Below are 223,761 nucleotides of genomic sequence, written 5' to 3'. Positions count from 1 at the left end.
TTCCTCGGTGCCGGACCCGGAGATCCGGGACTGCTCACACTGCGCGCCGTTCAGGCGTTGGCGAACGCGGATGTCCTGATCGCCGAGCCCGAAGTGCTCGACGTCGTCCGTGCGCACGCCAGACAGGGCGTGACCGTGCTGGACACGGAATCGGGCCCGGACACGCCTCAGCTGACGGTTGTTGACGGCACGTCAACAACCGCTGGTGCCCCCGCGTCGAGGGACGCGGCCCATATTGTCATGGAGGCCGCACGCAGCGGCAGGCGGGTGGTACGTGCCGTCACCGGTGACCCCGGGCTCGACACCCACGCCGCCGAGGAGATGCTGGCCTGCGCCGCCGCGGGCGTGCCCTTCGAGGTCGTCCCCGGTATCGCCGCGGCCGTCGGAGTGCCCGCGTACGCGGGTGTTCCGCTGCGCGACGCACAGGGCGCGGACGTGCGGTTCGTGGACGCGGCCACGGCCTCCGAGCGGCTGTGGACCGAGGTCGGCGCGTCCGACGGGACCGTCGTCGTCTCCTCGACCCTCGACTCCGTCGGCGCCGCCGCGAGCGAGCTGGTTGCGGCCGGACGCAAGCCCGATACGCCGCTGACCGTCACCATCGCCGGTACGACCACCCGGCAGCGGACCTGGTGCGCGACGCTCGGCACGATCGCGCAGACGCTGAAGCAGGCGAAGGTGCTGCCCTCCCCGGAGGGCGGGCGGCCGGTGATAGCCGTGGTCGGTGAGCATTCCGCCGCTGCCCAGCGTGACCAGTTGTCGTGGTTCGAGTCCAAGCCGCTGTTCGGCTGGAAGGTTCTCGTGCCGCGTACGAAGGAGCAGGCGGCGTCGCTCTCCGACCAGTTGCGGTCCTACGGGGCTGTGCCGCACGAGGTGCCGACCATCGCCGTCGAGCCGCCGCGGACGCCTCAGCAGATGGAACGCGCGGTCAAGGGGCTTGTGACCGGGCGGTACGAGTGGATCGCCTTCACCTCGGTGAACGCGGTCAAGGCCGTACGGGAGAAGTTCGAGGAGTACGGGCTTGATGCGCGCGCCTTCGCGGGCATCAAGGTCGCTGCCGTGGGGGAGCAGACGGCGAAGGCGCTGGTCGCCTTCGGTGTGAAGCCGGACCTGGTGCCTTCCGGGGAGCAGTCGGCTGCGGGGCTCCTTGAGGACTGGCCTCCGTACGACCCTGTCTTCGACCCGATCGACCGGGTGTTCCTGCCGCGGGCCGACATCGCCACGGAGACGCTGGTGGCCGGGCTGATCGAGCTGGGCTGGGAGGTCGACGACGTCACGGCGTACCGGACGGTGCGGGCTTCGCCGCCGCCGGCCGAGACGCGGGAGGCGATCAAGGGGGGCGGGTTCGACGCGGTGCTGTTCACGTCGTCGTCGACGGTCCGGAACCTGGTCGGTATCGCGGGCAAGCCGCACAACGTGACGGTGATCGCGTGTATCGGCCCGGCCACGGCCAAGACGGCCGAGGAGCACGGGCTGCGGGTCGATGTGATGGCTCCGGAGCCGTCCGTTCACAAGCTGGCGGAGGCGCTCGCCGACTTCGGCTTGCGCCGGAGGGCTGCCGCGGTGGAGGCCGGGGGGCCGGTTACGCGGCCCAGCGAGCGGAGGCCGGGGTCGCGGCGGCGGCGTACGACCACGTAACCGCTCCGCGGGGGTGCGTTCGAAGCTGCGGGTTCGTTGTGGCTGGTCGCTCCCCCACTCTCGGCTGCGCTCGAGCGGGGGACCCCATGAGCGGGGGGACCCCCATCGCGGCGGCGCCGCACATTGATCAGCCCTGCGCCCCTGAGAGAGGCCTGCGGCCTCTCTCAGGGGCGACGGCACCGCTCCCTCAAGCCGCCGCCGGAGGCACCGTATGCCCGAAGCGGAGGAGGTTTTCGGGGTCGTAGGTCTGCTTGGTGTGGCGTAGGTGGTCGTAGACCTCGGGAGTCCAGGCTCGGGCTCGGTCCAGGGTGTCGCCCGGGCGGCCGTGGATGTTGACCATGGTCAGGCCTGTGCCGTGGGGAGCCATCGCGGAGTACAGGGCGGCTGTGGCCGTTTCGGCCGCGGTGGCGATCTGGGGATCGGGTACGACGGCGACCGTTTCCAGGATGTACTCGGCGTCGCGGGCACAGATCGCGTCCTCGACGGCGGCGGGGCGGGACAGCGCGCCGCCCATGTGGCGGAGTTCGACGAGCAGGAGCGGGTAGTCGGGGGCCGCCGCGGGACCGGCCTGCTCCAGCAACGTGCGGATGGCGTCGGGGGTCAGGTCGCGCAGCAGGGTGCAGCTCTCCCGCGCGGGGAGCGGGTCGTGCGGATCCGCGTAGATGTCGTCCATGGACGTGTAGTCCATCTCCGCCACCGTGTCGACCGTCACGGGCGCGGCCTGGCGCATCGGGGCCACCAGCCGCTCGCCCTCGGCCGTGTCGCCGGTCCAGGCGATCGCGACGCGGGCCCAGAAGCCGCCGCGCAGCGGCTCGGGGATCTCCGGCAAGGGCGGCAGGCGCAGCAGTGTGAACGCCGAGCACATCTCGTTCGGGACGGTGCGGGTCCAGTCGGTCCAGGCGCGCAGCAGGGGCTCGGCGTGCTCGCCCGGGCAGTAGATCCCGCCGCCGAGGATGCGGGACAGTGGCAGCAGCTCGCAGACCATCGAGGTCACCACGCCCACGTTGCCCTTGCCGCCGCGCAGGGCCCAGAACAGGTCGGGCTCGTGCTCTGCGTCGGTCTCGCGCGGAGTTCCGTCGGCCGTGACGACCTCGAAGGAGCGTACGTAGTCGGCGGCGTAACCGTAGGCACGGCCGAGCACCGGCAGCCCGCCGCCCAGCGTGTAGCCGACGGCGCCCGAGTCCGTGGACGAGCCGCTGAGCCCGGCAAGGCCGTGTGGCGCGCCCGCCTCCATGATGTGCCGCCACTTGGCTCCGGCGGCGATCGTCGCGGTGTGTTCGCGGGGATCGATCCGTACGTCGGTCATGCGGGCGGTGTTGATCAACAGGCCGTTGTCGATGGGGAAGTTCGCTCCGTGCCCGGTGGCCTGGACGGCGACGGGGGTGCCGGTGGTGTGCGCCCACCGCATCGCGGCCACCACGTCGTCGGCGCCGGTCGCCCCCACGACGAGGTCGGGGGTGTGCCGCGCGGCCAGGTTGAAGCCGGTGACCTCGTCGGCGTAGCCGGGGTCGTCGGGCCGTAGCACCGGGCCGTGGATGTCGGAGAGGGCGAAGAGGTCGGGGAGGTGGTCGGCGGTGGTCATCGCGTCCTCCGGGGGAGCGCGGGCAGCCGTAGAGGGCCCTGTTTCACCAGCATGGACCTGTGGTTTGGGGTTCGCATGCGGAGCCGGATGGTGGGCGAGGGGGGCCGGGAAGCGCCCGGTGATCCCCGACTCCGCGTCGGCAAAGGTGGTCCTGGGGCGGGCGTAGCGTAGAGGGCATGACGAAGTACGGATCCTTCCCCGGTACGCGGCCGCGGCGGCTGCGTACCACTCCTGCCATGCGCCGCATGGTCGCCGAAACCCGGCTGCATCCGGCCGACTTCATCCTCCCCGCGTTCATCCGCGAAGGCGTCACCGAGCCGGTGCCCATCGCCGCGATGCCCGGGGTCGTGCAGCACACGCGGGACAGCCTGAAGAAGGCGGCGCTGGAGGCGGTGGAGGCCGGGATCTCCGGGATCATGCTGTTCGGTGTGCCGGAGGAGTCCAAGAAGGACGCCCTCGGGACGCCGGGGACCGACCCGGACGGGATTCTGCAGGTCGCCCTTCGTGACGTACGGGCCGAGGTCGGCGACGAACTGCTCGTCATGTCCGACCTCTGCCTCGACGAGACCACCGATCACGGACACTGCGGGGTCCTCGACGCGCAGGGGCGCGTCGACAACGACGCCACGCTTGAGCGGTACGCCGAGATGGCCCAGGTACAGGCCGATGCGGGTGCGCATGTGGTGGGGCCGAGCGGCATGATGGACGGTCAGATCGGTGTCGTCCGCGATGCGTTGGACCAGATCGGGCGTGAGGACGTCGCGATCCTCGCGTACACCGCCAAGTACTCGTCCGCCTTTTACGGTCCGTTCAGGGAGGCTGTCGCCTCGTCGTTGAAGGGTGACCGGAAGACGTATCAGCAGGATCCCGCCAACGTACGGGAGTCCTTGCGGGAGTTGGCTCTCGACCTGGAGGAGGGCGCCGACATGGTGATGGTCAAGCCGGCGGGGCCTTACCTGGACGTTCTTGCGCGGGTTGCGGAGTCGGTGGATGTGCCGGTGGCTGCGTACCAGATCTCCGGGGAGTACTCGATGGTCGAGGCCGCGGCGGAGAAGGGGTGGGTTGACCGGGATCGGGCGATCCTGGAGACGCTTACGGGGATCAAGCGGGCGGGGGCCCAGAACGTTCTGACTTACTGGGCCACGGAGGTTGCACAGAAGTTGCGCTGACGCTCCGCGCCGGCGTCACAGCCCCGCGCCGCCTCGCGCCCCTGAAAAGGCGCTACCTTCGCCGTGGGAAGTCCCGTACTCTCGCGACTCGTTGTGCCGTCGAGCGGGGGAGCGTCGTATGCCGCGTGGGCTCATTGCGTTGGCGCTCGGCGGGTTTGGGATCGGGCTTACCGAGTTCTTGATTGCCGGGCTGTTGCCGCAGGTGGCGGATAGTTTCGCGGTGTCCGAGGCGGCGGCGGGGTGGTTGATCTCCGGGTATGCGCTGAGTGTTGCGGTCGGTGCGATCGTGCTGACCGCGGCGACTACGCGGTTGCCTCGCAAGCAGGTGCTGGTCGGGCTGGTCGCCTTGTTCGTCGTCGGCAATCTGTTGTCCGCGGTCGCGCCCAGCTATTCGGTGATGCTGGTCGGGCGGATCGTTGCGGCGTTATGTCATGGATCGTTCTTCGGCATCGGCTCGCTGGTTGCTCGCAGTCTGGTCGCGCCGGAGAAGAAGTCCCGCGCTGTGGCGGTCATGTTCGCCGGGCTGACAGTCGCGAACGTGCTGGGCGTGCCGTTCGGTGCGCTGGTCGGTGAGCGCTGGGGTTGGAGAGCGGCGTTCTGGGCGGTCACCGCGATCGGCGTGTTCGCGCTGGCGGGAATCGTCACCCTTGTCCCCGGCTGGGCGGGAGAGACACGGTCGTCGGCAGTGAAGGGCGGCTCGGGCTCGATATCGGCCGACGGCTTGCGGGACCAGTTCCGGGCGTTCCGGTCCTGGCAGGTGTGGCTGACGCTGACGGCCACAGCGCTCAGTTATGGCGGGATGTTCGGGGCTTTCAGCTACATCGCCTACACGTTCACCGAGGTCGGAGGCTTTCGCTCCTCGGACGTCGCCTGGCTGCTGATGGTGTACGGAGTCGGCCTGGTCGTCGGGAACGTGATCGGCGGGCGGGCCGCCGACCTCGATCGTGACCGCGCCCTGGTCCTCGCTCTGCTCGGACTCACCGTCACCCTGGCCGTGTTCGGGCTGTTGGCCGGCAGCGCCACGGCGTCGGTGATCCTCGTGTTTCTGATGGGGGTGACCGGATTCGCCAGCGTGCCCGGCATGATCACCCGCGTCACCGACTTCGCCCACGGGGCGGCGCTGGCCGCCAGCGCCAACGTATCGGCGTCCAACGTCGGCAACGCCCTTGGCGCCTGGCTCGGGGGCCTGGCCATCACCGCGGGCTTCGGCTACACCGCACCGCTCTATGTCGGCGCCGGGATCGCCCTGACCTCCGTCATCGTCATGGTGGTTGCCGCACGCCAGGTCAGGTCGCCCGCTCAGCAGGCTGACCAACTCATGTAGCGCGGGAGTCGCGGGCCGCTCCGCGTAACCGCGCACCGCCCTGACCCGAAGTGCTTCGCTGCCCGCCGAGCCGCCGGACGATTCCTTCCTCGCCGACGTGTGGCGTGACGTACCGGCGGAGAAGCCGAAGCGCTGGCTCCAGTTCGTGCACAACAAGGCGCACACGGCTGAGAAGCCCGTCCGCGAGCAGCTTGCCGCGACGGGTGCGGTCGCGATCCAGCGCGGTAAGTGGATGGGGATGCTCGCCGTCGACCGGGTCACCGTCAACGATCCGCAACAGGTGCTCGCCTTGCAGGAGAGGGTTCGCAACGCCGTACTCGGCGGCCGTGATCCGGCAGCGATCCCGGTGGAAGAGCTGACCATGGCCGTGTTCGCGGCCGAAGTCGAGGTGACGAGCGTGTTCAGCGGGAAGGAGCGCCGCGAGCACCAGCAGGCGTTCAAAGCGCTCGCCGCAGGCGTGCGCCGAGTCGCCTCGCGGATGAGTGTCCTTGAAGGGTGACCACTGGTGCCGACGAAGCGCGGCGCCTCCTCGGTAGACGCCTCGACTTTTCGGGCCGCTCCACGCGAGCCACTGGAACCCCGCCCTGGCCCAGCGCAGCGGCCGGGCACCATCAAGTCGCCCCAGGAGTTAGGTTGTTGCCGATTTGATGAGCTGACGTTTGATGAACTGAAGAGGGAAGGTCTCCATGAGCGGTGATGCTCTCAGCCAGGACCCCGCCGAACTGAGGAAAAGGATCGACACCACCAAGGCACACCCGGCACGCGTCTATGACGTCTTCCTCGGGGGCAAGGACAACTACCCCACCGACCGCGCCGCGGCGGCAGCGGCGCTTGCGGCCAACCCGCGCGGTTACCTCGATGTGCGGCACAACCGGGACTTCATGCGGCGGGCCGTGACCCGGCTGGCCCAGGAGGACGGGATCCGGCAGTTCCTCGACATCGGCACGGGGCTGCCGACCGCCGAGAACGTCCACCAGATCGCCCAGCGGATCAACCCCGAGTCACGGATCGTGTACGTCGACAACGACCCGGTGGTACTCGCGCACGCACGCGCCCTGCTGACCAGCGGACCCGAGGGCAGGACCGACTACATCGACGCGGACTTCAAGTACCCCGCGCAGATCCTCGAACAGGCCGCGAAGACCCTGGACTTCGACGAGCCGATCGCGCTCGCGCTGGTGGCGATCCTGCACTTCGTCGACGACGAGGAGGCATACCAGGTCGTACGCGAGCTGATGGACGCGCTGCCGTCCGGGAGCCGTCTCCTGCTCAGCCACATCACCGAGGACCTCAACGCGGAGAAGATTCGCGCGGTGCAGCGGACGTACACGGAGCGCGGGTTCACGTTCGTGCTCCGCACCAAGGAGGAGGTCGAGCGCTTCTTCACCGAGACGCCCGGCGTCCAGCTCGACGAGCCCGGTGTCGTCCCCGTCCACCACTGGCACCCCAGCCCGGCGCCCGCCCCCGAAGCCGCGCACCCGACTGACTTGGAAACCCTCGACGACATCGACAAGCTCCCCTATCTGGACATCAACGACGTCACGGACGCCGACATCAACGTCTACGGAGCGGCCGGCCGCAAGGCATGAGGCAGGGGCATCACCCCGTGCCGAACCACGTCTCCGCCAGCGCGTCCAGCGTCGGCTTCGGCGGGGCGGGGAGTTCGCGGAGGTACCAGGGCAGATTGCTGTAGATGTGCAGAAGGGCGTACGCCATGAGGGTGCGGGGGGCGAACGGGGGGCGGCCGTACGCCTCGTAGAACCGCTTGAGCAGGCGCGGGTCGCCGCACGTCACGAACAGGCCCACGCCCACGAAGTCGTACGCCGGGTCGCCGATCATGGCAGGTTCGAAGTCGAACAGTCCGGTCAGGCGCCAGCCTTGGGGGTCCACCGTCAGGTGCTGGCGCATGAACTCGGTGTGCAGCAGCACGCGTCGCGGCGGAGGCGGCAGCGGGACCGAGTCCAGGAACCAGGGGATCTGCTCGAGCCACGATGGCGTGAGACCGACGGCCCGCTGCTGCTCGACCACCTGCGCCCGCTGCGCGGCGATCAGCGCCCGCCAGTCCGCCGGGCCCACCGCGGTCGCGATCGGCGCCGGGTTCAGGGCATGCAGCGCGGCCAGGGTCTCGGCGGACTCCGTGATGATCCGGTCCTGGTCCGCGGAGGGGATTCGCGGCCACGCCTGAGCGAGGTCCACACCGGGCAGCCGGGACATCAGGAGGTAGTGCCAGCCGTTCTTGTACGCGCCCGCCGAGTGCAACTGCGGTGTGGCCAGCGGGAGTCTGCCGTACAGATGGCTCAGCACCTGCTCCTCGCGTACGCACTCGGCCTGCTCGAAGGCCGGAAACAGCTTGACCACGTGCGCCTCACCGATGGCGTACACCGGCAGCGAACCCTCCTCGAAGCGGACGATCCGCTGCCCGGCCAGGCCGAGTCGTTCACACAGGTCCGCGACGGCGGGGCGCAACAGCGCCTCGTCTCCGACGACTCCGTCCAGTTCCTCGCCGGTCTCCACGAGTGGCAGCATGGGTGCTCTCCCTGCTCTCCCAGCTAGCGATCCAAAGCGGTCCAAAGCGATCAACAGGGCTCTGAATTCCCTCGAGTTGGGGCTCCCTCGACGGTTAGAGGGCCTGCGCCGCCCCGCAGCATCGCATCCTTCGGGACAAGATCAGACACTTCAACCTTTGGCCATGGCTTGCAGTGTCTTTTCCTCCGATGAGCCGGGAGCGGCGGTATGGACGAGCAGGGCCTGTTCCGGGTCCTGGGAAGGCGAAGCCCGGTGACGAACTGCGGCTCGGTCTGTTGAGCGAGTTCGTCACCGGGCAGGTGGTGCTGCCTCAGGCCGAGGCAGCGATCACAGGCGCTCCGGCGTCCTGATGCCCAGCAGGGCCATGCCCTGGTGGAGGGTCTTGGCCGTGATGTCGCACAGGAACAGACGGTTCTCGACCTGGGCCGGGGTGTCCGCCTTCAGGACCGGGCACTTGTCGTAGAACGACGTGTACAGGGACGCCAGTTGGTACAGGTACGCCGTCAGCTTGTGCGGCGCGTACTCGGCGGCGGCCTCCGCGAGCGTCTCCGCGAACCGGTCGATGTGCAGGCCCAGGGCCCGCTCGGCGTCGGTCAGTTCGAGTTCCGGGTGGGCGGCCGGTTCGGTGCTGCCCGCCTTGCGCAGAATGGACTGGATACGCGCGTACGCGTACTGCAGATACACGCTCGTGTCGCCGTTCAGCGACACCATCTGGTCCAGGTCGAACTTGTAGTCGCGGCTCGCGGACGTCGACAGGTCCGCGTACTTCACCGCGCCGATGCCGACCTGCGCACCGCGCTCGGCGATCTCCTGCTCGGACAGGTCCTGCGCCTTCTCCCGCACGACGGCCGAGGCGCGCTCGATCGCCTCGTCCAGGAGGTCGACGAGGCGGACCGTCTCGCCCTCACGGGTCTTGAAGGGCTTGCCGTCCTTGCCGAGGACCGTCCCGAACGCCAGCTGTACGGCCTTCGTGTCGCCGTTCAGCCAGCCCGCCCTGCGTGCCGTCTCGAAGACCATCCTGAAGTGCAGGGACTGGCGGGCGTCCACCACGTACAGGAGGGTGTTCGCCTTCAGGTTGAAGACGCGGTCCCTGATCGCGGAGAGGTCGGTCGCCGCATAGCCGTAGCCGCCGTCCGACTTCTTCACGATCAGCGGGACCGGGTTGCCCTCCGGGCCCTTGATGTCGTCGAAGAACACGCACAGCGCGCCCTCCGAGCGGACCGCGACGCCCGACTCCTCCAGCAGGCGGCAGGTCTCGTCCAGCATGTCGTTGTAACCCGACTCGCCGACGATGTCCGGGTCCTGGATCTCCATGTCCAGCTTGTCGAAGACCGAGAAGAAGTAGATCTTCGACTCGTCCACGAACTTCTGCCACAGCGCCAGAGTCTCCGGATCGCCTGCCTGAAGATCGACCACCCTGCGGCGGGCCCGGGTCTTGAACGCCTCGTCGGCGTCGAAGAGCGTGCGGGACGCCTTGTAGAGCCGGTTCAGGTTCGACATGGCCTCCTCGCCGGAGACCTCGCTCTCCTCGTGATCGAGCTCGTGCGGGTGCTCGATCAGGTACTGGATGAGCATGCCGAACTGGGTGCCCCAGTCGCCGATGTGGTGCCTGCGCACCACTGTCTCGCCGACGAACTCCAGGATCTTGACCACCGAGTCGCCGATGACCGCGGAACGGAGGTGCCCTACGTGCATCTCCTTCGCCACGTTCGGCTGGGCGTAGTCGATGACCGTGGTGCCGGGGTTCTCGGCAAACGGCACGCCGAGGCGGGCCACCGGGTCCGTCGCGCGCTGCGCGAGGTTCTCCACGATCGCCTTGTCCGTGATCGTGATGTTGAGGAAGCCCGGGCCCGACACCTCGATGTCCTTGATCACATCACCGGTCACGACCCGCTCGACGACGCCGCTCGCCAGCTCCCGCGGGTTGGCCTTCGCCTTCTTCGCCAGCGCCAGAATCCCGTTGGCCTGGAAGTCCGCTCGGTCGCTCCGTCGCAGCAGGGGGTCGACGTCGGCGTCGGCCGCCGGGAGGGCGGCGCTGAGCGCGTCCGCCAGGCGCTGGTGGACGTGGGCGGTGAGGGACGTGACCGAGGCCATGGGGTGGGTGCCGTTCTCGTCTTGGGTGCGGGTGGATGTCGCCAGTATCCCATGGGGGGTAAAGCGGTTTTTTCTGCGCGTGGGTGGGGGTCGGGCGGGTTGTCTTCACGCAGCCGGGGTCCAGGGGCGGAGCCCCTGGTGGGCATTCGCGGCGAAGCCCGGGGATGGGACGGGCAGGGGCGGCGGGGGCGATGAAAAGGCGTTTTCGTGGATGGTGGCGGAGCTGGGAGAATGGTGTGGTCAGCCGGGCGGAACTACGTAGCGCCGGGCGATGGCGAACCCCTGAGGAAAGAAGGACGTGCCGATCGTGGCTCAGAGCACCGAGACCACCGACTGGGTCTCCCGTTACGCGGACGAGGTCATCGAGGAGTCGGAGCGTCGGGCGCCTGGGAAACCGGTCGTCGTCGCGTCCGGGCTCTCGCCCTCCGGCCCCATCCACCTGGGCAACCTCCGCGAGGTCATGACGCCCCACCTCGTCGCGGACGAGATCAGGCGGCGCGGGCACGAGGTCCGCCATCTCATCTCCTGGGACGACTACGACCGATACCGCAAGGTGCCGAACGGCGTCGCCGGGATCGATGAGTCGTGGGCCGAGCACATCGGCCGCCCGCTCACCTCCGTGCCCGCACCCAAGGGCTCCCCCCACCCCAACTGGGCCGAGCACTTCAAGTCCGCCATGACCGAGGCCCTGGCCGAGCTGGGCGTCGAGTTCGACGGGATCAGCCAGACCGAGCAGTACACGAGCGGCGTCTACCGCGAACAGGTCCTGCACGCCATGCGGCACCGCGCGGACATCGACGCGATCCTCGACCAGTACCGCACCAAGAAGACCCCGGACGGTCAGCAGAAGAACAAGAACAAGCAGCAGCAGAAGCCCGTCGACGAAGCCGAGCTCGAGGCCGCCGAGGGGTCGGGGGCCGCTGCCGAGGACGACGGGACCGGGTCCGCCGGGTACTTCCCGTACAAGCCCTACTGCGGCGGCTGCAACAAGGACCTCACCACGGTCACGGCGTACGACGACGACACCACCGAGCTGACGTACACCTGCACCGAGTGCGGCTACTCGGAGACCGTCCGGCTGAGCGAGTTCAACCGCGGCAAGCTGGTGTGGAAGGTCGACTGGCCGATGCGCTGGGCCTACGAGGGCGTTGTTTTCGAGCCCTCCGGCGTCGATCACTCGTCCCCGGGTTCCAGCTTCCAGGTCGGCGGACAGATCGTCGGCAGCATCTTCGGCGGCAAGCAGCCGATCGGCCCCATGTACGCCTTCGTGGGGATCAGCGGCATGGCGAAGATGTCGTCCTCCCGCGGCGGCGTGCCCACACCCGGCGACGCCCTGAAGATCATGGAGCCCCAGCTCCTGCGCTGGCTGTACGCCCGCCGCCGGCCCAACCAGTCCTTCAAGATCGCCTTCGACCAGGAGATCCAGCGGCTCTACGACGAGTGGGACAAGCTGAACGCCAAGGTCGCCGACAGCACCGCCCTGCCCGCCGACATCGCAGCCCACTCCCGCGCCGTAGGGACCGCCGCGGGCGAGCTCCCGAAGACCCCGCGGCCCATGCCGTACCGCACGCTCGCCTCAGTCGCCGACATCACCGCCGGCCACGAGGACCAGGCCCTGCGCATCCTCAGCGACCTCGACCCCACCAACCCGCTCGCCTCGCTCGAAGAAGTACGGCCGCGGTACGACAAGGCCGAGGCGTGGATCAACACCCAGGTACCGGCCGAGCAGCGGACCGTCGTCCGCCACGAGCCGGACGTCGAACTGCTGAAGTCCCTCGACGACCAGGCCCGCGAATCGCTCCGGCTGCTGATGGAGGGGCTCGACTCGAACTGGTCCCTCGACGGGCTGACTCACCTCGTGTACGGCGTGCCCAAGGTCCAGGCCGGGTTCTCCTCCGATGCCACGCCCAAGGAACTGCCGCCGGAGATCAAGTCCGCCCAGCGTTCGTTCTTCGCGCTGCTCTACCACCTCCTCGTCGGCCGCGACACCGGGCCCCGGCTGCCCACGCTGCTGCTCGCGGTGGGGGCGGACCGGGTACGGAAGCTGCTCGGCGCGTAGGAGTTGGTGATACGTGGATGGGGGCGCCCGGAGCCACGCGGCGGTAGCCGCATAATCGGCAAGGTCGGGCGCCCCCATCCACGTACGCAGGACGGCTATGCGATGTGGTCCTCCTCCAGTTCCGCGTTGAAGCGGTTCTGGAAGCGGTCCGAAAGGCGCTTCAGTTCGCTGTCGGTGAGCTTCTCGCCGTACTGGGCCGCGATGTTGTCGCCGAACTCACGCGGAGTGGGGAAGCTGCCGTTGATCGACTGGCGGAACACCTGGTAGTAGCCCTCCTCGGACGGCTCCGCGTGCCCCTCCCGCTGAGCGGGGATGGGGAGTTGCCGCGGCGGTGCCGCCGCCGGCTCCGGCGTCCCACCGCCCTCGCCCAGCTGGCGGGTGCGACCGCCCGGGCCGGTCGGGATGCGCCAGCTGCCCGTGTCCTCGGGGCCGGGCTCGTACTCCTGAGCCTGGGCCTGGGCCTGGGCCTGGGCCTGGTCCTGGTCCTGGTCCTGGTCCTGAGCCTGGCGCTGTTCCTCGTACCACTGCTGGTCGTACTGCTGGCCGTCATACTGCTCCACGGGCTCGTACGACGGGTCGTAGCCGCCCTCGTAGACGACCTGGTGCGGGGGTGCGAACCACGGGCTGGACTCGGGTTGCTGGGCCTGGGCCTGTTCCTGGACCTGCTGCTCCGGAACGGAGTCGTCCTCGGGGACACGTTGCTCCCTGGCAGGCGTCCCGGGCGTCCCGGCCCGCTGCGAAGACTCCAGCTCCCGTTCCTGCTGCCGCGGAGCCGGAGGCAGCAGCACCGGCTCGATGCCCGCCGCCGCGAGGCCCGAAGGGGCGGTCTCGGCGAGCGGGACGCCATAGCGGGCCAGGCGCAGCGGCATCAGGGACTCCACCGGAGCCTTACGACGCCAGGCGCGGCCGTAACGGGAGCGGAGGCGGGCCCGGTAGACCAGACGCTCCTGCTCCAGCTTGATCACCGCATCGTACGAACGCAGCTCCCACAGCTTCATACGGCGCCACAGGAGGAAGGTCGGGACGGGAGAGAGCAGCCAGCGGGTGAGACGTACGCCCTCCATGTGCTTGTCGGCCGTGATGTCCGCGATCCGGCCGATCGCATGCCGGGCCGCCTCCACGGAGACCACGAACAGGATCGGGATGACGCCGTGCATACCGACGCCCAGCGGGTCCGGCCAGGCGGCGGCCCCGTTGAACGCGATCGTCGCCGCCGTCAGCAGCCACGCCGTCTGACGCAGCAGCGGAAACGGGATGCGGATCCAGGTCAGCAGAAGGTCCAGGGCCAGCAGGACGCAGATGCCCGCGTCGATGCCGATCGGGAAGACGTAACTGAAGTTCCCGAAGCCCTTCTCGACGGCGAGTTCCCGCACCGCCGCGTACGAACCGGCGAAGCCGATACCGGCGATGACGACCGCCCCGAAGACGACGACCCCGATGAGGATCCGGTGCGTCCTGGTGAGCTCCATTGGCGCGGCCACCCGTACTCCCCTCCTTTTGCGACGTGTTGCGCGGAACAGGGTGGCACATGTGTGCGGCTCGCGGGTGTCCGAAAGGGTGCCACCACCGCTTCGGTACGGCTTCGGTATACGGCGGGAGCCCGGCCCCGTGCGGGCCGGGCTCCGTCAAAGAGCTGAGGCGGGCCCGGAGTTGGGGCCGGCCGAAGCCGGCCCGCCAGTCCTTCCGCAGCCCTGCGTCAGTTCTTGTTGTCCTCGGTCAGTTCTTCGCCGGGGGCTTGCTGGCCGAGGCGGAGGGCTCGCCCTTGCTCGGGCTCGCGCTCTCGCCGGAACCGGAGCCCGATCCAGATCCGCCGGACTGATTGGCGGTCACCACAGCCTCCACGGCCTCCTTCGCCGCCTTCAGCGCCGCCTTCGACAGATCCTCCGCGCTCGGGGCCTTGTCACCCGCGAGACCCGCGCCGTTGTAGTCCACCGACACAACGATGTTCTCGGCCCGGGCCACGACCACCTGCTGCTTGAAGGTGCCTTCCTTCTTCTTCAGGTCGTAACTCACCGCCGTCGCCTCGTTGCCCGTACCGGACACCGGCTCGGACTTGGCGTTCGTCGCGCCGGTCTCCGCGCGCACGTCCTGGACCTGTTCGGCGTAGTACGCCGACGCCAGCTTCTCGCCCGTACCCCGGGTCTGGTCCGACTCGAAGCGCAGCAGGGACACGCTCAGCCAGCGGAACTGGGAGCCCTTCACACCCTTGTCCTCCAGGCTGTCCCAGGAGCAGCTGCCGCGCGTCGCCGTGTCGTCCGACCTGCCCTCCTTGCCGGACTTGGAGGCCTTCGGCACCAGCTCGCCCAGAGTCTTCGACGAGAACACCTTGCACGGCTCCGGCAGCTTCGCGTACGCGGCCTCCTTCACCACCGCCGCCTTCGTGGCGGAGGCGGACGGCTTCGCGTCGGAGTCCTTCTTCGCGGCGTCACCGGAGTCGGAGCCGGAGTCCGAGGAGCAGCCTGCGGCGACGAGCATCACCGGAACAACGGCTGCGCTGATGAGGATGCGGGGGAGTCGCTGTGCGGGTCGGTGCATGGTTCCTTCACTCAAGACGCGTTTTGTGTGCGTGCGGTCGGGTCCGAGGGGCCACGGTACGCCGTACGGGACGGATGTGACTTCCATTCCGCCCAGCCTCACGGCCCTCCGGCGACCGCTACTCGTTCAACGTGCCGTCGAGCCGATCGGCCAGTTCCCGCACCCTGTCCTGCATTTCCTCGCTGCTCGGGACGTCCGTCGTACTCGTCGGCTGCTCGTCGTACCGGATCGTCACGAGCACATTGGACGTGCGGAACACCACAGTCACCGTGCGCTGCCGCGAGGCGCTCAGCGCATCGTCCAGGAAGGCCTCGTCGCCGAGATCGTCGAGAGTGCGGGGCTGGAGGGAGGCGGGGGTGGCGCTGGGGGAAGGGGTGCCGTCCGACGTGGAGCTCGGATCGTCGGTGGGGGTCGGGGTGGGGATGGGGGAGCCGGCGCCGCCGCCTGCGCCACCCGTCGCCCCGCCTGTCACTTCGTCCGATGCGCCTGATTCATCCGTAGTCGGGGTCGACGTGGAGGTGGCACTCGGGGACGACGGAGCGGGCACGGGCAGATCCGCCGCCTCCTCCTTCGTCGCGTAGATCTCCGAGGCGCGGCTGTCGTCGCTCACGGCGTTCTCGTACGAGACCACGCGCTCGAAGTCCACCCACAGGTGATCCGTCGCACTCGTCGCCTCAGCCTTCCAACGGCAGCCGACCTTCCGGTCCGTGTCGTACGTCAGCGTCGGCGCCCCCGCATACGCCTTCTCCCGCTGCTCCCTGTCAGTGACCTGCTTGAGCCCCGGCAGCAGAGCGTCGAGCGTGCCCCGCTCGACGGCACCGCACGGCTCCGGGAGCGTGCGGTACCGGCCGGGCTCCGCCGTGGCAGCCGTCGTACCCGAGCCGCCCTGCTTCGAGTCCGTCGGCTCGTCACCGCCGTCCGAACCGGTGCAGCCGGCCAGCGTCGCCGTCGCCGCGAGGAGCGCGGCGACGCCGAATACGAACGCCTTCCGCTGCACGGGGGCTCCTCTCGCTCTGCTTATTCGCTTGCCGCCCGAAGGCGGCCGGTGACCACAATGTCTATCGCACGCACGGCCGTGAACGCCGGTTCGCCTTCCCTTTCGTAGGCTTTGGCACCGGTATTTGCGATGCCCGAACTTTGTTTGTCTTACGGGGGATTGAAGACGCTATGTCGTATGTAGAGGTACCGGGAGCGAAGGTCCCCATCCGCATGTGGACGGACCCGGCCTCGGTCGAGACCGGCGCCCTCCAGCAGCTCCAGAACGTCGCCACGCTGCCGTGGATCAAGGGGCTGGCTGTCATGCCGGACGTCCACTACGGCAAGGGCGCGACGGTCGGGTCGGTCATCGCGATGCGGGGGGCTGTCTGCCCGGCTGCTGTTGGTGTCGACATCGGGTGCGGGATGTCGGCGGTGAAGACGTCTCTGACGGCGAATGATCTGCCGGGGGATCTGTCTCGGCTGCGGTCGAAGGTTGAGCAGGCCATTCCGGTGGGGCGCGGGATGCATGACAGTCCTGTGGAGCCGGGGCGGCTGCACGGGTTCGCCATCGGTGGGTGGGATGACTTCTGGGGGCGGTTCGACGGGATCGCGGAAGCGGTCAAATTCCGTCAGGAACGTGCCACAAAGCAGATGGGAACGCTCGGGTCCGGAAACCACTTTGCGGAAATTTGCATAAGTGAAACGGGCTCGGTCTGGCTCATGCTCCACTCCGGATCCAGGAACATCGGCAAGGAGCTTGCTGAGCATCACATCGGCATTGCCCAGAAGCTTCCGCACAACCAAGGTTTGATCGACCGGGATCTCGCGGTCTTCGTCGCGGACACTCCGCAGATGGCGGCGTACCAGAACGATCTTTACTGGGCGCAGGAGTACGCGAAGTACAACCGGTCGATCATGATGGCTCTCTTCAAGGACGTGATCCGCAGGGAGTTCAAGAAGGCCCGGGTCACCTTCGAACCCGAGGTGAGCTGCCATCACAACTACGTGAGCCGCGAGCGTTACGAGGGCATGGACCTGCTCGTCACTCGCAAGGGGGCGATCAGCGCCAGGGCCGGCGAGTACGGCATCATCCCGGGCTCGATGGGCACCGGCTCGTACATCGTGAAGGGTCTCGGCAATGAGAAGTCCTTCAACTCGGCCTCGCACGGCGCGGGTCGGCGCATGAGCCGTAACGCGGCGAAGCGGCGTTTCTCGACCAAGGACCTGGAGGAGCAGACGCGGGGCGTGGAGTGCCGCAAGGACTCGGGTGTCGTGGATGAGATTCCGGGCGCGTACAAGCCGATCGAGCAGGTCATCGACCAGCAGCGCGACCTCGTGGAGGTCGTGGCCAAGCTGAAGCAGGTCGTCTGTGTCAAGGGCTGATCCGCGGGCTTGAATAGAGGGGCCTGGCCATCTTGGCCAGGCCCCTCATTCCCTGTGCGGTGCGGCTACGCGGCAATGTCCTTGTGCACCGTCGTGCGCCAGACGGGAACGACGGCGGTGGGGTCGAACGCTTCTCGTCACCGCGCGGGCGTCCGCGGAAGTGATGTACCGCCGGCGGGCCGCACCGCGGGCCCACTGACCCACCGCCACGCCCGTCTCCGTAACATCACATCTGGTGACACCACCTCTGCACGCACGCGTGGCCGCGTAAATCGCGAGCGTCTTCCCGTCCGTGGAGTTCACACTGCGAGGGTGACCGAACCCGTCGTGCTGTCCAGTGAGTTGTTGGGATTTCCCGCCGACGCCCGTGTCCTCGTCGTCAACTGTGATGACTTCGGGATGCGTCGCGGGATCAATTCCGCCGTCGTTGAGGCGATCGAAAGTGGGATCGCGAGTTCGTGCAGCCTGATGGTGCCGTGTCCCGGGGCCGGAGAGGCCATGCGGTTGTTGCGGGAGCGGCCGGGGATTCCGTTCGGGATTCATCTCACGTTGGTGTGCGAGGCGGAGCGGGAGGGGGCGTGGGGGCCCGTTGCCTCGAAGGAGCGGGTGGGGTCGTTGCTCGATGAGGCCGGGGAGTTGTTCTCGCCTGACAGATGCGATGAATTGCTGGAGCGGGCTCGGATCGAGGATGTCGAGGTCGAGTTTCGGGCGCAGGTCGACGCCGTGGTGGGGGCCGGGTTGGCGCCCACTCACCTCGATTGGCATTGCCTGGCCGATGGCGGGCGTGACGACATCTTTGAGCTGACCTTGGCCTTGGCCGGCGAGTACGGGCTGGCGGTGCGGGTCTGGGGTGAGGCCGGGCGGCAGAAGGTGCCCGGGTTACCGGTCACCGACAACGAATTCCTCGACAGTTTCTCGCTCGGGCTCGATGGCAAGGCGGCTCGGTATGCCCAGTTGTTGCGCGAGTTGCCGGTTGGGCTCAGTGAGTGGGCGGTGCATCCCGGGTTGGCCGATGAGGAATCGCGGGTGGTGGAGCCCGGGGGATGGCGGGTGCGGCAGACCGACCATGAGTTTCTGATGTCGGCCGCGGCGCGTGAACTCCTGCGGGAGGAGAGGATCTTCGTGATCGACTATCGGGGTGTTCAGGAGCGGTGGTCAGGGAGCCGGTGAGTGTGCGGGTCGGCCCCTGACTCGAAGCGGGTGCGGCGGCAGTTACTTGGCGTGCATGACCGCGTAGATCATGACGAACGCCACGATGTGGATGCCGAAGAGGAAGTACGCCAGGTACCACCAGACGTAGCGTTCGTTCTTCTTCTCCTGGGCCAGGCGGCGTTGCTCCTGTTCGCGTGCGCGTTCGGCGTCCGGCATCACAGCTCCCTGTGGACCTTCGTGTTGGAGGCCTGGGCCCGGGGGCGGATGACCATGAGGTCGATGTTGACGTGGGAGGGGCGGGTGACCGCCCAGGTGATCGTGTCGGCCACGTCGTCGGCGGTCAGGGGCTCGGCCACGCCCGCGTAGACGTTCGCCGCCTTCTCCTCGTCGCCGCCGAAGCGGGTGAGGGCGAACTCGTCCGTCCTGACCATGCCGGGGGCGATCTCGATGACGCGCACCGGGGTGCCGACGATCTCCAGGCGGAGGGTCTCGGCGAGCACGTGGGCGCCGTGCTTGGCGGCGACGTAGCCGGCACCGCCCTCGTACGTGCCGTGGCCCGCGGTGGAGGAGACGACGACCACCGTGCCGTCGCCGCTCGCGGTCAGGGCGGGGAGCAGGGCCTGAGTGACGTTGAGCGTGCCGAGGACGTTCGTCTCGTACATCTGGCGCCAGTCCGCCGGGTCGCCCGTGGCGACCGGGTCGGCGCCGAGCGCGCCGCCCGCGTTGTTGACCAGCACGCCGATGGTCTTGAAGGCAGTGGCGAACTCGTCGACCGCCGCGCGGTCGGTGACGTCGAGCGCGTACGCCGTCGCCTGGTGGCCCGCCGCCTCGAGCTCCTCCGCCAGCGCCTCGATACGGTCCTTGCGACGGGCCGTGAGGACCACCCGGTAACCGGCCGCCGCCAGCTGCCGCGCCGTCGCGGCCCCGATGCCGCTGCTCGCGCCGGTGACGACAGCGATACGGGACTTGGCGGCGGGGGCGGTCATGGGCTGCTCCTCGGGCGGGGTGCGGGTCCGCGCTCGCTCGCGCGAGTCGGCGTTCGAATCCCCGCCAGGATAGGCCGGTGGCGGGTGCGGACGTCGAATGGTCTGGCAACAGCCAACGTCCCCTGGAGCCGCCCGGCCCCGTCATCCCATCTGTGCCTTCACGTGGTCGATGACCTCGTTGAACTCCTTCGTCGGCGAGAAGTCGATGTACTCGCAGTCCTCGAGGGCTTCCGGGGCGTGCCCTGGGGCCCAGTAGAAGGCCTGTCCGGCTTCGTAGATCTCGTCCCCGGATTTCGTACGCATCTTCAGCCGGCCCTTGAGCAGGTATCCCCAATGGGGGCATTGGCACAGGTCGTCCGGTTGCCCTTTGAGGACCGGTGCCATGTCCGTGCCCTGTGGAAACCGCACGAACGCGACGGACATGTCGCCGCCGATCTCCTGCGTGCGCAGTTCCGTGCCGCCGCCTTCGAACGCGACGGGCGTCTCGTTCTGTGTCGTTGCCTTCATGGTTCCTCGCCCTTCTTCAGGAACTCGTCCTTCCAGCTTGGTCCTCTTCGAGCTCAGCTGCCTCCCCGGGGCGTGTACATGATCACGGCCCTTCCGGCCGGGCAGATCAGGGTGCCGATCGTGTTCCGGCGATCGGGGCGTACGGCTGGCCGGCCGGTGACCTGATGCACGGGTCCGGGGACGGTGGGAAAATCGAGGTGGGTGATCCCCTGTAACAGGAGGTGGATCTATGGGACAGGCACGTGAGGTCATGGACCGGCTCACCGAGGCGGTCACCGCGCCCCCGGACATCAAGGCCCTCAACGAACTGTTCGCGGCGGACGCGGTCGCAGTGACGCCCGACGGCGGAGAGATCCACGGGCGGGACAACATCGTCGAGTACTGGCGGCAGATGACGGACGCGATCCCGGAGGGTGCGTTCGAGTCGGTGCACTCGTACGAGATCGGCAACACCGCCGTCGACGAGGGCTTCTTCAGCGGCAGGAACACCGGGCCGATCCACCTGCCCTCCGGGGAGTCGCTGCCCGCGACCCAGAAGGAGGTCAGGTTCCGCGGGGTCGACCTGGCCACCATCGACGAGGACGGCCGGATCGCCGACTACCGGCTCTACTTCGACCAGTTGGACTTCCTCGGACAGCTGGGGCTGCTGCCGGAAGACCTCCCGGCCTGAGGATCTGCCGGCCTGAGGGCCTGCCGGCCCGAGGTCCTTGTTGCTTCAGCGGGTCAGCCTCGCGGCGCGTACATGATCACCGCCATGCCCGCGAGGCAGATCAGCGCGCCCGTCACGTCCCAGCGGTCGGGCCGGAAGCCGTCCGCGACCATGCCCCAGGCGAGCGACCCTGCGACGAAGACTCCGCCGTACGCCGCGAGAATGCGGCCGAAGTTCGCATCGGGCTGGAGGGTGGCGACGAAGCCGTACGCGCCGAGGGCCATGACCCCGGCGCCGATCCACAGCCAGCCGCGGTCCTCGCGTACGCCCTGCCAGACCAGCCATGCGCCGCCGATCTCGAAGAACGCGGCGAGGGCGAACAGGGCGGCGGAGCGGGCGACGAGCATGGGTGCAGCTTCGCATGGGGCGGGGCGTATGCCGACGGGCCGGTTCCGTCACCTGTTCGCGGGGCTTGCCGGGGGTACCGGGTGGGATACATGCCCGTATGACCCTGCCCATGTCCATGTCCATGTCCAGGCCCGGCAACACCACCGGTGCGCGGCGCAGCCGTCTGCTCTCCGAGCTGGCCACCGAGTCGCGCCGTTGCATGGCCCTGTACGCCCTCTTCAACCAGGCCGTCGCCGACCAGCTGAACCTGCATCCCACGGACCTCCAGTGCCTCAACCTGCTCAGCCTGGAGAGGGGGCCGGTCACGACCGGACGCGTCGCCGAGCTGACAGGGCTGACGACCGGATCGGCGACGCGGCTCGTGGACCGGCTGGAGCGGGCCGGGTATGTCGCACGGCAGCGGGATGCCGGCGACCGGCGGCGCGTACTCGTGGCGACCGTGCCCGAGAAGGCCGAGGAGTTCGGCCGGATGTGGCGGCGGCTGAGCGGCGACTGGTACGCCCTGTTCGAGGAACTCGGGGACGACGAACTGGCCCTGCTCATCGGCCACATGAAACGGACGGCGGAGTTCACGGCGACACAGACCGCCCGGTTGCGAGGCGGTGCGCCCGACTCCCCCGAAACCGAAACCGAAACCTAGGTCTGGGCCTCGGCCTGGGAAGCCTCCGAGTCGTACCGCTCCCGTGCCTCGATGACCTCCTCGATGTGCAGCTCCGCCCAGTCCTTCACCGCCACGAGGAGGTTGCAGAGGTTCCTGCCGAGCGGAGTGAGTTCGTAGTCGACGCGTACCGGCACGGACGGCGTGACGGTCCGCGCCACGATCCCGTCCCGTTCCAGTGAACGCAGCGTCTGCGTCAGCATCTTGGGGCTGACGCCCGCGATCTTGCGGCCGAGATCGCTGTAACGCATGGGCCCGGAGCCGAGTGCGGCGACGACCAGGCTGACCCACTTGTCGCTGAGGCGGGCGAGGAGTTGGTTGGTCGGGCAGGCCTGGAGGAAGGCGTCGTACTCCATCCGCGCCTGCTCACGCCGCTGGGCCGCCGTCTTGGTCGCCATGGCTCGCGCCTCCGCATACCTCTGGGTGATGTACGCACCTTCAGGTGCCTGCTTACGGAAAGATAGCAACTCTCCCTAGGGTTGTCGCAACGGGACGGATACCCGCACAAATCGCCTGTAAATGGGGAGAGTTGTCATGCGTGCAGCAGTTGTTACGGCCTTCGGCGATCCGGAAGCCGTGGAGATCATCGAGACGGACGTTCCGGAGCCGGCCGCAGGGCAGGTGCGGATCAAGGTCGCGGCCGCCACCCTCAACCCGGTCGACGCGGAGGTGCGGGCGGGCGCGTTCGCGGGCATCTTCGGCGGTGCGGGCGAGCGGCACGGCCTGGGCTGGGACGTGGCCGGAACGGTCGACGGGGTCGACGCGACGGCTGGGGCAACGGCCGGCTGGAGCGTCGGCGACGAGGTGGTCGCGCTCCTGTTCGCCATGGGGGCGTCCCTTGGCACCCACGCCGATTACGTGATCGTGGACGCCGACGCGGTGGCCAAGGCGCCCACCACGGCCGACGCCGTGCACGCCGCCACACTTCCGCTGAACGCCCTCACGGCCGCCCAGGCCCTGGATCAGCTGGACCTCCAGAAGGGCCAGGAACTCCTGGTGACGGGCGCGGCGGGCGCCGTCGGCGGTTACGCCGTCCAACTCGCCAGCCACCGCGGGATATCGGTGACGGCCCTGGCCCGCGAGAGCGACGAGGAGCTTGTACGTTCCCTGGGGGCGGCCCACTTCGCGTCGTCGGACGCCGTCAAGGCGGGCAGCGCGGACGCGGTGCTCGACGCCGCGGTCCTCGGCGAGGCGGCGCTCGAGTGGGTGCGGGACGGTGGTGCGTACCTCGGTGTCATTCCGCAGGCCGCCCCCGCCTCCGTACGCGGCGTGCGGACCGGCGCGGTGTCGGTGGCCCCCGACGGGGCGCGCCTCGCGGAGCTGGTGGCGCTCCTGGACGAGGGCGTGCTGACGGCACGGGTGGCCGAGACGTACGCCCTGGACGACGCCGTCAAGGCGCACGCCCGGCTGGCGGAGGGCGGCGTGCGGGGACGTATCGTGCTCGTCCCTTGAGTTCCTTAAGGGCTGTGCCCCTGTGCGTACGCCGCCGGGGGCACCCCCACCGTCGCCGTGAAGTCGCGTATGAGGTGGGCCTGGTCGGCATAGCCGAGGTCGGCTGCGAGGGCGGCCCAGTCGATGTCACGCCGGGTCCCGGCCAGCTCCAGCGACTCGTGGATCCGGTAGCGGAGGATGATCCACTTCGGGCTGACGCCGACGTACGCCGCGAAGAGGCGTTGCAGCGCCCGCACCGAGACGCCCTCCGCTCGGGCGAAGTCGTCGACGCGGAGTACGGTGCGGTTCGCGCGGATGCGGGTGACGAGGTCGATGGCGAGGTCGGCCTGCGGGTCCGGGGCCGGGGCCAGGGAGAGCAGGAAGGTGTCGAGCGCGGCGATCCGGGCGGCGTCATCGGCGGGGCTCACGACCTGGCGGGCGGTGTCGCAGGTGGCCTGCGCGAACACGTCCTGGGCGGGCAGTACGCGGCCCGTCCACCGCGACACGGGCACGTCCGGCACGAACGGCCGGAAGCCGCCGGGCCAGAACTTCGCCCCGCACACCCGCCCCCGCCCCGACAGTTTCCTGGCGAACAGCCCGAGCGCGACACCGTGCACCTCACCGTAGGGCGGGGCGCCCTCGTTCTCGTCCCCGTCCCACTGGAAGGAGACGTTGACGGACGGGTGCGGGACGATTTGGGAGACGTACGGCTCGGGCAGGTCCCAGTCGATGAACCAGTACGTCTCGATGTGGCGCCGCAGCGGCTCGGCGGGCTCGTGACGACGGAACCGCACGCGGGTCAGGAGCCCGGAGGGGTCGACGATGCCCCGGGTGTCGCGGATCCCGCGGTTGTCGCGGCGGGGTTCGGCCATGTCGGGATCGTATGCCGTCGCGTTTCTTCAAGAGGGGGCTGCGGGACACCCGTACGGTCGTCGTATGGACACGAACCAGGCTGTGAACCCGCGGACGTACGCCCTCGGAAATCTGCTGGCGACGGCGGCCGAACGGGCCCTGCCGGTGATACAGGCACTGCCCGACGAGCGGCTGGCGGACCCCACACCATGCGCCGACTACGACGTAAAGTCCCTGGTCAACCACCTTCTTCACGTGACCGTGCAATTCCAGAACCTGGCCGCCAAGAAGGACGCGGACTTCACCGAGACCCCGGACTACATCGCCGCGGATCCCGCCTGGAGGGACCGTTTCGCAACCGAGACGAGCCGCCTCGCGGCAGCCTGGTCCGCACCGGGCGCCGAGGAGGGCACGACCGGCGTCATGAAGATGCCCGCACGGACCGTCGCCTCGCTGGCCCTGCTCGACCTCACCGTCCACGCCTGGGACCTGGCCCGCGCCACGGACCAGGAGTACCGACTGAACGACGCCACAGACCCGGTACTGGACCAAGTCACCGCAACGGTGGGGGAGATGGCACCAACAGCCCGCGCGATGGGGATGTTCGCGACTCCGGTGGTGGTGCCGGACACCGCGTCACCGCTCGACCGCTTGATCGCGCAGACGGGACGTGATCCACACTGGATTCGGCCGGCTGCTTGAGCTTTCAGCGGGGTTCAGGGAGCGGAGTCCTCCGGCTTCGCGACGGGGTGAGCTTGGGGAAGGAACACCCGCCGCACCCTCCGCTTCCACTCCTCGATGCGCGCCTTGCGCCGCACAGCCCTCAGCTCCCTGAACAGCCCCTCATAGCGCGCCACGATGGGCTCAGCGTCGTATCGATGCGTGCTCTCCAGCGCCGCCCGTCCCATCTCCCGTCGGGCGGAATCGTCCGCGATCAGGTCGAGCATCGCCTCCGAGAGGGCGCGGGCGTCGCCCATGGGGACGAGGCGACCGTTGACGCCCTGGGTGATGATCTCGGCGGGCCCGAGGGGGCAGTCCGTGCTGATGACGGGCACGCCGCAGCGCATCGCCTCGACGAGCGTCATCCCGAACGACTCCGCGTCCGAGGCGCTGACCACGAGTGAGGACTGCGCGAACTCCGCCTCGATGGGGGTGTGCGGGCCCATGAGCTGGGCGCGGCCGGTCAGGCCGAGGCCGTCGATCAGCGACTGGAGCTTTTCCTTCTGAGCCCCGCCGCCGTAGATCCGCAGCCGCCACTCCGGCTCCTTCGCGGCGACCGCCGAGAACGCCTCGATCAGCAGGTCGAACCGCTTGCCGGGCACGAGCCGTCCCGCCGCAGCGATCACTTTCGCGTCCCCGGTGGAGGGGGCAACGCCCTTCGGCGCCGGCACGATGTTCGGCACGGACGTGACCCGTACGCCCGGCAGCGGCATCCGCCTCCGGTACACCTTCGCGTCCGCCTTCGTCGTCGTCACGAGAGCGTCCAACTCGCCGTATTCCTCGGCCAGTACGGCCCGCAGCCGCTTGCTGTGCGCATCGTGACTCAGGTGTTCCTGGGCGATGCGCAGGGCGCGGGGCGGGGCGAAGCGGGAGACGTAGACGTTGACTCCGGGGCGGGTGCCGATGACGACGTCCGCGTCGCTCTTCGCCAGGTAGTCGCGTACGCGGAGGTCCGTCAGGCGGTTGTACTGCTTGTGCCGCTTGTCGGAGGAAGGGAAGTCGGTCGCCGGCTCCGCGTGCAGGGGGTCCGCGAGGTCCGCGCTGCCCTCCCGTGTGTCCACGAGCGGTACGAGCGTGATGCGGGGGTCGACGTCGAAACGCGGCACGTCCCGGTGGCGTGACATCGACACGATCGTGACCTTGTGCCGGTCGGCGAGCGCTGAAGCGAGGTTGAGTGTGGTGCGGACGGTGCCCCCGATGGCGTAAGCGTTGTGCAGCAGGAACACGATCCTCATGCGTTTCGCGGCCTTCCTACGCTTCATACGGTGCGTGCCTTCCCCGTCGCGGCTCACCGCCCTTGGTCCACGGGAGACAGTGGCCGGGCGAGGTAAGCCACCGGTCCCAGCGGGGTGAGAACCGGGTAAGAGACCCGGCGTACCCCTGCTCATCAGGTACTACGTATCCCAGGCCTTGGCAGACTGGTCGCGTGCCCCACACTGTGCTGCTCGCCGAGGACGACCGCGCCATCCGCCACGCCCTGGAACGCGCCCTGACCCTTGAAGGGTACGAGGTGACGGCCGTCGCCGATGGCCTGGAGGCACTCGCGCAGGCCCATCGCAGGCCGCCGGACGTACTCGTGCTCGACGTGATGATGCCGGGCATCGACGGCCTCCAAGTCTGTCGCGTGCTGCGTGCCGAGGGCGACCGTACGCCGATCCTGATGCTCACCGCGCGCGTGGCGACCGCCGACCGCGTCGCCGGCCTGGACGCCGGAGCCGACGACTACGTCGTCAAACCCTTCGACGTCGACGAGGTGTTCGCCAGACTCCGGGCACTGCTGCGACGTACGGACCTTCCCGTCGGCGTACCCGAAGAACAACAACCCATGCCCGGCGCTCCACTCGCGGTGGCAGGGCTGCGCATCGACCCGCCGGCCCGGCGCGTCTGGCGCGGGGAGCGTGAGATCGAGCTCACGCTCCGGCAGCGCCTTGCGGGCGCGACGCCGGGCCAGGTCCTCGGCATGGTCGGCGTGGAGTCCCTCGTCCTCACGGCGACGGGCGTGTTCTTCGGTACGGCGGCCGGGTTCGCCGGGATCATCCCCTTCACCGCGGTCCGTACGGACTCACTCCTGCCGGACGAGGGCCCGGGCACCTGGCTGGCCATTGTCGCGATCGCCACGGCCGCGACCTTCGTGACCAGCCTCGCCACGGCCCGCCGTACGCTGCGGACACCGGCGGTGGGGGCAGTGACACCGGTCGCGTGAACGGGCGTAGGAAAGAGTCGCAGAGGGGAAGAATCCTCCGCATGCTGCCTGAAACCACCCCTGACGCCACTCCCGCCCACCCCAACCCGCTCGGCCAACTCTCCCTCGACGAACTCCGCCGCCGTACGAGCATGAAATGGCGCACCTACCCGGAGGACGTACTGCCCCTGTGGGTGGCCGAGATGGACGTTCCCCTCGCCGAGCCGGTCGCGCGTGCCCTCACGAACGCGATCGCGCTCGGCGACACGGGCTATCCGGCCGGCACTGCGTACGCCGAGGCGCTGGGGGAGTTCGCCGGGAAGCGGTGGGGGTGGGACGACTTCGCCGTGGAGCGTACGGCGATCGTGCCGGATGTGATGCTGGGCATCGTCGAGATGCTGAAGCTGGTGACAGGGCCGGGAGACCCGGTGATCGTCAACTCCCCTGTCTACCCGCCCTTCTACCAGTTCGTACGGAACATGGACCGCACCGTGGTCGAGGCCCCGCTGGGCGAGGACGGCCGTCTGGACTTCGCGGAGCTGGAGTCGGCGTTCGACCGGGTCACCGAGGGCGGGCGCCGCCGGGCCGCGTATCTGCTCTGCAACCCGCACAATCCCACCGGCACGCTCCACACCACCGTCGAACTGACCACCGTGGCAAGGCTTTCCCACACGTACGGCATACGCGTGGTGGCCGACGAGATCCACGCCCCCCTCGTGTCCCCGGGCGCCCGCTTCGTTCCGTACCTGACGGTCCCCGGCGGCGAGAACGCCTTCTCCCTGATGTCCGCCTCCAAGGCCTGGAACCTGGCGGGTCTGAAGGCGGCCCTGGCCATCGCGGGCCCCGACGCGGCAAGGGAGTTGGCCGAACTCCCCGAGGAGGTCAGCCACGGCCCCAGCCACCTGGGCATCCTGGCCCACACGGCAGCCCTCCGGGACGCGGGCTCCTGGCTGGACGCACTGCTGACGGGCCTCGACGAAAACCGCCGGCTCCTGTCCGACCTCTTGGCCGATCATCTCCCTTCCGTGCGCTACGAACCCTCCGAGTCCACCTACCTCGCCTGGCTGGACTGCCGGGCCCTGCCCCTCGGCGACGACCCGGCGTCCGTCTTCCTGGACCGGGGCCGAGTAGCCCTGAACTCCGGCATCCCCTTCGGCACGGGCGGCGCAGGACACGTACGCCTGAACCTGGCGACGTCCGAGGAACTGCTCACGGAGGCGGTGCGGCGGATGGCGCGGGCGCTGGCTTGAGCACTGGCGAACCATCGGACTGCCGGTCACCTCACCAGTCGTGCGAGGAGGGTGGCGAGGTCGGTCACGATCTGAAGCCAGGGACGGGCCCGCTCGGCTCGCCCTCCCAGCCGCCGGAGCCATCCGCCGGACGGCCTGCCCTCCCGCCGCCGCAGCGCCCGGTCCCGCGCCTGCTGTAAGGCCCTGATCCGCCGTGTCCCGGTCCGTTTACGTCGCGTAGATCGCGTCATGGCGAGACGCTAACGAGCCCGGGTTCGCGGACGCAGGAGAGGGGATCGCCAAAGAGGCCGGACGGTTATTGGGGGTAACCCGTAAGGCTCTTAAGCCTGCACTGCACTGCACTGCACTGGCCTGCCTGGCCTGGCCTGCGCCGGCGGTCGGTTCGGCGTCGGCCCCGCTCAGGCCCTTGTGCCTGTGGCGCGGGCGCCTGCGCTCCAGCGGCCGAGTACAGGTTCCGCGAGGGTGCGAGCCGGGCGGCACAGCGTCTGCCCGTGCGTTTCGAACAACTCGTCACGAGAGTCGAAGTACCCGAGATCGACGAGTACTTGGGCGGACAGATCGCACGCCGTGCCGCCCTGCGCACCGCAGCTCACCGATCCGCTCCAGTCCACGCCGACCCGCGCCACGGCGTCGAAGAGGGTCTCGCCACCCTTGTTGGTGAAGGCTCCGGCCGCGGCCACCCCCTCGAACAGCTCCCCGACCGGCACCCACTCCCGCTCCTGCTCCGGTTCCAGCAGAAACTCGGGCCAGGCGAGCAGCACATGTTCCGGGACAAGGGCCTTGAACCGGGGAAACCGCGGATACCAGAAGGCCCCGTCGACCAGCAGCCCTCGCACCCGCGTACGTACGCCCATCGCCCGAGCGACAGACTCCAGCAGGGCCATCCGCTGACTACAGGAACCACGCCCCTGCCGCAGTGTCCGCGAGGCCGGGTGCCGGTCCTCCACGGAGTACACCGGCCGCACTTCACGCGCGATGATCCCGTGCGCCACCCGAAGCGCCGCACGAGCCTCGGCCCCCGGCCCCGCCTCGCGCCGTACGCGCTCCACGAGCGCCGCCACGAGGGGCTGCTCCCAGTCCAGAATGGCGGTGGCCCGAGTCGAACCGCCGCCGCCCGCCGCTCCCGGCCGCACCTCAGCACCCCGCCACGGCATCAGCAACCGACTGGTCATGCCCACCCCCGCCTCAGGCTCCGCTTGCCTTCAGCGTATGCGAGAGGGCCTGCCGCCGGTCAGTGGCTCCCGGCGAGCTCCCCGCTGAGCGTGCCGTGGATCCGCGCGCTGGGTTCGTTCAGGCCGATGATCTCGACGGTCTTGCCGCGCTGGGCGTACTTGGTCTCGATGGCGTCCAGGGCGGCGACGGACGAGGCGTCCCAGATGTGGGCGGCGGACAGGTCGATGACGACCCTTTCGGGGTCGGTGGCGTAATGAACTGCCCGGCCAGGTCGTTGGAGAAGCGAAGAACAGCTCACCTGTGACCCGGTAGACGACCGTGCGGTCGTCGGTAGTCGGTGACGGCGGTGACCTCGGCGAGGGGGGCTGAGGCGCCGCCGAGTCGCCGCCGGCTTCGTTGATCCGGTCGTGGCACCGGTCGCCCGGGGTGATCCTCAGGACCACAACGCCGCGTGTTCCTCGACGATCAGTCCCGCAGGTGCCGAAACCGATTCGGTCCGGCCGTCGGAGCCGATGGTGACGTCGAGCCGCTCTCCTGCGAGGGTGAGCCCTGCGATGGTGAGCGCACCGACGGGAAGCGAGCCTGTCGGCCGGAGGTGGAGACGGCCTGCGGGTACGTCGGGCTCCAGCCCGGCCAGCGCCGTCATGAGGGCGATGGCTGATGCCGCCGACCAGGCTTGTGGCCGGCAGGCGGCCGGGTAGGGCACCGGTGCGGGGGTGTCCGTGCGTGCGTCGCCGCCCCACAGTTCCGGCAGCCGGTAGTCGAAGGCCGGTGCTGCGGCGAGGATGCCCTCGATGAGCCCGGCGGCGGCGTCGGGGTGGCCGCTGCGGGCGAGGCCGGTGACGGCGATCGCGGTGTCGTGTGGCCAGACGGCTCCGCAGTGGTAGCGCAGTGGGCCGAAGCCACCGGACTGGGACGACATCGTCCGCAGTCCGTAGGCGTCGGACATGTCGGGGGCGGCGAGCCGGGCCGCGACGGCGGCGGTCTCGTCGGCGTCGAGCAGGCCGGTGGCCAGCAGGTGGCCCATGTTGCTCGCGACGGCGTCGACGGGGCGACCCGACCGGTCGAGTGCCATGGCCGGGTAGGGACCTCGCTGGTCGGAGACCCAGAACCGTGCGCGGAAGCGGTCGGCGAGGCCGGCCGCGAAGGTCCGCCATCGTGCGCCGTCCGGCAGGGCGAAGGCGTCGAGGAGTGCCGCTCCGGCGAGGGCCGCCTCGTAGGCGTAGCCCTGTACTTCGGCGAGAGCCAGGGGCGCTTCGGCGAGTCGGCCGTCGGCGAAGCGGACAGCGTCGGCGGAGTCTTTCCAGCCCTGGTTCGCCAGGCCGGTGCCGCGGTGGTCAACGTAGGAGAGGAACCCGCCTCCGGCCTGGGCGGCGGCGTCGATCCAGTCGAGCGCGGCCACGAGCGCGGGCAACAGCGGTTTGATGTCGTCGGCGGGCAGGCCCCAGCGCCATGCGTCGTGGAGGAGGCAGATCCACAGGGGGGTCGCGTCGACCGTGCCGTAGTAGACGGGTGGCAGGTGAAGGCCCTGGCCGTCGTCGAAGACTCCGCGCCGCACCTCGTGGAGGATCTTGCCCGGCTCTTCCTCAGCAGCCGGATCGGTGCGGGTGCCCTGTTGGGCGGCCAGGGTGCGCAGGGTGCCCAGTGCGAGGTCCGTGCCCAGCGGCAGGAGCATCCGTGCGGCCCACAGGCTGTCTCTGCCGAAGAGCGTGAAGAACCAGGGGACGCCCGCGGCGAGGAAGGTGTCACCGGGCGCTGCGGCCATGGCCATGCGCAGCGAGTGGAGGTCGTCCAGGCTCTGCGCGACGAGGGCGGGCAGCCGGCGGTCGTCGGCGGTGACGTCCGGACGCCGCCAGGTGGGGCGGGGGGCGGCGGCCGTGACGACCGCGTCGGGTTCCGTGATCTCGACGGCCAGGTGCCGGTCGACGCTCTCACCGGGCTCGACCGTGAGGGTCCAGGTCAGCGTGGAGTGCTCGGCGTCGGGGGTCGCGCCCGGGGCGCTGACGGTGACGGCGATCGTGCCGTCGCCCCAGCTCAACATGCCGGTGCCGGACGACAGTTCGCCCGTCCGCCCAGCGGGCGAGCGGGGCGCCAGTCCCGCTTTCGCGTGCTCCAGCGTCACGAGATCCCCGGCAACTTCGACTCGGACGGCGAGATGCACCGGCGTCGTCGCGGTGGAGCGGACGGTCAGCTGCTCGGTGAGCAGGCCGGGAGTGACGGTGCGCTGCCGGTCGATTCGAACGGTCGGGTCGGGAACGGCGTCGCCGAGCGCCTGGGCCAGGCCGACGAAACGGCTGCGGCCGGGCCCGTCCGCAGCGTTCATGACCGAAACGACCGGCAGCCAGCCCTCGTCACCGTCCGCCGCTCCGGCGCCTGGCCGCACCGTCCCGGCATGCTCGCGAGACGGTTCGCAGACGGGGCGCAGCGTCACGCGCAGCAGACTCACCGCGCGCACGTCGGCATGGAAGAGCCCCTGCACACCGGCTCCGGGAGCGGCGGCGTCGAGGTTGCCGTCCGGCAGGGACAGTACGACCGTCGGGGCGACGAGGGTGACCGCGAGGTCGTGCAGGAGCGGCTGCCGCTGGGGTGAGGTCATGAAAGCTCCGTCCGGTGCCCTCGTGTCTCGTGGGCGGTTTGTCTACTGCGCCGACTCTTGACAGTCCGAGCGCCGATCGCCACAGTAACTGATTAGAACGCTAAAATTAACGTTAAAATGCAATGCGACGGCGATACAGTGCGGCGCCGCGACGGCGATACGCTGCGACGCAGTGAACTTACGGAGGTCGCTTCGCGATGGCGCGAGTAACACTCGACAGCGTGGCGCGGCATGCCTCCGTGTCGCCGCAGACCGTGTCCAACGTCATCAACGCGCCGCATCGGGTGCGCCCGGAGACCCTGGCCCGCGTGCAGGCCGCCATCAAGGAACTCAACTACCGCCCGAACCAGGCTTCCCGAACGCTGCGGACCCGGCGTTCACGACTGATCGGCGCCCGCATCGAGCCGCCGCGCGACGGCGTGAACGGCGCCGTCCTCGCCCAGTTCCTCCAGTCGCTGACCGCCCGTACCCAGGAGGCCGGCTACCGGATCGTGGTGTTCACGGCTACAGACGACGACCACGAATGTTCCCTGTACGAACAGCTTCTCGGCGACCACGACCTTGACGCCTTCGTCCTGCATGCCACACACGTCGGCGACCGCCGGACGGAATGGCTCACCGAGCGCCGGGTGCCGTTCGTGACCTTCGGCCGGCCCTGGGGAGCTGACCCCGAGGCCCCCGAGCGGCACGGCTGGGTCGATGTCGACGGTGCGCAAGGGACCCTTGCCGCCACCCGGCACCTCATCGAGAGCGGCCACCAGCGGATCGCCTTCCTCGGCTGGCCGGAAGGCGGAGAGGTCGGTGCCGACCGGCGCAGCGGCTGGTCCGCTCTCCTCGCCGTGTCTGGAATCGACACTCCCGCCGGCTATGACGTGGGTGTCCCCGACGGGCTCGACACCGGCCGCGAGGCCGCCGCGACGATGCTCGACCTGCCCAGTCCGCCGACCGCGATCGTCTGCGCGAGCGACTCGCTGGCGCTTGGGGCCTGGACCGAGATCACCGCGCGTGGACTGCGCCCCGGGATCGATGTCGCAGTGGTCGGTTTCGACGACTCCCCGACCGCAGTGGTCGTCGGCTTGAGCAGCGTGGCACAGCCGTACGACGAGGCCGCCGCCGCCTGCCTGCGGATGCTCCAGGAACTGCTGGCGGCTCCCGAACCACCGCCCAACCCGCCCGCCCCTGTCCTGCTGCCGCCACGGCTCGTCGTCCGGACGAGCGGCTGAGCCGCCCCGCCGCAACCGCACCCACCCCAGCCGACCTCCCGAGCGCCCTGCGGCGCCCAAATCCCAGGGCCTGTCCGGTGTTCACTCCCCGCTGACCGGGCAGGCCCTGGCCCATCTACGTACAACGACACCTACGCAACGCATCAGTCCCCTCTCGGGTGACTTGCCCGGACCCGTCACGCGAGCGATTTGTCCGCCAGGACACGTTCCAAGGATCGTTGACCCATCCGGCTCATGGCCGGGTTGCTTTCGACGTAGTACCAGACCAATCCCATCGCTTGAACGAAAGCCCACGCCTTGCCTCGTTCCCATTCAAGGTCGTCGCTGCCCAAGTGATCGCGGAGCACCTGCCGCGGCCCAGCCTCGAGCAAATGCCACGCGCTCACGAGATCCAGAGAAGGGTCAGCCGGCCCGAAGCCGCCAACGTCGAGAATCCCCGCAAGCCGACCAGCGGACACGAGCACGTTGCCAGGAATCAGATCGCAATGGGCCATGGCGTCCTCAGCCGCACCTCGCGGCAGATCACGCAAAGTTGCCCAGATGCGGCGAAGCCGAGGGACATCCAGGAGTTGCTCACTGTGTCTGAAACAGGTCTCCATCCACGCGTCATGGGACTGCAGGTCGCCTCCTCGACCTGTGCCGGCAAACGTGCGGCCATGCGTGTCGATCGCGCGGAGGTCGCCGATGAGATCGGCCAAGTCGCGGGCAAACGCATCCAATTCGCCGGGGTCCTCATCGTCGGCCACGATCCCGGGCAGCCACGTCTGCACCGACCACGGAAGCGGGTAGCCTGCCCCGGGTTCACCAAGCGCGACCGGTTCGGGCGTGGGGAAACGCGTGCGACCTGCCAGCTCGCGAGCCGCTTCCGCTTCGGACTCCAGCCAGCGCCGCGTCGACTCGACGTCTGCGGACTCAAGAGGGAATCGGGCTGCGAACCGATCGCCAATGCGGAAGACGGCGTTGACCGTACCCTGCGCAGCGATGCTCCTGACGGGCAGGCTCCGCCACGCAGGAAACTGGTGATCTACCAGCGTGCGCACCGTCTCAGGTGACACCGTCAGCTGGTTGGCGTGCATCTTCACGGTGGAAGCATCCGCATCACGAGCTTCAACGGCAACGCGTTTTTTTCGTCGCGCAACCTTGCTGACACTTAAGAGGGCGGGGTCCGAAAACCCCGCCCCTACCCGCGAAACCCCAGCTCAGGGCCACACAAGCCGGCGTGCAGGGGTACGCACCTTCAGAGGTCGAGCGGCGACATGTCGTCGCCGGGGAGGGGGTGCACCCGCGTGAGCAGTCGCTCCTCCAAGACGCTTGCGTAGATGGCTGCGCGGGTGCCCGGGGGATGGCTCGGGGGCCAGATCCCGCGCCGGAAAACGCAGCGGTGGCCGCGGAAAACAACCACTGCCGTGGCGGCGACGACCACGTTGCCCGCGGCGTCGGGTACGGCGTCGTGTGTGAGGGACTCGAACTCGCCGCCCCGTCGCTCACACAGATCCTGGACAGCCCGACGGGCGGACCGCAGGAACGCGTCGGTGTATGCCTGCGGTCCGCCCCAGGTGGCGTGGTCGTCAGTCACCGCAGTTGTGCATAGCGGTGCCCGTGGAGCCGAGGACGACTTCACCGCCGTCGGCGGGCAGGACGAGGTGGACGCCGTTGACCGTGAGGCCGGCATCGGCGCCAGTCGCGGGGAGTTGTTCGTTCACGATGAGCCGGCCCCCTCCGGTGAGCGGGATCTGGGTATTCGGTTCGCCCGACACGGTAACCGGAACTCCCGCGATCTTCAGGGTGAGCGTGGTGCTGCCCGTGGTCTTGGCGCATTCACTGGTGGAGGTGGCGGTGAGTCCGGAGACCTCGATGAGCGGCACACCGGTCAGTCCGATGCGTGCCTGCGCCACAGTCGACGATGCCGTGACCTTGCCGGGGGCGAGTGTCGTAGTGACCTTGGGGCAGAGCTTCTGCACCGACAGCAGGGGGGAGCTGTGCTCGGCCGAGCACGGGGTGTCGGTCGTGGTCGCGTCCGCCGTGCGGACGGTTCCGCTGTCGGGCTGCGGCTCGACGTCCAGGAGCGGTACGCCGAGGAGGTCGACGTGCGCCGACACGCCGTAGGCGCGGCCTGTCGCGTACTGGAGCTTCAGCTGCGCGGAGGCGTCGGAGGCCAGGTATCCGGCGTCCCCGGAGAAGGACGCGCGCAGCGGCACGGTGGCGGAGTCGTTGAGCGGCTGGTCGACCGAGTCGACGGTGCAGGTCGCGGCTCCCGTGTCGCTGGTCGTGCCGGTGCACGTCTGCGCGTCGTCCCCCGTGCCGAGGGCGAACCGTACGCTGCGCCCCGGCACCGCGTCACCGTGGAAGTCGGTGAGTTTGGCCGACAGTTGGGCTGGAGTGCCGTTGGCGAGATTCCGTACGCCGGTGTAGTCGAGCTTCGTCGGTGAGGTCAGGCCCAGTTCGGCGGACGTGTTGGATGGGTTGTAGTCGTCGTCACCGGCGAAGGTGACGGCCACGGGCACCGGGTTCGACCCCTGCGGCTGGTCGACCGAGTCGACGGTGCAGGTCGCCGTGCCCGATGTCGTGGTGGTGCCGGTGCACGTCTGCTGCGTGGCCCCGGTTCCGAGGGCGAACCGTACGGAGCGGCCGTTGACCGGCGTCCCGAAATTGTTGGTCAGCTTTGCCGAGAGACTGGCCGGGGATCCGTTCACCGCGGTGGCGGCACCGGTGTATGCGAGGGTGGTGTCCACTTTGTGGGGCTGCTCGGGCCCGGGGCAGTCGGCGGCCTGGAAACACGGGAGGAAGAAGTAGGCGGTGATGATCCCGAACGGCCTGCCGTCGCCCGAGCGTGGATCGTTGTGGGTGGCGTACACCACGACGAGGCTGAATTCGGTGTTGGTGCAGATCACCCGGTCGTCCGGGGCGGGGACGCAGTAGCCTTCCGTGCCGACGGTCTCCTGGATGTCCTCGTGGTCGGGCACCACACCGTGTTCCTGGATGTGGCGCCTGCCGAAGCCGTCCACTGGAGGGTCGCACTCAGGCGTGGTGCTTGGCGTGCAGTCGATCTGCCCTTCACGCAACGGGATGTCGTTGCCCGCCACACCCTGGAAGGTGTCGACGACGGTCCAGTCGATCATGTGCGGATTCGGATCGCCGGGGTCGGCGGATGCGGTGGCGGGTGCCACGAGTGCACCCAACAGGCCCAGGAGCAGGGCGAGTACGGCGGTTGACAGACGTCTGCGTGCCCGGCTGTCGGCCGGGGTGCGCGTGGGCGTGCGCGGATGGCCATGAAGGACCTGCACGGAATCCCCTCCCTGTGGCGAACCGCCTATCTGACGGTCCGGCGCCTTGGCGATGTCCTGACCGCCGCGGGACACCCACCCTGCCCACAAGTAAGGGACATGACAAACCTGTTCCATGAATCGGCGTGCCCGGTCAGCGCGGGATCAGCCGGCGCGTGGCTGAGTACCGCATTGCATGCCCGACGTGAGGGAGCGGCTTGAAGCTCGCTCGGTCCGCGGTCTACGGGCTGATCCGCTCACGTTCGCCGCGGTGGTGGGAACCGCGCGCTCCATCCTTGCTGCGACGACGAGTGCCCGCACTCCCGCTGGCGGCCGTGGCCGCCTTCGCCTACGTGACCATGGCCTGACCATGCCGAGGCGGACCTCGTCCAAGCGTCGGGCCCTGGCGAAGAAGGTGTACCGGTGAACCGCGCGCTGCACCAGCACCCTGGCGGCATCAGCGAGGATGGAGCCGGATCACGAGGAGGAGGCCGGACCGGAAGTCTCAGACGCCGTGACGTGCTGTTCCCGGCCCGGGAACAGACGGCCCAGCGCCAGCCGTGCCACGCGCGGCCAGTCGGCCGCTGCACCGCTCGCCCGTGGCGTGCCTGGGCGATGGCGTGGCACGCGGACCCGGAGTGCCCCGGGCGCGCTGCGGCACACGACGGGTGACGGCAGAACGACGTGTTCCCCGTCGATGCCGACCGGGAGGGCGTCCGTGTCGGCTTCTACGACGACTTCCCCGGCGCTCAGCCGGATGAGTCCCCCGGGGCGCGGACCGCGCACCAGGCGCGCCGCCTGAGCGGTGTTGCCGACCCGCACGCACACCACACCGAGGAGTCCCGAGTCCAGCCGCTCCCTGCGCCCCGGATGGGCCGCGTCGACGGCACGTCCGTAGGGATTGTTGCTGACGAGCAGCGCCTGAAGTCCGTCGACGTATGTCCGGTCGGCCCGCGCCCGCAGCCTTGGCGCGTCCTCGCCGGTGAGGAGGCCGGGGAGGGTTCGCAGGGTCGTGCGGGCTTTGGCGTCCCGGTACGCGGGGTCGGTGACGACGGACGCGTACGTGCCGAACGAGGCGTTGTTGACGAAGACGCGGTCCGCGGCGTACCCGAGGTCGATGCGGAGTTCGACGCCGTGGGTCAGGGCTTCCAGGGCGGCCGCCGGATCGTCACGGTCGAGGCCGAGATCGAGGGCGAAGTGGTTGCGCGTACCGGCGGGAATCACCACGAAGGGAAGGTCGTGGAGCGCCGCGACCTCGGCCACCAGCGCCTGGGTGCCGTCGCCGCCCGCCACCGCCAGCAGATCGGCCCCCTCGGTTGCGGCCTGTCGGGCCAGCTCGGCGACATCCTGGCCCGCGTCGAGCAGGACCACCCGGCAGTCTGCGGCCCGGGCCTTCTCCACCAGGTCGAAACGACCCACCTTGCCGCCGCCGGAGCGCGGATTCATGAGGACCCAGGGAGCGCGGGGCGCCTCGACGACAGCCTGTTCGGAGGCGGTGTGACCAGGTGTCAGGGCCGTACGTGCCGCCGTGACGGCCAGCAGCCACAGGCCCAGGGACAGCAAGGCCGGCCCGAGCATGCCGAACGTGGCATACAGGGCCAGGGCAGCGACCGGCGCGGTCACCGACAGGGCCACGCCGAGGGCACGGACCACTCCGGTGTGCGCCAGGGTCCACCACACCCCGACGGCGGCGAGCGCCAGTCCGGCGATGCCGACCAGGGCCCACAGCACGCTCCGCAGACCGGCGGCGACGAGCGGCACCAGGATGCTGCCCAGCAGGGCGAGCACGGCGAGGCGAGCCCGTCCGGCGCTGTCCTCGCGTACGGCTGCGGCCTCTGCCTCCTCTCCCGACCCACTCGTGTTCCCGCCGTGTCGTCCCACCGGTCGGCCCTTCTCTCTTGCCTCACACCTTGTGCGGCGGGCGCTCCTCGGACAGTGGGCGCTCCTCGGAGAGGTCGAAGAGGTTGTCGCGCCGGACCACGCACAGGGCCCAGATGATGAAGCCCGAGAGCGCGATCATCACGACCGACCACACCGGGTAGTACGGCAGGGAGAGGAAGTTGGCGATGATGACGAGTCCGGCGATGGCCACGCCGGCGACACGCGCCCACACCGAGACCTTGAGCAGCCCGATGCTGACGATCACGGCGACCGCGCCCAGAGCGAGGTGGACCCAGCCCCAGCCGGTCAGGTCGAACTCGAACACGTAATCGCGCGTCGTGACGAAGATGTCGTCCTCGGCGATGGCCATGATGCCGCGGAAGATGTCGAGCAGGCCGACGAGGAAGAGAATCACGGCGGCGAAGGCCGTCAGCCCGGTTGCCCATTCCTGCTTCGCCGTAGGTTCCGGCCGGGTGCGTGTTGCGGTCATCTTGTGCCTCGATTCGTGGTGTGCGGATGCTCAGCGACCGGGGGTGCGGGCGGTGGAGCCGGCGTCCTCCGCCGGGCCGTGGCCGGTCAGGACCAGATCCTTGGCCCTGCGGAACTCCTCGTCCGTGATGTCGCCACGGGCACGGATCTCGGACAGCTTGGCGAGTTCGTCGATGCTGCTGGGCCGGCCCATGCCGCCTGCGGCCTCCCTGATGCGGGCGTCGAAGGCTTCCTGCTGTGCTCGGGCCTGCGCTATTTCCCGGCGGCCCATGTTCTTGCCGCGGGCGATCACGTAGACGAAGACGCCCAGGAAGGGCAGCAGGATGGTGAGCACCAGCCAGCCGGCTTTCGCCCACCCGCTCATCTCGTCGTCGCGGAAGATGTCGACGACGACGCGGAAGAGCAGGACGAACCACATGATCCACAGGAAGAACAGGAGCATGCTCCAGAAGACGCTCAGCAAGGGGTAGTCGTACGCCAGGTACGTCTGCGCGCTCATGTCTCTTCTCCGTCCCGGGCGCTCGCCCGCCCGCCGTTGCGTGCTGTCTTCAGCGTGGGCACGGTCAGGGCCGGGTGGCCTCACCCGACGCGGGTGAGCCTGCGGGCGGCCCGGCACTCGATGGATGCGTTCCTGCGGCAAATCAGGGTTCTGTCCGTGTACGGCGAGGGACGGCGGCTGTCCGATACCAGTCGGAGGAGGCGACGTACTGGCCGAGGGCGAGGCCCGAGACGGCCACCAGGAACACGGCGATCAACCAGGAGAGGAACGTGAAGACGGGCCCCAGCGGGCCGAACTCCTGCAGGCTGCGTTCCATGACCGCGGGCAGGAACAGGCCGGCGGCCCAGCTCAGCACGACCGTGCCCGTGCCCGCGAGCAGCGCTCCCGGCAGCAGGTTCCGCCAGCCGATCCTGCCGCCCAGCAGGAGGTGCTGGGACCACCACCACAGCAGAGTCGCCGACAGCACGGACAGCACCCCTCCGATCACCGGGCCGCCGCCGAACCCGCTGCGCAGCGGTGCCTGGACCAGGAGGACGCCCAGCCAGACGAGCAGCCAGAGCAGCCAGCGCCAGACCGCGGCTCGCACCGGTGTCCGGGGCATGTGCCAGCACCGCTCGCATACCGCCTGAAGCGCCCGGCTGAAGGCCGTGGCGGACACGAGAGTCACCACCACGCCCACAGCTCCGGCGGCGTCCCGTGGTGTGCCGGTGGCGGTGAAGGCACGGCGTACCTCGTCGAGCGTGTCACCGCGCACCCCCAGAACCGCACGGAGGGAGTCGGTCAGCAGGTCCTGCACCCCTCGGGGGGCGAACGCCGCGACGGTCATCAGCAGCGGCAGCGCGGTGATGAAGGCTTGCGCGGCCAGCCGCACGGAGCCCTCCACGACGTTGAGCGCCGACAGGCGGGGAAGCAGCCGGGCCACCGGACCGGATCGCAGGCTCGCCAGGATTCGCTCCATGGCAGTGCGCCTGCGGGACGCCGGGGCGGGGCCGGGTTTGCTTGCCATGGCTCACGGGGCCGCCGCCCGGTCCTCATGCCCGGCGGTCGGGCCCGCGGCGGCCGCGAGGACCGCCACCACGATCAGGACGGCCAGGGCGATGCCCAGAACGAGCGCCACCGCTCCGACCGTGGGGTGGTTCCAGAGCACCAGCGCCAGCGCTCCCGCCGCGATGACGGCACCCGTGGTCCATGCCCGGTGGTCCGTCAGCCAGCGTCCGGTGGACCCGGTGCGCACTCCGGCGCGGTGCAGCCCCCGGCCGGCGGCCGTCGTGCCCCTGTCCGTCACCGTGCGGACGGCACGTGCGGGACGTCCGGGACCGTACAGGTACGCCACCAGTGCCGTGATCACCGCGACGACCAGCAGGGTGCGCGTGCTGTCGCGCAGGAACCGGACGAACGTGTCGTAGATCGCCGCGGCCGCGTCGGTGGGCAGCGCCGTGGGCGGGACCGAGTCCAGATAGACCCGTCGGACCACGGCCAGCGCGACGAGCAGCACCACCATCATCACGCCGACACCCGTCGCGGTGATCATCAGCGTCACCCGGTGTGCCGGATTGCTCCACACGGCGAGCGCGGCGAGTACGACGGTCAGGACGGGCAGCCAGGTGCCGAGGATGTCCAGCAGCCGCATCGTGTCCTGCGCCTTGCCCAGTTCCTCGGTATGGAACAGCGTGATGGTCCGGTCGGTGTCCGGGATGGCGGCGGCCTTGTCGAAGCCCGCGTCGACGAGCCGCTCCCGTACCTCGTCGACGACCGCTCCCACGTCCAGCTGGACCGTGTCTCCCTCGGCGCGCAGCGCACCCTCCCTTTCACCGGTGAGCATGTTCACCACCGCGGCGTGCGACCGCCGGTTGGCGCCCTCCCACACCTGCTGGAAGACGTCGCCGGTGATCACGCGGGTGACGGTGCGGTCCACGACGGTCCTGACCGCTTCGCGCAGCGGCCCCTCCAGGGACTCGGCCCCCTCCACCACGCGGGGTGGCGCCCCGGCGTCCTGGAGGACCCTGGTGAGCGAGTCCGTCACCGCCGCGACGTCCACGTTGGCCACCACACGGTCCGTGAGCCGGTTGATCACGACGTCCTGCACGGGTGGCTCGGACGCCAGCGGCGCGACGGTCTCCACGTACCTGTCGGTGTCGGAGACCGTGTCCTGGACCCAGGCCGCGACGACGGCCAGGGGCGCGAGCAGCAGGGCCAGCAGGAGGAGGACCGAGGAGCCGGCCCGGCGTACCCGCCGGTGGCGCACCGCCGCCTGACGGCGCAGTCGCTCGTATTCCGCTCGCTCCTCGGCGGTCATGACGTGTTTCCGGTGCGAGGCTCCGCCGGAGTCCGGCGAATCCGGGGTCGCGGCCGGTTTCATGTGTGCGCCTTTCCGTGTGTGCGCTGCCCCGGCCCCGAAGGCCGCCGGTCGGGACGACCGTGGTGGGCGATCGCACGGGCCCGGTGCGTTTGTCGCGCGCGCCGGAGCGGCGGGTGCGGTGTCAGGCCGTCTCGGCGGGGGAGTGCGGCCCCGTGGGATGCGTCTTTCGGAGCGCGGCACGCCACGCGAGGGCGACCACCGCTTCGCCCGACGGGGCGGTGTCCGAGGGGGCGGTGGCCGAGGGGCGGTGTAGCGAGGACCTGACCGCTCCAGGGTCACGCCTGTCACCCGGTGCCGGGATCACCCACCACGGGTGATCCGGTGACGCCGCCGGGGCGGTGAGGTGGGAATCTTCCGGCGCCCCGCCCATCGGCCTTCCGGCCGGACGGAACGAAGAGGCACGAGATGAGCGATCCGAGCGCTGCCTTGACGGACGGCACCCGGTCCGGGCCGGACGCCCACCGGCGGCGCCTTCGGCTCCGCCCCCGCCGGTGGGCGGCGATCGTCGCCGTGGCCCGCGCCGTGCTCATCGCTGCCGGCCTCGTCACCGCCTACTACCTGCTGCCCCTGGACGAGCGCCGTACGGCCGGTGCGTCGGCGCTGCTCGTGTGCGGCCTGGTGGCGGTGCTGCTGGTGTTCGGGTGGGAAGTGCGGGCCATCGCGCGCTCACCCCACCCACGCCTGAAGGCCATCGAGGCCCTGGCCGCCACGCTGGTGCTGTACCTGGTCCTCTTCGCCGGTGCCTACTACCTGCTGGACCACTCCACCCCGGGCTCCTTCAGCGAGCCGATGACCAGGACGGACGCCTTGTACTTCACTCTCACCACCTTCAGCACCGTCGGCTACGGGGACATCACGGCACGCTCCCAGACCGGGCGCGTGCTGACGATGGTGCAGATGGCGGGAGGCCTGTTGCTCGTGGGTGTCGCCGCACGGGTGCTGGCGAGCGCGGTCCAGGCGGGGCTGCGCCGGCAGGGCCGCGGGCCGTCGGCGGAGCCGCGAACCGGCACAGACGCCGGGACGCCGGACCGGGAGGCCGGACCATGACCGTACCCAGCGCTTTCACCGCCTCCCTGTCACCGGCCGAGCGAGCGGAGTACGGCAGGAACGCGCGCAGGCGGGCGTCGCGTTCGTGCCATGGCTGGTACGAGACGGCGCAGCGGCGACCCGACCCGGTCGAGCTGATAGAGCATCAGTCGGTCGAGCGAGTACCGGAGTTGGTGCCGATCCGCTACGGCCGCATGCTCGAGTCGCCGTTCCGCTTCTACCGCGGCGCGGCCGCGATCATGGCAGCGGACCTGGCGCCCCTCCCCAACACCGGGCTCCAGGTGCAGCTCTGCGGGGACGCCCACCCGCTGAACTTCCGGCTGCTCGCCTCGCCGGAGCGCCGTCTGGTCTTCGACATCAACGACTTCGACGAGACGCTGCCCGGGCCGTTCGAATGGGACGTCAAGCGGCTGGCGGCCGGCTTCGTGACGGCAGCCCGCGCGAACGGCTTCTCGCTCAAGGAACAGAACAGCACCGTGCTGGCCAGCGTGAGGGCGTACCGGGAGCGGATGCGCGAATTCGCCGGTATGCGCACCCTGGACATCTGGTACGCCCAGGACGACGCCGACCGGCTGCGGGAACTGCTGGCTTCGTCGAACGACAAGTCGCTGGACAGGGAGGCCAGGCGCCGCACCGCCGAGGCCACGGCGCGGGCCCGCACGCGTACGCACCTGAGGGCCTTCGAGAAGCTCACCCGCGTCACGGCCGAGGGCCGGCGCATCGCGCCGGACCCACCGCTGATCACTCCGCTCGGCCAACTGCTGCCCGCCGACTCGTCCGAAGCCGGGACGGAGAAGGAACTCCAGACCCTCCTGGGCGAGTACGCACGGACCCTGTCGTCCGAACGCCGGCACCTGTTGCATCACTACCGTCTGGTGGACATGGCCCGGAAGGTGGTGGGCGTCGGCAGTGTCGGCACGCGCTGCTGGGTGCTGCTCCTGCTCGGCAGGGACGACGACGACCCCCTGCTGCTGCAGGCCAAGGAGGCCCAGGAGTCGGTGCTGGCAGCCCACACGGGTGGCGAACGCTACGACAACCAGGGCCGCCGGGTGGTGGTCGGACAGCGCCTGATGCAGACCACCAGCGACATCTTCCTGGGCTGGACGCACGTCGTGGGCCTCGACGGGCAGGGCCGGGATTTCTACGTGCGCCAACTGTGGGACTGGAAGGGCATCGCACGGCCGGAGACCATGGGGCCGCGCCTGCTCTCCCTCTTCGGCCGGCTGTGCGGGGCATCCCTGGCACGGGCCCACGCCCGCTCGGGCGATCCCCTCGCCCTCGCCGCCTACCTGGGCGGCAGCGACCGCTTCGACCGCGCGCTCACTGCGTTCGCCCAGTCCTACGCCGACCAGAACGAGCGGGACTTGGAGGAGCTGGAAGCCGCCTGCCGCTCCGGCAGGATCAGGGCCGAGCGGCTCTGAGGACCCTTGCCCGGTCACCATGCGAGGTCGCCCGGCGTCAATGAGGAGGCAAGGGCAAGGGGAGCGTGTGCCCCACGGCGGCTGGGCGGCAGCACCGCCGTTCCAGGGGTCTTCCGGGCACGGACACCGTCATCAGGACATGTGCACGGCTTGCCGTCCAGCGGGCGGGCCGGTGCTTGCTCATGGCCCTCCGAGCGATCCGGCATCGCATCTGTCCATGTCCGGTCCCGTCACTCCGGCACCTGCCGCATCTCCACGACGCGCAGTCCCAGTGACTGGCAGCGCGCCAGCAGCCCGTACAGGTGCGCCTCGTCCACGACAGGGCCGAACAGGACGGTCTGACCGGACATCACCACGTGGCCCAGCTCCGGGAAGGCTTTGGTCAGCGTTTCCGACAGGTGTCCTTCGACTCGGATCTCGTAGCGCATGAGCTGTCCTCCCCTCGACTGCCTGGGACAGGCGGACGGCGCCCTTCCCTGCGATCGTCCGCTTCCGCCCTCCTTCGGGCCTCACCCGGTACAGGTGACCGTCGCCCGGCGAAGGACGCCACAGATCAATGCGTCAGAACGATCTTGAAGGAGATGATCAGCAGACCGAGCAACAGGTTGACCGATGCGGTGGCGGCCACAAGCCGCCGCGAAGCACCGGCGCGGCGTGCCGCGGCCACGGACCAGCCCACCTGACCGGCCACGGCGACGGAGAGCGCCAGCCAGAGGGCACCTCGCACGTCCAGGCCCAGGAGCGGGCTGACGGCGACCGCGGCGGCCGGCGGGACGGCGGCCTTGACGATCGGCCACTCGTCACGGCACACGTGCAGCACGACACGGCGGTCCGGAGCCTGTTGCGACAAGCGCGCCCCGAACAACTGGGCATGCACATGCGCGATCCAGAACACCACGCCGGTGAGCAACAGCAGCAGCACCAGCTCGGTGCGCGGGAACTCGCCCAGCGATCCGGCGCCGATCACCACGGAGGCCGCGAGCATGGATCCGTAGACGCCGCCCGTGTAGTCCGCGCGGGCCCGGCGCTCGGCACGGCGCTCCCCGCGGGCCGTGGCCGGGCCGGTCCTGGTTCTGGACACCGGTGACTCCCTCCGGACTCAGCGCGTCGGTCCGGTCGCTCCGGCCGGAGCGTCGGTGTCCGGCTGCCGCGGACGGCTTCCTTGAGCCGTCGGCAGGTGCGGAGTGACCAGGAAACTGGCGAGAGCGATGCCGCCGGTGGCAAGGATCGCCGCCTTCAGACCGTCCAGCTGCGCGGAGGCGTAGGAGTCCGCGACGGCGTCGACCTCGGACGACGGCAACCCGGCACGCTCGGCCGCCGAGCGCACCTGATCGGTGGAGACGAAGGTGATCCCCGCCTGGAGAGTGACACCGACCTGCTCTTGGGTCTCTTCGGACAGCCGCGGGTTGTCCGCCACCTGCGTGGTGAAGGCGTGGGCCAGCGCACCGATGAGGATCGACCCGATGAGTGCGGTGCCCAGCGCGGAGCCCAGATTCTGTGCCGTGAACTGGAGTCCTCCGGCCTCACTGCGTTCCTCCTCGCCGACGCCGGACTGGACGACGTTGCCCAGCTGCGAGGCGAGCAGGCCGACGCCCACGCCCAGCAGGGCCATGGCTCCGGCGAACTGCGCGTCGTCGATCACCGGGTCGATGGTGGCCAGCAGCCACACGATGGCCGCCACCAGGGTCGCCAGGGCCAGCCGGACCACCCTGCGCGGCCCCCACACCCGTCCCAGCGAGGACGCGGAAAGAGAGGTCACCAGCATGGTGGCGGACACGGGCAGCAGGCGCAGCCCCGTCTCGAAGGCGTCGAACCCCTGAACCACCTGCAAGTACAGCGGGATGGTGAAGAACAGCCCCAGCAGGATGAGGTTCTGGCTCAGCAGCGTCATCAGGCCGGACCGAAGCACGGGTCTGCCCAGCAGGGACAGGTGCACGAGAGGGTCGGCGCCCTGGTGTTCCCGCCGCCGCTCCCAGTGCCGGAAGAGGGCCAGAACGGCCGCCCCGGCGCCGACGACGAACAGCGTCGGGGCGAAGCCGAAGACGGTGAAGGGAGGATTGCGGGGCTGCACCCATCCCCAGGTGCTGCTCTGCAGCACCCCGAGCACGCCCAGCCCCAGTCCGGCCGCCGAGAGCACCGCACCGACCCCGTCCAGCCGGGGGCGCGGGCCGGTCCGGGGGGACTCCGCGATCATCCGGCGGCACAGCAGGACGGCCGCGACGACCACGACCTCGCCGGCGAAGACCAGCCGCCAGGTGAGGTACGTCGTCACCCAGCCGCCCAGCAGCGGGCCGACCGCGATCCCGGCGCCGGCGAGCCCGCCGATGACCGCGTAGGCGACGGCCCGGTCCTTCCCGCGATACGACTCCGCGACGAGGGCGGCCATGGCCGGCAGCACCATGGCGGCTCCCAGTCCCTCGATGACGGACCAGCCCAGCGTGAGCACCCACAGAGTGGGTGCCACGGCGGTCAGGGCCGACCCCACGCCGTAGACGGCCAGCCCCAGAAGGAACATGCGACGACGCCCCAGGATGTCCCCGAACCTGCCGCCGATGATCATGAACGCCGCCATGACCAGCGCGTACAGAGTGATGACGGCCTGGATGGCGGTGACCTCCGTGTCGAAGTCCTCGACCAGCTGACTGATGGACACGTTCATGACGGAGGTGTCCAGGACCATGAGGAACTGGGCCGTACCCAGGACGATCAGAGCCCGCCAGTGCTTCACGCTGTCCACCTCGCCGAGTCGGCCGGTACGCAGGCGGAGTCGGCCGGGCAGTGGCCGGCACACGCCCCGCCGCTCCTGCCCATCGCATCCGAAGTACGCGCCTCGTGCCTCACCCGCGACGGGGGAAGGGCAGCACTCCTGTGATGTCCGGCCGGCGGGGAGCGCCGGCGCCGAACCCTCTCACCGACGCGCGTTCACAGCAGCCGGAGGTCGCGCGCGGCACACCGCGTCGCCTCGCCGGTTCACCGCCGGCTTCCGGCGAAACCAATGTGCCCTCAACGCGCCCTGGCCGCCTGACGGCCCCTCTCCGGCACTGAAAAAGGCGAGGCCCGAAGGCCCCGCCCGCCACGAGTGAAATCCCAGCTCAGGGCCACACCAGGCAATACGGCTGATGCCCCGCCTCGTGCAACCGATGGCTGAAGTCCTGCCACTCGTGCAGCAGCTGGTACACGTTGAACGCGTCGCGCGGCCCGCCCCGGTCCGGGACCGTCGACCAGATGAAGGCCGCCGCGCCGACCGCCTCCTCGCCGATTCCGCGTAGGGGGTCTACGACCGTCATGGGGAGCTTGACTACGGCGTAGTCCGGGTGAAGGACTACGAGTTCGAGCGGAGGGACCTTGTTCAGCGGGACGCCCTCTATGCCGGTGAGGACCATCGCGGCCATCGTCTCCGGCTTGATCTTCGTGAACATGCCGTTCATGCCGAGCTCGTCGCCGCCGAGTTCCTCAGGGCGCATGGAGATGGGGACACGGGCGGCTGTCGCGCCGTCCGGGGCCCCGAAGTATTTGTACGTCACCCCCACCCGGCCACCATTCCTGCTCTCTGCCCGAGGGGCATCGATCCGACGGATCCCGTTGAGTCCGTCGATCCGCTCGCCCGGCTCGGGCTCACTCTCCGTCTGCCGTACCTCGCGGGTTTCGCGTGTTTCGGCCGCCGCTTCCGCCTCGCGCCGGTGCCTTCCCCGCCGGGCACGACGAGGACCGAGGTCATCGGTCCCCTCGCCCAGTCCGCCACCGCGATGCATATCTCCACCCGACTGCTTTTTTAAGGTGCGTAACCCCCGCCACGCAACCCGATCATCATGTCAGTGACCTCCCCCACGACCGCCCGCCGAAACGTGCGTTGAAACACCTGTCCGCAGGATCTTCTGGGCCTCTGACACCATGGCTGTGTGAACTATCCGTACGAATACGACGCCCCAGTTTCTCATGCTCTTTTCAACCGTGCGGCGGCCGTCACACCCGGCGGCGTGAACTCTCCCGTGCGAGCGTTCCGTGCCGTGGGTGGTACGCCCCGGTTCATGGTGTCCGGCACCGGTCCGTACCTGACCGACGCCGACGGAAGGGAGTACGTGGACCTTGTCTGCTCCTGGGGGCCGATGATCCTCGGCCACTCCCACCCGGATGTGATCGCGGCGGTCCAGGCGGCCGTGGCCCGCGGCACGTCCTTCGGTACGCCCGGTGAGGGCGAGGTCGCGCTCGCCGAGGAGATCGTCGCCCGCATCGAGCCCGTCGCACAGGTCCGGCTCGTCTCCAGCGGCACCGAGGCGACCATGTCCGCGATCCGTCTCGCCCGCGGCTACACGGGGCGGGCCAAGGTGATCAAGTTCGCCGGCTGCTATCACGGGCATGTGGACGCCCTGCTGGCCGCCGCGGGAAGCGGACTCGCCACGTTCGCGCTGCCCGACACCCCCGGCGTCACCGGTGCCCAGGCCGGGGACACCATCGTCCTCCCGTACAACGATCTCGACGCCGTGCACGAGGCCTTCCGCGCCCACCCCGGCCAGATCGCCTGCGTGATCACCGAGGCGTCGCCCGGGAACATGGGCGTCGTGCCGCCGGAGCCCGGCTTCAACCAAGGGCTCAAGGATGCCTGTGCGGAAAACGGCGCGCTGTACATCTCCGACGAGGTCATGACCGGGTTCCGGACCAGCAAGGCCGGATGGTTCGGGATCGATGGCGTACGTCCTGATCTCATGACCTTCGGCAAGGTCATGGGCGGCGGCTTCCCGGCCGCCGCCTTCGGTGGACGGCCGGATGTCATGGCGCACCTCGCGCCCGCCGGCCCCGTCTACCAGGCGGGCACCCTCTCCGGTAACCCGGTCGCCACCGCCGCCGGGCTCGCCCAGCTGCGGCTGCTCGACGACGCGGCGTACGAGAAGGTCGACGCGGTGTCCGAGCAGCTCCGCACGCTGGTGTCGGACGCGCTCACCAAAGAGGGTGTGGCGCACCGGGTGCAGAACGCCTCGAGTATGTTCTCCGTGTTCTTCACCGACCGCCCCGTCAAGAACTACGAGGACGCGAAGGCGCAGGAGTCGTACCGCTTCACCGCGTTCTTCCACTCGATGCTGGCGCAGGGCGTCTATCTGCCCCCGTCGTCCTTCGAGTCCTGGTTCGTCTCGACGGCTCACGACGAGCGGGCGGTCCAGCGGATCGCCGACGCCCTTCCGGCGGCGGCACGGGCAGCAGCGGAGGCCACGGCAGCATGAGTGACATCACCGTCGTACACGTGGTGCGGCACGGCGAGGTCGCCAACCCGGACGGGATTCTGTACGGGCGTCTGCCCGGCTACCACCTGTCCGAGCTGGGGCTGCGGATGGCCGAGCGGGTCGCCGAGCACCTCGCCGCCAGGGACATCACGCACGTCGTCTCGTCGCCGCTGGAGCGGGCGCGGGAGACGGCCGCCCCGGTCGCCGAGAGACACGGCCTGGACCTCGCGACCGACCGCCGGCTGATCGAGGCCGGCAACGTCTTCCAGGGCAAGACCTTCGGCGTCGGCGACGGTGCGCTGCGCCGGCCCGAGAACTGGAAGCACCTCCTCAACCCCTTCAGGCCGTCCTGGGGCGAGCCGTACATGGAGCAGGTCGTACGGATGATGGGGGCGCTGGACGCCGCCAAGGACGCGGCGCGCGGGCATGAAGCGGTGTGCGTCTCGCACCAGTTGCCGATCTGGATCGTGCGCAGCTACGTGGAGCGGCGCCGGCTGTGGCACGACCCGCGCAAGAGGCAGTGCACACTCGCCTCGCTGACGACGTTCACCTACCAGGACGACAAGATCGTCTCCGTCGGCTACACCGAGCCCGCTCGTGATCTCGTACCCGCGCATCTGCTGGCGGGGGCGAAGCCGGTCAAGGGTAAAGACAAGGCTTTTGGGGCGTAGGCGACGGCCAATCGCGCCCTCTCGTTCCATTTTGTCTGTCACAATTTCATACCCGTCATGCACGGGAAATGTGACGCTCTTTTCAGGAACCCCCATGTTCGTCGCGCCCTCTAATCCGGTGTCATCCGGCACGGAACAGCGCGACGAACGGGGCGGGAATGCGCCACATCACACGACGGGGAATGCTGGGACTCGGGGCCGGTGCTGCGGCGGCTGTGGGACTCGCGGGCTGCGGTACCGAATTGGGAAACGGTTTCGGCGGTGACGAAGGTTCCGAAAAAGACCCCGGCAACAGCAACGGCAACAGCAACGGCAAGGGAAGCACCGACCGCCCCATAGGTGACGGCTCCACCGCCTACACCGGCAAGCAGCCCAACCAGCCCCCGAAGCCCGAACCCCTCGAACCCGGCCAGACCCCGCCGCAGTTCGTCGTGTTCTCCTGGGACGGTGCCGGAGACGTCGGCAACGGCCTCTTCGAGCGGTTCCTGAACCTCTCCGAAGAGCACGACGCACACATGACGTTCTTTCTCTCCGGACTGTATCTCCTGCCCGAGTCGAAAAAGCGCAAATATCTTCCGCCGAACAATGCGCCGGGCGCCTCCGACATCGGTTATCTGACCGACGACCACATCAAGTCGACGCTGAAGTACGTACGGCAGGCCTGGCTCGACGGCCATGAGATCGGCACGCACTTCAACGGCCACTTCTGCGGCGGCACCGGCACCGGCGCCAACTGGACACCCAAGCAATGGCGCAGCGAGATCGACCAGGCGAAGTCCTTTGTCAAAGAGTGGCGTACGAACACGGGCTGGACCGATCTGCCCGCGCTGCCCTTCGACTACGAAAAGGAACTCATCGGCGGCCGCACGCCCTGCCTGCTCGGCCAGGAGAACCTGCTGCCCACGGCCCGCGAACTCGGCTGGCGCTATGACGCCTCCTCGCCCGGCGGCCGTCAGCAGTGGCCCGGAAAGACCCAGGGGCTGTGGGATCTGCCGCTCCAGGGGATCCCGTTCCCCGGCCACACCTTCGAGGTCCTCTCGATGGACTACAACATCCTCGCCAACCAGTCCCTCAACTCCACCCAGGCCCCGCCCGCCAACTACCCGGGCTGGCGCAAGCAGGCCACCAAGGCGTACATCGCCGGATTCGATCGGGCATACGAGACGAATCGCGCGCCCCTCTTCATCGGCAACCACTTCGAGGACTGGAACGGCGGCATCTATATGGACGCCGTCGAGGAAGCCCTCAAGTACATGGCCGGCAAGAAGGACGTACGACTCGTCTCCTTCCGGCAGTTCGTGGACTGGCTGGACGTACAGAAGCCGGAAGTGCTGGCGAAGCTTCAGTCGCTCGATGTCGGGCAGCAGCCGGTGGGTGGCTGGAACGCGTACCTCGGAGATGTCACCGCGAGCTCCTCGAAGGGGTCCGTGAAGGGGTCCGAAAAGGCCGCCTGAAATGCGGGTTTCCACCCGTGAGGGGGGTGCGCAAGATCCCCGGAGCGGACATGCGAAACTTTTCACATGAGTGCCGCAAGCCACGCCCCCCAGCGCTCGAACCGCACCCGTTCCTCCACCCGTACGCGCAGTCGCGCCGCCCTGTTCACCAGTGGGGCCGCCGTCACGGCGCTCTTGCTGCCCGCGTGCGGATCGGGCGGTACGTCCGGGGGGTCGGGCAACACCGGCTTCGTCACCGGCACCGACGGCATCGCCACCGTCGAGAAGGCCGAGCGGGCAGCGGCCCCCGAGCTGTCCGGCAAGACCATCGACGGCGAGGAGCTCGATGTCGCCGACTACAAGGGCGACATCGTCGTCCTCAACGTCTGGGGCTCCTGGTGCGGGCCCTGCCGCCTGGAGGCGAAGAACTTCGTCAAGGTCTCCGAGGACCTCAAGGACCAGGGCGTACAGTTCGTCGGCATCAACACCCGCGACACCAGCACCAAACCCGCGGTGGCCTTCGAGAAGGAGTACGGGGTCACCTATCCCAGCCTGTACGACCCGACGGGCAAGCTCATGCTCCGCTTCGAAAAGGGCACGCTCAACCCGCAGGCCATCCCCTCCACGATCGTCATCGACCGGCAGGGCAATATCGCCTCGCGCTCGCTGCAGCCGCTCAGCGAGGAGAAACTCCGCAAGATGATCAAGCCGATCCTCGCGGAGAAGTGACCGCTCGTGTCCCTCCTCGCCGCCTCCGCCACCGAGCTTGCTGCCGCCACCGACATGAACGAGACCGTCTACAGCGGTGCCCTGCTGCTCGCCCTGCCCATCGCCGTCCTCGGCGGTCTCGTCTCCTTCTTCTCGCCCTGCGTCCTGCCGCTCGTGCCCGGCTATCTCTCGTACGTCACCGGAGTCGGTGGCACGGACCTCGCCGAAGCACGACGCGGGCGGATGGCCGCGGGCGCCGCTCTGTTCGTACTCGGCTTCACGGCCGTGTTCGTCTCCGGCGGGGCACTGTTCGGCTACTTCGGCTCGACCCTGCTGGACTACCAGAGCACCCTGTCCAAGGTGCTCGGCGGACTCATGATCCTCATGGGCGTCTTCTTCATGGGCCTCATGCCGAGGGTCACCCAGCGCGAATTCCGGTTCCACAAACGGCCGGTGGCCGGACTTGCGGGCGCCCCGCTGCTCGGCGCGCTGTTCGGGATCGGCTGGACGCCCTGCATCGGTCCGACGCTCGCATCCGTGCAGGCGCTGTCGTTCGACCAGGCGAGCGCGGGCCGCGGGGCCATACTGACCGTCGCGTACTGCCTCGGCCTCGGCGTGCCCTTCGTGCTTGCCGCGGTCGCCTTCCGTAAGACGCTCGGTGCCTTCGGCTGGGTCAAGCGTCATTACGCGTGGGTGATGCGCATCGGCGGCGGCATGATGATCGCGACCGGCCTGCTGCTGCTGACCGGTGCGTGGGACAGCATCGTGCAGGAGATGCAGGGCTGGTCCAACGGCTTCACGGTAGGGGTCTGATCCATGAGCACCACTGACACCGGCAAGGGCACCGCCGCGCAGGACGACAGCACCGCCGTACGGGACGACAACGAACTGGGCGCCGCCGGCTCCCAGCTCTCCACCGCCCCCCGCGAGGACGCTCCGAACCTGCCCTCGCTGGGCGTCATCGGCTGGGCCCGCTGGTTCTGGCGGCAGCTCACCTCCATGCGGGTCGCGCTGATCCTGCTCTTCCTGCTGTCGCTCGGGGCGATCCCCGGCTCGCTGATCCCGCAGAGCGGGACCGACGAGATGAAGGTCGAGCAGTTCACGAAGGACCACACCACGCTCGGGCCGATCTACGAGAAGCTCGGGCTGTTCCACGTCTACAGCTCCGTGTGGTTCTCGGCGATCTACATCCTGCTGTTCGTCTCGCTCATCGGCTGCATCGTGCCCCGCACCTGGCAGTTCGTCGGCCAGTTGCGCGGCCGGCCGCCGGGCGCGCCCCGTCGCCTGACCCGGCTGCCCGCGTACACGACATGGCGGACCGAGGCCGAGCCCGAGGCGGTCCGCGAGGCCGCGCTCACGCTGCTGAAGAAGCGGCGCTTCCGCGCGCACACCGCGGGCGACGCCGTCGCCGCCGAGAAGGGCTACCTCCGTGAGGTCGGCAACCTCGCCTTCCACATCGCGCTGATCGTGATGCTGATCGCCTTCGCCTGGGGCCAGCTCTTCAGGTCCGAGGGCAACAAGCTGATCGTCGAGGGCGACGGGTTCGCCAACACCCTCACGCAGTACGACGACTTCAAGTCCGGGAACCTCTTCAATACCGACGACCTGCCGCCGTTCAGCTTCACCCTGAAGGACTTCAAGGGCACGTACGCAAGGACAGGGCCCAACAGGGGCACGCCGCGCCTCTACGAGGCCACCCTCAACTACAGCGAGGGTGCCGACGGCAAGGAGCAGAAGGCCAAGATCGGGCCGACCGATCCGCTGAGGCTCGACGGCTCGAACGTCTACCTCGTCAGCCACGGTTACGCTCCTGTCGTCACCGTCCGGGACGCCAAGGGCGACGTCGTCTACAGCCAGGCCGTGCCGCTGCTGCCGCTCGACTCGAACGTCACCTCCTCCGGAGCGATCAAGGTCCTCGACGGCTACACGAACGCCAAGGGCGAGAAGGAACAGCTCGGCTTCAACGCCTTCTTCGTGCCGACGTTCGCCGGTGCCGGCAAGGGCCAGATGCTCTCGCAGTTCCCCGCGCTGGACTTCCCGGTGCTGGCACTGTCCGCCTACCACGGCGACCTGGGCCTCAACTCGGGGCTCCCGCAGAGCGTGTACCAGCTCGACAGGACCAACATGAAGGAGTTCAAGGACTCCAAGGGCAATCTGCTCAAGCAGCGGCTCCTGCCCGGCGAGACCATGAAGCTCCCCGGCGGCAACGGCTCGATCACCTTCGAGAAGAACGTCAAGGAGTGGGCCGGCTTCCAGGTCACCCACGAGCCCGGCAGCGGCTGGGCCCTGACCGCATCCATGGCCGCGATCTTCGGCCTCGCCGCCTCGCTCTTCATCCAGCGTCGCCGCGTCTGGGTGCGCGCCACCCCCGGCCCCGACGGCGTCACGGTCGTCGAAATGGCCGGCCTGGGCCGCAGCGAGTCCGCGAAAGTCCCCGAGGAACTGGGCGACTTGGCGGCCATCCTGTACGACACGGCTCCCGGCGCACCGGACCCAGACCCCGAGCCCGACGCCGACGAAGACCCCGAGCCGGACGGCAAGACTTCCGAAGCCGACCCCACCCCCGACCCCCAAGCCGTACCTGCCGAAGGGGCTGAGCCCAAGTGACTCTCGCCGCCGCGACCGAGCTGGCCGCCGCCACCAACGAAAACCTCGCGAACATCAGCAACACGTTGATCTACTCGTCGATGGCCGTGTACACCCTGGCCTTCTTCGCGTACATCGCCGAGTGGACCTTCGGCAGCCGCAGCAAGGTCAGCCGCACGGCAGCCGCGCTCACCGGCGACGCGAAGGGCGCGAAGAAGGACGCCAAGAAGGCCGGGGCGCCCGAGGTCACCGTGAAGAAAGCCGGTGGCACGGCCGTACTGGAGCGGCCCAAGGTCGTCACGCGGGCCGCTGCTGGTGCGCGGGACGTGCCGGACGGGCCAGGGGCGCACGGCGGGGACGAACAGGGGGACCTCTACGGGCGTATCGCCGTGTCCCTCACCGTGCTCGCCTTCTTCATCGAGTTCGGCGGCGTGCTCACACGGGCCCTGTCGGTGCAGCGGGCGCCGTGGGGCAACATGTACGAGTTCAACATCACCTTCTCCACCGTTGCCGTAGGCGTGTACCTCACCGTCCTCGCGTTGAAGAAGAACGTCCGCTGGCTCGGTCTCCCCCTGGTCACCACGGTCCTCCTCGACCTCGGTCTCGCCGTCACTGTCTTGTACACCGCCAGCGACCAGTTGGTTCCCGCCCTCGACTCGTACTGGCTCTACATCCACGTCTCCACCGCGATCTTCTGCGGCGCCGTCTTCTACGTGGGCGCGGTCAGCACGATCCTGTACCTCTTCAAGGACTCGTACGAGAACAAGCTGGTGAGCGGCGGCACGCCCGGCCGTTTCGCGACCTCCGTCATGGAGCGGCTGCCCGCCTCGGCCTCCCTCGACAAGTTCGCGTACCGCGTGAACGCCGCCGTCTTCCCGCTGTGGACCTTCACGATCATCGCCGGCGCGATCTGGGCGGGCGACGCGTGGGGCCGCTACTGGGGCTGGGATCCCAAGGAGACCTGGGCGTTCATCACCTGGGTCGCGTACGCCTGCTATCTGCACGCCAGGGCCACGGCCGGCTGGAAGGGCCGCAAGGCCGCGTACATCGCCCTCGCCGCCTTCGCCTGCTGGCTGTTCAACTACTACGGCGTGAACATCTTCGTGAGCGGCAAGCACTCGTACGCCGACGTCGGCTGAGCGCCCCCGAGGGCTGAACCCCTTCTGTTCACCGAGGCCTGACACCTTCATACGATCCGAGGCCGGTTCCATGTGACATGCGTCACGGGAACCGGCCTTTGTCGTACGGACAGGTGGGATACGTGGAGACAAACAGGGGGGACCGCCCGGAACGGCGTGAACTGCGCGTCCGCATACGGGCCGGAGACACGGAGGCGTTCGGCGAGCTCTTCGACGCGTACGCACGCTCCGTCTACAACCATGCGTTCCGGCTGACCGGCGACTGGTCGACGGCCGAGGACATCGTGTCGCTGACGTTCCTGGAGGCGTGGCGGCTGCGGGAGCGGCTGGACGCGGAGGGCGGTTCGCCGCGCCCGTGGCTGCTCGGCATCGCCACGAACGTGGCCCGCAACACGAGCCGTGCCACCCGGCGGCACGCGGCTGCCGTGTCCCGGCTGCCACCCGCCGAGGCCCAGCGCGACTTCGCCGACGAAGTCGCCGGACGCATCGACGACTTGGCGTACCTCAGGGCCGTACGCGTCGCCGTCGACCGCCTGCGCCGCCCCGAGCGCGAGGTGCTCGCCCTGTGCGCCTGGGGCGGCCTCGACTACGCAGCTGCCGCCGAGGCGCTCGGCATCCCGGTCGGCACCGTGCGCTCCCGGCTCTCCCGGGCCCGTACGAAGCTCGCCGCGGAACTCGCCGCCGGGCGCGGACAGATGAAAGACGGCCACACACCTGTGGCCGGGCCCATCCAGGAGGGGAACCAGTGACCGAGATTCCCGAGAAGGACCTCCCGCCGGGCCGTCACCGCGTCCTGAGGGAGCATCTGATGCGCGAGATCCGTGAGACCGGCACAGCGGAAGAAAAGGGCAGCAGTCCGGAGGAGGACCAGGACCTGCCCGTACGGACCTTCTGGCGCCGCCCCGCCTTCGTGGCCCCCGTGGCAGCCGCGACCCTCACCATCGCCATCGCGGTGGGAGTCGGCGTCACCCGCGACGCCGCCACCGACGTCCCTCGGCCGGGAAGCACGGACAGCCCCATGCCGCAGCCTACGATCACGAAAGACCCCGATCCGCTGCTGGAACGGCTCGCCGTGGCGGCCGGGGAAGAACGGCCCGCCGACATCAGGAACGACCAGTTCGTCTACACCAAGCGCGAGGCCTACCACTGGAAAATGGACCCCGACAAGGGCGTGCCCGGCGGCTGTGACGGGACGGACGAGGGCTACGAGTACGGCGAACGCGAACTCTGGGAGTCCGTCGACGGCCGGAGCGGGGGGCTGTCCCGGGAGCTCCAGGGCAACGGCGAGATAATCCAGCGCGAGATCGCCCGCCAGTTGCCCGGCAAGAACACCGCCAACTTCTACCGGCAGGCCGAGGAACTCCCCACCGACCCCGAGGCCATGCGCCGCTGGCTCTACGGCCTCGACCCCGGCGAGAAGCCGTCCGGCAGCAAGTCCGCGGACGCGAGCGCCTTCGCGAAGGCGGGCAACCTGCTCACCACCAACCTTCTCCCGCCGAAGGTCGCCGCCGCGCTGTACCGGGCGCTCGCCGAGATCCCCGGCCTGATCGCCGTCTCGGACGCCGAGGATGCGGCGGGCCGTACGGGAGTCGCCGTCGCGCTGGACGTGTCCGGTGCCTTTGGCACCGCGATCCGCGGGTCGCAGGGCAAGGCGCGTGCCGAGCTGATCTTCGACGAGAAGGCGTCTGCGTTCCTGGGGGAGAGCGTGGTCAACCTGGAGGCCCCGACGGAGAAGTGCGACCCGCTCGAAGCGGGGGACCTCGTCAGCTCGACCGCTGTCCTCGCCCGGGGAGTGGTGGATATGACCAGCCGGAGGCCGTGAGCCGAAAGCCGATACGGGACTGTGGATCGTCGAGTCAGTGGTGGAGGACCTTCTCCTTGGCCCGGCGGAACTCGTCCTCGGAGATGTCGCCGCGGGCCCGGATCTCCGAGAGCTTGGCGAGTTGGTCCGCCTCGCTGGGAGTGCCGGTGACGCCGACGGTCTCGCGGATGTACCGGTTGGTCTCGTCCAAGTGGGCCCTGACGTGCGCCTGTTCACGCCTGCCCATGTCCTTGCCCTTGGCAACGACATAGACGAAGACACCCAGGAACGGAAAGACGATCGTGAAGATCAGCCATCCCGTCTTGGCCCATCCGCTCATGGAGTCGTCGCGGAAGACATCGACGATGACGCGGAAGAGCAGGAAGATCCACATGACCCACAGGAAGATCCACAGGAGCGTCCAGAAGACGCCCAGGACCGGGTAGTCGTAGGCCAGGTTCACGGTGCTGCCCATTGCTTCTCCTGAAGGTGTCGGCCGTTGATGTCCAGCGCCTGCCGGGACAGGGCCGCGGCCCCTCGCACACACGGGAGGGACTCGCGGCCCAGGTCGGGCCGGTCGTTACTGGTCGTCTTCGCCGCGAAGCTCCAGCCCGAAGGCGTCGCCGATATTGCGGGCGGCGGACACGATGCGGGCGCTGCCCACCACGGGGGCGATCGCCACGAGCGTTCCCTGGATCTTCTCCAGCGGCACGCCGAGTTCCGCGGCAGTGCCGATGTTGAGGAGGTACGAGGGGGCGGAGGCGTCCATGGCCACCAGAGCCGCGATGCGTGCCAGCAGATACGTCTCCTCATCCAGCCCGGACCGCTCGAACGTGTCGAGCGTCATCTGGACGAGCGTCTCGAACACAGGCGCGTTCGCTTCGGCGAGGGCAGCGACGGCGCCCGCCCCTGTCTCTTGCTCGGCCATCTCAGGCTCCTTTCCATGGCGGTTGGCGTGACGTACGCCCTCAGGAAAGCCCGGCGCGCACCGGACGGCATCACCCGGGGCGGATGACTGGCTGACCGCCGGGGGCCGGGTGTTCTGCTGCGCCGGAGGCCGCGGCGAGGATTCCGAGAAGAGCCAGTACGAGGACGACAAGGCCAAGGACAAGGACAAGCGCCACGGCCTCGGGGGTGGGGTAGTTCCACAGCACCAAGGCGAGTACGCCGCCGGCGATGACGATGCAGTGGTCCAAGCACCGTGTGCGCCCAGCCGGCGGCCGGGCCGCGCCGATACGCAGACCGTGGCGCGCCATGGACCGGCCGTCTTGTCGACCATACCGAGGGTGTGCAGACGTCGCATTGTCGAGCGGGGGACGAGCAAGCCTCGCGACTTGTGGTCAGACGTTGAGCCCGGGTTCCCGTACGGCCGACACGAACGAAGACCAAGCTGAGCGATCGATCAACAGGACGGGTCCGTCAGGGGTTTTGCTGTCGCGGACGGGGACGACGGCGGGGAAATCGGGGGCTACTTCGATGCAGTTGCCGCCGTTGGAGTCGCTGTAACTGCTCTTGATCCATGTCGCGGCGCTGAGCTGGTCCCTGTTCATGCTGCTCATACCCCTCCATCACGCCGCTGATCAGGGCGGCGGATTCGCGGGCCGACGGAGAGTCCGCCCTGAGCACATCATAGGTCTGGCTGTGGCCTGCGTAGACGGCCGGATCATCGTTGAAATGGCCACGATCCAGCGACTCCGAATAGACCCACTCGTGCCCGTCGGGCAGCTTGATCAACGACATGGAGCCGCTGGGCCGGACGAGCCCGAGGAGACCGGCGGGGGCCACCTGAAGACGGATGTTGGGGCGTCGCCCGACGTTGAGCAGATGCGCGCACTGGTCACGCATGACGGCCGGGCTGCCCACCACGTTCCGCAGACAACTCTCGTCCAGAACCACGACGTACAACGGACTGCCCTCGGCCAGGAAGCGTTGCTGTCGGCTCAGTCGGGCCCGAACACGCTCGTCCAGCTCATCGCCGCTCGCCACGCGCGAGAACAGCGCCCGCGCGTAGTCCGGCGTCTGCAACAGCCCCGGAATGACCCGCTCCTGATACTCCCGCAAGGAAACCGCCACCGCATCCATCTCGGCCCTCCGCCGAAACCAATCCGGATGCTCCACCTGCGGATACCAATCAATCCGCCCCCACAACCGCACCAACACCCCACCCGTACCCAGCGCTTCGTCGCACTTCTTGGCGAACGTGTCCTGCGGGACCCTCGTCCCCGCCTCCACCCGCGCCACATGGGAGCGATCGCACGGGATCTCCTTCGCCAGCCCCTCCTGCGTCAGCAGTGCCGCCTCACGGAAGTGCTTGAGTAATTCCCCGAAAACGGCCCCGGTGGTGGCAGCCGAACCCCCCTCGGCATTACGTCGGCTCACAGCATCCCTCCGTGACAGTGGCCCAGTGGCACGCGTCCGGCGTTGAACACGACGCTCCGTTGCGCAACGCTTGATTCACCCAGAGTAACGAGTGATTCGCCTCTGGCAGGTGCGAACGGCAAAGAACGTACGGAGTGGAGATGACGGACGAAGCAGGGCAGCTGGAGCCGGGGGCCCTCGTCTACGACCCGGGGGCACGCAAGGTCGGGGAGTACCGCGACAAGGCGGGTCCGTACGCGATGCTGCGCCCCGTCGGCGGTGGCCGGGAGTGGGAGGCCGACCCGGCGCTGCTCCGCCCGGCGACACAGGAGGAACGGATCGACGCCTCGCTGATGGCGGCGAACCATCGCACGAAGCGGAGGGTGTGACGTTGCATCAGCCCGTTCAGCCGGATGAGCTCAACCGCCCGCCCGTCCCGACCCCCGGCTGCGCAACGTGCACCGAACTCGCCATCACCCGAGACGACGCCCGCGCCCGCGGCAACCGCAGGGCCGAAACCGACGCCGACGTCCTCCTGCGCCGCCACCAGCACAGCGACCACGCCTGCCGCACCACGCGGTAATTCCCTACCGCCGCGGCCGGGAAGGGCGGAGACTCCTGTCATGGCTGACATGGGGGCGTTCCGGGATGCGGTCATCGCGTGGGCGGCCGGTGGCCCGGGCGACCCCGCGCGCGAGCTGGCCGCGCGGCTGTCCGTCCGGGCCGCCGTCCTGCTCGAAGGGCCGAGCGACGTCGCAGCGGTCGACGCGCTGGCCGCGAGCCGCGGCCGGGATCTGGCGGCCGAAGGAGTCTGCGTCCTGCCGATGGGCGGTGCGATGAGCGTCGGGCGTTTCGCCGGCCTCCTCGGACCACCCGGCCTGGGCCTGAGCCTCACAGGACTGTGCGACGAGCGGGAGCGCAGCTACTACGTCCGCGGCTTGGAGCGTGCCGGTGCGGCACAGCAGGAGTTCTTCGTCTGCGCGGCGGACCTGGAGGACGAGCTCATCCGCGCGCTGGGCGTGACACGGGTGGAGGAGGTCGTCCGGGCGGAGGGCGACCTGCGCGCCCTGCAGACCTTCCAGAACCAGCCCGCACAGCAGGGCCGCACCTCGCAGCAGCAACTGCGGCGCTTCCTCGGCACAAAGAAAGGCCGCAAGATCCACTACGGCCGCGTCCTCGTCGAGGCCCTCGAACCCGACCGCGTGCCCGCCCCACTCGACGGCCTGCTCACCAGCCTCTGACCGCTCGGCGACCCCAAGCTCGGTAGAAACCCGGGGCTCCGCCTCAGCCGACCGAGATCGAGTCCAGCTTCTCCCGCAGATACACGTGCGAGTCCACCGGCTCGTACGCCACCCGTCCGACCGGCGCAGGCACCGACTCCACGAGCGTCCCCGGCGTGCACTCGCCGAAGTAGACCAGGGACATCAGCTCCTCGGCGGGCGCGTCCGCAGGCGGCGGCAGGACGCGGTGGCGCCCTGAGCGCCAGCGGTCGCCCGTCCAACGGGCCATCAGGTCACCGATGTTGATGGTGAACGCCTCGGCGTCGTACGGCGCGTCCTCCCAGCCGCCGCCGTCCGTGAAGACCTGCAGACCGCCCTTGCCCGCCTGCCGGTCGAGGATCGTGACCGTGCCGAAGTCGGTGTGCGGGCCGATGCGGAACTGGTCCGGCTCGGGCTCGCCCGTCACATCCCTGCCCGGATACCAGTTGATGTTGAAGCCGTAGGTCGGGTGGTCCATGTGCTTCGTGAAGAAGTCCGGCTCCAGGCCGAGGGCCTCGCCGAGGAGGGCAAGGAGGTGGTGCTCCAGCTCGGCCATCCGGGCCAGGTATTCCTCGCAGAGCGACCTCAGCCGGGGAGCTTCCTCGGGCCAGACATTCGGCGCGTACCACTCCGCGTTCACGACCGGATCCTCGAAGGGCTCGTGCGTCGCGAACGTCAGCGACTCCTTCAGGTCCGGCGGGGTCTGAGTGCCCTCCGCATAGCCGTTGGCCTCCGCGCCCGGACCGAGCCAGCCGCGACCGCCGACCCGGGCGGCGTACGGCTGCTTGACCTCGACGGGCAGCCGGAAGAAGGCGCGGGCGGAGTCCCGGATGGCCGTCCGCAGCTCGGGGGCCACGCCGTGCCCCGTCACGAGCAGGAACCCGGCGCTCTGCAGGGCCTCGTCGACGGTGCGGGCGATCTCCTTGCGGGCCGCGGGGTCGCCGGAGAGCCAGGGGCGCAGGTCGATGGTCGGGATCCGGGGCTCACTCACCGATGTCCTCATTCCACAGGGCGGGGTTGTTCTTGATGAAGTCGCGCATCATCTCGACGCACTCGGGATCGTCCAGCAGGACGATCTCCACGCCGTGCTCGGCCAGCCAGTCGTGGCCGCCGTGGAACGTCGTCGCCTCGCCGATCACCACCCGCGAGATGCCGAACTGCCGCACCAGGCCGGAGCAGTACCAGCACGGCGAGAGGGTCGTCACCATCGTCGTACCGCGGTACGACCGCTGCCGGCCGGCAGCGCGAAAGGCGGACGTCTCCGCGTGCATGGACGGGTCGTCGTCCTGGACGCGACGGTTGTGGCCGCGGCCGAGGAGGGTCCCGTCGGCGCCGTAGAGGGCGGCGCCGATCGGGATGCCGCCCTCGGCGAGCCCCGCCCGCGCCTCCTCGACGGCGGTGACGAGCCACGCGCGTGCCTGGGCCTGATCCATGCGCTCCATGACTCCACTCTCCTACGAAAAAATCGGTTGCCGAGGGGTACTTGGCGTGACGTAACTTGATCGGCATGTGCGCAGCCGCAGCTATCACCAGGACCCGCCGCTTCTAGCGGTGGGCACTCTCACACATCACGCGTAGCGATCTCGCGTAACGAGAGCATCCGCCGCTCCGGAGACCTCCCGCCGGGCGGCCCCTGCCGTGCTGCCCGGCTTCCCTTCGAAGCCGCGGAGATCCTGTGCGCACCCAGCGTCATCATCAGCACTCGCACCAGCGTCCTGGCCGTCACGAACTCGGCCAGAACTTCCTCGTCGACCAGAGCGTCATCGACACCATCGTCGGCCTCGTGACCAGTACCGACGGGCCGATCATCGAGATCGGCCCCGGCGACGGCGCGCTCACCCTCCCCCTGCAAAGCCTCGCCAGGCCCCTGACCGGAGTCGAGATCGACGACCGGCGAGCGGCCCGGCTCGATCGCCGTACGCGCCCGTCGACCGAGATCGTCCAGGCGGACTTCCTGCGCTATACGGTCCCCAGCACGCCCCATGTCCTGGTGGGCAACCTGCCCTTCCACCAGACGACCGCCATGCTCCGGCGCATCCTCAACGCCCCAGGCTGGACCGAGGCCGTCCTGCTGGTGCAGTGGGAGGTCGCGCGGCGGCGGGCCGGTGTGGGTGGGGCGACGATGATGACGGCGCAGTGGTGGCCGTGGTTCGAGTTCCGGCTCGTACGACGAGTTCCGGCGGCGGCGTTCCGGCCGCGACCCGGTGTCGACGGCGGCCTGCTGACGGTGTCCCGACGGGAGCGGTCCCTTGTCGACCGTCGCGACCAGCGGTGCTACCAGGACTTCGTCCAGAGGGTGTTCACGGGGAAGGGCCGCGGCCTGCCGGAGATGCTCACCGCCGCCGTGCCCGAGCTGCCACGGCAACGGATCCGTCGCTGGACGCGCCGGCACCGGATCGCTCCGAATGCGCTGCCGAAGAGCCTCACCGCGGAGCAGTGGGCGGAGCTGTTCCGGCTCCGGCAGCAGCGCTGATGTAGGTCGAAAGCGCTTACGGGGAACGGGATTTCACCTCGGCGGTCCGATCTCCCCACCTATGCTGAACGTGCCTGAGTGGCTACTGAGGCAGAGCATGTCTGGAGGGGATTGTGGCAGCTCTGGAGCCGGAGGACCCGCGTTCCGTAGGGGACTACCGGCTGCTGAGACGCCTGGGTGCGGGCGGCATGGGGCGGGTCTACCTCGGCCGGTCCCCGGGCGGCCGCGCGGTCGCGGTCAAGGTGGTGCACGCCGACCTTGTCCGCCAGCCGGAGTTCCGCTCCCGCTTCCGCCGTGAGGTGCAGGCGGCACGGCTCGTCAGCGGGGCGTTCACCGCTCCGGTGATCGACGCCGACCCGGACGCGCCGCTTCCGTGGCTGGTCACGAGCTACATCTCCGGGCCCTCGTTGCAAGACGCGGTCGCCGACCGGCGGTCGCTGCCCCCGCAGGCGGTACTGGCCCTGGGGGCCGGGCTGGCCGAGGCACTGACGTCGATCCATGCCGTGAACCTCGTCCACCGCGACCTCAAGCCCTCCAACGTGCTGCTCGCCGAGGACGGACCAAGAGTGATCGACTTCGGGATCGCCCGAAGCGCCGAGACCGCCGGGATCACCAAGGCCGGCCGCATGGTCGGCTCGCCGGGGTTCATGTCCCCGGAACAGGTCGCCGGCGACGCCGAGATCACCTGGGCCGGAGATGTCTTCTCCCTGGGCGCGGTCCTGGCGTACGCGGCGACCGGCAGCAACCCGTTCGGCGACGGGCCGACACCCGCCCTGCTGTACCGCGTCGTCCACACCGAGCCGGACATCGAAGCCGTCACCCATCCCACCCTTCGCGCTCTGATCGCTGCCTGCCTGGTCAAGGACCCCGCCCGCCGCCCCACACCCCGCGAGATCCTCACACAGGTCGGCCCCGAGGGGGCGGAAGGTACGGCCGCCCTGCTGGAGGCACGCCGTCGGTCGGCCGCCACCGAGCACACGCCGACTCAGGTACGCGACCCACGGGCCTCGTACGATCCCGCCGTAGCCCGTGCGGACGCGTTCTCCGGGGAGTCCCGGGACGCCTTCGCACACCAGGCGCACCCATCACTCCCGACGCACTCGGCCACGCAGCTGGACACGCCACCGCCGCCGTCCCCCATCCCGGTGACCCGAGCCCGCACCGTTCCGCCGCCCGGCGCGGACGCCCGCGGCGGTGGCCGCAGCCGCCGTGCCTTCCTGTTCGCGGGGGCCGCCGGCGTCGCCGGGGTTGTCGCGGTGGGCGCCACCGCCTATGTCGGCCTCACCGGCTCCGACGGCCAGGACGGCCCTGCCGCGGACCGGCCCGGCGCCGCGCCGGCCGCGCCGGCCGTACCGAAACCGGTAGGAGCCTGGCCGCTCGACGAACCCTCCGGCTCGATCGCCAGGGACACCGTCGGGGGCAACGACGGCACCGCGAGCGGGGTCGCGTGGCAGACGGGCGAGGGCGGGGCCGCCGTGTTCGACGGACGCAGCAGCCAGATCGTCACCCGGGGCCCGGTGCTCAGAACCGGCAACGGCCGCAGCTTCACCGTGTCGGCCCGGGTCCGCCTGTCCGTGAAACCCGACTTCTTCGCCACCGCCGTCAGCCAGGACGCCAACGCCAACAGCGGCTTCTACCTGCAGTATTCGATCGCCGAGAACCGCTGGGCCTTCGCCCGTCCCGGCCTGCGGGCGCTGTCGTACAGCGTCCCCGCCGTGGGTACCTGGACCCACCTTGCGGGTGTCTGCGACAGCGGCAAGTTGCGCCTCTACGTCGACGGAGTCCAGGAGGCCGAGGTGGACGACGCCAACCCGATCGCCGCCAAGGGCGCCCTGATGATCGGGCGCGCGAGTCACGTCGGTCAGGCCGCCGACTTCTTCCCCGGTGCCATCAAGGACGTCCGGGTCTTCCAGCGGGCCCTCACCTCCGCGCAGGTCAAGAGGCTGCGGTGACCGCCACGTCAAGGACGTCACCTCGCACTTCACGATGAAGAACGTCAAGCCCGGGAACCCGTGAACCCGTCCGCCGTTTCCTGCGTCCCAGTACCGACCCACGTGGACGGAGAGGGACATGAAGGACCGTACGAGCGGCAGGGCGACCGCAGGCGCCGCGGTGATGGCCGTCGCCCTGTTGTGTGCGCTCCAAGGATCCAGCGCCAGCGCCGGGGCTGACACCGACGCCGGTACCGACGCCGATTCCGCGCCGGAACAGGTATGCGTCGGAACGCAACCCATGGGCAGCCTCCCCCGCTTCAGCCCCAGGGGATCGACGGACGACAACCCGCTGTTCCGCACGCTGATGTACATCGACAAGACGGCCGACGCCCGCTATTCCGCCGTCTTCACCGGCCTGTCGGTCGACGAGGAGCACCAGGCCGTCGACGTCTATCGCATGCCCTCCGCCGTCCTCGACGCCGAGGTCTGCGGTGCCGCCGAGAAGGGCGTGACGGTACGGCTGCACGACGCCGACGCCAACCGGAAGGACCTCGACGCCCTCGCCGGCCGTATCAGCGCCGACATGCACCGCTGGGACGGCACCTTCAGCCTGCGCCAAGTCGGCGTGGACGAAAGGGGGTTCGTGTTCGTGGGCGTCGACGACCCCACCAAGGCCGAGCCCGTCCTCAAGGAGATCTTCGGTGAACACCACATCAAGGTGGAGCACGCGGAGCAGGCCGAGGCGTTCACCGGCTGACCCGTCGCTTTCAGCGCGGCGCCCGCCGCAGCGCCGCAAGCTCGGTCAGCTGTCGCCGCCCTCGTCCCGCTCGCGCTTCTCGCCCTTCGGGGAGTCCTCGGGGAAGTCCTTCGGCGCGTCCTTGGAGGAGTCGGAGGGGTCGGAGGAGTCGGAGGATTCGGAAGAGTTGGAGGAGCCCTTCGGGAACTCCTCGTCCTTCAGGGACTTCAGGAACTCGGGGTTGTCGTCCGGCGCCACCCAGCCGTCGCGGCGGCGTCCGCCCGCGGGGCGCGGCGCCGCGCGCTCCTTGCCCACGAGCAGCCAGGAGATGGAGCCCACCAGCGGAAAGAGCAGGACGAGAATGGCCCAGAGCGGCTTCGGGATGTACCGGATCTGCTTCTCATCGGTGCTGATGCAGTCGATGAACGCGTAGATGCTGAGCCCCAGCGGCACCAGCACCATCAGCACCCTGAGCATGAGCACTCCCCTTGCGTTGCGATCGGGGCCACTGGACCAGGCCCCGTTACGGGGCCAGGGTAGCCGGTAGCCGCTGTGCTATCCGGGGGGCGCTGTGTCCCATTGCCGCTGCGCGGCGGGCCGGACCCCCGGCCGGAAAGCGGGGCGCGCGCATGCTTCCGACTGCCCTCGGCGATACTTGACCGCATGGCTTACGACGATCTTCGCTCCCTGCTCAGGGCACTGGAACGCGAGGGTGACCTCAAGCGCGTCAAGGCCGAGGTCGACCCGTATCTGGAAGTGGGGGAGATCGTCGACCGCGTACAGAAGTCGGGCGGTCCGGCGCTGCTCTTCGAGAACGTACGCGGGTCGGCAATGCCGCTTGCGATGAACGTCTTCGGCACCGACCGGCGCCTGCTCAAGGCGCTCGGCCTGAAGTCGTACGGGGAGATCAGCGAGAAGATCGGCGGGCTGCTCAAGCCCGAGCTGCCGCACGGGTTCGTCGGCGTGCGCGAGGCCTTCGGGAAGCTCGGCGCCATGACGCACGTACCGCCGAAGAAGGTGAAGTCAGACAACGCGCCCGTGCAGGAGGTCGTACTGCGCGGCGACGACGTCGATCTGGAACAGCTCCCTGCCCTCTTCACCTGGCCGAAGGACGGCGGGTCCTTCTTCAACCTCGGGCTCACCCACACCAAGGACCCGGAGAGCGGCATCCGCAACCTCGGGCTCTACCGCCTCCAGCGCCATGACAAGCGCACCATCGGCATGCACTGGCAGATCCACAAGGACAGCCGGAACCACTACCAAGTGGCCGCCCGCCGCGGCGAGAAGCTTCCCGTCGCGATCGCGTTCGGGTGCCCGCCCGCCGTCACCTACGCCTCCACCGCCCCCCTCCCCGGCGACATCGACGAGTACCTCTTCGCCGGGTTCCTCCAGGGCAAGCGGATCGAGATGGTCGACTGCAAGACGGTGCCGCTCCAGGTGCCCGCGCAGGCGGAGGTCGTACTGGAGGGCTGGCTGGAGCCGGGCGAGATGCTCCCGGAGGGGCCCTTCGGCGACCACACCGGCTTCTACACGCCGCAGGAACCCTTCCCCGCCCTGACCATCGACTGCGTCACGATGCGCAAGCGGCCACTGCTCCAGTCGATCGTGGTCGGGCGGCCCCCGACAGAGGACGGCCCGCTGGGGCGGGCGACGGAGCGCTTCTTCCTGCCGCTCCTCAAGATCATCGTTCCCGACATCGTGGACTACCACCTCCCGGAGGCGGGCGGTTTCCACAACTGCGCGATCATCGCGATCGACAAGAAGTACCCGAAGCACGCCCAGAAGGTGATGCACGCGATCTGGGGCGCGCACATGATGTCCCTGACCAAGCTGATCGTGATCGTCGACTCGGACTGTGACGTCCACGATCTGCACGAGGTCGCCTGGCGCGCGCTCGGCAACACGGACTACGCCCGCGATCTCTCGGTCGTGGAAGGACCGGTCGACCACCTCGATCACGCCTCCTACCAGCAGTTCTGGGGCGGCAAGGCGGGCATCGACGCGACGAAGAAGTGGCCCGAGGAGGGCTATACGCGGGACGGCGGCTGGCCGGACATGGTGCTGTCCGACCCCGAGACGGCGGCGCTGGTCGACCGCCGCTGGAAGGAGTACGGACTCAAGTGAGCAGCGCTTCCGCAGCGATCCCTCAACCCGGCCGCACGAAGGCGTTCCTGCGCCTGGTCATGATCGAGCACTCGGTGTTCGCGTTGCCCTTCGCGTACATCGCGGCGCTGACGGCGATGTTCCAGACGGACCGGAACATCCACTGGGGCCGGCTGCTCCTCGTCACCATCGCGATGGTCGGGCTGCGTACGTTCGCCATGGCCGCGAACCGGATCATCGACCGCGAGATCGACGCCCGCAACCCCCGTACGGCGCAACGGGAGTTGGTCACCGGCGCGATGACGGTGCGGCACGCGTGGACGGGCGCGCTGGTCGCCCTGGTCTTCTTCCTCGGCGCCGCGGCCCTGCTCAACCCGCTCTGCCTCGCGCTCGCGCCCATCGCCGTGATCCCGATGGTGGTCTACCCCTACGGCAAGCGGTTCACGAACTTCCCGCAGGCCATCCTCGGTCTCGCCCAGGCGATGGGCCCGGTCGGCGGCTGGCTGGCGATCACCGGCGAATGGTCCTGGGAAGCGGTGATCCTCGGCCTCGCGGTCGGCATCTGGATCGGCGGCTTCGACCTGATCTACGCCTGCCAGGACATCGAGACGGACCGCGAGATCGGCGTCATGTCGGTGCCGGCCCGCTTCGGCATCCCGGCCGCCATCTGGGGCGCCCGCGGCTGCCACACGGTCACCACGGCACTGTTCGTCTGGTACGCGCTGTCCACCGACACGGGCGCCTTCTTCTGGCTGGGCCTGCTGATCGTCGCCGCCGCGTTCCTCTACGAGCACTCGATCGTGCGCCCGCACGACCTGTCCCGGGTGAACAGGGCGTTCTTCAGCGTCAACGGGTTCATCGGCATCGCACTGTTCGTGTGCGCGCTGCTCGACCTGCTGGTGCGCGGGCTTACCGTATAGCGCGTTCGGGTGAGCCGGAGGCCGAGCGGCGGCGGAACAGGAACGCCGCTGCCACGCCGGACACCAGGCCGACCAGATGCCCCTGCCAGCTCACCGTGGTGTTGTTGGGGGCTATGCCCGCGAGGACTGAGCTGCCCCAGGCAGCCGCGATCAGTACACCGGCCATGATGCCGAGCGGCCTGCGCTCCACGAAACCGCTGATCACCAGGAAGCCGAACAGCCCGAAGATCAGGCCGGAGGCACCGGCGGTGTTGGTGTGCGCCGGAGATATCAGCCAGACGCCGAGCCCGTCGGCCACGATGATCAGCGCGGCCACGGCGGCGAAACGGCGCAGCCCGCCGAGGGCCGCGACAAAACCCAGGACCAGCAGCGGAACCGTGTTCGCTGCCAGGTGGGCGAAGCCGAAATGGATGAACGAGGCCGGCACGATGTCGACCAGCTCCGACGATGTGCGCGGAATGATCCCCAGGCCGTCCAGCGAGTGGTCCGTGATCACGTCGACCACTTCGACCAGCCACAGCAGGGCCACCCAGCCCACCATCAACTTGGCGGCCGTCTTCGCCCGCTCGCCCTGCGACCAGCCCCGGTCACTCCGGGACCAACTGAGTTCCTTACCAGCCATCGCCGTCCCCCATCGTCCGCCCGCACCCGTCGAAAGCATCTGTCGCGTCCAAGCGCACCGTTAGGGGCGCGGGGCTGTATCAACATGCGGCTCCGCCGCGCGGGCGCGACCAGCCCCCACCGGCCCGCAGCCTCACCACTGGACTTCCAGCGGAGCGCTTAGCGCACCAGTCGCCCGGCTCTGTCAGATTAACGGCCCTGCCCCTCGCTCCGTTCCCACTCCGTACCGCCGGATAGGCTCGACACCATGAAGCCAGGACAGACGCAGCGCACGCCTTGGATCGTGGGGGTCTCCGGTGCGTCCGGTACGCCGTATGCGGCTGCTGTGCTGCGTGCGCTTCTGGATGCGGGGGAGAGCGTCGACCTGATCGTCAGCAGGGCTTCGCGGCTGACGTTGCTGGACGAGACGGGGATCAGCTTCCGGGACGCCCACTGGGACGAGGACCTGCGCGAATGGCTGGCCCGTGGCGCGGACGGCAAGCCCGGCACCTTCGACATCCAGGCCCGTGACGTGCGGTACTGGCACCCCGGTGACCTGGCAGCGGGGCCGTCGTCAGGCTCGTACCCCTCGAAAGGCATGCTCATCGTGCCCGCGTCCACCGGCTGCGTCGCGGGGGTCGCGCTCGGCCTCTCGAAGGACCTGCTGCAACGCGCCGCGAGCGTCACACTCAAGGAGCGCCGCAAGCTGGTCGTCGCCGTCCGCGAGACCCCGCTGAACGGCCAGACCCTGCGGCACCTGGTGACCCTGGACGACGCGGGCGCGACCGTACTTCCGGCGTCCCCGGCGTTCTACGCGGGCGCCACCCACATCCAGGACCTCGTCGACTTCGTCGCCGGGCGGGTGCTGGACACGGCGGGTGTCGCGCACACGCTCTACCGCCGCTGGGAGGGCGAACTGGGCGGCGGCTCACGCCCCACCTGAGCAACCCGCAGTACCCACTCAGCACTTCAGCACTTCAGCACTTCAGTACTTCAGTACTTCAGGAACTCTTCAGCGGAAGGCTATCGATCGCATGGACGCGGTGGACAGGCAGCTCATCCAGGCCCTCAGGGAGAACGGCCGGGCCTCCTACGCGGAGCTGGGACGCCTCGTCGGACTGTCGGGACCCAGCGTCACCGACCGCATCAACCGCCTGGAGGCCGCCGGTGTCATCACCGGCTACCGCGCGACGGTCGACGCCGCCTCGCTCGGCCTCGGCGTCACCGCCCTCATCGGTATCTCGCTCTCCGACGCCGCCGACCACGAGGACGTCGCACACCGGCTGCGGGACCTGAACGAGATCGAGGACTGCTGGTTCATCGCGGGCGACGACTCGTTCATGCTCAAGGTCCGGGCGCCGGACGTGGACGGCCTGGAGAAGACGATCCGGCGGCTGTCGGGGACGAAGGGCGTGTCCCGTACGCGTACGACGATCGTGCTCTCCACCAAGTGGGAGAACCGGGTGGGTGAGCTGCCCGAGGAGCAGTAAGGCAGTAGGCGTACGGTTGACCGAGTTGTCGGGCAGGGAGAGGTAGGGGCATGGACGTCGGGCTCAAGCGCGAGCTGGAGGAGAAGGTCCGGGCCGGTGAGCGGCTGACCCGTGAGGACGGCATCGCGCTGTACGAGTCGGACGACCTGGCCTGGCTGGGTGGTCTCGCGCACGAGGTGCGGACCCGTAAGAACGGTGACGTCGTCCACTTCAACGTCAACCGGCACCTCAACATGACCAACGTGTGCACGGCCTCCTGCGCGTACTGCTCCTTCCAGCGCAAGCCGGGGGAGAAGGACGCGTACACAATGCGCATCGAGGAGGCGGTCAAGCTCGCCAAGGCGATGGAGGGCGAGAACCTCACCGAGCTGCACATCGTCAACGGCCTGCACCCGAACCTGCCGTGGCGTTACTACCCGAGGTCGCTGTCGGAGCTGAAGAAGGCGCTGCCCAACGTGTCTTTGAAGGCCTTCACGGCGACGGAGATCCACCACTTCGAGACGATCTCGGGCCTGTCGGCGTCGGAGATCCTGGACGAGCTCATCGAGGCGGGTCTGGAGTCCCTCACCGGTGGTGGTGCGGAGATCTTCGACTGGGAGGTACGCCAGCACATCGTCGACCACCGCACGCACTGGGAGGACTGGTCGCGGATTCATCGGCTGGCGCACTCCAAGGGCCTCAAGACCCCTTGCACGATGCTGTACGGGCACATCGAGGAGCCGAAGCACCGGGTCGATCACGTGCTCAGGCTGCGTGAACTGCAGGACGAGACGGGCGGTTTCCAGGTCTTCATCCCGCTGCGCTACCAGCACGACTTCGTCGACATGAAGGACGGCAAGGTACGCAACCGCCTCCAGGCGCGCACCCAGATGGCAACGGGTGCGGAAGCTCTGAAGACCTTCGCGGTCTCGCGGCTGCTCTTCGACAACGTCCCGCACGTCAAGGTCTTCTGGGTCATGCACGGCGTCCAGACCGCCCAGCTGGCCCTCCAGCACGGTGCCGACGACATGGACGGCTCGGTGGTGGAGTACAAGATCACCCACGACGCCGACAACTACGGCACGCCGAACAAGCTGACCCGCGAGGACTTGCTGGACCTGATCAGGGACGCGGGCTTCCGCCCGGTGGAACGGAACACGCGGTACGAGATCATCCGCGAGTACGAGGGCCCGGACGCGTCGCGCCGCGAGTCGCCTCAGCCCATGCGGGTGTGAGGGTTTCTCTTTCCCACACACCCGCCCTTCCAAGTTCAAGAGGGCTTCGCTCTCTTGAACTCCCGGCTCCACCCGGGTTGCCACGTGTCGTAGTCGGGAGGGTGCGCGTTGTTGGTGGCTGGTCGCGCCCACGCGGCGGAGCCGCATAGTGTCACGCCCCGCGCCCCTACGGGGCGTACCCTGTGCTCTCCATCTGAGCCCAGGCACCCCCAGCCCGCCCGGCGTTTGAGGACGAGGCCGTTCAGGCCGATCGGGGGTCTGGGGGCGGAGCCCCCAGCGGGGCCCAGGGGCAGCGACCCTGGTTACGGGAAGGGGCGGGGTGGGGGAGAAATCCGTGTGCCCCCGCCCAGCACGGGTACCCGAAGCCCATGGTCAGCACCAAGACCCCCGAGGACGCGTACACGGCGGAGCCGTTCGTGCCGGAGCGCCGCGGCCTGCCCGCCCTGCGCAAGGCCGCCGCCGAATGCCGGGGCTGCCCCCTGCACCGGGACGCCACGCAGACCGTGTTCGGCAACGGCGACACCGACGCCCGAGTGCTGATCGTCGGGGAACAGCCGGGCGACCAGGAGGACCGGCAGGGGAAACCGTTCGTCGGCCCCGCGGGGCGCCTGCTCGACCGGGCCCTGGCCGAGGCGGGCATCGACCCCGGCCAGACGTACGTCACGAACGCCGTCAAACACTTCAAGTTCACCAGCTCCGGCCCCGGCAAGCGCCGCATCCACAAGGCACCCAGCCTGCGCGAGATGACCGCCTGCGGCCCCTGGCTCGCCGCCGAACTGGCCGTGGTGGACCCGGAGTTGATCGTCATACTCGGCGCCACGGCGGGCAAGGCCCTGCTCGGCTCCTCGTTCCGCGTCACCCAGCAGCGGGGAACACTCCTGGAGGAGGAGATCCACGGCCGCCAGACCCGCGTGGTCGCCACCATCCACCCGTCGGCCGCCCTGCGCGCCGACGACCGTGAGGCGGTGTACCAGGGGCTGGTGTCCGACCTGAAGGTGGCGGCACGGGCGCTGGACTGAGCGTGGTCAAGCGGAGAGTGAGCCGGACCGAGGGCCCGTCGGTCCTCCGAATGCGCTCGAATGCGCTTGAGCCCCGTACGCCGTAATAGATAGCCTCGCCGCATGCCCCTTACGTTCGCCCTGGACCCCTCCGTGGACCCCGCCCTGCGCGACGGCCTCCTCGACCTCTGGGCCGACGTGACCAACGCAGGCGGAGCCGTCGGCTTCGTACCGCCCGTGACCGCGGACGCGATCCGCCCGGAACTCGTCAAGCACCTGGCCGCGATGAGCGAGGGCCGTATGCGGCTGCTGGTCGGCCGGGACGAGGAGGGCGCCGTCGCCGCGACCGGCTTCTTCGCCTTCAACACGCACCGGCTGATGACGCACTGGGTGTGGCTCTACACGGTGATGGTGCACCCGAAGCACCAGGGCAAGGGCTACGGGCGTGACCTGCTCGCAGCCGTCGCGGAGGCGGCCGTCGGCTTCGAGGGCATCGAGGCGATACGGCTCACCTGCCGCGGCGGACTGGGACTCGAGCGGTTCTACGCCTCCTGCGGCTACAAGGAGGTCGGCCGCGTACCCGGCGCGATCCGCGTCGCGCCCGGCTACGACCGCGACGACATCACCATGCTGCTGCCGCTCACCCGCCTGGCCTGAGGCCACTCGCCTGCGGCCATGGAAGCAGCCGGGCCGGGGCACCGCATCCCCCCTGCGAGCTCACGGGAAGGACATGCTTGACTGGAGGGTGCCCTTTGGGAACGTTCGAACGGGAAGAGTGGATTGAGATGCTCCGCTACACGCTGATGCGCCTCGGAATCTTCGCGGGCTGCCTCGTGGTCGTCTGGGGCCTCGTCTACTCCGGCGTCGCCCCGCGCGGCCTCGGCGACTCCAACGGCATGTGGATCGTCCTGCTCGCCCTCGTGCTCTCGGCCCCGATCAGCTTCGTGGTCCTGCGCAAGGAACGCGACCGCGCCTCCGCGAAGATCGTCGAGCGGGTGGACCGGACCAAGGCCAACCTGGAGCGCAGCCGTTCCCAGGAGGACACCGCGGACGACGCGGCGCGCGGTGGGGCACAGGGCCAGCCTTCGTAACCCGGCGTTCGTCACTGACGGCGACACCTTGGGCGCCCTCGGCACGCGAACCGTAGGCTAAGCCGTATGGGTGCTGTGAAAAGCAAGCGGATGCCGCGTGCCGTGCGTGAACAGCAGATGCTGGACGCCGCGGTGCGGACCTTCGGGCAGCGGGGTTACCGGGCCGCTTCGATGGACGAGATCGCCGATCTGGCGGGCGTGTCCAAGCCGCTGGTGTACCTGTACCTGAACTCCAAGGAAGACCTTTTCACAGCCTGCATCCGCCGCGAGGCCGCCGCCCTGACGGCCGCCGTACGCGCGGGAGTTCACCCCGGTCTGCCCGCCGACCGCCAACTCTGGGAAGGGCTGCGGGCGTTCTTCACGCACACCGCGCAGAACCCCGACGGCTGGGCGGTGCTGCATCTCCAGGCGCGTACGCACGGCGAGCCGTTCGCCGCCGAGGTCACCGCGATGCGGGAAGAACTCGTCGCGTTCGTCACGCAGTTGATAGCGGTGGCCGCGCGCGAGGCCCACCGGGATCCGTCGCCGGCCGAGCGTGCCGAGCACGAGGTAGCCGGCCTCGCCGAGGCTCTGGTCGGAGCAGCCGAGTCCCTTGCGGCCTGGGCCAACACCACGCCCGGCGTCTCGGCCAAGCAGGCGGCGGCGACGCTGATGAACTTCGCCTGGGCGGGACTCGGGAACCTGATGGACGGGCGGGCCTGGGCGCCCCCGAAGTCGTAACGCGTCACGCCGGCGGGCGTACCTCGCCCGTGACGTGCACGCGTTCCCCGCCCCTGCGCAGTTCGAAGGCGCCTCCCTTCGCCGCGTACGTCACCGTCCCCGGCAGCAGCACCGGCGCCCTGAACTCGGCCTTGATGTGCGCGGCTTCGGGAACGCCGTGCTCCGCGAGGCAGCGGGCCACCGTCCACATGCCGTGCGCGATGGGCTTCCGGAAGCCGAAGAGCCGGGCCGTGAGCGGATGCAGGTGGATCGGGTTCCGGTCTCCGGACGCCGCCCCGTAGCGCCGCCCGAGATCCCCGCCCAGCCGCCACTCGGCGATGGCGGGAAGGGGTGGGGGCTTGCGGACCTCACCCGGCGGCGGCCCGGCGTGGGCCTTGCTCCACGGAGCCTCGGTCTGCTCGGTCCGGTGCCGTGCCAGATACGTACTCCTCGACTCCCATACGAGGCTGCCGCCGGCCCGGACCTCGGTGACGAGGGTCGCCTCGGTCCCACGCCGGTGGGGCGCCAATCCTTCGACGTAGGAGTGGAGTTCGTACTCCCCGGTGGCTGGAAGCGCCTCCCGCTGGACGATCTCGACGGCCGTGTGCACAAGCCCGAGCAACGGCAACGGAAACTCCCGCGCACTCATCAGCCGCATGGCCAGCGGAAACCCCAGTACATGCGGGTACGTCACGGGTAGCGCGTCGGCGCCCACGCCGTACCCGCAGACGCGCTCGTACGCGGCGAGCTTGGCGAGGTCGATGCGAACTCCGGGAAGTACGAGGCGAGTTGCAGGCGTTTTGAGCGTGCTGCCGGGCCGGGGTCGCTTGAAGGGGGAGGCGAGGGCGCCGCGGGCGAGGAGCGGGGCGAGGGCTGGGGAGGCGGCGAGGGTCCGGGTGTGCATGCGGCGCATGGAGCAGTGGTCGGCCATCGTCCAAGAACTCCCAGCTCGATCGGCACAGTCGTGGATCTGGTCGCGGATGGCCCCGGATCCGATCGCGGATCTGATCGCAATGCTTACTCAGAAGTAAGATTACTCAGAAGTCAGGAAGCGGTCGAGACGCACCCCAGCGCCTGTGAATGTTGTGGAGGGTGGCGTCGTCGCTGGTGAAGACGGTTCGTCGACGACACCCGCGTACGTCGTTATGCGTATGTTGATGGCCCGACTCCCACTGAACACCGGGTAGATCAGCCCCGTAGCACCCATGGGGACCCCTGGAGGGACCGCCAGGCATGACGACAAGGAGCCGCCCCATGTCCGCCAGGAAGTCCTCCACCCCCGCCCCCGCACTCGTCGAGCCGGACCTCAAGCGGCTGGACGGTGTCGTACGGGAGGCGGCGGTGCCGCCGCTCGTCGCGCCGGTCACGCATGGATCCCTCGCGGACATTCCGTTCGACAACGCGAGCGCGGCCCCCGCCGACGTCGTGCTCAGCCGCAAGGGGCCGGACGGCGACTGGGTGGACGTGACGGCGAACGCGTTCGCGGACGAAGTGCTGGCGCTGGCCAAGGGGTTGATCGCCGAGGGGCTGGTGCCGGGCGACCGGATCGCCATCATGGCGCGCACGACGTACGAGTGGACGCTGCTGGACTTCGCGGCCTGGGCCGCCGGCCTGGTGACCGTGCCGATCTACCCGACCTCGTCCCTCTTCCAGACCCGCTGGATCCTCCAGGACTCCGGAGCCGTCGCACTCGCCGTCGAGAGCGTCGCGCAGGCCGCCGCGCTGGGCCCGGAACGGGAGAGGATCCCGGATCTGCGGCATGTGTGGGTCTTCGAGAAGGGGCACGTGGAGCGGCTCGCCGAGTCGGGCCGGAACGTGCCGGACCCGGAAGTCGCCGTACGCCGTGGGATGTTGGGGCCAGGAACCCTCGCCACGATCATCTACACCTCGGGTACGACCGGCCGCCCCAAGGGCTGCGCACTGTCCCACGGCAACTTCTTCGCCGAGGTCGACAACGCCATCGAACTCCTCTACCCGGCCTTCAGGTCCCTCACCGACGAACCGGCGGCCACCCTCCTCTTCCTGCCCCTCTCCCACGTCTTCGGCCGCATGATCGCGGTCGGCTGCCTGCGCGCCCGCGTCCGGCTGGGACACGCCCCGGGCATCGGTTCCGAGGAACTGCTCACCGACCTGGCCTCGTTCAAGCCGACGTTCCTCGTGGCCATCCCGTACGTCCTGGAGAAGGTCTTCAACACGGGCCGCGCGACCGCCGAGCGCATGGGCCGCGCCTCGTCCTTCGACCGCGCGGCCCGCGTCGCCCGCGCGTACGGCGTGGCGGTCGAGGCCGAGCAGCACGGCACGGGCTCCGGCCCCAGCCGCTCCCTGCGCGCGGCCCGCTCCCTCTACGACCCCCTCGTCTACCGCCGTATCCGGGGCGCCTTGGGCGGCCGCGTCCGCTACGCGATCTGCGGCGGCTCCCCTCTCAGCCGCGACATGGCGGCGTTCTTCGCCGGCGCGGGCATAGAGATCTTCGAGGGTTACGGCCTCACCGAGTCGACGGCGGCGGCAACGATCACCCCGCCGCTCAAACCGCGCCTCGGCACGGTGGGCTGGCCACTGCCCGGCACCCGGGTCCGTATCGCCGCGGACGGGGAGATCCTGCTGAGCGGCAGCCATGTCTTCCGCGGCTACTGGGACCCGTACGCGGGCGGAGTCGTCCCCGCCGCACCCGACGGCTGGTTCGCGACCGGCGACATCGGCACTCTGGACGACGAGGGCTACCTCACGATCACCGGCCGCAAGAAGGAAATCCTGATCACGGCCGGCGGCAAGAGCGTGGCCCCGGCCCCCCTCGAGGACTGGCTCCGCTCCCACCCCCTGATCGCCCAGGTCATGGTCGTGGGCGACGGCCGCCCGTACGTCAGCGCCCTGATCACCCTCGACCCCGAAGGCATCAGCCACTGGCGCCAGATGAACCGCAAACATGCGGTACCCGCCGAACTCCTTGTCGACGACGAGGAGCTGAACACCATCCTGAAACGAGCAATCGACGAGGCCAACAAGCTGGTCTCCCGCCCGGAATCAATCCGCCGCTTCACCATTCTGCCGGGCCGCTTCAGCGAGGAGGCGGGCCACCTGACGCCGACGATGAAGTTGCGGCGGGAGGTCATCACGCGGGACTTCGCGGCGGAGATAGAGGGGCTGTACGAGCGATAGGGCGGCGGGGCGCCGCTGAGCGGCGGGGAGCGCGGGGAGGCGCAGTCTTTCTAGGGGCGCGGGGCTGTATCCATATGCGGCTCCGCCGCGTGGGCGCGACAAGCCACAACGAACCCGCACTCGCCAACGAACCCAACGCCCCACACCTGTAGGCGCCCCGCTCAACCGTCGGAAGGCAAAAGGCAGGAGCCCCGCCACCAAAAGGTGTAGGGGCTCCTTGGGTACTGCACTCGTTCCGGAGATCAGAGCATCAGAGCGTTCGCTCTAGAATCCGAAGGATCAGACGGGGGTGACGTTCTCCGCCTGCGGGCCCTTCGGACCCTGGGTGACGTCGAAGGTAACCGCCTGGTTCTCTTCGAGGGAGCGGAAGCCGCTCGCGTTGATCGCGGAGTAGTGGACGAAGACGTCGGGGCCTCCGCCTTCTTGGGCGATGAAGCCAAAGCCCTTTTCGGCGTTGAACCACTTCACGGTTCCGGTAGCCATAAGCCCTCCTTGGGCCCAAAGGGTTGCCCTGCTCCAGAACCAGCGATTGTGTAAACAACTGCATTCGTCTGAAAACGACGAGAGCCCGCGGTCACATGCGCTCCGCAGGCTCTGTACTGCAAGGGAAACCAAACTGCAACTTGCGGCCGAGCCTAGCACGCAGGCAGCCGAATGCAATAGAGGTCAAGATCACGTCACCCAAAGGTTTGAGTAGCTTGCCCGAAGGGTTGACGTAAGGGTGGCGAGCGGGTGTCACAGGGGTTGACACAAGTGGCGCGGCCGGTTTCCGGAATGGCTCCCACCACTCCGGGACCCGAAGCCTGCACCGTACCCCAAAGGGTCTAGCCTCGCGATGTGGACAATTCTCGCACCCGGCCGCGCGTCGGCCACATCCAGTTCCTGAACTGCCTGCCCCTGTACTGGGGGCTCGCTCGTACAGGGACGCTTCTCGACTTCGAGCTCACCAAGGACACCCCGGAACAGCTCAGCGAGCAGCTCGTGCGCGGCGATCTCGACATCGGGCCCATCACGCTCGTCGAGTTCCTCAAGCACGCCGACGAACTGGTCGCCTTCCCCGACATCGCGGTCGGCTGCGACGGCCCGGTGATGTCCTGCGTGATCGTCTCCCAGGTCCCGCTGGAGGACCTGGACGGCGCCAGAGTCGCCCTCGGCTCGACCTCGCGCACGTCCGTACGGCTCGCGGAGCTGCTGCTGGCCGAGCGGTTCGGCGTACAGCCCTCGTACTACACCTGCCCGCCCGACCTCGCCCTGATGATGCGGGAGGCCGAAGCCGCCGTACTCATCGGTGACGCGGCGCTGCGCGCCAACCTGCTCGACGGACCGCAGTACGGGCTCGCCGTGCACGACCTGGGCGCGCTGTGGAAGGAGTGGACGGGCCTGCCGTTCGTCTTCGCGGTCTGGGCCGCGCGCCGCGAGTACCTGGAGCGCGAGCCGGTCCTCACGCGCAAGGTCCACGAGGCCTTCCTCGCGTCCAGGGACCTGTCGCTGGAGGAGGTCGGCAAGGTCGCCGAGCAGGCGGCGCGCTGGGAGGCCTTCGACGAGAGAGTTCTGGAGAACTACTTCACGACGCTCGACTTCCGTTTCGGCGCGCCGCAGTTGGAGGCCATCACGGAGTTCGCCCGCCGGGTCGGCCCGACGACCGGCTTCCCGGCGGATGTGAAGGTGGCTCTGCTGGTGCCGTAGGCAGCGCCTACCGTGCTGGTTGCGCCTACCCTGCTGGTTGGGAGTGGAGCGCGTCCGGGGGAGGCACACGCCATGCAGCCGCTCGATGTCGGTGAACCCACCACGGTGGGGCCCTACCGGCTGCTCGGCCGGCTCGGCTCGGGCGGGATGGGCCGGGTCTATCTGGGCCGCAGCGCGGGCGGCCGCACCGTCGCGGTCAAGATCGTGCATCCGCACTTCGCACTCGACGAGGAGTTCCGCGCCCGGTTCCGCCGCGAGGTCGACGCGGCGCGACGGGTGGGCGGCGCGTACACGGCACCGGTCCTCGACGCCGACCCGGACGCGTCGGTCCCGTGGGTGGCGACCGCGTACGCCGCTGGACCCTCGCTCGCCGCGGCCGTCGCGGACGCCGGCCCACTGCCCGAACACTCCGTACGGGTCCTGGGTGCGGGCCTGGCGGAGGCGTTGTCGGCGGTGCACGGACTCGGCCTGGTACACCGCGACGTCAAGCCCTCGAACGTACTCCTGACGCTGGATGGCCCGCTCCTCATCGACTTCGGCATCGCGCGGGCGACGGACGGCACGGCGTCTCTGACGTCCACGGGGGTCTCCGTCGGCTCGCCCGGCTATATGTCGCCCGAGCAGATCCTCGGGAAGGGGGCCACGGGGGCGGCGGACGTCTTCTCGTTGGGGGCGGTACTGGCGTACGCGGCCACGGGGTCGCCTCCGTTCCCCGGGGACTCGTCGGCTGCGCTGCTCTACAAGGTGGTGCACGAGCAACCTGAACTCGGCTCCCAGGAAGGGGAGTTGCGCGGGGAGCTGCGCGACGTGGTCGCGGCCTGTCTGGCCAAGGACCCGGGCGGGCGTCCGTCTCCGGGCTCGCTCGCCGCTCGGCTCGCGCCGGAGGGGGCGGCTCGGGCGGTGGCGGCCGGGTGGCTGCCGGGGCCGTTGGTGGAGCAGGTGAGCCGAAGTGCGGTGCGGGTGCTGAACCTTGAGGCTACGGGGGTGGGTTCGGGGTCGGAGCCTTCGGGGGTGGTGGGGTTCAGTAGTCCTTCGGTGGGGGCGGACGCCGCTTCGCCGGTGGGGGAGGGGGCGGCGGCCAATAGGACTGCTCCCGCCGCTCCGGCTGGTCCCGCCGGGGTGTTCGGGCCGCCGGATCCTTCGTACGGGATGGGGGATGGCGCAGGACGAGCGGCTCAGGTGGCGGACGTACCGACGTACGTCCCGGAACCTCGCGAGGGCGACAGCCCAGGATCGGCACCGGGGGGATCGGGATCGGGTCTTGGCCCCGGAAAGCTGTCCGTCTCCCTGGCCGCGACGTCCGTGCCGGGAGCGGGCGGCCGTGGGCGCAAGCTGAGTTGCACGGTGGCGCTGGCGGTCGCGGGAGCGCTGGCGGCGGTGACGTTCGGCTCTGTGTTCGTCTTCGACCTGCTGCCGGGCGGAGCTTCGGACGACGGGGACGCGGCCGGCGACTCGGCCCCGAGACCGAGCGCGTCCTCGCCCACCGACGCACCGGCCACCGAGGCACCAGCGACGGGGACGGCCATTCCCGAGCGTTACGTCGGTACATGGGAGGGCGACGGCGTATCCCTCAACGGCACCCTCCCCATGGGCAAGTTCCGCGTCACGGTCCGTCAGGCGGGCGTGGGCGAACAGTTCGGCACGTTCCGCCAGACCGACCTGATCGGCGGCCACTGCGACACCGTACTCATCCTCAAGAAGGCCACCCCCCAGCAGATCACCGCCACGAGCGTCGCCAAGAAGTCCAAGGACGCCGTCTGCGTGATGGGCCGCCACGAGGTCCGCCTGATTCCGGTCGACGACGACTTGAGGTACGAGACGGACAACGAGAAGGCGGGGGATCCGGTGGCTCGGATGAACAAGGTCAAGTAGGCCGAGAGGTCGGGTAGGTCAAGTGGTGGGCTGGGCAGGGGAGTCGGCACCGATGGCAGCCCTTCGGCGGCGGTACACGAAGCGTGCGCCGAGCCCTGCTGCGCCCGCGAGCAGCGCGGTGCCCCAGATGACGGCCCAGACGTACGGATATTCCTCACGGAGCCAACAGGCGCCGCCCTCGCTGTAGCAGTCGAGACCGCGCCCACGCCTCGGCCGCATCGCCGTGAAGAGCACCACGGCGAGCAGCGCGGCCATGGCCTGCCCGGGCAACGAAGCGGCGATCCACTTCAGCGAACCCACCTTGTCCTCCGGCCAATTCACCCGCGTCAGCGTCACGACCAGAGCGGCGATGGTGAGGGGCACGAGAAGGCCGGCGGTCGCGGCCAGACCGTACGGACCTCCGGGCCAGGCGAGGGCGGGGCTGCCCCAGACCTGGTTGCGGGCCCAGAAGATCGTCACGAGACAGAGCCCGATCATTTCGAGGAAGACGGTGATGTGGACCAGCCATCGAAGGGCGGCATCCCACGTCACTTTCGGCTCCCGCTCCGGCTCGCGCGACACCGCCACCCGCCCCCGCACAGGCTCGTACCGCAGGGCAGCCCCCGCCGCCCGCCTCCGCTTCGGCCTGGCCGATCCGCTCACCGTTCGTCCCCCTGCCATCCCCGGCCACTCCCACCAGTCACACCCATTACTACTGTGTCTGCAAACGAGTGAACGAAAACACCGCGCGGACGAGGAAACGGGGAAGGCTCGACCATGGAGACACTGCAGCCCGACGATCCGCGGGAGTTGGGCAGCTATCGGCTGCTGCGGAGGCTCGGCGTGGGAGGCATGGGCCGCGTCTACCTCGCCCGTTCGCCGGGCGGCCGCACGGTCGCGGTGAAGGTCGTACGACCGGAGTTGGCCGCCGACGCCGACTTCCGCCGCCGCTTCCAGCACGAGGTGGAGATAGCCCGCGCGGTCTCCGGCCGCTATACGGCACCCGTCGTGGACGCGGCCCCGGACGCGTCGCTGCCGTGGCTCGCGACCTCGTACGTCCTCGGCCCCGACCTCACCGACGTGGTGGAGGCGCACGGCGCTCTCCCTGAGCACACGGTCCGCGCACTGGGCGCGGGGCTGGCCGCCGCACTCCAGGAGATCCACGCGGCAGGGCTGATCCACCGCGACCTCAAGCCCTTCAACGTCCTGCTGGCGGCGGACGGCCCCCGCGTCATCGACTTCGGCATCGCCCGCGCGGTGGACGGAAACCGTATGACGCAGACGGGAGTTGTGGTCGGCTCACCCGGCTACATGCCACCCGAGCAGGCCCTGGGCCAGGACGTCGGCACCGCTGGGGACGTCTTCTCACTCGGCGCCGTACTCGCCTTCGCAGCAACGGGCCGCAACGTCTTCGGCGAGGGTGCCGCCTCGCACGCCGCGATGCTCTACCAGATCGTCCATGGCGAGCCGGACCTGACGGGCGTACCGCAGTCGTTGACCGGGTTGTTCAGGGCTTGCCTGATGAAGGATCCGGGGCAGCGGCCGGCTCCGGCCGAGATCGTGCGGGCCCTGGCTCCGCAGGGCGTCGACGGACTGTTCAGGGACTGGCTGCCGTCGGCGGTGGCCTCGACGATCGCCACTCATGCGGCGGGGATCCTGGACCTGGAGGCGCCGTCGGACGGGGTGGCGCCGGTGGCGGCTGCCCCGGCGGCTTCGGCCGCAGGTGCCTACGGGTATCCGTCAACTCCGGGCGCGTATCCATCAACTCCGCGAACTGGCATGCCGGTTGGTGCACCCGCCACACACCCCACGGCTCCGCCGAGCTTCGGCCCGCCCCCGACCGTCCTCAACGGGGGCACGCCACCGTCGGCACCCATACCGCCGGAACCCGCGCCCCAGTCCCGCCGCCGTTTCATCGGCCTCGCGGCCGGTGGCGGCGTCGCGGGCGTGGCCGCCGCAGGCGCGGCCACGGCCTGGTTGCTGAACCGCGACGACGACGCCGCAACCGGGGCGTCGACGGCGAACGGCAGGGGAGGAGCGGCCGAGGCCCCGGCGGAGAACTTCACGACACCCCCGGCGGGCACGGCCCCGCAGGCGTTGTGGCACGAGTCCGTGGCGGAGGACAGCATCAGCACCACCAAGCCCCTGCTGACGCCCAAGGGGCTGCTGTTGATCAGCGGTGATCCGCTGGTGGCGTACGACGTGAAGACCGGCAAGGCCCGCTGGACCCGCAAGGACGTGCTGCCGTTCGGGGCCCCTCTGCTGCTCGCCGACGGCAGGCTCTTCATGGCCGACACCGACACGAGCGGCGTACTCAAGGCGCTCGATGTGACGACGGGCAAGGAGGCCTGGCGCAGCCGCCTCGGCAAGGACCTGAAGGTCGAGAAGACGATCGCCGTCGACGCGAAGAACGTGTACGTCACGGTGACCGACTTCAGCGACTCCCGCAGCGCCACCGACTACCGCACCGGCGTCGCTGCCATCAGCCACAGCACGGGCAGGCAGACGTGGCTGCAGAAGCGCGACTGGGGCACCGACGACTACGACGTCGAGGGCACCGCCGACGGAAAGTACCTCGTCTACGCGGACTCCAACTACAACCTCACCGTCCGCGACACGGCCACCGGCACCCAGCTGTGGACCAAGAAGAACGGCGACGACTGGAGCTGGACGCCCACGATCGCCCCCGGCGCGGGTCTGGTCCTCCTCCCCGGCGACAACCTGAAAGCAGTCGACGTCGAGACCGGCAGGACCCGATGGACGCTGCCTCCGAACGGCCGCGGCGGCTTCGACAACCCGACCGTCATCGATGGAGTCCTCTACGCCGGCGACCACGACGGCGGCGTATGGGCCGTCAACGTCAAGACCGGCAAGAAGATCTGGCTGAGCGAGGACCCGGGCGCCGACTCGGCCCCGACCCGTTTCCTTCGCGCGGGCGAAGCCCTCTATGGGGCCTCCGACGCGGACGACGGCGGCATCTTCGCCATGAACGCCAGGACCGGCAAGACCCGCTGGGTCTACAACGACAACAAGAGCCCGGGCGAGCCGTGGCAGCTCGCCATCGCGGGCAACCGGCTGCTGGTGACGCACGGCTACGAGATTTACGCGCTGCCGGCGGTGTGACGAACCACCGTCGGCATACTGCCAGTTGAAGCGGAGCGCTACGTCGGCGTCGTGACCGTCATGTGCTCCCCGCTGCCCAGGTGCAACATCCCCTTGCCCGGTGCGATGGGACCGCCGACCATGCTCCGGGTCGTACGGATGCCGATCAGCTCGCCGGCGGACGAGTCCTGCGGCGACAGCAGGATCCCTCGGCGGGCCTTCTTCGCGTCGACCTGCCAGCCGGAGAAGCCGTCGCAGATCTCCTCCTCGTCACCGGCGATGACGACGGCCAGACCGTCCTCGCCGCCGCGGGACACGATGCGCTCGAAGACGTCCTCCGCGTCGCAGTCGTCCAGCACCTCGGCGTCGTCGACGAGGACGACGATGGGCTGCTCAGGAGTTGCCGAGCCGATGGCCTCCTCCAGCTCGTCGGTCTCGATGTCGTTGCCGGTGAACACCTTCAACACGCCTTCCTGGCCGTCCAGTTCACGCAGCGGGGACTGCCGCGGCGCCGCGACGACCAGACGTACGCCCTGAGTGAGATACGAGCGCGCGAAGTTCAGCAGCACCGTGCTGCGACCGGACTTGGCGGGGCCGCCGATCACGAAGGCGGGAATCCCCTGAGCGAGGTCGGGGCCGAACGCGGTGATCTCGTCACCGCCGACGCCCACCAGGGCCCACAGCGGGGACGCGGTCGTCTCCGGATCGCGCATCGCCCAGGCGTCGGCGAAGGAGATCCGGCTCGGCAGGACGTCCACGCGGAAGGGGCGGCGGGAGCGCGGGAGGTCCGCGTCACGGGCCGCCGCGGCCTCGCCGATGGCGACCAGTGCGGCGGCCTGGCCCTGGCCGGTCGTGTCGTCGGAGAGCAGGGCGAACTGCGTCTCCGTGGCCGTCTCGTTCCTGAAGGCGCGTCCGGGCGGGATCTCCTCGGGAACCTTGCGGGAGTTGATGTCCAGCATCGAGAAGTCACCGCGGTCCGCCAGCCGCAGACCGTACTTGTCCTCGGTCAGGGAGGAGATCCGGCCGGCCAGGATCTGGCGGTCACCGGTGATCACGATGTGGATGCCGACGCTCGCGCCCTCCCGCATCATGGCCATGAGCTGGTCGGTCAGGTCACCGTGGTCGTACTCGCCGAGCGTGGGCAGCCAGCCCTCCCAGCGGTCCAGCAGCAGCACGATGTGCGGCAGCCGCTCGTCCTCCGCGACGGAGGCCCGCATCTCCCCGATGTCGGCGAACCCCTTCTCGGCGAAAAGGTCCTGACGGCGGGTCAGTTCACCCGACAGCCGTGCGAAGAGCCGTACGACCCGCTCCAATTGGTTGCGTCCCACGACGGCACCGCAGTGCGGCAGGCGGGTCAGCGCGTTGAGGGCGCCGTTGCCGCAGTCGATCCCGTACAGATGGACGTCGGCCGCCGAGTGCGTACGAGCCAGTGAACCCGCGATCGTACGCAGCAGCTGGGAGCGTCCTGTGCGCGGAGCGCCGCCGACGAGCAGATGCCCGAAAGTCGCGAAGTCCACGGCCACGGGGCGGCGTGCCTGCTCTCCCGGCAGGTCTTCGACGCCGTACGGGGCGGCCGGCAGCGCCCCCGCGCTCCGGACCTGCGGAATGTCGTCCAGGAGCAGGGTCTCCTCCAGCGCGGGCAGCCAGGGGCTGTGCTGTGCCGGAATGCCCAGGGCCCGATCGGCGCCCCGTACGGCATCGACGAGCACCTTGAGGTCGGTGATCTCCTCTTCCTCGCGCGCCTCCGTCTTGGGCTTCTGCAGCGCGGCGCGTCCCAGGTCCTCCCAGGACAGCGGTCCCGCCCACGGCGCGAGCGTCTGCGGGTCGGCGGCCCCGGGGCGGCGACCACCGACGCGGCCGGACTGGAAGGGGATGAGGGAGGCGTGTCCCAAACGCACGTACGCGCGACCGGGGGTGCTCTTGGAGATGTGCCCGGCCTCGGGCGAGTCGATGACGTCGCTGGATTCGCTGCCGTCGGTCACCCGCAGTGCGATGCGCAGGTTGGTGTTGGCCCGGATCTCCGGCGAGACGACACCGCTGGGCCGCTGCGTGGCGAGCAGCAGATGGATGCCGAGGGAGCGGCCTCGCTGGGCGATGTTGACCAGCCCGGTGACGAAGTCCGGCAGGTCACGGACCATGGACGCGAACTCGTCGATGACGATGAGCAGTCGGGGCACGGGAGGGTGCGAGGGATCGCGTCGTACGAGGTCCTGGTAGTCCTCGATGTCCTTGGCGTCGGCCGCGGCAAGGATGTGCTCACGTCGCTTGAGCTCGGCGCCGAGCGATTCCAGGGCGCGCTCGACGAGGTGCGCGTCCAGGTCGGTGACCATGCCGACGGTGTGCGGCAGCTTCACGCAGTCCTTGAACGCCGAGCCGCCCTTGTAGTCGACGAGCACGAACGTCATGTTCTCGGGGGTGTTGGCGACGGCGAGCGCGGCCACGATCGTCTGCAGCAGTTCCGACTTACCGGAACCGGTCGTACCGGCGATCAGACCGTGCGGACCGTCGCGCCTCATGTCGATACCGAAAGGTCCGTCGTACGACTCACCGACGACGGCCATCGTCGACTGCCCGCCCATCCGCCAGCGGGCCGTGATCGCGTCACTGGTCGGCGGCTCCAGCTGCAGCACGTCGAGCAGCCGGCTGGAGGCGGGCAGCGCGGAGTCCTCTGTCTCACCGCTGATGTCCCGGACGGGAGACAGCGAGCGGGACAGCCGCGCGCACCAGGCCGGTGACACGAAATCAGGCCGCACGTCACTCATGCGACGGGCACCGCTCTGCTCGACCCGCAGACGCAGCTCGAGCGCCTGCTCCTCGCCCTGCTGCCCCTGCTCGTCCGCCCGGTGCCAGGCCTGGAAGGAGGGGAATCCACCGCCCCCGACGGCTCCGCCCCCGGCGACCTGCGGGGTCATGGCCCCTGTAGCGGTGGTCTCTTCGGTGGGACGGGGCTCGGCGACGACCACGGCCTGGCACTCGCCGGGCAGGAATCGTTCCTCCTCGTCCAGGCAGATCGCGTACATCGAAACGGCCGGACCTTCACGCAACAGCCGTACGACACCGGGCATCGAGCGCAGCCGACGAGACCCGTCCCATACGACGACGACGTCGGGGTCGCTGAAACCGGCCTGGGCCCCGGACTCCTTCAAGGCCTTCTGGCGCGCGTCCAGCAGCTGGGTGAGCTCACCGACGCGCGCGCCGACGGTCTCGGAGTCCGTGCCGATCAGCACGTTGATGTCCTGGCCGCTCGACGGACGCGCGTGCGGCAGCCAGCGCACCCAGTCCCAGCGCGGGTGCGCCGCGTTCTCGGTCAGGACATAGAACTGCACGTCCATCGGGCTGTGCAGGACGGCGGTCTGGGCGACGGCCCACCGCCCCAGGGCGTGGGTCGAGTCTCCGGGCCCGGCGATTCCGATGACACCGAGTTCCTTCAACGGCAGTGCGACAGGCGCGTCTTCGATGTGCCACGTGACCTGACGTTTGTGGTCGTCCTGCTCCGGGTCGTCGAGCACGACCTCCGACGGGACACGTCCCGTACCGACCCGCACCAGCAGGTGGTCGGCGTCGGTGCGCCGCCGTTCCCACAGCCGGGTACGCGGACCGGTGCCGATGGCCAGCACCGCGGCCGGGTCGGGGATGGCCTGACGCCGGTCCAACCGCTCGGCGAGCAGGGCCGCTTGGGCGTCCTTCTCGATACGGGCCTTGTGCTCCTTGTACTCCTTGACCTGCTTCGCATGCGATTTCCGGCCGTGCTTCTTGTCCATGAAGTAGTTGCCGAAGAGCATGATCGGGCTCAGCGCAGCCATGATCATGTAGTACCAGCGCCCGAAGATCATGACCGCGACGACGGCGCCGACCAGCGGGAACAGCGCCATCAGCCAGGGCAGCGGGCGCGCCTCGAAGTCGCTGGGCTTCGAGGGCAGCCGGAAGTTGGTCTCGCGCTCGGGCGGGCGCAGGCGTGGCGGCCGGTTGTAGTCGAGCCCGACGCCGTCCTCCGACCATTTCAATGCGGCATTCGGTGGCGTGTATCCGGCAATTTCCAGCAATGTATTGCCGAGGGCGAGTTGGGCACCGAGGGGCCACTCGCCGCCTTTGAACTCTTCGCCGTCGAGCCGCGGGCCGTCTTTCTTATCGCCTTTGTCATCTCTGTTGTTGCTGTCGTGCCTGTTGTCGCCGTTGTCGCCGATATCACTCTTGTCGCCATGAAGGGTGACTTTGCAGGTGCCGTCGATTGCGATCGACAACGTCGCGGCGCGCTGGGAGAGTTCGGGATCGTCGACGCGGAGCTGTGCGGCCGGGCCGCTGCCGATGTCGTACCGCCCGACTCCGAGCCGGTGCACTGCACCGGCCGCGGGGCCGCTGACCACCCGCAACTCCACCACGCCGGTGGGCTCCCCGGGAAGGCAGCCGGCCGGGTCGTGCAGGCTGACGACGGCACCCTCACGTATCGGTGAAGCGACGATGTTCGCACTCGGGTCCACCGCGTACCCGTCGACGAACATCTGGGGCGCCCCGCCGCCAGGCATGGGACCCCCTCCGATGGGGATGACCTGCGCACCTTCGGACATACCGACATGCCGCGCCAACTCCCGCGCGATATCCCCGATCGACGACTCCGGGTCGGCATCGAGCACCACATCGGTACTGGCGCCGCCGACCGGATCGACGACGGTCAGACTCAGGCGCACGATCGTCCTCCTCGCTGGGCTGAGGCCGCCCCCAGAACGCACAACACAGTGGCAGTGACCATAGTCGCCCGCTCCTTACACACGACAACGGGATCCGCAGGACGGTCACGAACCTGTTGCTCAGCACGGCTGTTGATCCCAACAGCCCCACACGTAAGCTCTTTGCTCGTGCGGATGAGCCAGTGCACGGCCCAGGGATCCGCACAACGGAGCCACGGGGGAAGGCCCTGCGGCGATCTGAACGGGAGGAAGCCGTCATGGCCAAAGACGCAGATATCACATATGCCGAACTCGAGAAGGAAGCCGGCAAGCTGCTGAAGGACATGGAGCGGCTGCACGGCGAACTCGACACCATCGACGACCGGATCAAGACGCTGGTCGACAACGGCGGTTACACCACCCAGAAGGGTTCGGCGGCCTTCGAGGAGTCCTTCAAGGACTTCACCAAGGGCGCGAAGAAGGCCATGGAGGGCCTTGAGGGCATGTCCAAGTTCCTGACCAAGGCCAAGGAGGCCTACCAGAACTTGGACGAGGAGCTGGCTCGGGGAGTCAAGGGCGGCTGAGCCTGCGGGCGCAGTGGTAAGCGGGTGCGGTGGGGCATGTGCATTGCCCTGTCGCACCCGCGTTTCAGGCACGGTGCTGTGGCTCAGCCGGGCTTCAGATGACTCTTCAGGTGGCTGTCGCGCCAAGCCATCGTCCTTGTCACCCAACCATTGGCGTTTAACGTCGCAGGTCGAGTGACCTGCGACGTTAAACGCCAAGCCAAGTGCAAACGGAGGTGCCCATGGGGGAGCATGACCGCCTGGTAGTCGACTACACACTTCTGGAGTCTTCGAAGACGAATCTGAGGGACATCAAAAGAGTCCTCAACGGCATCGAGAAACACCGCGCCGACATCCAGGACATCTGGGGCCATGAAAGCATCGCCGGCAAGATGGACGAGTTCGTCAGTAACTGGGACAACTATCGGCGTGAACTCCTTGAGAACGTCGGGAACTTGGGTAAACAAGTAGAGACCGCGCTCAAGAGCTTCGAGAAGCAGGACCTCGATCTCAAGAACACAATCGAGAAGAAGCACGGGAAAAACGGGGGAAATTGACCGATGGGTTCAGGTAAGGGCAGGCGCCGACCGGTCGACTGGCATCCGCTGGCGGAGAAGGACCCGATCCCCGGCGATCCGCAGGACATCCGCGACGAGGTCCGCAGGATGAAGAACCTCGCCTCGACCCTCCGCGACCAGGCTCGCATCCTGCGCAAGGCCGCCGACGGCGACGCGCTGCAGGGCAAGTACGCCGACAAGATCCGCGAGAAGTCCGGCGACCTCGAAAAGCACTTCCGCGAGACGGCGGGCCGCTACGAACGCGTGGTCGGCGACCTCGGCAATTGGGCCAACGACCTGGAGGGCTTCCAGGAACGGGCCGACGGCGTCCTCCGAGCCGCGAAGAAGGCCGACGAGGAACACGCTGCCGAGGTGAAGAAGAAGGAAGCCGAGGCGAAGAGGGACGGGAAGGACGGAGACAAGAAGTCGTCGGAGGAGTCCGACCCCACCAGCCACCTGGCGCCGTATCACAAGCAGCTCAACCAGGTCATCTCCGAGCGCGACTCCCGCGCCCAGCACTACGCCGGGAACATCGGCGATGACATCTCGGATGTCATCAAGGACAGTGGGTGGGAGAACTTCAAGGACTGGGTGCACGAGAATGCGGACACGATCAAAACCGTCGTTGAAGTCCTGAGTACGGTAGCGACCATCATCGGGATTATCGCCCTCCTCTTCACGCCGGTCGGATGGCTGGCGACCCTCATCACGGTGGTCACCCTCAGTCTCACGGCGCTCGTCGGCGTCGGGCACACGCTGCTGGCCCTCTCTGGTGACGGGAACTGGACGGATGTCGCGATGGATGTCTTCGCGCTGGCGACGCTGGGATTCGGCAGCGTCGCCTTGAAGGGCGTGAAGGCCGCGACGACAACCCTCAAGTCCGCCAGTAGGGCGGGACGGTTCCAGCGGTACTCGAATCTGCGCAAGCTGCTCGACAAGAACATCATGCGATACGGCACCGACTCGGCCCGCGGCGCGAAAGCAGTGCGCGCGAAGGATGCGCTGCGCCAGATCGGGGCGAGGGAAACACGTCCTGGGGCTAACCGACTGGAACGCCTGCTGGGCGGTGATGGGGAGGTCGTCAGCGCATCCAAGTTCGCCAAGGCGATGCGCGCCGAGTTCGGCGGGAATCCCGATGTGGTGAAGGCGGCCGATGCGGTGGGCAAGGGCGTAAACAGTTTCCGGGCGAACTACTTTGCTGCCACGGGAGTGGATCTTGGAGACAAGGCCATGGGGATATTCGTCGGAGATCCGTATGACGATGCCAAGGATGTTCTGACACGTGAAGTAGGGAGCCGCTGGTGAACAACCCTGCGAGAAATCCGGCGGCAGTACCCAGCATGGCGAACTTCGAAGGTGAAAGGACTAGGCGATGGTTCCAATGACGGTGAACAATCCGGAGGAACGTAAGGCCATAAGGGTCCTTTCTGTGTGCACCATCGTGCCGGTTCTCTGTATGGCTTTCCAGGAACTCGGCAGCAAGTACGGCGGCATGGACTGGCTCACCAAAGGCTACGCAGCCTGGCCGATCATGATTGCACCTGTGGCGATGCTAGTCGTGCTGATCAGGTATCGAGAACTGATCAGCAACCCAAAGGGAGCCAACTTTTCCCAGGTTATTAAGTTGGTTTCCTGCCTGTTCCTGATCCCGAATGTAGCGGTGATCATCGGTTACAGCTGGCTCGCCGTGATTTCGGTGCTCGCCACCCTGGCGATCCTGGTAACCGACCGGCAGCTGAAGAAGCAGGCAGCCTCGTGAGTGCGTCCGATCTCAACGAGCAACAATCTACACTTGAGCGGACAGCTCCCCATGGCTACGAACTAGTTCTGCCACCTGGCTGGGTCCGCATCCCCCTGCGCGAGGGCACGAAGGAAGCACTCGAGAACGTCCTCTTCTCACACATGGGGGAAGTCCCGGAGGGCATTCCCCGGGACGACGCGATGCGCTTCCGGCTGGACATGCGTCGCCAGATGGAGAAGCAGGCCCGTGCGGCCAGGAGAAACGGCGGCCTTGACCTCTACCTTCCCGTGCTCCCGCGCGGGGGAATCTTCCTGATGGCCTCTTTCATCGTTGCCGAGATGCCGATCGGCCAAGACCATGCGGTTCCTCCACAGGCAGTGATCGCTCAACTGGCCAACGAGGACGTCCCCGGCGGAACGGCGACAAAGGTTGACGTGGCAGGGGCACCCGCACTCCGCCGCGCCTACCGCTCCACCCCTGACGCGGAGAAGCTGAGTTCCGCCCCCGAAGCCGTACAGCAGGCCGCCCTGCCGACGCGGCGGGTCGAGTATGTGCTCCCCGTGGCGGACGATCCCGGTCGCTGGATCAGCATCAACTTCTCCACACCAGGTGACGGCGATCTCGAAAGTGAATTCACCGACGTGCTGGTCGAGTTGTTCGACGCGGTGGTCGGCACGTTCAGATGGAGTTATGAATGAGCTGGCTCAACGTCAAGCACGCCATGGATCTGGCCCCTTGGATCCGCATCCCGCTCATGTGGCCGGAACCGGGTCTTGAGGACGTCGAGGAGGCACAAACGCCTGAGGCGTGGGCACGCTACTTCGCCGAGGGTCTCTGGGAGGACTTCGCGTCGGAGAAGCCAGAACCGGGCGAAGTCGACCTGCTGACCAACATCCTGTTGATGTATGCCATCAGGGCCCCCGCAGCCTTTCCGGACTTCGAGGTCTTCCTCCACCTCCCGCACCCGCGGGAGATCCCGCTTCCTGCGTATGTCGACCTGGTGGAGATCGAGGAGGGCGAAGACCGGGAAACGGCACTGCGTGAGCTGACCCACGCCGATGCGAGCTACACCGTCGAGCCCCCCATCGTCGAGGACTTCGACTCCCCGCATCTGGGAGCCGGCTTGCGGGTGCTGCGCTACTACCAGGACGAGGACAGCAACGAGGTGCACGTCGGGCTCCGTTACGCCTGGCGCTACGAGGAAGCCGCGGACGTCCTGATCATCCTGGCCGATCCCGACGCCGGCCGGATCCTCCGGGCTCTCGACGATGTCGACGAATTCGCCCGCACCATCCGGATCAGCCCGGATGAGGAAGTGGATACCTGGAAGTCCTCATGATCCTGGTCGTTGATGCGTGGTGAAGGGCGAGAATGGCCTGCACGCGGTGCGATGGGCGCCGATGTAGCGGTCTTCGGGCGGCGTCCTCCGCGTGAACACGCTGATTTGCACTGCTGCCCGACTGCTGCCGTCGAACGTCCAGGTCCATCCAGGCGGTCATCCCGCTGAAGCGATGCAACCTGAAAGCCGCACTTTCACGTGTCCGTTCGGCGCCGCCGTGGTCTCGGAGGCGAGTGCCATCATGACCGCTTCCGGTCCGCTGTCGGGCCTGATACTCGGAATTTCGATCGGTTCGGAGGGACGATTGAGACGGGCAGGGTGATGCCGTGGAGGCGTTCGGTGGGGACGTAGAGAGTGAGACCTCCCTTGGAACGGGCCCGGCGGACGACCCTCTTTATCTCTTTGGTGAGCTTCAGCCGGGCCTGCGGAATGTCGTCCTTGGGAAAGCCGACGCGCAGCTGCGCGACGGCCTTGCGGACGATGTGGTCTATCGCTTCCTCGGTGCCGTGGCGAAGCGGAATCGTGTCCCAGCCGGGCGGCGGGACCAGGTTGAAGCCGGCCGGGGCCCGGCGCTGCTCAGCGGTGGGCGCGGCGCTCCTTGATTCCTTCCACGACAAAGGCGAGACCGACGAAGAGCGCCCACGCCGGTGCGGCGAAGATGCCCGGCCAGAAACCGAGGAGCATCGAGGGCAGGAAGAAGCCGCCGCCCATGGCGAGATCCCGGGTGAGGTAGGGCGGACGGTCGTTGTACCGGGGGTACTTCACGAAGACCCAGACGAAGTGCAGGAGGCAGCCGATGATCCCGGCCTTATAGACGTTAAGCACGTCGTTCCTCAGGGACTGCGGCACTAGGAACAAGATCCCGAGCACCGGAAAGACCAGGGGCATTCCGATGAACAGGGTCAGCCGGAGCCGACGGTTGGGGCCGGTGCCCAGTCCGGTGCGGGCCGCTTCCGCCTCGGTGATGCGCCGGGCCGAGTTCAGGTCCATGGTCGTTCCTCAGGGGTGAATGCGGACGGGGCAGTGGGTACCCCGTCCCCGGGGAATCCGCCTCGTTACCAGTGGGTGTCGGCGGCGGGCTTCAGGATGTTGTCCTTCAAGTCGGAGTACGCCTCGTTGTACGGCTTCTCGCCGGTCCATTCCTTGGGCACGCTCGTAAAGTCGCCTTCGCCATGCCGGCCATCTCCTGGTCGCCGAGGGCGCCAGCGTCGACAGCTTGCTGACCGGCAGCGGCTCCTTGGCTACCAGGCCGGCGTTCTGGGTGTGGACTCCCCGTGAGACATAGGTTCCGTCGAGAGCAACGACGGTATCTATGGGGCTGATGGTTTCGCCACAGTGAACTTCCTTGTAGGGCTGGGCAGATGAGGATTAATCAGGGCAAGTGGATTGCTGTTGTGGCCTGATCGTGTCTGGGTACACAGCGGCCCCGAACACTGAGTGAGTGTTCGGGGCCGCGGGTTGAGGGTGTTTGCATGGATTCGCGTTGCTGTGCGCTGTGAAGCGGCCGTTCAGGTGGTCAGGTCCTCGACGCGGCTGCGTTCTCGTGTCCGGCAGTGGGGGCATTTGCATGGCGGGAATGCCCACGTGAGCGGTACGGCGCCAGCGCGGCCGACGGTCAGGACTTCGACCTTGCCTCGGTCCTCCGTCACGGCGCCCTGGGCGTTGATCTTGTAGACGCGCAGGGTGAGGCGGGACCTCCGACGAGGAGTCTCCGGAAGTTCCAGCGGGTCGGTCATGGCTGGGTAGTGGTCGGCGCAGTCGGGGCACGCGTAGACGTTGAAGCCGGGGCCCGTAGCCGCGTGTACCTCGTGGACCAGTACCGGGTGACTCGTCGTGCAGTGGCAGCGGGCGCACATCCGCACGGCGGGACGCGTCATCGGGTCGCCACCGGTACGCGAACGCCGTGGATGTGGGTGGGGCCGACGTCGACGCCCAGTGTTGCGAGGTAGAGGGCGCGGCGGCGTTCGCGTTGGCGGCGGTGTTCGGCGGGGTCCAGGACGTAGGGGCGTACGAGACGGGATGCGCTGCCGTCGAGGAGTTCGGTGAACCGTGGCGGCGGGGCGGGGATGTACCGCAGCGGTGGGATGGCTCCGAGGCGGTGGCGGCCTCGGGGGCGTGGGGTGCAGATGCTCAGCATCCAGGCGAGGAGTCGGAGAGTAAGGTCCAGCATGTCGGCGCTCCTTCGAAGCGTTCGGCCACGCCCCGGGACGGCTTGCCTCCGTCGCCGGGGTCTGTCATCAGAACCGTATGGGCTCTTGCAGGGGGTTGTCGTCTACCCATAACTAGGGAGAAAGGCCTCTATGAATTGTTGCAAGGCGCTACGTACAGTTCACCTGTGTTCGAATTTGATCCAACAAGGCCTAAGTGGCAGCAGATCGCCGAGGTGGTCCGGCAGCGGATCGCCAGCGGCGAGTACCCCGTGCGCGGACTCATCTCCGAGGTGAAGCTGGAGCAGGAATTCGGGGTTGCGCGCGAGACCGTCCGCAAGGCCACCGCTGCACTGCGGGAAGAGGGACTGATCATCACCACGCGAGGCATGGGCTCCTTCGTCGCCGAACGATGATCTTCCACGCCCAGCCAGCGCCCTCATAAGGTGACCGCGTGTACATACCCTCCAACGCCCTCAGCGGCAGCCGCCGATCCCGTCTCGCCAGTGGCGTCATGCTGTGCATCATCATGCTCATGCTCGGGGTGGGACTGACCTTCACCACGTTCCGAGGGACCGGCGGTGACGTGCCGGCCATCGTTGGCTTCGGGGCGGCGGCGGTGTCGGCGTACCTGCTCGCCTGGTGGAGTGCTCGTTTTTGGTACGCGGCTTTCTCTGAGGGGCGGCGTCCCGAGCCGGTTCCTGAGCCCAACTCGTGGCCTTGGGTGCCGCCTCCGTTGATCATTGGCGTGGCCTTGGTTGTCTCGGGTGTCCGCGATTTGAGTCGCGGTGACAGCAGTGGGTGGTTCGGGGTGGGGTTCGGCGTGCTGTTCGCGGTGCCCGGTCTTCTGGGGCTCGTAGTGCTGGTGCCGATGGGCCGTGTCTCCAGGAACGGGGCCGATGGCGCCTCCGCCGCGTCCGCTCAGACGACCGAGCCGCCGAGGCCGCGCCGCGACTGGGGTCCCATCGGCTGAAGCACTTCGCGGCGAACGGCCTGACTCCACCCGAGAGTGAAAGGGACGCAATGCTCCGGCGCGACGAGCGAGTCCGGTTCGGTGCCGGGATTGTCGGGGTCGTGATCGTCCTGGCGACCGTCGGCGTTGTTCTCGTATTCGGGCTCGGCACCTTGAAGTGGCTCGTGCGCGATTCGGCGCCGACCCTGATGGGCTGGCCAGGTGGACCCTGGGCTGTCGGAGCCGTATTCGGGCTGGTGACCATCTTCGGCAGCCTTGGAGGGTTGCGGCTTGCGCCCGGCTTCTCGGCGGCGGCCGGGCCGAGGCGTGCGTTCCGTACCGCGGGATCCGGGCTGTGCTGGGGGCTGGCGTACTGCTCCGGGGTGTACATGCTGCATGCCTTCTACCCCGGCAGGTACTGCCGGTCCGGGCCGAGTTGCGAGTACATCCCGGGCACGGGCAGCGCATTCCTCTCGTACGCCATTACCGCGGGCGTGGTCGGATGGCTCCTCTACCGATGGCATGCCGCGCGGGCCGAGGAACGCCGAGTGCGGGAGCGGGAGCGTATGCGGAAGCTCCGTAAGAAAGGCAAGGGGAAGAGCCGGGCGGCCGCTCGTCGGGGGTGACGTGACGCTGTCGCTCGGATCTCAGGCCGTATGGGGAGTCGGTGAGTCTTACCCTGGCCATCGGCGAGCGCGTGAAGATCGACACCAGCACCTTCCCCCACGCGTGCCGCGTGGCGAGCGGCGTCACCCTTAAGTCTCCCGGGCCGAGTCGATGACGCCGCGCGAGAAGTCACCCCCGCCCCACCCGAAGCGCCAAGCTGTCCTCCGGACCGGCGAGCAGAGAGCCGTAACCCGTCCTCGCCCAGCTGTTGGACACCTCGAAGTACGGCACAGGTCGGTCGTCGTCCTCCGTCGTGTCCATGAGTACCTCCGGAGCCCGTCGCGAGTGCACCGCCTCCGTGCAGGTCGTTCGCTTTGGCGAAACTGGGGACTGGACCGGCTTGGGGTGCGGCTGTCGTCCTCGCTCCGTAGGCTCGTACGGGAGTGTCGTCGGCGGGCCGGGGTACACCTGGCGCACCGCGTCACTCGCCTCCAGCTCCTCGAGGTGAGGTGGAGCCATTCATGACCACGCCACGGGACCTTTTGATCATCGCCATGGACCTGGCGGCCAGTCGCACCCTGGAACGAGGCGATCTGTCACTTGCGCTCGCGGGAGCCGAGCTGCTCGACCTCCTGGATGCCCAAGCCATCACACTGGCCGGTGATCACATCGTGCCGAGTGATCGGCATGCCGTGGCTGATCGGATGTTGGATGAGGCTGCGTCGTCGCTCGCGCGACAAGCGCCGTACGACTCAGTCGACGACTGGCTGTGGCGCAGGGGTCGCGACCTGTCCGCGGCCTATCTGGCCGCCCTTGAAGCGGAAGGGCAGCTCAGTCGGCAACGCCACCGCCGCTGGTTGATCTTCCAGCCCACTCACCTGGTGCTGGTGGATTCGCCCGCACGCCGCCACGCGGCGAACCGCTATGCCTCGGACGAGCCCATCCTCGCCGCCCTCGCGGCGGCCGTCGGGATCGGCGACAACGTGGGGATCGGCGACAAGCCGACGGGAGAGTCACCAAGCGTGGCCGACGATGCCGTGGCGACGGTGCTCGCCGCCGTCCTTGACGCGGTGAGGGGCCTGGAGGCCGAACGGCAGCGGCGAGCCCTCGACGAGGCGGCCTTCGACAACATCTGGCGGGGCGAATAGGACCGCACGCCCGGTGGTGTGGTCGCCGTCACCATGCCCACGGTGTCCCTTACCTGTCACCTCGTGGGCGGCACCATCCGCCGATCAACCCGCTGGTCACACTCTGCACAGCCACGTCCTGGCCAGGAGGGCGTTTGAGGGTGTTTCGAAGGAGTGATCCCCCCGTCCGTGCTGAGCGGGTCAGGTGCCGAGGGGGACGGTGAGGGCGACGGTGCCACGGAGGTCGAGCCAGGCTTTGTCGGGGCTGCGGACGAGGCGGAGGATCACCTGATCGCAGTCCGGGCAGCGGCCGACGTATCCCGGGGCGTGTGCGTAGACGTGCAGCCGCGCCAGAGGCCAGTCGCTGCCACAGCCGGTGCAGCGGCCGAGAACAGTGGTCGGGTCGACCGCGAGGATTTCGGAGAGGGGTCCGGCCAGGGCGTTGCCGTCCTCGTACTTGTATTCGTATTCGTACTTGTACTCGTACTGGCCGGTGTAATGGTCCTCGTGGGGCTGGTGGGGCATCTCATCCTCCGCTGGGGCCGAAACGTTCGGTGCGAACACGGTCTGGGGCGTGGCCCAGGGCTACCAGCAGGTCGGCGGCTGCTTCGACGAAGCCGGTGGGCCCGCAGACGTAGCAGGTGGGTTCGAAATCCGGCGGCCACCCGGCGCGCGTGAGGTCTGCTGGGGTGAGGCGCCCGGCGGGCCTCGGCCACTGTGGCGGGGTGGAGCGGGTGTAGAGGTACGTCTTGTCCAGGCCGGGATCGTCCCGGCCCAACTCCGTTGCGTAGAGCTGGTCCTCTGGCGTGCGCACGGAGTACACCAGCCGGAAGGGCGTACGGCCGGCGACCGCGCGGCGGACGCGGATCATCGCCATCAGCGGCACCAGGCCGGAGCCTCCGGCCACGAGCAGGACCGGTTCCTTCTGCTCCGGGCGCCACACGAACCAGCCACCGACCGGTCCGCGCAGTTCCACCAGGTCGCCGACCGCGAGTTCGTCCACCAGGTACGGGGACACCTCGCCGTCGGTGACGCGCTGCACGGTCAGCTCGATGCGCTCGCCGTCCGGCGCCGATGCCAGGGAGTAGCTGCGCTGTGTGCTGTAGCCGTCCTCGGCGGTGAGCCGCACATCGACATGCTGGCCCGCCAGATGGCCCGGCCAGCCGGGGACGTCGAAGACCAGGGTGTGCGCGGCGGGGGACTCGGGGCGCCGTTCGGCCAGCCGGGCCGTCTTCCAGCGCAGCCGGTCGCCTAGTCGCCCTGGTACCGCTGCTCGCGCCATGGGTCCCCGTAATCGTGATAGCCGGCGCTCTCCCAGAAGCCCGGTTCGTCGTCGAGGAGCAGCTGGATCCCGCGCACCCACTTCGCGGACTTCCACAGATACAGATGCGGGACCAGCAGCCTGGCCGGGCCGCCGTGCTCGGGCGCCAGCTCTTCCCCGTCGTACCGGTACGCGATCCACGCCTTCCCGTCGAGCAGGTCCTCCAGAGGCAGGTTGGTCGTGTAACCACCGTAGGAATGGACGAGCGCGAATTCGGCAGCGGTCTCCACGTCCTCCAGAAGGAGATCCAACGAGACCCCCTGCCACTCGGTGGCGAACTTCGACCACTTCGTGACGCAGTGCAGGTCCACCGTCGGCGTCTGGCTGGGCAGCGCCATGAGCTGCGCCCAGCTCCAGCTGTGCCGCGCGCCCGTCTCGGTGCGGATGGTGAACTCCCACGCGTCACGGTCCACCCTCGGCGTGGGGCCGGCGGACAGGACCGGGAAATCGGTGGTCTCGTACTGCCCGGGTGGCAGTTTGTGGTGCGTATCGCCTGGTCGGCCGCGGAATCCGCGTGAAACAACAGCCATGCCGTGCCGCCATTCTCGGAATTCTCGGAAGGTGCACTCTCCGCCATCGTTGATGACCTGGCGCATCAGAGCAACTGGTGGAGCAAGAAACCGATAGGGCGGCACCCGCAGCGAGGCTTCGACCGCGAGCGTTCGCGCGCCACCATGGCCGTTCAGGTGGGAAGCGCCGCCAGGTGCTGGTCCGTTATGCCTCCGGAGCAGGCGAGCCCGGCCACGTCCCAGTCGGCACGCCCGGCTGCGGCCTGATGTAGGCGCTGTCGTAGAAGGTGAGCACGGCGGCGCGGGGGTGGGCTACGGCGCGGGCTGCGTCGTAGCGGAGCACGGCCGGATGCCTGCCACGGCGCGCCACCCACTCGGCGGACCCGGGTGCGAGCGGTGCCTCCGCCTCGCCCGCCACTGGACCCTCCGCCTCGCCCGCCACTGGACCCTCCGGCGGCCCGGCGGCCCGGCGGCCCGGCGGCCCGGCGGCCTGGTGGCCTGGCGGCCCGGAACGAGTCGGTGAGTCGCGGTTCGGTCGGCGAAGACGCCGCATCCTGTCACCTCAGTCGACTCCGATGCGTACGGCGGGTCAGCGCAGCCCTGTTGTCGCGGCCGTGGCGATGAGTACGCGGGGAGCGTGCCCATGAGCCGCCCGAACGAGGAGTACGTGGCCTCGTAGGCTTATGAGCACCAGCCTGCGTCGGAACCGGGGGAGAACAACGAACATGGCCCGCTACATGGAGGCGCTCACCATCGAGCGCGGTGGCTTTCGGATCAAGGTGCCGGAGTCGTGGTGGGAGTTCGACGTGCGGCCCGAGTCTCGGGACGACTCCATACGCAGGATGGTGAGCGAACGGGTGCGGGACCGCCCCGAGTTGGCCAAGTACCGGGACACGTACACCGCCTTCCTGCAGAAGTCCGCGGCCGACGCCTGGAAGTCGGGTGCGCTGTACTGCGGTTGCATGGCGGAGAGCTTCGGCGGGGACACGCCCATCACCGGGTCGATCACCGTCTCGCTCGTCGGCGGGCGCACGCAGGCCGGTGAGCCTCTCTCCACCGACCCGCAGTTCATGGCGGGCCAACTCGCCGTGCGTGAAGCCAAGAAGGAGGGCGACGCGTGGCGGAAGGTCACGACCGTCGACATCCCGGGCGTCGGGCCGGCGGCGCGTACGTACGGCATCGAGGACATCCCGGTCCCCGGCGACAGCCTCAACCGCACCATTCGTGCCGTACTCATGCAAACGTTCATCCCCGTGCCCGGACAGGAGGGCAAGGTCGCCCTCATCGCCGGCAGCAGCCAGGTGCTGGACCTCGCGGACTCGTTCTTCGACATCTTCGACGCGATCACGTCCACATTCCGCTTCGCGGACTAGGACCTGTGTGAGCGCGGGGCTTCGTCTGTCCCTGCGTCCCCTTGCGGCCTTCACATCGAACGCCCGTACCCGCTAACTTCACTTGTGCGTATGTGTGGTTGCTGAGGCTGACGTGACGGGGGTTGCGGCGTGGTGGGGTTTCGGCCGACGGACTGGCATGTGCTGGATCTGGAGAAGGATCCGACGCCGGGGGATCCGGATCGGGTGCGGTCGTTGGCCCGGCAGTTGCATGACTTCGCCGATGATGTGCAGGACGCGCTGCGGTTGGTGAAGGGGATGGCGGAGGAAGATGCCGTCCTGACGATGGTGGGCAAGACCGCCGAGGTGTTCCGTGACGAGTTCTCCGGGGTTCCGAAAAACCTGAAGAAGCTCAAGAAGTCTTACGACTTGGCCGGGGATGCGCTGGCTGCGTATTGGCCGAAGTTGGAGCGTGCGCAGGCGCTGGCGGACAAGGCGCTGGTCAAGGGGCGGGAGGCGCAGGCGGATCTGGCGTCGGCCAAGTCGCGGCTGTCGACGGCTGATTCGTGGGTGACGCGGGCGACCAAGGAGGCGGACAAGTACAAGGACGATCCGGGGTCGGCGGGCAAGGATGTGCCGAAGCCGGATGAGTCCAAGGTGCGTGCGGCTACGCGGGATGCGACCAATGCCAAGTCGGCGCAGACGTCCGCCCAGTCGGATGTCACCTCCGCGCAGAGCGCGTTGGATGCGGCGAAGAAGATGGCGGCGGACGCGCGGCAGATGCGCGAGGACGCAGCGCGGGAGGCCAAGAACAAGCTGGAGGAGGCTTCCGACGCGGGCATTCAGAACCGTGCCTGGTACGAGGAGGTCGGGGACTGGGTCTCCGACAACTGGGACACCATTGTCACGGTCTGCAAGGTCGTCGTCGCGGTTGTCGGCATCATCGCGATGATCATCGGCGGGCCGATCCTGGGCGCCATCGTCCTCATCGCGGCGCTCGTCGTCCTCGCCGACACGCTCAACAAATACCGCAAAGGCCAAGCCTCGCTATGGGATGTGGCGTTCGCGGCGCTGGACTGCATCCCGGGCATGAAGGGCCTGACCACCCTCGGCGGCCTCGCCAAAGGCCTGAAGGCCTTCGGCAAGACCGGCCTCAAGGGCATGGCCATGGGCGTAAGAGGCCTTGGCAAGGGCGCCCGTGCCATGGGCCGCCAGATGAAGAACCTCTTCACCCGCGGCGACCCAATTGACATGGCCACGGGCCAGATGGTCATGTCCGCCACCGACGTCACCCTGGATGGCATGCTTCCCCTGCTGTTGGAGCGCCACTACCGCACCGGCGTCCGCAGCGGGCGCTTCCTGGGCCGGAGTTGGACCTCAACTCTCGATCAGCGGCTGCTGCTCGACGAGGCCGGTGTGCGTTTCGTGGTCGATGACGGCATGGTCCTCACGTACCCCGTGCCCGAGCCTGACGTACCCGTGCTCCCGGTGGCCGGCCCACGCTGGCCGCTCGGCTGGGCCGAGGGCGAACTCACCGTGCACCGACCCGAGACGGGCCAGACTCTCCGCTTCCGTCCGCTGCCCGACCGGCCATCGGCCGAACTGCCGCTCGCGGTCATCAGTGACCGCAACAACAACACGATCTCGATCACGTACGCCGCCGACGGCACCCCTGAAGAGATAGCCCACCATGGTGGCTACCGCGTAGGCGTGACCTGCGAGAACGGTCGAATCACGGAGCTGAGCCTGCGTAGCCATCCCGAGCGGCCCCCGTTGATCCGGTACGGCTACGACGGGCGCGGAGACCTCGTTGAGATCTACAACTCCTCCGGCCTGCCACTGAAGTTCACCTACGACGACCAGCACCGCATGACCAGTTGGGAGGACCGCAACGGCATCTGGTACCGCTTCGAGTACGACGACGCCGACCGTTGCGTTGCGGGCCGCGGTATCGACGGAATGCTGGACTACACCTTCATCTATGACGACGACGCGCACCGCACAATTGCCACCGATTCTCTCGGGTACGCCACCCACTACCAGTTCAACGACGCGTATCAACTGATCGCCGAAACCGACCCGTTGGGTAACATCACCCGCCAGGAATGGAATGACCGGAATCAACTCCTGTCGCGTACGGACCCGTTGGGCCGCACCACGCGCATGGAATGGGACCAAGCGGCCAACCTGACCGCCGTACACCTGCCTGACGGAGCCACCTCGTCGGCCCTCTTCAACGAACTCAACTTGCTGGTGGAGCTGACCGGTTATGACGGCACGGTCCTGCGGCAGGAGTGGGACGAGCGGGGCAACTGCACGTCCATGACGGATCCCGCGGGCGCGACTGTTGTCTTCACCCGTGATGAGACAGGCGCACTGACGTCGCTGACCGATCCGACCGGCTCCGAGCGCCACTGGGACAACAACGCGGCGGGTCAGCCGGTTTCGGAGACTGATCCGCTCGGCGCGGTGACGCGCATCGCGTACGACTCCTTCGGTCGGGCCATCGCCCTCACCGACCCGCTGGGTGCCACGACGCACCTCAGCTGGACTGTCGAGGGGCACCAGGCGGCGCGTACGGACCCGGACGGCACGACCGAGGCATGGACGTACGACGGCGAGGGCAACTGCCTCAGCCATACGGATGCGTTGGGCCAGGTAACCCGCTTTACCTACGGTGGCTTCGACCTGCTGACGACGCGGACCACTCCCGACGGGGTCCGCCACACGTTCACGCACGACACCGAGCTGCGGCTCACCCAGGTCACCAGTCCGCGGGGCCTCACCTGGGACTACACCTACGACGCGGCCGGGCGTCTCACGGCGGAGACCGACTTCGACGGACGGACGCTTGCCTACTCGTACGATGCGGCTGGCCAACTCCTCAGCAGAATCAACCCGTTGGGCCAGACGACGGCTTTCGCGTATGACATCTTGGGCAATCAGGTCGAGAAGACGGTGGACGGCCGCACGACCGTGTTCGTGCACGATCCGGCCGGACGTCTCCTGAGAGCCACCGGTCCTGACGTAACACTCGCCTATCAGTATGATCCGGCCGGCCGGATCACCGCCGAAGTCGTCGACGGACGCGTGCTCACCACGGAGTACGACGCCGTGGGTCGGCCCGTTCGTCGCTCCACGCCGACCGGCACCACCGCGACGTACTCCTACGACGCGGTGGGCAACCGCACCACACTGACCTCCGCCGGCCACACCATCGTCTCCGCGTACGACGCCCTCGGGCGCGAGACCGTCCGTCGGCTCGGCGACCACGGCCTCACCCTCACCCAGACCTGGGACACCGAGGATCGCGTCACCGGACGGACACTGGCCGCTCGGGGCAGGCAGTTGAAGCGGGAGACTTTCACCTACCGTGCCGACGGTACCGTCACCACGCTGGACGACCACGCGACCGGGCGGCGAACGTTCGATGTCGACGGCGCGGGCCGCGTCACCGGGGTGCGGGCCGCAGACTGGACCGAGTCCTACGCTTACGACGAATCCGGCAATCAGACACGGGCCAGCTGGCCGGACCGGCAGCCTGTCAGTGAGGCCCGGGGCGACCGCGCCTATGACGGAAATCGTGTGACGCGCGCCGGCTCCCTCCAATACGAGTACGACGCCGCGGGCCGTGTCGTCATGCGCCGCAAGACGCGGCTGTCCCGCAAGCCCGACGTCTGGAGGTACGCCTGGGATGCTGAGGACCACCTCACGTCCGTGGTCACACCGGATGGGACAGTCTGGAGCTATCGTTACGACCCGCTGGGCAGGCGTGCGAGCAAACAGCGCCTGGGATCCGACGGTTCGACCGTCGTAGAGGAGACCCGCTACACCTGGGACGGCCCACACCTCGTCGAGCAGACCACGCGTACCGTCAGCGGGCCCGAGGAGATCACGCTCACGTGGGACCGCGACGACGTACGCCCCCTCGCCCAGACGGAGCGCCGCACGTCTGCCGACGACCCCCAACACCTCGTCGACGAACGCTTCTTCTCCATCGTCACCGATCTGGTCGGCACCCCGACCGAGCTGGTCTCGGAGGACGGGGACATCGCCTGGCGCATGACTGCCACCCTGTGGGGACTCACGACGTGGAGCGAGGACGCCGACACCAGCACGCCCCTGCGCTTCCCGGGTCAGTACTTCGACCCCGAAACCGAGCTTCACTACAACTACTTCCGGCACTACGACCCGGCGACCGCGACCTACATCAGTCCGGATCCGCTGGGTTTGGACGCAGGTCCGAACCCTCGCGGCTACGTTCTCAACCCCCTGCTCTGGATCGACTACCTCGGTCTGCTGACCTGTAGGCAGAACGCGCGACGGCTCCGGAGGAACATGCGGCGCGAGGGGCGTCCGGTGAGCCGCGGTCAGGCCGCGGCGCATATCGTTCCGTCCGGAGGCAACAGGGGCCACTGGGTACCGGGGGCCCGAAGCCGTGACCTGCTCGAGAGGTATGGAGTCGATGTCAACGACGCGGCGAACGGCATTCCCCTGGGGCACCCGAGCCCACACAATTTCACCCATCGCGAGCCGTTCCTCCAGCGTGTCAACATGCGTTTGGAGCAGGTTGTGGAGGACAGGACAGCTCGCGGATTCGGTGCGCGCGCCATCCGTACTGAGCTACGGAGGGAGTTGCGCAGCATCGGACGAGAGGTCGAGGGAGAGCTCTCGACCGGCGCTCCTTCACCTACCGCAGTCTGGACGGCACCGTGATGACCGATATGCCCATTTCTGTATACCGATTGCTGCCGCGGATGGGGGAGTTCCGGACCCTGTTGCTCGGCAGCTCGCTGAGGAAACTCATTCGCTGGCAGATCAGCGGTTCTGACTCGGACATGCCGACTGAGTTCAGCGGTTCCTGGGACGGCGATCCGCGGTGGCGCAAGGGGGAATTCCCGTGCGGATATCCCGGTGCGCCCGTGCTCAGCGGCCGCATCTCCGAGCTGCTGCGGGACGAACTGTCGACGGCAGGAAGGTTCGTGCCGATTGCTATCGAAGGTGCCGAATCAGACAATTATGTCCTTTATCTCGTGGAGCGAATCGTTGACTGCTTGGACGCCCGACGGTCGTCCAAGCCGAAGAAGACGACGGGCGAGATCACAAAAGCCGTCTTCCGGCCCGAGGCCGTGCCCGTCGCTCTGCCCGCCTTCCGGCTGCCGGAATACCCTGGCGGCGTCTACTGGAACGGGTGGGCAGTGGACCGCCTGACCGAGCTGCTGGGCAGCGACCTGGAAGCGCGCGTGGTCTGGTCGGAGGATCCGTCCCTCACGCCGCACCCCAATCCCTGGGGTTTCTGAGGCTGACAGAAGGCCCATGACCACGGCAGGCACCGAAGAGCACCTCTCCGTGTACCGGCTGCTGCCGAGCATGAGGGAGAGCGAGCTTCCCACTGGGGACCCCAGCTCCCCTGTGCTCAGCCACCGTGTCGCGGACCTCCTGAGGGGTCTCCTGGCGGGCCGGCTCGACACACGACTGGTCTGGTCGGAGACCCCGGGCCCGTTCCGCATCCCGACCCCTGGGGGTTCTGACGTGAACAACGCACGGGAGTCGGCCTTCCGCGACCATATGCGCCGCGGAGCCGAACGTGTCCTGTACGGCTTCCCGGAAGTCCTCCGGCCCGAGATCTACGTCGTCTCGTTCGAGGTCTGGCGCGTCGACCAGGATCCTCGCTACCCCTACGCGGCCATCGGCTACAACACCGAGAGCGCGGTCCGCCGGGTGCTGGATCAGGGCTGTGCGTACGAAGGATCCGCCCGTTGGGAGTACTCGTACTGGTCGCTGGAGGGGTTCGAAAGGCTCGGCCATGTTCCCGAGGATCCGGTCGGCAGCAGCCTGCACCTGGCCGAAGCGCAGGCGGAAGAGCTCTGGTACGAGGACGAGGGCGGCCTCTCCGACGAGGCGTGCGATGCCCGCGACGACCAGCTTGTCCGCCGATTCGACGAGCTGTGCATCGACGTGGCCCGCCGCCTGCGGGCCGATGGCCACATCGCCCGGGTATTCGGACGAGCCGTACCGATCGTGCTGTTCGACATGGACCGCCCCAGCTGGGAGACGGAAGCCACCGAGGCCGCCAATCCTCGCGAGGTGCTCGCCGATTTCCTGGAGCATCACTCGGTGAGATGAGCGACGGAACGGACCAGGGCCAGCCGACGGCAGCAGGGCGGCCCAAAGCGGTCGGTTGCCCGCCTGTGAGCAGCCTCGTACACCCTGTGCGCGTACGAGGCCCCATCCGCCGAGCACATCGACGTGACCGAGGTCCACTTCGAGCTCAACGCTGGACGGCCCCCACAGGCCAAAATGCCCGAGTTGCCTACATTGCCGCTTTATTCAGACTTAGTGGTGCTTGATCGCGTGAATTGGGTCACCTCCGGGTGAATTGGATGTTGAGGCGGCCTCTCGGCAACTTCTGCTTTGCAGAACGTAAGTTGAAGGTTGTGTTCCGGAGTAATCGGGCGATTTCCCCCTCGTTTTGGCTAGTTCATAAGGGGCGCACCGGGATTTCGGGGCTTGTTTCGGGTGTGTGCTCTCGCATACGTTCTCGTCGATCCGGGCGGAACGCCGAATCCTGCCGCCGCCCCGGAACCCCATTCATCCACGCGCTACGGCAGGAGCGGGGGACCCAGGTAAGTCGCCGATCCGGGCACCGGAACGGCTTGGGGTGAAGTCGCGCTCATCGTGCGGCCGGGCATCTCCCGCCCGAACCCGACAGCTCACCTCGCAGGCGCCGGAGAGGAATTCGCCATGCCCGCACGAGGTAAGCACCGCCGTCCGAAAGCCCGCCGCATCGCCCGCGTTGTCATTCCCGTAGGAACGGGCGGGGCCGCGCTCGCGCTCCCGTTCGTGGGGGTGACCGGCGCCCACGCCGCCCAGCCGACGGCGCAGGTCGCACAGGTTGCGCAAGCCGCGGTTCCGCAGGTCGAGCTCGTCACGCACAAGGTGATCAAGGGCGACACCCTGATCAGGATCGCGAAGAAGCACACCACGAGCGGCGGTTGGCAGAAGCTCTACAAGGCCAACCGTGCGGTCATCGGTGACAATCCCTCGCTGATCAAGACGGGTCTCACGCTGACGGTCGGTACGAAGAAGTCGGCCGCGACCCCGGCTGCCGCCAAGTCCGCGGCGCCCGCTGCCACCCCCGCCGCCGCGAAGACGTACACGAACGACCTGGACGGCTGGATCAAGGAGGCGCTGGACGTCATGGCCCAGCATGGGATTCCGGGCTCGTACGACGGCATCCACCGCAACATCATGCGTGAGTCGTCGGGGAATCCGCAGGCCATCAACAACTGGGACTCCAACGCCGCGGCCGGGACCCCGTCCAAGGGCCTCCTGCAGACCATCGATCCGACCTTCAGGGCCTACCACGTGCCCGGTACGTCGATGGACCCCTTCGACCCGGTCGCGAACATCGCGGCGGCCTGCAACTACGCCGCCGACAGGTACGGCTCGATCGACAACGTGAACGGCCCTTACTGATCGGGCGTCTGGACCTGTGGGGCGGCCTCGTCACCGGATCGGCTGAGCGCGCCCCATGGGTCGGCCGATCGGCGCCAGGGGGAATGCCCGGCCCTCTGACGGGACCGGGACATTCACCGGCGCTCGTCAGGCATTCGCGTCCCGGAACAGATCTTCGACCTTGGCGGCCGTCACGGAGCGCTTCAGCCAGGCTCGGAGGGTTTCCAGGTCGGTGCATTCCATGATGCGTGCGCGTACGCCGTCCGGAACCTCGATGCCGCGCTCGCCCAGGACCAGCAGGATGTCCTCGGCGTGACCCTCGACGCGGCCCTCGGTGCGGCCCTCGGTGCGGCCTTCCGCGCGCAGGCGCTGGGAGGTCTCCGAGCGGAAGAAGGAGAGGTCGGCGGACATCAATTGCCTCCAGATCTTTGCGGCCGGGGCGGTCCCGAGGCCGAGTTCGGTGAATTCGGCGAAGATCCTCGCGGTCTCTTCGTCGATGGTCTTCAGGGCGGCGGCCAGGGCTTTCAGTATGGCAGCGGCGTTGTCGTCCTTGCCATGAGTGATGGCAGACAGTGTCGCCAGGGGAATGTCGCGGGCCGCGGTAGACGGGTCGGTGATGGCGGGGACGTTGTGCGGGCCCAGAACGAGGGGACGCAGTGTGAGAGTGCGCCACTGCCTGGGCCCGATCGTGATGGGTTCGGAGGCCCAGGTGGCGGTGGCCTTGTCCTGGCAGGTGACGAGCAGGACGGGCGGGATGCGGTACTTCGCATAGAGGTGGGCGATGTAGTAAGCCCAGCTTGCATGCTTCTTCGGGTCTTTCTTGCCCTGGGCTTCGACGACCAGGAGATGGCTCTCGCCGGAGGCGGTGTCGAGCCTGAGGAGCGTGTCCACACGCCGTTCCAGTGGCTTGATCTCCGTGAGGTCGGTGGGCATGAGGGACACCGCTACGGGGTCCGGGAACGGGAGATCCAGAGTCCGGAAGGTCCGCGCGAAGGCGCCGGGGTCCTCCTGGAAGAGGCGGTGCATCGCCTCGTGGGATGAGCTGACCATGTGGCGGACGGTAATGACGGCACGTCAAGCCGGGCTGGAATATGCCGCTGGCTCACTCGTAAGGATGATCGCCGGGAGGCTTCCGGCCCCGGCTACCGGCCCTGAAGGCCGCTACCCGGGGCCGACGCACACCCGTCAACCGAGCTTCGCGTTCTGCGCCTTGGCCACGACAGGCGAGACCTTGGTGTCGCTGGGCGTGGACTGGGCGATGGCCAGGCCGTCCACGGCGTAATAGACGGCGATGACGTCGTCGCGGCGTACGGCTGCCGCGTGAACCGTGTGAGTGGCGCCCCTGAACGTCAGTGTGGACTTGAAGGCCAGCGACTCGTCGCCCGCCGGGTCCGCCTTCTCGGCGGTGACCGAGTCGTACGGGCTCGTGTTGCCGTTCGCCTTGGCGGTGAAGCCTCCGCCGCAGGAGTCCACCGCCTTGGAAAGGCCGGACATGGCCGACTCCGCCTTGCCGGCCTCGTAGGCGGTGAGCGTGACGTAAGTGAAGGCGTTGGCGTCCTTCGAGGCCACTCGCGTGAGGTCGGCCTGCGGCTCGCCGACGGGGAGTTGGTTCATCGCGTACGCCAGTGGGGCGCACTCCCTCTTGTCGAGGGTGACTTCGTCCTGGGACTTGGCGAAGAGGAACTCCTCCTTGTTCTCCTCAACCTGGTGGCCCTCGACGTCCGCCGTGGTGATCACGAGCTTCGCCAGGCGCTCGGCCGGGCTCACCTCCTTGGCCGGGGCAGCCGTCGCCTCGGGCTTGTCGGCCGCCGCGTCCGTCTCCGCGTCACCGCTTCCGCAGGCGGTCAGGCCGGTGAGTACGGCGATGGAGAGGGCGCAGGAGGCCAGGGCAGCGTGTCTCTTCATACGTCGTCCTTTCGACGGAAGAGGGAAGTCGGTGGAAGATCACGGCATGGCGAAGATCACGGCACGGCAGTGAAGTCCGTGGCTGTCACGAGGTCCTCGGCTGCCGTGCCCGCCAACCGCCCTACTGGCCAGGGAACTTCCAGATGAACGGCTCCCCGTCCTCCTCCGACCAGTGGACCTCCATCTCCTTCGCGTTCGCCGGGATGAGGTACGACTCGCAGAACGTGTGGCTCTCGCCCGTCTTCCAGCTCTCGACGTCGTACGGGTCCTCGCAGCCGGGTGCGTCGTCGGAGGCGCCGATGAGCAGGGCGCCCCGCTTGCCGTCCGCCCAGATGGTGGTGCCCTCGCCCGCGTCGGAGTCGGACGTCAGGGCCGGGCCCCCCTTGTGCGTGAACTTCATGTGCGCGACCGCGAGCACCATGCCCTTGGCCTCCGCCTTGTCCTGCACCAGCTCCTGGGCCTCGGCCTCGGTGCCGACGTCGACCTTCTGCGCGGTGATGTCGTAGGTGACGTTGCCGGCCTCTTCCTCGACCTTGCCCTCGGCGCTCTCGCCCGTGGCCATCTCGCCACCGGAGGCCGCCTCGGCCGGAGTTGCCGCCGCCTTGGCCTTGGACTTGCCGGAGGGCTTCTTCGCGTCGGCCTTGTCCTCCCCGCCACCGCACGCGGTCAGCGCGAGCGCGAGAACGGCGACGGGCGCGGCGACGCGCAGGGCGGTTTTCTGGTGCAGCAAGACAAACTCCTTGTGAGTGTTGCGAGTGAGGGGGATGTGGGGATGCGGGGATGCCCACCCGCGCGAGCGCCACAGCGGCACGGCACCAACCGGTACAGAGGTACAGCGGCACAGCCACACAGCGTTACGCGGTCGAGGTGCCGATTCCGATGCCGGTGCTCTACGGGGCTGCCGACCACCGGAGTTGCACCAGGAAAGGCCCAACTGCTCGTCGGGCAGACGACGTTCCCCGTGCGCGGATCCGCTCGCAGCGGAAACGCGATCACCAGATCCTGGGGTACCGCCCCTCACGCTGTCAACAAACGTGAACACTCACCGTCACAGACGGCTGGAGAGAGCAGCCGCGGTGCACCCTCCCACCTGGAAGGTCACCCGCACGCCTCCGGACTCGTGAGCGAATCGTGCAGGAACGGTGGCTTCCGCATGGCGATCACATGTCCGCCGCACGTCACGCCGTTCGCGCTCGCACAGCGAAACCCGCTCATCAAGGCCCGTACTCAACGGGGAACCAATCGCCCCGCGTTGCGCGTGGATAACGTCGAGTCCTGTGAGGTTCGCGATCGTTGACGCGCCTTGAGGGGCTTATGCGCCCCTGATACGGTGCGATGACTTGACACTCATTCCAGCATTTCAGCCGCTGGTTATTCGGCCAGGTCGGGCGGTCGGGCGGTACGTCCGGTGCGGAGTGGAGTGTCCCAAATGGCAGAAACCTTCTTGGGTGTACGGGGAGCGGTTGCGTGAAGATCCAAGAGCGTACGGGGGCGGGTAACAACCGTTCCGGGGCGCCGGCTCAGCCGGCCATGGGTGAGCGCCTTCCCACGCCGCCTCGCGAGCGCAAACCAGCACTCGCCGCTCTCGCCGTGCTGCTCATCCTGGTCGGAGCGCTCGGGGCGACCATGCTCGTGCTGCGCGCCGGGGATCGTGTCGAGGTCATCCAGGTGAAGGAGGGCGCCGACATCCAGGCCGGCGAGACCATCACCGACAGCAACATCACCTCCGTCATGGTCGCGGAAGACTCCGCCATCAACTACGTGCGGTGGGAGCAGCGCCAGGCCCTCAAGGCCCTGAAGGCCAGGTCGACGATCTACGGGGGCACGGTCGTCGTCGGCGAGATGTTCGCGAAGCAGGCCTCTCTCCCCGCCGGCAAGGCCTCCGTGGGCCTCGCCCTCAAGGAGGGCCAGTACCCGGCCAACGTGAAGGTCGGCGACACCGTCGCCGCCTACCGCGTGAGCGACACTGCCCCCAGCTCCGACAGGGACAACTCCTCCTCCGGTGGTACAGCTGCCGGCACCGACGCCCTCCTGGTCGACAACGCGCGCGTGAACACCAAGAGCAGCGGCGACGACGCCACCATCAGCACCGGCAACCTCGCCATCACGGTGCTCGTCGACCAGGACGACGTCCCCGCCCTCACCCAGGCCGCCGCCGCGGGCGAGGTCGCCGTCGCCCTCGTACCCGGCAACTAAGGGCGAGAGAGACAAAAAGAGACATGGCGCTCATCGCTCTCGCCGCCGACAAGGGGTCACCCGGCGTCACCACGGCCGCCGTTGCCCTCGCCGCGGTCTGGCCCCGTCGGGTTCTGCTGGCGGAGACCGATCCGGCCGGCGGTGACCTCGTGTACCGCAGTGCCGCCGCGCATGGCGGTCCGCTGAACCCCAACACCGGCATGCTGTCTATCGCCGCCACCGCACGCCGGGGTCTCGTACCGGATCAACTGTGGGACCACGTACAGCCGTTGAGTGGTGGACTCGAGGTGCTGGTCGGGCTCGGGAACGCCGAGCAGGCCGCCGGGCTCGCCGGGCTGTGGCCGACTCTCGGCCGGGCCTTCGCCCACCTCGCCGACTCGCCGAACGCGCCCGCCGACGTCATCGCCGACTGCGGCCGGGTCGCCGGGGACACACCCGCCGTCGAGATGTTCTCGCAGGCGGCCCTCGTCCTCCTCATCTCCCGTACGGAGCCGGAGGCCATCGCGCGCGTACGCGACCGGGCCGCCGCCCTCACCGCCAAGCTGCACGGCGGCTCCCGCGGCGCGGCCTCTCTCGCGACCCCGCTCATCGGCGTCATCCTCATCGCCGACCCGGGCGACTCCGCCAAGCTCGTCCACCAGGTCAACGACATGCTGGTGGCCGCGCAGACGGGCGCCCGCGTCGTGGGCACGCTCGCCGACGACCCGTCCGGCGCCGACCAGTTGGCCGGACGCAAGCGCGGCCGGCTCGACAAGTCGCTGCTCATCCGCTCGGCGCGCAAGGTCACCGCGGACCTCTACCAGCAGTTCGGGGCGGCCTGGGCCACGCCCACCGCGGGGGCCGGCCGATGACTGCGGTCGACCACCAGCTGGTCAAGCGGTTCCGGCAGGAGGCCGGCGACCGCATCGCCGAGCAGCGCCGCCTCGACCAGGTCTCCGGCGTCACGCCGATGTCCAGCGAGGACGAGCGCCAGTACGCCCGCGCGGTCATCGCCCAGATCCTCGAGGAGTACGCCCGTACGGAGATCAACTCCGGTCGTACGCCGCTGGATGCCGAGACCGAGGAGCAGTACGCGGCCGCCGTGCACGCCGCTCTCTTCGGAGTCGGCCGGCTTCAGCCCCTGCTCGACAATCCCGAGGTCGAGAACATCGACATCAACGGGTACGACCAGGTCTTCGTCGGATACGCGAACGGCGAGGAGGTCAAGGGCGATCCCGTCGCCGAGAACGACGAAGAGCTCATCGAACTCATCCAGATCCTCGGTGCGTACTCCGGACTCTCCTCCCGGCCCTTCGACTCCGCGAACCCGCAGCTCGACCTGCGGCTGCCGGACGGTTCGCGACTGTCCGCCGTCATGGACGTCACCCGGCGCCCGGCCCTGTCCATCCGCCGCGCGCGCATGGGCAAGGTCTTCATGTCGGACCTCGTCGGCAACGGCACGCTCACGCCCGAGATCGGGCACTTCCTCGCCTGCGCCGTCCGGGCCCGCAAGAACATCATGATCGCGGGCGCCACCAACGCCGGTAAGACGACCCTGCTTCGCGCGCTCGCCAATGAAATCCCGCCGCACGAGCGCCTCATCACCGTCGAGCGCGCCCTGGAGCTCGGCCTCGACCAATTCCCCGACCTGCACCCGAACGTGGTCGCGTTCGAGGAGCGCCTGCCCAACTCCGAGGGCCAGGGCGCGATTTCGATGGCCGAGCTGGTGCGCCGGTCGCTGCGTATGAACCCCTCCCGCGTCATCGTCGGTGAGGTCCTCGGCGACGAGATCGTCACCATGCTGAACGCGATGTCGCAGGGCAACGACGGCTCGCTGTCCACGATCCACGCGAACAGCTCCAGCGAGGTCTTCAACCGTATTTCGACGTATGCGCTCCAGGCCAACGAGCGGCTGCCCATCGAGGCCAGCCAGATGCTCGTGGCGGGCGCCGTGAACTTCGTCGTGTTCATCCAGCGGCGCAACAACTACCAGACGGGCGGCCGACTTCAGCGCATGGTCACCTCGATCCGTGAGGTCAACGGCGTCGACGGACGCGTCCTGTCCAGCGAGGTGTTCGCCGAGACGGCCGACGGCAGGGTCGTACCGCATGCGCCTCTGTCCTGCCTCGACGACCTCGTCGCGTACGGCTATCGCGGGCCCGCCGGGAACTGGGGCTGATGGGGATGACGCAGATGACGTACGTGACGGGGGAGATGACGGGGACGACGGTGCAGCTTGCCGCGCTCGGCTCGCTCGGCTCCATGGGCGGGCTCTTCTCCACGACGGTGCTGTACGCGCTTGCGTGCGGCGTCGCCGTCGGCGGCGGACTCGCGCTGTTCGCCGTCGCGGTCCGGGGACTGCCCGCCAAGCCCGAACACGAGAAGCAGAAGTCCGGCGAACGGGCCGGGGAGCTCATCCGGTTCGCCGGTCAGCGCGGTTCGATCGCGGCCGGCGCCGGAATCGTCGTCCTGCTGCTCACCCGCTGGGCGGTGGCCGGTATCGCCGCCGCCGTACTCGTCTTCTTCTGGGACAAGCTCTTCGGCGGCGCCTCCGAGGAGAAGGCCGCCATGCGCCGCGTAGAAGCGCTCGCGTCCTGGACCGAGTCGCTGCGTGACACGATCGCCGGTGCGGTCGGCCTGGAGCAGGCCATCCCGGCGTCCGCGCGCGCGTCCGCCCCCGTTCTGCGCCCGCACCTCGACGCCCTCGTGGACCGGCTCCGCTCCCGTACGCCGCTGCCCGAGGCCCTGCAGCACCTCGCCGACGAGATCAATGACGCCTCCGCCGACATCATCGTCGCCGCGCTCATCCTCAACGCGCGGCTGCGCGGCCCGGGCCTGCGCCAAGTGCTCGGCGCGCTCGCCAAGTCGGCGCGCGAGGAGGTCGACATGCGGCAGCGCGTCATGGCGCAGCGGGCATCAACTCGCCGGTCAGTACAGATCGTTGTCGCCGTCTCCATCTCCTTCGTGCTCGGCCTTTCCATCTTCAACCGCGACTTCGTCGAGCCGTACGGCACGGCGGTCGGACAGCTCGTACTCGCCTGTGTCTGCGGCCTGTTCGCGCTCGGCTTCTGGTGGCTGCGCAAGCTGTCGACCATCGAGACGCCGGAGCGGTTCCTGGTGCGGGACGAGGCGGCGGTCCAGTTCGTACGCCCCCGTATGCCGGCCCAGTCGTCGGGGCCGTCTCAGCCGTCAGGGCCGTCCCAGTCGCCGGCGTCGTCCGAAGAGGGGGTACGCCGCTAATGGACCTGACCATGCCGCTCGTGATCGGCGCCGTTCTGGGCCTGGGCGTCTACGCCCTCGTACGGGCCCTCATGCCGTCGAAGCGCAGCGCGGTCTCCCAAGTCGCGCGCATCGACGCGATGCGGGCGCGGGGCGCGGCGTACGAGTCCTCGCACCGCACCGCCGACGCGGGGCGGCTGGGCAGCCTACGGGCCGGAGTGGGTCAGCGCGTCGCCGAGATCTATATGCAGCAGGGCTGGGAGCAGCGGTCGCTTCGGGCGGATCTCGCGGTCCTGGACCGGAGTTGGGAGAAGTTTCTCGCGACGAAGGTGCTGCTGGGGGCCGCGGGGCTGTTCTTCGGGCCGCTCTTGTTCGCCGTGGTGTGGACGCTGGGAGTGGGCCGCAGCCCGATCATCCCGGTCTGGCTGGCATTGCTCTTCGCGGTTCTCTTCTTCTTCCTGCCGGATCTGGAAGTGCGGCGGGACGCCTCCGACAAACGGCGTGACCTGCGGCGCGTGATCGGCGCGTACCTGGACCTGGTGTCGATGAGCCTGGCGGGTGGCCGTGGTCTCCCGGAGGCCTTGATGGCAGCCGCCGAGATCTCCGACGGCTGGGCGACCCAGCGGATCCGTAACGCGCTGGCCGACGCGCGGATCACCGGCATCAGCCAGTGGCAGGCGCTCGGTTCGCTCGGCGAGGAGCTGGGCGTCGAGGAACTCAAGGATCTCTCGGCGTCGTTGGCGCTCGTCGCGGACGACGGCGCGAAGGTCCGCGAGTCGCTCGCCTCGCGTGCCGAGACGATGCGGCACCGCGAACTCGCCGATATCGAGGGCAGTGCGGGGGAGAAGTCGCAGTCGATGCTTGTGGCCCAACTTCTGCTGTGCGCGGGTTTCCTGGTGTTCCTGATCTTCCCCGCTGCGATGCGTGTGTTCCAGGTCTGACGCCGACTACTACCTTCTGAGAGGACAACTCACCATGAACGGACGGAACTTCAGCACCGGGATCCCGGGGGTGGACTTCCTGATCACCTTCCTCCAGGGCCGGGTGCAGCGCGCCCGCTCCGGCGAACTCGACCGGGGTGCGTCCGCGGTGGAGTGGGTCATCATCTCGGCGGTCGTTGTGGCGATCGTGGGCGTGGTCGCCGCGATCATCAACGAGGCGCTGGGTGATGGCGCCAACAAGGTGAAGGACTGCATCGAGGGTGCGGACGCGGGCAACACCTGCTGACTTCTGCCACTTTCACATCCATACGGGGTTGCTGGTGAGCGTACGACGCTGGGTACGCCGCCGGGTGGAGGCCGCCTCCGCCCGCGGCGACTCCGGCATGACCGCGATCGAGTTCGTGCTGCTCACGCCCGTACTCTTCTTCATGATCTTCGCGACGGTGCAGTTCGCGCTGTACTTCTTCGCCGACCATGTGGCCCAGGCGGCGGCGCAGGCGGGCGCGCGGAAGGCGCGCGCGACGGCCGACGAGCAGCCGGGCGCATGGCGGGGCGAGGCGCAGGACGTGGTCGACAGCTATATCGCGCAGCTGGGGCCGCAGTTGGTCCTCGCCCCCGACGTGACCATGCTCCATCCGGAGGAGAACACGGTGGGTGTGGAGATCACGGCCAAGGTGCCGACCGTCTTTCCCGGGCTTGATTTCACGGTGCATGCGGAGTCGTCGGGGCCGGTGGAGAGGTTCGTGGAGGACGTGGACTAGGTGCTCTCTTTCGGCATGCTCACTTTTGTGCGGGCTCGGGTGCGGGTCCTGGTTTCCCGGGACCGGGACCGTGGGCTGTCCACGATCGAGGTGGTGATCCTCGCTCCCGTGATGATCCTGTTCATCCTCCTCCTGGTGGCTTTCGGGCAACTGGTGGACGGGCGGGGGGCCTTGGACGGGGCGGCGCGGGATGCGGCTCGCGCGGGTTCGATTCAGAAGGACCACGCCACGGCGATGGCAGAGGCGAAAAAGGCCGCGGAGGCCAACCTCGATGACGTCTGCTCGGGCCCGGTGACGGTGAACCAGACCAGTGAGGGCTTCGTGCCCGACACGATCTTCACGGTCGAGGTGAGCTGTGAGGTACGCGGCCTCGCGATGATCGGCGTAGACGTCCCCACGACGCTGACGGCCAGCTTCAGCTCGCCACTCGACCCGTTCCGGAGGACGGCGTGACGCTGCGCTCTGCTGTAGGCGGATGGGTGTCGGCCCGCCGGGCCCGTATGGACGACCGGGGCTCGGGCGCTGGCGCGGTCATCATCTTCGCGCTCGTGTTCCTGTCCCTGTCGGCCTTCGTCATCGACGGCGGCCTGTCGATCTCCAAGCGGGAACGTGCCGCCGACATCGCCGAACAGGCCGCCCGCTACGCCGCCCAGGACATCGACCTCGAGGCCCTCTACGACAACGAGGCGGGTCCCGCACCGATCCTCTTCGAGAACTGCAACGCCCGCGTGAAGGCCTTCGCCAACGAAATGGGCATGTCCGGCGCGGACATCGGCGCCACGCACTGCGTCGCCGCGAACGCGGACGAGGTGGAGGTCGAGGTTCAGCTCACGTACTCCCCGGTCTTCACGGGCATGTTGTACGGCGGAGACGTGGTCGTCCACGGCCAGGCGGTGGCGGAGAACGAGGTGGGCTGAGGCCCGTTTGGACCTGTCACTCGGGCTTCCACTGGGTGGCGGTGAGCACGTAGGTACGGAGATTGTCGTTCTCCGCCGTCTCCTTGTTGACCTTGGAGATCCACAGGTGGGTGACGGCGCCCTCGCTCGACTCGATGCAGATGCCGGTGTCGGCCTTGAAAAGTGAGTCGTCCCTGATCTTGCTCAGGGGGATCGGATTCGGGAGCCCGGCCTCTTGGGCGGCGTCGCGGCACGCGGTGGGGGTGGGGCGGGGGTCGGTGGTGGTGCTGAAGGAACCGCCGTCGTCGGCCAGGCGCATGCCGTTCGTCTTGATCGGGTCCGGGCAGGCGGTGTAGGTGAGCCAGCCGCCGGAATCAGGCAGGAAGCCCTGGTTGGTCTCGACCTTGAGGTCGTTGATGTCGAGTGTGGTCACGTCGGAGGGGCGACACATCGTGCCGGAGCCGATGTCCTCGGCGGTGGCGATGAACTTGGGAGCCCGAAGCACCAGGCCCTTGTTCTGCACACTGACCTGCCACCCCGCCTCCGTCTTCGGCGCCTTCTCGCCCGTCGGCGCGCTGGCTTCCGCGCTCGCCCCGGTGTCACCGCTCCCGGAGCCGTCGGCGACCTCGGAACCGGACTTGGAGTCGCCGGACGCCGTGCTGCCGCCCTCGCCGCTGTCGTCCGCCATCAGCTGGTACGCGGCGACGGAACCACCGCTGACCGCCAGTACACCCACGACAGCGAGTGCCGCGATCAGCGGCGTACGACGTCGCTTGGCGGCTGGAGCCGACGCGGTGGACGCGGGTGCGGTGGGCGGAGCGTAGGAGGGTGCGGTGGGCGCGGCGGCCATGAAGCCCTCGGCCGGAGAGTGCGCGGGCCGCGTCGGGGCCGCAGCCGCGAAGGCGGCATCCGGTGCGAGCCCGGGCTGCGTGGGTACCGGATACGCCTGCGGTGCGGCGGGGGCGGGGGCGGCGGGAGCCGAGTGCAGGCGCATCGTCTGCTCCTGCTGGGCGATCTGCTGCGCGACGGCCGGCGGCAGCCACCAGCCCTCGTGACGCACCAAGCCTCCTGTACCGGCAAGGGTGTTACAGGCCTCGATGAGCTGCGCCGGTGTCGGCCTGGCAGCAGGATCCTTGGCGAGACAGGCGGCGACGATGCCGCGCAGTTCCTCGGGACAGGCGCTCAGATCGGGCTCGTTGGAGACGATCCGGTAGAGCAGCGCCTGCGAAGCGCCGTCGCCGAACGGATGGCGGCCGGTTGCCGCGAAGTGCATGACCAGGCCGAGCGCGAAGAGGTCCAGGGCAGGGGTGACCTCGCCGCCCATGGCCTGCTCTGGCGCCATGTAGGCGGGCGTGCCGAGTCGTACGTCCGTGCCTGTCAGGGCGGTGGTGTCGGCTGCGCGGGCGATACCGAAGTCGATGACGCGCGGTCCGTCGGAGGCCAGCAGGACGTTGGAGGGCTTGAGGTCGCGGTGGATGACCCCGGCCGCGTGGATGGTCTGGAGGGCCTCGGCGATGCCCGCGGTCAGCTGCAACACCGTACGCAGCGGCAGCACCCCGTGCTCGTACACGGCGGAGGAAAGGGAGGGCCCGGGTACGTAGCTGACGGCCAGCCAGGGCTCGGGGCCGTCGGTGTAACTGTCCAGCACCGGCGCGGTGTAGGGGCCCTGTACGCGGCGGGCGGAGGTGACCTCCTGGGTGAAGCGCCGCCGGAACTCCGGGTCCTGCGCGTACTCCCGCCTGACGACCTTCAGTGCCACCGGCTGACCACCCCGCGTGTGCGACAGGTACACCACCCCCATGCCGCCTTCGCCCAAGCGCGCCTGAAGTCGGTAACCGGCTATCTCGCGGGCGTCGTCCGGCGCCAGGTCCTGCATGGGTGCGTCCCTCCCCGTTGGCATGGACTGGCCATGGTACGGAAGTGACAGTTGGCCATTCCAGGGAGGTCGCGGGCGGTGCCTGAGGGGGCGGTCTACTTGTCGCCGCCGCCCTTTCCGCCCCCGTCCTTCTCCTTCGTCTTCACACCATCCCGGACCTGCTTCGCCAGGTCGTCGTCGAGCTTCTTGAACTCGCGTACGACGGCGTCGGACATGTCGGCCAGCGCGTCGAGCTGCTGGTTGATGTCCTCGCGGCCGTCCTCCCAGTTGGACTCGAACTCCTCGAGCTTGTCGTAGACGCCACCGTCGCCCACGTCGTCCCGGTAGGACTCGAAGAGCTTCTTGGTGTGGTTCATACGCCGCTTGATGTCACGCAGCCGGGTCCCGTAGTCCTCCAGCTCACTGAGCGGAAGCGCGAGGTCGGGCTTGGCCATGTCTTCGTCCCCCTATGGTGTCTGCCGCCTTCGGACCCATCAGAACGTACGTGTGAAAGTACCGCATCCCTCTGACAGGCGGGGGCTTGCCGGCGCCGACGCATGTGTTGCGTCGAGCAGCGGCGGAAGATCTGGGAAACCTGCACACCATTCACCGGGAGGTCATGCGGAACCTGAATATCTGTCACACCAGTTTTGCGCCATGGGGCTTTGGCGGGTGGATGTCCGGCTTGGAAACATGGTGGCAACTGTTGTGCGTGCAGCCGCGTGAACGGGTGTGTGAAGGAGTTGGTGTATTCGGTGAGTTGGTCGTCACGGGTGTGAAGTCGGGCATCGGAATGCGTCTCGCAGGGGAGGGGAGCGGCTGGCCGTGTCTTCGTGGGCGTGCTTTGATCCTGCGCACGGCGTGAGTTGCCGGGAATGGTTCCGGTTTTGGGAATCGGGCGATCTCCGCCATTGGGAAATTCACCTTCGAAGGGAAACGCGCGTCATGAACTACACCCCCCAGGTTGAAACCGCCGAGATCTCCGACGCCGGCTTGGACAGCGTGTCCGGCGGCCTCGCGGGCGGCGTGTCCGGTGGTCTCGCAGGCGACGGTCTCGCGGGCGGCATGTCCGGCGGTGGCTTTCTCCAGGCCGGGTCCGTCGGCGTCTGCGCCGACGTCTTTGGGGCGGCCTCGGCCGAGGGAGTCGCGGGGGGCGTCAGCGTCCACGCCGGCGCTCACTGACCGCTGACGAAGCGGGTGTCGCGGGGTCGGGCCCCGGATCGCGTGGACCAGTTCGCGAAAAGCCTGAACACTTCCCAGGGAAGTGTTCAGGCTTTTCGCAACTGTGCCCGGCGGAGGGGCCCGTTGCGGTTACGTCGAAGGTGCGGCCAGGGCTCCGGAGCGTATGGAGCGGAGGAGATTGGCCAGGGGGGTGGGGGTGGTGGTGAGTTGAGTGGTGAGGATGTCGCTTTCGCGTAGGTGGATCGTGGTGGGGGTGGAGGCCAGTTCGACGCAGTTGTTGCCGTCGCCGCTTCCCGAGAAGGACGACTTCTGCCAGTTGTCGGGGGTGGTCACGGTGCGCCTCACAGTTCCTTCGCCAGCTTGTGGATGAAGTCACGCGAACGTGTGGGTTCGAGCGACACAGTCTCCACCTTACGGAAGAGCGTTCGAAATGCGCCGAGTTGGGCTTCGGAGTCGATGAAGGCCACTCCGTGGGGCGCATCGCGTACCGCAGTGTCCAGCTTGGTCACGGTGCCACCCACGTACATCATGGCGTTTGTGGCTCCGGCGAAGCCGTCCAGGTCGAAGGGGATGACGCGCACGGTGACGTGGTCCATTTCGGAGAGTTCCAGGACGCTGGCGAGTTGAGCCCGTGCGGCGGCGCGGTCGCCGACCCTGATGCGCAGGGCCGCCTCGTGGATCACCGCTTCGTACGGGATGGCCGTGGGGCTCTCGATGACGGCCCTTCGTTGCATCCGATGGCGGACGCGCAACTCCAGTTCGGCGTCGGGGGGTTCGGGAACGCGGTACGAGAAGACGGCGCGCGCGTAGTCCTCCGTCTGAAGGAGGCCGGGGACGTGCAAGAACTCAACGTCGTGCCGATGCGTGGCGTGGTGCTCCACTTCGGCGATGTCCAGGAATGGCGTGGGCAGTAGCCCCCGATACTCCTCCCACCATCCGCGTGTCCGGTCGGTCGCCATCGCTACCAGTGCTTCGACCAACTTCTGGTCCGTGCATGCGAAATTGGCGGCAAGTCGGCGGACGGTGTTCTCGCTCATGCCTACGATCCCGGACTCGATCTGGCTCAGCCGTGCTGAGTCAGTTCCCAGTGCCGCTGCGGCCTCGCGCCCCTTGAGCCCTGCGGCCTCGCGCAGTTTTCGTAGTTCGGCCCCGAGGCGCACCTGACGTGCGGTGGGCTCCCGTCTCCGTGTCATGGGCTCCTCCTCGTCTCAACGGCCTTGCAACGGTGGCCCGTTCGGAGGGAGATTACGGCAGCGGGTTGCGAGAGGCCAATTTTGGTCTCTACTGTCGGTGACGCGTCGCACACGCTGCGGAACCACGGGGCTCCGAAAGTGCACCGCTCCGTCATGCCGTGACGGCTGCGGCAGAGCCATCGCCCGTCGACCGTCGCGCCCTCTCTCCAACTCCCCTTTCACCAAACGGAGTTCACGCACGCCCAAACCCACAGACGAACCCTGGGAATACACGCTCCACATCCCGCACGACGTTCGAGCGGTCACCGTCTGTCGGCGCACCTTGCGCCTGATCCTCACCATCCACGGGCTCATCCGGCTCACCGAAGTCGCCGAGCTGCTGGTGACCGAGCTCGTCTCCAACTCCGTACGACACACGAAAGGTCCCGCGTCCCTGCGGCTGCACTGGCGGGACGGAGTCCTGCGTATCGAGGCCTGGGATGCCGATCCTGAACCGCCGCCGCCTCCACGGGAGTTGGCGTACGCCATCGACGCGGAGGCGGGCCGCGGTCTCGAACTTGTACGTGCCTGTGCCGATGACTGGGGCTGGCATCCGCTCAGGCGCGGCGGCGACAAGGGCAAGTACGTGTGGTGCGACCTACGGGCCGCGTAGGGCGTTGATTGCGTCGGGCCAGTCCGTGACCGGCAGCACCCAGACGAAGGCTGGCCCGTTCGATTCGTGAGGAACGGCCCGGCCATCGTCGGGGTGTGTCAGCGGTTGATCGACTGGATTTCCTGGACGTTCATGTCCTGGGTCGCTTCGAAGGTGCCGTTCGGGGAGGTCGCCGCTCTCACCAGCGCGACCAGCGGTCATCGCCGCCCCCGAGGATTGCGCGGATCGACGTCCTCTGCGGCGTCATCACCTGCTGAGGCCGATGGGAGACCCTGTCCACAGGACAGCAGGCGGTCAACCGTTCCCACGCGAAGATCCGTGCCCTCGTCGAACAAGCCGTCGCCGCCGTCAAGTCCTGGCGGCTCCTACGCAAGCTCCGATGCTCGACCACCCGCATCAGGAGCCTTGTCCAGGCCATCCTCTGCCTGCATCACGCCAGCTCAGACTGAGGATGGAAAAGGCTGAGTGAGGTTTTCTCAGGGGCTAACGTCTCTGCGGGATCAGGAGTGGACCACTTCGAGTATGCGCGGCCTACGCCGGTAGGGAGTCACACCGGGTCCGGCAGGTCCATGAGCGCGAGTTTGGCCGGGTCGACCACGGCGGTGATCTCGGTGATGTGGCCGGCGGCGACAGTGAAGGCCAGGAGGGAAAGCGGGGTTCCGTCCTCGCTCCAGGAGATGACGCCGGGGCGGCCGTTGACGGTCGCCGCATGTCCTCGTGCCGCACTGCCGGCCACCCGCGCGCGAGTGGCGACTTCGGTGGCCCCGAGCGTGACGAACGTGCCGTTCGGGGTGTGGACGGTGAACTTCACTTCGGGGTGGAGAACCTGCAGCAGCTGCTCGAACCGGCCGTCGCGGGCCGCGGCCAGGAAGGCTTGGACCACCTCGCGTTGTTGTCGTCCGGCGCTTGCCGGCTGCTGGGCGGCCTGTACCTTCCTGCGGGCGCGGCTGGCGAGCATTTTGGTCGCGTCGGCGGATTTTCCGAGAATGGTGCCGATCTCCGCGAAGGGCACGGCGAACACGTCGTGCAGCACGAACGCCAGTCGTTCGTCAGGGCGCAGCGAGTCGAGGACCGTGAGGAGCGCGAAGCCGACGGAGTCCCCGATTGCCGCGAGGTCTTCCGGAGCGGGGGCGTCGTCGAGCGTCACGGTGAATTCGGGTAGCTGGCCGTCGAAGGAGACTTCTGGGCGCGTCCGGCCCGACCGCAGGACATCGAGGCTGATGCGGCCGACCACGGTGGTCAGCCAGCCGCCGAGGTTGTCGATGGTGTCGGTGTCCTGGCGGGAGAGACGCAACCACGCCTCTTGGACCGCGTCTTCCGCATCGGCATGTGATCCGAGCATGCGGTAGGCGACGGCGCGGAGCCGGTCACGGTGGGACTCGAAAGCATCGACGATCGGGTCCGTCGGATGGGTGCCGGCCATGTTGTTACCTCCGTGGAAGCTGCTCCGTCATAGGGATGACGCGCACAGGCGCCGCAACGTAACCCGATGAAGGAGAGCACTTCCCCATGGAAAACCGACTCAAGAACAAGAACACGAACAACACCGATGTGTGGACCGCGATCCAGCACCTCCAGAAGGCGATCGCCGTCGGGGGCGTCGACCCGAAGCTGCTCGCGCTGGTCCACCTGCGCGCCAGCCAGATCAACAGCTGCTCGGCGTGCGTCTACGCCAGTGTCGCCGGCGGGAAGAAGGCCGGTGACACCGACGAGCGGCTGCACAACGTCGCAGCGTGGCGCGAGGCTCCGTTCTACACCGCCGCGGAACGCGCGGCACTGGCGCTGGCCGAGGCCGCCACCCGACTGCAGGACGGTGCGCCGGGCGTCACCGACGAGATCTGGGAAGAGGCCACCGCCCACTTCACCGAGGAGCAGATCGGCGCGATCAACCTGGAGATCGCGCTGACCAACTTCTTCAACCGGATCAACCGCACGATCAAGGAACCGGCCGGCAAGACCTGGGGCTGAGCCCAGCGCGGCTCTTACCCACTGAGGCTTCCCCAGCGAAATGATCTCCGGGTGGCCCACGAGGCCGGGCAGGCGTGAAGCCCCTGGTAGGACTGGTCTGCCAAGATCGTGTCCGCTCGAACCAGAGGCTTCACGTTGGTCACCTATGCTGCCGCGCTCGGCGTCCCACGCCACGTCGTGGAGTTCCTCGCCCGGTTGCTGGCCGCCCACCGGCGCGGGATCGGCACGCCAAAGGGCTCTCGCGCCCTGGGCCCGTTCCGCCAGGCGGTACTGGTGCTGCGCTGGTTCCGAGAACACGGCTGCGTGCACTGCCTGGCCCGGGACGCCGGGATCTCGCAGGCCACCGGCTACCGCTACCTCCATGAGGGCATCGGCGTGCTGGCCGCCCAAGCTCCTGATCTGCACAAGGTGTTGGACCTCTGCCGCGCCGCGGGGATGACACACGTGGTGCTGGACGGCACGCTGATCGCCTGCGACCGGCTGGCCGGGGTCCGGGAGAACGGCAACGACCTGTGGTTCTCCCAGAAACACAAGAGCTTCGGCGGCAACATTCAGTTCCTGGCCGCGCCGGACGGCACCCCGTTGTGGGTCTCCGATGTCGAGCCGGGTTCCACCCCAGACATCACCGCCGCCCGTATCCACGTGCTGCCCGCGCTGTACAAGGCCGCCGCTGACGGGCTTCCCACGCTCGCCGACAAGGGCTACATCGGCGCCGGCATCGGCATTCACGTGCCCGTACGCCGCCCCAAAGGCCACTCCGAGACCGCCCTGGACCGAGGAACCCGCGCCACGAATGCGCTGAACTGAAGGAACGCTGGCGAGCCCTCAAGCACGTCACCCTCAGTCCCAGCAGAATCGGCGACATATCCCGCGCCACACTCGTCCTCAACGGGCACTGGAAATGATCTCGCTGAGAAAACCTCAGTGGGTTTCCTCAACCCCACATTCCCATGGCGATCTCTTCGAAGATCCGTGTCCACTCGCTTTCCGCGGTGCTCAGTGGCGTTTCGTCGATCGCGGATACCTCAGCCGTCATCCGCTCGGCGATCGCGGTGTGCGTCGTGTATTCGCGATCATCCCTCAACCCTTTGAACTCGCGCTTCCCCTTTTCGAGGACGATCAGAGAATGGGTGAGAGAGGAGACATCGGCATGGAGGGGGACGTAGTATTCTTCCCCCTCGGGGAAACCGTAAATCTTTCCCGAAGCCGGGTCGATGGCGACGGTCGAGTACAGGAGTTGCCCTAGAATCTCCCACTCCGCACATTCTGGAGGGAGGTCGGCAGAGTGCCGCTCGAATTCTGCTTTAAGGGACGGAACTGTGGAGAAAGTCAGGTTGGGATCCGTCAGGTCGGCGAGTGGGGCGAACGTCTCGTTGGCGGGCAGTCCTGTACTGGACAGAAAGGCGGACGTCTCCTGATCAAGCGTTGACACCCTGCTGCTCGGGTAGTACACCACTCCGGTCAGGCCGAAGGTGTCCAGGATGTCCTGCGGGGGAATCTGGGCCAGCATGCGGTTAACCAATCGGGTATTCGGTGATCAGGGGCTACCTTGTGCTGCGTGACGTCTTTCGAGGTCGGTCATGTATTTTCGGTGTTCCGCATCTCGGGCGCTGCCCTTGACGGACTGATCGTAGTCCGATGAGTGTGTGACGTCCAAACCGGGGTCGAAATATTTACCCAACCACTGGTCGCATTTCGGGCTTAATTGGCATGGTTCCCGCTCTGTGTATACCTCAGTCAGGCCGGATTCTCGATTGTGGCGGAGTAGCGGATATCCGATGGTTCGCTCGGAGTGTGGGCCTTCGCTATCTCCGACGAGGATCATCTCTTTGCCGGTTGTGGGGTCAATATATCTGCCGGCGGCGAAGTTCGTCCCCCCGTAGTCCTTCTTCGCGAAGCGGGCAATCTCCGTGGCCCTGGAGAGGTCTGTACTGCCAGGGGTGATTTTCTGTGAGGTGGCTTTCGGTCCCTTGCTTCCCACCGGGACGGTGTAGGGGTTCTTCTCGCGCCCTCTGGGGCGCCACACTGTTCCGTCGGGCTCCATGATGTTCCGGATGCCCGAGTCATCCTTCGGGCTGACGCGGTTGGTCGACCCGTCGGCGTGGAGTTCACGGATGCTGCCGTCGGCGTTGAGCAGGTACATGGGGACGTCACCGCTGTCGCAGCTGTCGATGTCCCGCTTTTTGCGTTCGTCCTCCTCCTTGTGGTCCTTCTTGCTCTTGTCGATCTTGCCGCCGTGCTTTTCCAGGACGTCGACCGTTTCGTCGGCCTTCTTGTCGACCGCGTCCTCGGCCTTGTCCATGACGGAGGCCAGCTTGTGGAAGCGGCTGTCCTTCTTGACGGAGCTGCGGCGCTTGGTTCCCCCGGTCTTGTGGGTGCCCTTCTTCTTGTCGAAGTTGTCGCGGGTCTTCTTGTAGTCGCCCGAGGCTTTGTCGAACTCATCGAACTCGATGACGAGTTCCTGGGCCAGGCCGGCGCCGCCGGCGGTGTAGCCGGCCAGATCGCCCTCATCGGCGTCGAGGTGGTCGGTGAAGACATCCTCGATCTTGGTGAGGATCTTGGCTTCGATCCTGTCGGTGACGATGGACGTGATCTCGCCTATCGCGTAGTCGATGGCCTCGTGCAGTGCGAAGCGGCATGCCGCGATGGCCGCGGCGCTGAGCAGGCCGCTGAGTCCGACGGTGAAGAACATGCCGATGACGCCCGCGGTGGCGGTGGCGGCCGTGGCGGACAGCTCGGCGATACAGGCGATTTTGCAACCCTCGATGAATCCCGCGCAGTCGTCGAGCGCGTCACCCAAGTCGTCCAGGGCCTTGGCGAATTGGGCGAGGTCCTTGGTGGTCAGCTTGCCCCAGCGACGGTCGATGGCCTCGACGGTCATGCCCTTGCTGCGGCCGCCGACGATGTGGGAACAGGCGTTGTTGCCCTCCTTGACAGCGTCGCGTATGCCTTCAGCGAGGTGGCGGTAGTCCTTGGCCGAGTCGCGTATCTCGTCCTCGTCGATGTTGGGCCACTTGACGCCGACGAGGTCGAGCACCTCGACCAGCTCGTCGGGCAGCTTCTTCCCCACGCGGAACTTCCCCCTCAGAGGTCAACTTTCACCACCCTGTCCGCCGAAAGGGTGATCGTCAATCGAAGAGTTGACCAAGGAGTTGACGGGGAAAGGTTTCAAGTCACCTGGGACGTAGGCAGATCAGCGACTCGTCGGTGCCAATGAGCAGTTCGCCGCCGGGAGTTACCACCAGAGCGTTGACCGGAAGTCCGGGGTGGAAGGTGCGTATGTCGTCGACGTCCGGGCCGTGGTACTCGACCAGGCCGTCCGCCCAGCCGACCGCCAGGACCACTCCCACGGAGGGGTACGAGGCGCTCAACGCGACGACGGGGTACGGACGTTCGGCGACAGGGGTCGTCAGCGGTTCGTGGTCAGGTGCCCATGCGCGGATACAGCCGTCGCTGCCGCCGCTGTATATGAGAGGAATGGCCTGCCCGGCTTCGCCGACCGGGACGTCGACCACGCACAGGGCGGTGACGCGTCCTTCGTGCAGGCGAGCGGTGCGTGGAGCGTCGCCTGGGGTGTTGAGCGTGATGGTGTGCACCGTGCCGGTGGCGTCACCGACCGCGGCGAGGTTCCCGGTGGCTGCCAGCGCCGTTCTCGGCGTCCGTGCCAGGTGCTCGGTGAGTGTTTCGGCAGCCTGCTCGGTGACCGTAGGCCCGTCGTCGAGGAGTGCCGCCAGGCCGGACACGGGTCGCGCGGCGGGCAACTGCTGTGTGTGCAGGTGTCCTTGAGCATCGAGGACCCAAGTGCTTCCGTCGGGCAGAGTGCTGAGGGCTCTGGCCCGGGGGACGCGTTGGCCGAGACGCCCGGTGGGGGCCGCGTCGGCCAGGGCCACGGTCCGTAACACGCCCTGGTGATCGGCCAGGAGTGCCTGTCCCTCAAGCGGGCCGCTTCCCGCGGCGGCCGCGAAGACCGGGCCGGGCCAGGGCGGGGTGGCGTCCCCACACACCCGGTTCCAGACCGGCTGCCAGGACGCACCGGCGGCCAGCTCCGCCACCTGAGGCCGGAGCCGTGGGTCCGCGCCGTCCCCCAGGGCCGTGAGCAGGACGAGTGCACGCTCGGCGGAGGTCTGGTCGCGTAGCAGGGACTGCCCGGCACGAAGCCATGCGGTGCGTAGCCCGCCGTACTCGGACGGCCCCGGCGTACCGATCCCGATTCCGGACGTGCCGGTCCTGGATTCGGATATACCGGCCTCGTACGCGGCCGTCACACGCACCGGATCCGCCGCACAGACCGCGGCCGGATCCGCGAGGTCCGGCGGGGGCGCGAACGGGTCATCGGATGTGGTCGGCAGTCCCGGCGAGGACGCCCGGTCGGTATGCCAGGCCGCGTACCGTACGGGGTCCGTCCACTGGGCCTCGTCGAGATCCATCACCGCGGGCTTGGCCCCGGACGGCAGGGACTCGGCCAAGGGTGGGAGCACGGCATGGCTGCTGCGCACTTCGACGATCAGCCGGACGTGCTCCAATTCCCCCAAATACAGCACCAGTTCGGCGAGTTCCTCGGGAGCGGCCGCAGCGTGCAGATCGGCGAGCACGATCACGGTGCGACGCTGGTCGGCCGCAAGCGCGGCGAGCAGTTCGCCGGGGCCCCGGGCCGCCATTCCGAGTTGCCCGGCCAGTGTCCACACCGCACCCATCGTGCTGAGTCCGGCCAGCGGGGCGAACGCATGCACGACGCGCTGCGGCGCCGTATCCGCCCGGGATGCGTGGCCCACCAGCCAGGCCAGCAGTGCCGACTTCCCGCATCCGGCCCCGCCCGATATCAAGCACAACCGTGGCGCGTACCGGTCCGACAGCCACCCCAGCAGCGCGGCCGCGGCGGGTTCCCTGCCCGCCGAAGGACGCGCCCACCTGCGGTCGCTCACCGGCCGCCCGCCTGCCTGGCCGCGTGCGTGATCAGCTCCTTCAGGCCCGCCTCACGGGACTCCGCGTCGCTGCCGTAGTCGAAGCTGTGGGTGAACTCCGCCTGAGGAAAGGTTCGTTGCATCCACACGGCGCAGTAGTGGCCCGGCATCATGCACGGCTCCAGCTCGCAGTACACCCGGCGTACCTGCTCCGGCGCGATGCCCTCGCCCGAGAGCCGCTGCCAGATCAGCTCCTCCGGATGCGCCCGACCCGGCCCGGTCGCGTCCGTTACGGTCTGCTTTTCGCCCGCCTCGTCGACGTACTCGAACGCCGAGGAGAAGGGGAAGTTGAGGCTGTGGCGTACGTCGTCCAGGACCCGAGGCCACCAACTCTCCCGCTCCGCGAACGCCGCGGCGTCGATCTGACGCAGTTCCGCGTTCAGTTCCCTGAAGGCCGCAGCCGCCACCGACAGCCCCGGCGAAACGGCGATCACGGGCAGCCTGCGGTCCAGCACTACCAGTGACGCGTTGAACGCCGTGATGTCCGAGCTGACGAACATGCCGGGCTCGGCACCGTCGTACTCGTTGTTCTCCAGGAAAACGGCCTGCAGCGCACCGTCCGGCCGCACACACAGGTGGGCCAGTCCGTCAGTGCCGATTCGCAGCCAGCGCTCGGACTCGGTCGCCGGACGCGGCAACCCGTGATGCCCCGCGAACACCCCCAGGGCCAGGGCGTCCTCCTTACCGGAAGCCCGGAAGTACGGCGCGACGTGCAGCGGTACACCCACCCCTTCGAGGGTCGCCCGCGAGTTCTCTGGCAGCCGTACGCCGTAGGCTCCGGTCGCACTGATCCGACGCATTCCATCCCGGCCGAAATGGGCGACGGCGGGATCCGGAACGGGCACTGACACGGGGACCTCACACAACAGACGGGCGGACGGTTACGACCATAGACGGCAACGGTGACCGGCTCCGCCGAGGGCCTCCCGAGGGCGGGGGGCCTCGGCCTACGTGGCCCTTGCGATCTCGGGTCCCTCTCCGGCTGTGCGGCGGCACGCAGACGAAGGCCGGGCCGGTTCGATTCGTGCGGAACGGCCCGGCCTTCGGCGGAGTGTGTCAGCGGTTGATCGACTGGATTTCCTGGACGTTCATGTCCTGGGTCGTCTCGAAGGTCCCGTCGGGGAGGTCGCCGCCGTCGCCACCCGCGCCTTCCCAGGTGATCTGCCAGGTTACGGAGGCCGACAGTTCGTACGGTTCTCCGTTGGTGGCCCGTAGGTACCTGATGCCGCACGGTGGGGTTTTGCCGGCGTCACCCGTCTTGTACGGGGTCCCGATGGAGCCGTCGTCGTTGATCTCGCAGTCGCCGGAGGCGGGGAAGGTCTCCGCGTCGTCCGTGCCCGGCTCCAAGTGGAGGGCGACCGGCTTGGCGGTCGTTTCAGCCCACAAGCCGGTGTTCGGGAGCTCGGCGCGGACCTTGACCTCCTTGAACGTTCCCTTGTCCAGCCAGACCCAAGTGGGCACGTTCACCGTGGACTTGGCTTCCGGCTTCAGCTCGACCTCGGTGTCGGGGACCTTCACCTTGTCGTAGGCGTACTCGGCGAGGATCTCCGGTGTGGGGGCGTTCGGTACGTCGGGGATCTCGCCGGCGTCCTGCCAGAACATGACGCGGTCGCAGTTCCATGACTCCGGGTCGGTGGTGTCCGGTGCTACGCCGCGCCAGAAGTAGCCGTCCTGGCCGAGGTTGTAGTTGTCGTAGCCCTTGGCGGTGGACAGCTCGTCGTCGTTCCAGTTGGTGGCGTCCTTGCTGTCCCGGTAGTGGTCCGTCCACAGCTTCTCGCCGTACCAGGACACGTGGGGGCTGACGTCGCCCTGGCCGTTCGTCTCCGAGAACTCCTTGAGCTGCTCGGGCGTGAAGGCGGGTTCGTACCAGCAGGGTGGCGGCTCCCAGTTGACATCCGTCGAGGAGATGTTGCCGGTGTTGTCTCCGGTGGGGGCGCTGGCCTGGGTGATCTTGATCCGGGAGTGGCGGGCAGAAGCGGAGATGGTGCCGTTGGCGTCGGAGTCGGCGCCCGTCTCACCTTCGTTTCCTGGCTCCCCGAGGGCGAGGGCCGGGGATGGCGCCAGCGCTGCTGCCAGCGTCAGCGAAGTGAGCAGACCTCCGAGAGTCTTGCGGGGAGTCAGCATGCTCAGCACGCTCCCGGTTCGGTCTCGACGGTCATGGTCTTCCAGACGCCGTTCGCTTCCTTTCCGAGGCTCGTGCGGTACTGCACTTTCGGGGACTCGCCCTCGGGGGTTCCCGCGGTCTCGCCTGTCTTGAGGTCCTTGCTGTAGCCCTTGCTCTCGTCGACGCAGTAGAAGAGCGTGGAACGCGTCTTGTTCTTGCCCAGATAGGTGACCTCTGGGTCGTAGACCTTGACTTCGCCGGTGATCGTCAGCCCCTTGTAGCCCTTGACCCAGGCGGAGCCGGTGCTCATTGCGGCTTGCCCGCTGTAGAAGGACAAGGAGTCGGCTTCGGGATCGCCGGCGACGATGGCGGCGTACGAAGCCCGGAGGCGTTCCTTACCGTCGTTGAGGACGGTCTGGAGTTCGGGGTCGCTGTTCGTCCAGCCCTCGAAGTTCGCCTGGAAACTCTCCGGAAGCTTGATGGCGGGGCGCTTCGCGTCCGACGCCGCGGAGGCCGAAGCCGACGGGCTGCTCGCCCCCTTGTCCGCCCCCTTGATGTCATCCGGAGAAGACGAGTCGTCACCCCCGCCGCAAGCGGTGAGCAGAAGCGCCGCCGATGCGGCGAACGTGGCGGTCGTGGTCAGGGTGCGGCGGGCCACGGACGAACTCCCCCTAGCGCAGGCGTGTGTGCAACAGAGAACGAAGCTATCAGGGGCAAGTGGCGTGCATCGGAGCAGCGATGGGGGATCGTGTGTGGATCGTGAGATCTGTGACGTGACAGTTGCGAAGTGGCTCACATCCCGGATGTGGGGCGGCCAACCGTCGGTCGGACAACTCGGGCCTAGGGGTCGGGTTGTGAGAAAGCAGGCGGCCGGAGAAGCGGCGCCCACTGCCCGACCTTCGACACCCTCCTTAAGATCTCAGTAGTCTCAGTACACCCCCGCACTCCTCCCTCCACACACGACATCAGGACACCCGCCATGGCGCGACGCACCACTTCCAGCTCGACGGGCAGTTCGCCGGGTCCGAGGAATCGGACGCCGCAGCCTTTGCCTCGGCGGCGGCGTACGTTCGGGGATTTCATCAAGGCGTTCTTTGCCTTTATCGCCCTGATTGTTCTGCTGGTGGGGGTGCCGGGGGCGCTGGCCACGCAGATGGGGTGGCCGCTGCCGAGCGGGACGCCGAGTCTGGACTGGCTTCAGCAGGAGATCACGGCCGGCACGTTTCTGAATGTGCTGACCGTTCTCGTCTGGTTTGCCTGGGCCCAGTTCACCGCCTGCGTACTCGTGGAGATGAAGGCCGCGCTGTCCGGCGTCGGGGTGCCGAACCGGGTGCCCGGTGCCGGGCCGAGCCAGTTGCTCGCGCGGCAGCTCGTCGCCGCGTTGTTGCTGGTCGGCGCGACCGCGGCCAGTTTTGCGCCCGGACTCTCGCAGCTGGGACAGCAGTTGCAGGAGAACCAGCGGCCGACCGTCGCCGCCGCGCAGCAGACGCCCGCCGGCCTGCTGGGGCAGCAGGAGCAGGCCGCCTCCAGTGCCGCCACCGCGCTGGCCGAGCAGGCGGCGAACGCCGCGCACGCCGCCGAGAGCGGGAGCACCGCCGACAGCGGTGACACGAAGTACTACCGGATCCAGCCGCCGGAGGGGCGCCATCACGACTCCCTCTGGGAGGTCGCCGAGCGGCACCTCGGGGACGGCCGGCGGTACAAGGAGATCTACCAGCTCAACAAGGACCGTGCGCAGCCCGACGGTTCGAGGCTCTCGGAGGCCAGCCTCATCCGGCCCGGCTGGATCCTGGAGATGCCCGGCGACGCCCGCGGCGGCGACCTCGTCGAGATGCCCGACGAGGCCCCGGAGGTGTCGAAGGAGGTTCAGCAGCAGATCTCCGACTACTCCAGGACGGGGAGCGGGGAACAGCGGGGGAGTGGACAGCAGGGCGGTAGCGGCAGTGGCAGCGGGGCCGTTGATCATGAAACGGCTCAGATCACGGTGCCCGAGCAGCGGCCAGGCCCTGACCAAGGTCAGCAAAGCCAAGGCCGGCAGGGGCAGGAGCACGCCACCTCCGCCGCCGACGACGGTGGCTTCGGGCTGCCGCAGGCCCTCCTCGGGGCGCCCCTCCTCGCCGCCGGGCTCCTCGGGGCGCTCGGGCGCCGGCGCCGTCAGGCCCTGTGGCAGTCGGCCCTCGGTGCCGTCGGCGGGCGGCGCGGGATGATGGAGCCGCCGACGCCGACCGGTACGGCCGCCGATGCGCAGGACGCGTTGCTCGTGGGGGCCGACCCCGAGGGCGTACGACTTCTTGACCGGTCGCTGCGCGGGCTGGCCGCTGCGCTCGCGGAGGAGTCGCGGCCGTTGCCGACCGTGTACGCGGCCTGGATGAGCAACGGAGATTTGCACCTGCAACTGGCTCAGCCCGCCGGAAGGCCGCCGGTGCCGTGGCAGCTCGGGCAGGACCAGACGTTCTGGATGCTGGCGCGGGCCGACGCCGAGCGGTACGAGGACGTCGACACGGCGGCCCCGTACCCCGGGCTCGTCAGCCTCGGCACGATGGACGACTCGCGGCTGCTGCTCAACCTGGAATCCGTTCCCGGCATCGTCTCGCTGAGCGGCAGCGAGGAGGACCGGGCGGGCGTGTTCGCCTCCGTGGCCGCCGAGTTGGCGACCAACGGCTGGTCCGACCGCATGACGATCACGCTCGTCGGCTTCGGCCAGGACCTCACCCCCCTCGCGCCCAACCGGCTGCGCCACCTCGACGACATCGAGGCGCTCATCGAGACCATGGAGGCGGAGACCAGGCAGCGACGCGGGGCGCTCGGCGCCGCCGGCCACGACTCCGTCCTCACGGGGCGTACGGGGCCCGCGCAGCACACTCGTTGGGCTCCGCACCTCGTACTCCTCGCCGCCGAACCGTCCGCCGAGGACGCGGTCAAGCTTGCCGAACTCGCCTCCGACGCCGGCCGGTTGGGCATCGGCTATCTCGTCGGTACGGAGTCGGGGGATCTGCCCGGTGCCGCCTGGGAGATGGAGATCACCGGCGAGGGCAAGCTGCTCGCGCCGCTCCTCGGGCTCGAACTCGACGCCCAGTTGCTGCCGGTGGCCCAACAGCGCGCCGTCGTCGAGCTGTTCGTCGAGGCGGATCCGGAGCGCGAGCCGAACGGTCCGGCCGCCGATCCGCCGTTCCTCGTCGACATCAGCGAGCAGGGACGGCCGGCGGTGTATGCGCGGCTTGTCGGGCCGTACGAGATCATCGGCCTCGACACGCCGGACGGTGAGCGCAGTCCGCTGCTGCACGAGGCGTTGGCGTTGCTGCTGCTGCACCGGGAGGGTGTGCATCCTCGGGTGCTGTCGTCCGCGCTGTGGCCCCGCGGGGTCACCGAGGATGTGCGGGACGCGCTGGTCGAGCGGCTGCGGGCCTGGCTGGGCAATGATCCGGACGGCACACCGCGACTTGGCACCGACTCGACGGGGCGGCTCAAGCTGGCCAAGTCGGTCGTGTCCGACCTGGATGTGCTGCGGTCGCTGTATCACGAGGCGACTCAGGGACGTGGGGTCGACAGCCGGGCTGTGCGGGGGCGGTTGCTGACCGATGCGTTGGTGTTGGTGCGGGGGCCGTTGCTGGCGGAGCGGCCTGCGGGGCGGTACGGATGGCTTACGCACGAGATCATCGATGCGCAACTGCCCTTGCTCGTCGCCGATATCGGGCTGGCGTTGTCGGCGTTCCATCTTGAGAAGGGGCGGGCCGGGAAGGCTATTGAGGCGCTGAACGCGGCGCTTGGCTCCGCGCCGGGCGATGAGCGGTTGTGGCATGAGTTGCTTCGGGCCACTCATGCCACGGGGGATGCGGCGCAGCTTCAGAGGCTTGCGGCGGATCTGGTTTCGCGGAGTGGGGCGCGGGGGGTGCCGCCGCGGACTGAGGCCTTGTTGGATGAGTTGCTGCCCTCCTGGCGTAGTGGTGTTGCGGCCGTTGGGTGACAAGTTGCCCGGAGCTTTTGGCTGTGCCCACCCGTTCCGCCTTGCGGAACGTATGCCCACAGCGGTAGCGGATCGCTTGCCCACAGCGGTGCGGTAGTGGCAGGGAGCCTCTTGTGGAACTGGCCTTGATTCTTGGCGCTGCCCTCTGGGGTGCGCTCGCCGGGATGCTCGTGCCCCGTGCTGCCTATCGGCTCTCCGTCGAGCCCGAGGAGGAGTGGCGGGCCCAGTGTCCGGACGGGCATGTCATCAGCGGCTGGGTGGGGTGGGCTAGGTGTGCGGGTCGGGCGTATGGGCCCGGTACGCCACTCGTTGTCGTCGTCACCGCGCTGGTGTGTGCCGCTCTTGCCGCTGCCGCCGGTACTCGGCCTGAGCTGGGGGTATGGCTGTTGGTTGCGCCCTTTGGGGTGCTGCTGACCCTGGTGGACTTCTCGGTGCATCGGCTGCCCGACGTCGTGAATCTGCCCCTGGCTGTCGCCGTGCCCGGGCTGCTGGGGATCGTGGCGCTGGTTCCGGAGAACAACGGTGACTGGACCGGCGCGTTGCTCGGCGGGCTTGCGTACGCCGGGTGGTTCTTCGTCTGTTTTCTCATCAACCCGAACTGGGTGGCCTTCGGGGATGTGAAGGTCGGGCTCTGGCTGGGTGCCGTCCTCGGCTGGTACGGGTGGGGCGTACTGATGCTCGGTGCCTTCGCCGGGTTCTTTCTGGCGGGGTTCTACGCGGCCGGGCTCGTCGTTACGCGCAGGGGCGGGCGCAAGACCGCGGTGCCGTACGGGCCCTTCCTCATCTCCGGCGCCTTCGTCGGCACCCTCATCGGGGCGTTCGCGGCCTGACGCGAGCTGCCCCAAAGGGCTGGCGTACGCTGGATCAGTCCGTCCACACCCTGAGGAAAGGGACCGCCCCGGTGACCGCTAAGGCCGACCTTCAGTCCGTCCTCGACCGTGCCGCCGAGGGTGGGCGGATCACCCCGGAGGAGGCGCTCGACCTCTACCGGGACGCCCCGCTGCACGCGCTGGGCGCCGCCGCCGACGCCGTACGCCGCCGCCGGTACGCCGGTACGGAGCACATCGCGACGTACATCATCGAGCGCAACATCAACTACACGAACGTATGCGTCACGGCCTGCAAGTTCTGTGCCTTCTACGCGCCGCCGAAGGCCACCGACAAGGGCTGGACGCGCGATCTGGACGACATCCTGCGGCGCTGTGCGGAGACCGTCGAGCTCGGCGGTACGCAGATCATGTTCCAGGGCGGGCATCACCCGGACTACGGCGTCGAGTACTACGAGAAGCACTTCGCCGCCATCAAGGCCGCGTACCCGCAGCTCGTCATCCACTCCCTGGGGGCGTCGGAGGTCGAGCACATGGCCCGTATCTCCAAGGTCGGCGTCGAGGAGGCGATCCAGCGGATTCACGCCGCCGGGCTCGACTCCTTCGCCGGCGCCGGTGCCGAGCTGCTGCCGGAGCGGCCCCGCAAGGCGATCGCCCCGCTGAAGGAGAGCGGTGAGCGCTGGCTGGAGATCATGGAGGCCGCCCACAACCTCGGTGTGGAGTCCACGTCCACCATGCTCATGGGTACGGGCGAGACCAACGCCGAGCGCATCGAGCATCTGCGGATGATCCGTGACGTACAGGACCGGACGGGCGGCTTCCGGGCCTTCATCCCGTACACGTACCAGCCCGAGAACAACCACCTCAAGGGTCGTACGCAGGCGACGATCTTCGAGTATCTGCGCATGATCGCCATCGCGCGGCTGTTCATGGACAACATCGCCCATATCCAGGGGTCGTGGCTCACCACCGGCAAGGAGGTCGGCCAGTTGTCGCTGCACTATGGGGCGGACGACCTCGGTTCGATCATGCTGGAGGAGAACGTCGTCTCGTCGGCCGGTGCCAAGCACCGCTCCAACCGGCTGGAGATCATCGACCTGATCCGTAAGGCCGGGCGCGTGCCGGCGCAGCGGACGACCACGTACGAGCACATCGTCGTGCATGACGACCCGGCGAACGATCCCGTCGACGAGCGGGTCCAGTCGCATATCTCGTCCACGGCGATCGCGGGCGGGACGGCTCATCCCGAGTTGAAGCTCCTCGCCTCCAACTAGCTTTCCTGTGCTGACGATTCACGCCGCGGATGAGCTCCGCCACACCTGGGACGATCCCGCTCCGGTCAAGGACGGAGCCGTCGTGGTGGAAGGGGTACGGGTCGCGGCGACGGGTTCGCTCTCGGACCTCCAGGAACGCTTCCCGGGCGCTCGCGTACGGCGGTGGCCCGGGGTTCTCGGGCCCGCCCTGGTCCACGAGGGGCCGCTGCCCGAGGCGCCTACGCCTCGGGAACGGGTGCATGCGGTGCTGAAGCTCGGGGCGGTGGCGGTTCTGGAGGAGTACGCCGATACGCCCGAACTCCGGGCCGCCGCCGAGCGCAACGACGTGGTCGTCCTCGCGAGCGCGGCGCGGCGGCCCGCGATCCTCCAGACCGGGCGCGCCGACCTCGCTGTCGTCGACGAGACCGGCGCGTGTGTCGCGACCGTTTGCGCGGGGCGACTGGTGCACCGGCGCAGATAGCGGTCAGCCCGAGAACGCCTCCGCGAACGCGCCCGAACGCTGCTTGATCCCGCTGCAGTCGGTCTGCGCGACGTTCGCCTTCGCCTTGCCGCGCGCGCACTGCCGGTCACGGGCCGCCGCCCACATCGACACCCACGCGATGTCCTTCTCCTCGGCGAACGACCGGACTTGGGCCGCGTCGGACACCGTGAACGTCTCGTTGTCGACGTCGTTGACGCCGATCATCGAGGTGAGCGCGAGGCCGTTCCAGGCGTCCTCGGACGAGAGGCCGAAGATTTTCTTCAGCTGGCCGTGGGTCGCCTTGGCCGCCTTGATCGCATAGGTGCCCATGTCGCCGTCGAACGAACTGCCGTAGTTCATCGTCATGATGTTGACCGTGGAGACCTGTACGCCGTTGTCGTTGGCGGACTCCAGCACGGCCCGGCTGTCCTTGTTGAGGCCGTGCGGCATCACGGGCAGCGTGAAGGACACCCGGACCTCGGGGCGCTGCTTCTGGAGCAGGGCGATGGCCTTGGAGCGCAGCGCCACCGACTTGGAGTCGCCCAACGGCTCGCCCTCGATGTCGAAGTCGGCCTCTGTCGCACCGGCGGCGTCGAGCGCGGTCGCATAGGCACCGGCCAGCTTGGAGGCGTTCTTGCAGGTCGTCGCGAGCTCCTTGCCGGAGGCTCCGCCGAAGGAGACCCGCACGCTGCTGCCGGACGACTTCAGCGCCGAGATCCTGGACTTCACCGCCGAATCGCCGATGCCGTACTCGCCCCACGTCGGAGTGCAGCCGCCGCGGCCCGCGATCACGAAGGCCAGGTTGTACGCCGACGGGGAGCCCGCCGATTCGTTGTCGGAGGCCGCGGTGGCGCTGACGTACGGGACGAACGCGGCATTCGGTAAGGGCGTCTTTGACGGCGACCGTGACGGTGTCTTTGACGGCGACCGTGACGGCGTCTCCGGCGAAGTCTCCTTGGAGGGGGCGGGCGTTGTGGGAAGTGTGGGGGCCGCCTGCGGGGGTGACGGTTCCGAGGAGCACCCCGTACAGGTCAGCGCCGTCGCGAAGACAAGCCCGGCAGCCGGTTTCAGGAGACTCCTCATTGCACATGCACCTCTCTTGGGACGTACGTCGGGGATCTCTCGTGACGTACGTCGGAGAACGGGCAACGTCTCACAAGCGGCCGGTCTTCACGAGGACAAGACGGACTCTCTCAGGGACTGCACACGTTCCTCGCGGGGTCGAGGGCTCTCGGGGCGCTCGGCGTCGACCCACGCCCGGCCGGGCAGGCCGGGCGTCCCAGCTCTGCTCCCGGCTGCCACAATGGGCCCGTGACCCGCGCTTCCCTGAACAAGCAGCCGCACGAAGTCGCCTCGATGTTCGACGACGTGGCGGAACGGTACGACCTGACGAACGACGTGCTGTCGCTCGGCCAGGACCGGCGGTGGCGCAAGGAGGTCGCGAAGGCGGTGGACGCGCGGCCCGCGCAGAAGGTGCTGGACCTGGCGGCGGGTACGGCCACCTCGTCCCTGCCCTTCGTACGGACGGGGGCGTACGTCGTGCCGTGCGACTTCTCGCTCGGGATGCTCCAGGTCGGCAAGAAGCGCCACCCCTGGCTGCCGCTGACGGCGGGTGACGCGACGAGGCTGCCCTTCAAGGACGACACCTTCGACGCGGTGACGATCTCCTTCGGCCTGCGGAACGTCCAGGACACGGACGCGGCCCTGCGCGAGCTGTACCGGGTGACCAGGCCGGGCGGGCGCGTGGTGATCTGCGAGTTCTCGCACCCCACGTGGGCGCCCTTCCGCACCGTATACACGGAGTACCTGATGCGCGCGCTGCCGCCGGTCGCGAGGGCGGTGTCCTCCAACCCCGACGCGTACGTCTATCTCGCCGAGTCCATCCGCGCCTGGCCCGACCAGCCCGCACTGGCCGAGCGCCTGCGCAAGGCCGGCTGGTCGAAGGTGGCGTGGCGCGATCTCACTGGCGGGATCGTGGCGCTGCACCGGGGCTTCAAGCCCGCCTGACCGCTAAGGGACCTGGTTCACCACCGATAGACCCGGCTACCTCAGGACCTCGAACGGGTCGCGCGGCGCGTCGAGTTCGCGCTGCAGCCCGCCGGACGGCGGTCGTGGCAGCCGCGGCTCGCGCACCCCCGCGCCTCCGCCGCCCTCTCCTTCACCGAAGTCGAACCACACGGTGACGACGGCACCGGGTGGCACCTCGGTGCCGGGCAGCGGGTACTGGCGTACGACGTAGTCGACGACGGTCAGATGGAAATCGGGCCGGTCGGGCGCGGCGAGCATCACGCCACGTGCCTCGGCCGTCTCTCGCGCGTCCACGGCCATCAGGCCGACGAGCCGCGGTACACGCACATCGGGTGGTTTGCGCACAGACGTCACCCCCAGCGGTACCGGAAGAGTAAGCCCTGCCGCGCGCTGCCGGAAGCCGGGCGCCGCCGGAAGGCGTCCCCCGGCCCCGGAGGCCGGCCTGGCAGGCGTCACCCGGTCTGGGGGGCCGCCCCGGAAGCCGTCGCCCGCCTCAGAGGTCCAGCCGGTAGCAGTGGCCCCTCTCAGAGGTCCAGCCGGTAGCAGTGGCCCGTCTGCTGCGAGGCCGGCGAGGTGAACCTCTCGACCAGGGTCATACCCAGGCGTCTGGTCACCGCGATGGAGCGTTCGTTGCGGGAGTTGACCATCGCCACCACGCTGGGGACGTCTGCCGTCCGCAGCCGGTCGATCGTGCTCCACGCGGCAGCGGTGACGTATCCCTTGCCCCAGTACGCCCGCCCGAGCCGCCACCCGATCTCGATCTCGCCCTTCGGACCCCAGGCGTGCGGCCACGGCTGGGCGCCCGTGAAGCCGATGACGTCGTCCTTCTCGTCGAGCATGGTCCAGAAGCAGAAGCCGTACTCGGCGTCGTGCCGGCGCTGCCGCGCGGTCAGCTCCTCGTAGACGGACAGCTCGGCCGGCTTTCCGCCGTGGAACTCCATCACGTCCGGGTCGTCGAAGATCCGGTGCCAGGCGAAGGCGTCCTCGTCGGTGGGGACGCGCAGGCGTACCACGGGGGAAGGTCGGTTCATGGAGTGGCCCTTCAGCAGGGTGATCAGTACTGCTGAATAGACTGCCCATGTCCAGTGCCCGTCGGCACGTTGATTTCGAGTCTTGGGGAGACCCCACCGTGACCGAGCCCCAGCCCCTCTCCGAACACACCGCCGATGTGATCGTCGTCGGGGCCGGGCCAGCCGGTTCCACCACCGCGTACTACCTCGCGAAGGCCGGACTCGACGTCCTGCTCCTGGAGAAGACCGCGTTTCCGCGGGAAAAGGTCTGCGGTGACGGGCTGACGCCCCGCGCGACCAAGCAGCTCGTCTCGATGGGCATCGACATCTCCGAGGAGGCGGGCTGGCTCCGGAACAAGGGGCTGCGCATCATCGGCGGCGGTGTCCGCCTCCAACTGGACTGGCCGGATCTCGCCGCCTACCCCGACTACGGGCTCGTACGAAAGCGGGACGACTTCGACGAGCAGCTGGCGCGGCAGGCGCAGAAGGCGGGCGCGCGGCTGTACGAGCGCTGCAATGTGGGCGCCCCGATCATCGACGACCGCACAGGTCGCATCACCGGCGTGCACGCGAAGCTCGGCGACCCCGACTCGAAGGAGAAGCGCGCGGTCACCTTTCACGCCCCGCTGGTCGTGGCGGCCGACGGCAACTCGACCCGGCTGTCTCTCGCCATGGGCCTGCACCGGCGCGACGACCGTCCGATGGGCGTCGCGGTGCGTACGTACTTCACGTCCCCGCGCCACGAGGACGACTATCTGGAGTCCTGGCTGGAGCTGTGGGACAAGCGCGGTCCGGGCGAGGACCGGCTGCTGCCCGGTTACGGCTGGATCTTCGGCATGGGCGACGGCACTTCGAACGTCGGCCTGGGCGTCCTCAACACCTCTTCCTCCTTCAAGGAGCTGGACTGGCGCGAGGTGCTGAAGGCCTGGTGCGCGTCGATGCCGGAGGAATGGGGCTACACCCCGGACAACATGACGATCCCGATCCGCGGCGCCGCCCTCCCCATGGCCTTCAACCGCCAACCGCACTACACGAAGGGCCTGTTGCTCGTCGGCGACGCGGGCGGCATGGTGAACCCCTTCAACGGCGAGGGCATCGCGTACGCCATGGAGTCCGGCCAGATCGCCGCCGACGTGATCGTCCAGGCGCACGCCCGCGCGACCCCCGCCCAGCGCGAACTCGCCCTGCAGCGCTACCCGAAGGTCCTCAAGGACACCTACGGCGGCTACTACAACCTCGGCCGCGCCTTCGTGAAGCTCATCGGCAACCCGAAGGTCATGAAGATCGCGACGCAGCGCGGGCTCACACACCCGGTGCTGATGAAGTTCACGCTGAAGATGCTCGCCAACCTGACCGACCCGACGGGCGGCGACGCGATGGACCGCATCATCAACGGGCTGAGCAAGGTGGCGCCCAAGGCGTAACTCCGAGGCCGGCTGTGAGGCGGGCTGAGCGCGCGCCTAAGGGCCGCTTCCCCGGCTGGGGAGGCGGCCCTTCAGAAGCGTGACCGGAGGGTCAGAGCACGCGCACCGCGCCGCTCGCGGGGTAGCCCGACAGCTCCTGGATGACGACGCCCTTGCCGGGGTTCGCGGCGTCCAGGTACTTGCCGTCTCCGATGTAGACACCCGTGTGGTACGCGGAGCCCTTGCCGCCCCAGTACAGGATGTCGCCGACCTGGATGTCGGACAGCGGGACGTCGGTCCCGACCGTCGACTGGTCCTGCGAGACGCGCGGCAGGTCCACGCCGACCTGCTTGAACGCGGCCTGGACCAGGCTGGAGCAGTCCCATGCGTTGGGGCCTGTGGCGCCCAGGACGTAGGCGTCGCCGACCTGCGCCTTGAGGAAGTTGATGACCGTACCGACGCTGCCGCTCGCCGGGGCCGGGACATCGGTCTCGGAGCTCGAGGGCGCGGAGGCGTTCAGGGTGGTCCGCTCGGCGGACCGCGAGGCGGCGGCCTCTGCGGCGGCCCTGCGCTCGGCCTCGGCCTTCTTCTTGGCCTCCGCCTTCTTCTTCGCCTGGGCGAGGTCCGTCTTGGCCTGCTTGGCGGCCTTGGCGGCGGCCGCGTCACGCTCGGCCAGCAGCTCGTAGTCGGCCGCGGCCTGCTGGGTGGCAGCCGCGGACTCGGCCACGGTCGCGGACAGGCCGGCCGTGAGCGTGGGCAGTTCGATCGTCTGGGTCACGGGCTCGGACGCGTTCGCCGATCCGGCCGCAGCGCCCACTGCCAGGGTGCTGAGGACGCCACCGGCAACTCCGGCGCGCATCGCGAGCTTCGAACTGCTGCGAGGCCGGGGTTTCCGGTGGCTGGGTATGTGAGCGGTGTGGGACATGAGTCCAACCGGTATCAGGGGCTCCTCCATATCTTCAAGAAACGTGTGGTGCGCCACAGTTGTTCAATGGGCCGTCCAAATTCCGGAAGCGGCATTCCTTATTGACGCCGTACCGGGCAAAGTGGACACCGTTCAACCGGCCTCTGAGCAAGGTCTTTTCGCATTACGTCCGAATTGCCCGCCACTTACCACTCGTTGAGACCGATGGCCAAGCCCCGCTTGTGTGACGGGGCTCCGTGTGTGACGCAGGTCACGGATCGGCCACCTCGGCGGATGTGTCACGCCCCCTGGGTCTCGGTCGGGTCTCAAGTTCGTGTTCCGCTCGTGAACGGATGCACGCTCTCGCGTCCGTCCACACCCGTGCGCCAACTCCCCCCGAAGTGTGAACGAGTTCCTCTACCAAGCGCTGATGTCCAGCACCAATTTGCTTGCGGTGGCTGCCTCTTGATATTGGACCGCACTGCCGGACCTGCGGTAACGAGCGAAATTGTCACTTCTGGTGATCACTCGGACGCTTCCTGAGCGAAGATCGGTACGCCTCCGACTTCATGATCCAGTGCCAGGTGGTGGAGATCACAAAGGCGTTGTCGTACCCCGTGTCGCAGATCACAGACCGGCAGGCATAAGATGCGTGGCAGTTGGGCTTGTGACCTGCTTCACATGGACGCGATCTTCGTGAAGCCGCACGGGGCTTGCGAGTCTCGTGAAGCCGACGGAGCCTGTGAGCTTCGTGGGGCAGGTGAAGTCCGACGTACCCCCAGCCTCTGGCCGGGGGACCCCAATGCAGTCAATGCCGACTGAGAGGAGCGAGGAGCGGTGAACGCGTATGCGCCCATCCTCGTACTGGGAGCCCTCGGGGCAGGCTTTGCGATCTTCTCCGTGGTCATGGCCACGCTTATCGGTCCAAAGCGTTACAACCGGGCCAAACTCGAGGCCTACGAGTGCGGTATCGAGCCGACCCCCACGCCGGCCGGCGGCGGGCGGTTCCCGATCAAGTACTACCTGACGGCGATGCTCTTCATCATTTTCGATATCGAGATCGTCTTCCTCTATCCCTGGGCCGTCACCTTCGACGCCCTTGGGGTATTCGGGCTCGTGGAGATGCTGCTCTTCGTGCTCACCGTCTTCGTCGCGTACGCGTACGTATGGCGGCGCGGCGGCCTGGAATGGGACTGAACCCCGGATAGGGGACAGAGGAGCCACTGAGCATGGGACTCGAAGAAAAGCTGCCGAGCGGTTTCCTGCTGACCACCGTCGAGCAGGCCGCTGGGTGGGTGCGCAAGTCGTCCGTCTTTCCCGCCACCTTCGGCCTCGCCTGCTGCGCCATCGAGATGATGACGACCGGTGCGGGCCGCTACGACCTGGCGCGCTTCGGCATGGAGGTCTTCCGCGGCTCACCGCGCCAGGCCGACCTGATGATCGTCGCCGGACGTGTCAGCCAGAAGATGGCGCCGGTGCTGCGGCAGGTCTATGACCAGATGCCGAACCCCAAGTGGGTGATCTCCATGGGGGTCTGTGCGTCGTCGGGCGGGATGTTCAACAACTACGCGATCGTGCAGGGCGTCGATCACATCGTCCCTGTCGACATCTATCTGCCCGGCTGTCCGCCACGGCCCGAGATGCTGATGGACGCGATTCTCAAGCTGCACCAGAAGATCCAGACCTCGAAGCTCGGCGTGAACGCCGAGGAGGCGGCCCGCGAGGCGGAGGAAGCGGCGCTCAAGGCGCTCCCCACCATCGAGATGAAGGGCCTGCTGCGGTGAGCGACGCGAACGACAAAGGCAGCAACGGGGTCAACCCCGAGAAGGACCTGGCCGCCTCCAACCTTCCCGGCCAGCGCGGCGACCAGGGCGAGGAGATCCGCGTCCAGCGCGGCATGTTCGGCGCCAACAACGGCGGCGACACCTCCGGCTACGGCGGCCTGGTCCGCTCGGTCCGGCTGCCGGGGCCCGCCACCCGGCCGTACGGCGGCTGGTTCGACGAGGTCGCCGACGAGCTGGAGGGCGCCCTGGAGGAACAGGGACTCGTACCCGAGAACGCCATCGAGAAGACGGTCGTCGACCGCGACGAGATCACCTTCCACATCGAACGCGAGCACCTGGTCCGCGTCGCGCAGACCCTGCGCGACGACCCGGCGCTCCGCTTCGAGCTGTGCACGGGGGTGAGCGGGGTCCACTACCCCGGCGACAAGGGCCGCGAGCTGCACGCCGTCTACCACCTGCGCTCGATCACCCACAACCGGCTGATCCGCCTCGAAGTCAGCGCCCCGGACGGTGAGCCGCACATCCCGTCCCTGGTCTCCGTCTATCCGACGAACGACTGGCACGAGCGCGAGACGTACGACTTCTTCGGCATCGTCTTCGACGGTCACCCGGCCCTGACGCGGATCATGATGCCGGACGACTGGCAGGGCTTCCCGCAGCGCAAGGACTACCCCCTCGGCGGCATCCCCGTCGAGTACAAGGGCGCCCAGATCCCGGCTCCGGACCAGCGGAGGTCCTACTCATGAGCACGCAGTCAGCAGCCGCACGCGAGACCACGGAAGGCACCGTCTACACGGTCACCGGTGGGGACTGGGACGAGGTCGTCCAGACCGCGGCCCGGGCCGACGACGAGCGCATCGTCGTCAACATGGGCCCGCAGCACCCGTCCACCCACGGCGTGCTCCGGCTGATCCTGGAGATCGACGGCGAGACGGTCACCGAGGCCCGCTGCGGAATCGGTTATCTGCACACCGGCATCGAGAAGAACCTCGAGTTCCGTACGTGGACACAGGGCACGACCTTCGTGACGCGCATGGATTACCTGACGTCGTTCTTCAACGAGACCGGGTACTGCCTCGCCGTGGAGAAGCTCCTCGGCATCGAGGACCAGGTCCCCGACCGGGCCTCCATCATCCGCGTGCTCCTGATGGAGCTGAACCGGCTCTCCTCGCACCTGGTGTGCATCGCCACCGGCGGCATGGAACTCGGCGCCACCACGATCATGATCTACGGCTTCCGTGATCGTGAACTCGTTCTCGACATCTACGAGTTGATCACCGGCCTGCGCATGAACCACGCGTACATCCGGCCCGGCGGCCTCGCTCAGGACCTGCCTCCGGGCGCGGTGGACCAGATCCGCGAGTTCGTGAAGAAGATGAGGAAGAACCTTCCCGAGTACGACAAGCTCGCCACCGGGAACCCCGTCTTCAAGGCCCGTATGCAGGACATCGGCTACCTCGACCTGGCCGGCTGCATGGCCCTCGGCGCCACCGGCCCGATCCTCCGCTCGGCCGGCCTCCCGCACGACCTGCGCAAGGCGCAGCCGTACTGCGGCTACGAGACGTACGACTTCGATGTCCCGACCGCCGACACCTGCGACGCGTACGGGCGCTTCCTGATCCGCCTGGAGGAGATGCGCCAGTCGCTGCGGATCATCGAGCAGTGCCTGGACCGGCTGGAGCCCGGTCCGGTCATGGTCGCCGACAAGAAGATCGCCTGGCCCGCACAGCTGGCCCTCGGCCCGGACGGCCTGGGCAACTCCCTCGACCACATCAAGCAGATCATGGGCACCTCCATGGAGTCCCTGATCCACCACTTCAAGCTGGTGACCGAGGGCTTCAGGGTCCCGCCCGGCCAGGCGTACGCCGCCGTCGAGTCGCCCAAGGGCGAACTCGGGGTGCATGCCGTGTCCGACGGCGGCACCCGCCCCTACCGGGTCCACTACCGCGACCCGTCCTTCACCAATCTGCAGGCCATGGCGGCGATGTGCGAGGGCGGCCAGGTCGCCGACGTCATCGTCGCCGTCGCGTCCATCGACCCCGTGATGGGAGGCGTCGACCGGTGACCACCACTCCTTCCGAGCAGGGCGTACAGGCGCAGGGCGTCAGCCTGGGCATGCCCCAACTGCCCGCGCCCGACTACCCGGACGACGTTCGAGCCCGGCTCGAGGCCGACGCGCGCGAAGTCATCGCCCGCTACCCGGACTCCCGGTCCGCCCTCCTGCCGTTGCTGCATCTCGTGCAGTCGGAGGAGGGCCATGTCACGCGCACCGGCATGCAGTTCTGCGCCGACATGCTGGACCTGACGACGGCCGAGGTCACCGCGGTCGCCACCTTCTACACCATGTACCGGCGCAAGCCCTCCGGTGACTACCAGGTGGGCGTCTGCACCAACACCCTGTGCGCGGTGATGGGCGGCGACGCGATCTTCGAGGCCCTCCAGGACCACCTCGGTGTCGGCAACGGCGAGACCACCGACGACGGCAAGGTCACCCTGGAGCACATCGAGTGCAACGCGGCCTGCGACTTCGCCCCGGTCGTGATGGTCAACTGGGAGTTCTTCGACAACCAGACCGTGGACACCGCGAAGCGCCTTGTGGACGACCTGCGCGCGGGTGCACAGGTCGAACCGACGCGCGGCGCCCCCTTGTGCACGTTCAAGGAGACCGCACGGGTCCTGGCCGGCTTCCCCGACGAGCGCCCCGGAGCCGTCGAGGCGGGCGGCAGCGCGGGACCGGCCTCACTGACCGGCCTCCGGCTGGCGAAGGGCGAGATGGCTCCCGCGCGCGTGGTGCACCCGCGGGGCTCCGGTCCGCAGGACCAGCCGCCCGCCGAGCACCTCAGCTCGCATGACGCGCCGCAGCGGACCTCGGCCTCCGACCCCGCGCATCCCGCGGGCCCGGTCTCCGAGGAGGGGGAGTGATGACCTTGGCAGCCGAGATCAAAGACACCGGCCCGGAGAAGCTGCTCGCACCCGTGCTGTCCGCCTTCTGGGACGAGGACAAGTCCTGGACGCTGGACGTGTACCGAAGGCACGAGGGGTACGAGGGGCTGCGCAAGGCCCTCGCCATGTCGCCGGACGACCTCATCGCGTACGTGAAGGACTCCGGTCTGCGCGGACGCGGCGGCGCGGGGTTCCCCACGGGCATGAAGTGGCAGTTCATCCCGCAGGGCGACGGCAAGCCTCACTATCTGGTTGTCAACGCCGACGAATCGGAACCGGGCACCTGCAAGGACATCCCGCTTCTCTTCGCGAACCCGCATAGCCTCATCGAGGGCATCGTGATCGCCTGCTACGCGATCCGGTCTTCGCATGCCTTCATCTATCTGCGCGGTGAAGTTGTCCCCGTGCTGAGGCGGCTGCACGAGGCAGTACGGGAGGCGTATGCGGCGGGATACCTCGGCGAGAACATTCTGGGCAGCGGACTCGACCTCCAGGTCACCGTGCACGCGGGCGCGGGCGCGTACATCTGTGGTGAGGAGACCGCACTGCTCGACTCGCTCGAGGGCCGCCGTGGCCAGCCGCGACTTCGTCCCCCCTTCCCTGCTGTCGCGGGGCTCTACGCGTGCCCGACTGTGGTGAATAACGTCGAGTCGATCGCGTCGGTTCCCGCGATTCTGAACAAGGGAAAGGAATGGTTCAGGTCGATGGGCAGCGAGAAGTCCCCGGGCTTCACGCTCTACTCGCTCAGCGGCCATGTCGCCCGTCCCGGTCAGTACGAGGCGCCGCTCGGCATCACGCTGCGCCAGCTGCTCGACATGAGCGGCGGGATGCGGCCCGGGCACCGGCTCAAGTTCTGGACACCGGGCGGCTCTTCGACCCCGATGTTCACCGACGAGCACCTCGACGTCCCTCTTGACTACGAAGGAGTGGCTGCCGCGGGTTCCATGCTCGGCACAAAAGCGCTCCAGTGCTTCGACGAGACGACGTGTGTCGTGCGGGCGGTGACGCGATGGACGGAGTTCTACGCCCATGAGTCCTGCGGCAAGTGCACGCCCTGCCGCGAAGGGACGTACTGGCTCGTGCAGTTGCTGCGCGACATCGAGGCCGGCAAGGGCGTCATGTCCGACCTCGACAAGCTGAACGACATCGCCGACAACATCAACGGCAAGTCCTTCTGCGCCCTCGGCGACGGCGCCGCCTCGCCGATCTTCTCCTCCCTCAAGTACTTCCGCGAGGAGTACGAGGAGCACATCACCGGCCGGGGCTGCCCCTTCGACCCGGCGAAGTCGACGGCCTGGGCGGACAAGCACACGGAGGTGAACGCATGACTGTGACCACCAGCGCTCCCTCCGGGGGCGGGGAGGCGGCGGTTCCGCCGGAGGATCTCGTCTCGCTGACCATCGACGGCATCGAGATCAGCGTGCCCAAGGGCACCCTGGTCATCCGCGCCGCCGAACAGCTCGGCATCGAGATCCCCCGCTTCTGCGACCACCCGCTCCTCGACCCGGCCGGCGCCTGCCGCCAGTGCATCGTCGAGGTCGAGGGCCAGCGCAAGCCCATGGCGTCCTGCACGATCACCTGCACGGACGGGATGGTCGTCAAGACCCATCTCACCTCTCCTGTCGCCGAGAAGGCGCAGAAGGGTGTGATGGAACTGCTGCTCATCAACCACCCGCTGGACTGCCCGGTCTGTGACAAGGGCGGCGAGTGCCCCCTGCAGAACCAGGCCATGTCGCACGGCAACGCCGAGTCCCGCTTCGAGGGCAAGAAGCGGACGTTCGAGAAGCCCGTCCCGATCTCCCCCCAGGTGCTGCTCGACCGGGAGCGGTGCGTGCTGTGCGCCCGGTGCACCCGGTTCAGCAACCAGGTCGCGGGCGACCCGATGATCGAGCTGCTCGAGCGGGGCGCACTCCAGCAGGTGGGCACGGGCGAGGGCGATCCTTTCGAGTCGTACTTCTCCGGGAACACGATCCAGATCTGCCCGGTGGGCGCGCTGACGTCGGCGGCGTATCGCTTCCGCTCGCGCCCCTTCGACCTTGTCTCGTCGCCTTCGGTGTGCGAGCACTGCTCCGGCGGCTGCGCGACCCGTACCGACCACCGGCGCGGCAAGGTCATGCGGCGGCTCGCGGCTCACGACCCCGAGGTCAACGAGGAGTGGATGTGCGACAAGGGGCGGTTCGGCTTCCGGTACGCGCAGCAGCGGGACCGTCTGACGACGCCACTGGTGCGGGGCGAGTCCGGTGAGCTGGAGCCCGCTTCGTGGCCAGAGGCCCTTTCGGCGGCGGCCGAGGGGCTGTTGGCGGCCCGCTCCAGGACCGGTGTCCTGACCGGGGGCCGGCTCACCGTCGAAGACGCCTACGCGTACAGCAAGTTCGCGCGCGTGGCCCTCGACACGAACGACATCGACTTCCGCGCGCGCGTGCACAGCGGCGAGGAGGCCGAATTCCTGGCCGCCCGGGTCGCCGGACGCGGCCGGAACCTCGACGGCACGGGCGTCACATACACCTCCCTGGAGAAGGCGCCCGCCGTCCTGCTCGTCGGCATCGAGGCCGAGGAGGAGGTGCCCGGCGTCTTCCTGCGGCTGCGCAAGGCATGGCGGGGGCACGGGCAGAAGACGTTCGCGCTCGCCACGCACGCGACCCGCGGACTGGAGAAGGCGGGCGGCACGCTGCTTCCCGCCGCGCCCGGCACCGAGACCGAGTGGCTTGACGCGCTCGCGTCCGGCGTCGGTCTGGAGGGCGACGGCGCGACCGCCTCCGAGGCACTGCGAGCCGAGGGCGCCGTGATCGTCGTAGGTGAGCGGATGGCCGCCGTGGCGGGCGGGCTCACCGCCGCCGTACGGGCCGCCTCCGCGACCGGTGCCGAACTGGTGTGGATCCCGCGCCGGGCCGGGGAGCGCGGCGCCATCGAGGCGGGCGCGCTGCCCTCGCTGCTGCCGGGCGGGCGTCCGGCCACCGACTCGCGCGCGCGGGTCGAGGTGGCCGCGGCCTGGGGAGTCTCCGAACTCCCGCTCCGGGACGGACGTGACACCGGCCAGATCGTCGAGGCCGCCGCGACCGGTGAGCTGGCCGCGCTCGTCGTGGCCGGCGTCGAGGTCGCGGACCTGCCCGATCCGGCACGCGCGCGTGCGGCACTGTCCGAAGTGGGCTTCCTGGTGTCGCTCGAACTGCGCCCCAGTGAGGTCACCGAGCACGCCGATGTCGTACTCCCCGTCGCCGCCGTCGCGGAGAAGGCGGGCACCTTCCTCAACTGGGAGGGCCGGGCACGGTCCTTCGAGGCGGCGCTCAAGCCCGACCAGATGACCCGCCGGCTGGCGCCGGCCGACGCCCGCGTCCTGCAGATGCTCGCGGACGCCATGGACGTACACCTGGGGCTGCCCGATCTGCGCACCGCGCGCGTGGAGCTCGACCGGCTCGGCGCCTGGGACGGGGCGCGGGCCACCGAGCCCATGGAGACAGGAGCCCAACTGCCGCGCCCCGCCGCCGGGGAGGCCGTCCTCGCCGGACACCGGCTGCTGCTCGACCAGGGCCTCCTCCAGGAGGGCGACGAGGCGCTCGCCGGGACCCGGCATGCCGCACTCGCGCGCGTGTCGGCCGCCACGGCAGCCGAGGCCGGCGTCAAGAGCGGCGATGTGCTCGCCGTGACCGGCCCGTCCGGAGTGGTCGAATTCCCGCTGCAGATCACGGAGATGCCCGACCGCGTGGTGTGGCTCCCGCTGAACTCCGCCGGGGGAGGCGTCGCCTCCGACACGGGCGCGATCCCCGGTGACCTCGTCCGCATCGGCCCGGCGACGCTCGCCCCCGAGGCCCCCAAGGAGGTGAAGGCATGACAACTGTGTACCTCGCCGCGGAGGACCTCTCCATGTTCGGCCGCGACCCCTGGTGGCTGGTCGTCATCAAGGCGGTCTTCTGCTTCGCCTTCCTGATGTTGACCGTGCTCTTCTCCATCGTGTGGGAGCGCAAGGTCGTCGCCTGGATGCAGCTGCGCATCGGCCCCAACCGGCACGGCCCCTGGGGCATGCTCCAGTCGCTCGCCGACGGCATGAAGTTGATGCTCAAGGAAGACGTCATCGTCAAGCGCGCGGACAAGGTGGTCTACGTCCTCGCGCCGATCGTCGCGGCCATCCCGGCCTTCATGGCGATCGCGGTGATCCCCTTCGGGCCGGCCGGCAACGAGATCTCGATCTTCGGCCAGCGCACCACGATGCAGCTCACCGACCTGCCGATCGCGATGCTCTACATCCTCGCGGTCGCCTCGGTGGGCATCTACGGGATCGTGCTGGCGGGTTGGAGTTCTGGATCCACCTATCCGCTGCTGGGCGGTCTGCGCTCCTGCGCGCAGATGATCTCGTACGAGATCGCCATGGGCGCCGCCTTCGCTTCGGTGTTCCTGTACTCCGGCTCCATGTCGACGTCGGAGATCGTCGCCCAGCAGCACGACCGCTGGTACATCATCCTGCTGCCGGTGTCGTTCCTGATCTACATCGTGACGATGGTCGGCGAGACCAACCGCGCGCCGTTCGACATGCCGGAGTCCGAGGGCGACCTGGTCGGCGGCTTCAACACCGAGTACTCGTCCATCAAGTTCGCGATGTTCATGCTCGCCGAATACGTGAACATGGTGACGGTCTCGGCGGTCTCCGTGACGCTCTTCCTGGGCGGCTGGCGGGCCCCGTGGCCGGTCAGCACCTTCTGGGAGGGCGCCAACCACGGCTGGTGGCCGATGCTCTGGTTCGTGGTGAAGGTGCAGCTGCTGCTGTTCTTCTTCATCTGGCTGCGCGGCACGCTGCCCCGCGTCCGCTACGACCAGCTGATGAAGCTCGGCTGGAAGGTCCTCATCCCGGTCTCCGTGGTGTGGCTGATGCTCGTGGCGACCGTGCGGACGCTGCGCAACGAGAACTACGGCTTCGCCGACATCGCCCTCTACGTCGGCGGAGCGGTCCTCTTCCTGCTGCTGCTCTCGTTCGTCGTCGACATGTTCCGCGACCGGAAGTCCGCCAAGGAGGCGCAGGAGGCGCCCGCGGAGCCCGTCGCCTTCGACCCGATGGCGGGCGGATTCCCCGTACCACCGCTGCCGGGACAGGCCCTGCCACCGGTGCCGAGGCGACGCCCGCGCCGGGAGCGGGAGTTGATTGTCAGTGGTGGGGTCGATACTGCCAGTGACGGATCTGATGGATCTCGTGACGGAAAGGAGGCGTCCGATGGCTGATGAGCAGAAGGAGACCAAACCCGGTTTCCAGAACCCCGTCGCAGGCTTCGGCGTGACCTTCAAGGCCATGTTCAAGAAGCGGCTGACCGAGCAGTACCCCGAACAGAAGAAGACCACCGCTCCGCGATTCCACGGCCGGCACCAGCTCAACCGCCATCCGGACGGCCTGGAGAAGTGCATCGGCTGCGAGCTGTGCGCCTGGGCCTGCCCGGCGGACGCGATCTATGTGGAGGGCGCGGACAACACCGAGGAGGAGCGCTACTCCCCGGGCGAGCGGTACGGCCGCGTCTACCAGATCAACTACGCCCGCTGCATCCTGTGCGGGCTGTGCATCGAGGCGTGCCCCACGCGCGCGCTGACGATGACGAACGAGTTCGAGTTGGCCGACAGCAGCCGTGCCAACCTCATCTACACCAAGGAGCAGCTGCTCGCCGGCCTCGAAGAGGGCATGGTCGACAGCCCGCACTCGATCTTCCCCGGGACGGAAGAGCAGGACTACTACCGGGGTCTGGTCACTGAGGCTGCGCCGGGTACGGAGCGTCAGGTGGCCCTCTCCAAGGGAGAGGTGCCGCAGGAGGCCGCCTCGACCTTCGGCGCGGACGAGCCGGCGTCGGAAAAGGTGATCGGCCGATGATGGATCTCGCCGCCTACACCACCTCCACCGGAGAGGCCTTCCAGTTCTGGGTCCTCGGCACCATCGCGGTGATCGGCGCCCTGTGCACCGTCTTCATGAAGAGGGCCGTGCACAGCGCCCTCTGCCTCGCCGGGACCATGATCATCCTGGCGGTGTTCTACCTCGCCAACGGCGCCTATTTCCTGGGCGTCGTGCAGATCGTCGTCTACACCGGCGCGATCATGATGCTGTTCCTCTTCGTGGTCATGCTCGTCGGCGTCACCGCCGCCGACTCACTGAAGGAGACCATCAAGGGGCAGCGCTGGCTTGCCCTCCTGTGCGGCCTCGGCTTCGGCATCCTGCTCTGCGCGGGAATCGGCAACGCGTCGCTGAACGAGTTCAACGGCCTCGGCCAGGCCAACGCCGGTGGCAACGTGGACGGTCTCGCCGCCCTCATCTTCACGAAGTACGTCTTCGCCTTCGAGCTCACCGGCGCCCTGCTCATCACGGCTGCCGTCGGCGCCATGGTGCTCACGCACCGGGAGCGCACCGAGCGGGCCAAGACCCAGCGCGAGATGGCCGAGGAGCGCGTACGGGAAGGCAAGCAGCTCCCGCCGCTGCCCGCCCCCGGCGTCTATGCCCGGCACAACGCGGTGGACATCGCGGGCCTCCTCCCGGACGGCACGCCGTCCGAGCTCACCGTCAGCAAGACGCTGCGCTCGCGCGGCCAGATCCGCGATGTGTCCAACGAGGCGATCAACGATCTCAAGGCGCTGGAGCAGCGCGCCGGAGAACGGCTCGGCCGTGAAGAGGAGGCCGCGAAGTGAATCCCGTCAACTACCTCTACCTCGCCGCCCTCTTGTTCACGATCGGCGCCTCCGGAGTCCTGATCAGGCGGAACGCGATCGTGGTGTTCATGTGCGTCGAGCTCATGCTCAACGCCTGCAACCTCGCGCTCGTGGCCTTCTCCCGGATGCACGGCAATCTCGACGGCCAGATCATCGCCTTCTTCACGATGGTCGTCGCCGCCGCGGAGGTCGTGGTCGGGCTCGCGATCATCGTGTCCCTGTTCCGTTCCCGCCACTCGGCCTCGGTCGACGACGCCAGCCTGATGAAGCTCTGAGGGGTCGCTGAATCGTGGAGAACCTGATTGCGCTGCTGGTAGCGGCGCCTCTGCTCGGAGCGGCCGTACTGCTGTGCGGTGGCCGACGGCTCGATGCCGTCGGCCACTGGATCGGCACCGTCCTCGCGGCCGCCTCCTTCGTGATCGGCGCGATCCTCTTCGCCGACATGCTCGGGAAGGGCGCGGAAGAACGGGAGATGGTCCAGCACCTGTTCAGCTGGGTCCCCGTAGAGGGCTTCCAGGCCGACGTCGCCTTCCAGCTCGACCAGCTGTCGATGACGTTCGTGCTGCTGATCAGCGGCGTCGGCTCGCTTATCCACGTGTACTCGATCGGGTACATGGAGCACGACGAGCGGCGCCGCCGCTTCTTCGGCTATCTGAACCTGTTCCTCGCGGCGATGCTGCTGCTCGTCCTCGCCGACAACTACCTGCTGCTGTACGTCGGCTGGGAGGGCGTCGGTCTCGCCTCGTACCTGCTGATCGGCTTCTGGCAGCACAAGCCCAGCGCCGCGACCGCCGCGAAGAAGGCCTTCCTGGTCAACCGCGTCGGCGACATGGGCCTCTCCATCGCGATCATGCTGATGTTCGCCTGGTTCGGCACCTTCGCCTTCGAGCCGGTGCTGGAGGTGGCGGGCGAGACGAGCGAGGGCAAGCTCACCGCCATCGGCCTGATGCTGCTGCTCGCCGCCTGCGGCAAGTCCGCCCAGGTGCCGCTGCAGTCCTGGCTCGGGGACGCGATGGAGGGCCCGACCCCGGTCTCGGCCCTCATCCACGCCGCGACGATGGTGACCGCGGGCGTGTACCTGATCGTCCGCTCCGGCGCGATCTTCAACGGGGCGCCGGACGCCCAGCTGGCCGTCACCGTCGTCGGCGCCGTCACGCTCCTGTTCGGTGCGATCGTCGGTTGTGCGAAGGACGACATCAAGAAGGCGCTGGCCGGCTCGACCATGTCGCAGATCGGCTACATGATCCTCGCCGCGGGCCTCGGCCCCGTCGGCTACATCTTCGCGATCATGCACCTGGTGACGCACGGCTTCTTCAAGGCCGGGCTCTTCCTCGGCGCCGGTTCGGTCATGCACGGCATGAACGACGAGGTCGACATGAGGAAGTACGGCGGCCTCAGGAAGTACATGCCGGTCACCTTCGTCACCTTCGGTCTCGGCTACCTCGCCATCATCGGTTTCCCCGGTCTGTCCGGCTTCTTCTCCAAGGACAAGATCATCGAGGCTGCCTTCGCCAAGGGCGGCACCGAGGGCTGGATCCTCGGAGGCGTGGCCCTCCTTGGCGCGGCCATCACCGCGTACTACATGACGCGCGTGATGCTGATGACGTTCTTCGGAGAGGAGCGCTGGCGGCATGCTCCGACGCCGTCCCCGGCCGAGCCGAGCGTGGAGCCGGCTGCCGAGACAGGCGGCGCACACGCCGAGCCGCATCCGCACGAGTCCCCGAAGTCCATGACGATCCCCATGATCGTGCTCGCCTTCGGGTCGGTGTTCGCGGGAGCGTTCTTCAGCATCGGCGACCGGTTCGTCCACTGGCTGGAACCCGTGACTCACCATTCCCACGGCAACCCGCCGGTCAGCGCCCTGACGGTCACCCTCTCCACGATGGTCGTCCTCGTCATCGGCGCCGGGCTCGCCTACGCCCAGTACGGGCGCCGTCCCGTGCCCGTCGTCGCCCCGCGCGGCTCCCTGCTCACCCGGGCCGCCCGGCGTGACCTCCTCCAGGACGACTTCAACCACGTCGTCCTCGTACGCGGCGGAGAGCACCTCACACGCTCCCTGGTGTACGTCGACCACAGCCTGGTCGACGGGGTCGTCAACGGCACAGCGGCCTCGATGGGCGGCCTCTCCGGACGGCTGCGCAGGCTGCAGAACGGCTTCGCGCGCTCGTACGCGGTCTCGATGTTCGGCGGTGCGGCGGTCCTCATCGCCGCGACCCTGCTGATGAGGGCGGTCTGATACCGATGTCCTTTCCACTGCTGACAGCGACGGCGGCGCTCCCGGCCCTCGGGGCGATCGCCACGGCCGCAGTGCCGGCCGCGCGCCGCACCGCCGCCAAGTGGCTGGCGCTGCTGGTCTCGCTCGCCACCCTGGTACTCGCCGTGGTGGTCCTGGTCCGCTTCGAGCCCGGTGGCGACCGCTACCAACTCACCGAATCCCACGCCTGGATCGCGGACTTCGGGGTGCGCTACGAGCTGGGTGTGGACGGCATCGGGGTGGCGCTGATCGCGCTGACCGCGCTGCTGATCCCGTTCGTGATCCTCGCGGGCTGGCACGATGCCGACCCGCTGGAGACCCGCAGCAGCCGCTGGCGTCCGACACAGGGCTTCTTCGCCCTGATCCTCGCCGTCGAGGCGATGGTGATCCTCTCCTTCGAGGCCACCGACGTCTTCCTCTTCTACATCTTCTTCGAAGCCATGCTCATCCCGATGTACTTCCTCATCGGCGGCTTCGGAGACCGCGCCCACGCGGGCACGGACGAGAACGCGGCAGCCCAACGCTCGTACGCCGCCGTGAAGTTCCTCCTCTACAACCTGGTCGGCGGCCTGATCATGCTGGCCGCCGTGATCGGCCTCTACGTAGTGGCCGGAAACTTCTCGCTCCAGGAGATCGCCGAGGCCCGGGCGAACGGCACGCTGGACATGGCGACCAGCACCGAACGCTGGCTCTTCCTGGGCTTCTTCTTCGCGTTCGCCGTGAAGGCACCCCTGTGGCCGCTGCACACCTGGCTGCCGAACGCCATGGGGGAGGCCACCGCCCCGGTCGCCGTACTGATCACGGCGGTCGTCGACAAGGTCGGCACCTTCGCGATGCTGCGCTTCTGCCTCCAGCTCTTCCCGGAGGCATCGAAGTGGGCGACGCCGGTCATCCTCGTACTCGCCCTGATCAGCATCGTCTACGGAGCGCTGCTCGCGGTCGGGCAGCGTGACATCAAGCGGCTGGTGGCGTACGCGTCGATCTCGCACTTCGGGTTCATCATCATGGGCATCTTCGCGATGACCAGCCAGGGCCAGTCGGGCGCGACGCTCTACATGGTCAACCACGGGATCTCGACCGCCGCCCTGATGCTGGTCGCCGGCTTCCTGATCTCGCGGCGCGGCTCGCGGCTGATCGCCGACTACGGAGGAGTGCAGAAAGTCGCCCCGGTGCTCGCCGGCACCTTCCTGATCGGCGGCCTCGCGACTCTCTCGCTGCCCGGTCTCGCGCCGTTCGTGAGTGAATTCCTGGTCCTGGTCGGCACGTTCACGCGCTATCCGGTGATCGGGATCATCGCCACCTTCGGCATCGTCCTCGCCGCGCTCTACACCCTCGTCCTCTACCAGAGGACGATGACGGGCCCGGTGAAGCCCGAGGTCTCGACCATGCCCGACCTGAAGGTGCGGGAACTCGTGGTCGTCACCCCGCTGATCGCCCTGTTGATCTTCCTGGGCGTCTTCCCGAAGCCGATCACCGACATCATCAACCCAGCGGTCGAGCACACCATGTCCGACGTACAGAAGCAGGACCCCGAGCCTGAGGTGGAGGCGGCCAAGTGAGCGCAACAGCCGTCCACAGCCTGTGGACAATGGCGGCCGATCCGATCGAGAAGATCGACGCGCCCAAGATCGAATACGGGCAGTTGTCGCCCACCCTGATCGTCATCGGCGCGGCGATCATCGGCGTGCTCATCGAGGCGTTCGTGCCGCGCAAGTCCCGTTACTACGCCCAGGTGTTCTTGTCCGTTGTCTCGCTCGCCGCCGCCTTCGCCGCGGTCATCGCGCTTGCGGCCAGCGGATACGGCACCACGAAGGCCGGCATCGTGGCGATGGGTGCCATCGCGGTCGACGGGCCGGCGCTCTTCCTGCAGGGCACGATCCTGCTGGCCGGTCTGCTCGGCGTGTTCACCTTCGCCGAACGGCGGCTCGACCCCGTGGCACACGGTAACCAGGTCGACTCGTTCGCCGCGCAGGCCGCCTCCGTGCCGGGCAGCGACAGCGAAAAGGCCGCGGTGAAGGCCGGGTTCACCACCACCGAGGTCTTCCCGCTGCTCCTCTTCGCCATCGGCGGAATGCTCCTCTTCCCGTCCGCCAACGACCTGCTGACGCTGTTCATCGCCCTGGAAGTCTTCTCACTGCCGCTCTACCTGCTGTGCGCCGTGGCCCGCCGCAAGCGGATCATGTCGCAGGAGGCGGCGGTCAAGTACTTCCTGCTCGGCGCCTTCGCCTCCGCGTTCACGCTCTTCGGCATCGCCCTGCTGTACGGCTACGCGGGCTCGGTGTCGTACGCGACGATCGCGCAGGTCGTCGACGGCTCGATCGAGAACGTCACCCCGGCGCTCGCCGAGACCATGGGCAACGACGCGCTGCTGCTCATCGGCGCCGCGATGCTCGTCATGGGCCTGCTGTTCAAGGTGGGAGCGGTGCCGTTCCACATGTGGACCCCGGACGTGTACCAAGGCGCGCCGACACCGGTGACCGGCTTCATGGCCGCCGCCACCAAGGTGGCCGCCTTCGGGGCGCTGCTGCGTCTGCTGTACGTGGTGCTGCCGGGCCTGAGCTGGGACTGGCGGCCGGTGATGTGGGCCGTCGCGATCGTCACCATGCTGGGCGGCGCGATCGTCGCGATCACCCAGACCGACATCAAGCGGCTCCTGGCGTACTCGTCGATCGCGCACGCGGGCTTCATCCTCGCCGGTGTCATCGCGACCTCGGCTGACGGCATCTCGTCCGTGCTCTTCTACCTGGCGGCGTACTCCTTCGTCACGATCGGCGCGTTCGCGGTCGTGACCCTGGTGCGGGACGCGGGCGGCGAGGCCACGCATCTGTCCAAGTGGGCGGGGCTCGGGCGGCGTTCGCCCCTGGTGGCGGCGGTGTTCGCGGTCTTCCTGCTGGCCTTCGCAGGCATTCCGCTCACCTCCGGCTTCGCCGGGAAGTTCGCCGTGTTCAAGGCGGCGGCGGAAGGCGGCGCGGGCGCGATCGTCGTGGTCGGTGTGATCTCGTCGGCCATCGCGGCGTTCTTCTACATCCGCGTGATCGTGCTCATGTTCTTCAGCGAGCCGAAGCCGGAGGGACCGACGGTGGCCGTGCCGTCACCGCTGACGATGACGGCGATCGCGTTCGGTGTGGTCGTCACGCTGGTACTCGGTGTGGCGCCGCAGTACTTCCTGGATCTGGCAGGGCAGGCGGGGGTGTTCGTGCGCTGACGTGCGCACCCGCGCATCGGGCCCCGGTTCCCTTCGCGGAAGCCGGGGCCTTGTGCGTGTCCGCCGAGAGTCGACGGGTGCCATCGAAGGCAGCCTGTGGATAACTCTGAGGCTGTCGGTGGTGGCCCCTATCGTGGACGCAGTGGTCGAGGCATGACGTGCGACGGGGGACAGAGCAATGAGCGGGTTGGGCGGGACAGGCGGGACGGGTGTGATGACCGAAGAGGACAGGGCCGCAGGGCTTGCCGGGCAGGCCGTGGGGCTCGGCGAGAGCAGGGCCGCAGGGCTCGCGGAGAGCGAGGTGCTGGGCACGCTCCGCCGTGTCTTCGGGTACGAGGCGTTCCGCGGTGAGCAGGAAGCGGTCATCGAGCATGTGGTGGTCGGCGGCGACGCCGTGGTCCTCATGCCGACGGGCGGCGGCAAGTCGCTCTGTTACCAGATCCCCTCCCTGGTCAGACCCGGTACGGGTGTAGTGGTCTCCCCTCTGATCGCGCTGATGCAGGACCAGGTGGACGCGCTGCGGGCGCTCGGCGTGCGCGCCGGGTTCATGAACTCCACGCAGGACTTCGACGAGCGGCGCGTGGTCGAGGCCGAGTTCCTGGCGGGCGAGCTCGATCTGCTCTACCTCGCCCCGGAGCGGCTGCGCCTGGAGTCCACGCTCGACCTGCTCGCCCGCGGCAAGATCTCGGTCTTCGCGATCGACGAGGCGCACTGCGTGTCCCAGTGGGGCCATGACTTCCGCCCCGACTATCTGGCGCTCTCACTGCTGGGCGAGCGCTGGCCCGACGTACCGCGGATCGCACTGACCGCGACGGCCACGCACGCGACGCACCAGGAGATCACGCAGCGCCTGGGCATGCCGGACGCCCGCCATTTCGTGGCGAGCTTCGACCGCCCCAACATCCAGTACCGCATCGTGCCGAAGGCCGACCCCAAGAAGCAGCTGCTGTCCTTCCTGAAGGAGGAGCACGCGGGCGACGCCGGCATCGTGTACTGCTTGTCGCGCAACTCCGTGGAGAAGACGGCCGAGTTCCTCTGCCGCAACGGCATCGAGGCGGTGCCCTACCACGCGGGCCTGGACGCGGGCACACGCGCGGCTCACCAGTCGCGGTTCCTGCGGGAGGAGGGCCTGGTCGTCTGCGCCACCATCGCCTTCGGTATGGGCATCGACAAGCCGGACGTACGGTTCGTCGCCCATCTCGACCTGCCGAAGTCGGTCGAGGGCTATTACCAGGAGACGGGGCGCGCGGGCCGCGACGGACTGCCGTCCACGGCCTGGATGGCGTATGGCCTGAACGACGTCATACAGCAGCGCAAGCTGATTCAGTCAGGTGAGGGCGACGCCGCGTTCCAGCGCCGGGCCGCGGCGCACCTCGACGCGATGCTCGCGCTGTGCGAGACCGCCCAGTGCCGCCGGACCCAACTGCTCGCCTACTTCGGTCAGGACGCCGAGACCGCAGCGTGTGGGAACTGCGACACGTGCCTCGTCCCGCCCGAGACCTGGGACGGCACGGTGGCGGCCCAGAAGGTGCTGTCCGCAGTGGTGCGGTTGCAGCGTGAGCGGGGGCAGAAGTTCGGGGCGGTCCAGATCATCGACATTCTGCTCGGGCGCAAAACCGCGAGGGTCATACAGTTCGACCACGACCAGCTGTCCGTGTTCGGCATCGGCGAGGAGCTGTCCGAGGGCGAATGGCGTGGTGTCGTTCGGCAGTTGCTGGCGCAGGGGCTGCTCGCGGTCGAAGGCGAGTACGGGACGCTGGTGCTGACCGAGGCGAGCGGGACGGTGCTGCGGCGTGAGCGGGAGGTGCCGCTGCGCAAGGAGCCGAAGAAGCCGGTGACCGCGAAGTCGGCGTCGTCCAGGGGCGAGCGCAAGCCCAAGGCCGTGGCGGTCGACCTGCCCGAGGAGCTGGTCCCCGCCTTTGAGGCTCTGCGCGCTTGGCGTGCCGCGCAGGCCAAGGAGCAGGGGGTTCCGGCGTACGTCATCTTCCACGACGCGACACTTCGGGAGATCGCCACGGTGGGGCCCACATCCATCGTGGAGTTGGGCGGGATCAGCGGGGTGGGCGAGAAGAAGCTCGCGACATATGGGGACGGGGTGCTCGGGGTGCTTGCCTCCTTGGCTCCGGGTTCGCCGGTGTCACCGGCTCCCGCGGCCGAGGGCGGGGACTCGGGGGTGCGGGAGCCGGATCCGGAGGACTGGGGCGAGCCCGATGAGCCGGACGGGCGGGACGACTGGATATAGAGGCCGGGTGGGGCGGACGACCGGGTGAGGCAGAGCGGATGAGAGAGCTACTCACACGCTCGGTACGACCTGACCCGTCACCTCGCCCAGTCCCACCCGGGTTCCGTTCGGCCCCGGTGCCCAGGCCGTCAGCGTGACGACGTCACCGTCCTCGAGGAACGTCCGCTTGCCGTCGGGGAGTTCGAGGGTGTCGCGTCCGTTCCAGGTCAGCTCCAGCAGCGACCCGCGTTCGCGCTCGTCGGCTCCGCTCACCGTTCCCGAACCGTAGAAGTCACCGCTGCGCAGGGAGGCGCCGTTCACCGTCATATGGGCCAACTGCTGGGCGGCGGTCCAGTACATGGTGGAGAAGGGCGGCTCGGAGATGACGTGGCCGTTGAGGGCGACGGAGATACGCAGGTCGTAGCCGCCGGGTTCCTCGGAGGCGTCGTCCAGGTAGGGGAGCAGGGGGTGAGTACGGGACGGGGGCGCGACCCGGGCATCGTCCAGGGCGTCGAGCGGAGTGATCCAGGCCGACACCGACGTGGCGAAGGACTTGCCGAGGAAGGGGCCGAGGGGGACGTACTCCCAGGCCTGGAGGTCGCGCGCGGACCAGTCGTTGAGGAGGCAGAGGCCGAAGACATGGTCGCGGAAGTCGCTCAGCGGCACCCGTGAGCCCATGGCGGAGGGCGTACCCACGACGAAGCCGACCTCTGCCTCGATGTCCAGGCGGACGGACGGCCCGAAGACCGGCTCGGGGTCCGTGGGTGCCTTGCGCTGGCCACAGGGGCGTACCACGTCCGTGCCGGACACCACGACGGTGCCGGACCGGCCGTGATAACCGATCGGCAGGTGCTTCCAGTTGGGGGTGAGGGAGTCGGCGGCGTCGGGGCGGAACATCTTGCCGACGTTGCGGGCGTGGTTTTCCGATGCGTAGAAGTCGACGTAGTCCGCGACCGTGAAGGGGAGGTGCAGGGTTACTTCGGAGAGCGGGTGCAGCAGGGGTTCGACGGTCTCCCGGTGGGCGGGCACGGTCAACCACGCCGTGATCGCTCGTCGCACATCCGACCAGGCCGTACGGCCCGCCGCGAGCAGGGGGTCGAGGGTGCGGCGGGCGAGCAGACGGACGTACGGGGAGCCGAGCGCACGGGCCGCGCCGCCCGCGTCGAGGACGTGGTCGCCCAGCCGGACACCGACACCGCGCTCCGCGGACCCGGCTGGGGAGAACACGCCGTACGGAAGATTGTGGGGACCGAAGGGATCGCCCTCGGGGACCTCGAAGGGGCGCATGGAGTGCTGCCTCGCTTTCCGTGTGGGTGGGGATCACGTTACGGGGAGTTGACGCCCGCATCCCCTGAACTCCTCCACCATCCGGTCGGCGCGCCGATTTCTCGGGCGTACGGTGGCGCGAGAGATGGTCGAGGTGTCGGACGACGTCCGGTTCGGGGCGGGTCGAGGGGTCGTTCGATCCGTATTCTCTGATCATGGCCGCACCGATCGCATATTCACTTATTGCCACTGACCTGGACGGAACGCTGCTCCGCGGCGACGACACCCTCTCCGACCGGTCACGGACCGCGCTGGCGGTGGCGGCCACGGCGGGGGCCCGGCACCTTGTGGTGACGGGGCGACCGGCGCCGCGCGTGCGGCCGTTGCTCGACGAACTGGGCGGTCAGGGGCTGGCGGTGTGCGGGCAGGGGGCGCAGTTGTACGACGCCGGTGCCGACCGCATGGTGTGGTCAGTGACCCTCGACCGGGAACTGGCCGAGACGGCGCTCGGCAAGATCGAGGCGGAGGTCGGGGACGTGTACGCGGCCGTGGACCAGGACGGTGTCGACGGGCTCACGTTGATCGAACCGGGTTATGAGATGCCGCATCCGACGTTGCCGGCGGTGCGGGTTCTCCACCGCGGCGACCTCTGGACGAAGCCCATCAGCAAGGTGCTTCTGCGCCATCCGTGCCTGACGGACGACGAGTTGGCATCGGCGGCCCGCGGAGCCGTCGGTTCCCTCGCCACCGTCACCATGTCCGGCCCCGGCACCGTCGAACTTCAGCCATGCGGAGTGACCAAGGCGACCGGACTTGCACTCGCCGCCGCCCACCTCGGTCTCACCCGCACCACAACGATCGCCTTCGGTGACATGCCCAACGACATCCCCATGTTCGACTGGGCAACCCACGGCGTAGCGATGGCCAATGCCCATCCCGAACTCAAGGCGGTGGCCGACGAGGTGACCCTGTCGAACGAGGAGGACGGCATCGCGGTGGTATTGGAGCGGCTGTTCCGCTGACCCGTGGCCGTCACAGAAACAGCTCCTCCCGTGCGCGGGCGTACGCCCTGTCCCCGGCCCGGGCGATCTCCGAAGCGGTGGGAACGGAACCTTCCGTGCCGTGTGCGTCGTTGTCCTAGCAGGTCGCTGGGAACATACCGCCAGTGATCCCATAGCGCCTGGCCTGGACGGGCAGGCGCTCACTGTGATCGAAAGGCGACCGGATACGCTGACTTGAGTGCGAGCAGCGACACATCGACAAACACTTGCAGCACACAAGACACACAGAACACAAACAGCACCCACCGCACCAGCAGCAGCAACAGCACCAAGAGCACGCAGAGACCGCCCTTGAGAGCGTCAGCAGACAGGAGACCCTCGTGACCGTCGTCGGGCCGTTCGGGCTGAGCGTGCGGGACCAGGCTCTCGAAGCCGATGTCCAGGCCGGATTGGCGGCTGTCGAGGAGGGCCTGCTCGAGGCCACCAAGAGCGAGGTCCCTTTCATCACGGAAGCCGCGCAGCACCTGGTGCGCGCGGGCGGCAAGCGGTTCCGGCCGCTGCTCGTGATGCTCGCCGCGCAGTTCGGTGACCCGTACGCGCCGGGTGTCGTGCCCTCCGCCGTGGTCGTGGAGCTGACCCACCTCGCCACGCTGTACCACGACGACGTGATGGACGAGGCGGACGTACGCCGCGGAGTGCCCAGCGCGAACACCCGCTGGGGCAACTCGGTAGCGGTGCTCACCGGCGACTTCCTGTTCGCGCGCGCCTCGCACATCCTGGCCGACCTCGGGCCGGAGGCCGTACGGATCCAGGCCGAGGCGTTCGAGCGCCTGGTCACCGGCCAGATTCTGGAGACGGCCGGGCCACGCGACGGACGCGACCCGATCGACCACTATCTGGACGTGATCGGCGGCAAGACCGGCTCGCTGATCGCCGTGTCGGGACGGTTCGGCGCGATGATGTCGGGCGCCGACGAGACCGTGGTGGACGTGCTCACGCAGTACGGGGAGCGGCTCGGCGTCGCCTTCCAGCTCGCCGACGACGTACTGGACATCGCCAGCGATTCGCACGAGTCCGGCAAGACGCCGGGCACCGACCTGCGCGAGGGCATCCCCACCCTCCCCGTGCTGCGGCTGCGCGAGCGCGTGGAGCGGCTAGGGCTGGCCGAGGACATCGCGTTGTCCGAGCTGCTCGACTCGGACCTGACGGATGACGCCCGGCATGCCGAGGCACTCTCCCTCCTCCGCGCCCACCCGGCCCTGGAGCAGGCCCGCCGCGACACCGTTCGGTACGCCGAGGAGGCCCGCGCCGCACTGGTGCCGCTGCCGGAGTGCGGTGCGAAGGCAGCGCTCGTGGAGCTGTGCGACGCCGTGGTGCACCGGGCGGGCTGACCCCGCCGCAGTCTCTGAACCAAGGGCCCGAACCAGACTCCCGAACCAGGACCCGATTCAGAGTGATGCACGTCACATAGTTGGATTGAGTCCAGACTCAGATCTACTCCGTATTCAAGCCCAGAAGCTGACGCAGGGGGTGTCAGCTGAATTACGGGGAGAAAACAGAATCATGGGGACATTCATCACGTCCGCGAAGCGCCGTAAGAGCCTGGTCATCTCTGGTGTCGCGGTGGCCGCCGCGGCCGGTGTCGCAGCCGCCGTCATCCCGGCGGTCGCCGACAGCGGGAACCAGGGCAAGGGCGCGAACCACGCGCAGCACGGGGGCCAGTCCCTCGAGGTGCAGAGCGGCCTCGCGGGCGGCAGTGGCAGCGGCGGCACCATCCTTGCCGCGAGCCTCAACGGCGCGAACGAGGTGCCGGTCCAGGGCGGCCCCGCCGTCGGCGACAAGGACGGCGCGGCGCTCCAGTTCGTGAAGGTCAAGGGCGACAAGGTGTCCGTCGCGGTCAAGTGGCGCGGCACCGACAAGCCGACCCTGCTCCACATCCACCAGGGCGCCAAGGGACTCAACGGCGGTGTCAAGGTCGACTTCACCAAGCTGCTGGAGAAGGCCAAGGGCCGTACGGTCACCGGCACGGTCAAGGTCGAGGACACCGCCCTGCTCGACCAGCTGAAGTCCAACCCGGGTGGTTTCTACGCCAATCTGCACACTGCAGAGTTCCCGGGCGGAGCCGTCCGCGGCCAACTCCACAAGGTCACCACGGACTTCGACTTCAAGAACGCGCTGCACAACTTCCAGGCCTCCGTCATCAAGGGCAAGCAGATCTACGAGTGCAAGAAGGCGGACGACGGCACCACCGCCTTCGCGCAGCGTGATGTGCGCGCCGTACTCGGCGGTGGCATCGCGCACTCCTTCGTGAAGCCCAACTCCGGTACGCCGCAGTGGATCGCGCCGGACCGCAGCGCGGTCACCGGTGCGCTGATCTCCAAGACGCCGAACGGCGACAAGAACATCCCGGAGCTGGACCTCAAGGCCACTCAGTCCGGCAAGCACCGCGGGCTGTTGGCCGGTACGGCCGAGATCCTTCGGCTGAACACGGTGGGCGGGGTGGCTCCTGCCGGGTCCTGCGAGGAGGGGGCCATCGTGGGTGTGCCTTACGGGGCGGACTACGTGTTCATCAACCGGTGATCGACCCGCTGTTGCCCGGCGATCCACGGCCTGTTGAGGTGATGACCGGCCGGCTCTGAACGGAATTACGGGCGGCGTCTTCCCGCACGACCCTTACGGGGCGGGGGAGGCGCCGCCCACTCGTGTCATACCGCAGCAGTACACGGAGTTGCCTCCAAGGTCTGACGCTTCTCGTCGGCCGATTTGGTCTGATTGGAAACACCACTTCACAGGAGTTCGGGTGACAATGGCGGCCGGGGTGGACGAGTGCAATGACGGTTAGCCGCCGCCGACGACGGAGGTAGGGCACACATGGCACCGTACGAATCCGACGACGACACGAACGAGGAGCTGCGGACCGGCCGGCGCAAGGCGGCGCGGTACGTCGTCCCCGTCGCGGTGATGGGGTTGGCGGCGGCGACCATCGGGCTGGTCCCGGCGTTCGCGGGCTCCGGCGACCCCGACCTGCCGGAGATCACCGCTGAGCAACTCATAGAGAAGATCGCCGCGTCCGACGTACAGCAGCTGTCCGGCACGGTGAAGGTCAGCACGAATCTGGGCCTGCCGGACCTCGGCGGCCTGGAGAGCAGCTTCGCTCCGGGTGGCGGTGGCGCCGGCGGTTCCGACGACGAGGGTTCCTCCGCCGATCCGTCGACCAAGCTCATGGAACTGGCGTCCGGTACGCACACGTTGCGGGTCGCCGCCGATGGCCCGGACAAGCACAAGGTCTCGCTGCTGGACAAGGCCGCCGAGTACAGCCTGATCCACAACGGCGACGAGGTGTGGGCGTACGACAGCGCGTCGAACGAGGCGTTCCACATGAAGGACGCCTCCGGTGCCGCCGAGGACAAGAACAAGAAGGAAGAGGCGCCGAAGGACGTCCCGACCACGCCCAAGGAGATGGCCGACGAGGCGCTGAAGGCGGTCGACGACACGACGTCCGTGACCGTCGACGGCACGGCTCAGGTCGCGGGCCGCGATGCGTACAAGCTGGTCATCAAGCCGAAGCAGTCCGGTTCGACGGTCGGTCAGATCTCGATAGCGGTGGACTCCAAGACCGGTATGCCGCTGAAGTTCACGCTGAGCCCGGCGAGCGGTGGCGCGGCCGTCGTGGACGCCGGCTTCACCAAGGTCGACTTCAGCAAGCCGGATGCGTCCACCTTCGACTTCAGCCCGCCGAAGGGGGCGAAGGTCACCGAGGGCGACGAAACGAAGGCCGAGGACCAGGCACGTCCGAAGGCCGAGGAGGACCTGGGCCAAGGGCTCGAAGGGCTCGAAGGGTTCGAAGGGCTCAAGACCATAGGCGAGGGCTGGACCACCATCGCCCGGTTCGACACCGGCGGCGAGGGCATACCGTCGGCGTCCGGCGACGCGGGCAGCTTCCTCGACTCGCTGGGCACGAAGGTGAGCGGCAAGTTCGGCTCGGGCACGGTCTTCTCGACCCGACTGGTCAACGCGCTCATCACGGACGACGGCCAGGTGTACGCGGGCGCCGTCACGAAGGACGCACTGGTGAAGGCGGCCAACTCCGCGAAGTAACAGGCAGAGAGCGACAGGGAGTTGGTGCCCGACCGGAGGGTTCTGGTCGGGCACCAGCAGGGAGTTGAGGGAGTCGATGGCGGAACGGTCCACCGCGGAACCGGGCAGCGGGCCGGGAACTGGTCCGGAAACCGGGCCGGACACGGTGATCGCCACCCGTGCGCTCACCAAGCGCTACCGCGGCGGACAACTCGCCGTCGACGGCCTCGATCTGGCCGTCCCGGCGGGCAGCGTCTTCGGCTTCCTGGGGCCGAACGGCTCCGGCAAGACCACCACCATCCGAATGCTGATGGGCCTGATCGAGCCGACTTCGGGCACGGCGCGCGTCCTGGGACAGCCCATACCGCGCGCCACCCGCACGGTGCTCCCGCAGGTGGGCGCGCTGATCGAGGGACCGGCTCTGTACGGATTCCTGTCCGGCCGCGACAACCTCCTGCGGTACGACTCCGCCGACCCGACCGCCGATCCCCGCACCCGGCGTACACGCGTCGCGGCGGCCCTCGACCGGGTCGGACTCACGGCCGCCGCGAGCAAGAAGGCGAAGGCCTACTCCCTGGGCATGAAGCAGCGGCTGGGTTTGGCGGCGGCACTGCTCCAGCCGCGCCGGCTGCTGGTCCTGGACGAGCCGACCAATGGGCTCGATCCACAGGGGATGCGCGAAATCCGTTCGCTGGTACGGGAGTTGGCGTCGGACGGTACGACCGTCTTCCTCTCCTCGCATCTGCTGGACGAGATCGAGCAGGTGTGCACGCATGCCGCGGTGATGGCGCAGGGGCGGCTGATCATCCAGGGGCCGGTGGCCGAGCTGGCGGCCGGCGCCCGTGGCCGGCTGGTCGTCACGACGCCGGATCCGGGCGACGCGGCCCGTGTACTGAAGGAGCAGGGCGTGGCCGACGTCGTCGTCACGGAGGACCGGGTGACCGGCGAGCCTCCGGACGACCGCGACCTCGCCGAGGTGAACGCGGCCCTGGTGTCGGCGGGCGTTCGCGTACGGGGCTTCGGGGTCGAACGGGCTTCGCTGGAGGACGCGTTCGTGGCGCTTACGGGGGAGGGCTTCGATGTCGCGGGCTGAAGCATCTGAGGCCTCTGGAGTCTCGGAAGGCTCTCAAGCCTCAGGGATCTCTGAGGTTTCGGAGGTAACTGACGTCAGCGCCGGCTCCGGCACCGCCGAGGTCGTCGGCGTGCGGAAGCCGAGTCCGCTGTGGACTCTCGGCCTGCTGCGCAACGAGCTGGTGACCACCCTGCGCCGGTGGCGGACGATCGCGCTGCTGGGGGTGCTGGCCGCGGTGCCGGTGCTCGTCGGGATCGCCGTGAAGATCGAGACGAGTGACGGCGGGGGTGGTGGCGGCGCGGGACCGGCGTTCGTCTCGCAGATCACCAACAACGGTCTGTTCCTGGTGTTCACCGCGCTCGCGGCGACGCTGCCCTTCTTCCTGCCGATGGCGATCGGAGTCATCGCGGGGGATGCGATAGCGGGCGAGTCGAACGCAGGCACGCTTCGCTATCTGCTGGTCGCACCCGCGGGGCGTACGCGGCTGCTGCTCACGAAGTACGCGACCACGCTGGCGTTCTGTGTAGTGGCGACGCTTGTCGTGGCGGTGTCGGCGCTGATCGTGGGCTCCCTGCTGTTCCCACTCGGCGAGCTGACGACGATCTCCGGCACACGGATCAGCTTCGGTGAAGGGCTGGGGCGGGCGTTTCTGATCGCGCTGACCGTCGCCGCTTCACTGATCGGGATAGCGGCGCTCGGCTTGTTCGTCTCGACGCTCACCGGCAGCGGCATAGCGGCGATGGCGACGACCGTGGGCCTGCTGATCACCATCCAGATCCTCGACCAGATACCCCAACTCCACGCGATACAGCCGTACTTCTTCTCGCACTACTGGCTGTCCTTCGCGGACCTGATGCGCGATCCGGTGTACTGGGACGATCTGCTCCGCAACCTCGGCCTTCAGGGCCTGTACGCGGCGGTGTTCGGCACGGCGGCGTGGGCGCGGTTCACGACCAAGGACATCACCGCCTGACCGATCACCGCCTGACCGATCACGGCCTGACCCATCACCGTCTGGCCGGTCACCGCCCGACCCCTCACCGCCTGACCGGCGGCTTGTATGGGCGGGGCGCTCAGTGGACGCAGAATTCGTTGCCCTCCGGGTCCGTCATGATGACCCACTCGCCCCCTGGCTCCTTCATCTCGCGCAGGACCGCAGCCCCCAGGTCCGTCAGCCGCGCGACCTCCGCCTCGCGTTGCCCGGGCCCGGCGTGTACGTCGATGTGCAGCCGGTTCTTGACGGTCTTCGGCTCCGGTACGCGCTGGAACAGCAGGCGTCGGCCGAGGCCCGTGCCGCTCTCCTTGTCGTACGGGTCCTGCGGGTGTCGTACGGCGACGAGATCGCGCCAGGCCTTGTGGCCGTGGGACTCGACAATGATCTCGGGCGGTACGGCGCCGAAGCCCAGCAGGCGTTCGATGAGGACGCTGTTGTCCTCGACTTCGTAGCCGAGGGTGGCGGCCCAGAAGTCGGCCTGGGCGTGCGGGTCGGCGGCGTCGATGACGAGCTTCCAGTGGAGGGGCATGGGCGACTGAGTCATGGATGGACGGTACGTCGGATGGGGGTTTCCCACGGGGCTTTCGCCCCGCCGCACCTACCCTCTCCCACTCTCGGCCGCGTCATACGCCTGCCGGGCCGCCGCGATCTCCCCCTGGTGTTCCTCCGTCCATGTCACCAAGGAGCGGATCGTCGTGTGCAGCGTCCGGCCGAGTGGAGTCAGTTCGTACTCGACCCGCGGGGGCACCACTGGATACACCGTTCGTTTCACCAGGCCGTCCCGTTCCAACTGCCGCAGGGTGACCGTCAGCATGCGCTGGCTGATGCCGTCGATCTCCCGTCGCAGTTCTGTGAAGCGGAGGCGGCGGTTGTCGAGGAGGGCGATCACGAGCAGGGACCACTTGTCGGCGACTCGGTCGAGGATCTGGCGTACCTGGCAGTCCTCGCGGGTGTCCCACTGGAAGGGGTCCGTGTCGCCGTAGTCCACGCCCACGGTGCCCGCGCAGTTACTCGGTGACTTCAAAGTGCCTTCTTCCATAGTCTTGGATGCTGCCGCAGGCTGGCCATGGTTACAAGAGGGAACCGACCCTCAGTCGAGTAACCGCCTCTGCCTCACAGCCCCCTGCCTCGAAGGAGTCCTGCCATGGGCACCCGTGCCTGGGCCCTGCTGCTCGTCCTCTGCGGAACGATCTTCCTCGAGGGCATCGACGTCGCCATGCTGGCCGTCGCGATCCCCTCCATCCGAGCCGATCTCGAGCTGTCGACGAACGCGGCGGCGTGGGTGATCAGCGCATACGTACTCGGTTACGCCGGCTTCACCCTGCTCGGCGGTCGCGCGGCCGACCTCCTGGGCAGACGCCGGATGTTCCTCACCTGGCTGACCGTCTTCCTCGCCTTCTCGGGTCTCGGCGGATTCGCCACGGAGGGCTGGATGCTGATCGTGGCCCGTTTCGTCACGGGCGTCTCGGCGGCCTTCATGACTCCGGCCGCGCTGTCCCTCATCACGACCTCGTACGAGGAGGGCCCGCAGCGCAACAAGGCCCTGCTCGTCTTCGCGGGCACAGCGGCCGGCGGCTTCTCGCTCGGCCTGGTCATCGGCGGCCTGCTGACCCAACTCGGCTGGCGCTGGGTCTTCTTCGCACCGGTACTGCTGGCGGCGGCGATCCTGATCGCGGCGGTACGCCTGGTTCCGGCCCAGCCCGGCGGGGGCCGGCAGGAAGAAGCAGACGGGCGCCCCCAGCCGCGTACGACAGAAACGGCCGCAGCCGACCGCCGAGGTTTCGACTTCCTCGGTGCCGTCACCGCCGCCGGAGCCATGCTGCTCGCCGCGTACGCCGTCATACGACTCGAACACGGCCTGGACGGCTGGCAGTTGACGGCCGGGGCGGCAGTCGCCGCCGCGCTCCTCGCCACCGCATTCGTCGGCGTCGAACGCCGCAGCCCCGCGCCCCTCGTACGCCTGGGCATCCTGCGCAAGGCATCCGTCGTACGGGCCGATCTCGGCGCGCTGCTCTTCGTCGGCGCCTTCTTCGGCTTCCAGTTCGTCGTCACGCTCTATCTGCAGGAGCTGCGCGGCTGGTCCTCGCTCCAGACGGCGATCGCCCTGGTGGTGATGGGCTGCGACGCGATCCTGGCGCCGACGCTCACGCCCCGGCTGGTCAACCGGTTCGGCAACGGGAGGGTGATCCTCGGCGGCTTCGTCCTGGGGATCGTCGCGTACGGGCTCTTCCTGCCGGTCGGCATGGACTGGACGTACGCCGCGATGTTCCCCACTCTCCTCATCGCGGGCATCGCCTTCGCCCTGGCCTACGGTCCGCTCACGATCGCGGCGACGGACGGCGTCACGGAGTCCGAACAAGGCCTGGCGGGCGGTCTGTTGAACACCGCGACCCAGTTCGGCTCGGCCCTCGGAATCTCGGCGGTGACGGCGGTGTACGGCCTGGCCTCCTCGGGCTCGGACCCGGGGTCCACCCTGTCCGCCTTCCGTACGGCACTGATCGTGCCCGTGGCGATGGTGACGCTGGGTGCGCTGATCTCGTCCTTCGGTCTGCGTGGCGGGCGAGGGAGGCGGGTGGCTGGAGCGACTGCCGAGGCGAGCTCCGATGTGAGCGCCAACACGGCCCGGCAGACGGCGAGTTGAAGATGCGCGGGCACACCACACAGCACGGTGCTCGCCGACATACTGTCCTTATGACGGACACCGCCGCCCCCTCCACCTCGTCCACAGAGCGCACCTCGGTCGTCGTCGTCGGTGCCGGCCCCGCCGGTCTCACCGTCGCCAACATCCTGCGTGCCGCCTCCGTCGACTGCGTGGTGCTGGAGACGGAGAGCAGGGAGTTCATCGAACAGCGGCCCCGCGCGGGCTTCCTGGAGGAGTGGGCGGTGCGCGCCCTGGAGCGGCGCGGCCTCGCCGACCGGCTGCTGGAGAACGCCCAGGTGCACAGCGAGTGCGAGTTCCGGTTCGCGGGGGAGCGGTACAGGTTCCGGTACGGCGACATGTCCGGGCACCACCACTTCGCCTATCCCCAGCCGTTGTTGGTGACGGATCTGGTGCGCGTGTATGCGGACGAGCGGGGCGGTGACATCCGTTTCGGCGTACGCGACGTGGAGTTGGGTGCCATCGACTCGGATCAGCCCTCGGTGTCGTACACGGATCCGGACACGGGCGGGCGCGTACGACTCGACTGCGCGGCCGTGGCGGGCTGCGACGGTGCGCGCGGTGTCACCCGGGCGTGCCTGCCGCCGGAGCACGTCGGCGTCGCCCGGCACGAGTACGGCATCGGCTGGCTGGCGCTGCTCGCCGAGGCGCCGCCGTCGAACGACTGCGTCGTCTTCGGTATCCATCCGCGGGGCTTCGCGGGGCATATGGCCCGCAGCCCGCAGGTCACCCGCTACTACCTGGAGTGCCCGCCCGGCGACGACCCCGAGAACTGGTCGCACGAGCGCGTCTGGGCCGAGCTCCACGAGCGGCTCGCGGCGGACGGGGCCCAGCCGCTCACCGAAGGGCGGCTGATCGAGAAGCGGGTCCTGGACATGCACAACTACGTCGTGGAACCGATGGGGTACGGGCGGCTGTATCTGGCCGGCGACGCGGCTCACCTCCTGGCGCCGATCGGCGCGAAGGGCATGAACCTCGCGATCCACGACGCCCTGCTGCTCGGCGACGCCCTCATCGCGTACTGCGGCAAGGGCGACGAGAGCGGGCTCAGCGGTTACTCGGCGGCCTGTCTGGGGCGAGTGTGGCAGTACCAGGAGTTCTCGATGTGGCTGTCGGACATCTACCACGGCGCCTCGTCCGGTGACCCGTTCCGGGCGGGCATCACCGGGGCCCGGCTGCGGCGGACTCTCGCCTCGCCCACTGCCGCGGCCGGGTTCGCGGGGCTGTACATCGGCAAGGACGCCGATTACTGACCTCTAGAGCCGGGGGCTCGAGGTCGGCTTCTGGATCTCCGGGACGTCCGCGTCGACCCCAGCCGCCTGCAGAGTCAGCCTCGCCCGGTGTGACGTCCGCAGCGCATCCCACGTCAGCAGCGACAGCGCGGCCCACACCAGCGCGAATCCGGCCCACCGCTCGGCTGGCATGGCCTCATGGAAGTACAGGACGCCGAGCAGGAACTGCAGCACCGGTGCCAGGTACTGGAGCAGTCCGAGCGTCGACAACGGTACGCGGATCGCCGCCGCCCCGAAGCAGACGAGCGGCGCCGCCGTCACCACACCGGTCGCGGCCAGCAGTGCCGCGTGCCCGGCGCCCTCGGCGCCGAACGCCATGTCGCCCTGCCCCGCCAGCCACAGCAGGTAGCCGAGCGCGGGCAGGAACTGGATCGCCGTCTCCGCGGCCAGCGACTCGAGACCACCGAGGTTGACCTTCTTCTTCACCAGCCCGTAGGTCGCGAAGGAGAAGGCGAGGCAGAGGGAGATCCAGGGCGGCTGCCCGTACCCGATCGTCAGCACGAGGACGGCGGCGAAGCCGATGCCGACCGCTGCCCACTGTGCGGGCCGCAGCCGCTCCTTCAGGAGCAGGACGCCCATCGCGATGGTGACGAGCGGGTTGATGAAGTAGCCGAGGGACGCCTCGACGACGTGACCCGTGTTGACGGCCCAGATGTAGACGCCCCAGTTGATGGTGATCACGGTGGCCGCGACCGTGATCAGCCCCAGTCTGCGCGGCTGCCGCAGCAGTTCGCCGGCCCAGGCCCAGCGCCGTATCACCAGCAGCGCGATCGCGACGACGCCGAGCGACCACACCATGCGGTGGGCGAGGATCTCGACCGCTCCTGCGGGCTGGAGGAGCGGCCAGAAGAGGGGGACGAGTCCCCACATGCCGTACGCCGCGAAGCCGTTCAGCAGGCCTATCCGCCGCTCACCCCTGGACTCCACCGGCACGACCTCTCCCCTCTCGCACGGCTGCGAGCGCGCAGCCGTTCACGACGGTAGCGCCGAACACCCCCGCCTGTCATGGACGTATCCGCGATACGGTCATTACAAGCGGGGGTGGGGGCGACGGCGCTCGAGGGCAACGGGTGGAGTCGGACCTCGGACGCCGTCGCTCTGGAGGAGGCTCGGGGAAGATCGAGCAGGTCAGCCCTTGAGCGCCGTCGCGATCTTCGAGCAGGTCAGCCCTTGAGCGCCGTCGCGATCGAGTCCGCGATCGGGGTGGTCGGGCGGCCGGTCAGCCGGGACAGATCGCCGCTGGTGACGACCAGCTCGCCCTTCTCGATGGACGCGTCCACGCCGGCGAGGATCGCGGCGAGCGGCTCGGGCAGCCCGGCGCCCGTCAGAATGCCGGTGTAGGCCTCGACGGGGACGGCGCTGTACACGATCTCCTTGCCGGACGCCTTGGCCACCTCGGCGGCGTACTCGGCGAAACCCCACGCGGTGTCGCCGCCCAGCTCGTACGTCTTGTTCTCGTGGCCCTCGCCGGTCAGCACCGCCACGGCGGCGGCCGCGTAGTCCGCGCGGGCGGCCGAGGAGACCTTGCCCTCGCCGGCGGCCTGGACGACGGCGCCGTACTCCAGGACCGGGGCCAGGTTCTCGGTGTAGTTCTCGTTGTACCAGCCGTTGCGCAGCAGGGCGTACGTCACGCCGGACTCGAGGATGGCGGCCTCGGTACCCCGGTGGTCGTCGGCCAGCGCGGCGGACAGGCTGCCGGGGGCGCTGGTGTACGCGAGGAGCGCGACTCCGGCGGCCTTGGCGGCTTCGAGGACGACCTTGTGCTGGCCCACGCGGCCCTTGTCGAACTCGTTGCCGGAGATGAGGAGGACCTTGTCACCGGCGGAGAAAACGCTGTCGAAGGTCTCGGGAGCGTTGTAGTCGGCGACGGCTACCTTCACGCCGCGGGCCGCGAAGTCCGCGGCCTTCTCCTCGCTGCGGACGACAGCCGTGATCTGGTCGGCCGGGACCTTCTCCAGCAGCCCTTCGATGACGAGACGGCCGAGGTGTCCGGTGGCTCCGGTGACGACAATGCTCATGATGTTGCAGCTCCTTGTGGTGTGGGTATGCACTAACCATAGGGCCTGCACTAACTCTCCGAAAGTACCCACTTTGAAGTAAGGTACTGGCATGGCCGTAAGTGATGCAGTTGTCACCACTCCCGCAGTAGCCGGCAAATGGAACGTCGAGGGCGAGGCGATGTGCCCTCATCGCCTCGTGCTGGAGCACGTCACCAGCCGCTGGGGCGTCCTCGTCCTGATCCAGCTCCTGGACCGCCCGCACCGCTTCAGCGAGCTGCGCCGTGCCATCGGGCGCGTCAGCGAGAAGATGCTCACGCAGACGTTGCAGACCCTGGAGCGGGACGGGCTGGTCCACCGTGACGCGAAGCCGGTGATCCCACCGAGGGTGGACTACTCGCTGACGGACCTGGGCCGCGAGGCCGCCGAACAGGTGCGAGCGCTGGCCGCCTGGACGTCGCACCGCATGGACGCGGTGCTGAAGGCGCGTGAGGAGTATGACGCGGCCAGGGAGTAGTTCCCGAGTAGTTCCCTCCCCGACGAGTGACGTGAGGGCCTGGGCGCTGCTGTACGTCATGCACGTACAGCAGCGCCCAGGCCCTCAGGCCCGACTACCGGTCAGCCCACGACGGTCCAGGTGTCCCCGCCCGCCAGCAGTGCTGCCAGGTCGCCCTTCCCGTTCTGCTCGATCGCCGTGTCCAGCTGGTCCGACATCTGGGTGTCGTACACCGGCCGGTCCACCGAGCGGAAGACGCCGATCGGGGTGTGGTGCAGCGTGTCCGGGTCGGCCAGGCGCGACAGGGCGAACGCCGTCGTGGGGGACGGGGAGTGCGCGTCGTGGACCAGGATCTGCGACTCGTTCTCCGAGGTGACGGTGACGACCTTCAGGTCGCCCGTCAGCTGGTCCCGTACGACACCCTTCGTGCTGTCCGTGCCGAAGCGGATCTGCTGGCCGTGCTGGAGGCGGATGACCGCCTCCTCGGCCTGCTGCTTGTCCTTCAGGGCCTCGAAGGCGCCGTCGTTGAAGATGTTGCAGTTCTGGTAGATCTCGACCAAGGCCGTGCCCGGGTGGGCGGCCGCCTGGCGCAGGACCTCCGTGAGGTGCTTGCGGTCGGAGTCCACGGTGCGCGCCACGAAGGACGCCTCCGCGCCGATGGCCAGCGAGACCGGGTTGAAGGGCGCGTCCAGCGAACCCATCGGCGTCGACTTCGTGATCTTGCCGACCTCGGAGGTCGGCGAGTACTGGCCCTTCGTGAGGCCGTAGATCCGGTTGTTGAAGAGCAGGATCTTCAGGTTGACGTTCCGGCGCAGGGCGTGGATCAGATGGTTGCCGCCGATGGACAGCGCGTCGCCGTCACCGGTCACCACCCAGACGGACAGGTCCTGCCGGGACGAGGCCAGGCCCGTCGCGATGGCGGGCGCGCGGCCGTGGATGGAGTGCATCCCGTAGGTGTTCATGTAGTACGGGAAGCGGGAGGAGCAGCCGATGCCGGAGACGAAGACGATGTTCTCCTTCGCCAGGCCGAGTTCGGGCATGAAGCCCTGCACGGCGGCGAGGATCGCGTAGTCACCGCAGCCGGGGCACCAACGCACTTCCTGATCGGACTTGAAGTCCTTCATGGACTGCTTGCCCTCGGCCTTGGGCACGAGAGAAAGCGCCTCGATCGTGTCCGCGCCTTCCGTGGTCGTCTCAGCCATCGATGGCCTCCTTGAGAGCCGTGGCGAGCTGCTCAGCCTTGAACGGCATACCGTTGACCTGGTTGTAGGAGTGCGCGTCCACCAGGTACTTCGCCCGGACGAGCGTGGCGAGCTGCCCGAGATTCATCTCGGGAATCACCACCTTGTTGTAACGCCTCAGCACCTCGCCGAGATTCCGCGGGAACGGGTTGAGATGGCGCAGATGGGCCTGCGCGATGCTCTCCCCGGCCGCGCGCAGCCGCCGTACCGCCGCGGTGATCGGCCCGTACGTCGACCCCCAGCCCAGTGCGAGCATCTGCGCGCCATGCGGGTCGTCGACCTCGATGTCCGGTACGTCGATGCCGTCGATCTTCGCCTGGCGCGTACGCACCATGAAGTCGTGGTTGGCCGGGTCGTACGAGATGTTGCCCGTACCGTCCTGCTTCTCGATGCCGCCGATACGGTGCTCCAGGCCGGGCGTGCCCGGAATCGCCCACGGGCGGGCGAGAGTCTGCGGGTCGCGGCGGTAGGGCCAGAAGACCTCGGTGCCGTCGTCCAGGGTGTGGTTGGGGCCCTGCGCGAATTGCGTGCGCAGATCCGGGAGTTCGTCGATGTCCGGGATGCGCCAGGGCTCGGATCCGTTGGCCAGGTAGCCGTCGGAGAGCAGGAAGACCGGGGTGCGGTAGGTGATCGCGATCCGGGCGGCTTCCATGGCTGCCTCGAAGCAGTCGGCGGGCGTGCGCGGGGCCACGACCGGGACCGGGGCCTCGCCGTTGCGGCCGTACATCGCCTGCAGCAGGTCCGCCTGCTCGGTCTTGGTCGGCAAGCCGGTGGACGGGCCGCCGCGCTGGATGTCGATGACGAGGAGAGGGAGTTCGAGGCTCACGGCCAGACCGATGGTCTCGCTCTTGAGGGCCACACCCGGACCGGATGTCGTGGTCACGGCGAGCGAGCCGCCGAAGGCCGCGCCCAGGGCTGCGCCGATGCCGGCGATCTCGTCCTCGGCCTGGAAGGTGCGTACGCCGAAGTTCTTGTGCTTGGACAGCTCGTGCAGGATGTCCGAGGCCGGTGTGATCGGGTACGAGCCCAGGTAGAGCGGCAGGTCGGCCTGGCGGGAGGCGGCGATCAGGCCGTACGACAGGGCCAGGTTCCCGGAGATGTTCCGGTACGTACCGGTCGGGAACGCCTGCGAGGCCGGGGCGACCTCGTACGAGACCGCGAAGTCCTCGGTGGTCTCGCCGAAGTTCCAGCCCGCACGGAATGCGGCGATGTTGGCCGCCGCGATGTCCGGCTTCTTGGCGAACTTCGACTTCAGGAACCTCTCGGTGCCCTCGGTGGGCCGGTGGTACATCCAGCTCAGCAGGCCCAGCGCGAACATGTTCTTGCTGCGCTCGGCCTCCTTGCGGGAGAGGTCGAACTCCTTGAGTGCCTCGACCGTCAGTGTGGTGAGGGGGACGGGGTGGACGTGGTAGCCGTCCAGAGAGCCGTCCTCCAGCGGGTTCGTCGCGTAGCCGACTTTGGCCATCGCCCGCTTGGTGAACTCGTCTGTGTTGACAATGATCTCGGCGCCGCGCGGCACATCGCCGATGTTGGCCTTCAGCGCGGCCGGGTTCATCGCCACGAGTACGTTCGGCGCATCGCCCGGCGTGAGGATGTCGTGGTCGGCGAAGTGCAGCTGGAAGGACGAGACGCCCGGCAGGGTTCCGGCAGGGGCACGGATCTCGGCGGGGAAGTTCGGCAGTGTCGACAGGTCGTTGCCGAAGGACGCCGTCTCCGAGGTGAAGCGGTCGCCGGTGAGCTGCATACCGTCACCCGAGTCCCCCGCGAACCGGATGATCACTCGGTCGAGGCGGCGTACGTTCTTGGGGCCCGCGCCCGCCGGTCTGCGCTGTTCTCCTACGACGGCTCCGTCGGCCTGTTCGGTTGGACTGACCTGGCTGGTCACTGAACTGGACCTCCCTCGAGGCGGCTGTCTGGGAACGGCCTGCCCGCAAGCGCTCCCACCTTCAACCCTACGTCTGTAAGGGTCGCCTTCCCTCGGCCATTCGCATGATGGACACCACGTTGAGACCGTATGACGCACCGATTTGCCACGACTTATTCACCCTCTGGCCTCTATGTCTGAGGACGCTCACGGCTCGTCCTTTGGTTCTAGGACGGGGTTCCAGTGGTGCACGGACTTCTGCTGAGGAGGGTTCTCCTGGGCGATCGCGGCCTTCATGAGTCCGGGTCGGGGCGCTTCCGAGTTCGGGTGGGCCCCGATCATCAGCTCGGGAGGAGTCGGATCACGAGTTCAGGTAGGTCAGGACCGCCAGGACGCGTCGGTGGTCGCCGTCGCTCTGGGACAGGCCGAGCTTCAGGAAGATGTTGCTGACGTGCTTCTCCACGGCGCCGTCGCTGACGACCAACTGCCGGGCGATCGCGGAGTTCGTCCGCCCCTCGGCCATTAGTCCCAGGACCTCTCTCTCGCGGGGGGTGAGTCCCGCGAGTACGTCCTGCTTCCGGCTGCGGCCGAGCAGCTGGGCCACCACCTCCGGGTCGAGTGCCGTGCCTCCCCGGGCCACGCGTACCACCGCGTCGACGAATTCACGTACCTCGGCTACCCGGTCCTTGAGCAGGTAGCCGACGCCGTGGCTGGAGCCGGCGAGGAGTTCTGTGGCGTACTGCTCCTCCACATACTGCGACAACACGAGTACGCCGAGTCCCGGGTGGTCTTTGCGGAGCTGCACCGCGGCCTTGACACCTTCGTCGGTGTGGGTGGGCGGCATGCGTACGTCCGCGACGACGACGTCCGGCAGTGTGCCCTGGGCTGCCAGTTCGGTGATGGTCTTGATCAGCGCTTCGCCGTCGCCCACTCCGGCGACGACTTCGTGTCCCCGGTCGGTCAGCAGCCGGGTCAGGCCCTCCCTGAGCAGCACTGAATCCTCGGCGATGACCACTTGCACCCTGTCCTCCACGATCTCTGGCCCCCCAGCCTGGCGCAGGCTTGCGCGTAAGGGGTCCAGCATTTCACCTCCGGCGGTTGGGCGGGGTGGGTTCGTGGGTTGGTGCGGGTTCGTTGTGGCTGGTCGCGCCCTGCGTCTCCGCCACGGGGCGCGACCAGCCATGACGGGCCCGCAGTCGCCAATGAACCGAACCCACCCCTCGGGTAGGCGCCCCTGCTTAACCGCCGGAGGCAACCCGCCAGGGCAGCTCCGCCGTGATGCGGGTCGGGCCGGCGACCGGGGAGTCGACGACGAGGATGCCGTCGACCGCGTCGAGGCGTTCGGCGAGGCCCGCGAGGCCGGAGCCGGCGGAGGCGTCCGCGCCGCCTATGCCGTTGTCGACGACCTGAAGCATCAGGCGGTTGTCGACGCGCCAGACGTCGACGTACGCCCGCGTCGCCCGCGAGTGCTTGCTGACGTTCTGGAGAAGCTCGGAGACGGTGAAGTACGCGATGCCCTCGATGGCGGGCGCCGGCCGGGACGGCAGGTCCACCTCGACCTGAACCGGCACCGTGCAGCGCGAGGCCACCGCGGACAGCGCGGCATCGAGCCCCCGGTCGGTGAGGACGGCGGGATGGATGCCACGAGCCAGGTCCCGCAGTTCCTGGAGTGCCGTCTTCACCTCACCATGCGCCTCGCCCACCATCCGCGCCGCCGCCTCCGGATCCTCCGTCAGCTTCTCCTTGGCCAGCCCCAGGTCCATGGCCAGCGCGACCAGCCGCGCCTGCGCCCCGTCGTGCAGATCCCGCTCGATACGCCGCAGGTCGGCGGCAGCCGTGTCGATGACGACACCGCGGTCCGACTCCAGCTCCACGACCCGCGTCGCCAGCCGCGAAGGCCCGAGCAGCCCGTGCACCAGCAGCCGGTCCACCAGCGTCAGCGCCCGTACGATCCACGGCGTGGCCAGTGTGAGCAGCAACCCGAGCAGCGCGGTGACGGTGACCTCGAAGGGGTTGTCCAGGTAGATCCGGTGCGATTCGTCCCCATAGAGCTGAAGCCCGCCCTGACCGCCGTACACCGGAAAGACCCAGAACCACAGCGGATACGTCAGCATTGCCCAGCCGTACACCCAGAAGTTGATCGCCACCGCAAACGCGAACACGGCCCACGGGAAGTGCAGCACCGCGTACAGGAGATGCCGCCAGGACGCTCCGCTCTTGAGCATCGCGCCCATCCATGCCATCGGGCCCTGCTTCCGGACCCGCAACGGCTCCGGCGCCGCGACCTCCAGACCCAGCAGCCCGCGTGCCCGCGCACGCTCCAGCGCGCCGAATCCTCGGCAGCCGGCCAGCGCCGCCGCGAGCACGGGAATGCCGAGGAACGTGATCAGCAGGCCCGCGCCCACCGACACCATCGTCACGGCGAAGGTGAACATCAGGATGCCGACCGGCAGGCTCAGCATCAGATAGCCGAACTCTTTCCAGCTGCGCGCCTCGATCGGCGCCCGCAGCGCGGCCGGGAGCCGGTGCCGCCGCCCCTCGATGCCCTCCCCGAGGAACCCGGGCCCAGCGTTTCCCCCGTAGCCCTGTCCGTACTCCGTCGCCATGGCCGCCGTCCGTTTCTACTAGGTCCTTACTCGGTCCAGTTGTCCGATGTCGTAGTTCCACACTGCTCGGTGCCAGGTCCGCGGACCATGGAGTACGTCGGCGTCTTGAGGCGGGGGTTTTCCCTACCTCTGGGCCGCCTCGGGAGTACACGGGGTGGTGCAAGTGGTGGGGTGGCGGCTCGGATCGCGGCGGGGTGACATGGGGCGCAGCACGGCCGGGGCGAGTAGCTGTACGCCAGGCAGTGGCGTACGGAAGGGGCGTCCGAGAGGAAGGGCCGTACGACCCGCAGCCGTACGACCCGCAGCCGTACGCCTACCCTCGCGCCGGCTCCTCCGTCCGGTCCCGCCAGGGGAGTTCCGCCGTGATCGTTGTCGGGCCGCCTATAGGGGACTCGATGACGAACAGGCCGTCGACCGCGCCGAGCCGGTCCGCGAGGCCCGCCATTCCCGTGCCGCCGTCGAGGGAGGCGCCGCCGCGGCCGTCGTCCCAGACCTGTATGAGCAGGCGGTTGTCCGACCGCCAGACGTCTACGGAGGCGGACCTCGCCCCGCTGTGTTTGCTGACGTTCTGGAGGAGCTCGGAGACCGTGAAGTACGCGATGCCCTCGATGGCCGCGGCGGGGCGCATCGGCAAGTCGGCCGTCACCTTGACGGGGACCGTGCAGCGGGAGGCCACCGCGGACAGGGCGGCGTCGAGTCCGCGGTCGGTGAGGACGGCGGGATGGATACCCCGGGCCAGGTCGCGCAGTTCCTGGAGCGCCATCTTCACCTCGCCGTGCGCCTCCTCGACCATCGATGCCGCGGTGTCGGGGTCCTCCAGGAGCTTCTCCTTGGCCAGACCGAGCCCCATCGCGAGGTTGACGAGGCGCGCCTGTGCCCCGTCGTGCAGATCCCGCTCGATGCGCCGCAGGTCGGCCGCGGCCGTGTCGACGACCACCCCCCGGTCCGACTCCAACTCGGCTATACGTCGCTCCAGTTCGTCGGAGGGCGACAGCAGCCCGCGGACCATCGCCCGGTCCGCGTTCGCGAGCCCGCGCACGATGAACGGCAACACCGGCCACAGCGCGAACAACGAGGTCAGCGTGATGGTGAAGGTGAGGATGCCCCAGGGCAGCCGCATGAAGTCGTACAGCACCGTCCGCCAGCCGACCGGATCCCTCAACGCCATCCACAGTCTGGAGAGGAACCCGCTCTGGCCGCGGAACGGCAGCGGACTCGGCTCCTCCACCCGTACCCCGAGCAGAGCCCGGGCCCGGCCCCGCTCAAGCTGGCCCAGCAGACGCGCGCCCATCAGCCCGCCCGCGAGCAGCGGAAGACCGATCACCGTCAGGCTCAGGAAGGCACCGGTGGACAACACCGTCACCACGTATGTGAAACCGACCAGCGACACCGGCAGGTTCGCCAGGAGATGCGCGATCTCCTTCCAGGTGTGCCGGTCATAGGCGAAGCGCACGGGTGGCGGGCGGTCGCCGCCGCCCCGGGTGTCGGTGGCGAGGATGGATTCGGTCATAACCGATAGGGTGCCGGGCCGCGCGCCGGAGCGCCATGAGGTGAACTGCCGGGACTCCCTGGGGAAAACCCCACCTCTGGGCCAGCCCTCGGACCCGCCCTCGGACCTGCCCTCGGACCCGCGCTCGGGCGGCCGTGGCAGATCTGCGGGTGGCTGTCGGGTGCCTTTCGCCATCCAGCGGGTGCCTGCCGGGATCCTGCCGGGCACCTGTCGGCGACCTCCGCGCATGCCAAGGCGTGACGGGCTGCTTACCGTTTCTTTAGCAGGGCCTAGACTCCGGTGCGTACAGATCGTCGAGCACGGCGCATCGCACGGCGCATCGCACGGCGCACATCAGGGCGCGCACGAGGTCATACGCGGTCATACGAGGTCAGGGAGCGAGGGGCGGACGTGCCGGAACCGACCAGGGGCGCGGGGACCGAGGCCGCCGGGATCACGGTCTCGGCGGACTACTTCCAGTCCTACTCGGTCGTCGGACTGCTCGCCGTAGTCGGCGTGCTGTTCGTCGCTGTCGCCTTCGGAGCCGGGCGCCTGCTGCGGCCCGTCGTCCCGACGCCCGAGAAACTCCTGACGTACGAGTGCGGAGTCGACCCCGTCGGCGAGGGCTGGGCCCACACCCAGGTCCGCTACTACGTCTACGCCTTCCTCTACGTGATCTTCGCCGTCGACTCGATCTTCCTCTTCCCCTGGGCTACGGTCTTCGCCGCGCCGGGCTACGGGGCGACGACGCTCGTGGAGATGTTCATCTTCCTCGGCTTCCTGGCCGTGGGACTGCTGTACGCATACAAGAAGGGCGTCCTCACATGGACGTGACCCAGCCCGAGCCCGTGTCCGAGCCGGGGCCTGTGCTGCTTCCGGAGCCGAAGCGCCTGGGTGCGCTCGCGCGTCTCGCCCCCGAGCCGATGAAGGTGGTCCTGAACTGGGGCCGCCGCTACAGCCTGTGGGTCTTCAACTTCGGCCTCGCCTGCTGCGCCATCGAGTTCATCGCCGCCTCCATGGCCCGGCACGACTTCATCCGTCTGGGAGTGATTCCGTTCGCTCCGGGGCCGCGCCAGGCCGACCTGATGGTGGTGTCGGGGACGGTGACGGACAAGATGGCGCCCGCGGTGAAGCGGCTGTACGAACAGATGCCTGAGCCCAAGTACGTCATCTCCTTCGGCGCCTGCTCCAACTGCGGCGGGCCCTACTGGGACTCGTACTCCGTGACCAAGGGCGTCGACCAGATCATCCCGGTCGACGTGTACGTCCCCGGGTGCCCGCCCCGTCCCGAAGCGCTGCTTCAGGGCATCCTCAAGCTTCAGGAGAAGATCGCCCGGGAGTCGCTGGGGGAGCGGTACGGGTCCGCTTACGGGTCTGACCGGTACGGGCCCGCCGGCGCCCGGCCTTCCGCGGGCGCGCTGCAGAGCGGGCTGGTGAAGCCGCCGGTTCCGGCCGGGGAGGAGGGCGAGCGGTGACCGGCTGGCTGCCCTCCCCGGTGGAGGAGCTCTTCGGTACGGAGGCCACGGCCGAGGAGTCGTACGAGCTCCTGACCGTCGACGTGCCGCCCACCGCCTGGATCTCCGCGCTGGAGACCGCGCGCGGCGAGCTGGGCTGCACGTATTTCGACTGGCTGAGCGCCGTCGACGAACCCGGCATGGGCTTCCGCGTCTCGGCCCATGTGGTCGCGCTCGCTCCGGTACGCCGCCTTCTCGTACGGACCACCGTCCCGCACGACGCCCCCGTACTCGCTTCCGCCGTCGACGTCTACGCGGGCGCCGCCTGGCACGAACGCGAGACCCACGAGATGTTCGGCGTCGCCTTCGAAGGCCACCCGGGGCTCGCGCCACTGCTCCTCCCGGAGGGCTTCGAGGGGCACCCCCTGCGCAAGGACTTCGTCCTGGCGGCCCGCGTCGCCAAGGCCTGGCCCGGCGCGAAGGAACCGGGGGAGTCGGAACACGGTGGCCCGAAGCGCCGCCAGATGCTGCCACCGGGCGTCCCCGATCCGAACGAGTGGGGCCCTCTGAAGGGTCAGCTCCCGCCTGCTCCCGCCCGCCCGGCCCGCGGTGCTGCCCGGGCGGCGGGCGAACGCCCGGCCCGGCGGGCTCGCACAGCAGGGGAGGGCTCGGCGAGCCAGGCCCCGGCTTCGGGTACGCCCGCTGCGGGTCCGGGTACGGACGCGGCGGCGGAGGGCAGGCCTGCGGGACGCCGGGCGCGCAGCGTGAGCGAGGGCTCGGCGACACAGCGCACGGAGGGGGCAGAGCGGACGGAGGGGGCGGAGGCAGGCTCGGCGGGTGCTCCTCCGGCCTCGGCTTCGGGTGCCGAAACGCCGCCCGTGGCGTCGCGTCGCTCCCGGAGCGCCGGCGAGGGCTCGGCGTCGCAGCGCGAGGCGTCCGCTGCTGCCCCGGCTGATGAAGCCGGCAGCGAGCAGCCGCCCGGAGGCGGTCGGCCCGCCCGCCCGGCGCGCGCCCGCAGTACGGACGCCCCATGGCACCACGCGCGCCCCGCCTTCGACGACACCGATCAGAAGCCGCCCACGGGGACGCCCACGGAAGAGTCGCCGACCGGGGAGTCGTCCACTGAGGAGCGACTCTCGCCCGAGCGGCAACCGGACGACGAACCCGGGGCTCCCGACGAACCCAGGACTTCCAAGCCTCCCAAGGCGCCTGAGGAGGCGCCGGCGGAACCCTCCGAGGCTCCTGAAGCCCAAAGCTCCACCGACGACAACCCCCCAGGAGGCCCGCAGTGAACGACGTGCTCGACGTCACCCTGCGACTCCTGATCGTCTTCGTCGTGTTCCTCACCTTCCCGCTGATCGTGGGCCAGACGGAGCACAAGGTGATGGCCCATATGCAGGGCCGCCTCGGCCCCATGTACGCGGGCGGCTTCCACGGCTGGGCCCAACTCGTCGCGGACGGCGTGAAGTTCGCCCAGAAGGAAGACGTGGTCCCCGCGGGCGCCGACCGCCGCATCTTCCAGCTGGCCCCCGCCGTCGCCCTTCTCCCGTACCTTCTCGTCCTCCTCGCCATCCCCATCGGCCCGGGCGAAGGCGCCGTCGGCGAGGTCATCGACGCGGGCATCTTCTTCGTCCTCGCCGTGATGGGCGTGGGCGTCCTCGGCTCGCTCATGGCGGGCTGGGCCTCGGCCAACAAGTTCTCCCTTCTCGGCGGCCTCCGCACCGCCGCTCAGCTCCTCGCGTACGAACTCCCGATGCTCCTCACCGCGGCCTCGGTCGCGATGGCCGCGGGCACGGTCTCGCTCCCCGGCATCCTCGACGCCTTCGAGTGGTGGTGGCTGCCCTGGCAGATCGTCGGCGCGCTCGTCTTCTTCGTGGCCGGCCTCGCCGAACTCCAGCGACCTCCCTTCGACATGCCCGTCGCCGACTCGGAGATCATCTTCGGCGCGTACACCGAATACACCGGCCTGCGTTTCGCTCTCTTCCTCCTGGCCGAGTACGCCGGAATCATCGTCCTGTGCGGCCTGACCACCGTCCTCTTCCTGGGCGGCTGGCACGGCCCGTGGGGAGCCGACGGCCTCGGCTGGGTGTGGACCCTGTTGAAGACCGCGATCCTCGCTTTCCTCGTGATCTGGCTCCGTGTCACCTATCCCCGTCTCCGCGAGGACCAGCTCCAGAAACTCTCCTGGACCCTCCTCGTCCCTCTGTCCCTCGCTCAGATCGCCCTCACCGGCGTCGTCAAGGTGGTGATCCAGTAGCCATGGCTGAGTCCCTCCCGCCCACTCGGTCCCGCATCCCCGGCAGCGGCCTCGCCAAGGGCCTGGCCGTCACCCTGCGCGCGATGACGAAGCGCGCGCACACCGCGCAGTACCCGGACGCCCAGCCCGAACTCCCGCCCCGCAGCCGCGGCGTCATCGGCCTCTTCGAGGAGAACTGCACGGTCTGCATGCTGTGCGCCCGCGAGTGCCCGGACTGGTGCATCTACATCGACTCCCACAAGGAGACGGTCCCGCCCGCCGCCCCCGGAGGCCGCGAGCGCAGCCGTAACGTCCTCGACCGCTTCGCCATCGACTTCGCCCTGTGCATGTACTGCGGTATCTGCATCGAGGTGTGTCCTTTCGACGCGCTGTTCTGGTCCCCGGAGTTCGAGTACGCGGAGACCGACATCCACGAACTCACTCACGAACGCGACAAGCTCCGCGAGTGGATGTGGACCGTCCCGGCCCCACCGGCCCTCGATCCCTCCGCCGAGGAACCCAAGGAACTCACCGCCGCCCGAAAAACCGCCGACAAGCTCGCCGCCGAACAGACAGCCCGGGCGGACGAACAGGCCCCCGGGGCGGAGCCGACCGCGCCGAAGGAGGGAGAAGCGTGAGCCTCGCCGCCGTCGCCGCCGCATCGCCGGCGACGACCACCGCCGCCGAAACCAATGGCTTCCTCTCCCCGACCGGCGTTGAGATCGCCTTCCTCCTCGTCGGCCTCGTCACCCTCGGCGCGGCCGTCGTGACCGTCACCACCAGGCAACTCGTCCACGCCGCCCTGTGGCTGGTCGTGACGCTCGGCGGCCTCGCCGTCGAATACCTCCTGCTCACGGCCGAGTTCATCGCCTGGGTGCAGGTCCTCATCTACGTCGGTTCCGTCGTCGTGCTCCTCCTCTTCGGTCTGATGCTCACCAAGGCCCCCATCGGCCGGTCGCCGGACGCCGACTCCGGCAACCGCTGGGCCGCCCTGACCGTCGCCGTCGCCGCGGCCACCGCCCTCGTCTGGGTCGTCGTCGACGCCTTCCGGACAACCTGGATCGACCTGGACGGCGCCGCCGCCGGTTCCACCGCGGACACCGGCGCGAGCCTGTTCCGGAGCTGGGTGCTCCCCTTCGAGGCACTCTCGGTCCTGCTGCTCGCCGCCCTGGTCGGAGCGATCGTCCTCTCCCGCAAGGCAGCCGCCGGCGATGGCCCACCGGGCGACACGGCACCCGGCACCCGGCCTTCGGGCACGGAGGCGCCCACCGAACAGCCCGCAGGCCAGGCGACCCCCGACGAGCAGCCCACACAGCCCTCGCGCAAGGCACCCAAGGAAGGCGCCCGCTGATGCATCTCGCCTATCCCGCCGTGCTCTCCGCCCTTCTTTTCTGCACGGGGCTGTACGGAGTCCTCGCGCGCCGCAACGCGATCCTGGTCCTGATGTCCGTCGAGCTGATGCTCAACGCCGTCAACCTCAACCTGGTCGCCTTCGACGTCTGGCTCAGCAAGACCGCCCAGGACACCCTGCACTCCGGCCAGGCCCTGACCCTGTTCACCATCGCCATCGCCGCCGCCGAGATCGGCATCGGCCTGGCGATCGTCCTCGCCGTCCACCGCAACCGCGGCACCTCGGACATCGACAAGCTCCGCGACACCGCCGAGACCGACGACGGCGACGACAGCGACGACGCCCCCGAATCCGCCGCGTCCACGACGGCCGAGAAGGCTGAGGCCACCGCGTGACCACGACCACCCTCGCCGTTCTCGTCCCCCTCCTTCCGTTCCTGGGCGCCGCGGCCGGTCTGCTCCTGGGCCGCACGGCACCCGGCTTCGTACGTCCTCTCGCTGTCCTGCCCTCGTTGGTCTCCCTGGCGCTCGCCGTCGTCGTCGCCGTACGCCAGGGCGGCGACCAAGCCGTCGACGCCGCCACCGAGCTCACGCCCACCGGCTCGGTCCCCATCGAACTCGCCCTGCACATCGACGGCTTCGCCGCCCTCGTCGCCGTCCTGGTCGGCGTCGTCGCCTCCTGCGTGCAGATCTACTCGACGGGCTACCTGCGCGACGATCCGCGCTACCCCTCGTACGCCGCTCTCGTTTCCCTCTTCACCTCCGCGATGCTGCTCGTCGTCTACTCCGGCGACCTGATGGTGCTCCTGGTCGGCTGGGAGATCATGGGCATCTGCTCGTACTTCCTCGTCGGCCACTACTGGGAGACCCCGGAAGCACGCGCCGCCTCCCTGAAGGCCTTCCTGGTCACCAAGCTCGGCGACCTCCCCTTCCTGATCGGTCTGTTCGCGCTCGCCGCCGACGCCGGCTCCTTCCGCATCAGGACCGTCCTCGGCACGGTCGCGAGCGGCGGACTCGACCATCCGACGCTGATCGCCCTGCTGCTGCTCGCCGGCGTGGCGGGCAAGTCGGCGCAGTTCCCACTGCACTCCTGGCTGCCCGACGCGATGGCGGGCCCCACACCCGTCTCCGCGCTGATCCATGCCGCGACGATGGTCGCCGCCGGCGTCTACTTCATCGCCCGGCTCCTTCCGGTCTTCGCCGCCTCCTCGGCTGCGCTACTCGTCCTCGCCGTCATGGCCGCCGTCACGATGGCCGGTTCGGCGCTCGCCGCGCTCGCCCAGGACGACATCAAGCGCGTCCTCGCGTACTCGACGATCGGCCAGCTCGGCTACATGACCGGCGCCCTCGCCGTCGGCGACCGCGGTGGCGCCGTCTTCCACCTCCTCTCACACGGCGCCTTCAAAGCGTTGCTGTTCCTCGCCGCGGGCGTGATCATCCACGCCGCCGGCACCAACTCGCTGGCCGCCATGTCCCGCATGAAGGACCTGCGCGCCCGCGTCCCCGACGCCTACTGGACGATGACCGTGGCGCTCCTCGCCCTCGCCGCGATCCCTCCCTTCAGCGGCTTCTTCTCCAAGGAAGCCGTCCTGGGCGCCGCCGAGCACGCCGCCACCGGTCACGCCGAGGGCATCCCCGGTGCCGCGGGCTGGATCGTCCTCGTCGCCGGCCTGGTCACGGCCCTGCTCACCGCCGCGTACGCGATGCGCCTGTGGCTGCTCGCCTTCCGCGGCCACGGAGCCGAAGCCCCCGACCACGGCAGGCAGCCCCTCGCCATGAACGCCGTGCTGTGGGTGCTCGCCGTTCCGTCGCTCGCCTTCGGGCTCACCACTGGTCTGCTGCCCGACTGGTTCGACGGACACGAACTGACTCCGACCGTGGCCACCTCCGTACTCGGCACGGGAGTCGCGCTCGCCGGCGGCATCGTCACGTACGGTGCCTGGCGGCACACCACCGCGCTCGCGGCCCGCGTCCCGCTGGGTGCAGTCGCGGCCCACCCCGAGGGCGACGCCGGACTCGTCGAGGCCGAGGCCATCGCCAGCCATGCGCCCGCGTACGGAGACGTGGCTTCCGCGCCCGACCCGGCGGACCCCGGACGTCTGCTCCTGGGACCGCTGCACCGCCACGCTGCCGTCGGCTTCCACCTCGACGCCGTCTACGCGACCCTCTTCGTCCGCCCGGTCCAGGCCGGAGCCACGCTCGTCCGGTTCCTCGACCGCGAGGTCGTCGACACCTACGTACGCGGCGCGGGTGCGCTGCCCCGCCTGCTCGGCGCCGCCGTCCGACGCGCCCAGACCGGCAATGTGCAGACCTATGTGAGCGCCCTGCTCGCCGGCACCGTCGTCCTGGCGGTCGCCGCCCTCCTCGTCGCCACCGCGGGAGCGTGAGCAGGCGTGATCGATATCAGCGAGTCAGTGATGCAGTTCCTTCTGGCGTTCATCGTCGTCGGTCCGCTCATCGGTGCCGCCGCCGCTCTCCTGCCTGCCCCGCCCGGGCTGAAGGGGAAGTCCCCCGAGCAAGCTGTGCTGCGCCACGGCGTGACCGTCACCGGCGCCGTACTCATTGCCGCGATCTTCCTCGCGCTCGGCTTCGACCACGACCAGCCGTCGAAGATGCAGGCCACGACGGACATCAGCTGGATCCCCGCACTCGACGTGCGGATCCACCTCGGCACCGACGGCATCTCCCTCCCCCTTCTGGTCCTGACCGCGCTGCTGACCTTCCTCTGCGCGCTGTACTCCTACTTCAAGATGCCTTCGGGCCCGACCCCGAAGGCCTTCGTCGCACTGCTGCTCGTCCTCGAGTCCGGCACCCTCGCGACCTTCGCCGTCCTCGACCTTCTGCTCTTCTTCCTCGCGTTCGAGATGGTGCTCATCCCGATGTACTTCCTCATCGCCCGCTGGGGCGGTGAGCAACGGGCCCAAGCCGCTTGGAAGTTCATCCTCTACACACTGCTCGGCTCCGTCGTCATGCTGCTGGGCCTGCTCCTCGTCGGGCTCAAGTCCGGCACATTCGACATGGTGGCACTCGCCACTGACAACGTCCGGTCGCTGACCACATCCGTGCAGGTCATCGCCGTTTTGGCAATCGGAATCGGGCTCGCGGTCAAGACGCCGATGTGGCCGTTGCACAGCTGGCTGCCGGACGCGCACACCGCCGCGCCGACCGTCGGCTCGGTCCTGCTGGCCGGTGTACTGCTGAAGATGGGTACGTACGGGTTCGTCCGGATTCTGCTGCCCATCACGCCGGACGGCATGCGGACCTTCGCGCCTTACCTCGCCGCCTTCGCCGTCGTCGGGATCATCTACGGATCCCTCGCCTGCCTGGCGCTCGCCAAGCAGGGCGCGAAGGGCGACCTCAAGCGCCTCATCGCGTACTCCTCCGTCGGCCACATGGGCTTCGTACTCCTCGGCATCGCGACGATGACCCCGACCGGCGTGAACGGCGCGCTGTTCGCGAACATCGCCCACGGCCTGATCACCGGCCTGCTGTTCTTCCTGGTCGGCGCGCTCAAGGACCGTACGGGCACGACCGACCTCGATGCACTCGCGGAGAAGACCGGCGCCGCCCTCTACGGCAAGGCCCCGCGCTTCGGCGGTCTGCTCGCCTTCGGGGCCGTCGCCTCGCTCGGGCTGCCGGGCCTCGCCGGGTTCTGGGGCGAAATGCTGGCGCTGTTCGGCGCCTTCGATCCCGCCGACGACCTCAGCCGGCCCGCGTTCCTGACGTTCATGGCGATCGCCGCATTCGGCACCCTCCTCACCGCCGCGTACATGCTCATCGTGGTACGCCGCGTCTGCATGGGCGTCGTTCCGCAGGACAGCCCCGGGCTCGCGGACGTCCAGACGTACGAGTTCGCCGCCTGGACCCCGCTCGTCGCCCTCACCGTCGTCGCCGGACTCTGGCCCAAGGCTCTCCTCGGTCTGAGCGACCCGGCAGTGCAGCAGCTCCTCGCAGGAGGCACCCGATGAGTAGCCTGGCCCAGCCTCTGGCCCAGTCCCTGGTCCAGTCCGTCGACTGGCTCGCGATCGCGCCGCCCACCATCGCGGCGGTCGCCGGCCTAGTGGTGCTCGTCGCCGACCTCTTCGTGCGCGACGCCAAGAAGGCTCTGCTCGGCTGGGCCTCCGTCGCGGGACTCGCCGTGTCCGCTCTGATGCTGCTGCCCCTCCTGGACGGAGACCGCTCCACCTTCTGCCTGACCGGCGACCCAGGCGTTTGCAGCTATACGGCGGACCGCTTCACGCTCGTCATCCAGTTCCTGGTCCTCGGTGGAGCCCTCCTTGCTGCCCTTCTCTCCGTCACGGCACTGAAGGACGCCAACAAGGAACTCCCCGAAGGGGAGTTCTGGTTCCTGCTGCTCTCCTCGGCCGCCGGCGCCGCCCTGCTCCCCGCCTCTCGCGACCTGGCGACCCTGATCGTCGCCCTGGAGGTCGCCTCGCTGCCCGCCTTCGCTCTGGTCGGCATAAAGCGCGGCGACCGGAAGTCCTCGGAAGCGGCCCTGAAGTTCTTCCTGTCCTCGGTCACCGCGACCGCCGTGAGCCTGATGGGCGTCAGCTTCGTCTACGCATCGACGGGCACCCTGTACCTCACTGAGATCGCCACCAAGATCCAGGACGTCGACGGACAACTGCACACGCTCGCCCAGGCGGGCGTCGTCCTCACCCTCGTCGGCTTCGCCTTCAAGACGGCCGCCGTGCCCTTCCACTTCTGGGTGCCCGACACCTACGTAGGGGCGCCTTTGCCGGTCGCCGCCTATTTGTCGGTCGTCGGCAAGGCGGTCGGCTTCACCGGGCTGATCCTCGTCACCGTGATCGCCCTCCCGTCGTACGCGGATGTCTGGGGACCGGCGCTCGCCGCCCTCGCCGCGCTCACCATGACGATCGGCAACGTCGGCGCCCTGCGGCAACAGGCCACGCGCGCGTACAGCGCGGTCCGCCTGCTCGCCTGGTCCTCCGTCGGCCAGGCCGGCTACCTCCTGGTGCCGATCGCTGCCGCCGCGTATTCGCAGGACGCCGAGAAGGCCATCGGCTCCACCGTCGCGTACGCCCTGATGTACGCCGCCGTGAACCTCGGAGCCTTCGCCGTTGCCGCCCTGGTAGCCCGCACGAAGCCGCTCAACCGCATCAGCGACTACCGCGGCCTGTACGCCTCGCGCCCCCTCTCCGCGCTCGTCCTGGGCTTCTTCCTGCTCTGCCTGGCAGGCCTGCCGCCGGGCATCATCGGCCTCTTCGCCAAGGTCACCGTCTTCTCGGCGGCTGTGGACGCGGGCCTCGGCTGGCTCGCCGTGGTCATGGCCGTCAACGTCGTGATCGCGCTCTTCTACTACCTCCAGTGGACGACGCTCCTGTTCCGCGCTCCCGAAGGAGAGCCCGAGAGGCACCGCGTCCCGGTCCCGCTGACCGCCGCCATCGCACTGACCGCGGTCCTTGGAGTCGCCCTCTCCGGAGCACCCCAGCTGGTCCTGCGCTTCTCGGACACCGGCCTCTTCTGAGCCGCTGACGGCATCCGGCACGCGCGCGTCGGGCACCCGAACCGCACGCGCGCGTGTCAGGCGTTGCCGCACTCACCCGGACGGCCCACCCGCGCCGCCGCGCGCACAAGGGAACTAGGGCTTCCCGCCTGGCGTTGACCAGTGAGGGAGGGTCCACTGGACCGTGGAAGCACGGAATCAGTGACAGAGATCAGCAAGCAAAGGGTTCCCCTGCCGCACAACTTGGAGGGCGTACCGTGCACCGCCGGCACAACGGGCTCAGGACCGCCGTACTCCTCGGGGGACTGTCCGCACTCATCATCGTCATCGGCAGCTTCTTCGGGCGTATGGGCCTCGTCGTCGCGCTGCTCATCGCGATCGGCACGAACGCGTACGCGTACTGGAACAGCGACAAGTTGGCGCTACGCGCGATGCGCGCGCGCCCGGTGAGTGAGTTCGAGGCCCCGGCCCTCTACAGGATGGTCCGCGAACTCTCCACGCAGGCCCGCCAGCCCATGCCACGCCTGTACATCTCACCGACCGAGGCACCCAACGCGTTCGCGACGGGCCGCAACCCGCGCAACGCGGCCGTTTGCTGCACCGACGGCATCCTGCGGATCCTGAACGAGCGTGAGCTGCGCGGCGTCATCAGCCATGAGTTGAGCCACGTCTACAACCGCGACATCCTGATCTCGTCGGTCGCCGGCGCCCTCGCCTCCGTGATCATGTTCCTGGTCAACTTCGCCTGGCTGATCCCGATCGGCCGTTCCGACGACGACGAGGGTCCCGGCCTCCTGGGCATGCTGATGATCATGATCCTGGGCCCGCTCGCCGCCGCCCTGATCCAGCTCGCCATCAGCCGCTCCCGGGAGTACGAGGCCGACGCGTCAGGCGCTCAGCTCACCGGCGACCCGCTGGCCCTCGCGAGCGCCCTGCGCAAGCTCGAAGCGGGTACGAAGCAGCTTCCGCTGCCCCCCGAGCCGCGCATCGAGACCGCAAGCCACATGATGATCGCGAATCCCTTCCGTCCGGGCCAGGGGATGTCCAGGATGTTCTCCACGCATCCGCCGATGGCGGAGCGTATTGCCCGGCTAGAGCAGATGGCAGGTCACCACCAGTGAAGACAATCCTGAACGTCATATGGCTCGTGCTGAGCGGCTTCTGGCTGTTCCTCGGCTACCTGTTCGCGGGCGTGCTGTTGTGCATCACGATCATCGGCATCCCGTTCGGCATCGCGGCTTTCCGTATCGGCGTCTATGCCCTGTGGCCGTTCGGACATACGACGATCGAGCGTTCTGGTGCGGGCGCGGCCTCCTTCATCGGCAACATCCTGTGGCTGATCCTCGCGGGCTGGTGGCTCGCCCTCACCCACATCGTCACCGGTGTCCTCCAGTGCGCCACGATCATCGGCATCCCCCTGGGTATCGCCAACTTCAAGCTGATCCCGGTGTCGCTGGTCCCCTTGGGACGCGAAATCGTGCGGACGGACCAGCCGTTCGCGACGTCTCGCTGGTAGAGCGGCGCGAGGGTGCGGCAGCCGAAGTACGCCTTGGCGGCCTATGACGTCGAGGCCGAGGACGACGAGATCTGGGCCCTGTGCGCGGACGCCGAGAACCTCTTCGGCGATCCGCGTCCTCCCGCGCGCGCGACGTACGCATTGCTGGGCTGCGCACCCGAAGGGGAGTTGAATACCGCCCTCGCAGGCGCGCGTGCCGATGGCTCGGCGCCGCTCGGCTTCCTCGCTCTGCAGATCCTCGACAAGAAGGGCGAGCGGGTCGACGAGTGGTGCCTGGAGGACGTACGTGTCCTCAGCGACCGCCCGTGCGCGCGTGACCTGTCGCTGCTCGACATCACGATCGAGGCGCGCCAGTCCCCGCACAACTCGTTCGACTATCCGCAGTGCCCGCCGCTCTCCCCGGGCTACCGGCTGCTCGGTGCGGAGGACGAAGAGCGGGGCAGCTGCCGGGATCTGGCATACGTCGAGAACGGCAGACCCGACCTCGTCGAACCGTCCGTGCGGCTGCTCGGCTGTTCTCCGCAAGGAGCCCTGCGTACGGCGCTGAACGCCGGCGAGGAAGACCTCGGGCACGCCAAGCTGATCCGCCTCGACGTATCCGGCCGCGCCATTCAGTGCGCCGTCGAGGGCGAGCTCATCGCGTGGATCCCCTCCGGCCGCGGCCTGGTGGACCTCACGCTGGAACCGTGGTCCGAGCGGCCGCCGAACGCTGCCCGGGAGGTCTGGGAGCTGTGGGACGACGGACGCCCGGCTCGGCCCAACTCCTGGGCGCGGTGCGGCACAGAGGGACGTCGCTACTGGCTCAACACGGTGCGGGACAACCATGTCGCGCACAAACCGGACGCTGCACCCGGCTGTACGTACCACCTCGACGGCTGTCACATCACCGACGAGCCCGGCTTCTTCTGCGCACTCGGCGAGGCGGTGAACGGACCCGGGGGCTACTTCGGCTGGGGTCTCGACGCGCTGGCCGACTGCATCTGCGGCGGCTGGGGAGCCGGCTGGCCCTTCAACCTGGTCTGGCACGACGCGGAGGTCGCCCGCACCTGCCTCGGTCTCACGCCGCGTATCGACAACCGGCCCTGGACCTTCGAAGAGCTCCTCGAATTTCTTGCGGCCAAAGGCATCCAGGTCCGCCTCGCCTAGCGCCGCACTAGTTATCCACAGCCCGCCGGATTGTCAGTGGCGCCGGGCACTATGAACCCATGACGGAGATCGAGCAATTGATGACGAGTGTCGCCACTGAGGCCCACCACTCCAGGCCCTGGTGCCGACCTTCACTTCCGGAGCCCGCGAACGCACCTCCGTAGCGTGCGCTGCGAGGCGTCCACTCCGGGCGTCGTTCAGCCTGTGCCGCCCCTGCCGACCAGAGCCCCGCCCGCTCTGCCGCGAGACCAGCCACTTCTGTCCTTTGTACGCAACTGCCCCTACACCCAGCACACCCGCGCTCACAACCACCGACACCCCCGGCCAGACGTGCGCACCTGCGGTGAGCGCCATCAGCCCGGATCCGGTCGCATGCGCCGCTGGCCCGAGAGCGGCGAAGATCCCTGCGCCGACCATCTCCCCGAGACCGATGACCACGGCGTCGCCGACGCGCGAGCGTCCGCCGCAGATCCGCTTCGGGCTGTGGCGAGCCGACGCGGCCAGAACCGGACTGCGTCATGAGCGGCACCCTGCTGATCAGTGCAACCGGTCGACGCCGCACGGGCGTCCTCCCCAGCAACAACACACGATCAACGGCAAGAACCGCAGTACATGCGAAGCCGCGAACAACAGCACATGAGCGGCATGAGCACAGCCTTGCGGGAGCAAGATCACAGCACGGGCACAGCACGGAAGGGCAGGTTCACGGTATGGGCATCATCAGCTGGATCATTCTGGGGTTGCTGGCCGGCGCCATCGCCAAGTTCCTGCTGCCTGGCCGCGATCCGGGCGGCTTCATCGGCACGACACTCATCGGCGTCGCGGGCGCGTTCATCGGCGGCTGGATATCCGCCCGCTGGCTGGACAACCCGATCACCAAGGATTTCTACGACGGCACCACCTGGGCCGCCGCGATCGGCGGTTCCCTCGTCCTGCTGGTCGCCTACCGCATCCTGTTCGGCCACTCGCGCAACTGAGTAGACACCCTCAAACCGCAGCCAGCGGGCGGGAAGGGTGGGCACCTGAGGGTGCCCACCCTTCCCCGTATGCGCAACGAGCTTGATGTCACCGGTAGTTCACGAACTGCAACGCGAAGTCGAAGTCCTTGCCCTTCAGTAGTGCGATCACGGCCTGCAGGTCGTCGCGGTTCTTCGAGCTGACGCGCAGCTCATCGCCCTGAACCTGTGCCTTCACGCCCTTCGGCCCCTCGTCGCGAATGATCTTCGCCACCTTCTTGGCGTTCTCCTGGGAGATGCCCTCCTCGATGGAGGCGAAGATCTTGTACTCCTTGCCGGAGAGCTGCGGCTCGCCCGCGTCCAGGGCCTTCAGCGAGATGCCGCGCTTGATCAGCTTGGACTGGAAGACGTCGAGGATGGCCTTGACCCGCTCCTCGGAGTTCGCCTCCATCAGGATCTTCTCGCCGGACCAAGAGATGGAGGCGCCCACATTCTTGAAGTCGTAGCGCTGCGAGATTTCCTTGGCGGCCTGGTTGAGGGCGTTGTCGACCTCCTGCCGCTCGACCTTCGAGACGATGTCGAAACTGGAGTCGGCCATGTCCTGTGGCTCCTTGTATCGGGGTGCGTGGGGCGGCCGTCGAGCCCGGCATCGGTCCCGGCCGCATCCGCATAAGCCTAGTCACCCCCCACCCTCCGAGTGCCGATCAATCGGGTGGCGAAGCACCCCTGGGCATCGGGTATCGTTTACGTCGTTGCCACGGAGCACCGCCGAAAGACGGTTCGAAGGGCAGCAACCCCCGGCGGTGTGCCCGAGCGGCCAAAGGGAGCAGACTGTAAATCTGCCGGCTCAGCCTTCCCAGGTTCGAATCCTGGCGCCGCCACTTTGAGAGAGACCCTCTAGGGCCTGCGAAAGCAGGCCCGAGAGGGTCTCTTCATGTCGTCTCGCCGACCGGATGCCGTCCCACTCACCGGCGTGAGCTGCCGTCGGCCCCTCTCCCCTCCAGGGCTGAGCAGGCCGCTTCATGTACCTGGAGTACGCCGGTGGCGAGTGTGGAACCGGCGCAGAAGAATCCGGCACTGTCGATCCGGCCGGTTTCCGTTCGACGCATGGGTGAGAGGGGGGGAAGAGCCATGCTCTCCCAACCGGATCCCGCGCACCCTTCCGACCAGGCTGCCCGCCCCTCTGAGCTGGAGGCCAGCAGGACTGCCAGAGGTCAGCCAGAAAAGCCAGACGTCAGGAGACCGGCCGTACGTCCATACGGCTCACCAAACACTCCGGACCGAAGCGGTACACATGCTCTACAGGCTCCTCCGCCCAGTGATCGCCCTCATCGTCCCGCAGCCCCGGACGCACGGTGGCGACCACCCGCTGCCCGTCCCCGTCGAGGCGCATCCCCTCGAGCCTTACGAGGGGATGCGCGGCCTCGAACTGCGCCGCCCAATAGGCGCGTACCTGGTCGTGGCCGTGCAGCCGCACTCCGTCGGCGACGTTCGGCCAGTCCACGTCGGGGGCCAGGCAGTGCGGGACGAACGTGTCGCGTTCAGCGGTGCTGAAGACCTCGTACATCTTCCGCAGCAGGGTTTCCTGTGCGGCGGGAACCTCGGCGGCGGGCACGGCAACTCCTCGGCCAGGGCTGACAGGACGTACTCAGGCAACCACCGGCCCACGCACGCGGCCGCCGCTTGCGTCGAGAGCGAACAGCACTGGCCCGACGAACTCGGCTTCCTCAGTTCCCCGCCACCGACTTCACCGCCACGGAAACCGGCGCCGACCCGCTGATCAGCTCCAGCGTCAGCCCGGCCGTCGCCGGAGTGTCCAACAGCTCCGCGAGGACGGCCGCGACGTCATCGCGCGGTATGGGCCCGCGCCCGGTGGATGCCTCCAGGCGCACGAGACCGGTGCCTGCGTCGTTCGTCAGCATTCCGGGACGCAGGATCGTCCAGTCCAGGCTGTTGAAGCCGCGTATGTACGCATCGGCCTCGCCCTTGGCGCGCAAGTACACGTCGAAGACGTCGTCCCCGGGGTGCGACGGGTCCGCGCCCATGGATGACACCACCACGTACCGCCGAACGCCGGCCCGTATCGCCGCGTCCGCGAAGAGGACGGCGGCCCCTCGATCCACGGTGTCCTTGCGGGCAGCGCCGCTGCCCGGACCCGCACCGGCCGCGAAGACGGCGGCGTCGGCGCCCTGCAGATGCGCGGCGACCTCCTCGACCGAGGCCGACTCCAGATCGCACAGGACCGGTTCGGCGCCGGCCGCCCGCAGATCGTCGCCGTGCTCGGATCGGCGGATGATGCCCGCGACCTCGTCACCGCGCGCGGCGAGCAGGCGCTCCAGCCGCAACGCGATCTGACCATGACCTCCAGCGATGACAATGCGCATGTCTTCGACCGTACGCCCGGACACTGACCCGCGCCGCACAACCCTGTGGATAACTCATGAGTCTCCTGAGCGATCAACGAATTACGACAGCGATCGCTGAGTTACGAGGGTGACGCCGCGTGGCGTCAAAAGGAGACCGTCATCATCGCCAGGACCGCAGCCATGACTGCCATACGTAAGCCTCTCACCGCGGCCGGTTGCGCGGCCGCTCTGTTCGCCGGTGTGGCCGCCTGCGGCACGGTCGAGAACCTCACCGCTGGGCAGAAGGTCGACCGCGCCGTTGAGGGACTCGGCGAACAGAAGTCGCTCTCCTTCGAGTTGGGGCTCCACGCCAAGCCGTCCGCGCTCACGAAGCTGGCCTCGGAAGCGGAGCCGGGCGAGGAACTGCCGCCCGAGTTCGCGAAGTTCTTCACCGGGCTGCGCGTCAAGGTGTCCGTAGAGTCGAAGAAGCCGCTCGCCGACTCGGGCGAGAAGGACCTCGTCGGTATAGGCATGCGGGTCTCGGGCGCCGAAGGCGTCCTGGCCGAGTTCCGGGTCGTCGGTGACTTCACGTACTACCGCGTCGACATGGAGGCGCTCGGCGAGGTGATGGGCATCCCGTTCCCCACGGTCGATGAACTCCCCGAGAGCGAGAAGGAGTTCAGGAAGGTCCTCGAGGGTGAGTGGGTCAAGGTCGACAACGCCGAACTTGAGAAATCCGGCAAGAGCACCTCGGGCTCCGAGGAGATCGACACCAAGACCCAGCAGAAGATCCTCAAGGCCGTACGCGGTGTCGTCGCGCGCGAGGTCACCTTCAGCAGCAAGGGCGGCAGTGACGGCACTGAGCGGATCGTCGCCAAAGCCTCGTTCCGCGACCTGCTCACGGGGGTCTTCGACAAGCTCCGGCCGTTGACCGACGATCTCCCGGCGGGCACCGAACTGCCCACCGACAAGGACCTGAAGGAGGCCCCCGACAAGAAGATCGCCGTCAACTTCTCTCTGAAGAACGGTGACCTGACCCGGGTCTCGGTCGACCTCGCTGCTCTTGCGGACAAGCCGCAGGGCGCTCGGCTCCCGCTCGTCCTCACCTTCGGCAAGGCGTCCGACGTCAGCGCCCCGTCCGACGCCACTGAGGTGCCCGGAGGAGCGTTCATGGGCCCCGGCAACCCGTTCACCGGCGGGATGCTGAGCGGCGGCTTCTGACGGCCGAAGCCCTCGTGGGCGGGCCCGTCGGCGCCCCCCCGCCATCGGTACAGGTGAAAACACCGGCACGCGCGCGTGGACCTCAAAAACGTCCACGCGCGCGTGGACCTCAAAAACGACCACGTGCGCGTGAACCCCAAAAACCCTCCACGCGCACGCGCGCGTGAACCCTCACGACGGCCCCCCACCGCGCCCCTGCCGAGGCAGATCCAACGCCACAGCAGCAGCCGAGCTGCAGAACTCCCGCACCGCATTCGTCCGCGCCACCACTCGCCCCTCGTGTACCACGATCCGGCTGTACGCCAACGACAGCGCCCCCGCCAGCCGGTCCCCACGCACGGCGAGCAGCTCAGCCGGGAATCCGGCTTCCACCCGCACCTCGGGCAGCCCGAGCGCTGCCCGCGCCGACGAACTCACAGCGTCGTACGCGTCCTCGGGCCGCAGCCCGTAGCGCGAGGCCAGCAGATACGCCGCCTCCAGCGGATCTCCGCGCCCCACAGGATTCGATACGTCCCTCAGCGCGCCGCTGCCCGCAACGACCCGTACCCCTGCCGCCCGCAGCAGGCGTACCGGAGCCGTCCCGCGCCGCTCGACGCCCGAACAGCCGCCCTGGGGCAGGCAGACGACGGTCACCCCGGCTGCGGACAGCTGGTCCGCGGCCCGCGACGCCACCTCCGAGGGCAGCCGCCCGAGTCCGCCGCACGGGCCGAGCGTCACCCCGGGCCGCAGCCCGCCCGCCATCGCCGCGAGCCGCGCGAGCCGCGCCGGATCGTCACCGTCCGTGTGCAGATCGACCGGGCAGCCGTGCTCCGAAGCGACCTCCAGGACCGCTTCCACATACCCCGTCGGATCGGGGTCGAGATCCGGACAACCACCCACTACGGAGGCGCCCATCTTTACCGCGTCCCGCAGCATCGCCAGCTCCTCGGCCCCGGCGAGCCCGGTCAGCACCCGCGGCATCGCCACCGCCGTCAGCTCGGCGAGTCCCCGCAGCGCGCGCCGCGCCTGGAGCACCGCCGCCAGCGCGCCGAGCCCCTGGACGTCGCCGACGCGCACGTGGGAACGCAGCGCCGTGGCCCCGTGCCCGAGATACAGCAGGGCAGCCTCGGTCGTACGGCGCTGGACCTCCTGATCGTCGTACGAGACCGGACCGTCGCCGTCCGCTGACAGGGCCGTGTCGCCGTGGGCGTGCGGCTCCGTGGGGGCGGGCAGGAGGAGATAGCCGGTGAGGTCCACACGCGCGGTGTGCATGCTGAGACTGCCGGCCGTGCCGACCGCCTCGATGCGCCCGCCGCCCAGCCGCACGTCCACGGTCCGGCCGTCGGTGAGCCGCGCACCGCACAGCAGCAGGGCGGAGCCGTCGGTGCGGTCCGACGAGGAACCCGACGACGAAGGGGGCTGCTGCGGCCGGCTGTCGGGCATCGCGCTCCTGGGTCTCGGTGCGGCTGCGCAGGGAGAACATGTGATCACGCAGCGTGAGTCGAGCCTAGGGTGGCGGGCAGCGCGCTTCGAGGAGGAGCGGAATAGTCGTACCGGTGTGGTCCGCCGTGCATACGGGGCTGTTGGAGCGCTTGTGGAGTTCCTGGGAGCTGCGCAGAAGGCCGGGAACGGGGGCGGACAGGTACGGCGAAACGGATTTGGGCGAACGGCTGCCGAGCGTGTAATGTCTTCATCGCTCGCCCCAATAGCTCAGTCGGCAGAGCGTCTCCATGGTAAGGAGAAGGTCTACGGTTCGATTCCGTATTGGGGCTCTGGTGTGTGAGGTTTCGCCGTGAGGCGGTCCGATCGCATCGCAGCGGTGTAGCTCAGTCGGTAGAGCAAGCGGCTCATAATCGCTGTGTCACCGGTTCAAGTCCGGTCACCGCTACTGACAGTAGCCGATTGTGGGGTCGGTCCTTCGATCGGCTACTCTTCTGTGCGTTGTACTGTCCCATCCGTTCGTCAAGGAGCACTCACGTGGCTGCCACCGACGTCCGCCCGAAGATCACGCTGGCCTGCGTGGAGTGCAAGGAGCGGAACTACATCACCAAGAAGAACCGGCGTAACAACCCGGACCGTCTTGAGATGAAGAAGCACTGCCCGCGTTGCAATGCGCACACCGCGCATCGCGAGACGCGATAAAACAGGCTCGTACACGAGGCCGTCCCCAGTAAACGGGGGCGGCCTCGCGTCGTTGTCGGCTCGCCTGGCCGACCGTCACGCATGCTTGTTCCGGGCAATCACAGCGAACATCAGGAGGTACCGGGCCATGGCGCTCGACCAGTCCTTCGTGGGGCGGTCCTACCCGCCCACCGACCCCTATGAGGTCGGCCGGGAGAAGATCCGCGAGTTCGCGGAGGCAGTAGGGGATCCCAACCCCGCCTACACGGACCCGGAAGCCGCCAAGGCGCTCGGGTACGCCGATGTGATCGCCCCGCCCACCTTCGTGTTCACGATCACCTACAAGGCCGCGGGACAGGTGGTCCAGGACCCACAACTGGGCCTCGACTACAGCCGGGTGGTGCACGGCGACCAGAAGTTCGCCTACAAGCGCCCGGTGCGCGCGGGGGACCGGCTGACGGTCGTCTCGACCATCGAGGCGATCAAGTCCATGGCGGGCAACGACATCCTGGACATCCGGGGCGAGGTCCACGACGAGGCCGGCGAGCATGTGGTGACCGCCTGGACGAAGCTCGTGGCCCGCGCGGCAGAGGAGGGCTGAGACGTATGACGGCGAAGATCGCGTACGACGACATCGAGGTCGGCACCGAACTGCCGGCTCAGACCTTCCCGGTGACCCGCGCCACGCTCGTGCAGTACGCGGGCGCCTCCGGGGACTTCAACCCGATCCACTGGAACGAGAAGTTCGCGGTCGGGGTCGGCCTCCCGGATGTCATCGCGCACGGCATGTTCACGATGGCGGAGGCGGCCCGGGTCGTCACCGACTGGGTGGGGGATCCGGGCGCGGTCGTCGAGTACGGCGTGCGTTTCACCAAGCCCGTGGTCGTTCCGAACGACGACGAGGGAGCCACGATCGAGATCGGCGCCAAGGTCGCGGCCAAGCTCGACGACAACACCGTGCGCGTCGACCTCACGGCGATGAGCGCGGGACAGAAGGTCCTGGGGCGGGCGCAGGCGGTCGTACGACTGGCTTGATGGCAGTGCATGAGTAAGGGGCACGCTCAATGGAGGCGTGTCCCTTACTCATGCGCTCTGTGTGGCTCCCAAGACCTCTTGACTTAGGTAGTAATGGACCACTAACTTAGCTGCATGGTCAGGATGAGTGCAGAGGAGAGGCGCGAGAGCGTCATCCGGGCGGCCATGGGCGAGTTCGCCCGGGGCGGCTACTACGGCACGTCCACCGAGGCGATCGCCAAGCGGGTGGGTGTCTCTCAGCCGTATCTCTTCCGCCTCTTCCCGGGCAAGAAGGCGATCTTCCTTGCGGCGGCCGAGCGCTGCATGGAGGACACGCGGCGCACCTTCGTGGAGGCTGCCGAGGGGCTGGAAGGAGAAGAGGCCCTGCACGCCATGGCGAACGCGTACACCAACGTCATCGCGGAGCGTCCGGAGCAACTGCTGATGCAGATGCAGACATACGTCGCGGTGGCGGCCGCCGAGCAGGCCGGAGATCAGGAGCTCGGCGAGGTGGTGCGTGCCGGCTGGATGCGCGTGTGGGACGCCGTTCACCTGCCGCTCGGTGCCGACATGGACGAAACCGCGACCTTCATGGCCTACGGAATGCTCGTCAACTGCCTAGTCTCCATGGGCTTTCCGCCCGAACACCGGGTGTGGGAGGGGCTGTACCCCTCGGCCCGGGTCAAGGGGCGGCTCGAGAAGTGAATCTCCAGAAGTGAAAGAAGGGCGGCGGAGATCGGTGCTTTTTCATGCCAGCGAAAGTTAGTCATCAATAACTAATCGAACCAACTGGGGGAGCAATGCCACAGCAGACAGCACGTCGCGGGGGAGCAGTCTGGGCCCTCGTCATCACCAGCGTCGCCGGGTTCATGGCGGCGCTCGACAACCTCGTCGTCACCACCGCCCTGCCGTCGATCCGTGAGGACCTCGGGGGAGGGATGGACGACCTGGAATGGACCGTGAGCGCGTACACGCTGACCTTCGCCGTGCTGCTGATGTTCGGTGCGGCGCTCGGGGACCGGTACGGCCGCCGGCGGCTCTTCCTCGCCGGCATCACGATCTTCACCGGGGCCTCGGCCGCCGCGGCCATGGCGCCCGGTATCGACTCGTTGATCGCCGCCCGTGCGGTGCAGGGCGTAGGTGCCGCGATCATGATGCCGCTGACGCTGACCCTGCTGACAGCCGCCGTGCCCGCCGCCAAGCGCGGTATGGCGTACGGGATCTGGGGCGCCGTCAACGGCCTCGCGGTCGCGTCCGGGCCGCTCATCGGCGGCAGCCTGACCGAACACGTCTCCTGGAACTGGATCTTCTGGCTGAATGTGCCGCTCGGCCTGGCCCTGCTGCCGCTCGCCCGGCTGCGCCTCTCGGAGTCGTACGGCTCGGGTGCCCCGCTCGACACAGCCGGCACTCTGCTCGCCAGCGGCGGTCTGTTCGGCATCGTGTACGGCCTGGTCCGCGCGCCTGTCGTCGGCTGGACCGACGGACTCGTCCTCCTGGGCCTGTTCGGAGGCACGGCCCTGCTCGCCGGCTTCGTACACCACGGCAGCCATGCCAAGCACCCGATGCTGCCGATGCGGCTCTTCCGCAACCGGGCCTTCGCTGGGATCAACGCGGCCAGCCTGCTGATGTTCCTCGGGATGTTCGGCTCGATCTTCCTGCTCAGCCAGTACCTGCAGGGCGTTCTCGGCTACTCGCCCACCGAGGCGGGACTGCGGATGCTGCCCTGGACCGGTATGCCGATGCTCATCGCGCCGGTCGCCGGCTATCTGTCCGACCGGATCGGCGGACGGCCGGTCGTCGCCGCAGGCCTGTTCCTGCAGGCTGCCGGGCTGGGCTGGTTCGCCTCGATCGTCGAGACCGACACGTCGTTCGCCGCGCAGCTGCCCGCCCTGATCATCAGCGGCGTCGGCATGTCCCTCTTCTTCGCCCCGGCCTCCAACCTGGTCATGTCCAGCGTCCGGGGGCAGGAGCAAGGGATCGCGTCCGGCACCAACAACGCGCTGCGCGAAGTCGGCGGCGCGCTCGGTATCGCGGTGATGGCCTCGATCTTCTCCGCACAGGGTGGCTACGAGACCGGCCAGACCTTCGTGGACGGACTCAGGCCCGCGCTGTGGGTCGGCGCCTCCGCCGTGGCCGTGGCAGGCGTCGCGGCGCTGCTCATCCCGGCTCGCCCTCGCACAGCCGAGGTGCGGACGCGGGACGACGAGGCGGCGCCCGCGCCGGCACTGGAGACGGCCTCGCGCTGAGTTCGGAAACCCAACCCTCGGTTCGTGACGAGTTCAGACAGCAAACCCACGCGAGTTCGGAAATCAAACCCTGGAAGGAGACCGGTCATGCCCACCCTCCCCTGGACCGTGCCGAACATCCCACCGGAGCGCACCGAAGTGCACGTCTTCGCCTCCCGCTTCGAAACCCGCACCCTTTGGGGAGCGCTCAAGTTCCTCGCCAGGACGCCGGGTGTCTGGCAGCAGGTGCGCAAGGCACCGGGCGCGTACGGAGCCTCCCTGAAGGCGGCGCCTTTGCGGCGGACCTTCTGGACGCTGTCCGCCTGGGAGTCACCCGCAGCGCTCAAGGCCTTCACCCACTCCGGCACCCATGCGCCGACAGCCCGAGGGCTCGGCCCTCAGATGCGCGACGCGAAGTTCGCCACCTGGACGGTGACCACCGACGACCTCCCGCTGGACTGGCCGGACGCGCTCCGGCGCTTGTAGCGAGCCCCACGGAGAACGGCCCCGCCCTGACCGGCGGGGCCGTTCTCGTACCCTTGTGCACGTGCTGGAACTCCACGACGCCCCACTCGCCCCATTGACCACCTTCCGGCTCGGCGGTCCCGCAGCGCGGCTGATCACCGCGACGACCGACGCCGAGGTGGTCGCCGCCGTCCGCGAGGCCGACGACACCGGTACGCCGCTACTGCTCATCGGCGGCGGTTCCAACCTGGTCATCGGCGACAAGGGCTTCGCGGGAACCGCCCTGCGCATCGCCACCCGCGGCTTCGAACTCGACGGTACAAGGCTGGAGCTGGCCGCCGGCGAGGTGTGGACCGACGCGGTCGCCCGCACCGTCGAGGCGGGCCTCGCAGGCATCGAGTGCCTTGCCGGAATCCCCGGCTCCGCGGGCGCGACACCCATCCAGAACGTCGGCGCGTACGGCCAGGAAGTGTCATCGACGATCACCGAAGTGATCGCATACGACCGGAAGACCCGCGAAACGGTCACCATCCCGAACGCCGAGTGCGCCTTCTCGTACCGCCACAGCCGCTTCAAGGCCGACCCCGAGCGCTTCGTCGTCCTGCGCGTCCGCTTCTTGCTGGAGGACGCCGACGGGCTCTCCGCGCCCATCAGATACGCCGAAACCGCCCGCGCCCTGGGGGTCGAGGCCGGCGAGCGCGTACCCCTCGCGGACACCCGCGAGACCGTCCTGAAGCTACGCTCCGGCAAGGGCATGGTCCTGGACCCCGAAGACCACGACACCTGGTCGGCAGGGTCCTTCTTCACCAATCCGATCCTCACGGACGAGGAGTTCGCCGCATTCCACGCGCGCGTGCAGGCGCATCTCGGCACGGACGCCACCCCACCCGCGTACCCGGCGGGCAACGGCCACACGAAGACCTCCGCGGCCTGGCTGATCGACAAGTCGGGCTTCACCAAGGGATACGGCGCCGGCCCCGCACGCATCTCCACCAAGCACACCCTCGCCCTCACCAACCGCGGCGAGGCCACCACCGAGGACCTGCTCGCACTGGCCCGCGAAGTCGTCGCCGGAGTCCACGCCACCTTCGGAATCACACTGGTCAACGAACCGGTGATGGTGGGCGTCAACCTCTGACCGGCCATCGCCGCGCAGGCGGGACGGACGCACCGAAGGTTCAGGCAAGCCAGTCGTCGATCCCGGACAGCAACTTCTCCTTGACGTCCTTGGGTGCCGCCGATCCCCGGACCGACTGCCGTGCCAATTCGGCCAGTTCCGCATCCGTGAACCCGTGATGGCGGCGCGCGATCTCGTACTGGGCGGCCAGACGTGATCCGAAGAGAAGGGGATCGTCCGCACCGAGCGCCATGGGGACCCCGGCTTCGAAAAGTGTGCGCAAGGGGACGTCCTCCGGCTTTTCATACACCCCCAGGGCGACGTTCGACGCCGGGCACACCTCACACGTCACACCACGGTCCGCGAGCCGCTTCAGCAGACGAGGATCCTCGGCGGCCCGCACTCCGTGCCCGATCCGCGACGCATCCAGGTCGTCCAGGCAGTCGCGCACCGACGCGGGCCCTGTCAGCTCGCCGCCGTGCGGAGCGGCCAGCAACCCGCCGTCGCGCGCGATGGCGAAGGCCCGGTCGAAGTCCCGTGCCATGCCACGGCGTTCGTCGTTGGAGAGCCCGAAGCCCACGATGCCGCGGTCCGCGTACCGCACGGCCAGACGGGCCAGCGTGCGGGCGTCCAGCGGGTGCTTCATACGGTTCGCGGCCACCAGGACCCGCATCCCGAGCCCCGTCTCCCGCGCGGCCGAGTCCACCGCGTCCAGGATGATCTCCAGGGCCGGAATCAGCCCGCCCAGGCGAGGCGCGTACGACGTCGGATCGACCTGGATCTCCAGCCAGCCGGAGCCGTCCCTGAGGTCCTCCTCGGCCGCCTCGCGCACCAGCCGCTGAATGTCCTCGGGCTCTCTGAGGCACGACCGCGCCGCGTCGTACAGCCGTTGGAAACGGAACCAGCCCCGCTCGTCCGTGGCCCGGAGCTTCGGCGGCTCCCCGCTGGTCAGCGCGTCGGGAAGATGGATCCCGTGCTTGTCGGCCAGTTCCAGCAGGGTGGTGATCCGCATCGACCCGGTGAAGTGCAGGTGCAGATGGGCTTTCGGCAGTTCAGAGACATCACGTACGTGCTCCATCTGAAGATCCTGCCGTACGTCGCTGTCGAGTCGGTAGCGCTTTCCCCGAACGTGGTCTTGCTCGCACTGAAAAGCGGGCCGCCCCCCAAAGGGAAGCGACCCGCACACGCGCGTGGAGCACGAAAACAAAAACAGCGCCCACAGGACGTACGAAAACTCAGGCCCGTGCCTCCGCCAGCAGCTTCTGGATCCGGGAGACACCCTCGACGAGGTCCTCGTCACCCAGGGCGTAAGAAAGCCGCAGGTAACCCGGAGTGCCGAAGGCCTCGCCCGGGACGACCGCGACTTCGGCCTCTTCCAGGATCAGGGCGGCCAGCTCGACCGAGTCCTTCGGGCGCTTGGCGCGGATCTCCTTGCCGATGAGGGCCTTCACCGAGGGGTACGCGTAGAAAGCGCCCTCGGGCTCGGGGCAGACGACGCCGTCGATCTCGTTCAGCATCCGCACGATGGTCTTGCGGCGCCGGTCGAAGGCCTCACGCATCTTGGCGACGGCGTCCAGGTCGCCCGAGACGGCGGCGAGCGCGGCGATCTGCGCCACGTTCGACACATTGGACGTGGCGTGCGACTGGAGGTTCGTCGCGGCCTTCACCACATCCTTCGGACCGATGATCCAGCCGACGCGCCAACCCGTCATCGCGTACGTCTTCGCCACACCATTGACCACGACGCACTTGTCGCGCAGCTCGGGCAGGAGGGCCGGCAGCGACACGGAAGCGGCGTCTCCGTAGACGAGGTGCTCGTAGATCTCGTCCGTCATCACCCACAGGCCGTGCTCGACGGCCCAGCGGCCGATGGCCTCGGTGTCGGCCCGGTTGTAGACGGCGCCGGTCGGGTTGGACGGAGATACGAAGAGGACGACCTTGGTCTTCTCCGTACGGGCCGCTTCCAGCTGCTCGACCGAGACGCGGTAGCCGGTGGTCTCGTCGGCGACGACCTCGACCGGGACACCGCCGGCGAGGCGGATCGACTCCGGGTACGTCGTCCAGTACGGAGCCGGGACGATCACCTCGTCGCCCGGGTCGAGGATCGCGGCGAACGCCTCGTAGATGGCCTGCTTGCCGCCGTTGGTCACCAGGATCTGCGAGACCTCGGGTTCGTACCCGGAGTCGCGCAGCGTCTTGGCGGCGATCGCGGCCTTCAGCTCGGGAAGGCCACCGGCCGGCGTGTAGCGGTGGTACTTCGGGTTCTTGCACGCCTCGATGGCGGCCTCGACGATGTAGTCCGGCGTCGGGAAGTCGGGCTCACCGGCACCGAAGCCGATCACCGGACGTCCTGCGGCCTTCAGGGCCTTGGCCTTGGCGTCCACGGCGAGGGTGGCGGACTCGGAGATCGCACCGACTCGGGCGGAGACCCGGCGCTCGGTGGGAGGGGTTGCAGCGCTCATGGGCCCATCGTTCCAGACCCGAAACGTCCGCGGCACACGGGTTTCACAGACTGAGCGGGCTTCGCCAAGGCCCGTACGGGCGCTATCTGTTCGACGACCGGCCGCCGAACACGTACACTCTCACCTCGTTGGCCTTCACCGGCCGCACGCACCGGGTGCACACCGAGCACTCGGACGGATGCGGTACGTTGAAGGGAAACAAAGGGTCGTAGCTCAATTGGTAGAGCACTGGTCTCCAAAACCAGCGGTTGGGGGTTCAAGTCCCTCCGGCCCTGCTACACACTCCTTCGTCAGGATGTGTGCGCATGTACGTACTGCAATGCACCCGCCGTGCGGCTCGACCGGGCGCGGCACGGCCACGACCCGGAATCAGGTGAGGACGAGTGACGGACGCCGTGGGCTCCATCGACATGCCTGATGCCCAGGATGAGGTGCCGGAGTCCAAGAAGAAGGGCCGCAAGGGCGGCAAGCGTGCCAAGAAGGGCCCGCTGAAGCGTCTCGCTCTCTTCTACCGCCAGATCGTCGCGGAACTCCGCAAGGTTGTCTGGCCGACTCGCAGCCAGCTGACGACCTACACCACCGTGGTGATCGTCTTTGTTGTCATCATGATCGGTCTGGTGACTGTGATTGACTTTGGACTCGACAAGGCGGCCAAGTACGTCTTCGGCTGAGCCAAGCGCGAAGGGCGCCGTACTCGGCGCCCGCTTTCGCGTGTTCCACCCCTATGTATCCAGGAAGAAGCAGCCACCGTGTCTGACCCGAACCTGAACGACGCCATCGAGTCGGCGGAGTCCGTTGAGGACGAGCTCGACATCGTCGAGGCTGCGGACGCTGAGAAGAACGTCGAGGACGCCGAGAACACCGAAGAGGCTGCCCTGACCGAGGCTGCCGAGGACGCGGCCGTCGCCGAGGAAGCCGAAGCAGAGGCCGCGGAAGAAGCCGAAGCAGAGGCTGCGGAAGAAGCCCCGGAAGAAGCCGAAGCAGAGGCCGCGGAGGAAGAGGCCGAGCCGGTCGACCCGGTCACCGCCCTCCGCGAGGAGCTTCGCGGGCTGCCCGGCGAGTGGTACGTCATCCACACCTACGCCGGTTACGAGAAGCGCGTGAAGGCCAACCTGGAGCAGCGCGCCGTCTCGCTGAACGTCGAGGAATTCATCTACCAGGCCGAGGTCCCCGAGGAAGAGATCGTCCAGATCAAGAACGGCGAGCGTAAGAACGTCCGGCAGAACAAGCTGCCCGGTTACGTTCTCGTCCGTATGGATCTGACGAACGAGTCCTGGGGCGTCGTCCGCAACACGCCCGGTGTCACCGGCTTCGTGGGTAATGCCTACGACCCGTACCCGCTGACCCTGGACGAGATCGTCAAGATGCTCGCCCCGGAGGCCGAGGAGAAGGCCGCCCGGGAGGCCGCCGAGGCCGAGGGCAAGCCGACCCCGGCCCGCAAGGTCGAGGTCCAGGTGCTGGACTTCGAGGTCGGCGACTCGGTCACCGTCACCGACGGCCCGTTCGCGACGCTCCAGGCGACCATCAACGAGATCAACGCCGACTCCAAGAAGGTCAAGGGGCTCGTCGAGATCTTCGGCCGGGAGACTCCGGTCGAGCTGTCCTTCGACCAGATCCAGAAGAACTAGCTCCCCGGAATCCAGAGGAACCAGCTCCTCGGAGCCTTCTGGAACACTCACTTCCGTCCAGGTCAGACCGGCTTCCACAGGCGGTCTGACCTGCTCGGTTTCAGGCTGTGCCACGTTGGCCGTTATCGTGGTGCGGTTGCCTTCGCGGCAACATGACAAGGCAAGACACAAGAAAAGGCAGAGGACCCGGAATGCCTCCCAAGAAGAAGAAGGTCACGGGGCTGATCAAGCTCCAGATCCAGGCCGGTGCCGCCAACCCGGCTCCGCCGGTCGGCCCGGCGCTGGGCCAGCACGGCGTCAACATCATGGAGTTCTGCAAGGCCTACAACGCCGCGACCGAGTCGCAGCGTGGCTCGGTGATTCCGGTGGAGATCACGGTCTACGACGACCGTTCCTTCACCTTCATCACCAAGACGCCGCCGGCCGCCAAGATGATCCTCAAGGCCGCGGGCGTGCAGAAGGGCTCCGGCGAGCCGCACAAGACCAAGGTCGCCAAGATCACCGAGGCTCAGGTCCGCGAGATCGCCACCACGAAGATGCCCGACCTGAACGCGAACGACCTGGACGCCGCGGCGAAGATCATCGCCGGTACCGCGCGTTCCATGGGCATCACGGTCGAGGGCTGAACCCCACCTTCGTAGAACCATGCGGCTCGCAAGGCCGCACGTGGAAGGGCCTGCTCGGTCCGTACCACGACTCCTTCAGAACACATCAGGAGCAGCAGTGAGCAAGCGCAGCAAGTCTCTCCGCGCTGCGGACGCCAAGATCGACCGGGAAAAGCTGTACGCCCCGCTCGAAGCCGTGCGTCTCGCCAAGGAGACCTCCACCACCAAGTTCGACGGCACCGTCGAGGTCGCCTTCCGCCTGGGCGTTGACCCGCGCAAGGCCGACCAGATGGTCCGTGGCACCGTGAACCTCCCGCACGGCACCGGTAAGACCGCCCGGGTCCTGGTCTTCGCGACCGGTGACCGTGCCGAGGCCGCGACTGCCGCGGGCGCCGACATCGTCGGCTCCGACGAGCTCATCGACGAGGTGTCGAAGGGCCGTCTGGACTTCGACGCCGTCGTCGCCACCCCGGACCTCATGGGCAAGGTCGGCCGCCTCGGCCGGGTCCTCGGCCCGCGTGGTCTGATGCCGAACCCGAAGACCGGCACCGTGACCCCGGACGTGGCCAAGGCCGTGACCGAGATCAAGGGCGGCAAGATCGAGTTCCGCGTCGACAAGCACTCGAACCTGCACTTCATCATCGGCAAGTCGTCCTTCGACGACACCAAGCTGGTGGAGAACTACGGCGCGGCGCTGGAGGAGATCCTCCGTCTGAAGCCGTCCGCCGCCAAGGGTCGCTACATCAAGAAGGCCGCGATCAGCACCACGATCGGCCCCGGCATTCCGGTCGACCCGAACCGCACCCGCAACCTCCTCGTCGAGGAGGACCCGGCCGCCGTCTGAGTCCGAGACTCACCGGGCAGTCGCGTACGCGTTCTTGTCAGCGGGCCCCGCAACCTTTCGAGGTGCGGGGCTCGTCCCATTGGTGGACGTGGATTTCCTGAGCCGGGTGTCAGTGGCCTGCATCAGCGTGCGGGGCACAGGAATTGCATAGGGGTGGGACGAATGAAGAGCACGAGCGTGCGCCGCGTGGGACTCTCGATCGTGGTGGCGGCCGCGTTGACAGGGGTCGCGGCCTGTACGGGCTCCGACTCCGGCCAGGGCTCGGGGGGCGACGACAAGGCGGCCGGCAAGTCCGCGACGCGTGTGAGCCCGATAGCGGCCCTGCGTTCCGTGGAGACGACCACCGACAAGGCCGACTCCGCCAAGGTCGAGGCCACGACGACCATGGGCTCGATGATGTCCATGGAAGCGGACGGCGCGCTCGGCTGGGCCGACGGCCTCACCGGCAATCTGACGATCACGTACACCGGCGGGACGATCGCCGACACGATGCGTCAAATGGGCTCCACGTCGATGGAGGCCCGCTATCTGCCCGACGCCTACTACGCGAAGATGAGCGACCAGTTCGCCGCGCAGGCGGGCGGCAAGCACTGGATCAAGTACGCGTACGACGATCTGGCGGACCTTGCCGGTGGTTCGGGGGCGTATCTGAAGGACCAGATCCAGAACACCACGCCCAATCAGTCGGTGAAGCTGCTGTTGGCCTCCGGTGATGTGCGGAAGATCGGTGAGGAGACGGTGCGTGGGGTCAACACCACGCACTACTCGGGGACGGTGGACGTCGCGGATCTCGCCGGGCGGAACTCGAGTCTCAGTGAAGGGCAACTAGCCGACCTGAAGCGTCAGTTGGAGCAGGCCGGGATCACCACCCAGACGGTCGACCTCTGGGTCGACGATGACGATCTGCTGGTGAAGAAGGTCGAGAAGGGGGAGATGGCCAGCGGGTCGATGTCCTCCACGGCGTACTACAGCGACTACGGGGTGGAGGTCTCCACCGAGGAGCCTCCGGCTGCTGACACGGCGGACTTCAAGGACCTGGCGGGGGCGCAGCCGTCGGCGTGAACGCTCCATCAGGAAGCGTGCGTTGTTGCTGCTGAGCGGTCGTGCGCCGCTCGGACCGCCGACGGATTTGCTTGACACTCGGCCGGTCGCGTACTCTTCCACGGAAGCCAAAGACCGCTGGTCGTTGCCGTGTGCTCGTACGAGGACATGGTGGCCGAAGGATCCGCTGAACTGCGGACGACCCGCGCAGGTGACTGTGGAAGAGCTCCCGTATCCCGCCAGGGATGTCCGGTCGAGTTCACGCCCCGTGCGCCTGCGCCGGGGCGTTTCGTTTTGATGTTGAGACGAGCCCCTTCCTCGCGTGCCTGATTCAGGCGGTCCGGCGACGTGCGGCTGATCGAGAGGTCAGTCGAGGATCATCACCCCGGAAGGAGGCCGAGGCACATGGCGACGTCCAACAAGGTCGCAGAGGACAAAGTCGCAGCCGTTGAAGAGATCACGACGAAGCTGCGCAACTCCAACGCAGCTGTCGTGACTTCTTACGTCGGACTGTCCGTGGCGCAGCTCCAGGAGCTCCGCCGTTCTCTCGGCGAGAACGCTCAGTACCGAGTGGTGAAGAACACGCTGACCCAGATCGCGGCCAAGCAGGCCGGGGTCGAGCTGGACGAGCACCTTGAGGGCTCGACCGCTGTTGCCTTCGTGACCGGTGACCCGGTCGAGGCGGCGAAGGGTCTTCGTGACTTTGCCAAGAACAACCCCGCTCTCGTCATCAAGGGCGGTGTCCTTGAGGGCAAGGCGTTGTCCGCCGACGAGATCAAGAAGCTTGCGGACCTCGAGTCCCGCGAGGTTCTGCTCGCCAAGCTGGCAGGCGCCATGAAGGCCAAGCCGTCCCAGGCTGCCGCGGTCTTCCAGGCGCTTCCCTCGAAGTTCGTCCGCACCGCGGAGGCGCTTCGTGCCAAGAGGGCCGAGCAGGGCGGTGCCGAGTAATTCGGCTCGCACATTGACCGCGGCCTCAAGGCAGCAGCCCTGAGGCGACGGTCGCAGCGGGCCCAACGTACGCCCGCCGACATGTACATCCGGCACCAGCCGAATTAGTGGAAGGATCGCCCATCATGGCGAAGCTCAGCCAGGAAGACCTGCTCGCGCAGTTCGAGGAGATGACCCTCATCGAGCTCTCCGAGTTCGTGAAGGCGTTCGAGGACAAGTTCGACGTCACCGCTGCCGCTCCGGCCGCCGTCGTCGCCGCCGGTGGCCCGGCCGCCCCGGCCGCCGAGGCCGAGCCCGAGCAGGACGAGTTCGACGTCATCCTCACGGGTGCCGGCGACAAGAAGATCCAGGTCATCAAGGTCGTGCGTGAGCTGACCTCCCTGGGTCTGAAGGAGGCCAAGGACCTCGTGGACGGCGCCCCGAAGCCCGTCCTCGAGAAGGTCGCCAAGGACGCCGCCGACAAGGCCGCCGAGTCCCTCAAGGGCGCCGGCGCTTCCGTCGAGGTCAAGTAAGTCTTCAAGTGCGGCTACGGCCGCATGGCGACTTCCCGTGACACAGCTCTCCCGTAGGGCTGTAACGCGAACGCACTGAGGAGCGATCACCCAGTTGGGTGGTCGCTCTTCGGCGTTCGAGGGGGCGCCGTGCGGCTGCCTTGCGCTGTAGGTCGCGGCGAGTATGGTGATCTTCGTTGTGCCTCCGGCCGCCTCGGTGACGGGCAGCAGACCGGGCTGCAAGTGACGATCGCAGCACCCGGTTTGGGCATGGGGGGCCTTGACGAACCGCACGCAGCGCGCAATTCTCAGGACGCGTCGTCACAACGATCCGGATCCGAGGCATGGATCGACGGCGAAGAGGGAAGTATCGATGTGCATTGAGGGCGTGGCTTGCAGCAGGGGTTGAGAACAACGAGGGTCTTCAAAAACCCGCTCTGGACATCAGTGGGCCTATTGGCTACACTGACCCTTTGCGCTGCCTGTTAGCTGCCTCCTGCCCGTCACCAGGGGCATGCCCTCGCTTGAGCACTGTGGATTGAAACGGTTCTGACCTGGCCTTCTTTGGCTGATTCAGGAAACGTCTGTCTCTGTGCCCGGCTTGGGACCGGTACGCGCGTAGTGAGTCCGAGCCCTCGGAAGGACCCCCTCTTGGCCGCCTCGCGCACTGCCTCGACCGCGAATACGAACAACGGCGCCAGCACTGCCCCGCTGCGCATCTCCTTTGCAAAGATCAAGGAGCCCCTCGAGGTTCCGAACCTTCTTGCGCTGCAAACCGAGAGCTTTGACTGGCTGCTCGGTAACGACGCGTGGAAGGCTCGTGTCGAGGCGGCTCTGGAAAGCGGACAGGACGTCCCCACCAAGTCTGGCCTGGAGGAGATCTTCGAGGAGATCTCTCCGATTGAGGACTTCTCCGGGTCGATGTCGCTGACCTTCCGCGACCACCGTTTCGAGCCTCCGAAGAACTCCATCGACGAGTGCAAGGAGCGCGACTTCACGTACGCCGCCCCGCTCTTCGTCACCGCTGAGTTCACCAACAACGAGACCGGCGAGATCAAGTCCCAGACCGTCTTCATGGGCGACTTCCCGCTCATGACGAACAAGGGCACCTTCGTCATCAACGGCACCGAGCGTGTCGTGGTGTCGCAGCTGGTCCGTTCGCCGGGTGTCTACTTCGACTCCTCCATCGACAAGACGTCCGACAAGGACATCTTCTCCGCGAAGGTCATCCCGTCCCGGGGCGCCTGGCTGGAGATGGAGATCGACAAGCGCGACATGGTCGGTGTACGCATCGACCGTAAGCGCAAGCAGTCCGTGACCGTTCTGCTCAAGGCTCTCGGTTGGACGACCGAGCAGATCCTCGAGGAGTTCGGCGAGTACGAGTCCATGCGCGCCACCCTGGAGAAGGACCACACCCAGGGCCAGGACGACGCACTGCTCGACATCTACCGCAAGCTGCGTCCGGGCGAGCCCCCGACCCGTGAGGCCGCGCAGACGCTGCTCGAGAACCTCTACTTCAACCCCAAGCGTTACGACCTCGCCAAGGTCGGCCGCTACAAGGTCAACAAAAAGCTGGGCGGCGACGCCCCGCTGGACGCCGGGATCCTGACCGTCGAGGACATCATCTCGACGATCAAGTACCTGGTGAAGCTGCACGCCGGTGAGACCGAGACCGTTATGGGTGAAAACGGCACGTCGATCGTCGTCGAGACCGACGACATCGACCACTTCGGCAACCGTCGTCTGCGTAACGTCGGCGAGCTCATCCAGAACCAGGTCCGTACGGGTCTGGCGCGTATGGAGCGCGTTGTCCGTGAGCGTATGACGACTCAGGATGTCGAGGCGATCACGCCGCAGACGCTGATCAACATCCGGCCGGTCGTCGCCTCCATCAAGGAGTTCTTCGGCACCAGCCAGCTGTCGCAGTTCATGGACCAGAACAACCCGCTGTCGGGTCTCACCCACAAGCGCCGTCTGTCGGCTCTTGGCCCGGGTGGTCTCTCCCGTGAGCGGGCCGGCTTCGAGGTCCGTGACGTGCACCCCTCGCACTACGGCCGCATGTGCCCGATCGAGACCCCGGAAGGCCCGAACATCGGCCTGATCGGCTCGCTCGCCTCGTACGGCCGGGTCAACGCGTTCGGCTTCGTCGAGACGCCGTACCGCCGGGTCACCGACGGTTTCGTCACCGATGAGGTCGACTACCTGACCGCCGACGAGGAGGACCGCTTCGTCATCGCGCAGGCCAACGCGCCGCTGTCGGACGACATGCGGTTCGAGGAGTCCCGCGTGCTGGTTCGCCGCCGTGGTGGCGAGGTCGACTACGTCCCCGGTGACGACGTGGACTACATGGACGTCTCCCCGCGCCAGATGGTGTCGGTCGCGACCGCCATGATCCCGTTCCTCGAGCACGACGACGCCAACCGTGCCCTCATGGGCGCGAACATGATGCGTCAGGCCGTGCCGCTGATCACCGCCGAGGCTCCCCTCGTCGGTACGGGCATGGAGTACCGCTGCGCCGTCGACGCCGGTGACGTCATCAAGGCGGAGAAGGCGGGTGTGGTCCAGGAGGTCTCCGCGGACTACGTCACCGTGGCCAACGACGACGGCACATACACCACTTACCGGGTTGCCAAGTTCTCCCGTTCCAACCAGGGCACCTCGGTCAACCAGAAGGTCATCGTCCACGAGGGCGACCGGATCGTCGAGAGCCAGGTGCTCGCCGACGGTCCCGCCACCCAGGAAGGCGAGATGGCGCTGGGCAAGAACCTGCTCGTCGCCTTCATGCCCTGGGAGGGTCACAACTACGAGGACGCGATCATCCTGTCGCAGCGCCTCGTGCAGGACGACGTCCTCTCCTCGATCCACATCGAGGAGCACGAGGTCGACGCCCGTGACACCAAGCTCGGCCCCGAGGAGATCACCCGGGACATCCCGAACGTCTCCGAGGAGGTCCTGGCCGACCTCGACGAGCGCGGCATCATCCGCATCGGCGCCGAGGTCATCGCGGGCGACATCCTCGTCGGCAAGGTGACCCCCAAGGGTGAGACCGAGCTGACGCCGGAGGAGCGCCTGCTGCGCGCGATCTTCGGTGAGAAGGCCCGTGAGGTCCGTGACACCTCGCTGAAGGTGCCGCACGGCGAGACCGGCAAGGTCATCGGCGTACGCGTCTTCGACCGCGAGGAGGGCGACGAGCTGCCCCCCGGTGTGAACCAGCTGGTGCGCGTGTACGTGGCGCAGAAGCGCAAGATCACCGACGGTGACAAGCTCGCCGGCCGCCACGGCAACAAGGGTGTCATCTCCAAGATTCTGCCGATCGAGGACATGCCGTTCCTGGAGGACGGCACCCCGGTCGACATCATCCTCAACCCGCTGGGTGTGCCGTCCCGAATGAACCCGGGACAGGTTCTGGAGATCCACCTCGGCTGGCTCGCCAGCCAGGGCTGGGATGTCTCCGGACTCGCCGACGAGTGGGCTCAGCGCCTCCAGGTCATCGGCGCCGACCAGGTCGACCCGCGTACGAACGTGGCGACCCCGGTCTTCGACGGTGCCCGCGAGGACGAGCTGGCCGGTCTGCTGGAGCACACTGTCCCGAACCGCGACGGCGACCGCATGGTCCTCCCGTCCGGCAAGGCGAAGCTGTTCGACGGCCGCTCCGGCGAGCCGTTCCCGGAGCCGATCTCGATCGGCTACATGTACATCCTCAAGCTCCACCACCTGGTCGACGACAAGCTCCACGCCCGCTCGACCGGTCCGTACTCGATGATCACCCAGCAGCCGCTGGGTGGTAAGGCTCAGTTCGGTGGCCAGCGGTTCGGTGAGATGGAGGTGTGGGCGCTGGAGGCTTACGGCGCCGCGTACGCCCTCCAGGAGCTGCTGACCATCAAGTCCGACGACGTCACCGGCCGCGTGAAGGTCTACGAGGCCATCGTCAAGGGCGAGAACATCCCCGAGCCCGGCATCCCCGAGTCCTTCAAGGTGCTCATCAAGGAGATGCAGTCGCTCTGCCTCAATGTGGAGGTGCTGTCCTCGGACGGTATGTCCATCGAGATGCGCGACACGGACGAGGACGTCTTCCGCGCCGCGGAGGAGCTCGGTATCGACCTGTCCCGGCGTGAGCCGAGCAGCGTCGAAGAGGTCTGACGGGTCTGGCCGGGGCTCCCTGAACAAGAGCCCCGGCTAACCCCGGACCCAAGTCAGACCATTGAAGAATCGACCCCGAAAGAGGGATTGACGACCAGTGCTCGACGTCAACTTCTTCGACGAGCTGCGGATCGGCCTCGCTACTGCTGACGACATTCGTCAGTGGTCCCACGGTGAGGTCAAGAAGCCGGAGACCATCAACTACCGCACCCTCAAGCCCGAGAAGGACGGACTCTTCTGCGAGAAGATCTTCGGTCCGACCCGGGACTGGGAGTGCTACTGCGGCAAGTACAAGCGTGTCCGGTTCAAGGGCATCATCTGCGAGCGCTGCGGCGTCGAGGTCACTCGCGCCAAGGTGCGTCGTGAGCGGATGGGCCACATCGAACTGGCCGCTCCCGTTACCCACATCTGGTACTTCAAGGGTGTTCCGTCGCGCCTTGGCTACCTGCTCGACCTCGCCCCGAAGGACCTCGAGAAGGTCATCTACTTCGCCGCGTACATGATCACGTACGTGGACGAGGAGCGCCGTACGCGCGATCTGCCCTCCCTGGAGGCGCATGTCTCCGTGGAGCGTCAGCAGGTCGAGAACCGTCGCGACGCCGACCTCG

The 223,761-nt window shown here is 68.5% G+C and carries 215 protein-coding genes, 4 tRNA genes, 3 pseudogenes and 1 riboswitch (2 of these 223 only partly in view); of the genes and pseudogenes, 139 read left to right on the top strand and 83 right to left on the bottom strand.

Going from position 1 to position 223,761, the window contains the following annotated elements; all coding sequences use genetic code 11:
* Positions 1–1,635 carry the 3' portion of a uroporphyrinogen-III synthase gene (locus ACGFNK_RS28485; RefSeq protein ID WP_393420370.1) on the top strand. Its footprint begins 48 nt before the window's first position, so only the last 1,635 of its 1,683 coding nucleotides appear in the window; the start codon falls outside the window, past its left edge; its stop codon occupies positions 1,633–1,635.
* Positions 1,636–1,822: 187 nt separating this feature from the next.
* On the opposite strand, the gene ACGFNK_RS28480 is transcribed toward ACGFNK_RS28485, so the two are convergent.
* The gene (locus ACGFNK_RS28480; protein ID WP_393420368.1) at positions 1,823–3,217 is read right to left on the bottom strand and encodes an FAD-binding oxidoreductase; all 1,395 of its coding nucleotides are present in this window, start codon (positions 3,215–3,217) and stop codon (positions 1,823–1,825) included.
* A 176-nt stretch (positions 3,218–3,393) separates the two neighbouring features.
* On the opposite strand from ACGFNK_RS28480, the gene hemB reads away from it, so the two are divergent.
* The 4 genes from hemB to ACGFNK_RS28460 all read left to right on the top strand — a co-directional run bounded on the left by hemB (position 3,394) and on the right by ACGFNK_RS28460 (position 7,299).
* Positions 3,394–4,386: a porphobilinogen synthase gene (gene hemB / locus ACGFNK_RS28475; protein WP_393420366.1), complete on the top strand. Its 993-nt coding sequence runs from the start codon at positions 3,394–3,396 to the stop codon at positions 4,384–4,386.
* 118 nt (positions 4,387–4,504) lie between these two features.
* Positions 4,505–5,710, top strand: coding sequence for an MFS transporter (locus ACGFNK_RS28470; RefSeq protein WP_393420364.1), 1,206 nt, complete (start codon positions 4,505–4,507; stop codon positions 5,708–5,710).
* Positions 5,711–5,750: 40 nt separating this feature from the next.
* Positions 5,751–6,209 (top strand): GPP34 family phosphoprotein, encoded by a 459-nt coding sequence (locus tag ACGFNK_RS28465; protein ID WP_393420423.1) that lies wholly within the window; start codon positions 5,751–5,753, stop codon positions 6,207–6,209.
* Positions 6,210–6,396: 187 nt separating this feature from the next.
* Positions 6,397–7,299, top strand: a complete 903-nt coding sequence (locus ACGFNK_RS28460; protein ID WP_393420362.1) for an SAM-dependent methyltransferase — start codon at positions 6,397–6,399, stop codon at positions 7,297–7,299.
* Positions 7,300–7,309: 10 nt separating this feature from the next.
* Here the strand turns inward: ACGFNK_RS28460 and ACGFNK_RS28455 are convergent, their stop codons facing one another.
* Positions 7,310–8,236 carry a phosphotransferase family protein gene (locus ACGFNK_RS28455; RefSeq protein WP_393420360.1) on the bottom strand — a complete coding sequence of 309 codons (927 nt, stop codon included), beginning with the start codon at positions 8,234–8,236 and terminating at the stop codon, positions 7,310–7,312.
* 327 nt (positions 8,237–8,563) lie between these two features.
* Positions 8,564–10,330: an arginine--tRNA ligase gene (gene argS, locus ACGFNK_RS28450; protein WP_393420358.1), complete on the bottom strand. Its 1,767-nt coding sequence runs from the start codon at positions 10,328–10,330 to the stop codon at positions 8,564–8,566.
* A 298-nt stretch (positions 10,331–10,628) separates the two neighbouring features.
* Between argS and lysS the strand changes: the two genes are divergently transcribed.
* Positions 10,629–12,389: a lysine--tRNA ligase gene (gene lysS / locus ACGFNK_RS28445; protein WP_393420356.1), complete on the top strand. Its 1,761-nt coding sequence runs from the start codon at positions 10,629–10,631 to the stop codon at positions 12,387–12,389.
* A gap of 95 nt (positions 12,390–12,484) precedes the next feature.
* On the opposite strand, the gene ACGFNK_RS28440 is transcribed toward lysS, so the two are convergent.
* From ACGFNK_RS28440 to ACGFNK_RS28430, 3 genes are all read right to left on the bottom strand, one after another.
* Positions 12,485–13,870: a DUF2637 domain-containing protein gene (locus ACGFNK_RS28440; RefSeq protein WP_393420354.1), complete on the bottom strand. Its 1,386-nt coding sequence runs from the start codon at positions 13,868–13,870 to the stop codon at positions 12,485–12,487.
* Positions 13,871–14,105: 235 nt separating this feature from the next.
* The gene (locus tag ACGFNK_RS28435) at positions 14,106–14,924 is read right to left on the bottom strand and encodes a DUF3558 domain-containing protein (RefSeq protein WP_393420352.1); all 819 of its coding nucleotides are present in this window, start codon (positions 14,922–14,924) and stop codon (positions 14,106–14,108) included.
* 118 nt (positions 14,925–15,042) lie between these two features.
* The gene (locus tag ACGFNK_RS28430) at positions 15,043–15,921 is read right to left on the bottom strand and encodes a DUF3558 domain-containing protein (protein ID WP_393420350.1); all 879 of its coding nucleotides are present in this window, start codon (positions 15,919–15,921) and stop codon (positions 15,043–15,045) included.
* 170 nt (positions 15,922–16,091) lie between these two features.
* Between ACGFNK_RS28430 and ACGFNK_RS28425 the strand changes: the two genes are divergently transcribed.
* Both ACGFNK_RS28425 and ACGFNK_RS28420 read left to right on the top strand, forming a co-directional pair.
* Positions 16,092–17,285: an RtcB family protein gene (locus ACGFNK_RS28425; RefSeq protein ID WP_393420348.1), complete on the top strand. Its 1,194-nt coding sequence runs from the start codon at positions 16,092–16,094 to the stop codon at positions 17,283–17,285.
* A gap of 312 nt (positions 17,286–17,597) precedes the next feature.
* Positions 17,598–18,455: a polysaccharide deacetylase family protein gene (locus ACGFNK_RS28420; protein WP_393420346.1), complete on the top strand. Its 858-nt coding sequence runs from the start codon at positions 17,598–17,600 to the stop codon at positions 18,453–18,455.
* Positions 18,456–18,497: 42 nt separating this feature from the next.
* On the opposite strand, the gene ACGFNK_RS28415 is transcribed toward ACGFNK_RS28420, so the two are convergent.
* The 3 genes from ACGFNK_RS28415 to ACGFNK_RS28405 form a co-directional block, all read right to left on the bottom strand.
* Positions 18,498–18,653 carry a hypothetical protein gene (locus ACGFNK_RS28415; RefSeq protein WP_393420344.1) on the bottom strand — a complete coding sequence of 52 codons (156 nt, stop codon included), beginning with the start codon at positions 18,651–18,653 and terminating at the stop codon, positions 18,498–18,500.
* A complete protein-coding gene (locus ACGFNK_RS28410) occupies positions 18,653–19,423 on the bottom strand; it encodes an SDR family NAD(P)-dependent oxidoreductase (RefSeq protein ID WP_165344970.1) in 771 nt (256 codons plus the stop codon). The genes ACGFNK_RS28415 and ACGFNK_RS28410 overlap by 1 nt, the downstream gene beginning before the upstream one ends.
* A gap of 141 nt (positions 19,424–19,564) precedes the next feature.
* Entirely contained in the window at positions 19,565–19,930 is a 366-nt protein-coding gene (locus ACGFNK_RS28405) for a hypothetical protein (RefSeq protein ID WP_386347238.1), read from the bottom strand.
* Positions 19,931–20,159: 229 nt separating this feature from the next.
* Between ACGFNK_RS28405 and ACGFNK_RS28400 the strand changes: the two genes are divergently transcribed.
* Positions 20,160–20,600 carry an ester cyclase gene (locus ACGFNK_RS28400; RefSeq protein WP_386347240.1) on the top strand — a complete coding sequence of 147 codons (441 nt, stop codon included), beginning with the start codon at positions 20,160–20,162 and terminating at the stop codon, positions 20,598–20,600.
* A 53-nt stretch (positions 20,601–20,653) separates the two neighbouring features.
* Here the strand turns inward: ACGFNK_RS28400 and ACGFNK_RS28395 are convergent, their stop codons facing one another.
* Complete coding sequence (locus ACGFNK_RS28395; RefSeq protein ID WP_386347242.1) at positions 20,654–20,986, bottom strand: YnfA family protein; 333 nt, start codon at positions 20,984–20,986, stop codon at positions 20,654–20,656.
* Between the two features lie 98 nt (positions 20,987–21,084).
* Between ACGFNK_RS28395 and ACGFNK_RS28390 the strand changes: the two genes are divergently transcribed.
* A complete protein-coding gene (locus ACGFNK_RS28390) occupies positions 21,085–21,627 on the top strand; it encodes a MarR family winged helix-turn-helix transcriptional regulator (RefSeq protein WP_393420341.1) in 543 nt (180 codons plus the stop codon).
* Here the strand turns inward: ACGFNK_RS28390 and ACGFNK_RS28385 are convergent.
* The gene (locus tag ACGFNK_RS28385) at positions 21,624–22,043 is read right to left on the bottom strand and encodes a winged helix-turn-helix transcriptional regulator (protein ID WP_393420339.1); all 420 of its coding nucleotides are present in this window, start codon (positions 22,041–22,043) and stop codon (positions 21,624–21,626) included. The genes ACGFNK_RS28390 and ACGFNK_RS28385 overlap by 4 nt on opposite strands.
* A gap of 136 nt (positions 22,044–22,179) precedes the next feature.
* Between ACGFNK_RS28385 and ACGFNK_RS28380 the strand changes: the two genes are divergently transcribed.
* Entirely contained in the window at positions 22,180–23,097 is a 918-nt protein-coding gene (locus ACGFNK_RS28380; protein ID WP_393420337.1) for an NADP-dependent oxidoreductase, read from the top strand.
* Between the two features lie 5 nt (positions 23,098–23,102).
* Here the strand turns inward: ACGFNK_RS28380 and ACGFNK_RS28375 are convergent, their stop codons facing one another.
* Positions 23,103–23,948 carry a DUF6597 domain-containing transcriptional factor gene (locus tag ACGFNK_RS28375; RefSeq protein ID WP_393420335.1) on the bottom strand — a complete coding sequence of 282 codons (846 nt, stop codon included), beginning with the start codon at positions 23,946–23,948 and terminating at the stop codon, positions 23,103–23,105.
* A 64-nt stretch (positions 23,949–24,012) separates the two neighbouring features.
* Here ACGFNK_RS28375 and ACGFNK_RS28370 point away from each other — a divergent pair, with 64 nt between their 5' ends.
* Positions 24,013–24,630, top strand: coding sequence for a TIGR03086 family metal-binding protein (locus ACGFNK_RS28370; RefSeq protein WP_393420333.1), 618 nt, complete (start codon positions 24,013–24,015; stop codon positions 24,628–24,630).
* A 14-nt stretch (positions 24,631–24,644) separates the two neighbouring features.
* Here ACGFNK_RS28370 and ACGFNK_RS28365 read toward each other — a convergent pair whose 3' ends face one another.
* Positions 24,645–25,883, bottom strand: a complete 1,239-nt coding sequence (locus ACGFNK_RS28365; RefSeq protein WP_393420331.1) for a glycosyltransferase family 4 protein — start codon at positions 25,881–25,883, stop codon at positions 24,645–24,647.
* Between the two features lie 191 nt (positions 25,884–26,074).
* On the opposite strand from ACGFNK_RS28365, the gene ACGFNK_RS28360 reads away from it, so the two are divergent.
* Both ACGFNK_RS28360 and ACGFNK_RS28355 read left to right on the top strand, forming a co-directional pair.
* A complete protein-coding gene (locus tag ACGFNK_RS28360; protein ID WP_393420329.1) occupies positions 26,075–26,851 on the top strand; it encodes a response regulator transcription factor in 777 nt (258 codons plus the stop codon).
* Positions 26,852–26,892: 41 nt separating this feature from the next.
* A complete protein-coding gene (locus ACGFNK_RS28355) occupies positions 26,893–28,080 on the top strand; it encodes a MalY/PatB family protein (protein WP_393420327.1) in 1,188 nt (395 codons plus the stop codon).
* 398 nt (positions 28,081–28,478) lie between these two features.
* Here ACGFNK_RS28355 and ACGFNK_RS28350 read toward each other — a convergent pair whose 3' ends face one another.
* The 3 genes and pseudogenes from ACGFNK_RS28350 to ACGFNK_RS28340 form a co-directional block, all read right to left on the bottom strand.
* Entirely contained in the window at positions 28,479–29,252 is a 774-nt protein-coding gene (locus tag ACGFNK_RS28350; RefSeq protein WP_393420325.1) for a transglutaminase domain-containing protein, read from the bottom strand.
* A gap of 59 nt (positions 29,253–29,311) precedes the next feature.
* Positions 29,312–29,619, bottom strand: a pseudogene (locus ACGFNK_RS28345) (STAS domain-containing protein); the annotation flags it as partial.
* A 67-nt stretch (positions 29,620–29,686) separates the two neighbouring features.
* Complete coding sequence (locus ACGFNK_RS28340; RefSeq protein ID WP_393420323.1) at positions 29,687–31,849, bottom strand: glycogen debranching N-terminal domain-containing protein; 2,163 nt, start codon at positions 31,847–31,849, stop codon at positions 29,687–29,689.
* A 197-nt stretch (positions 31,850–32,046) separates the two neighbouring features.
* Between ACGFNK_RS28340 and ACGFNK_RS28335 the strand changes: the two genes are divergently transcribed.
* Positions 32,047–33,072, top strand: a complete 1,026-nt coding sequence (locus ACGFNK_RS28335) for a LacI family DNA-binding transcriptional regulator (RefSeq protein ID WP_393420321.1) — start codon at positions 32,047–32,049, stop codon at positions 33,070–33,072.
* Between the two features lie 176 nt (positions 33,073–33,248).
* Here ACGFNK_RS28335 and ACGFNK_RS28330 read toward each other — a convergent pair whose 3' ends face one another.
* The 8 genes from ACGFNK_RS28330 to ACGFNK_RS28295 form a co-directional block, all read right to left on the bottom strand.
* Positions 33,249–34,154 (bottom strand): aminoglycoside phosphotransferase family protein, encoded by a 906-nt coding sequence (locus ACGFNK_RS28330; RefSeq protein WP_393420319.1) that lies wholly within the window; start codon positions 34,152–34,154, stop codon positions 33,249–33,251.
* A 155-nt stretch (positions 34,155–34,309) separates the two neighbouring features.
* Positions 34,310–34,648 (bottom strand): hypothetical protein, encoded by a 339-nt coding sequence (locus ACGFNK_RS28325; protein WP_393420317.1) that lies wholly within the window; start codon positions 34,646–34,648, stop codon positions 34,310–34,312.
* Positions 34,641–36,356, bottom strand: a complete 1,716-nt coding sequence (locus ACGFNK_RS28320) for a choice-of-anchor P family protein (protein WP_393420315.1) — start codon at positions 36,354–36,356, stop codon at positions 34,641–34,643. Before ACGFNK_RS28320 ends, ACGFNK_RS28325 begins: the two co-directional genes overlap by 8 nt.
* Before the next feature lie 456 nt (positions 36,357–36,812).
* On the bottom strand, positions 36,813–38,216 hold the full coding sequence (locus ACGFNK_RS28315) for a diacylglycerol/lipid kinase family protein (RefSeq protein WP_393420313.1): 1,404 nt from the start codon (positions 38,214–38,216) through the stop codon (positions 36,813–36,815).
* Positions 38,217–38,238: 22 nt separating this feature from the next.
* Entirely contained in the window at positions 38,239–38,706 is a 468-nt protein-coding gene (locus ACGFNK_RS28310) for a hypothetical protein (RefSeq protein ID WP_386349586.1), read from the bottom strand.
* Positions 38,707–38,736: 30 nt separating this feature from the next.
* The gene (locus ACGFNK_RS28305) at positions 38,737–39,204 is read right to left on the bottom strand and encodes an SHOCT domain-containing protein (RefSeq protein WP_393420311.1); all 468 of its coding nucleotides are present in this window, start codon (positions 39,202–39,204) and stop codon (positions 38,737–38,739) included.
* A 142-nt stretch (positions 39,205–39,346) separates the two neighbouring features.
* Positions 39,347–40,162 carry a YhjD/YihY/BrkB family envelope integrity protein gene (locus ACGFNK_RS28300; RefSeq protein ID WP_393420309.1) on the bottom strand — a complete coding sequence of 272 codons (816 nt, stop codon included), beginning with the start codon at positions 40,160–40,162 and terminating at the stop codon, positions 39,347–39,349.
* Between the two features lie 51 nt (positions 40,163–40,213).
* Positions 40,214–41,563: a hypothetical protein gene (locus ACGFNK_RS28295; RefSeq protein WP_393420307.1), complete on the bottom strand. Its 1,350-nt coding sequence runs from the start codon at positions 41,561–41,563 to the stop codon at positions 40,214–40,216.
* A 405-nt stretch (positions 41,564–41,968) separates the two neighbouring features.
* Here ACGFNK_RS28295 and ACGFNK_RS28290 point away from each other — a divergent pair, with 405 nt between their 5' ends.
* Positions 41,969–42,610, top strand: coding sequence for a potassium channel family protein (locus ACGFNK_RS28290; RefSeq protein ID WP_393420305.1), 642 nt, complete (start codon positions 41,969–41,971; stop codon positions 42,608–42,610).
* Positions 42,607–44,031 carry a DUF2252 domain-containing protein gene (locus ACGFNK_RS28285; protein WP_393420303.1) on the top strand — a complete coding sequence of 475 codons (1,425 nt, stop codon included), beginning with the start codon at positions 42,607–42,609 and terminating at the stop codon, positions 44,029–44,031. Before ACGFNK_RS28290 ends, ACGFNK_RS28285 begins: the two co-directional genes overlap by 4 nt.
* Before the next feature lie 230 nt (positions 44,032–44,261).
* Here the strand turns inward: ACGFNK_RS28285 and ACGFNK_RS28280 are convergent, their stop codons facing one another.
* From ACGFNK_RS28280 to ACGFNK_RS28265, 4 genes are all read right to left on the bottom strand, one after another.
* Entirely contained in the window at positions 44,262–44,459 is a 198-nt protein-coding gene (locus ACGFNK_RS28280; protein ID WP_393420301.1) for a hypothetical protein, read from the bottom strand.
* A 125-nt stretch (positions 44,460–44,584) separates the two neighbouring features.
* On the bottom strand, positions 44,585–45,112 hold the full coding sequence (locus ACGFNK_RS28275) for a hypothetical protein (protein ID WP_393420299.1): 528 nt from the start codon (positions 45,110–45,112) through the stop codon (positions 44,585–44,587).
* Between the two features lie 18 nt (positions 45,113–45,130).
* Entirely contained in the window at positions 45,131–46,759 is a 1,629-nt protein-coding gene (locus tag ACGFNK_RS28270) for an MFS transporter (RefSeq protein ID WP_393420421.1), read from the bottom strand.
* Positions 46,760–47,123: 364 nt separating this feature from the next.
* The gene (locus tag ACGFNK_RS28265; protein ID WP_393420297.1) at positions 47,124–47,783 is read right to left on the bottom strand and encodes a hypothetical protein; all 660 of its coding nucleotides are present in this window, start codon (positions 47,781–47,783) and stop codon (positions 47,124–47,126) included.
* Positions 47,784–47,930: 147 nt separating this feature from the next.
* Between ACGFNK_RS28265 and hemL the strand changes: the two genes are divergently transcribed.
* From hemL to ACGFNK_RS28220, 9 genes are all read left to right on the top strand, one after another.
* Complete coding sequence (gene hemL / locus ACGFNK_RS28260) at positions 47,931–49,247, top strand: glutamate-1-semialdehyde 2,1-aminomutase (protein ID WP_386349612.1); 1,317 nt, start codon at positions 47,931–47,933, stop codon at positions 49,245–49,247.
* The gene (locus ACGFNK_RS28255; protein WP_393420295.1) at positions 49,244–49,918 is read left to right on the top strand and encodes a histidine phosphatase family protein; all 675 of its coding nucleotides are present in this window, start codon (positions 49,244–49,246) and stop codon (positions 49,916–49,918) included. The genes hemL and ACGFNK_RS28255 overlap by 4 nt, the downstream gene beginning before the upstream one ends.
* 182 nt (positions 49,919–50,100) lie before the next feature.
* Positions 50,101–51,372: a hypothetical protein gene (locus ACGFNK_RS28250; RefSeq protein WP_393420293.1), complete on the top strand. Its 1,272-nt coding sequence runs from the start codon at positions 50,101–50,103 to the stop codon at positions 51,370–51,372.
* A 66-nt stretch (positions 51,373–51,438) separates the two neighbouring features.
* Positions 51,439–52,080: a TlpA family protein disulfide reductase gene (locus ACGFNK_RS28245; RefSeq protein WP_393420291.1), complete on the top strand. Its 642-nt coding sequence runs from the start codon at positions 51,439–51,441 to the stop codon at positions 52,078–52,080.
* A 54-nt stretch (positions 52,081–52,134) separates the two neighbouring features.
* Complete coding sequence (locus tag ACGFNK_RS28240) at positions 52,135–52,872, top strand: cytochrome c biogenesis CcdA family protein (RefSeq protein WP_393420419.1); 738 nt, start codon at positions 52,135–52,137, stop codon at positions 52,870–52,872.
* Between the two features lie 3 nt (positions 52,873–52,875).
* The gene (locus tag ACGFNK_RS28235) at positions 52,876–54,666 is read left to right on the top strand and encodes a cytochrome c biogenesis protein ResB (protein WP_393420290.1); all 1,791 of its coding nucleotides are present in this window, start codon (positions 52,876–52,878) and stop codon (positions 54,664–54,666) included.
* Positions 54,663–55,784, top strand: a complete 1,122-nt coding sequence (ccsB, locus tag ACGFNK_RS28230) for a c-type cytochrome biogenesis protein CcsB (RefSeq protein ID WP_393420288.1) — start codon at positions 54,663–54,665, stop codon at positions 55,782–55,784. Before ACGFNK_RS28235 ends, ccsB begins: the two co-directional genes overlap by 4 nt.
* A gap of 122 nt (positions 55,785–55,906) precedes the next feature.
* Complete coding sequence (locus ACGFNK_RS28225) at positions 55,907–56,533, top strand: RNA polymerase sigma factor (RefSeq protein WP_393420286.1); 627 nt, start codon at positions 55,907–55,909, stop codon at positions 56,531–56,533.
* On the top strand, positions 56,530–57,606 hold the full coding sequence (locus ACGFNK_RS28220) for a CU044_5270 family protein (RefSeq protein WP_393420284.1): 1,077 nt from the start codon (positions 56,530–56,532) through the stop codon (positions 57,604–57,606). The genes ACGFNK_RS28225 and ACGFNK_RS28220 overlap by 4 nt, the downstream gene beginning before the upstream one ends.
* A gap of 34 nt (positions 57,607–57,640) precedes the next feature.
* Here the strand turns inward: ACGFNK_RS28220 and ACGFNK_RS28215 are convergent, their stop codons facing one another.
* The 5 genes from ACGFNK_RS28215 to ACGFNK_RS28195 all read right to left on the bottom strand — a co-directional run bounded on the left by ACGFNK_RS28215 (position 57,641) and on the right by ACGFNK_RS28195 (position 59,964).
* The gene (locus tag ACGFNK_RS28215; protein WP_393420282.1) at positions 57,641–58,060 is read right to left on the bottom strand and encodes an SHOCT domain-containing protein; all 420 of its coding nucleotides are present in this window, start codon (positions 58,058–58,060) and stop codon (positions 57,641–57,643) included.
* A gap of 105 nt (positions 58,061–58,165) precedes the next feature.
* Positions 58,166–58,513: a carboxymuconolactone decarboxylase family protein gene (locus ACGFNK_RS28210; protein ID WP_386349638.1), complete on the bottom strand. Its 348-nt coding sequence runs from the start codon at positions 58,511–58,513 to the stop codon at positions 58,166–58,168.
* A gap of 70 nt (positions 58,514–58,583) precedes the next feature.
* Complete coding sequence (locus ACGFNK_RS28205; protein ID WP_393420280.1) at positions 58,584–58,841, bottom strand: hypothetical protein; 258 nt, start codon at positions 58,839–58,841, stop codon at positions 58,584–58,586.
* Positions 58,842–58,925: 84 nt separating this feature from the next.
* Positions 58,926–59,063, bottom strand: a complete 138-nt coding sequence (locus ACGFNK_RS28200) for a DUF397 domain-containing protein (protein ID WP_393420417.1) — start codon at positions 59,061–59,063, stop codon at positions 58,926–58,928.
* Positions 59,005–59,964, bottom strand: a complete 960-nt coding sequence (locus tag ACGFNK_RS28195; protein ID WP_393420278.1) for a Scr1 family TA system antitoxin-like transcriptional regulator — start codon at positions 59,962–59,964, stop codon at positions 59,005–59,007. The genes ACGFNK_RS28200 and ACGFNK_RS28195 overlap by 59 nt, the downstream gene beginning before the upstream one ends.
* 140 nt (positions 59,965–60,104) lie before the next feature.
* On the opposite strand from ACGFNK_RS28195, the gene ACGFNK_RS28190 reads away from it, so the two are divergent.
* The 3 genes from ACGFNK_RS28190 to ACGFNK_RS28180 are packed head-to-tail and all read left to right on the top strand — an operon-like array spanning position 60,105 to position 61,184.
* Positions 60,105–60,332, top strand: a complete 228-nt coding sequence (locus ACGFNK_RS28190; protein WP_393420276.1) for a hypothetical protein — start codon at positions 60,105–60,107, stop codon at positions 60,330–60,332.
* A gap of 2 nt (positions 60,333–60,334) precedes the next feature.
* Complete coding sequence (locus ACGFNK_RS28185) at positions 60,335–60,526, top strand: hypothetical protein (protein ID WP_386340559.1); 192 nt, start codon at positions 60,335–60,337, stop codon at positions 60,524–60,526.
* A 40-nt stretch (positions 60,527–60,566) separates the two neighbouring features.
* The gene (locus ACGFNK_RS28180; RefSeq protein WP_393420274.1) at positions 60,567–61,184 is read left to right on the top strand and encodes a TOPRIM nucleotidyl transferase/hydrolase domain-containing protein; all 618 of its coding nucleotides are present in this window, start codon (positions 60,567–60,569) and stop codon (positions 61,182–61,184) included.
* Between the two features lie 43 nt (positions 61,185–61,227).
* Here ACGFNK_RS28180 and ACGFNK_RS28175 read toward each other — a convergent pair whose 3' ends face one another.
* Positions 61,228–62,205 carry an isopenicillin N synthase family dioxygenase gene (locus ACGFNK_RS28175; RefSeq protein ID WP_393420272.1) on the bottom strand — a complete coding sequence of 326 codons (978 nt, stop codon included), beginning with the start codon at positions 62,203–62,205 and terminating at the stop codon, positions 61,228–61,230.
* Positions 62,186–62,644: a nucleoside deaminase gene (locus ACGFNK_RS28170; RefSeq protein WP_393420270.1), complete on the bottom strand. Its 459-nt coding sequence runs from the start codon at positions 62,642–62,644 to the stop codon at positions 62,186–62,188. The genes ACGFNK_RS28175 and ACGFNK_RS28170 overlap by 20 nt, the downstream gene beginning before the upstream one ends.
* 233 nt (positions 62,645–62,877) lie before the next feature.
* Between ACGFNK_RS28170 and erm the strand changes: the two genes are divergently transcribed.
* From erm to ACGFNK_RS28155, 3 genes are all read left to right on the top strand, one after another.
* Complete coding sequence (gene erm / locus ACGFNK_RS28165) at positions 62,878–63,675, top strand: 23S ribosomal RNA methyltransferase Erm (protein WP_393420268.1); 798 nt, start codon at positions 62,878–62,880, stop codon at positions 63,673–63,675.
* 113 nt (positions 63,676–63,788) lie between these two features.
* The gene (locus tag ACGFNK_RS28160) at positions 63,789–65,627 is read left to right on the top strand and encodes a LamG-like jellyroll fold domain-containing protein (RefSeq protein WP_393420266.1); all 1,839 of its coding nucleotides are present in this window, start codon (positions 63,789–63,791) and stop codon (positions 65,625–65,627) included.
* A 118-nt stretch (positions 65,628–65,745) separates the two neighbouring features.
* Positions 65,746–66,366, top strand: coding sequence for a hypothetical protein (locus ACGFNK_RS28155; RefSeq protein WP_393420264.1), 621 nt, complete (start codon positions 65,746–65,748; stop codon positions 66,364–66,366).
* A 45-nt stretch (positions 66,367–66,411) separates the two neighbouring features.
* Here ACGFNK_RS28155 and ACGFNK_RS28150 read toward each other — a convergent pair whose 3' ends face one another.
* Positions 66,412–66,822 (bottom strand): PLD nuclease N-terminal domain-containing protein, encoded by a 411-nt coding sequence (locus ACGFNK_RS28150; protein ID WP_393420262.1) that lies wholly within the window; start codon positions 66,820–66,822, stop codon positions 66,412–66,414.
* A 186-nt stretch (positions 66,823–67,008) separates the two neighbouring features.
* Between ACGFNK_RS28150 and ACGFNK_RS28145 the strand changes: the two genes are divergently transcribed.
* Positions 67,009–68,469, top strand: coding sequence for a menaquinone biosynthesis decarboxylase (locus tag ACGFNK_RS28145; RefSeq protein WP_386340573.1), 1,461 nt, complete (start codon positions 67,009–67,011; stop codon positions 68,467–68,469).
* A complete protein-coding gene (mqnP, locus tag ACGFNK_RS28140) occupies positions 68,466–69,368 on the top strand; it encodes a menaquinone biosynthesis prenyltransferase MqnP (protein WP_393420260.1) in 903 nt (300 codons plus the stop codon). Before ACGFNK_RS28145 ends, mqnP begins: the two co-directional genes overlap by 4 nt.
* Here mqnP and ACGFNK_RS28135 read toward each other — a convergent pair.
* Complete coding sequence (locus tag ACGFNK_RS28135) at positions 69,358–69,990, bottom strand: rhomboid family intramembrane serine protease (RefSeq protein WP_393420258.1); 633 nt, start codon at positions 69,988–69,990, stop codon at positions 69,358–69,360. The genes mqnP and ACGFNK_RS28135 overlap by 11 nt on opposite strands.
* Positions 69,991–70,236: 246 nt before the next feature.
* Here ACGFNK_RS28135 and ACGFNK_RS28130 point away from each other — a divergent pair, with 246 nt between their 5' ends.
* From ACGFNK_RS28130 to ACGFNK_RS28100, 7 genes are all read left to right on the top strand, one after another.
* Complete coding sequence (locus tag ACGFNK_RS28130; RefSeq protein WP_393420257.1) at positions 70,237–70,911, top strand: UbiX family flavin prenyltransferase; 675 nt, start codon at positions 70,237–70,239, stop codon at positions 70,909–70,911.
* Between the two features lie 91 nt (positions 70,912–71,002).
* Positions 71,003–71,458, top strand: coding sequence for an Lrp/AsnC family transcriptional regulator (locus tag ACGFNK_RS28125; RefSeq protein WP_386340581.1), 456 nt, complete (start codon positions 71,003–71,005; stop codon positions 71,456–71,458).
* Positions 71,459–71,508: 50 nt separating this feature from the next.
* Entirely contained in the window at positions 71,509–72,672 is a 1,164-nt protein-coding gene (mqnE, locus tag ACGFNK_RS28120) for an aminofutalosine synthase MqnE (protein ID WP_344391958.1), read from the top strand.
* Between the two features lie 368 nt (positions 72,673–73,040).
* Entirely contained in the window at positions 73,041–73,691 is a 651-nt protein-coding gene (locus ACGFNK_RS28115; protein ID WP_393420254.1) for a UdgX family uracil-DNA binding protein, read from the top strand.
* A 102-nt stretch (positions 73,692–73,793) separates the two neighbouring features.
* Positions 73,794–74,327 carry a GNAT family N-acetyltransferase gene (locus ACGFNK_RS28110; RefSeq protein WP_393420252.1) on the top strand — a complete coding sequence of 178 codons (534 nt, stop codon included), beginning with the start codon at positions 73,794–73,796 and terminating at the stop codon, positions 74,325–74,327.
* Between the two features lie 128 nt (positions 74,328–74,455).
* The gene (locus ACGFNK_RS28105; protein ID WP_388681832.1) at positions 74,456–74,761 is read left to right on the top strand and encodes a DUF4229 domain-containing protein; all 306 of its coding nucleotides are present in this window, start codon (positions 74,456–74,458) and stop codon (positions 74,759–74,761) included.
* Between the two features lie 66 nt (positions 74,762–74,827).
* Entirely contained in the window at positions 74,828–75,481 is a 654-nt protein-coding gene (locus ACGFNK_RS28100; protein WP_393420250.1) for a TetR/AcrR family transcriptional regulator, read from the top strand.
* Positions 75,482–75,485: 4 nt separating this feature from the next.
* Here ACGFNK_RS28100 and ACGFNK_RS28095 read toward each other — a convergent pair whose 3' ends face one another.
* Positions 75,486–76,364, bottom strand: coding sequence for a MaoC family dehydratase (locus tag ACGFNK_RS28095; RefSeq protein WP_393420248.1), 879 nt, complete (start codon positions 76,362–76,364; stop codon positions 75,486–75,488).
* Between the two features lie 350 nt (positions 76,365–76,714).
* Between ACGFNK_RS28095 and ACGFNK_RS28090 the strand changes: the two genes are divergently transcribed.
* Positions 76,715–78,616, top strand: a complete 1,902-nt coding sequence (locus tag ACGFNK_RS28090) for an AMP-dependent synthetase/ligase (RefSeq protein WP_393420246.1) — start codon at positions 76,715–76,717, stop codon at positions 78,614–78,616.
* A 279-nt stretch (positions 78,617–78,895) separates the two neighbouring features.
* On the opposite strand, the gene ACGFNK_RS28085 is transcribed toward ACGFNK_RS28090, so the two are convergent.
* Entirely contained in the window at positions 78,896–79,099 is a 204-nt protein-coding gene (locus ACGFNK_RS28085; protein WP_033319512.1) for a cold-shock protein, read from the bottom strand.
* A 354-nt stretch (positions 79,100–79,453) separates the two neighbouring features.
* Here ACGFNK_RS28085 and ACGFNK_RS28080 point away from each other — a divergent pair, with 354 nt between their 5' ends.
* Together ACGFNK_RS28080 and ACGFNK_RS28075 are read left to right on the top strand one after the other, a co-directional pair.
* Entirely contained in the window at positions 79,454–80,302 is an 849-nt protein-coding gene (locus tag ACGFNK_RS28080; RefSeq protein ID WP_393420244.1) for a menaquinone biosynthetic enzyme MqnA/MqnD family protein, read from the top strand.
* A gap of 72 nt (positions 80,303–80,374) precedes the next feature.
* Positions 80,375–82,174: a serine/threonine-protein kinase gene (locus ACGFNK_RS28075; protein ID WP_393420242.1), complete on the top strand. Its 1,800-nt coding sequence runs from the start codon at positions 80,375–80,377 to the stop codon at positions 82,172–82,174.
* A gap of 18 nt (positions 82,175–82,192) precedes the next feature.
* On the opposite strand, the gene ACGFNK_RS28070 is transcribed toward ACGFNK_RS28075, so the two are convergent.
* Positions 82,193–82,705 carry a hypothetical protein gene (locus ACGFNK_RS28070; RefSeq protein WP_393420240.1) on the bottom strand — a complete coding sequence of 171 codons (513 nt, stop codon included), beginning with the start codon at positions 82,703–82,705 and terminating at the stop codon, positions 82,193–82,195.
* 225 nt (positions 82,706–82,930) lie between these two features.
* On the opposite strand from ACGFNK_RS28070, the gene ACGFNK_RS28065 reads away from it, so the two are divergent.
* On the top strand, positions 82,931–85,276 hold the full coding sequence (locus tag ACGFNK_RS28065) for a PQQ-binding-like beta-propeller repeat protein (RefSeq protein ID WP_393420238.1): 2,346 nt from the start codon (positions 82,931–82,933) through the stop codon (positions 85,274–85,276).
* A gap of 38 nt (positions 85,277–85,314) precedes the next feature.
* Here ACGFNK_RS28065 and ACGFNK_RS28060 read toward each other — a convergent pair whose 3' ends face one another.
* Positions 85,315–89,940, bottom strand: coding sequence for an FtsK/SpoIIIE domain-containing protein (locus tag ACGFNK_RS28060; protein ID WP_393420236.1), 4,626 nt, complete (start codon positions 89,938–89,940; stop codon positions 85,315–85,317).
* A gap of 257 nt (positions 89,941–90,197) precedes the next feature.
* Here ACGFNK_RS28060 and ACGFNK_RS28055 point away from each other — a divergent pair, with 257 nt between their 5' ends.
* The 6 genes from ACGFNK_RS28055 (at position 90,198) to ACGFNK_RS28030 (ending at position 94,119) form a co-directional block, all read left to right on the top strand.
* On the top strand, positions 90,198–90,503 hold the full coding sequence (locus ACGFNK_RS28055) for a WXG100 family type VII secretion target (protein WP_386340606.1): 306 nt from the start codon (positions 90,198–90,200) through the stop codon (positions 90,501–90,503).
* A gap of 221 nt (positions 90,504–90,724) precedes the next feature.
* The gene (locus ACGFNK_RS28050; protein WP_393420234.1) at positions 90,725–91,039 is read left to right on the top strand and encodes a hypothetical protein; all 315 of its coding nucleotides are present in this window, start codon (positions 90,725–90,727) and stop codon (positions 91,037–91,039) included.
* A 3-nt stretch (positions 91,040–91,042) separates the two neighbouring features.
* Positions 91,043–92,344 (top strand): putative T7SS-secreted protein, encoded by a 1,302-nt coding sequence (locus ACGFNK_RS28045; protein ID WP_393420232.1) that lies wholly within the window; start codon positions 91,043–91,045, stop codon positions 92,342–92,344.
* A gap of 67 nt (positions 92,345–92,411) precedes the next feature.
* Positions 92,412–92,798 (top strand): hypothetical protein, encoded by a 387-nt coding sequence (locus tag ACGFNK_RS28040; RefSeq protein WP_393420230.1) that lies wholly within the window; start codon positions 92,412–92,414, stop codon positions 92,796–92,798.
* Between the two features lie 182 nt (positions 92,799–92,980).
* A complete protein-coding gene (locus ACGFNK_RS28035) occupies positions 92,981–93,478 on the top strand; it encodes a hypothetical protein (protein ID WP_393420228.1) in 498 nt (165 codons plus the stop codon).
* Positions 93,475–94,119, top strand: coding sequence for a hypothetical protein (locus ACGFNK_RS28030; RefSeq protein WP_393420226.1), 645 nt, complete (start codon positions 93,475–93,477; stop codon positions 94,117–94,119). The genes ACGFNK_RS28035 and ACGFNK_RS28030 overlap by 4 nt, the downstream gene beginning before the upstream one ends.
* Positions 94,120–94,695: 576 nt before the next feature.
* Here the strand turns inward: ACGFNK_RS28030 and ACGFNK_RS28025 are convergent.
* The 3 genes from ACGFNK_RS28025 to ACGFNK_RS28015 form a co-directional block, all read right to left on the bottom strand.
* The gene (locus ACGFNK_RS28025; protein WP_393420224.1) at positions 94,696–95,109 is read right to left on the bottom strand and encodes a hypothetical protein; all 414 of its coding nucleotides are present in this window, start codon (positions 95,107–95,109) and stop codon (positions 94,696–94,698) included.
* 518 nt (positions 95,110–95,627) lie between these two features.
* Positions 95,628–95,996 (bottom strand): hypothetical protein, encoded by a 369-nt coding sequence (locus ACGFNK_RS28020; RefSeq protein WP_393420222.1) that lies wholly within the window; start codon positions 95,994–95,996, stop codon positions 95,628–95,630.
* Positions 95,993–96,289 carry a hypothetical protein gene (locus ACGFNK_RS28015; protein ID WP_393420220.1) on the bottom strand — a complete coding sequence of 99 codons (297 nt, stop codon included), beginning with the start codon at positions 96,287–96,289 and terminating at the stop codon, positions 95,993–95,995. The genes ACGFNK_RS28020 and ACGFNK_RS28015 overlap by 4 nt, the downstream gene beginning before the upstream one ends.
* A gap of 165 nt (positions 96,290–96,454) precedes the next feature.
* Here ACGFNK_RS28015 and ACGFNK_RS28010 point away from each other — a divergent pair, with 165 nt between their 5' ends.
* The 3 genes from ACGFNK_RS28010 to ACGFNK_RS28000 all read left to right on the top strand — a co-directional run bounded on the left by ACGFNK_RS28010 (position 96,455) and on the right by ACGFNK_RS28000 (position 97,844).
* Positions 96,455–96,682, top strand: a complete 228-nt coding sequence (locus ACGFNK_RS28010) for a GntR family transcriptional regulator (RefSeq protein ID WP_352372108.1) — start codon at positions 96,455–96,457, stop codon at positions 96,680–96,682.
* A 98-nt stretch (positions 96,683–96,780) separates the two neighbouring features.
* Complete coding sequence (locus tag ACGFNK_RS28005) at positions 96,781–97,239, top strand: hypothetical protein (RefSeq protein ID WP_393420218.1); 459 nt, start codon at positions 96,781–96,783, stop codon at positions 97,237–97,239.
* A 101-nt stretch (positions 97,240–97,340) separates the two neighbouring features.
* Positions 97,341–97,844 carry a hypothetical protein gene (locus tag ACGFNK_RS28000; RefSeq protein ID WP_393420216.1) on the top strand — a complete coding sequence of 168 codons (504 nt, stop codon included), beginning with the start codon at positions 97,341–97,343 and terminating at the stop codon, positions 97,842–97,844.
* A 169-nt stretch (positions 97,845–98,013) separates the two neighbouring features.
* On the opposite strand, the gene ACGFNK_RS27995 is transcribed toward ACGFNK_RS28000, so the two are convergent.
* Positions 98,014–98,145: a hypothetical protein gene (locus ACGFNK_RS27995; RefSeq protein ID WP_393420214.1), complete on the bottom strand. Its 132-nt coding sequence runs from the start codon at positions 98,143–98,145 to the stop codon at positions 98,014–98,016.
* A 200-nt stretch (positions 98,146–98,345) separates the two neighbouring features.
* Here ACGFNK_RS27995 and ACGFNK_RS27990 point away from each other — a divergent pair, with 200 nt between their 5' ends.
* Positions 98,346–98,972, top strand: coding sequence for a GPP34 family phosphoprotein (locus tag ACGFNK_RS27990; protein ID WP_393420212.1), 627 nt, complete (start codon positions 98,346–98,348; stop codon positions 98,970–98,972).
* 180 nt (positions 98,973–99,152) lie between these two features.
* Here ACGFNK_RS27990 and ACGFNK_RS27985 read toward each other — a convergent pair whose 3' ends face one another.
* From ACGFNK_RS27985 to ACGFNK_RS27970, 4 genes are all read right to left on the bottom strand, one after another.
* Positions 99,153–99,476: a DUF6510 family protein gene (locus ACGFNK_RS27985; protein ID WP_393420210.1), complete on the bottom strand. Its 324-nt coding sequence runs from the start codon at positions 99,474–99,476 to the stop codon at positions 99,153–99,155.
* 1 nt (position 99,477) lies between these two features.
* Complete coding sequence (locus ACGFNK_RS27980) at positions 99,478–100,233, bottom strand: ferredoxin reductase (RefSeq protein WP_393420208.1); 756 nt, start codon at positions 100,231–100,233, stop codon at positions 99,478–99,480.
* The gene (locus ACGFNK_RS27975; protein WP_393420206.1) at positions 100,203–100,802 is read right to left on the bottom strand and encodes a sulfite oxidase-like oxidoreductase; all 600 of its coding nucleotides are present in this window, start codon (positions 100,800–100,802) and stop codon (positions 100,203–100,205) included. The genes ACGFNK_RS27980 and ACGFNK_RS27975 overlap by 31 nt, the downstream gene beginning before the upstream one ends.
* A gap of 184 nt (positions 100,803–100,986) precedes the next feature.
* On the bottom strand, positions 100,987–101,199 hold the full coding sequence (locus ACGFNK_RS27970) for a DUF5996 family protein (RefSeq protein ID WP_393420205.1): 213 nt from the start codon (positions 101,197–101,199) through the stop codon (positions 100,987–100,989).
* A 307-nt stretch (positions 101,200–101,506) separates the two neighbouring features.
* On the opposite strand from ACGFNK_RS27970, the gene ACGFNK_RS27965 reads away from it, so the two are divergent.
* The 5 genes from ACGFNK_RS27965 (at position 101,507) to ACGFNK_RS27945 (ending at position 109,591) form a co-directional block, all read left to right on the top strand.
* Positions 101,507–102,154 carry a hypothetical protein gene (locus ACGFNK_RS27965; protein WP_393420203.1) on the top strand — a complete coding sequence of 216 codons (648 nt, stop codon included), beginning with the start codon at positions 101,507–101,509 and terminating at the stop codon, positions 102,152–102,154.
* A 159-nt stretch (positions 102,155–102,313) separates the two neighbouring features.
* Positions 102,314–106,828, top strand: a complete 4,515-nt coding sequence (locus ACGFNK_RS27960) for a DUF6531 domain-containing protein (protein ID WP_393420201.1) — start codon at positions 102,314–102,316, stop codon at positions 106,826–106,828.
* Entirely contained in the window at positions 106,828–107,412 is a 585-nt protein-coding gene (locus ACGFNK_RS27955; protein ID WP_393420199.1) for a hypothetical protein, read from the top strand. Before ACGFNK_RS27960 ends, ACGFNK_RS27955 begins: the two co-directional genes overlap by 1 nt.
* 16 nt (positions 107,413–107,428) lie before the next feature.
* Positions 107,429–108,238 carry a hypothetical protein gene (locus ACGFNK_RS27950; RefSeq protein ID WP_393420197.1) on the top strand — a complete coding sequence of 270 codons (810 nt, stop codon included), beginning with the start codon at positions 107,429–107,431 and terminating at the stop codon, positions 108,236–108,238.
* A gap of 464 nt (positions 108,239–108,702) precedes the next feature.
* Positions 108,703–108,852, top strand: a riboswitch (cyclic di-AMP (ydaO/yuaA leader).
* 4 nt (positions 108,853–108,856) lie between these two features.
* The gene (locus ACGFNK_RS27945) at positions 108,857–109,591 is read left to right on the top strand and encodes a transglycosylase SLT domain-containing protein (protein ID WP_393420195.1); all 735 of its coding nucleotides are present in this window, start codon (positions 108,857–108,859) and stop codon (positions 109,589–109,591) included.
* A gap of 126 nt (positions 109,592–109,717) precedes the next feature.
* Here ACGFNK_RS27945 and ACGFNK_RS27940 read toward each other — a convergent pair whose 3' ends face one another.
* The 3 genes from ACGFNK_RS27940 to ACGFNK_RS27930 form a co-directional block, all read right to left on the bottom strand.
* A complete protein-coding gene (locus tag ACGFNK_RS27940) occupies positions 109,718–110,620 on the bottom strand; it encodes a hypothetical protein (RefSeq protein WP_386340662.1) in 903 nt (300 codons plus the stop codon).
* A gap of 135 nt (positions 110,621–110,755) precedes the next feature.
* Positions 110,756–111,475, bottom strand: coding sequence for a hypothetical protein (locus tag ACGFNK_RS27935; protein ID WP_393420194.1), 720 nt, complete (start codon positions 111,473–111,475; stop codon positions 110,756–110,758).
* Positions 111,476–111,596: 121 nt separating this feature from the next.
* A complete protein-coding gene (locus ACGFNK_RS27930; protein WP_393420192.1) occupies positions 111,597–112,205 on the bottom strand; it encodes a hypothetical protein in 609 nt (202 codons plus the stop codon).
* Positions 112,206–112,942: 737 nt separating this feature from the next.
* Here ACGFNK_RS27930 and ACGFNK_RS27925 point away from each other — a divergent pair.
* The 9 genes from ACGFNK_RS27925 to ACGFNK_RS27885 all read left to right on the top strand — a co-directional run bounded on the left by ACGFNK_RS27925 (position 112,943) and on the right by ACGFNK_RS27885 (position 119,488).
* Positions 112,943–113,671 (top strand): hypothetical protein, encoded by a 729-nt coding sequence (locus ACGFNK_RS27925; RefSeq protein ID WP_393420190.1) that lies wholly within the window; start codon positions 112,943–112,945, stop codon positions 113,669–113,671.
* A gap of 23 nt (positions 113,672–113,694) precedes the next feature.
* On the top strand, positions 113,695–114,522 hold the full coding sequence (locus tag ACGFNK_RS27920; RefSeq protein ID WP_386340668.1) for a hypothetical protein: 828 nt from the start codon (positions 113,695–113,697) through the stop codon (positions 114,520–114,522).
* On the top strand, positions 114,519–115,829 hold the full coding sequence (locus ACGFNK_RS27915) for a CpaF family protein (protein WP_386340670.1): 1,311 nt from the start codon (positions 114,519–114,521) through the stop codon (positions 115,827–115,829). Before ACGFNK_RS27920 ends, ACGFNK_RS27915 begins: the two co-directional genes overlap by 4 nt.
* Before the next feature lie 83 nt (positions 115,830–115,912).
* Positions 115,913–116,890 carry a type II secretion system F family protein gene (locus tag ACGFNK_RS27910; RefSeq protein ID WP_393420415.1) on the top strand — a complete coding sequence of 326 codons (978 nt, stop codon included), beginning with the start codon at positions 115,913–115,915 and terminating at the stop codon, positions 116,888–116,890.
* A complete protein-coding gene (locus tag ACGFNK_RS27905) occupies positions 116,890–117,810 on the top strand; it encodes a type II secretion system F family protein (protein WP_386340672.1) in 921 nt (306 codons plus the stop codon). Before ACGFNK_RS27910 ends, ACGFNK_RS27905 begins: the two co-directional genes overlap by 1 nt.
* Before the next feature lie 34 nt (positions 117,811–117,844).
* The gene (locus tag ACGFNK_RS27900; protein ID WP_328770981.1) at positions 117,845–118,096 is read left to right on the top strand and encodes a hypothetical protein; all 252 of its coding nucleotides are present in this window, start codon (positions 117,845–117,847) and stop codon (positions 118,094–118,096) included.
* A 28-nt stretch (positions 118,097–118,124) separates the two neighbouring features.
* The gene (locus ACGFNK_RS27895; RefSeq protein ID WP_393420187.1) at positions 118,125–118,571 is read left to right on the top strand and encodes a TadE family protein; all 447 of its coding nucleotides are present in this window, start codon (positions 118,125–118,127) and stop codon (positions 118,569–118,571) included.
* Positions 118,572–118,586: 15 nt separating this feature from the next.
* Positions 118,587–119,024 carry a TadE/TadG family type IV pilus assembly protein gene (locus tag ACGFNK_RS27890; RefSeq protein ID WP_393420185.1) on the top strand — a complete coding sequence of 146 codons (438 nt, stop codon included), beginning with the start codon at positions 118,587–118,589 and terminating at the stop codon, positions 119,022–119,024.
* A gap of 47 nt (positions 119,025–119,071) precedes the next feature.
* On the top strand, positions 119,072–119,488 hold the full coding sequence (locus ACGFNK_RS27885) for a pilus assembly protein TadG-related protein (protein ID WP_386341012.1): 417 nt from the start codon (positions 119,072–119,074) through the stop codon (positions 119,486–119,488).
* Between the two features lie 16 nt (positions 119,489–119,504).
* On the opposite strand, the gene ACGFNK_RS27880 is transcribed toward ACGFNK_RS27885, so the two are convergent.
* Positions 119,505–121,343, bottom strand: a complete 1,839-nt coding sequence (locus tag ACGFNK_RS27880; protein WP_393420183.1) for a serine/threonine-protein kinase — start codon at positions 121,341–121,343, stop codon at positions 119,505–119,507.
* Positions 121,344–121,438: 95 nt separating this feature from the next.
* Positions 121,439–121,777 (bottom strand): hypothetical protein, encoded by a 339-nt coding sequence (locus ACGFNK_RS27875; RefSeq protein WP_386340680.1) that lies wholly within the window; start codon positions 121,775–121,777, stop codon positions 121,439–121,441.
* A gap of 490 nt (positions 121,778–122,267) precedes the next feature.
* Between ACGFNK_RS27875 and ACGFNK_RS27870 the strand changes: the two genes are divergently transcribed.
* Positions 122,268–122,504 (top strand): hypothetical protein, encoded by a 237-nt coding sequence (locus ACGFNK_RS27870; protein ID WP_393420181.1) that lies wholly within the window; start codon positions 122,268–122,270, stop codon positions 122,502–122,504.
* 129 nt (positions 122,505–122,633) lie between these two features.
* Here ACGFNK_RS27870 and ACGFNK_RS27865 read toward each other — a convergent pair whose 3' ends face one another.
* Positions 122,634–122,837: a DUF397 domain-containing protein gene (locus ACGFNK_RS27865; protein ID WP_393420179.1), complete on the bottom strand. Its 204-nt coding sequence runs from the start codon at positions 122,835–122,837 to the stop codon at positions 122,634–122,636.
* Positions 122,838–122,845: 8 nt separating this feature from the next.
* Positions 122,846–123,697: a helix-turn-helix domain-containing protein gene (locus ACGFNK_RS27860; RefSeq protein ID WP_393420177.1), complete on the bottom strand. Its 852-nt coding sequence runs from the start codon at positions 123,695–123,697 to the stop codon at positions 122,846–122,848.
* A gap of 280 nt (positions 123,698–123,977) precedes the next feature.
* On the opposite strand from ACGFNK_RS27860, the gene ACGFNK_RS27855 reads away from it, so the two are divergent.
* Positions 123,978–124,349 (top strand): ATP-binding protein, encoded by a 372-nt coding sequence (locus ACGFNK_RS27855; protein ID WP_393420413.1) that lies wholly within the window; start codon positions 123,978–123,980, stop codon positions 124,347–124,349.
* A 257-nt stretch (positions 124,350–124,606) separates the two neighbouring features.
* Positions 124,607–124,798 (top strand): annotated as a pseudogene (locus ACGFNK_RS27850) (transposase family protein); the annotation flags it as partial.
* Positions 124,799–124,896: 98 nt separating this feature from the next.
* Here ACGFNK_RS27850 and ACGFNK_RS27845 read toward each other — a convergent pair.
* On the bottom strand, positions 124,897–125,772 hold the full coding sequence (locus ACGFNK_RS27845; protein WP_393420175.1) for a sigma-70 family RNA polymerase sigma factor: 876 nt from the start codon (positions 125,770–125,772) through the stop codon (positions 124,897–124,899).
* 86 nt (positions 125,773–125,858) lie between these two features.
* Between ACGFNK_RS27845 and ACGFNK_RS27840 the strand changes: the two genes are divergently transcribed.
* Together ACGFNK_RS27840 and ACGFNK_RS27835 are read left to right on the top strand one after the other, a co-directional pair.
* A complete protein-coding gene (locus ACGFNK_RS27840; RefSeq protein ID WP_393420173.1) occupies positions 125,859–126,317 on the top strand; it encodes a carboxymuconolactone decarboxylase family protein in 459 nt (152 codons plus the stop codon).
* 135 nt (positions 126,318–126,452) lie between these two features.
* A pseudogene (locus tag ACGFNK_RS27835) lies at positions 126,453–127,222 on the top strand (transposase family protein).
* Positions 127,223–127,251: 29 nt separating this feature from the next.
* Here the strand turns inward: ACGFNK_RS27835 and ACGFNK_RS27830 are convergent.
* From ACGFNK_RS27830 to ACGFNK_RS27805, 6 genes are all read right to left on the bottom strand, one after another.
* Positions 127,252–127,827: an SUKH-4 family immunity protein gene (locus ACGFNK_RS27830; RefSeq protein WP_393420171.1), complete on the bottom strand. Its 576-nt coding sequence runs from the start codon at positions 127,825–127,827 to the stop codon at positions 127,252–127,254.
* Positions 127,828–127,854: 27 nt separating this feature from the next.
* The gene (locus tag ACGFNK_RS27825; protein WP_393420169.1) at positions 127,855–129,387 is read right to left on the bottom strand and encodes a nucleic acid/nucleotide deaminase domain-containing protein; all 1,533 of its coding nucleotides are present in this window, start codon (positions 129,385–129,387) and stop codon (positions 127,855–127,857) included.
* A 103-nt stretch (positions 129,388–129,490) separates the two neighbouring features.
* Positions 129,491–131,239 carry a hypothetical protein gene (locus tag ACGFNK_RS27820; protein ID WP_393420167.1) on the bottom strand — a complete coding sequence of 583 codons (1,749 nt, stop codon included), beginning with the start codon at positions 131,237–131,239 and terminating at the stop codon, positions 129,491–129,493.
* The gene (locus ACGFNK_RS27815; protein ID WP_393420411.1) at positions 131,236–132,123 is read right to left on the bottom strand and encodes a nucleic acid/nucleotide deaminase domain-containing protein; all 888 of its coding nucleotides are present in this window, start codon (positions 132,121–132,123) and stop codon (positions 131,236–131,238) included. Before ACGFNK_RS27815 ends, ACGFNK_RS27820 begins: the two co-directional genes overlap by 4 nt.
* A gap of 211 nt (positions 132,124–132,334) precedes the next feature.
* Positions 132,335–133,402: a hypothetical protein gene (locus tag ACGFNK_RS27810; protein WP_393420165.1), complete on the bottom strand. Its 1,068-nt coding sequence runs from the start codon at positions 133,400–133,402 to the stop codon at positions 132,335–132,337.
* Positions 133,403–133,404: 2 nt separating this feature from the next.
* Positions 133,405–134,040 (bottom strand): hypothetical protein, encoded by a 636-nt coding sequence (locus ACGFNK_RS27805; RefSeq protein ID WP_393420163.1) that lies wholly within the window; start codon positions 134,038–134,040, stop codon positions 133,405–133,407.
* A gap of 321 nt (positions 134,041–134,361) precedes the next feature.
* Here ACGFNK_RS27805 and ACGFNK_RS27800 point away from each other — a divergent pair, with 321 nt between their 5' ends.
* The 4 genes from ACGFNK_RS27800 (at position 134,362) to ACGFNK_RS27785 (ending at position 139,907) form a co-directional block, all read left to right on the top strand.
* Positions 134,362–137,346 (top strand): BTAD domain-containing putative transcriptional regulator, encoded by a 2,985-nt coding sequence (locus tag ACGFNK_RS27800; protein ID WP_393420161.1) that lies wholly within the window; start codon positions 134,362–134,364, stop codon positions 137,344–137,346.
* Positions 137,347–137,510: 164 nt separating this feature from the next.
* Positions 137,511–138,176, top strand: a complete 666-nt coding sequence (locus ACGFNK_RS27795; protein WP_393420409.1) for a prepilin peptidase — start codon at positions 137,511–137,513, stop codon at positions 138,174–138,176.
* A gap of 71 nt (positions 138,177–138,247) precedes the next feature.
* On the top strand, positions 138,248–139,447 hold the full coding sequence (mqnC, locus tag ACGFNK_RS27790) for a cyclic dehypoxanthinyl futalosine synthase (protein ID WP_388681943.1): 1,200 nt from the start codon (positions 138,248–138,250) through the stop codon (positions 139,445–139,447).
* A gap of 7 nt (positions 139,448–139,454) precedes the next feature.
* Positions 139,455–139,907, top strand: coding sequence for a hypothetical protein (locus ACGFNK_RS27785; protein WP_393420159.1), 453 nt, complete (start codon positions 139,455–139,457; stop codon positions 139,905–139,907).
* 3 nt (positions 139,908–139,910) lie between these two features.
* Here ACGFNK_RS27785 and ACGFNK_RS27780 read toward each other — a convergent pair whose 3' ends face one another.
* Positions 139,911–140,990 (bottom strand): hydrolase, encoded by a 1,080-nt coding sequence (locus ACGFNK_RS27780; protein ID WP_393420157.1) that lies wholly within the window; start codon positions 140,988–140,990, stop codon positions 139,911–139,913.
* Between the two features lie 228 nt (positions 140,991–141,218).
* On the opposite strand from ACGFNK_RS27780, the gene ACGFNK_RS27775 reads away from it, so the two are divergent.
* Positions 141,219–141,914, top strand: a complete 696-nt coding sequence (locus ACGFNK_RS27775; RefSeq protein WP_386340721.1) for a demethylmenaquinone methyltransferase — start codon at positions 141,219–141,221, stop codon at positions 141,912–141,914.
* Positions 141,915–141,950: 36 nt separating this feature from the next.
* Here the strand turns inward: ACGFNK_RS27775 and ACGFNK_RS27770 are convergent, their stop codons facing one another.
* Complete coding sequence (locus ACGFNK_RS27770; RefSeq protein ID WP_386340722.1) at positions 141,951–142,289, bottom strand: PASTA domain-containing protein; 339 nt, start codon at positions 142,287–142,289, stop codon at positions 141,951–141,953.
* 170 nt (positions 142,290–142,459) lie between these two features.
* Positions 142,460–142,966 (bottom strand): GNAT family N-acetyltransferase, encoded by a 507-nt coding sequence (locus tag ACGFNK_RS27765; protein WP_393420154.1) that lies wholly within the window; start codon positions 142,964–142,966, stop codon positions 142,460–142,462.
* A 98-nt stretch (positions 142,967–143,064) separates the two neighbouring features.
* On the opposite strand from ACGFNK_RS27765, the gene ACGFNK_RS27760 reads away from it, so the two are divergent.
* The gene (locus tag ACGFNK_RS27760) at positions 143,065–144,369 is read left to right on the top strand and encodes a geranylgeranyl reductase family protein (protein WP_386340724.1); all 1,305 of its coding nucleotides are present in this window, start codon (positions 143,065–143,067) and stop codon (positions 144,367–144,369) included.
* A gap of 91 nt (positions 144,370–144,460) precedes the next feature.
* Here the strand turns inward: ACGFNK_RS27760 and ACGFNK_RS27755 are convergent, their stop codons facing one another.
* Positions 144,461–145,303, bottom strand: a complete 843-nt coding sequence (locus tag ACGFNK_RS27755) for a C40 family peptidase (RefSeq protein ID WP_393420152.1) — start codon at positions 145,301–145,303, stop codon at positions 144,461–144,463.
* Between the two features lie 786 nt (positions 145,304–146,089).
* Here ACGFNK_RS27755 and ACGFNK_RS27750 point away from each other — a divergent pair.
* From ACGFNK_RS27750 to recQ, 15 genes are all read left to right on the top strand, one after another.
* Positions 146,090–146,449 carry an NADH-quinone oxidoreductase subunit A gene (locus ACGFNK_RS27750; RefSeq protein WP_033319564.1) on the top strand — a complete coding sequence of 120 codons (360 nt, stop codon included), beginning with the start codon at positions 146,090–146,092 and terminating at the stop codon, positions 146,447–146,449.
* 32 nt (positions 146,450–146,481) lie between these two features.
* Positions 146,482–147,036, top strand: a complete 555-nt coding sequence (locus ACGFNK_RS27745) for an NADH-quinone oxidoreductase subunit B family protein (RefSeq protein WP_010041554.1) — start codon at positions 146,482–146,484, stop codon at positions 147,034–147,036.
* Complete coding sequence (locus ACGFNK_RS27740) at positions 147,033–147,782, top strand: NADH-quinone oxidoreductase subunit C (RefSeq protein WP_393420149.1); 750 nt, start codon at positions 147,033–147,035, stop codon at positions 147,780–147,782. The genes ACGFNK_RS27745 and ACGFNK_RS27740 overlap by 4 nt, the downstream gene beginning before the upstream one ends.
* The gene (locus tag ACGFNK_RS27735) at positions 147,779–149,101 is read left to right on the top strand and encodes an NADH-quinone oxidoreductase subunit D (protein WP_033319566.1); all 1,323 of its coding nucleotides are present in this window, start codon (positions 147,779–147,781) and stop codon (positions 149,099–149,101) included. Before ACGFNK_RS27740 ends, ACGFNK_RS27735 begins: the two co-directional genes overlap by 4 nt.
* Positions 149,102–149,151: 50 nt before the next feature.
* Positions 149,152–149,958, top strand: coding sequence for an NADH-quinone oxidoreductase subunit NuoE (gene nuoE / locus ACGFNK_RS27730; RefSeq protein ID WP_393420407.1), 807 nt, complete (start codon positions 149,152–149,154; stop codon positions 149,956–149,958).
* Positions 149,955–151,307, top strand: coding sequence for an NADH-quinone oxidoreductase subunit NuoF (gene nuoF, locus ACGFNK_RS27725; RefSeq protein WP_393420147.1), 1,353 nt, complete (start codon positions 149,955–149,957; stop codon positions 151,305–151,307). The genes nuoE and nuoF overlap by 4 nt, the downstream gene beginning before the upstream one ends.
* Positions 151,304–153,808 (top strand): NADH-quinone oxidoreductase subunit G, encoded by a 2,505-nt coding sequence (locus ACGFNK_RS27720; protein WP_393420145.1) that lies wholly within the window; start codon positions 151,304–151,306, stop codon positions 153,806–153,808. Before nuoF ends, ACGFNK_RS27720 begins: the two co-directional genes overlap by 4 nt.
* On the top strand, positions 153,805–155,187 hold the full coding sequence (nuoH, locus tag ACGFNK_RS27715) for an NADH-quinone oxidoreductase subunit NuoH (RefSeq protein WP_393420143.1): 1,383 nt from the start codon (positions 153,805–153,807) through the stop codon (positions 155,185–155,187). The genes ACGFNK_RS27720 and nuoH overlap by 4 nt, the downstream gene beginning before the upstream one ends.
* Positions 155,180–155,821 carry an NADH-quinone oxidoreductase subunit NuoI gene (nuoI, locus tag ACGFNK_RS27710; protein WP_393420141.1) on the top strand — a complete coding sequence of 214 codons (642 nt, stop codon included), beginning with the start codon at positions 155,180–155,182 and terminating at the stop codon, positions 155,819–155,821. The genes nuoH and nuoI overlap by 8 nt, the downstream gene beginning before the upstream one ends.
* Entirely contained in the window at positions 155,818–156,627 is an 810-nt protein-coding gene (locus ACGFNK_RS27705) for an NADH-quinone oxidoreductase subunit J (protein ID WP_393420139.1), read from the top strand. Before nuoI ends, ACGFNK_RS27705 begins: the two co-directional genes overlap by 4 nt.
* On the top strand, positions 156,624–156,923 hold the full coding sequence (gene nuoK / locus ACGFNK_RS27700; protein WP_033319573.1) for an NADH-quinone oxidoreductase subunit NuoK: 300 nt from the start codon (positions 156,624–156,626) through the stop codon (positions 156,921–156,923). The genes ACGFNK_RS27705 and nuoK (ACGFNK_RS27700) overlap by 4 nt, the downstream gene beginning before the upstream one ends.
* Before the next feature lie 14 nt (positions 156,924–156,937).
* Positions 156,938–158,884 (top strand): NADH-quinone oxidoreductase subunit L, encoded by a 1,947-nt coding sequence (gene nuoL, locus ACGFNK_RS27695; protein ID WP_393420137.1) that lies wholly within the window; start codon positions 156,938–156,940, stop codon positions 158,882–158,884.
* Positions 158,885–158,889: 5 nt separating this feature from the next.
* Positions 158,890–160,461: an NADH-quinone oxidoreductase subunit M gene (locus ACGFNK_RS27690; RefSeq protein ID WP_393420135.1), complete on the top strand. Its 1,572-nt coding sequence runs from the start codon at positions 158,890–158,892 to the stop codon at positions 160,459–160,461.
* On the top strand, positions 160,458–162,107 hold the full coding sequence (nuoN, locus tag ACGFNK_RS27685; RefSeq protein ID WP_393420133.1) for an NADH-quinone oxidoreductase subunit NuoN: 1,650 nt from the start codon (positions 160,458–160,460) through the stop codon (positions 162,105–162,107). The genes ACGFNK_RS27690 and nuoN overlap by 4 nt, the downstream gene beginning before the upstream one ends.
* 214 nt (positions 162,108–162,321) lie before the next feature.
* Complete coding sequence (gene recQ, locus ACGFNK_RS27680; RefSeq protein ID WP_393420131.1) at positions 162,322–164,349, top strand: DNA helicase RecQ; 2,028 nt, start codon at positions 162,322–162,324, stop codon at positions 164,347–164,349.
* 51 nt (positions 164,350–164,400) lie between these two features.
* On the opposite strand, the gene fahA is transcribed toward recQ, so the two are convergent.
* Entirely contained in the window at positions 164,401–165,615 is a 1,215-nt protein-coding gene (gene fahA / locus ACGFNK_RS27675; RefSeq protein WP_393420129.1) for a fumarylacetoacetase, read from the bottom strand.
* Between the two features lie 194 nt (positions 165,616–165,809).
* On the opposite strand from fahA, the gene ACGFNK_RS27670 reads away from it, so the two are divergent.
* The 6 genes from ACGFNK_RS27670 (at position 165,810) to ACGFNK_RS27645 (ending at position 172,717) form a co-directional block, all read left to right on the top strand.
* On the top strand, positions 165,810–166,616 hold the full coding sequence (locus tag ACGFNK_RS27670; protein WP_393420127.1) for an HAD family hydrolase: 807 nt from the start codon (positions 165,810–165,812) through the stop codon (positions 166,614–166,616).
* Positions 166,617–166,975: 359 nt separating this feature from the next.
* Positions 166,976–167,986, top strand: a complete 1,011-nt coding sequence (locus tag ACGFNK_RS27665; protein WP_344391508.1) for a polyprenyl synthetase family protein — start codon at positions 166,976–166,978, stop codon at positions 167,984–167,986.
* A gap of 172 nt (positions 167,987–168,158) precedes the next feature.
* A complete protein-coding gene (locus ACGFNK_RS27660; protein ID WP_393420125.1) occupies positions 168,159–169,175 on the top strand; it encodes a CHRD domain-containing protein in 1,017 nt (338 codons plus the stop codon).
* Positions 169,176–169,466: 291 nt separating this feature from the next.
* The gene (locus ACGFNK_RS27655; RefSeq protein ID WP_393420123.1) at positions 169,467–170,693 is read left to right on the top strand and encodes an outer membrane lipoprotein carrier protein LolA; all 1,227 of its coding nucleotides are present in this window, start codon (positions 169,467–169,469) and stop codon (positions 170,691–170,693) included.
* A gap of 76 nt (positions 170,694–170,769) precedes the next feature.
* A complete protein-coding gene (locus ACGFNK_RS27650; protein ID WP_393420121.1) occupies positions 170,770–171,765 on the top strand; it encodes an ABC transporter ATP-binding protein in 996 nt (331 codons plus the stop codon).
* Positions 171,752–172,717: an ABC transporter permease gene (locus tag ACGFNK_RS27645; protein WP_393420119.1), complete on the top strand. Its 966-nt coding sequence runs from the start codon at positions 171,752–171,754 to the stop codon at positions 172,715–172,717. Before ACGFNK_RS27650 ends, ACGFNK_RS27645 begins: the two co-directional genes overlap by 14 nt.
* Positions 172,718–172,817: 100 nt before the next feature.
* Here ACGFNK_RS27645 and ACGFNK_RS27640 read toward each other — a convergent pair whose 3' ends face one another.
* Positions 172,818–173,282, bottom strand: coding sequence for a VOC family protein (locus tag ACGFNK_RS27640; RefSeq protein WP_393420117.1), 465 nt, complete (start codon positions 173,280–173,282; stop codon positions 172,818–172,820).
* 54 nt (positions 173,283–173,336) lie between these two features.
* The gene (locus tag ACGFNK_RS27635) at positions 173,337–173,777 is read right to left on the bottom strand and encodes a winged helix-turn-helix transcriptional regulator (protein ID WP_393420115.1); all 441 of its coding nucleotides are present in this window, start codon (positions 173,775–173,777) and stop codon (positions 173,337–173,339) included.
* Positions 173,778–173,882: 105 nt separating this feature from the next.
* Between ACGFNK_RS27635 and ACGFNK_RS27630 the strand changes: the two genes are divergently transcribed.
* Positions 173,883–175,379: an MFS transporter gene (locus ACGFNK_RS27630; RefSeq protein WP_393420113.1), complete on the top strand. Its 1,497-nt coding sequence runs from the start codon at positions 173,883–173,885 to the stop codon at positions 175,377–175,379.
* A 50-nt stretch (positions 175,380–175,429) separates the two neighbouring features.
* Positions 175,430–176,650, top strand: coding sequence for a 4-hydroxybenzoate 3-monooxygenase (locus ACGFNK_RS27625; protein ID WP_393420111.1), 1,221 nt, complete (start codon positions 175,430–175,432; stop codon positions 176,648–176,650).
* Between the two features lie 3 nt (positions 176,651–176,653).
* Here ACGFNK_RS27625 and rarD read toward each other — a convergent pair whose 3' ends face one another.
* On the bottom strand, positions 176,654–177,559 hold the full coding sequence (rarD, locus tag ACGFNK_RS27620; RefSeq protein ID WP_393420405.1) for an EamA family transporter RarD: 906 nt from the start codon (positions 177,557–177,559) through the stop codon (positions 176,654–176,656).
* Between the two features lie 293 nt (positions 177,560–177,852).
* Complete coding sequence (locus tag ACGFNK_RS27615) at positions 177,853–178,707, bottom strand: SDR family oxidoreductase (RefSeq protein ID WP_393420109.1); 855 nt, start codon at positions 178,705–178,707, stop codon at positions 177,853–177,855.
* A 91-nt stretch (positions 178,708–178,798) separates the two neighbouring features.
* Between ACGFNK_RS27615 and ACGFNK_RS27610 the strand changes: the two genes are divergently transcribed.
* Positions 178,799–179,203 carry a winged helix-turn-helix transcriptional regulator gene (locus ACGFNK_RS27610; RefSeq protein WP_393420107.1) on the top strand — a complete coding sequence of 135 codons (405 nt, stop codon included), beginning with the start codon at positions 178,799–178,801 and terminating at the stop codon, positions 179,201–179,203.
* Between the two features lie 101 nt (positions 179,204–179,304).
* Here ACGFNK_RS27610 and ACGFNK_RS27605 read toward each other — a convergent pair whose 3' ends face one another.
* From ACGFNK_RS27605 to ACGFNK_RS27585, 5 genes are all read right to left on the bottom strand, one after another.
* On the bottom strand, positions 179,305–180,384 hold the full coding sequence (locus ACGFNK_RS27605) for a 2-oxoacid:ferredoxin oxidoreductase subunit beta (protein ID WP_393420105.1): 1,080 nt from the start codon (positions 180,382–180,384) through the stop codon (positions 179,305–179,307).
* On the bottom strand, positions 180,377–182,308 hold the full coding sequence (locus ACGFNK_RS27600) for a 2-oxoacid:acceptor oxidoreductase subunit alpha (RefSeq protein ID WP_393420103.1): 1,932 nt from the start codon (positions 182,306–182,308) through the stop codon (positions 180,377–180,379). Before ACGFNK_RS27600 ends, ACGFNK_RS27605 begins: the two co-directional genes overlap by 8 nt.
* A 340-nt stretch (positions 182,309–182,648) precedes the next feature.
* Positions 182,649–183,308, bottom strand: a complete 660-nt coding sequence (locus tag ACGFNK_RS27595; protein ID WP_386341020.1) for a LuxR C-terminal-related transcriptional regulator — start codon at positions 183,306–183,308, stop codon at positions 182,649–182,651.
* Between the two features lie 217 nt (positions 183,309–183,525).
* Positions 183,526–184,893 carry a sensor histidine kinase gene (locus tag ACGFNK_RS27590; protein WP_393420101.1) on the bottom strand — a complete coding sequence of 456 codons (1,368 nt, stop codon included), beginning with the start codon at positions 184,891–184,893 and terminating at the stop codon, positions 183,526–183,528.
* 313 nt (positions 184,894–185,206) lie between these two features.
* Positions 185,207–186,403 (bottom strand): sensor histidine kinase, encoded by a 1,197-nt coding sequence (locus ACGFNK_RS27585; RefSeq protein WP_393420099.1) that lies wholly within the window; start codon positions 186,401–186,403, stop codon positions 185,207–185,209.
* Positions 186,404–186,793: 390 nt separating this feature from the next.
* Between ACGFNK_RS27585 and ACGFNK_RS27580 the strand changes: the two genes are divergently transcribed.
* From ACGFNK_RS27580 to ACGFNK_RS27515, 14 genes are all read left to right on the top strand, one after another.
* Positions 186,794–187,216 (top strand): NADH-quinone oxidoreductase subunit A, encoded by a 423-nt coding sequence (locus ACGFNK_RS27580; protein WP_393420097.1) that lies wholly within the window; start codon positions 186,794–186,796, stop codon positions 187,214–187,216.
* Positions 187,207–187,857, top strand: coding sequence for an NADH-quinone oxidoreductase subunit B (locus ACGFNK_RS27575; protein WP_393420095.1), 651 nt, complete (start codon positions 187,207–187,209; stop codon positions 187,855–187,857). The genes ACGFNK_RS27580 and ACGFNK_RS27575 overlap by 10 nt, the downstream gene beginning before the upstream one ends.
* The gene (locus tag ACGFNK_RS27570) at positions 187,854–189,128 is read left to right on the top strand and encodes an NADH-quinone oxidoreductase subunit C (RefSeq protein ID WP_393420093.1); all 1,275 of its coding nucleotides are present in this window, start codon (positions 187,854–187,856) and stop codon (positions 189,126–189,128) included. The genes ACGFNK_RS27575 and ACGFNK_RS27570 overlap by 4 nt, the downstream gene beginning before the upstream one ends.
* Positions 189,125–190,093 (top strand): NADH-quinone oxidoreductase subunit H, encoded by a 969-nt coding sequence (locus ACGFNK_RS27565; RefSeq protein ID WP_393420091.1) that lies wholly within the window; start codon positions 189,125–189,127, stop codon positions 190,091–190,093. The genes ACGFNK_RS27570 and ACGFNK_RS27565 overlap by 4 nt, the downstream gene beginning before the upstream one ends.
* 2 nt (positions 190,094–190,095) lie before the next feature.
* Positions 190,096–190,710: a 4Fe-4S binding protein gene (locus ACGFNK_RS27560; RefSeq protein ID WP_393420089.1), complete on the top strand. Its 615-nt coding sequence runs from the start codon at positions 190,096–190,098 to the stop codon at positions 190,708–190,710.
* Positions 190,707–191,423 (top strand): NADH-quinone oxidoreductase subunit J, encoded by a 717-nt coding sequence (locus ACGFNK_RS27555; RefSeq protein ID WP_393420087.1) that lies wholly within the window; start codon positions 190,707–190,709, stop codon positions 191,421–191,423. The genes ACGFNK_RS27560 and ACGFNK_RS27555 overlap by 4 nt, the downstream gene beginning before the upstream one ends.
* Positions 191,423–191,818, top strand: coding sequence for an NADH-quinone oxidoreductase subunit NuoK (gene nuoK / locus ACGFNK_RS27550; RefSeq protein WP_393420085.1), 396 nt, complete (start codon positions 191,423–191,425; stop codon positions 191,816–191,818). Before ACGFNK_RS27555 ends, nuoK (ACGFNK_RS27550) begins: the two co-directional genes overlap by 1 nt.
* Entirely contained in the window at positions 191,815–193,809 is a 1,995-nt protein-coding gene (locus ACGFNK_RS27545; RefSeq protein WP_393420083.1) for an NADH-quinone oxidoreductase subunit L, read from the top strand. The genes nuoK (ACGFNK_RS27550) and ACGFNK_RS27545 overlap by 4 nt, the downstream gene beginning before the upstream one ends.
* Positions 193,810–193,815: 6 nt before the next feature.
* Positions 193,816–195,390 carry a NuoM family protein gene (locus tag ACGFNK_RS27540; RefSeq protein WP_393420081.1) on the top strand — a complete coding sequence of 525 codons (1,575 nt, stop codon included), beginning with the start codon at positions 193,816–193,818 and terminating at the stop codon, positions 195,388–195,390.
* On the top strand, positions 195,387–196,910 hold the full coding sequence (locus ACGFNK_RS27535) for an NADH-quinone oxidoreductase subunit N (RefSeq protein WP_393420079.1): 1,524 nt from the start codon (positions 195,387–195,389) through the stop codon (positions 196,908–196,910). The genes ACGFNK_RS27540 and ACGFNK_RS27535 overlap by 4 nt, the downstream gene beginning before the upstream one ends.
* A 236-nt stretch (positions 196,911–197,146) precedes the next feature.
* Complete coding sequence (htpX, locus tag ACGFNK_RS27530) at positions 197,147–198,010, top strand: zinc metalloprotease HtpX (protein ID WP_393420077.1); 864 nt, start codon at positions 197,147–197,149, stop codon at positions 198,008–198,010.
* Positions 198,007–198,405, top strand: coding sequence for a YccF domain-containing protein (locus tag ACGFNK_RS27525; RefSeq protein WP_386340803.1), 399 nt, complete (start codon positions 198,007–198,009; stop codon positions 198,403–198,405). Before htpX ends, ACGFNK_RS27525 begins: the two co-directional genes overlap by 4 nt.
* Positions 198,406–198,417: 12 nt before the next feature.
* Positions 198,418–199,551, top strand: coding sequence for a barstar family protein (locus tag ACGFNK_RS27520; protein WP_393420075.1), 1,134 nt, complete (start codon positions 198,418–198,420; stop codon positions 199,549–199,551).
* Between the two features lie 710 nt (positions 199,552–200,261).
* A complete protein-coding gene (locus tag ACGFNK_RS27515; RefSeq protein WP_386340807.1) occupies positions 200,262–200,528 on the top strand; it encodes a GlsB/YeaQ/YmgE family stress response membrane protein in 267 nt (88 codons plus the stop codon).
* Between the two features lie 88 nt (positions 200,529–200,616).
* On the opposite strand, the gene ACGFNK_RS27510 is transcribed toward ACGFNK_RS27515, so the two are convergent.
* The gene (locus ACGFNK_RS27510; protein WP_386340809.1) at positions 200,617–201,105 is read right to left on the bottom strand and encodes a YajQ family cyclic di-GMP-binding protein; all 489 of its coding nucleotides are present in this window, start codon (positions 201,103–201,105) and stop codon (positions 200,617–200,619) included.
* A gap of 201 nt (positions 201,106–201,306) precedes the next feature.
* On the opposite strand from ACGFNK_RS27510, the gene ACGFNK_RS27505 reads away from it, so the two are divergent.
* Positions 201,307–201,388: transfer RNA gene (locus tag ACGFNK_RS27505), tRNA-Tyr, on the top strand.
* 353 nt (positions 201,389–201,741) lie between these two features.
* Here ACGFNK_RS27505 and ACGFNK_RS27500 read toward each other — a convergent pair.
* Positions 201,742–202,122, bottom strand: coding sequence for a nuclear transport factor 2 family protein (locus tag ACGFNK_RS27500; RefSeq protein WP_393420073.1), 381 nt, complete (start codon positions 202,120–202,122; stop codon positions 201,742–201,744).
* Positions 202,123–202,234: 112 nt separating this feature from the next.
* A complete protein-coding gene (locus ACGFNK_RS27495) occupies positions 202,235–202,891 on the bottom strand; it encodes an SDR family oxidoreductase (RefSeq protein WP_393420071.1) in 657 nt (218 codons plus the stop codon).
* Positions 202,892–203,053: 162 nt separating this feature from the next.
* Here ACGFNK_RS27495 and ACGFNK_RS27490 point away from each other — a divergent pair, with 162 nt between their 5' ends.
* Positions 203,054–204,073, top strand: coding sequence for a hypothetical protein (locus ACGFNK_RS27490; protein WP_393420069.1), 1,020 nt, complete (start codon positions 203,054–203,056; stop codon positions 204,071–204,073).
* 171 nt (positions 204,074–204,244) lie between these two features.
* On the opposite strand, the gene ACGFNK_RS27485 is transcribed toward ACGFNK_RS27490, so the two are convergent.
* The gene (locus tag ACGFNK_RS27485; protein ID WP_393420067.1) at positions 204,245–205,495 is read right to left on the bottom strand and encodes an amidohydrolase family protein; all 1,251 of its coding nucleotides are present in this window, start codon (positions 205,493–205,495) and stop codon (positions 204,245–204,247) included.
* 256 nt (positions 205,496–205,751) lie between these two features.
* Between ACGFNK_RS27485 and ACGFNK_RS27480 the strand changes: the two genes are divergently transcribed.
* The 9 genes from ACGFNK_RS27480 to ACGFNK_RS27440 all read left to right on the top strand — a co-directional run bounded on the left by ACGFNK_RS27480 (position 205,752) and on the right by ACGFNK_RS27440 (position 211,015).
* Positions 205,752–205,824, top strand: a tRNA-Thr gene (locus tag ACGFNK_RS27480).
* Positions 205,825–205,867: 43 nt separating this feature from the next.
* Positions 205,868–205,940, top strand: a tRNA-Met gene (locus ACGFNK_RS27475).
* A gap of 89 nt (positions 205,941–206,029) precedes the next feature.
* A complete protein-coding gene (rpmG, locus tag ACGFNK_RS27470) occupies positions 206,030–206,194 on the top strand; it encodes a 50S ribosomal protein L33 (protein ID WP_003948671.1) in 165 nt (54 codons plus the stop codon).
* Between the two features lie 127 nt (positions 206,195–206,321).
* Positions 206,322–206,774 carry a MaoC family dehydratase N-terminal domain-containing protein gene (locus tag ACGFNK_RS27465; RefSeq protein WP_393420066.1) on the top strand — a complete coding sequence of 151 codons (453 nt, stop codon included), beginning with the start codon at positions 206,322–206,324 and terminating at the stop codon, positions 206,772–206,774.
* Between the two features lie 5 nt (positions 206,775–206,779).
* Positions 206,780–207,208, top strand: a complete 429-nt coding sequence (locus ACGFNK_RS27460; protein ID WP_393420064.1) for a MaoC family dehydratase — start codon at positions 206,780–206,782, stop codon at positions 207,206–207,208.
* A 114-nt stretch (positions 207,209–207,322) separates the two neighbouring features.
* Entirely contained in the window at positions 207,323–207,892 is a 570-nt protein-coding gene (locus ACGFNK_RS27455; protein WP_393420062.1) for a TetR/AcrR family transcriptional regulator, read from the top strand.
* A gap of 95 nt (positions 207,893–207,987) precedes the next feature.
* Positions 207,988–209,433 (top strand): MFS transporter, encoded by a 1,446-nt coding sequence (locus ACGFNK_RS27450; RefSeq protein ID WP_393420060.1) that lies wholly within the window; start codon positions 207,988–207,990, stop codon positions 209,431–209,433.
* 87 nt (positions 209,434–209,520) lie between these two features.
* Positions 209,521–209,898, top strand: coding sequence for a DUF3291 domain-containing protein (locus ACGFNK_RS27445; protein WP_393420058.1), 378 nt, complete (start codon positions 209,521–209,523; stop codon positions 209,896–209,898).
* A gap of 55 nt (positions 209,899–209,953) precedes the next feature.
* On the top strand, positions 209,954–211,015 hold the full coding sequence (locus ACGFNK_RS27440) for a UDP-N-acetylmuramate dehydrogenase (RefSeq protein ID WP_393420056.1): 1,062 nt from the start codon (positions 209,954–209,956) through the stop codon (positions 211,013–211,015).
* A 40-nt stretch (positions 211,016–211,055) separates the two neighbouring features.
* Here ACGFNK_RS27440 and ACGFNK_RS27435 read toward each other — a convergent pair whose 3' ends face one another.
* On the bottom strand, positions 211,056–212,072 hold the full coding sequence (locus tag ACGFNK_RS27435; RefSeq protein ID WP_386340833.1) for an adenosine deaminase: 1,017 nt from the start codon (positions 212,070–212,072) through the stop codon (positions 211,056–211,058).
* A 157-nt stretch (positions 212,073–212,229) separates the two neighbouring features.
* On the bottom strand, positions 212,230–213,456 hold the full coding sequence (locus tag ACGFNK_RS27430; protein WP_393420054.1) for a pyridoxal phosphate-dependent aminotransferase: 1,227 nt from the start codon (positions 213,454–213,456) through the stop codon (positions 212,230–212,232).
* 202 nt (positions 213,457–213,658) lie between these two features.
* Between ACGFNK_RS27430 and ACGFNK_RS27425 the strand changes: the two genes are divergently transcribed.
* The 10 genes from ACGFNK_RS27425 to ACGFNK_RS27380 form a co-directional block, all read left to right on the top strand.
* Positions 213,659–213,731: transfer RNA gene (locus ACGFNK_RS27425), tRNA-Trp, on the top strand.
* A 108-nt stretch (positions 213,732–213,839) separates the two neighbouring features.
* A complete protein-coding gene (gene secE, locus ACGFNK_RS27420) occupies positions 213,840–214,127 on the top strand; it encodes a preprotein translocase subunit SecE (protein WP_165261552.1) in 288 nt (95 codons plus the stop codon).
* Between the two features lie 78 nt (positions 214,128–214,205).
* Positions 214,206–215,084 (top strand): transcription termination/antitermination protein NusG, encoded by an 879-nt coding sequence (gene nusG, locus ACGFNK_RS27415; protein WP_393420052.1) that lies wholly within the window; start codon positions 214,206–214,208, stop codon positions 215,082–215,084.
* A gap of 191 nt (positions 215,085–215,275) precedes the next feature.
* The gene (gene rplK, locus ACGFNK_RS27410) at positions 215,276–215,710 is read left to right on the top strand and encodes a 50S ribosomal protein L11 (RefSeq protein WP_393420050.1); all 435 of its coding nucleotides are present in this window, start codon (positions 215,276–215,278) and stop codon (positions 215,708–215,710) included.
* 97 nt (positions 215,711–215,807) lie between these two features.
* Positions 215,808–216,533 carry a 50S ribosomal protein L1 gene (gene rplA, locus ACGFNK_RS27405; protein ID WP_393420048.1) on the top strand — a complete coding sequence of 242 codons (726 nt, stop codon included), beginning with the start codon at positions 215,808–215,810 and terminating at the stop codon, positions 216,531–216,533.
* A 162-nt stretch (positions 216,534–216,695) separates the two neighbouring features.
* Entirely contained in the window at positions 216,696–217,595 is a 900-nt protein-coding gene (locus tag ACGFNK_RS27400) for a hypothetical protein (protein WP_393420046.1), read from the top strand.
* A gap of 384 nt (positions 217,596–217,979) precedes the next feature.
* The gene (gene rplJ / locus ACGFNK_RS27395; protein ID WP_386340841.1) at positions 217,980–218,522 is read left to right on the top strand and encodes a 50S ribosomal protein L10; all 543 of its coding nucleotides are present in this window, start codon (positions 217,980–217,982) and stop codon (positions 218,520–218,522) included.
* A gap of 125 nt (positions 218,523–218,647) precedes the next feature.
* A complete protein-coding gene (rplL, locus tag ACGFNK_RS27390) occupies positions 218,648–219,034 on the top strand; it encodes a 50S ribosomal protein L7/L12 (protein ID WP_165337690.1) in 387 nt (128 codons plus the stop codon).
* A gap of 630 nt (positions 219,035–219,664) precedes the next feature.
* Positions 219,665–223,153 carry a DNA-directed RNA polymerase subunit beta gene (gene rpoB, locus ACGFNK_RS27385; RefSeq protein ID WP_386340843.1) on the top strand — a complete coding sequence of 1,163 codons (3,489 nt, stop codon included), beginning with the start codon at positions 219,665–219,667 and terminating at the stop codon, positions 223,151–223,153.
* A 97-nt stretch (positions 223,154–223,250) separates the two neighbouring features.
* Positions 223,251–223,761: the 5' end (the start) of a DNA-directed RNA polymerase subunit beta' gene (locus tag ACGFNK_RS27380; protein ID WP_386340845.1), read on the top strand. 3,389 nt of this gene lie beyond the right edge of the window; the window shows 511 of its 3,900 coding nt (coding positions 1–511); the start codon lies at positions 223,251–223,253; its stop codon lies off the right edge, out of view.

The sequence above is a fragment of the Streptomyces sp. NPDC048825 genome, from assembly GCF_043198355.1.
GTDB classification, from domain to species: domain Bacteria; phylum Actinomycetota; class Actinomycetes; order Streptomycetales; family Streptomycetaceae; genus Streptomyces; species Streptomyces xiangluensis.
This window is presented reverse-complemented; position numbering and strand designations above follow the sequence as displayed.

What these genes read in the sequence shown, in the direction of transcription:
- ACGFNK_RS27450 (WP_393420060.1), top strand. Translation starts at nt 207,988, where the DNA reads ATGCCACAGCAGACAGCACGTCGCGGGGGAGCAGTCTGGGCCCTCGTC.
- nuoI (WP_393420141.1), top strand. Translation starts at nt 155,180, where the DNA reads ATGGCTGATGAGCAGAAGGAGACCAAACCCGGTTTCCAGAACCCCGTC.
- ACGFNK_RS28150 (WP_393420262.1), bottom strand. Translation starts at nt 66,822, where the DNA reads ATGCTCAGGGTGCTGATGGTGCTGGTGCCGCTGGGGCTCAGCATCTAC.
- ACGFNK_RS27890 (WP_393420185.1), top strand. Translation starts at nt 118,587, where the DNA reads ATGCTCACTTTTGTGCGGGCTCGGGTGCGGGTCCTGGTTTCCCGGGAC.
- ACGFNK_RS27995 (WP_393420214.1), bottom strand. Translation starts at nt 98,145, where the DNA reads ATGGACACGACGGAGGACGACGACCGACCTGTGCCGTACTTCGAGGTG.
- ACGFNK_RS27900 (WP_328770981.1), top strand. Translation starts at nt 117,845, where the DNA reads ATGAACGGACGGAACTTCAGCACCGGGATCCCGGGGGTGGACTTCCTG.
- ACGFNK_RS28385 (WP_393420339.1), bottom strand. Translation starts at nt 22,043, where the DNA reads ATGGCGACCAAGACGGCGGCCCAGCGGCGTGAGCAGGCGCGGATGGAG.
- ACGFNK_RS27950 (WP_393420197.1), top strand. Translation starts at nt 107,429, where the DNA reads ATGACCACGGCAGGCACCGAAGAGCACCTCTCCGTGTACCGGCTGCTG.
- rplK (WP_393420050.1), top strand. Translation starts at nt 215,276, where the DNA reads ATGCCTCCCAAGAAGAAGAAGGTCACGGGGCTGATCAAGCTCCAGATC.
- ACGFNK_RS28415 (WP_393420344.1), bottom strand. Translation starts at nt 18,653, where the DNA reads ATGCCGGACGCCGAACGCGCACGCGAACAGGAGCAACGCCGCCTGGCC.
- ACGFNK_RS28180 (WP_393420274.1), top strand. Translation starts at nt 60,567, where the DNA reads ATGGCTGACATGGGGGCGTTCCGGGATGCGGTCATCGCGTGGGCGGCC.
- ACGFNK_RS28335 (WP_393420321.1), top strand. Translation starts at nt 32,047, where the DNA reads ATGGCGCGAGTAACACTCGACAGCGTGGCGCGGCATGCCTCCGTGTCG.
- ACGFNK_RS27630 (WP_393420113.1), top strand. Translation starts at nt 173,883, where the DNA reads ATGGGCACCCGTGCCTGGGCCCTGCTGCTCGTCCTCTGCGGAACGATC.
- ACGFNK_RS28470 (WP_393420364.1), top strand. Translation starts at nt 4,505, where the DNA reads ATGCCGCGTGGGCTCATTGCGTTGGCGCTCGGCGGGTTTGGGATCGGG.
- ACGFNK_RS27435 (WP_386340833.1), bottom strand. Translation starts at nt 212,072, where the DNA reads ATGGAGCACGTACGTGATGTCTCTGAACTGCCGAAAGCCCATCTGCAC.
- ACGFNK_RS27485 (WP_393420067.1), bottom strand. Translation starts at nt 205,495, where the DNA reads ATGCCCGACAGCCGGCCGCAGCAGCCCCCTTCGTCGTCGGGTTCCTCG.
- ACGFNK_RS28030 (WP_393420226.1), top strand. Translation starts at nt 93,475, where the DNA reads ATGAGCTGGCTCAACGTCAAGCACGCCATGGATCTGGCCCCTTGGATC.
- ACGFNK_RS27445 (WP_393420058.1), top strand. Translation starts at nt 209,521, where the DNA reads ATGCCCACCCTCCCCTGGACCGTGCCGAACATCCCACCGGAGCGCACC.
- ACGFNK_RS28280 (WP_393420301.1), bottom strand. Translation starts at nt 44,459, where the DNA reads ATGCGCTACGAGATCCGAGTCGAAGGACACCTGTCGGAAACGCTGACC.
- ACGFNK_RS27400 (WP_393420046.1), top strand. Translation starts at nt 216,696, where the DNA reads ATGAAGAGCACGAGCGTGCGCCGCGTGGGACTCTCGATCGTGGTGGCG.
- ACGFNK_RS27780 (WP_393420157.1), bottom strand. Translation starts at nt 140,990, where the DNA reads ATGAGGAGTCTCCTGAAACCGGCTGCCGGGCTTGTCTTCGCGACGGCG.
- ACGFNK_RS28130 (WP_393420257.1), top strand. Translation starts at nt 70,237, where the DNA reads ATGAAGCCAGGACAGACGCAGCGCACGCCTTGGATCGTGGGGGTCTCC.
- ACGFNK_RS27985 (WP_393420210.1), bottom strand. Translation starts at nt 99,476, where the DNA reads ATGCCCCACCAGCCCCACGAGGACCATTACACCGGCCAGTACGAGTAC.
- rplL (WP_165337690.1), top strand. Translation starts at nt 218,648, where the DNA reads ATGGCGAAGCTCAGCCAGGAAGACCTGCTCGCGCAGTTCGAGGAGATG.
- ACGFNK_RS28410 (WP_165344970.1), bottom strand. Translation starts at nt 19,423, where the DNA reads ATGACCGCCCCCGCCGCCAAGTCCCGTATCGCTGTCGTCACCGGCGCG.
- ACGFNK_RS28245 (WP_393420291.1), top strand. Translation starts at nt 51,439, where the DNA reads ATGAGTGCCGCAAGCCACGCCCCCCAGCGCTCGAACCGCACCCGTTCC.
- ACGFNK_RS27935 (WP_393420194.1), bottom strand. Translation starts at nt 111,475, where the DNA reads ATGAAGAGACACGCTGCCCTGGCCTCCTGCGCCCTCTCCATCGCCGTA.
- hemB (WP_393420366.1), top strand. Translation starts at nt 3,394, where the DNA reads ATGACGAAGTACGGATCCTTCCCCGGTACGCGGCCGCGGCGGCTGCGT.
- rplJ (WP_386340841.1), top strand. Translation starts at nt 217,980, where the DNA reads ATGGCGACGTCCAACAAGGTCGCAGAGGACAAAGTCGCAGCCGTTGAA.
- ACGFNK_RS28455 (WP_393420360.1), bottom strand. Translation starts at nt 8,236, where the DNA reads ATGCTGCCACTCGTGGAGACCGGCGAGGAACTGGACGGAGTCGTCGGA.
- ACGFNK_RS28365 (WP_393420331.1), bottom strand. Translation starts at nt 25,883, where the DNA reads ATGAGGATCGTGTTCCTGCTGCACAACGCTTACGCCATCGGGGGCACC.
- nuoK (WP_393420085.1), top strand. Translation starts at nt 191,423, where the DNA reads ATGCATCTCGCCTATCCCGCCGTGCTCTCCGCCCTTCTTTTCTGCACG.
- ACGFNK_RS27745 (WP_010041554.1), top strand. Translation starts at nt 146,482, where the DNA reads ATGGGACTCGAAGAAAAGCTGCCGAGCGGTTTCCTGCTGACCACCGTC.
- ACGFNK_RS27910 (WP_393420415.1), top strand. Translation starts at nt 115,913, where the DNA reads ATGGGCGGGCTCTTCTCCACGACGGTGCTGTACGCGCTTGCGTGCGGC.
- ACGFNK_RS28425 (WP_393420348.1), top strand. Translation starts at nt 16,092, where the DNA reads ATGTCGTATGTAGAGGTACCGGGAGCGAAGGTCCCCATCCGCATGTGG.
- ACGFNK_RS28460 (WP_393420362.1), top strand. Translation starts at nt 6,397, where the DNA reads ATGAGCGGTGATGCTCTCAGCCAGGACCCCGCCGAACTGAGGAAAAGG.
- mqnE (WP_344391958.1), top strand. Translation starts at nt 71,509, where the DNA reads ATGGACGTCGGGCTCAAGCGCGAGCTGGAGGAGAAGGTCCGGGCCGGT.
- nuoH (WP_393420143.1), top strand. Translation starts at nt 153,805, where the DNA reads ATGACAACTGTGTACCTCGCCGCGGAGGACCTCTCCATGTTCGGCCGC.
- ACGFNK_RS28400 (WP_386347240.1), top strand. Translation starts at nt 20,160, where the DNA reads ATGGGACAGGCACGTGAGGTCATGGACCGGCTCACCGAGGCGGTCACC.
- ACGFNK_RS28035 (WP_393420228.1), top strand. Translation starts at nt 92,981, where the DNA reads ATGCGCTTCCGGCTGGACATGCGTCGCCAGATGGAGAAGCAGGCCCGT.
- ACGFNK_RS27655 (WP_393420123.1), top strand. Translation starts at nt 169,467, where the DNA reads ATGGCACCGTACGAATCCGACGACGACACGAACGAGGAGCTGCGGACC.
- ACGFNK_RS28250 (WP_393420293.1), top strand. Translation starts at nt 50,101, where the DNA reads ATGCTGGGACTCGGGGCCGGTGCTGCGGCGGCTGTGGGACTCGCGGGC.
- ACGFNK_RS27830 (WP_393420171.1), bottom strand. Translation starts at nt 127,827, where the DNA reads ATGCTGGCCCAGATTCCCCCGCAGGACATCCTGGACACCTTCGGCCTG.
- ACGFNK_RS28205 (WP_393420280.1), bottom strand. Translation starts at nt 58,841, where the DNA reads ATGGCGCGCCACGGTCTGCGTATCGGCGCGGCCCGGCCGCCGGCTGGG.
- ACGFNK_RS28305 (WP_393420311.1), bottom strand. Translation starts at nt 39,204, where the DNA reads ATGAGCGCGCAGACGTACCTGGCGTACGACTACCCCTTGCTGAGCGTC.
- ACGFNK_RS28390 (WP_393420341.1), top strand. Translation starts at nt 21,085, where the DNA reads ATGACCCTGCCCATGTCCATGTCCATGTCCAGGCCCGGCAACACCACC.
- ACGFNK_RS27465 (WP_393420066.1), top strand. Translation starts at nt 206,322, where the DNA reads ATGGCGCTCGACCAGTCCTTCGTGGGGCGGTCCTACCCGCCCACCGAC.
- ACGFNK_RS27955 (WP_393420199.1), top strand. Translation starts at nt 106,828, where the DNA reads ATGACCGATATGCCCATTTCTGTATACCGATTGCTGCCGCGGATGGGG.
- ACGFNK_RS28395 (WP_386347242.1), bottom strand. Translation starts at nt 20,986, where the DNA reads ATGCTCGTCGCCCGCTCCGCCGCCCTGTTCGCCCTCGCCGCGTTCTTC.
- ACGFNK_RS27980 (WP_393420208.1), bottom strand. Translation starts at nt 100,233, where the DNA reads ATGGCGCGAGCAGCGGTACCAGGGCGACTAGGCGACCGGCTGCGCTGG.
- ACGFNK_RS27705 (WP_393420139.1), top strand. Translation starts at nt 155,818, where the DNA reads ATGATGGATCTCGCCGCCTACACCACCTCCACCGGAGAGGCCTTCCAG.
- ACGFNK_RS27905 (WP_386340672.1), top strand. Translation starts at nt 116,890, where the DNA reads ATGGACCTGACCATGCCGCTCGTGATCGGCGCCGTTCTGGGCCTGGGC.
- ACGFNK_RS28255 (WP_393420295.1), top strand. Translation starts at nt 49,244, where the DNA reads ATGAGTGACATCACCGTCGTACACGTGGTGCGGCACGGCGAGGTCGCC.
- ACGFNK_RS27795 (WP_393420409.1), top strand. Translation starts at nt 137,511, where the DNA reads ATGCTCGTGCCCCGTGCTGCCTATCGGCTCTCCGTCGAGCCCGAGGAG.
- ACGFNK_RS28240 (WP_393420419.1), top strand. Translation starts at nt 52,135, where the DNA reads ATGAACGAGACCGTCTACAGCGGTGCCCTGCTGCTCGCCCTGCCCATC.
- ACGFNK_RS28050 (WP_393420234.1), top strand. Translation starts at nt 90,725, where the DNA reads ATGGGGGAGCATGACCGCCTGGTAGTCGACTACACACTTCTGGAGTCT.
- ACGFNK_RS27515 (WP_386340807.1), top strand. Translation starts at nt 200,262, where the DNA reads ATGGGCATCATCAGCTGGATCATTCTGGGGTTGCTGGCCGGCGCCATC.
- ACGFNK_RS27990 (WP_393420212.1), top strand. Translation starts at nt 98,346, where the DNA reads ATGACCACGCCACGGGACCTTTTGATCATCGCCATGGACCTGGCGGCC.
- ACGFNK_RS27495 (WP_393420071.1), bottom strand. Translation starts at nt 202,891, where the DNA reads ATGCGCATTGTCATCGCTGGAGGTCATGGTCAGATCGCGTTGCGGCTG.
- ACGFNK_RS27560 (WP_393420089.1), top strand. Translation starts at nt 190,096, where the DNA reads ATGGCTGAGTCCCTCCCGCCCACTCGGTCCCGCATCCCCGGCAGCGGC.
- ACGFNK_RS28090 (WP_393420246.1), top strand. Translation starts at nt 76,715, where the DNA reads ATGTCCGCCAGGAAGTCCTCCACCCCCGCCCCCGCACTCGTCGAGCCG.
- ACGFNK_RS27635 (WP_393420115.1), bottom strand. Translation starts at nt 173,777, where the DNA reads ATGGAAGAAGGCACTTTGAAGTCACCGAGTAACTGCGCGGGCACCGTG.
- ACGFNK_RS27625 (WP_393420111.1), top strand. Translation starts at nt 175,430, where the DNA reads ATGACGGACACCGCCGCCCCCTCCACCTCGTCCACAGAGCGCACCTCG.
- ACGFNK_RS27460 (WP_393420064.1), top strand. Translation starts at nt 206,780, where the DNA reads ATGACGGCGAAGATCGCGTACGACGACATCGAGGTCGGCACCGAACTG.
- fahA (WP_393420129.1), bottom strand. Translation starts at nt 165,615, where the DNA reads ATGCGCCCCTTCGAGGTCCCCGAGGGCGATCCCTTCGGTCCCCACAAT.
- ACGFNK_RS27650 (WP_393420121.1), top strand. Translation starts at nt 170,770, where the DNA reads ATGGCGGAACGGTCCACCGCGGAACCGGGCAGCGGGCCGGGAACTGGT.
- ACGFNK_RS27810 (WP_393420165.1), bottom strand. Translation starts at nt 133,402, where the DNA reads ATGCTGACTCCCCGCAAGACTCTCGGAGGTCTGCTCACTTCGCTGACG.
- ACGFNK_RS28480 (WP_393420368.1), bottom strand. Translation starts at nt 3,217, where the DNA reads ATGACCACCGCCGACCACCTCCCCGACCTCTTCGCCCTCTCCGACATC.
- ACGFNK_RS28290 (WP_393420305.1), top strand. Translation starts at nt 41,969, where the DNA reads ATGAGCGATCCGAGCGCTGCCTTGACGGACGGCACCCGGTCCGGGCCG.
- ACGFNK_RS28370 (WP_393420333.1), top strand. Translation starts at nt 24,013, where the DNA reads ATGGACACGAACCAGGCTGTGAACCCGCGGACGTACGCCCTCGGAAAT.
- ACGFNK_RS28235 (WP_393420290.1), top strand. Translation starts at nt 52,876, where the DNA reads ATGAGCACCACTGACACCGGCAAGGGCACCGCCGCGCAGGACGACAGC.
- ACGFNK_RS27615 (WP_393420109.1), bottom strand. Translation starts at nt 178,707, where the DNA reads ATGAGCATTGTCGTCACCGGAGCCACCGGACACCTCGGCCGTCTCGTC.
- ACGFNK_RS27585 (WP_393420099.1), bottom strand. Translation starts at nt 186,403, where the DNA reads ATGACCGAATCCATCCTCGCCACCGACACCCGGGGCGGCGGCGACCGC.
- ACGFNK_RS28210 (WP_386349638.1), bottom strand. Translation starts at nt 58,513, where the DNA reads ATGGCCGAGCAAGAGACAGGGGCGGGCGCCGTCGCTGCCCTCGCCGAA.
- ACGFNK_RS27870 (WP_393420181.1), top strand. Translation starts at nt 122,268, where the DNA reads ATGAACTACACCCCCCAGGTTGAAACCGCCGAGATCTCCGACGCCGGC.
- nuoE (WP_393420407.1), top strand. Translation starts at nt 149,152, where the DNA reads ATGCCCCAACTGCCCGCGCCCGACTACCCGGACGACGTTCGAGCCCGG.
- ACGFNK_RS28110 (WP_393420252.1), top strand. Translation starts at nt 73,794, where the DNA reads ATGCCCCTTACGTTCGCCCTGGACCCCTCCGTGGACCCCGCCCTGCGC.
- ACGFNK_RS28135 (WP_393420258.1), bottom strand. Translation starts at nt 69,990, where the DNA reads ATGGCTGGTAAGGAACTCAGTTGGTCCCGGAGTGACCGGGGCTGGTCG.
- ACGFNK_RS28075 (WP_393420242.1), top strand. Translation starts at nt 80,375, where the DNA reads ATGCAGCCGCTCGATGTCGGTGAACCCACCACGGTGGGGCCCTACCGG.
- recQ (WP_393420131.1), top strand. Translation starts at nt 162,322, where the DNA reads ATGACCGAAGAGGACAGGGCCGCAGGGCTTGCCGGGCAGGCCGTGGGG.
- ACGFNK_RS28100 (WP_393420250.1), top strand. Translation starts at nt 74,828, where the DNA reads ATGGGTGCTGTGAAAAGCAAGCGGATGCCGCGTGCCGTGCGTGAACAG.
- ACGFNK_RS27845 (WP_393420175.1), bottom strand. Translation starts at nt 125,772, where the DNA reads ATGGCCGGCACCCATCCGACGGACCCGATCGTCGATGCTTTCGAGTCC.
- ACGFNK_RS27800 (WP_393420161.1), top strand. Translation starts at nt 134,362, where the DNA reads ATGGCGCGACGCACCACTTCCAGCTCGACGGGCAGTTCGCCGGGTCCG.
- ACGFNK_RS27735 (WP_033319566.1), top strand. Translation starts at nt 147,779, where the DNA reads ATGAGCACGCAGTCAGCAGCCGCACGCGAGACCACGGAAGGCACCGTC.
- ACGFNK_RS27915 (WP_386340670.1), top strand. Translation starts at nt 114,519, where the DNA reads ATGACTGCGGTCGACCACCAGCTGGTCAAGCGGTTCCGGCAGGAGGCC.
- ACGFNK_RS27920 (WP_386340668.1), top strand. Translation starts at nt 113,695, where the DNA reads ATGGCGCTCATCGCTCTCGCCGCCGACAAGGGGTCACCCGGCGTCACC.
- rarD (WP_393420405.1), bottom strand. Translation starts at nt 177,559, where the DNA reads ATGTGGGGACTCGTCCCCCTCTTCTGGCCGCTCCTCCAGCCCGCAGGA.
- ACGFNK_RS28055 (WP_386340606.1), top strand. Translation starts at nt 90,198, where the DNA reads ATGGCCAAAGACGCAGATATCACATATGCCGAACTCGAGAAGGAAGCC.
- ACGFNK_RS27610 (WP_393420107.1), top strand. Translation starts at nt 178,799, where the DNA reads ATGGCCGTAAGTGATGCAGTTGTCACCACTCCCGCAGTAGCCGGCAAA.
- ACGFNK_RS27535 (WP_393420079.1), top strand. Translation starts at nt 195,387, where the DNA reads ATGAGTAGCCTGGCCCAGCCTCTGGCCCAGTCCCTGGTCCAGTCCGTC.
- ACGFNK_RS28085 (WP_033319512.1), bottom strand. Translation starts at nt 79,099, where the DNA reads ATGGCTACCGGAACCGTGAAGTGGTTCAACGCCGAAAAGGGCTTTGGC.
- ACGFNK_RS27590 (WP_393420101.1), bottom strand. Translation starts at nt 184,893, where the DNA reads ATGGCGACGGAGTACGGACAGGGCTACGGGGGAAACGCTGGGCCCGGG.
- ACGFNK_RS28105 (WP_388681832.1), top strand. Translation starts at nt 74,456, where the DNA reads ATGCTCCGCTACACGCTGATGCGCCTCGGAATCTTCGCGGGCTGCCTC.
- ACGFNK_RS28125 (WP_386340581.1), top strand. Translation starts at nt 71,003, where the DNA reads ATGGACGCGGTGGACAGGCAGCTCATCCAGGCCCTCAGGGAGAACGGC.
- ACGFNK_RS28045 (WP_393420232.1), top strand. Translation starts at nt 91,043, where the DNA reads ATGGGTTCAGGTAAGGGCAGGCGCCGACCGGTCGACTGGCATCCGCTG.
- ACGFNK_RS28170 (WP_393420270.1), bottom strand. Translation starts at nt 62,644, where the DNA reads ATGGAGCGCATGGATCAGGCCCAGGCACGCGCGTGGCTCGTCACCGCC.
- ACGFNK_RS28215 (WP_393420282.1), bottom strand. Translation starts at nt 58,060, where the DNA reads ATGGGCAGCACCGTGAACCTGGCCTACGACTACCCGGTCCTGGGCGTC.
- ACGFNK_RS28285 (WP_393420303.1), top strand. Translation starts at nt 42,607, where the DNA reads ATGACCGTACCCAGCGCTTTCACCGCCTCCCTGTCACCGGCCGAGCGA.
- ACGFNK_RS27945 (WP_393420195.1), top strand. Translation starts at nt 108,857, where the DNA reads ATGCCCGCACGAGGTAAGCACCGCCGTCCGAAAGCCCGCCGCATCGCC.
- ACGFNK_RS28015 (WP_393420220.1), bottom strand. Translation starts at nt 96,289, where the DNA reads ATGCTGGACCTTACTCTCCGACTCCTCGCCTGGATGCTGAGCATCTGC.
- ACGFNK_RS27430 (WP_393420054.1), bottom strand. Translation starts at nt 213,456, where the DNA reads ATGAGCGCTGCAACCCCTCCCACCGAGCGCCGGGTCTCCGCCCGAGTC.
- ACGFNK_RS27840 (WP_393420173.1), top strand. Translation starts at nt 125,859, where the DNA reads ATGGAAAACCGACTCAAGAACAAGAACACGAACAACACCGATGTGTGG.
- ACGFNK_RS27575 (WP_393420095.1), top strand. Translation starts at nt 187,207, where the DNA reads ATGGACGTGACCCAGCCCGAGCCCGTGTCCGAGCCGGGGCCTGTGCTG.
- ACGFNK_RS28145 (WP_386340573.1), top strand. Translation starts at nt 67,009, where the DNA reads ATGGCTTACGACGATCTTCGCTCCCTGCTCAGGGCACTGGAACGCGAG.
- ACGFNK_RS28435 (WP_393420352.1), bottom strand. Translation starts at nt 14,924, where the DNA reads ATGCACCGACCCGCACAGCGACTCCCCCGCATCCTCATCAGCGCAGCC.
- ACGFNK_RS27490 (WP_393420069.1), top strand. Translation starts at nt 203,054, where the DNA reads ATGACTGCCATACGTAAGCCTCTCACCGCGGCCGGTTGCGCGGCCGCT.
- ACGFNK_RS28025 (WP_393420224.1), bottom strand. Translation starts at nt 95,109, where the DNA reads ATGGACCTGAACTCGGCCCGGCGCATCACCGAGGCGGAAGCGGCCCGC.
- ACGFNK_RS27875 (WP_386340680.1), bottom strand. Translation starts at nt 121,777, where the DNA reads ATGGCCAAGCCCGACCTCGCGCTTCCGCTCAGTGAGCTGGAGGACTAC.
- ACGFNK_RS28300 (WP_393420309.1), bottom strand. Translation starts at nt 40,162, where the DNA reads ATGGAGCGAATCCTGGCGAGCCTGCGATCCGGTCCGGTGGCCCGGCTG.
- ACGFNK_RS27940 (WP_386340662.1), bottom strand. Translation starts at nt 110,620, where the DNA reads ATGGTCAGCTCATCCCACGAGGCGATGCACCGCCTCTTCCAGGAGGAC.
- ACGFNK_RS27645 (WP_393420119.1), top strand. Translation starts at nt 171,752, where the DNA reads ATGTCGCGGGCTGAAGCATCTGAGGCCTCTGGAGTCTCGGAAGGCTCT.
- ACGFNK_RS28350 (WP_393420325.1), bottom strand. Translation starts at nt 29,252, where the DNA reads ATGACCAGTCGGTTGCTGATGCCGTGGCGGGGTGCTGAGGTGCGGCCG.
- ACGFNK_RS28190 (WP_393420276.1), top strand. Translation starts at nt 60,105, where the DNA reads ATGACGGACGAAGCAGGGCAGCTGGAGCCGGGGGCCCTCGTCTACGAC.
- ACGFNK_RS27640 (WP_393420117.1), bottom strand. Translation starts at nt 173,282, where the DNA reads ATGACTCAGTCGCCCATGCCCCTCCACTGGAAGCTCGTCATCGACGCC.
- ACGFNK_RS27605 (WP_393420105.1), bottom strand. Translation starts at nt 180,384, where the DNA reads ATGGCTGAGACGACCACGGAAGGCGCGGACACGATCGAGGCGCTTTCT.
- ACGFNK_RS28040 (WP_393420230.1), top strand. Translation starts at nt 92,412, where the DNA reads ATGGTTCCAATGACGGTGAACAATCCGGAGGAACGTAAGGCCATAAGG.
- ACGFNK_RS28405 (WP_386347238.1), bottom strand. Translation starts at nt 19,930, where the DNA reads ATGAAGGCAACGACACAGAACGAGACGCCCGTCGCGTTCGAAGGCGGC.
- argS (WP_393420358.1), bottom strand. Translation starts at nt 10,330, where the DNA reads ATGGCCTCGGTCACGTCCCTCACCGCCCACGTCCACCAGCGCCTGGCG.
- ACGFNK_RS27765 (WP_393420154.1), bottom strand. Translation starts at nt 142,966, where the DNA reads ATGAACCGACCTTCCCCCGTGGTACGCCTGCGCGTCCCCACCGACGAG.
- ACGFNK_RS27670 (WP_393420127.1), top strand. Translation starts at nt 165,810, where the DNA reads ATGGCCGCACCGATCGCATATTCACTTATTGCCACTGACCTGGACGGA.
- ACGFNK_RS28340 (WP_393420323.1), bottom strand. Translation starts at nt 31,849, where the DNA reads ATGACCTCACCCCAGCGGCAGCCGCTCCTGCACGACCTCGCGGTCACC.
- ACGFNK_RS28005 (WP_393420218.1), top strand. Translation starts at nt 96,781, where the DNA reads ATGCTGTGCATCATCATGCTCATGCTCGGGGTGGGACTGACCTTCACC.
- ACGFNK_RS28095 (WP_393420248.1), bottom strand. Translation starts at nt 76,364, where the DNA reads ATGCACACCCGGACCCTCGCCGCCTCCCCAGCCCTCGCCCCGCTCCTC.
- ACGFNK_RS27510 (WP_386340809.1), bottom strand. Translation starts at nt 201,105, where the DNA reads ATGGCCGACTCCAGTTTCGACATCGTCTCGAAGGTCGAGCGGCAGGAG.
- ACGFNK_RS27880 (WP_393420183.1), bottom strand. Translation starts at nt 121,343, where the DNA reads ATGCAGGACCTGGCGCCGGACGACGCCCGCGAGATAGCCGGTTACCGA.
- ACGFNK_RS27860 (WP_393420177.1), bottom strand. Translation starts at nt 123,697, where the DNA reads ATGACACGGAGACGGGAGCCCACCGCACGTCAGGTGCGCCTCGGGGCC.
- ACGFNK_RS28355 (WP_393420327.1), top strand. Translation starts at nt 26,893, where the DNA reads ATGCTGCCTGAAACCACCCCTGACGCCACTCCCGCCCACCCCAACCCG.
- ACGFNK_RS28175 (WP_393420272.1), bottom strand. Translation starts at nt 62,205, where the DNA reads ATGAGGACATCGGTGAGTGAGCCCCGGATCCCGACCATCGACCTGCGC.
- ACGFNK_RS27720 (WP_393420145.1), top strand. Translation starts at nt 151,304, where the DNA reads ATGACTGTGACCACCAGCGCTCCCTCCGGGGGCGGGGAGGCGGCGGTT.
- ACGFNK_RS27660 (WP_393420125.1), top strand. Translation starts at nt 168,159, where the DNA reads ATGGGGACATTCATCACGTCCGCGAAGCGCCGTAAGAGCCTGGTCATC.
- ACGFNK_RS28265 (WP_393420297.1), bottom strand. Translation starts at nt 47,783, where the DNA reads ATGCATCGCGGTGGCGGACTGGGCGAGGGGACCGATGACCTCGGTCCT.
- ACGFNK_RS28295 (WP_393420307.1), bottom strand. Translation starts at nt 41,563, where the DNA reads ATGAAACCGGCCGCGACCCCGGATTCGCCGGACTCCGGCGGAGCCTCG.
- ACGFNK_RS28380 (WP_393420337.1), top strand. Translation starts at nt 22,180, where the DNA reads ATGCGTGCAGCAGTTGTTACGGCCTTCGGCGATCCGGAAGCCGTGGAG.
- ACGFNK_RS27975 (WP_393420206.1), bottom strand. Translation starts at nt 100,802, where the DNA reads ATGGCTGTTGTTTCACGCGGATTCCGCGGCCGACCAGGCGATACGCAC.
- ACGFNK_RS27885 (WP_386341012.1), top strand. Translation starts at nt 119,072, where the DNA reads ATGGACGACCGGGGCTCGGGCGCTGGCGCGGTCATCATCTTCGCGCTC.
- ACGFNK_RS27965 (WP_393420203.1), top strand. Translation starts at nt 101,507, where the DNA reads ATGGCCCGCTACATGGAGGCGCTCACCATCGAGCGCGGTGGCTTTCGG.
- ACGFNK_RS28020 (WP_393420222.1), bottom strand. Translation starts at nt 95,996, where the DNA reads ATGACGCGTCCCGCCGTGCGGATGTGCGCCCGCTGCCACTGCACGACG.
- ACGFNK_RS27455 (WP_393420062.1), top strand. Translation starts at nt 207,323, where the DNA reads ATGGTCAGGATGAGTGCAGAGGAGAGGCGCGAGAGCGTCATCCGGGCG.
- ACGFNK_RS28115 (WP_393420254.1), top strand. Translation starts at nt 73,041, where the DNA reads ATGGTCAGCACCAAGACCCCCGAGGACGCGTACACGGCGGAGCCGTTC.
- ACGFNK_RS27755 (WP_393420152.1), bottom strand. Translation starts at nt 145,303, where the DNA reads ATGGAGGAGCCCCTGATACCGGTTGGACTCATGTCCCACACCGCTCAC.
- ACGFNK_RS28065 (WP_393420238.1), top strand. Translation starts at nt 82,931, where the DNA reads ATGGAGACACTGCAGCCCGACGATCCGCGGGAGTTGGGCAGCTATCGG.
- ACGFNK_RS28310 (WP_386349586.1), bottom strand. Translation starts at nt 38,706, where the DNA reads ATGACCGCAACACGCACCCGGCCGGAACCTACGGCGAAGCAGGAATGG.
- ACGFNK_RS28375 (WP_393420335.1), bottom strand. Translation starts at nt 23,948, where the DNA reads ATGGCCGAACCCCGCCGCGACAACCGCGGGATCCGCGACACCCGGGGC.
- ACGFNK_RS27690 (WP_393420135.1), top strand. Translation starts at nt 158,890, where the DNA reads ATGTCCTTTCCACTGCTGACAGCGACGGCGGCGCTCCCGGCCCTCGGG.
- ACGFNK_RS28155 (WP_393420264.1), top strand. Translation starts at nt 65,746, where the DNA reads ATGAAGGACCGTACGAGCGGCAGGGCGACCGCAGGCGCCGCGGTGATG.